212 protein-coding genes, 2 tRNA genes, 2 pseudogenes and 1 other annotated feature (2 of these 217 only partly in view) are annotated in these 230,060 nt (G+C 63.5%); of the genes and pseudogenes, 152 read left to right on the forward strand and 64 right to left on the reverse strand.

The window, feature by feature from the left end:
- The 42 genes from BLT92_RS18770 to BLT92_RS18975 all read left to right on the forward strand — a co-directional run.
- A protein-coding gene (locus tag BLT92_RS18770; protein WP_092108076.1) for a shikimate dehydrogenase family protein crosses the window boundary here: on the forward strand, window positions 1-640 show its 3' portion. Its footprint begins 314 nt before the window's first position; only the last 640 of its 954 coding nucleotides appear in the window; its start codon lies beyond the left edge, outside the window; the stop codon is at window positions 638-640.
- An 18-nt stretch (window positions 641-658) separates the two neighbouring features.
- The gene (locus BLT92_RS18775) at window positions 659-1,405 is read left to right on the forward strand and encodes a prepilin peptidase (RefSeq protein WP_092108078.1); all 747 of its coding nucleotides are present in this window, start codon (window positions 659-661) and stop codon (window positions 1,403-1,405) included.
- A 10-nt stretch (window positions 1,406-1,415) separates the two neighbouring features.
- Window positions 1,416-2,621 carry a chorismate synthase gene (aroC, locus tag BLT92_RS18780; protein ID WP_092108080.1) on the forward strand — a complete coding sequence of 402 codons (1,206 nt, stop codon included), beginning with the start codon at window positions 1,416-1,418 and terminating at the stop codon, window positions 2,619-2,621.
- Window positions 2,618-3,241: a shikimate kinase gene (locus BLT92_RS18785; protein WP_092108082.1), complete on the forward strand. Its 624-nt coding sequence runs from the start codon at window positions 2,618-2,620 to the stop codon at window positions 3,239-3,241. Before aroC ends, BLT92_RS18785 begins: the two co-directional genes overlap by 4 nt.
- Window positions 3,242-3,321: 80 nt before the next feature.
- A complete protein-coding gene (gene aroB / locus BLT92_RS18790; protein WP_092108084.1) occupies window positions 3,322-4,437 on the forward strand; it encodes a 3-dehydroquinate synthase in 1,116 nt (371 codons plus the stop codon).
- Between the two features lie 112 nt (window positions 4,438-4,549).
- Window positions 4,550-5,110 carry an elongation factor P gene (gene efp / locus BLT92_RS18795; RefSeq protein ID WP_092109635.1) on the forward strand — a complete coding sequence of 187 codons (561 nt, stop codon included), beginning with the start codon at window positions 4,550-4,552 and terminating at the stop codon, window positions 5,108-5,110.
- Window positions 5,111-5,518 (forward strand): transcription antitermination factor NusB, encoded by a 408-nt coding sequence (nusB, locus tag BLT92_RS18800; protein ID WP_092108086.1) that lies wholly within the window; start codon window positions 5,111-5,113, stop codon window positions 5,516-5,518.
- A gap of 109 nt (window positions 5,519-5,627) precedes the next feature.
- The gene (gene pyrR, locus BLT92_RS18805) at window positions 5,628-6,179 is read left to right on the forward strand and encodes a bifunctional pyr operon transcriptional regulator/uracil phosphoribosyltransferase PyrR (RefSeq protein ID WP_092108088.1); all 552 of its coding nucleotides are present in this window, start codon (window positions 5,628-5,630) and stop codon (window positions 6,177-6,179) included.
- Window positions 6,176-7,156: an aspartate carbamoyltransferase catalytic subunit gene (locus BLT92_RS18810; protein WP_092108089.1), complete on the forward strand. Its 981-nt coding sequence runs from the start codon at window positions 6,176-6,178 to the stop codon at window positions 7,154-7,156. The genes pyrR and BLT92_RS18810 overlap by 4 nt, the downstream gene beginning before the upstream one ends.
- Window positions 7,149-8,468, forward strand: coding sequence for a dihydroorotase (locus BLT92_RS18815; RefSeq protein WP_092108091.1), 1,320 nt, complete (start codon window positions 7,149-7,151; stop codon window positions 8,466-8,468). The genes BLT92_RS18810 and BLT92_RS18815 overlap by 8 nt, the downstream gene beginning before the upstream one ends.
- Complete coding sequence (locus BLT92_RS18820; RefSeq protein WP_092108093.1) at window positions 8,453-8,947, forward strand: PH-like domain-containing protein; 495 nt, start codon at window positions 8,453-8,455, stop codon at window positions 8,945-8,947. The genes BLT92_RS18815 and BLT92_RS18820 overlap by 16 nt, the downstream gene beginning before the upstream one ends.
- The gene (gene carA / locus BLT92_RS18825; RefSeq protein ID WP_092108095.1) at window positions 8,944-10,095 is read left to right on the forward strand and encodes a glutamine-hydrolyzing carbamoyl-phosphate synthase small subunit; all 1,152 of its coding nucleotides are present in this window, start codon (window positions 8,944-8,946) and stop codon (window positions 10,093-10,095) included. The genes BLT92_RS18820 and carA overlap by 4 nt, the downstream gene beginning before the upstream one ends.
- A 9-nt stretch (window positions 10,096-10,104) precedes the next feature.
- Window positions 10,105-13,380, forward strand: a complete 3,276-nt coding sequence (carB, locus tag BLT92_RS18830) for a carbamoyl-phosphate synthase large subunit (protein ID WP_092108097.1) — start codon at window positions 10,105-10,107, stop codon at window positions 13,378-13,380.
- Window positions 13,380-14,234 (forward strand): orotidine-5'-phosphate decarboxylase, encoded by an 855-nt coding sequence (gene pyrF / locus BLT92_RS18835; RefSeq protein ID WP_092108099.1) that lies wholly within the window; start codon window positions 13,380-13,382, stop codon window positions 14,232-14,234. Before carB ends, pyrF begins: the two co-directional genes overlap by 1 nt.
- Window positions 14,235-14,431: 197 nt before the next feature.
- Window positions 14,432-14,743 carry an integration host factor, actinobacterial type gene (mihF, locus tag BLT92_RS18840; protein WP_092108101.1) on the forward strand — a complete coding sequence of 104 codons (312 nt, stop codon included), beginning with the start codon at window positions 14,432-14,434 and terminating at the stop codon, window positions 14,741-14,743.
- A 19-nt stretch (window positions 14,744-14,762) separates the two neighbouring features.
- Complete coding sequence (gene gmk, locus BLT92_RS18845; RefSeq protein WP_172802635.1) at window positions 14,763-15,326, forward strand: guanylate kinase; 564 nt, start codon at window positions 14,763-14,765, stop codon at window positions 15,324-15,326.
- Window positions 15,327-15,338: 12 nt separating this feature from the next.
- On the forward strand, window positions 15,339-15,671 hold the full coding sequence (rpoZ, locus tag BLT92_RS18850; protein WP_092108104.1) for a DNA-directed RNA polymerase subunit omega: 333 nt from the start codon (window positions 15,339-15,341) through the stop codon (window positions 15,669-15,671).
- Complete coding sequence (locus BLT92_RS18855; RefSeq protein ID WP_092108106.1) at window positions 15,668-16,957, forward strand: bifunctional phosphopantothenoylcysteine decarboxylase/phosphopantothenate synthase; 1,290 nt, start codon at window positions 15,668-15,670, stop codon at window positions 16,955-16,957. The genes rpoZ and BLT92_RS18855 overlap by 4 nt, the downstream gene beginning before the upstream one ends.
- Window positions 16,954-18,156 (forward strand): methionine adenosyltransferase, encoded by a 1,203-nt coding sequence (gene metK / locus BLT92_RS18860; RefSeq protein WP_092108108.1) that lies wholly within the window; start codon window positions 16,954-16,956, stop codon window positions 18,154-18,156. Before BLT92_RS18855 ends, metK begins: the two co-directional genes overlap by 4 nt.
- The gene (locus BLT92_RS18865; RefSeq protein ID WP_092108110.1) at window positions 18,156-20,177 is read left to right on the forward strand and encodes a primosomal protein N' family DNA-binding protein; all 2,022 of its coding nucleotides are present in this window, start codon (window positions 18,156-18,158) and stop codon (window positions 20,175-20,177) included. The genes metK and BLT92_RS18865 overlap by 1 nt, the downstream gene beginning before the upstream one ends.
- Window positions 20,178-20,231: 54 nt before the next feature.
- Window positions 20,232-21,191 (forward strand): methionyl-tRNA formyltransferase, encoded by a 960-nt coding sequence (locus BLT92_RS18870; RefSeq protein ID WP_092108112.1) that lies wholly within the window; start codon window positions 20,232-20,234, stop codon window positions 21,189-21,191.
- 5 nt (window positions 21,192-21,196) lie between these two features.
- On the forward strand, window positions 21,197-22,573 hold the full coding sequence (locus BLT92_RS18875) for an RsmB/NOP family class I SAM-dependent RNA methyltransferase (RefSeq protein WP_092108114.1): 1,377 nt from the start codon (window positions 21,197-21,199) through the stop codon (window positions 22,571-22,573).
- A 1-nt stretch (window position 22,574) separates the two neighbouring features.
- Entirely contained in the window at window positions 22,575-23,237 is a 663-nt protein-coding gene (rpe, locus tag BLT92_RS18880; protein ID WP_092108116.1) for a ribulose-phosphate 3-epimerase, read from the forward strand.
- Window positions 23,238-23,248: 11 nt separating this feature from the next.
- Window positions 23,249-23,914: a nicotinamide mononucleotide transporter family protein gene (locus tag BLT92_RS18885; RefSeq protein WP_092108118.1), complete on the forward strand. Its 666-nt coding sequence runs from the start codon at window positions 23,249-23,251 to the stop codon at window positions 23,912-23,914.
- Window positions 23,915-23,976: 62 nt separating this feature from the next.
- Window positions 23,977-24,240, forward strand: coding sequence for a phosphoribosyl-ATP diphosphatase (locus BLT92_RS18890; protein WP_092108120.1), 264 nt, complete (start codon window positions 23,977-23,979; stop codon window positions 24,238-24,240).
- 66 nt (window positions 24,241-24,306) lie between these two features.
- Window positions 24,307-25,146 carry an ATP phosphoribosyltransferase gene (hisG, locus tag BLT92_RS18895; protein WP_092108122.1) on the forward strand — a complete coding sequence of 280 codons (840 nt, stop codon included), beginning with the start codon at window positions 24,307-24,309 and terminating at the stop codon, window positions 25,144-25,146.
- Between the two features lie 25 nt (window positions 25,147-25,171).
- The gene (locus BLT92_RS18900) at window positions 25,172-25,588 is read left to right on the forward strand and encodes a PH domain-containing protein (protein WP_231938918.1); all 417 of its coding nucleotides are present in this window, start codon (window positions 25,172-25,174) and stop codon (window positions 25,586-25,588) included.
- 2 nt (window positions 25,589-25,590) lie between these two features.
- A complete protein-coding gene (locus BLT92_RS18905; RefSeq protein ID WP_092108126.1) occupies window positions 25,591-26,796 on the forward strand; it encodes a CaiB/BaiF CoA transferase family protein in 1,206 nt (401 codons plus the stop codon).
- A gap of 81 nt (window positions 26,797-26,877) precedes the next feature.
- On the forward strand, window positions 26,878-28,380 hold the full coding sequence (locus tag BLT92_RS18910) for a carboxyl transferase domain-containing protein (RefSeq protein WP_092108128.1): 1,503 nt from the start codon (window positions 26,878-26,880) through the stop codon (window positions 28,378-28,380).
- A 29-nt stretch (window positions 28,381-28,409) separates the two neighbouring features.
- Window positions 28,410-29,174, forward strand: a complete 765-nt coding sequence (gene hisF / locus BLT92_RS18915; protein ID WP_092108130.1) for an imidazole glycerol phosphate synthase subunit HisF — start codon at window positions 28,410-28,412, stop codon at window positions 29,172-29,174.
- Complete coding sequence (hisI, locus tag BLT92_RS18920) at window positions 29,171-29,557, forward strand: phosphoribosyl-AMP cyclohydrolase (protein WP_092108132.1); 387 nt, start codon at window positions 29,171-29,173, stop codon at window positions 29,555-29,557. The genes hisF and hisI overlap by 4 nt, the downstream gene beginning before the upstream one ends.
- A complete protein-coding gene (gene trpE, locus BLT92_RS18925) occupies window positions 29,547-31,139 on the forward strand; it encodes an anthranilate synthase component I (protein ID WP_092108134.1) in 1,593 nt (530 codons plus the stop codon). The genes hisI and trpE overlap by 11 nt, the downstream gene beginning before the upstream one ends.
- Window position 31,140: 1 nt before the next feature.
- Window positions 31,141-31,719, forward strand: a complete 579-nt coding sequence (locus BLT92_RS18930) for a Trp biosynthesis-associated membrane protein (RefSeq protein WP_092108136.1) — start codon at window positions 31,141-31,143, stop codon at window positions 31,717-31,719.
- Window positions 31,720-31,817: 98 nt separating this feature from the next.
- Window positions 31,818-32,087 carry an HGxxPAAW family protein gene (locus BLT92_RS18935; protein ID WP_092108138.1) on the forward strand — a complete coding sequence of 90 codons (270 nt, stop codon included), beginning with the start codon at window positions 31,818-31,820 and terminating at the stop codon, window positions 32,085-32,087.
- Window positions 32,084-32,887, forward strand: a complete 804-nt coding sequence (gene trpC / locus BLT92_RS18940) for an indole-3-glycerol phosphate synthase TrpC (protein ID WP_092108140.1) — start codon at window positions 32,084-32,086, stop codon at window positions 32,885-32,887. Before BLT92_RS18935 ends, trpC begins: the two co-directional genes overlap by 4 nt.
- Before the next feature lie 37 nt (window positions 32,888-32,924).
- Complete coding sequence (gene trpB / locus BLT92_RS18945) at window positions 32,925-34,139, forward strand: tryptophan synthase subunit beta (RefSeq protein WP_092108142.1); 1,215 nt, start codon at window positions 32,925-32,927, stop codon at window positions 34,137-34,139.
- Window positions 34,136-34,927: a tryptophan synthase subunit alpha gene (gene trpA / locus BLT92_RS18950; RefSeq protein ID WP_092108144.1), complete on the forward strand. Its 792-nt coding sequence runs from the start codon at window positions 34,136-34,138 to the stop codon at window positions 34,925-34,927. Before trpB ends, trpA begins: the two co-directional genes overlap by 4 nt.
- Window positions 34,924-35,235, forward strand: a complete 312-nt coding sequence (locus tag BLT92_RS18955) for a hypothetical protein (protein ID WP_092108146.1) — start codon at window positions 34,924-34,926, stop codon at window positions 35,233-35,235. The genes trpA and BLT92_RS18955 overlap by 4 nt, the downstream gene beginning before the upstream one ends.
- Window positions 35,236-35,413: 178 nt before the next feature.
- On the forward strand, window positions 35,414-40,111 hold the full coding sequence (gltB, locus tag BLT92_RS18960) for a glutamate synthase large subunit (protein ID WP_092108148.1): 4,698 nt from the start codon (window positions 35,414-35,416) through the stop codon (window positions 40,109-40,111).
- Complete coding sequence (locus tag BLT92_RS18965; RefSeq protein WP_092108150.1) at window positions 40,104-41,564, forward strand: glutamate synthase subunit beta; 1,461 nt, start codon at window positions 40,104-40,106, stop codon at window positions 41,562-41,564. Before gltB ends, BLT92_RS18965 begins: the two co-directional genes overlap by 8 nt.
- Before the next feature lie 116 nt (window positions 41,565-41,680).
- The gene (gene pyk, locus BLT92_RS18970) at window positions 41,681-43,228 is read left to right on the forward strand and encodes a pyruvate kinase (protein WP_092108152.1); all 1,548 of its coding nucleotides are present in this window, start codon (window positions 41,681-41,683) and stop codon (window positions 43,226-43,228) included.
- 361 nt (window positions 43,229-43,589) lie between these two features.
- On the forward strand, window positions 43,590-44,972 hold the full coding sequence (locus tag BLT92_RS18975; RefSeq protein WP_092108154.1) for a dicarboxylate/amino acid:cation symporter: 1,383 nt from the start codon (window positions 43,590-43,592) through the stop codon (window positions 44,970-44,972).
- 392 nt (window positions 44,973-45,364) lie between these two features.
- Here the strand turns inward: BLT92_RS18975 and BLT92_RS18980 are convergent.
- Window positions 45,365-45,446, reverse strand: a tRNA-Leu gene (locus tag BLT92_RS18980).
- Window positions 45,447-45,642: 196 nt separating this feature from the next.
- On the opposite strand from BLT92_RS18980, the gene BLT92_RS18985 reads away from it, so the two are divergent.
- Window positions 45,643-46,263 (forward strand): ANTAR domain-containing response regulator, encoded by a 621-nt coding sequence (locus BLT92_RS18985; protein WP_092108156.1) that lies wholly within the window; start codon window positions 45,643-45,645, stop codon window positions 46,261-46,263.
- A gap of 77 nt (window positions 46,264-46,340) precedes the next feature.
- Here BLT92_RS18985 and BLT92_RS18990 read toward each other — a convergent pair whose 3' ends face one another.
- Window positions 46,341-46,799: a PaaI family thioesterase gene (locus BLT92_RS18990; RefSeq protein WP_092108158.1), complete on the reverse strand. Its 459-nt coding sequence runs from the start codon at window positions 46,797-46,799 to the stop codon at window positions 46,341-46,343.
- Window positions 46,800-46,840: 41 nt separating this feature from the next.
- Here BLT92_RS18990 and polA point away from each other — a divergent pair, with 41 nt between their 5' ends.
- Window positions 46,841-49,507 (forward strand): DNA polymerase I, encoded by a 2,667-nt coding sequence (gene polA, locus BLT92_RS18995; protein ID WP_092108160.1) that lies wholly within the window; start codon window positions 46,841-46,843, stop codon window positions 49,505-49,507.
- Window positions 49,508-49,651: 144 nt separating this feature from the next.
- Here polA and BLT92_RS19000 read toward each other — a convergent pair whose 3' ends face one another.
- Window positions 49,652-50,491, reverse strand: coding sequence for a class I SAM-dependent methyltransferase (locus BLT92_RS19000; protein WP_092108162.1), 840 nt, complete (start codon window positions 50,489-50,491; stop codon window positions 49,652-49,654).
- A 205-nt stretch (window positions 50,492-50,696) separates the two neighbouring features.
- Between BLT92_RS19000 and rpsA the strand changes: the two genes are divergently transcribed.
- The 5 genes from rpsA to BLT92_RS19025 all read left to right on the forward strand — a co-directional run bounded on the left by rpsA (window position 50,697) and on the right by BLT92_RS19025 (window position 58,712).
- A complete protein-coding gene (gene rpsA, locus BLT92_RS19005; RefSeq protein ID WP_092108164.1) occupies window positions 50,697-52,181 on the forward strand; it encodes a 30S ribosomal protein S1 in 1,485 nt (494 codons plus the stop codon).
- A gap of 46 nt (window positions 52,182-52,227) precedes the next feature.
- Window positions 52,228-54,048 (forward strand): glycosyltransferase family protein, encoded by a 1,821-nt coding sequence (locus BLT92_RS19010; protein ID WP_092108166.1) that lies wholly within the window; start codon window positions 52,228-52,230, stop codon window positions 54,046-54,048.
- A gap of 9 nt (window positions 54,049-54,057) precedes the next feature.
- Window positions 54,058-55,218, forward strand: a complete 1,161-nt coding sequence (coaE, locus tag BLT92_RS19015) for a dephospho-CoA kinase (RefSeq protein WP_092108168.1) — start codon at window positions 54,058-54,060, stop codon at window positions 55,216-55,218.
- Window positions 55,219-55,316: 98 nt separating this feature from the next.
- Window positions 55,317-57,449: an excinuclease ABC subunit UvrB gene (gene uvrB / locus BLT92_RS19020; RefSeq protein ID WP_092108170.1), complete on the forward strand. Its 2,133-nt coding sequence runs from the start codon at window positions 55,317-55,319 to the stop codon at window positions 57,447-57,449.
- 201 nt (window positions 57,450-57,650) lie between these two features.
- On the forward strand, window positions 57,651-58,712 hold the full coding sequence (locus tag BLT92_RS19025) for a TerC family protein (protein ID WP_092108172.1): 1,062 nt from the start codon (window positions 57,651-57,653) through the stop codon (window positions 58,710-58,712).
- A 91-nt stretch (window positions 58,713-58,803) separates the two neighbouring features.
- On the opposite strand, the gene BLT92_RS19030 is transcribed toward BLT92_RS19025, so the two are convergent.
- A complete protein-coding gene (locus tag BLT92_RS19030; RefSeq protein WP_092108174.1) occupies window positions 58,804-59,094 on the reverse strand; it encodes a YciI family protein in 291 nt (96 codons plus the stop codon).
- 66 nt (window positions 59,095-59,160) lie between these two features.
- Between BLT92_RS19030 and BLT92_RS19035 the strand changes: the two genes are divergently transcribed.
- The 10 genes from BLT92_RS19035 to secG all read left to right on the forward strand — a co-directional run bounded on the left by BLT92_RS19035 (window position 59,161) and on the right by secG (window position 72,763).
- Window positions 59,161-61,695 (forward strand): DEAD/DEAH box helicase, encoded by a 2,535-nt coding sequence (locus BLT92_RS19035; protein WP_092108175.1) that lies wholly within the window; start codon window positions 59,161-59,163, stop codon window positions 61,693-61,695.
- A 15-nt stretch (window positions 61,696-61,710) separates the two neighbouring features.
- On the forward strand, window positions 61,711-64,581 hold the full coding sequence (gene uvrA, locus BLT92_RS19040; RefSeq protein ID WP_092108177.1) for an excinuclease ABC subunit UvrA: 2,871 nt from the start codon (window positions 61,711-61,713) through the stop codon (window positions 64,579-64,581).
- Window positions 64,574-66,433, forward strand: coding sequence for an excinuclease ABC subunit UvrC (uvrC, locus tag BLT92_RS19045; RefSeq protein ID WP_092108179.1), 1,860 nt, complete (start codon window positions 64,574-64,576; stop codon window positions 66,431-66,433). Before uvrA ends, uvrC begins: the two co-directional genes overlap by 8 nt.
- Before the next feature lie 112 nt (window positions 66,434-66,545).
- Window positions 66,546-67,442 carry an RNase adapter RapZ gene (rapZ, locus tag BLT92_RS19050; RefSeq protein ID WP_092108181.1) on the forward strand — a complete coding sequence of 299 codons (897 nt, stop codon included), beginning with the start codon at window positions 66,546-66,548 and terminating at the stop codon, window positions 67,440-67,442.
- A 1-nt stretch (window position 67,443) separates the two neighbouring features.
- The gene (locus BLT92_RS19055; RefSeq protein ID WP_092108183.1) at window positions 67,444-68,439 is read left to right on the forward strand and encodes a gluconeogenesis factor YvcK family protein; all 996 of its coding nucleotides are present in this window, start codon (window positions 67,444-67,446) and stop codon (window positions 68,437-68,439) included.
- Between the two features lie 26 nt (window positions 68,440-68,465).
- The gene (whiA, locus tag BLT92_RS19060) at window positions 68,466-69,449 is read left to right on the forward strand and encodes a DNA-binding protein WhiA (protein WP_092108185.1); all 984 of its coding nucleotides are present in this window, start codon (window positions 68,466-68,468) and stop codon (window positions 69,447-69,449) included.
- A 9-nt stretch (window positions 69,450-69,458) separates the two neighbouring features.
- Entirely contained in the window at window positions 69,459-70,460 is a 1,002-nt protein-coding gene (gap, locus tag BLT92_RS19065) for a type I glyceraldehyde-3-phosphate dehydrogenase (RefSeq protein WP_092108187.1), read from the forward strand.
- Window positions 70,457-71,674: a phosphoglycerate kinase gene (locus BLT92_RS19070; protein WP_092108189.1), complete on the forward strand. Its 1,218-nt coding sequence runs from the start codon at window positions 70,457-70,459 to the stop codon at window positions 71,672-71,674. Before gap ends, BLT92_RS19070 begins: the two co-directional genes overlap by 4 nt.
- Before the next feature lie 14 nt (window positions 71,675-71,688).
- The gene (tpiA, locus tag BLT92_RS19075) at window positions 71,689-72,474 is read left to right on the forward strand and encodes a triose-phosphate isomerase (RefSeq protein ID WP_092108191.1); all 786 of its coding nucleotides are present in this window, start codon (window positions 71,689-71,691) and stop codon (window positions 72,472-72,474) included.
- Between the two features lie 43 nt (window positions 72,475-72,517).
- Window positions 72,518-72,763, forward strand: a complete 246-nt coding sequence (secG, locus tag BLT92_RS19080; RefSeq protein ID WP_092108193.1) for a preprotein translocase subunit SecG — start codon at window positions 72,518-72,520, stop codon at window positions 72,761-72,763.
- 248 nt (window positions 72,764-73,011) lie between these two features.
- On the opposite strand, the gene BLT92_RS19085 is transcribed toward secG, so the two are convergent.
- Genes BLT92_RS19085 through tkt form a run of 3 tightly spaced genes read right to left on the reverse strand, consistent with a single transcriptional unit; the run spans window position 73,012 to window position 77,815 of the window.
- The gene (locus BLT92_RS19085) at window positions 73,012-74,637 is read right to left on the reverse strand and encodes a glucose-6-phosphate isomerase (protein ID WP_092108194.1); all 1,626 of its coding nucleotides are present in this window, start codon (window positions 74,635-74,637) and stop codon (window positions 73,012-73,014) included.
- Window positions 74,634-75,737, reverse strand: coding sequence for a transaldolase (tal, locus tag BLT92_RS19090; protein WP_092108196.1), 1,104 nt, complete (start codon window positions 75,735-75,737; stop codon window positions 74,634-74,636). The genes BLT92_RS19085 and tal overlap by 4 nt, the downstream gene beginning before the upstream one ends.
- Window positions 75,734-77,815, reverse strand: coding sequence for a transketolase (tkt, locus tag BLT92_RS19095; protein WP_092109638.1), 2,082 nt, complete (start codon window positions 77,813-77,815; stop codon window positions 75,734-75,736). The genes tal and tkt overlap by 4 nt, the downstream gene beginning before the upstream one ends.
- A 339-nt stretch (window positions 77,816-78,154) precedes the next feature.
- Between tkt and BLT92_RS19100 the strand changes: the two genes are divergently transcribed.
- The gene (locus tag BLT92_RS19100; RefSeq protein WP_092108198.1) at window positions 78,155-79,132 is read left to right on the forward strand and encodes a heme o synthase; all 978 of its coding nucleotides are present in this window, start codon (window positions 78,155-78,157) and stop codon (window positions 79,130-79,132) included.
- A 139-nt stretch (window positions 79,133-79,271) separates the two neighbouring features.
- On the opposite strand, the gene BLT92_RS19105 is transcribed toward BLT92_RS19100, so the two are convergent.
- The 4 genes from BLT92_RS19105 to BLT92_RS19120 are packed head-to-tail and all read right to left on the reverse strand — an operon-like array spanning window position 79,272 to window position 82,261.
- The gene (locus tag BLT92_RS19105) at window positions 79,272-79,736 is read right to left on the reverse strand and encodes a VOC family protein (protein ID WP_092108199.1); all 465 of its coding nucleotides are present in this window, start codon (window positions 79,734-79,736) and stop codon (window positions 79,272-79,274) included.
- A complete protein-coding gene (locus BLT92_RS19110) occupies window positions 79,699-80,598 on the reverse strand; it encodes a COX15/CtaA family protein (RefSeq protein WP_092108200.1) in 900 nt (299 codons plus the stop codon). Before BLT92_RS19110 ends, BLT92_RS19105 begins: the two co-directional genes overlap by 38 nt.
- 8 nt (window positions 80,599-80,606) lie before the next feature.
- Window positions 80,607-81,338, reverse strand: coding sequence for an ABC transporter permease (locus BLT92_RS19115; RefSeq protein WP_092108202.1), 732 nt, complete (start codon window positions 81,336-81,338; stop codon window positions 80,607-80,609).
- A complete protein-coding gene (locus tag BLT92_RS19120; protein WP_092108204.1) occupies window positions 81,335-82,261 on the reverse strand; it encodes an ABC transporter ATP-binding protein in 927 nt (308 codons plus the stop codon). Before BLT92_RS19120 ends, BLT92_RS19115 begins: the two co-directional genes overlap by 4 nt.
- A gap of 103 nt (window positions 82,262-82,364) precedes the next feature.
- On the opposite strand from BLT92_RS19120, the gene BLT92_RS19125 reads away from it, so the two are divergent.
- The 10 genes from BLT92_RS19125 to BLT92_RS19170 all read left to right on the forward strand — a co-directional run bounded on the left by BLT92_RS19125 (window position 82,365) and on the right by BLT92_RS19170 (window position 91,407).
- Window positions 82,365-83,084: a helix-turn-helix transcriptional regulator gene (locus BLT92_RS19125; protein WP_092108206.1), complete on the forward strand. Its 720-nt coding sequence runs from the start codon at window positions 82,365-82,367 to the stop codon at window positions 83,082-83,084.
- Entirely contained in the window at window positions 83,081-84,511 is a 1,431-nt protein-coding gene (gene sufB / locus BLT92_RS19130; RefSeq protein WP_092108208.1) for a Fe-S cluster assembly protein SufB, read from the forward strand. The genes BLT92_RS19125 and sufB overlap by 4 nt, the downstream gene beginning before the upstream one ends.
- Before the next feature lie 35 nt (window positions 84,512-84,546).
- Complete coding sequence (sufD, locus tag BLT92_RS19135) at window positions 84,547-85,722, forward strand: Fe-S cluster assembly protein SufD (protein WP_092108210.1); 1,176 nt, start codon at window positions 84,547-84,549, stop codon at window positions 85,720-85,722.
- On the forward strand, window positions 85,719-86,042 hold the full coding sequence (locus tag BLT92_RS19140) for a non-heme iron oxygenase ferredoxin subunit (RefSeq protein ID WP_092108212.1): 324 nt from the start codon (window positions 85,719-85,721) through the stop codon (window positions 86,040-86,042). Before sufD ends, BLT92_RS19140 begins: the two co-directional genes overlap by 4 nt.
- Window positions 86,043-86,092: 50 nt before the next feature.
- Entirely contained in the window at window positions 86,093-86,851 is a 759-nt protein-coding gene (sufC, locus tag BLT92_RS19145) for a Fe-S cluster assembly ATPase SufC (RefSeq protein ID WP_092108214.1), read from the forward strand.
- Entirely contained in the window at window positions 86,851-88,101 is a 1,251-nt protein-coding gene (locus tag BLT92_RS19150) for a SufS family cysteine desulfurase (RefSeq protein ID WP_092108216.1), read from the forward strand. The genes sufC and BLT92_RS19150 overlap by 1 nt, the downstream gene beginning before the upstream one ends.
- A gap of 10 nt (window positions 88,102-88,111) precedes the next feature.
- Window positions 88,112-88,579, forward strand: coding sequence for a Fe-S cluster assembly sulfur transfer protein SufU (gene sufU, locus BLT92_RS19155; RefSeq protein ID WP_092108218.1), 468 nt, complete (start codon window positions 88,112-88,114; stop codon window positions 88,577-88,579).
- A 2-nt stretch (window positions 88,580-88,581) separates the two neighbouring features.
- A complete protein-coding gene (locus tag BLT92_RS19160) occupies window positions 88,582-88,917 on the forward strand; it encodes a metal-sulfur cluster assembly factor (protein ID WP_172802638.1) in 336 nt (111 codons plus the stop codon).
- Window positions 88,918-89,152: 235 nt separating this feature from the next.
- The gene (locus tag BLT92_RS19165) at window positions 89,153-89,812 is read left to right on the forward strand and encodes a ribonuclease H family protein (protein ID WP_092108220.1); all 660 of its coding nucleotides are present in this window, start codon (window positions 89,153-89,155) and stop codon (window positions 89,810-89,812) included.
- Entirely contained in the window at window positions 89,809-91,407 is a 1,599-nt protein-coding gene (locus BLT92_RS19170; RefSeq protein WP_092108222.1) for an ABC-F family ATP-binding cassette domain-containing protein, read from the forward strand. The genes BLT92_RS19165 and BLT92_RS19170 overlap by 4 nt, the downstream gene beginning before the upstream one ends.
- Before the next feature lie 3 nt (window positions 91,408-91,410).
- On the opposite strand, the gene BLT92_RS19175 is transcribed toward BLT92_RS19170, so the two are convergent.
- Genes BLT92_RS19175 through BLT92_RS19185 form a run of 3 tightly spaced genes read right to left on the reverse strand, consistent with a single transcriptional unit; the run spans window position 91,411 to window position 92,950 of the window.
- On the reverse strand, window positions 91,411-92,313 hold the full coding sequence (locus BLT92_RS19175; RefSeq protein WP_092108224.1) for an SURF1 family cytochrome oxidase biogenesis protein: 903 nt from the start codon (window positions 92,311-92,313) through the stop codon (window positions 91,411-91,413).
- Window positions 92,313-92,525 (reverse strand): hypothetical protein, encoded by a 213-nt coding sequence (locus BLT92_RS19180; RefSeq protein ID WP_092108226.1) that lies wholly within the window; start codon window positions 92,523-92,525, stop codon window positions 92,313-92,315. The genes BLT92_RS19175 and BLT92_RS19180 overlap by 1 nt, the downstream gene beginning before the upstream one ends.
- Window positions 92,522-92,950, reverse strand: a complete 429-nt coding sequence (locus tag BLT92_RS19185; RefSeq protein ID WP_092108228.1) for a DUF3099 domain-containing protein — start codon at window positions 92,948-92,950, stop codon at window positions 92,522-92,524. The genes BLT92_RS19180 and BLT92_RS19185 overlap by 4 nt, the downstream gene beginning before the upstream one ends.
- Before the next feature lie 147 nt (window positions 92,951-93,097).
- Between BLT92_RS19185 and BLT92_RS19190 the strand changes: the two genes are divergently transcribed.
- The 3 genes from BLT92_RS19190 to BLT92_RS19200 all read left to right on the forward strand — a co-directional run bounded on the left by BLT92_RS19190 (window position 93,098) and on the right by BLT92_RS19200 (window position 95,191).
- Window positions 93,098-93,808: a beta-ketoacyl-ACP reductase gene (locus BLT92_RS19190; RefSeq protein ID WP_092108230.1), complete on the forward strand. Its 711-nt coding sequence runs from the start codon at window positions 93,098-93,100 to the stop codon at window positions 93,806-93,808.
- Window positions 93,809-93,905: 97 nt separating this feature from the next.
- Complete coding sequence (gene fabI / locus BLT92_RS19195; protein ID WP_092108232.1) at window positions 93,906-94,664, forward strand: enoyl-ACP reductase FabI; 759 nt, start codon at window positions 93,906-93,908, stop codon at window positions 94,662-94,664.
- A gap of 23 nt (window positions 94,665-94,687) precedes the next feature.
- Window positions 94,688-95,191, forward strand: coding sequence for a SixA phosphatase family protein (locus tag BLT92_RS19200; protein ID WP_092108234.1), 504 nt, complete (start codon window positions 94,688-94,690; stop codon window positions 95,189-95,191).
- 104 nt (window positions 95,192-95,295) lie between these two features.
- Here the strand turns inward: BLT92_RS19200 and serB are convergent, their stop codons facing one another.
- Complete coding sequence (gene serB, locus BLT92_RS19205; RefSeq protein WP_231938919.1) at window positions 95,296-95,955, reverse strand: phosphoserine phosphatase SerB; 660 nt, start codon at window positions 95,953-95,955, stop codon at window positions 95,296-95,298.
- Window positions 95,952-96,686, reverse strand: a complete 735-nt coding sequence (locus BLT92_RS19210; RefSeq protein WP_092108236.1) for a hypothetical protein — start codon at window positions 96,684-96,686, stop codon at window positions 95,952-95,954. Before BLT92_RS19210 ends, serB begins: the two co-directional genes overlap by 4 nt.
- 44 nt (window positions 96,687-96,730) lie before the next feature.
- Between BLT92_RS19210 and BLT92_RS19215 the strand changes: the two genes are divergently transcribed.
- The 5 genes from BLT92_RS19215 to BLT92_RS19235 all read left to right on the forward strand — a co-directional run bounded on the left by BLT92_RS19215 (window position 96,731) and on the right by BLT92_RS19235 (window position 101,043).
- Window positions 96,731-97,516 (forward strand): ABC transporter ATP-binding protein, encoded by a 786-nt coding sequence (locus tag BLT92_RS19215; protein ID WP_092108238.1) that lies wholly within the window; start codon window positions 96,731-96,733, stop codon window positions 97,514-97,516.
- A gap of 20 nt (window positions 97,517-97,536) precedes the next feature.
- Complete coding sequence (locus tag BLT92_RS19220) at window positions 97,537-98,349, forward strand: sulfite exporter TauE/SafE family protein (RefSeq protein ID WP_092109646.1); 813 nt, start codon at window positions 97,537-97,539, stop codon at window positions 98,347-98,349.
- 36 nt (window positions 98,350-98,385) lie between these two features.
- Window positions 98,386-99,276: a TrmH family RNA methyltransferase gene (locus tag BLT92_RS19225; protein WP_092108240.1), complete on the forward strand. Its 891-nt coding sequence runs from the start codon at window positions 98,386-98,388 to the stop codon at window positions 99,274-99,276.
- Between the two features lie 33 nt (window positions 99,277-99,309).
- Window positions 99,310-100,086: a virulence protein RhuM/Fic/DOC family protein gene (rhuM, locus tag BLT92_RS19230; RefSeq protein WP_197679645.1), complete on the forward strand. Its 777-nt coding sequence runs from the start codon at window positions 99,310-99,312 to the stop codon at window positions 100,084-100,086.
- A 186-nt stretch (window positions 100,087-100,272) separates the two neighbouring features.
- On the forward strand, window positions 100,273-101,043 hold the full coding sequence (locus BLT92_RS19235; protein WP_092108242.1) for a phosphatase: 771 nt from the start codon (window positions 100,273-100,275) through the stop codon (window positions 101,041-101,043).
- 50 nt (window positions 101,044-101,093) lie between these two features.
- Here the strand turns inward: BLT92_RS19235 and BLT92_RS19240 are convergent, their stop codons facing one another.
- A complete protein-coding gene (locus BLT92_RS19240; protein WP_092108244.1) occupies window positions 101,094-101,645 on the reverse strand; it encodes a YbaK/EbsC family protein in 552 nt (183 codons plus the stop codon).
- A gap of 176 nt (window positions 101,646-101,821) precedes the next feature.
- Here BLT92_RS19240 and BLT92_RS19245 point away from each other — a divergent pair, with 176 nt between their 5' ends.
- A complete protein-coding gene (locus tag BLT92_RS19245; protein ID WP_092108246.1) occupies window positions 101,822-102,076 on the forward strand; it encodes a type B 50S ribosomal protein L31 in 255 nt (84 codons plus the stop codon).
- Between the two features lie 149 nt (window positions 102,077-102,225).
- Here BLT92_RS19245 and BLT92_RS19250 read toward each other — a convergent pair whose 3' ends face one another.
- From BLT92_RS19250 to BLT92_RS19265, 4 genes are all read right to left on the reverse strand, one after another.
- Complete coding sequence (locus BLT92_RS19250) at window positions 102,226-103,050, reverse strand: PfkB family carbohydrate kinase (RefSeq protein WP_092108248.1); 825 nt, start codon at window positions 103,048-103,050, stop codon at window positions 102,226-102,228.
- 44 nt (window positions 103,051-103,094) lie between these two features.
- The gene (locus BLT92_RS19255; RefSeq protein ID WP_092108250.1) at window positions 103,095-103,559 is read right to left on the reverse strand and encodes a tRNA (cytidine(34)-2'-O)-methyltransferase; all 465 of its coding nucleotides are present in this window, start codon (window positions 103,557-103,559) and stop codon (window positions 103,095-103,097) included.
- 38 nt (window positions 103,560-103,597) lie between these two features.
- Entirely contained in the window at window positions 103,598-103,906 is a 309-nt protein-coding gene (locus tag BLT92_RS19260) for a cupin domain-containing protein (protein WP_092108252.1), read from the reverse strand.
- 82 nt (window positions 103,907-103,988) lie between these two features.
- The gene (locus BLT92_RS19265) at window positions 103,989-104,693 is read right to left on the reverse strand and encodes a class I SAM-dependent DNA methyltransferase (protein ID WP_092108254.1); all 705 of its coding nucleotides are present in this window, start codon (window positions 104,691-104,693) and stop codon (window positions 103,989-103,991) included.
- Window positions 104,694-105,031: 338 nt separating this feature from the next.
- Between BLT92_RS19265 and BLT92_RS19270 the strand changes: the two genes are divergently transcribed.
- From BLT92_RS19270 to metX, 6 genes are all read left to right on the forward strand, one after another.
- Window positions 105,032-106,603: an HNH endonuclease signature motif containing protein gene (locus BLT92_RS19270; protein WP_172802639.1), complete on the forward strand. Its 1,572-nt coding sequence runs from the start codon at window positions 105,032-105,034 to the stop codon at window positions 106,601-106,603.
- Between the two features lie 39 nt (window positions 106,604-106,642).
- Entirely contained in the window at window positions 106,643-107,323 is a 681-nt protein-coding gene (locus tag BLT92_RS19275) for a DNA recombination/repair protein RecA (RefSeq protein ID WP_231938920.1), read from the forward strand.
- Entirely contained in the window at window positions 107,313-108,962 is a 1,650-nt protein-coding gene (locus tag BLT92_RS19280) for a Y-family DNA polymerase (protein WP_092108260.1), read from the forward strand. Before BLT92_RS19275 ends, BLT92_RS19280 begins: the two co-directional genes overlap by 11 nt.
- Window positions 108,962-112,330 (forward strand): error-prone DNA polymerase, encoded by a 3,369-nt coding sequence (locus BLT92_RS19285; protein ID WP_092108261.1) that lies wholly within the window; start codon window positions 108,962-108,964, stop codon window positions 112,328-112,330. Before BLT92_RS19280 ends, BLT92_RS19285 begins: the two co-directional genes overlap by 1 nt.
- A gap of 168 nt (window positions 112,331-112,498) precedes the next feature.
- Window positions 112,499-113,821 (forward strand): O-acetylhomoserine aminocarboxypropyltransferase/cysteine synthase family protein, encoded by a 1,323-nt coding sequence (locus BLT92_RS19290; protein WP_092109649.1) that lies wholly within the window; start codon window positions 112,499-112,501, stop codon window positions 113,819-113,821.
- A 1-nt stretch (window position 113,822) separates the two neighbouring features.
- Window positions 113,823-114,857 (forward strand): homoserine O-acetyltransferase MetX, encoded by a 1,035-nt coding sequence (metX, locus tag BLT92_RS19295; RefSeq protein WP_092108263.1) that lies wholly within the window; start codon window positions 113,823-113,825, stop codon window positions 114,855-114,857.
- A 108-nt stretch (window positions 114,858-114,965) separates the two neighbouring features.
- Here the strand turns inward: metX and BLT92_RS19300 are convergent, their stop codons facing one another.
- A complete protein-coding gene (locus BLT92_RS19300) occupies window positions 114,966-117,032 on the reverse strand; it encodes an acyl-CoA dehydrogenase family protein (protein ID WP_092108265.1) in 2,067 nt (688 codons plus the stop codon).
- On the reverse strand, window positions 117,029-117,616 hold the full coding sequence (locus BLT92_RS19305) for a TetR/AcrR family transcriptional regulator (protein ID WP_092108267.1): 588 nt from the start codon (window positions 117,614-117,616) through the stop codon (window positions 117,029-117,031). The genes BLT92_RS19300 and BLT92_RS19305 overlap by 4 nt, the downstream gene beginning before the upstream one ends.
- Window positions 117,617-117,674: 58 nt before the next feature.
- On the opposite strand from BLT92_RS19305, the gene BLT92_RS19310 reads away from it, so the two are divergent.
- The 5 genes from BLT92_RS19310 to BLT92_RS19330 all read left to right on the forward strand — a co-directional run bounded on the left by BLT92_RS19310 (window position 117,675) and on the right by BLT92_RS19330 (window position 122,873).
- The gene (locus BLT92_RS19310; protein WP_092108269.1) at window positions 117,675-118,964 is read left to right on the forward strand and encodes an acetyl-CoA C-acetyltransferase; all 1,290 of its coding nucleotides are present in this window, start codon (window positions 117,675-117,677) and stop codon (window positions 118,962-118,964) included.
- Window positions 118,961-120,313 (forward strand): 3-oxoacyl-ACP reductase, encoded by a 1,353-nt coding sequence (locus tag BLT92_RS19315; protein ID WP_092108271.1) that lies wholly within the window; start codon window positions 118,961-118,963, stop codon window positions 120,311-120,313. Before BLT92_RS19310 ends, BLT92_RS19315 begins: the two co-directional genes overlap by 4 nt.
- Window positions 120,310-121,161, forward strand: coding sequence for a MaoC family dehydratase (locus BLT92_RS19320; RefSeq protein ID WP_231938921.1), 852 nt, complete (start codon window positions 120,310-120,312; stop codon window positions 121,159-121,161). Before BLT92_RS19315 ends, BLT92_RS19320 begins: the two co-directional genes overlap by 4 nt.
- A gap of 132 nt (window positions 121,162-121,293) precedes the next feature.
- A tRNA-Leu gene (locus tag BLT92_RS19325) sits at window positions 121,294-121,381 on the forward strand.
- Window positions 121,382-121,565: 184 nt separating this feature from the next.
- Window positions 121,566-122,873, forward strand: a complete 1,308-nt coding sequence (locus BLT92_RS19330; protein WP_092108273.1) for a M20/M25/M40 family metallo-hydrolase — start codon at window positions 121,566-121,568, stop codon at window positions 122,871-122,873.
- Here the strand turns inward: BLT92_RS19330 and BLT92_RS19335 are convergent.
- Both BLT92_RS19335 and BLT92_RS19340 read right to left on the reverse strand, forming a co-directional pair.
- Window positions 122,827-123,804 carry a DMT family transporter gene (locus BLT92_RS19335; RefSeq protein ID WP_092108275.1) on the reverse strand — a complete coding sequence of 326 codons (978 nt, stop codon included), beginning with the start codon at window positions 123,802-123,804 and terminating at the stop codon, window positions 122,827-122,829. The two genes, BLT92_RS19330 and BLT92_RS19335, sit on opposite strands and share 47 nt — an antisense overlap.
- Before the next feature lie 10 nt (window positions 123,805-123,814).
- Window positions 123,815-124,018 (reverse strand): DUF5703 family protein, encoded by a 204-nt coding sequence (locus tag BLT92_RS19340; RefSeq protein ID WP_231938922.1) that lies wholly within the window; start codon window positions 124,016-124,018, stop codon window positions 123,815-123,817.
- A 37-nt stretch (window positions 124,019-124,055) separates the two neighbouring features.
- On the opposite strand from BLT92_RS19340, the gene BLT92_RS19345 reads away from it, so the two are divergent.
- Entirely contained in the window at window positions 124,056-124,760 is a 705-nt protein-coding gene (locus tag BLT92_RS19345; protein WP_092108279.1) for a histidine phosphatase family protein, read from the forward strand.
- Window positions 124,761-124,834: 74 nt separating this feature from the next.
- On the opposite strand, the gene BLT92_RS19350 is transcribed toward BLT92_RS19345, so the two are convergent.
- Window positions 124,835-125,668: an undecaprenyl-diphosphate phosphatase gene (locus BLT92_RS19350; RefSeq protein WP_092108281.1), complete on the reverse strand. Its 834-nt coding sequence runs from the start codon at window positions 125,666-125,668 to the stop codon at window positions 124,835-124,837.
- Between the two features lie 69 nt (window positions 125,669-125,737).
- Here BLT92_RS19350 and BLT92_RS19355 point away from each other — a divergent pair, with 69 nt between their 5' ends.
- Window positions 125,738-126,640 carry an aldo/keto reductase gene (locus BLT92_RS19355; protein ID WP_092108283.1) on the forward strand — a complete coding sequence of 301 codons (903 nt, stop codon included), beginning with the start codon at window positions 125,738-125,740 and terminating at the stop codon, window positions 126,638-126,640.
- Between the two features lie 41 nt (window positions 126,641-126,681).
- Here BLT92_RS19355 and BLT92_RS19360 read toward each other — a convergent pair whose 3' ends face one another.
- Window positions 126,682-126,963, reverse strand: a complete 282-nt coding sequence (locus BLT92_RS19360) for a hypothetical protein (protein ID WP_092108285.1) — start codon at window positions 126,961-126,963, stop codon at window positions 126,682-126,684.
- Window positions 126,964-127,020: 57 nt separating this feature from the next.
- On the opposite strand from BLT92_RS19360, the gene BLT92_RS19365 reads away from it, so the two are divergent.
- The 3 genes from BLT92_RS19365 to mshC are packed head-to-tail and all read left to right on the forward strand — an operon-like array spanning window position 127,021 to window position 129,724.
- Window positions 127,021-127,584 carry a DUF3090 domain-containing protein gene (locus BLT92_RS19365; RefSeq protein ID WP_092108287.1) on the forward strand — a complete coding sequence of 188 codons (564 nt, stop codon included), beginning with the start codon at window positions 127,021-127,023 and terminating at the stop codon, window positions 127,582-127,584.
- Between the two features lie 7 nt (window positions 127,585-127,591).
- Window positions 127,592-128,404, forward strand: a complete 813-nt coding sequence (locus BLT92_RS19370; protein ID WP_092108289.1) for an SCO1664 family protein — start codon at window positions 127,592-127,594, stop codon at window positions 128,402-128,404.
- A 60-nt stretch (window positions 128,405-128,464) separates the two neighbouring features.
- Window positions 128,465-129,724, forward strand: a complete 1,260-nt coding sequence (mshC, locus tag BLT92_RS19375; protein WP_092108291.1) for a cysteine--1-D-myo-inosityl 2-amino-2-deoxy-alpha-D-glucopyranoside ligase — start codon at window positions 128,465-128,467, stop codon at window positions 129,722-129,724.
- Here the strand turns inward: mshC and BLT92_RS19380 are convergent, their stop codons facing one another.
- Window positions 129,725-130,555 carry a proteasome assembly chaperone family protein gene (locus BLT92_RS19380; RefSeq protein WP_092108293.1) on the reverse strand — a complete coding sequence of 277 codons (831 nt, stop codon included), beginning with the start codon at window positions 130,553-130,555 and terminating at the stop codon, window positions 129,725-129,727.
- 22 nt (window positions 130,556-130,577) lie between these two features.
- Between BLT92_RS19380 and BLT92_RS19385 the strand changes: the two genes are divergently transcribed.
- Window positions 130,578-131,237: an HAD family hydrolase gene (locus BLT92_RS19385; RefSeq protein ID WP_231938923.1), complete on the forward strand. Its 660-nt coding sequence runs from the start codon at window positions 130,578-130,580 to the stop codon at window positions 131,235-131,237.
- Here BLT92_RS19385 and BLT92_RS19390 read toward each other — a convergent pair.
- Complete coding sequence (locus BLT92_RS19390; protein WP_092108297.1) at window positions 131,215-132,024, reverse strand: RecB family exonuclease; 810 nt, start codon at window positions 132,022-132,024, stop codon at window positions 131,215-131,217. The two genes, BLT92_RS19385 and BLT92_RS19390, sit on opposite strands and share 23 nt — an antisense overlap.
- Window positions 132,025-132,130: 106 nt before the next feature.
- On the opposite strand from BLT92_RS19390, the gene BLT92_RS19395 reads away from it, so the two are divergent.
- From BLT92_RS19395 to arc, 3 genes are read left to right on the forward strand one after another with little or no spacing between them, the layout of a single operon-like run.
- Window positions 132,131-133,291, forward strand: coding sequence for a site-2 protease family protein (locus tag BLT92_RS19395; RefSeq protein WP_092108299.1), 1,161 nt, complete (start codon window positions 132,131-132,133; stop codon window positions 133,289-133,291).
- Window positions 133,292-133,337: 46 nt separating this feature from the next.
- Entirely contained in the window at window positions 133,338-134,405 is a 1,068-nt protein-coding gene (locus BLT92_RS19400; protein ID WP_092108301.1) for a tRNA (adenine-N1)-methyltransferase, read from the forward strand.
- The gene (arc, locus tag BLT92_RS19405; protein ID WP_092108303.1) at window positions 134,402-136,054 is read left to right on the forward strand and encodes a proteasome ATPase; all 1,653 of its coding nucleotides are present in this window, start codon (window positions 134,402-134,404) and stop codon (window positions 136,052-136,054) included. Before BLT92_RS19400 ends, arc begins: the two co-directional genes overlap by 4 nt.
- Window positions 136,055-136,134: 80 nt before the next feature.
- On the opposite strand, the gene BLT92_RS19410 is transcribed toward arc, so the two are convergent.
- Window positions 136,135-136,539 carry a DUF3054 domain-containing protein gene (locus tag BLT92_RS19410; protein ID WP_092108305.1) on the reverse strand — a complete coding sequence of 135 codons (405 nt, stop codon included), beginning with the start codon at window positions 136,537-136,539 and terminating at the stop codon, window positions 136,135-136,137.
- 32 nt (window positions 136,540-136,571) lie between these two features.
- Here BLT92_RS19410 and dop point away from each other — a divergent pair, with 32 nt between their 5' ends.
- From dop to BLT92_RS19440, 6 genes are all read left to right on the forward strand, one after another.
- Window positions 136,572-138,113 (forward strand): depupylase/deamidase Dop, encoded by a 1,542-nt coding sequence (dop, locus tag BLT92_RS19415; protein WP_092108307.1) that lies wholly within the window; start codon window positions 136,572-136,574, stop codon window positions 138,111-138,113.
- Window positions 138,110-138,301 carry a ubiquitin-like protein Pup gene (locus BLT92_RS19420; protein WP_092108309.1) on the forward strand — a complete coding sequence of 64 codons (192 nt, stop codon included), beginning with the start codon at window positions 138,110-138,112 and terminating at the stop codon, window positions 138,299-138,301. The genes dop and BLT92_RS19420 overlap by 4 nt, the downstream gene beginning before the upstream one ends.
- 30 nt (window positions 138,302-138,331) lie before the next feature.
- Entirely contained in the window at window positions 138,332-138,700 is a 369-nt protein-coding gene (locus tag BLT92_RS19425; RefSeq protein WP_231938924.1) for a hypothetical protein, read from the forward strand.
- Window positions 138,700-140,103 carry a Pup--protein ligase gene (gene pafA, locus BLT92_RS19430; RefSeq protein WP_197679646.1) on the forward strand — a complete coding sequence of 468 codons (1,404 nt, stop codon included), beginning with the start codon at window positions 138,700-138,702 and terminating at the stop codon, window positions 140,101-140,103. Before BLT92_RS19425 ends, pafA begins: the two co-directional genes overlap by 1 nt.
- A 36-nt stretch (window positions 140,104-140,139) precedes the next feature.
- Entirely contained in the window at window positions 140,140-141,096 is a 957-nt protein-coding gene (locus BLT92_RS19435) for an FKBP-type peptidyl-prolyl cis-trans isomerase (protein WP_231938925.1), read from the forward strand.
- Window positions 141,097-141,178: 82 nt separating this feature from the next.
- Window positions 141,179-141,553, forward strand: a complete 375-nt coding sequence (locus BLT92_RS19440; RefSeq protein ID WP_092108313.1) for an FKBP-type peptidyl-prolyl cis-trans isomerase — start codon at window positions 141,179-141,181, stop codon at window positions 141,551-141,553.
- 62 nt (window positions 141,554-141,615) lie between these two features.
- Here the strand turns inward: BLT92_RS19440 and BLT92_RS19445 are convergent, their stop codons facing one another.
- The gene (locus BLT92_RS19445; protein ID WP_092108315.1) at window positions 141,616-142,740 is read right to left on the reverse strand and encodes a DUF3866 family protein; all 1,125 of its coding nucleotides are present in this window, start codon (window positions 142,738-142,740) and stop codon (window positions 141,616-141,618) included.
- A 40-nt stretch (window positions 142,741-142,780) separates the two neighbouring features.
- Between BLT92_RS19445 and BLT92_RS19450 the strand changes: the two genes are divergently transcribed.
- Together BLT92_RS19450 and BLT92_RS20995 are read left to right on the forward strand one after the other, a co-directional pair.
- The gene (locus BLT92_RS19450; protein WP_231938926.1) at window positions 142,781-143,803 is read left to right on the forward strand and encodes a helix-turn-helix transcriptional regulator; all 1,023 of its coding nucleotides are present in this window, start codon (window positions 142,781-142,783) and stop codon (window positions 143,801-143,803) included.
- A pseudogene (locus BLT92_RS20995) lies at window positions 143,787-144,079 on the forward strand (WYL domain-containing protein); the annotation flags it as partial. The gene BLT92_RS19450 and the pseudogene BLT92_RS20995, both read left to right, overlap by 17 nt.
- On the opposite strand, the gene BLT92_RS21000 reads toward BLT92_RS20995, so the two are convergent.
- Window positions 143,995-144,207 (reverse strand): hypothetical protein, encoded by a 213-nt coding sequence (locus tag BLT92_RS21000; RefSeq protein WP_231939188.1) that lies wholly within the window; start codon window positions 144,205-144,207, stop codon window positions 143,995-143,997. The pseudogene BLT92_RS20995 and the gene BLT92_RS21000 sit on opposite strands and share 85 nt — an antisense overlap.
- Here BLT92_RS21000 and BLT92_RS21005 point away from each other — a divergent pair.
- The 4 genes from BLT92_RS21005 (at window position 144,206) to BLT92_RS19470 (ending at window position 148,612) form a co-directional block, all read left to right on the forward strand.
- Window positions 144,206-144,673, forward strand: coding sequence for a helix-turn-helix transcriptional regulator (locus BLT92_RS21005; RefSeq protein WP_231939179.1), 468 nt, complete (start codon window positions 144,206-144,208; stop codon window positions 144,671-144,673). The genes BLT92_RS21000 and BLT92_RS21005 overlap by 2 nt on opposite strands.
- A gap of 99 nt (window positions 144,674-144,772) precedes the next feature.
- Window positions 144,773-145,057, forward strand: a complete 285-nt coding sequence (gene tatA / locus BLT92_RS19460) for a Sec-independent protein translocase subunit TatA (RefSeq protein WP_092108319.1) — start codon at window positions 144,773-144,775, stop codon at window positions 145,055-145,057.
- Complete coding sequence (tatC, locus tag BLT92_RS19465) at window positions 145,054-145,881, forward strand: twin-arginine translocase subunit TatC (protein ID WP_407922865.1); 828 nt, start codon at window positions 145,054-145,056, stop codon at window positions 145,879-145,881. Before tatA ends, tatC begins: the two co-directional genes overlap by 4 nt.
- A gap of 7 nt (window positions 145,882-145,888) precedes the next feature.
- Window positions 145,889-148,612 (forward strand): DEAD/DEAH box helicase, encoded by a 2,724-nt coding sequence (locus tag BLT92_RS19470; RefSeq protein ID WP_092108321.1) that lies wholly within the window; start codon window positions 145,889-145,891, stop codon window positions 148,610-148,612.
- 71 nt (window positions 148,613-148,683) lie between these two features.
- Here the strand turns inward: BLT92_RS19470 and secA2 are convergent, their stop codons facing one another.
- Both secA2 and BLT92_RS19480 read right to left on the reverse strand, forming a co-directional pair.
- Complete coding sequence (gene secA2, locus BLT92_RS19475) at window positions 148,684-150,945, reverse strand: accessory Sec system translocase SecA2 (RefSeq protein ID WP_092108323.1); 2,262 nt, start codon at window positions 150,943-150,945, stop codon at window positions 148,684-148,686.
- A gap of 42 nt (window positions 150,946-150,987) precedes the next feature.
- A complete protein-coding gene (locus BLT92_RS19480; RefSeq protein ID WP_231938927.1) occupies window positions 150,988-152,721 on the reverse strand; it encodes a 5'-3' exonuclease H3TH domain-containing protein in 1,734 nt (577 codons plus the stop codon).
- 78 nt (window positions 152,722-152,799) lie between these two features.
- Between BLT92_RS19480 and BLT92_RS19485 the strand changes: the two genes are divergently transcribed.
- Together BLT92_RS19485 and BLT92_RS19490 are read left to right on the forward strand one after the other, a co-directional pair.
- Entirely contained in the window at window positions 152,800-153,753 is a 954-nt protein-coding gene (locus BLT92_RS19485; RefSeq protein WP_092108327.1) for a metal-dependent hydrolase, read from the forward strand.
- Window positions 153,754-154,036: 283 nt separating this feature from the next.
- On the forward strand, window positions 154,037-154,810 hold the full coding sequence (locus BLT92_RS19490) for a polyprenol monophosphomannose synthase (protein ID WP_092108329.1): 774 nt from the start codon (window positions 154,037-154,039) through the stop codon (window positions 154,808-154,810).
- Between the two features lie 191 nt (window positions 154,811-155,001).
- On the opposite strand, the gene BLT92_RS19495 is transcribed toward BLT92_RS19490, so the two are convergent.
- Together BLT92_RS19495 and BLT92_RS19500 are read right to left on the reverse strand one after the other, a co-directional pair.
- Window positions 155,002-155,337: an RNA polymerase-binding protein RbpA gene (locus tag BLT92_RS19495; RefSeq protein WP_092108331.1), complete on the reverse strand. Its 336-nt coding sequence runs from the start codon at window positions 155,335-155,337 to the stop codon at window positions 155,002-155,004.
- 77 nt (window positions 155,338-155,414) lie between these two features.
- Window positions 155,415-156,158: a glycerophosphodiester phosphodiesterase family protein gene (locus BLT92_RS19500; protein WP_092108333.1), complete on the reverse strand. Its 744-nt coding sequence runs from the start codon at window positions 156,156-156,158 to the stop codon at window positions 155,415-155,417.
- Window positions 156,159-156,213: 55 nt separating this feature from the next.
- Here BLT92_RS19500 and BLT92_RS19505 point away from each other — a divergent pair, with 55 nt between their 5' ends.
- Together BLT92_RS19505 and BLT92_RS21090 are read left to right on the forward strand one after the other, a co-directional pair.
- Window positions 156,214-156,537 (forward strand): hypothetical protein, encoded by a 324-nt coding sequence (locus tag BLT92_RS19505; RefSeq protein WP_231938928.1) that lies wholly within the window; start codon window positions 156,214-156,216, stop codon window positions 156,535-156,537.
- 178 nt (window positions 156,538-156,715) lie between these two features.
- On the forward strand, window positions 156,716-157,519 hold the full coding sequence (locus tag BLT92_RS21090) for a septal ring lytic transglycosylase RlpA family protein (RefSeq protein ID WP_092108337.1): 804 nt from the start codon (window positions 156,716-156,718) through the stop codon (window positions 157,517-157,519).
- 16 nt (window positions 157,520-157,535) lie between these two features.
- On the opposite strand, the gene BLT92_RS19515 is transcribed toward BLT92_RS21090, so the two are convergent.
- Entirely contained in the window at window positions 157,536-158,474 is a 939-nt protein-coding gene (locus BLT92_RS19515; RefSeq protein ID WP_231938929.1) for a helix-turn-helix transcriptional regulator, read from the reverse strand.
- Window positions 158,475-158,538: 64 nt separating this feature from the next.
- Between BLT92_RS19515 and BLT92_RS19520 the strand changes: the two genes are divergently transcribed.
- From BLT92_RS19520 to BLT92_RS19580, 13 genes are all read left to right on the forward strand, one after another.
- On the forward strand, window positions 158,539-159,510 hold the full coding sequence (locus BLT92_RS19520) for an SDR family oxidoreductase (RefSeq protein ID WP_092109662.1): 972 nt from the start codon (window positions 158,539-158,541) through the stop codon (window positions 159,508-159,510).
- Window positions 159,511-159,612: 102 nt separating this feature from the next.
- Entirely contained in the window at window positions 159,613-160,965 is a 1,353-nt protein-coding gene (locus BLT92_RS19525; protein WP_092108341.1) for a flavin monoamine oxidase family protein, read from the forward strand.
- A gap of 24 nt (window positions 160,966-160,989) precedes the next feature.
- Window positions 160,990-162,534 (forward strand): APC family permease, encoded by a 1,545-nt coding sequence (locus BLT92_RS19530; RefSeq protein WP_092108343.1) that lies wholly within the window; start codon window positions 160,990-160,992, stop codon window positions 162,532-162,534.
- A 20-nt stretch (window positions 162,535-162,554) separates the two neighbouring features.
- Window positions 162,555-162,974 (forward strand): helix-turn-helix transcriptional regulator, encoded by a 420-nt coding sequence (locus BLT92_RS19535; RefSeq protein ID WP_407922866.1) that lies wholly within the window; start codon window positions 162,555-162,557, stop codon window positions 162,972-162,974.
- Window position 162,975: 1 nt separating this feature from the next.
- Complete coding sequence (locus BLT92_RS19540; protein ID WP_197679647.1) at window positions 162,976-163,395, forward strand: VOC family protein; 420 nt, start codon at window positions 162,976-162,978, stop codon at window positions 163,393-163,395.
- A gap of 5 nt (window positions 163,396-163,400) precedes the next feature.
- Entirely contained in the window at window positions 163,401-165,779 is a 2,379-nt protein-coding gene (locus BLT92_RS19545; protein WP_092108347.1) for an ATP-binding cassette domain-containing protein, read from the forward strand.
- Between the two features lie 160 nt (window positions 165,780-165,939).
- Complete coding sequence (locus BLT92_RS19550) at window positions 165,940-166,386, forward strand: transglycosylase family protein (RefSeq protein WP_269457376.1); 447 nt, start codon at window positions 165,940-165,942, stop codon at window positions 166,384-166,386.
- Window positions 166,387-167,050: 664 nt separating this feature from the next.
- Complete coding sequence (locus tag BLT92_RS19555; RefSeq protein ID WP_092108351.1) at window positions 167,051-167,587, forward strand: hotdog fold domain-containing protein; 537 nt, start codon at window positions 167,051-167,053, stop codon at window positions 167,585-167,587.
- A gap of 500 nt (window positions 167,588-168,087) precedes the next feature.
- On the forward strand, window positions 168,088-169,410 hold the full coding sequence (locus BLT92_RS19560) for an MFS transporter (protein WP_092108353.1): 1,323 nt from the start codon (window positions 168,088-168,090) through the stop codon (window positions 169,408-169,410).
- Window positions 169,411-169,802: 392 nt separating this feature from the next.
- The gene (locus tag BLT92_RS19565; RefSeq protein ID WP_092108355.1) at window positions 169,803-170,549 is read left to right on the forward strand and encodes a DUF5058 family protein; all 747 of its coding nucleotides are present in this window, start codon (window positions 169,803-169,805) and stop codon (window positions 170,547-170,549) included.
- A 10-nt stretch (window positions 170,550-170,559) separates the two neighbouring features.
- Entirely contained in the window at window positions 170,560-171,294 is a 735-nt protein-coding gene (locus BLT92_RS19570; protein ID WP_092108357.1) for a hypothetical protein, read from the forward strand.
- Between the two features lie 66 nt (window positions 171,295-171,360).
- Complete coding sequence (locus tag BLT92_RS19575; RefSeq protein ID WP_092108359.1) at window positions 171,361-172,593, forward strand: amidohydrolase; 1,233 nt, start codon at window positions 171,361-171,363, stop codon at window positions 172,591-172,593.
- Between the two features lie 4 nt (window positions 172,594-172,597).
- A complete protein-coding gene (locus BLT92_RS19580) occupies window positions 172,598-174,046 on the forward strand; it encodes an amidase (RefSeq protein WP_092108361.1) in 1,449 nt (482 codons plus the stop codon).
- Here BLT92_RS19580 and BLT92_RS19585 read toward each other — a convergent pair.
- A complete protein-coding gene (locus BLT92_RS19585) occupies window positions 174,022-174,303 on the reverse strand; it encodes a 4a-hydroxytetrahydrobiopterin dehydratase (protein WP_092108363.1) in 282 nt (93 codons plus the stop codon). The two genes, BLT92_RS19580 and BLT92_RS19585, sit on opposite strands and share 25 nt — an antisense overlap.
- Before the next feature lie 198 nt (window positions 174,304-174,501).
- On the opposite strand from BLT92_RS19585, the gene BLT92_RS19590 reads away from it, so the two are divergent.
- Window positions 174,502-175,017 (forward strand): ferritin, encoded by a 516-nt coding sequence (locus tag BLT92_RS19590; RefSeq protein ID WP_092108365.1) that lies wholly within the window; start codon window positions 174,502-174,504, stop codon window positions 175,015-175,017.
- 136 nt (window positions 175,018-175,153) lie between these two features.
- Here BLT92_RS19590 and BLT92_RS19595 read toward each other — a convergent pair whose 3' ends face one another.
- A complete protein-coding gene (locus BLT92_RS19595) occupies window positions 175,154-176,089 on the reverse strand; it encodes an AEC family transporter (protein ID WP_092108367.1) in 936 nt (311 codons plus the stop codon).
- An 83-nt stretch (window positions 176,090-176,172) separates the two neighbouring features.
- Here BLT92_RS19595 and BLT92_RS19600 point away from each other — a divergent pair, with 83 nt between their 5' ends.
- The gene (locus BLT92_RS19600) at window positions 176,173-176,637 is read left to right on the forward strand and encodes an Hsp20/alpha crystallin family protein (protein WP_092108369.1); all 465 of its coding nucleotides are present in this window, start codon (window positions 176,173-176,175) and stop codon (window positions 176,635-176,637) included.
- A 112-nt stretch (window positions 176,638-176,749) separates the two neighbouring features.
- Here BLT92_RS19600 and BLT92_RS19605 read toward each other — a convergent pair whose 3' ends face one another.
- Window positions 176,750-177,469, reverse strand: a complete 720-nt coding sequence (locus BLT92_RS19605) for a class I SAM-dependent methyltransferase (RefSeq protein ID WP_092108371.1) — start codon at window positions 177,467-177,469, stop codon at window positions 176,750-176,752.
- A gap of 146 nt (window positions 177,470-177,615) precedes the next feature.
- Here BLT92_RS19605 and BLT92_RS19610 point away from each other — a divergent pair, with 146 nt between their 5' ends.
- Window positions 177,616-178,875, forward strand: a complete 1,260-nt coding sequence (locus BLT92_RS19610; RefSeq protein ID WP_092108373.1) for an aspartate aminotransferase type Ic — start codon at window positions 177,616-177,618, stop codon at window positions 178,873-178,875.
- A gap of 95 nt (window positions 178,876-178,970) precedes the next feature.
- Here the strand turns inward: BLT92_RS19610 and BLT92_RS19615 are convergent, their stop codons facing one another.
- The 3 genes from BLT92_RS19615 to BLT92_RS19625 are packed head-to-tail and all read right to left on the reverse strand — an operon-like array spanning window position 178,971 to window position 183,766.
- Window positions 178,971-179,825: a 3-hydroxybutyryl-CoA dehydrogenase gene (locus BLT92_RS19615; RefSeq protein ID WP_092108375.1), complete on the reverse strand. Its 855-nt coding sequence runs from the start codon at window positions 179,823-179,825 to the stop codon at window positions 178,971-178,973.
- 40 nt (window positions 179,826-179,865) lie between these two features.
- Window positions 179,866-180,372: a peptide deformylase gene (locus BLT92_RS19620; protein ID WP_092108377.1), complete on the reverse strand. Its 507-nt coding sequence runs from the start codon at window positions 180,370-180,372 to the stop codon at window positions 179,866-179,868.
- The gene (locus BLT92_RS19625) at window positions 180,365-183,766 is read right to left on the reverse strand and encodes a pyruvate carboxylase (RefSeq protein ID WP_092108378.1); all 3,402 of its coding nucleotides are present in this window, start codon (window positions 183,764-183,766) and stop codon (window positions 180,365-180,367) included. The genes BLT92_RS19620 and BLT92_RS19625 overlap by 8 nt, the downstream gene beginning before the upstream one ends.
- A gap of 175 nt (window positions 183,767-183,941) precedes the next feature.
- Between BLT92_RS19625 and BLT92_RS19630 the strand changes: the two genes are divergently transcribed.
- Window positions 183,942-184,754 (forward strand): ParA family protein, encoded by an 813-nt coding sequence (locus tag BLT92_RS19630; protein WP_092108380.1) that lies wholly within the window; start codon window positions 183,942-183,944, stop codon window positions 184,752-184,754.
- A 194-nt stretch (window positions 184,755-184,948) separates the two neighbouring features.
- Here BLT92_RS19630 and BLT92_RS19635 read toward each other — a convergent pair whose 3' ends face one another.
- Window positions 184,949-185,530 (reverse strand): MerR family transcriptional regulator, encoded by a 582-nt coding sequence (locus tag BLT92_RS19635; RefSeq protein ID WP_092108382.1) that lies wholly within the window; start codon window positions 185,528-185,530, stop codon window positions 184,949-184,951.
- Between the two features lie 240 nt (window positions 185,531-185,770).
- Window positions 185,771-186,550, reverse strand: coding sequence for a lysophospholipid acyltransferase family protein (locus BLT92_RS19640; protein ID WP_092109667.1), 780 nt, complete (start codon window positions 186,548-186,550; stop codon window positions 185,771-185,773).
- Between the two features lie 86 nt (window positions 186,551-186,636).
- Here BLT92_RS19640 and BLT92_RS19645 point away from each other — a divergent pair, with 86 nt between their 5' ends.
- The 3 genes from BLT92_RS19645 to BLT92_RS19655 are packed head-to-tail and all read left to right on the forward strand — an operon-like array spanning window position 186,637 to window position 189,679.
- The gene (locus BLT92_RS19645) at window positions 186,637-187,428 is read left to right on the forward strand and encodes an alpha/beta hydrolase (RefSeq protein WP_092108384.1); all 792 of its coding nucleotides are present in this window, start codon (window positions 186,637-186,639) and stop codon (window positions 187,426-187,428) included.
- A gap of 29 nt (window positions 187,429-187,457) precedes the next feature.
- On the forward strand, window positions 187,458-187,880 hold the full coding sequence (locus BLT92_RS19650) for a hypothetical protein (RefSeq protein ID WP_092108386.1): 423 nt from the start codon (window positions 187,458-187,460) through the stop codon (window positions 187,878-187,880).
- Between the two features lie 53 nt (window positions 187,881-187,933).
- Complete coding sequence (locus BLT92_RS19655) at window positions 187,934-189,679, forward strand: DEDD exonuclease domain-containing protein (RefSeq protein WP_092109670.1); 1,746 nt, start codon at window positions 187,934-187,936, stop codon at window positions 189,677-189,679.
- On the opposite strand, the gene trpD is transcribed toward BLT92_RS19655, so the two are convergent.
- Window positions 189,647-190,768 (reverse strand): anthranilate phosphoribosyltransferase, encoded by a 1,122-nt coding sequence (gene trpD / locus BLT92_RS19660; RefSeq protein ID WP_092108388.1) that lies wholly within the window; start codon window positions 190,766-190,768, stop codon window positions 189,647-189,649. The genes BLT92_RS19655 and trpD overlap by 33 nt on opposite strands.
- Before the next feature lie 180 nt (window positions 190,769-190,948).
- On the opposite strand from trpD, the gene ctaE reads away from it, so the two are divergent.
- The 4 genes from ctaE to qcrB are packed head-to-tail and all read left to right on the forward strand — an operon-like array spanning window position 190,949 to window position 195,181.
- Window positions 190,949-191,623: an aa3-type cytochrome oxidase subunit III gene (ctaE, locus tag BLT92_RS19665; RefSeq protein ID WP_456236397.1), complete on the forward strand. Its 675-nt coding sequence runs from the start codon at window positions 190,949-190,951 to the stop codon at window positions 191,621-191,623.
- A 57-nt stretch (window positions 191,624-191,680) separates the two neighbouring features.
- Window positions 191,681-192,466, forward strand: coding sequence for a cytochrome bc1 complex diheme cytochrome c subunit (gene qcrC / locus BLT92_RS19670; RefSeq protein ID WP_092108392.1), 786 nt, complete (start codon window positions 191,681-191,683; stop codon window positions 192,464-192,466).
- A 49-nt stretch (window positions 192,467-192,515) separates the two neighbouring features.
- The gene (gene qcrA / locus BLT92_RS19675) at window positions 192,516-193,559 is read left to right on the forward strand and encodes a cytochrome bc1 complex Rieske iron-sulfur subunit (RefSeq protein ID WP_092108394.1); all 1,044 of its coding nucleotides are present in this window, start codon (window positions 192,516-192,518) and stop codon (window positions 193,557-193,559) included.
- On the forward strand, window positions 193,556-195,181 hold the full coding sequence (gene qcrB, locus BLT92_RS19680) for a cytochrome bc1 complex cytochrome b subunit (RefSeq protein WP_092108396.1): 1,626 nt from the start codon (window positions 193,556-193,558) through the stop codon (window positions 195,179-195,181). Before qcrA ends, qcrB begins: the two co-directional genes overlap by 4 nt.
- A gap of 904 nt (window positions 195,182-196,085) precedes the next feature.
- On the opposite strand, the gene BLT92_RS19685 is transcribed toward qcrB, so the two are convergent.
- The 11 genes and pseudogenes from BLT92_RS19685 to BLT92_RS19735 form a co-directional block, all read right to left on the reverse strand.
- On the reverse strand, window positions 196,086-196,832 hold the full coding sequence (locus tag BLT92_RS19685; protein WP_092108398.1) for an ATP-binding protein: 747 nt from the start codon (window positions 196,830-196,832) through the stop codon (window positions 196,086-196,088).
- A 14-nt stretch (window positions 196,833-196,846) separates the two neighbouring features.
- Window positions 196,847-197,152, reverse strand: coding sequence for a hypothetical protein (locus BLT92_RS19690; RefSeq protein ID WP_231938930.1), 306 nt, complete (start codon window positions 197,150-197,152; stop codon window positions 196,847-196,849).
- 97 nt (window positions 197,153-197,249) lie between these two features.
- On the reverse strand, window positions 197,250-198,179 hold the full coding sequence (locus BLT92_RS19695) for an IS3 family transposase (RefSeq protein WP_157691519.1): 930 nt from the start codon (window positions 198,177-198,179) through the stop codon (window positions 197,250-197,252).
- Window positions 198,093-198,209 (reverse strand) — a sequence feature (AL1L pseudoknot). Its footprint overlaps the gene before it by 87 nt.
- Entirely contained in the window at window positions 198,170-198,481 is a 312-nt protein-coding gene (locus tag BLT92_RS19700) for a transposase (protein ID WP_125240281.1), read from the reverse strand. (Overlaps the previous feature by 40 nt.) The genes BLT92_RS19695 and BLT92_RS19700 overlap by 10 nt, the downstream gene beginning before the upstream one ends.
- 47 nt (window positions 198,482-198,528) lie before the next feature.
- Window positions 198,529-199,722: pseudogene (gene istA / locus BLT92_RS19705) on the reverse strand (IS21 family transposase); the annotation flags it as partial.
- Window positions 199,723-200,245: 523 nt separating this feature from the next.
- On the reverse strand, window positions 200,246-200,647 hold the full coding sequence (locus BLT92_RS19710; protein ID WP_092108404.1) for a cytochrome c oxidase subunit 4: 402 nt from the start codon (window positions 200,645-200,647) through the stop codon (window positions 200,246-200,248).
- Window positions 200,644-202,341: an aa3-type cytochrome oxidase subunit I gene (ctaD, locus tag BLT92_RS19715; RefSeq protein WP_092108406.1), complete on the reverse strand. Its 1,698-nt coding sequence runs from the start codon at window positions 202,339-202,341 to the stop codon at window positions 200,644-200,646. The genes BLT92_RS19710 and ctaD overlap by 4 nt, the downstream gene beginning before the upstream one ends.
- Complete coding sequence (ctaC, locus tag BLT92_RS19720) at window positions 202,338-203,210, reverse strand: aa3-type cytochrome oxidase subunit II (protein ID WP_092108408.1); 873 nt, start codon at window positions 203,208-203,210, stop codon at window positions 202,338-202,340. Before ctaC ends, ctaD begins: the two co-directional genes overlap by 4 nt.
- 109 nt (window positions 203,211-203,319) lie before the next feature.
- Entirely contained in the window at window positions 203,320-204,024 is a 705-nt protein-coding gene (locus BLT92_RS19725) for a leucyl/phenylalanyl-tRNA--protein transferase (protein ID WP_092108410.1), read from the reverse strand.
- A 36-nt stretch (window positions 204,025-204,060) separates the two neighbouring features.
- A complete protein-coding gene (locus BLT92_RS19730; RefSeq protein ID WP_092108411.1) occupies window positions 204,061-204,414 on the reverse strand; it encodes a HesB/IscA family protein in 354 nt (117 codons plus the stop codon).
- A gap of 84 nt (window positions 204,415-204,498) precedes the next feature.
- Window positions 204,499-205,872, reverse strand: coding sequence for a dipeptidase (locus BLT92_RS19735; RefSeq protein ID WP_092108413.1), 1,374 nt, complete (start codon window positions 205,870-205,872; stop codon window positions 204,499-204,501).
- Window positions 205,873-205,949: 77 nt separating this feature from the next.
- On the opposite strand from BLT92_RS19735, the gene BLT92_RS19740 reads away from it, so the two are divergent.
- Complete coding sequence (locus BLT92_RS19740; RefSeq protein ID WP_231938931.1) at window positions 205,950-206,510, forward strand: DUF3043 domain-containing protein; 561 nt, start codon at window positions 205,950-205,952, stop codon at window positions 206,508-206,510.
- Here the strand turns inward: BLT92_RS19740 and BLT92_RS19745 are convergent.
- Window positions 206,485-207,591, reverse strand: a complete 1,107-nt coding sequence (locus BLT92_RS19745; RefSeq protein ID WP_092108417.1) for a quinone-dependent dihydroorotate dehydrogenase — start codon at window positions 207,589-207,591, stop codon at window positions 206,485-206,487. The two genes, BLT92_RS19740 and BLT92_RS19745, sit on opposite strands and share 26 nt — an antisense overlap.
- Before the next feature lie 162 nt (window positions 207,592-207,753).
- Between BLT92_RS19745 and BLT92_RS19750 the strand changes: the two genes are divergently transcribed.
- The 3 genes from BLT92_RS19750 (at window position 207,754) to sucB (ending at window position 212,676) form a co-directional block, all read left to right on the forward strand.
- Complete coding sequence (locus BLT92_RS19750; RefSeq protein WP_092108419.1) at window positions 207,754-209,244, forward strand: leucyl aminopeptidase; 1,491 nt, start codon at window positions 207,754-207,756, stop codon at window positions 209,242-209,244.
- Window positions 209,245-209,398: 154 nt separating this feature from the next.
- Entirely contained in the window at window positions 209,399-210,787 is a 1,389-nt protein-coding gene (gene lpdA, locus BLT92_RS19755) for a dihydrolipoyl dehydrogenase (RefSeq protein ID WP_092108421.1), read from the forward strand.
- 20 nt (window positions 210,788-210,807) lie between these two features.
- Window positions 210,808-212,676 (forward strand): 2-oxoglutarate dehydrogenase, E2 component, dihydrolipoamide succinyltransferase, encoded by a 1,869-nt coding sequence (sucB, locus tag BLT92_RS19760; protein WP_092108423.1) that lies wholly within the window; start codon window positions 210,808-210,810, stop codon window positions 212,674-212,676.
- 110 nt (window positions 212,677-212,786) lie between these two features.
- On the opposite strand, the gene BLT92_RS19765 is transcribed toward sucB, so the two are convergent.
- Window positions 212,787-214,247 carry a hypothetical protein gene (locus BLT92_RS19765; RefSeq protein WP_092108425.1) on the reverse strand — a complete coding sequence of 487 codons (1,461 nt, stop codon included), beginning with the start codon at window positions 214,245-214,247 and terminating at the stop codon, window positions 212,787-212,789.
- Window positions 214,248-214,426: 179 nt separating this feature from the next.
- On the opposite strand from BLT92_RS19765, the gene lipB reads away from it, so the two are divergent.
- Genes lipB through BLT92_RS19780 form a run of 3 tightly spaced genes read left to right on the forward strand, consistent with a single transcriptional unit; the run spans window position 214,427 to window position 216,915 of the window.
- Window positions 214,427-215,065 carry a lipoyl(octanoyl) transferase LipB gene (gene lipB, locus BLT92_RS19770; protein ID WP_092108427.1) on the forward strand — a complete coding sequence of 213 codons (639 nt, stop codon included), beginning with the start codon at window positions 214,427-214,429 and terminating at the stop codon, window positions 215,063-215,065.
- A gap of 10 nt (window positions 215,066-215,075) precedes the next feature.
- A complete protein-coding gene (gene lipA, locus BLT92_RS19775; protein ID WP_092108429.1) occupies window positions 215,076-216,128 on the forward strand; it encodes a lipoyl synthase in 1,053 nt (350 codons plus the stop codon).
- Between the two features lie 55 nt (window positions 216,129-216,183).
- Entirely contained in the window at window positions 216,184-216,915 is a 732-nt protein-coding gene (locus BLT92_RS19780; RefSeq protein WP_092108431.1) for a DUF4191 domain-containing protein, read from the forward strand.
- Between the two features lie 130 nt (window positions 216,916-217,045).
- On the opposite strand, the gene BLT92_RS19785 is transcribed toward BLT92_RS19780, so the two are convergent.
- Window positions 217,046-217,486, reverse strand: coding sequence for an RDD family protein (locus BLT92_RS19785; protein WP_092108433.1), 441 nt, complete (start codon window positions 217,484-217,486; stop codon window positions 217,046-217,048).
- A gap of 143 nt (window positions 217,487-217,629) precedes the next feature.
- Here BLT92_RS19785 and glnA (BLT92_RS19790) point away from each other — a divergent pair, with 143 nt between their 5' ends.
- Both glnA (BLT92_RS19790) and BLT92_RS19795 read left to right on the forward strand, forming a co-directional pair.
- Window positions 217,630-219,054, forward strand: a complete 1,425-nt coding sequence (gene glnA / locus BLT92_RS19790; RefSeq protein WP_092108435.1) for a type I glutamate--ammonia ligase — start codon at window positions 217,630-217,632, stop codon at window positions 219,052-219,054.
- 157 nt (window positions 219,055-219,211) lie between these two features.
- Window positions 219,212-220,675, forward strand: coding sequence for a mycothione reductase (locus BLT92_RS19795; protein WP_092108437.1), 1,464 nt, complete (start codon window positions 219,212-219,214; stop codon window positions 220,673-220,675).
- A 7-nt stretch (window positions 220,676-220,682) separates the two neighbouring features.
- Here the strand turns inward: BLT92_RS19795 and BLT92_RS19800 are convergent, their stop codons facing one another.
- The 3 genes from BLT92_RS19800 to BLT92_RS19810 are packed head-to-tail and all read right to left on the reverse strand — an operon-like array spanning window position 220,683 to window position 225,294.
- Window positions 220,683-223,724, reverse strand: coding sequence for a bifunctional [glutamine synthetase] adenylyltransferase/[glutamine synthetase]-adenylyl-L-tyrosine phosphorylase (locus tag BLT92_RS19800; protein WP_092108439.1), 3,042 nt, complete (start codon window positions 223,722-223,724; stop codon window positions 220,683-220,685).
- Between the two features lie 4 nt (window positions 223,725-223,728).
- Entirely contained in the window at window positions 223,729-225,087 is a 1,359-nt protein-coding gene (gene glnA, locus BLT92_RS19805) for a type I glutamate--ammonia ligase (protein WP_092108441.1), read from the reverse strand.
- 3 nt (window positions 225,088-225,090) lie between these two features.
- A complete protein-coding gene (locus tag BLT92_RS19810) occupies window positions 225,091-225,294 on the reverse strand; it encodes a hypothetical protein (protein WP_092108443.1) in 204 nt (67 codons plus the stop codon).
- Between the two features lie 396 nt (window positions 225,295-225,690).
- Between BLT92_RS19810 and ald the strand changes: the two genes are divergently transcribed.
- A complete protein-coding gene (gene ald, locus BLT92_RS19815; protein ID WP_092108445.1) occupies window positions 225,691-226,809 on the forward strand; it encodes an alanine dehydrogenase in 1,119 nt (372 codons plus the stop codon).
- 149 nt (window positions 226,810-226,958) lie between these two features.
- Here ald and BLT92_RS19820 read toward each other — a convergent pair whose 3' ends face one another.
- Window positions 226,959-227,684 carry a FadR/GntR family transcriptional regulator gene (locus tag BLT92_RS19820; protein WP_092108447.1) on the reverse strand — a complete coding sequence of 242 codons (726 nt, stop codon included), beginning with the start codon at window positions 227,682-227,684 and terminating at the stop codon, window positions 226,959-226,961.
- 169 nt (window positions 227,685-227,853) lie between these two features.
- On the opposite strand from BLT92_RS19820, the gene map reads away from it, so the two are divergent.
- The 3 genes in view from map to BLT92_RS19835 are tightly spaced (at most 57 nt apart) and all read left to right on the forward strand, a layout consistent with a single transcriptional unit that may run on beyond the window.
- Window positions 227,854-228,762 (forward strand): type I methionyl aminopeptidase, encoded by a 909-nt coding sequence (gene map, locus BLT92_RS19825; RefSeq protein WP_092108449.1) that lies wholly within the window; start codon window positions 227,854-227,856, stop codon window positions 228,760-228,762.
- Between the two features lies 1 nt (window position 228,763).
- The gene (gene ppgK, locus BLT92_RS19830) at window positions 228,764-229,597 is read left to right on the forward strand and encodes a polyphosphate--glucose phosphotransferase (protein ID WP_092108451.1); all 834 of its coding nucleotides are present in this window, start codon (window positions 228,764-228,766) and stop codon (window positions 229,595-229,597) included.
- A gap of 57 nt (window positions 229,598-229,654) precedes the next feature.
- Window positions 229,655-230,060: the 5' portion of a hypothetical protein gene (locus tag BLT92_RS19835; protein ID WP_092108453.1), read on the forward strand. Its footprint extends 224 nt past the window's final position; the window shows 406 of its 630 coding nt (coding positions 1-406); its start codon is at window positions 229,655-229,657; the stop codon falls past the right edge of the window.

The following is a 230,060-nucleotide window of genomic DNA, read 5'->3' on the forward strand; positions in this document are numbered from 1 at the left end:
CGTGCAGGGAATCGTGCGCGCGATGGCCCCAGGTCTGAGCACCTGTCGGGAGGCGGCCGTGACCGCTGGGATATCGGCGATGGCCGTGGGTCTCGGTGCGAGCGCGGGCGTCAACACGGCCGACAGTGACGGTGCCGAGAGGGCCACCATTCTCGGAGCCGGGGCGACCGCGGCCTCGGCACTGGTGGCCTGCCATGAACTGGGCATGACCACGGTCGAATTCCTCGTCAGGAATCCCGATCGGGCTCGCCGGGTCCTCGCCCTGAGTCAACGGCTCGGGATGTCGGCGACCACCGCACCCTTGGACCGCATCGATCCTTCCGCCCTTGTCATCTCCACCCTCCCCGCCGAGGCGGTCCCCGCGCTGCAGTGGTCGCCTGGCTTCCGCGGAGGAGTGGCCCTCGACGTGGCCTATGCCGCCGAGTCCGGATTTCTCCGCGCCGCCGAAGCTCATGGACTCATCCCGGTCGAGGGCACGGAGATGCTTGTCGAACAGGCTGTCGCACAGTCGGAGATGTTCATTGCCGCCGGTGACCAGCCGGTGGGGGCACACCTGCCCATGGGTCAGGACCTGCGGGTCGTCATCGCGGACGCCATGTATCGAGCACTCGGCGAACAGAGCGCCTCGGCGCAGGACTGACGAGGAGGGCGCAGCGCGGTGGACACAGACGTTCTGCACGGAATGCTCATCGGGCTGTCGATCCTCATCAGCGTCGCTGCAGGGCTGATTCTGGCTCGCACCGCCGCAACATGGCTCGCCGACGATGCCCAGTTCGAGATCATCTCGCGAGTGCGTCTGGTCCGGGGACCGTGGCTGATGATCGCGAGCATCTGCATCGCCGCCGCCGCAGTGCTGCTCTTTCCCTCCGGGCAGGTGATACCCGTCGACACCGGGTTCACCGCCTCTGCACCCAACCCGGCCGATATCATCCTGTCGGCGCTGATCCTCGGCGTCGTCGCCGCAGCCACGCCGTTCCTCATCGTCGTCGACGTCCTCGTCCACCGTCTGCCTGACCGCCTCGTCTACCCGCTCATCGTCATCTGCCTGCTGACCATGGTGCTCGGTACGCTGGTCGGGGAGTCGAGAATCTGGTTCGTCGGGCTCCTCGCGGGCCTTGGCGCAGCTGCGGCCTTCGCCGTCCTCCACCTGATCGGCAGGCTCATGCGCACGCGGACCATGGGCCTCGGCGACGTCAAGCTCGCCTTCGTCACCTTCTCCACTGCAGGCCTGTTCGACCACTGGGCTCCGGCACTGACATTCATCATCATGATGTTCATCGCCGGGATCTGGGCGCTCATCGCCGCCGCGGCGAAACGCAGCCTGAAAGCGACGACGATCGCATTCGGGCCCGCCATGCTTTCCGGAATGTGGTTCGGGTCGGTGCTTTCGCCATTCCTTTTGTAGAATCGGTTGAATGTTGAGATGGCTGACTGCAGGCGAATCCCACGGCGAAGCGCTGACAGGGATCATTGAGGGGCTTCCCGCCCATGTTCCGATCACCAGGGAAGACATTCGCGCGAGCTTGGCTCGACGCAGATTGGGCTACGGCCGTGGAGCGCGAATGAAGTTCGAAGCCGACGAGGTTCGACTCCTCGGCGGAGTCCGACACGGTCAGACACTGGGTTCACCGGTGGCCGTTGAGGTCGGGAACACGGAATGGCCCAAATGGGAGACCGTGATGAGCGCGGACCCGATCGACGAGGACGAACTCGCCGGACAGGCCCGCAACGCTCCGCTGACCCGACCACGTCCGGGTCACGCCGACATCGTCGGAATGCAGAAATACGGATTCGATGAGGCACGACCGATCCTCGAACGCGCATCCGCACGGGAAACGGCGATGCGCGTCGCCCTGGGCACCATCGCCGCGAACTTCCTCGGCGAGCTCGGCATCACACTCGTCTCCCACACCGTGGCGATCGGGACCGCCGAGAACGTCGCCGATTCTGCGACCGAGCCCTCACTGCCTCTGGCCTCGGACGTGGACGCACTCGATGCCGATCCGGTGCGCTGCTTCGACCCGGAGCTGTCCGCACGCATGGTCGCGGAGATCGATACGGCGAAGAAGGCCGGTGACACCCTCGGCGGAGTCGTCGAGGTCCTCGCCTACGATCTGCCGCCCGGGCTGGGCTCGCATGTCCATTGGGACCGGCGACTCGATTCCCGACTCGCCGGAGCCCTGATGGGCATTCAGGCGATCAAGGGCGTCGAGGTCGGCGATGGCTTCCTCACCACGCAGCGCCCGGGATCGGCGGCCCACGACGAGCTCGCCGTGGGCGATGACGGCATCCGGCGCGTGAGCAATCGCGCCGGCGGCACCGAGGGTGGAATGTCGACGGGCGGGCCACTGCGAGTCCGGGCGGGCATGAAGCCCATCGCCACGGTCCCACGGGCTCTGGCGACCGTCGACGTGGCCACAGGCGAATCCGCCAAGGCCAACCACCAGCGTTCGGATGTGTGCGCGGTGCCGGCCTCCGGCGTCGTCGCCGAGGCGATGGTCGCCCTCGTCCTCGCCGAAGCCGTGGTGGAGAAGTTCGGCGGGGATTCCGTGGCCGAGACCAAACGGAACTTGGATGCCTATGCGGCCGCCATTCCGGAGAACCTCCGCATCGGCCGATGACTCAACGCCCGCACCCGAAACCGGTTCCACCGTTGGAACCGGTCCCGGCCGCGCAGTCACGCATCGTCCTGACCGGGCCGCCCGCCGCCGGCAAATCCACGATCGGTCGGCTCCTGGCCGACCGGCTCGATCTGCCGCTCATCGACACGGATGCGAACATCGTCGACAAATACGGCGTCATCGCAGAGATCTTCGTCGAGCGCGGTGAGGACCATTTCCGCCGGATCGAGCGCGAGGTCGTCCGGCGTGCCCTGCGTCGCCTTCTCGACCGCCCGGGAATCGTGTCCCTGGGCGGGGGAGCGATCCTCAATCCGGGTACCCGGGCCCAGCTGGGGCATCCCGCGATCAAGGTCGTGCACATCGACATCGATGTCGACACCGTCATGACGCGGCTGAACTCACCTCACAGGCCTCTGCTGCGCGGGGCGGGAACGCCGCTGGAGAACTGGATGGCGCTCGTGAACGAGCGTGAGCCGCTCTACGACCAGGTTGCCACCTTCCGTGTCCACGCCTCGAATTCGCATCCGTCGACCATCGTCAACCGCGTCGTCGACGTCCTCACCGGCCTGCAGCGAGCCGAAGAGTATGCCAAGTACTCGGGTCACGAATCAGAGAGTTAGGCTTGGGGGCGCAACAGGTTCGTAAGTTCAGCCGCCGCGCGCATGTCATGCCCGGAGGCAGCAAAGGGGAAAGTGCACGAATGAGTCTCACACGCATCAACGTCGAAGCCGGCGGAAACTACCCGGTTCTCGTGGGGCAGGGGCTCCTGGGCGAGCTCCCCGAACTTCTCGGCCCACGTGTCGAGAAGGTGCTCGTCATTCATCCCCGAGCCCTGCGGACCACCGGAGAGACGGTCCGCGATGACCTGCGTGCAACCGGTTTGGATGCGATCGTGGCAGAGATCCCTGATGCTGAGGAAGCCAAGCATGTCCAGGTCGCCGCGTTCTGCTGGCAGGTGCTCGGCCAGAGCGACTTCACGCGCACCGACGCCATCATCACAGTCGGCGGGGGAGCGGTCTCCGACCTCGGCGGCTTCGTCGCAGCCACCTGGCTGCGCGGCCTCTCCGCCATCCACATTCCCACCACGGTCCTCGGCATGGTCGATGCGGCAATCGGCGGCAAAACCGGCATCAACACCGCTGAGGGCAAGAACCTCGTCGGTTCCTTTCACGCCCCGTCGGGAGTCCTCGTCGACCTCGACACCCTGCAGACATTGCCGGAGAACGAGCTCTTTACCGGCCTCGCCGAGGTGGTCAAGACCGGCTTCATCGCCGATCCTGCGATCCTTGATCTCGTGAGCAGTCATTCAAAGGCTGAGATCGCCGAGGTGGACGGTCCCGTCCTGCGTGAGCTCATCGAACGTGCCATCGCCGTCAAGGCCGACGTCGTCGCCGATGACTTCAAGGAGTCCGGACGCCGCGAGATCCTCAACTACGGTCACACCCTGGCCCACGCCATCGAACACAAGGAGCGCTATCAGTGGCGCCACGGCGCTGCGGTGTCCGTAGGCATGGTCTTCGCCGCCGAGGTAGCCGCGATGGTCAAGGGACTTCCCCCCGAGACCGTCGACCTGCACCGTGAGCTGCTGACCAAACTGGGTCTGCCCATCACCTACCGAGCCGATGTCTGGCCGCAGCTGCTGGAGACGATGAAGCGGGACAAGAAGGCACGCGGCTCGATGCTGCGCATGGTGCTACTGGGCGAGGTGGGCTCGCCCGCGACGGTCGAGATTCCCGACGTCTCGATCCTCCACACGGCCTACCAGGAGGTCGGGGAGGATTCGCCCCGGATCATGCTCGGCACAGACCTGGGCTGACCCCGAAATAGCAGCGTCTGCATGAGCTTGCTAGAATTGCTGTTTGGCGAAACTGCCAGACACCCCCGATCACCTCGCGGTGGCCAAGACTGACACGAAGAAGGACGGATTAGTGGCTTCAACCAACGACCTGAAGAACGGCCTTGTGCTCAATATCGACAATCAGCTGTGGCAGGTGCTGGAATTCCAGCATGTCAAGCCCGGCAAGGGTCCGGCATTCGTCCGCACCAAGCTCAAGAACGTGCTCTCCGGCAAGATCATCGACAAGACGTTCAACGCCGGAACCAAGGTCGAGACAGCCAATGTCGACCGTCGCGACATGCAGTACCTCTACCATGACGGCACCGATTACGTCTTCATGGACGCCGAGGACTACGACCAGGTCTCCCTCTCACCAGAGCTCGTCGGCGATGCCGCCAACTACATGCTCGAGAACCAGAACCTGCAGATCTCCTTCCATGAGGGCACCGCGCTGTCCGTGGAGCTGCCGCCCTCGGTCGAGCTCGTGATCGCCCACACCGATCCGGGACTGCAGGGTGACCGGTCGACCGGCGGTTCCAAGCCGGCGACGCTGGAGACGGGGTACGACATCCAGGTGCCGCTGTTCCTCGAAGAGGGCACCAAGGTCAAGGTCGACACCCGCAACGGCGACTACCTGGGTCGCGTCAAGTAAGTGTCAGCACGCACGCGGGCCCGCCGTCGGGCCCTGGAACTGATGTTCGAGGCGGGACAGCGCCGCCTCGACACCGACCAGGTCGTGACCATGCGGTCCAACGACCCCGACTACCCGATGAAGGCCTACGCGGTCGAGATCGTCGAAGGAATCGCGAGTCATCGTGACGAGATCGACGAAATCATCGCTACCTATGCACAGGGCTGGACCCTTGAGCGGATGCCGGCCGTCGACCTGGCGCTGCTCCAGATCGGGACCTGGGAGATCCTCTTCAACGACGAGGTGCCCGACAAGGCCGCGATCGACGAGGCCGTGTCCCTGGCCAAGCAGTTCTCGACGGATGACTCGCCAGGTTTCATCTCGGGACTGCTCTCACGCGTCCTGGACGTCAAGCCGACCCTGATCTGAGCCGCGGGTCCGGAATCCGGACCCGCGAACCGACCTCAATCGTGCGAGGTCTACAATCGAATCGAACCACTCCTTTAACCACCGTCCGGAGAGGCGGAGAAGGGGAAGCATGACACAGCGAACAGTGCTCGATGCCCCAGATATGAAGCGGGCAATGACCCGTATCGCCCACGAGATCATCGAGTCCAACAAGGGCAGCGATGACCTGGTCCTCTTAGGGATCCCTCGTCGCGGGGTTCCCTTGGCCACCCGTCTGGCCGAGCAGGTCGCCTCGATCTCAGGACGTCCGGAGATGGCGAGCGAACTCGTCGGAAGCCTCGACATCACGATGTACCGTGACGACCTGCGCAGCGGCGCCTACCGTGCGCCGGAGCCCACCACGATCCCCGCCGAGGGCATCGATGCGAAGACCGTCGTCCTCGTCGACGATGTGCTCTTCTCCGGCCGCACGATCAGAGCCGCTCTCGACGCACTCTCCGATCTGGGCCGCCCCGCGAAGGTCCGCCTGGCCGTCCTCGTCGACCGGGGCCACAGGGACCTGCCGATCCGCGCCGACCATGTGGGGAAGAACCTTCCCACCTCGAGCAGCGAACGCGTCAACGTCTCCCTGGCGGAGATCGACGGCGCCGACGAGGTCACGATCTCGGGAGGCCGCGAATGAAACACCTCCTCGACACCATCTCACTCACCCGCGACGATGCCATTTCGATCCTCGACATCGCCGAAGAGATGACGCAGGTCTCCGAACGCGAGGTCAAGAAGCTGCCGGTGCTGCGCGGACGCACCGTGGTCAACCTCTTCTTCGAAGACTCGACGCGGACCCGACTGTCCTTCGAGGCAGCGGCCAAGAGGCTCTCCGCCGACGTCCTCAATTTCTCCGCCAAGGGCTCCTCGGTGTCCAAGGGCGAAAGCCTGCAGGACACCATCCAGACGATCTCCGCCATGGGCGCCGATGCCCTGGTCGTCCGCCACGCCGGTTCAGGCACGCCCCATCGCCTGGCCCACACCGGCTGGATCGATGTCCCCGTCGTCAACGCCGGCGACGGCACCCACGAACACCCCACACAGGCCCTCCTCGACGCCTTCACCCTGCGCCGCGCCCTCGGCGGGTTCGCCGCCTCGGGGGCTGTCAAGGACGGCCCACGCGGACGCGGACTCGACGGTGCGAAGATCGCCATCGTCGGGGACGTCCTGCACTCCCGAGTGGCCCGGTCGAATGTCCACCTGCTGGCCAACCTCGGCGCCGAAGTCCACCTCGTCGCACCGCCGACGCTGCTGCCCTGGGGTGTCGAGACCTGGCCGGTGACCCTGCACTACGATCTCGATGAGGCGCTGCACAGCGAAGACTATGCGGCCGTGATGATGCTGCGTGTCCAGCACGAGCGCATGCACGAATCGTTCTTCCCCAATGAACGTGAATACGCACGATTGTGGGGACTCTCCGCCGCCCGTCTGGCCGGACTGCCGAAGGAGACCTTCATCATGCACCCGGGGCCGATGAACCGCGGCTTCGAAATCTCAGCGGCAGCCGCCGACTCACCACGCGCCCTCATTCTCGACCAGGTCGAGAACGGAGTCAGCGTGCGCATGGCGGTCCTGTACCGCCTCTTGACAGGTCAGGAGGAGACCAATGACTGATTATCTGATCCGCGGTGCGAATGTGCTGGGCCAGGGAATCGCCGATATTGCGATCAAGGATTCGACGATCGTCGACCCCGATCTGCTCACTCACGACGTCAGCGATGTTGAAATCGTCGACGCCGAGGGACTCATCGCCCTGCCCGGACTCGTCGACATGCACACGCATCTGAGGGAACCCGGAAAAGAGGACGCGGAGACGATCCTGAGCGGCTCACGCGCGGCCGCCTCGGGCGGGTTCACCTGCGTTCACGCCATGGCGAACACTGCACCGGTCGCGGACACCGCAGGCGTGGTCGAACAGGTCCACCGCCTCGGACGCACCGCCGGCTACACCGAAGTCGTGCCCATCGGAGCCGTGACCATCGGCCTGGAGGGGACGTACCTCGCTGAGATCGGCGCCATGGCCCGCTCGGCGGCTCGAGTCCGGATCTTCTCCGACGATGGGATCTGCGTCTCGGACCCGCTGCTCATGCGACGTGCCCTCGAGTACGTCAAGACCTTCGACGGAGTCATCGCCCAGCATGCTCAGGAACCGCGCCTGACCGAGGGCGCACAGATGAATGAGGGCGTCGTCTCCGCCGAATTGGGACTGCCCGGCTGGCCCGCGGTCGCCGAGGAGTCGATCATCGCCCGCGACGTGCTCCTGGCCGAACACGTGGGCTCGCGCCTGCACATCTGCCACGTGTCGACCAAGGGCAGCGTCGACATCATCCGCTGGGCGAAGTCCCGCGGCGTCGAGATCACCGCCGAGGTGACCCCACACCATCTCATGCTCACCGACGAACTCGTCCGCAGCTTCGACCCGGTCTACAAGGTCAACCCACCGCTGCGCACCGAAGCCGATGTCACTGCTCTGCGCGAAGCCCTGGCCGACGGCACGATCGATGTCATCGGCACCGATCACGCCCCACACACCTCGGAGCACAAATGCAGTGAGTGGACGGCCGCGGCCATGGGCATGGTCGGCATGGAGACGGCGCTGCCCATCGTCGTTCAGGCGATGGCCGACTATGACTTCGACTTCGGCGACCTCGCCCGTGTCATGTCGGTGACTCCCGCGCGGATCACCGGAGCAACAGGACACGGCAGCCTCGAGATCGGCGCGAGCGCGAACATCGTCCTCATCGACCCGTCCTCGGCGCACACGATCGTGCCAGATGACCACGCCACGAAGGGACGCAACAACCCCTTCGCCGGTCTCGAAGTCTCCACCGCGATCACCGACACCTTCTTCTACGGCCACCGGGTGCTCTCCGGCGGACGACTCAGCACACCCCACCCGGCAGGAGCATCATGGACAGACCAGTGAGCGTCATCATCATCGCAGTCGTCTTCGTCGTCCTGATCCTTGCGATCACCTGGGGGTGGAGCCGACGCAAGAAGAGTCAGACCCAGATGCCGCAGCCGACGAAACCGCATATGGGAATCACACCCGTGTCCGATCCCGTCGAAGGATCCTATGTCTCGACGACCTTGGCCGGACACCCGCTCGAACGAGTCGCCGTCCACGGTCTCGGCATTCGCACCACGGGAGAGATCGTCGTCACCGACGGGGGAGTCGTCATGGACCTGGCGGGACGTGAGGACTTCCTCATCCCCAGGCGAGACATCGTCTCCGTCGACACCACCGCCGGCATGATCGGCAAATTCGTCGAACGCGGCGGCATCGTGCGCATCACCTGGCGACTGGGGGAGACCCTCGTCGACACCGGCTTCCGCGCCCGCTACGCCGCCAGCACCACTCCCACCGTCGACCGCATCCGCGAAATGATCGAAGAGGCACAATGAGACTGTCCACCACACCCGCCGTCCTCGTCCTCGAAGACGGCCGCACCTTCCGCGGCTCCGCCTACGGAGCCATCGGTGAAACCCTGGGCGAAGCGGTCTTCGTCACCGCGATGTCGGGCTATCAGGAGACGCTGACCGACCCGTCCTACCACCGTCAGATCGTGATCCAGACAGCGCCGCACATCGGCAATACCGGCATCACCGATGATGACGACGAATCGGCGAAGATCTGGGTCGCCGGCTACGTCGTCCGCGATGCCTCCAGAGTCTCGTCGAACTGGCGCTCCATCGGAGACCTGTCCACCCGCCTCGTGGAATCGGGCATCGTGGGCATCAGCGACGTCGACACCCGCGCTCTGACCCTGCACCTGCGCGAAGCCGGAGCCATGCGCATGGGCATCTTCTCCGGTCCTGCGGCTGCGGCCGATGACGACGAGCTGCTGGCCAAGGTCCAGGGCTCACCGCACATGGCCGGTGCGAAACTGGCCGAAGAGGTTTCGATCACCGAACCCAAGCTCATCCACGCCGTGGGGCAGAAGAAGTTCAGCGTCGCGGCCGTGGACCTGGGCATCAAGTCCATGACGCCGGTACGGCTGAGCGAACGCGGCATCGACGTCCACCTCCTGCCCGCCACAACGAGCTTCGAGCAGATCCAGGCGCTGGGAGTCGACGGAGTGTTCTTCTCCAACGGTCCCGGCGACCCCGCCACCGCTGATGCACAGGTCGAACTCCTCCGCGAGGTCCTGGGCGCGAAGATCCCGTTCTTCGGAATCTGCTTCGGCAATCAGCTGCTCGGCCGGGCTCTGGGCTTCGGCACCTACAAACTGCCCTTCGGACACCGCGGAATCAACGTTCCAGTCATGGACCGCACCACGGACAAGGTCGAAATCACCTCTCAGAATCACGGCTTCGCCGTCGACGCGCCCTTGGACGGTGAGACACAGGCACCACACGACGCGGCCTACGGTCGAGTCAGCGTCTCGCACGTGTGCCTCAACGATGACGTGGTCGAAGGACTCCAGTGCCTCGACATCCCCGCGTTCTCCGTCCAGTTCCACCCGGAGGCCGCAGCCGGTCCCCACGATTCGAGCTACCTGTTCGATCGATTCATCGACCTCATGTCCGCTTCCCAGGTCGCACAGGCCTAAGGAGAACCCATGCCACTCAGACAAGATCTCACATCCGTCCTCGTCATCGGCTCCGGTCCCATCGTCATCGGGCAGGCCTGCGAGTTCGACTATTCGGGCACCCAGGCCTGCCGTGTGCTGCGCGAAGAGGGCCTGCGCGTCATCCTCATCAACTCGAACCCGGCGACGATCATGACCGATCCCGATGTCGCCGACGCCACCTACGTCGAACCCATCGCCCCCGACATCATCGAATCGATCATCGACAAGGAACGCCCCGACGCGATCCTGCCGACCTTGGGCGGTCAGACAGCACTCAACGCCGCGATCGAACTCCACGACGCGGGAACCCTTGAGAAGTACGGGGTCGAACTCATCGGCGCCGACGTCGAGGCCATCCAACGCGGCGAGGATCGCCAGAAGTTCAAGACCATCGTCGAAGAATGCGGCGCGGAATCGGCCAAGTCCGTCATCTGCCACAGCATTGAGGAGGCCCTGGCCGGGGCCGAAGAGCTCAACTATCCGGTCGTCGTGCGCCCCTCGTTCACGATGGGCGGTCTGGGCTCAGGCATGGCCTATGACGAGACCGACCTGCGCCGCATCGCCGGAGCCGGCCTGGGCGATTCGATGAACCACGAGGTGCTCCTCGAAGAATCGATCCTCGGCTGGAAGGAATACGAACTCGAACTCATGCGCGACCACAAGGACAACGTGGTCGTCGTGTGCTCGATCGAGAACGTCGACCCTGTGGGCGTGCACACCGGTGACTCGATCACAGTGGCACCGTCGCTGACTCTGACCGACCGCGAATACCAGAGGATGCGCGACATCGGCATCGACGTCATCCGCGCCGTCGGCGTGGCCACCGGCGGCTGCAACATCCAGTACGCCGTCGATCCGAAGACCGGCCGCATCGTCGTCATCGAGATGAACCCGAGGGTTTCGCGCTCCTCGGCACTGGCCTCGAAGGCCACCGGATTTCCGATCGCGAAGATGGCAGCGAAGCTGGCCGTGGGCTACTCGCTCGACGAAATCCCGAACGACATCACGAAGGTCACACCCGCCAGTTTCGAACCGACCCTCGACTACGTCGTGGTCAAGATCCCACGGTTCACGTTCGAGAAGTTCCCGGCAGCCGACCCGACGCTGACCACGACCATGAAGTCCGTGGGCGAGGTCATGGCTCTGGGCCGCAACTTCACCACTGCGCTGCAGAAGGCCATGCGCTCGATGGAGCAGCGGGAGGCCTCGTTCTCCTGGAACGAACTGCCCGACATCAGCGACGAGGACGTCAAAGATTCCGTCCTTGAGGCCATCTCGCACGCCACGGCCGATCGCATCCACTCCGTGCAGCGGGGACTGGCTGCCGGTCTGAGCAATGCGGAGGTCTTCGACGCCTGCGAGATCGATCCCTGGTTCCTCGACCAGATCGAACTCATCAACGAAGTCGCCGAGTTCATCTCCTCGGCAGACGAACTCGACGCCCAGGTGCTGCAGCTCGCGAAGAACCACGGCTTCTCCGACGAACAGATCGCCAGCCTGCGCAAGCTCGACACCGGTGTCGTCACCGGAGTCCGTCACGCTCTGCGCATCCGCCCCGTGTTCAAGACCGTCGACACCTGCGCCGGCGAGTTCGCCGCACACACGCCGTACCACTATTCCAGCTATGACCAGGAGACCGAGGTTGCGCCCCGCGAGAAGCCGGCCGTGATCATCCTCGGTTCGGGGCCGAACCGGATCGGTCAGGGCATCGAATTCGACTACTCATGCGTGCACGCGACGATGGCCATCTCCGAAGCCGGTTTCGAGACGATCATGGTCAACTGCAACCCCGAGACCGTGTCCACGGACTATGACACCGCCGATCGCCTCTACTTCGAGCCCCTGACCTTCGAAGACGTGATGGAGGTCTACCACGCCGAGGTGGCCGCCGGTCCCGTGCTCGGCGTCGTCTGCACCCTGGGCGGGCAGACCCCGCTGGGCTTGGCCGACAAGCTCAAGGCCGCAGGAGTGCCGGTCCTCGGCACCCAGCCCGAGGCCATCGACCTGGCCGAGGACCGCGGCGAATTCGGTGCCGTCCTCGACCGCGGCGGGCTCACCGCACCGAAGCACGGCACCGCAGTGACCTATGCCGAGGCCGAGAAGATCGCCGAGGAGATCGGCTACCCGGTCCTCGTTCGGCCCTCCTATGTGCTCGGCGGTCGCGGCATGCAGATCGTCTACGATCGCACGCAGCTCGTGGACTACATGGCCAGCGCCACCGAGATCTCCGTCGACCGGCCCGTCCTCGTCGACCGGTTCCTCGAGGACGCCATCGAGATCGACGTCGATGCCCTCTACGACGGCACCGACATCTTCATCGGCGGCATCATGGAGCACATCGAGGAAGCCGGAATCCACTCCGGTGACTCGGCGTGCGTGCTGCCGTCGCTGACCCTGGGCGACGACGTGCTCGACCGTGTCCGCACCGCCACTGCGGCGATCGCCGAGGGCACGAATGTGCGCGGGCTGCTCAATATCCAGTTCGCGATCACCGCCGACGTCCTCCACGTCATCGAGGCCAACCCCCGCGCCTCGCGGACCGTGCCCTTCGTCTCGAAGGCCACATCGACGCAGCTGGCGAAGGCCGCAGCCCTCATCGCCGTCGGACGCACGATCGCCGACATGCGCGGGAACATGCTTCCGGAGGCCGGTGACGGTTCGACCCTGCCGCTGGATCACCCGATCGCAGTCAAGGAAGCGGTCCTGCCGTTCCGCCGATTCCAGACTGTCGAGGGCAAGGTCGTCGATTCGATCCTCGGACCGGAGATGCGTTCGACCGGTGAGGTCATGGGCATCGACCACGATTTCCCGACCGCCTTCGCCAAGGGCCTCCTGGGAGCCTCGATCAAGCTGCCGACGTCGGGCACCGTGTTCGTGTCTGTGGCGGACCGGGACAAACGCGCCATGGTTCTGCCCGTCAAGGAACTCGTCGACATGGGCTTCGACGTCGTCGCCACGACCGGCACGGCTGCCGTGCTGTCCCGGTACGGCATCAATACCACTCAGGTCCACAAGCACTTCGAGGCCGACGCCGAGGACCGGTCGGTGCTGGACTACCTGGCCGCAGGCACGATCGACATGGTCATCAACGTCCCATCGGGACGACAAGAGCGGGCGGACGGCTATGAGATCCGTGCCTCAGCGACCGCGAACTCCGTGCCGCTGATCACCACCCTGGCCGAATTCGCCGCGGCAGTGACCTCGCTCGAAGTCGTCCGGGACAAGACGTTCAAGGTCCGCAGCCTCCAGGACTGGAGCGCGTGATGTACGGTGCCCGCCTGAAGGCGGCCATGGACGAGCACGGGCCGCTGTGCGTGGGCATCGACCCCCACGACCACCTGCTCGAGGCCTGGGGGCTGCCGCGCACAGCGGATGGGGTACGCGAATTCTCACTGCGCACAGTGGCCGAGCTGTCCGGGAGCGTGGCCGCGGTGAAACCGCAGTCAGCCTTCTACGAGCAGTACGGCTCGGCCGGAGTCGCCGTTCTCGAGGAGACCCTCGCGGCCTGTCGGGCACACGAACTCATCAGCGTCCTCGACGTCAAACGTGGGGACATCGGGTCCACCATGGGAGCCTACGCGCGTGCCTACCTGGACCCCGCCTCGGCGCTGGTAGCCGACTCCATCACGGTGTCTGCGTACCTCGGATTCGGGGCGCTGGATCCGGCGTTCGACCTCGCCGAGGCCCATGATCGGGGGGTCTTCGTGCTCGCACTGACCTCGAATCCGGAAGGGGCAGAGGTTCAGCACGCCAGACGTGGCCCGGCCGCCTCGGGATTCGGTGATTCCGTGGCCGGCTCGATCGTCTCCCAGGTCGCGGCCCGCAACGCAGACTCCGGTCCCGGCCCCGGTCGCTTCGGCTTGGTCGTCGGCGCGACGATCGGATCCGCAGCACGCGAGCTCGGCGTCGACCCCACCGAGTGCAATGGCCCCATCCTGGCTCCGGGAGTCGGCGCACAGGGAGCTGGGATCACTGAACTCGTCGACGTCTTCGGACCCGAGGCCATTGCCGCCAACCAGATCCTGGCCACCACCTCGCGCGCCGTGCTCAGTGCCGGACCCGCCGGTGTGCGCGCAGCGGCAAAGTCACTCAACGAATCTCTGATCCAGGTGGGCTGAGACCCGGACACGGGTGCGTCGGCTGGGTCCTCGGCGCCGGTCCGCGACGCTGACTGAGGCGGGCCGGCGCGGACCCGGAATGACAAGTTCTGCAGACATTTGAGTTTTCTTTCTCGCTTTATGCCTCTCACGAGGGTTTTTGTTTTAGACTGAAGCAACTTCCCTACCTGCTCGTTCATGGTGACAGAGGAGATAATGTGGCACTCGAACCTTTGACCCCGCAACAGCGTTCTGCCGCTCTTGACAAGGCCTTCAAGGCCCGTCAGGCGCGAGCCGAGGTCAAAACCGCGCTGAAGAATGGTCAAACCGATCTCGCCGCCGTGCTGAAGAAGGCCGGCGCAGACGAAGCACTCGCAAAGATGCGCGTCGTTGATCTGCTGAGATCGCTGCCCGGAGTCGGCGACCGACGCGCGGAAGCGGCCATGGATGACGTCGGCATCGCGTCGTCACGGCGAATCAAGGGACTGGGCGTACACCAGAAGAATGCCCTGTTGGAGAAATACTCCTGAATGTGTGAACAATAGATCTGTGAATAATCGACTCACCGTCCTCGCGGGACCCACCGCGGTCGGAAAAGGCACCATCAGCGCGTACATCAGAGATCATCATCCCGAGGTCTGGTTCTCCGTCTCCGCGACCACGCGGCCGCGGCGACCCGGCGAAACCGATGGTGTCCATTATCACTTCATCAGCGATGACGAGTTCGATTCGCTCATCGCTGCCGGTGAGCTCCTCGAGTACGCAGTCGTGCACGGTCGCCACCGCTACGGCACACCGTCGGCCCAAGTGCAGGAGAAGCTGGCCCAGGGAATACCCTCCCTGCTCGAGATCGATCTGCAGGGAGCACGCCAGGTCAAGGACAAGATGCCCGACGCGCTGTTCGTCTTCCTGTCTCCACCCAGTTGGGAGGAACTCGTCTCGAGACTCACCGGTCGCGGAACCGAATCGGCCGTCGAACAGGAGCGTCGACTGACCACGGCCAAGCAGGAATTGCAGGCCGAAACCGAGTTCGATGTCACCATCGTCAATGACCACGTTCGCACTGCGGCCGAAGAACTCATATCATTGATGGGTATATCCACTACCGATTAGATTGGACATTCATTGCCTGCACAACCTGAAGGCATCACCAATCCTCCGATTGATGATCTGCTGGCCGTGACCAGCTCGAAGTACGAACTGGTCTCGATTGCGGCTCAGAGAGCCCGCCAGATCAACTCCTACTACGCTCAGCTCCAAGAGGGCCTGCTCGAGAACGTCGGTCCGCTCGTGACCCCCGGAACCCACGAGAAGCCCCTGTCGATCGCGCTCCGCGAGATCAATGAGGGCAAGATCGTGTCCCGCGAAGTCACCGAAGCCGACTTCGGTGCGCTCAGCCCAGAGCCTGCACAGCCCGCCGTCAGCAACGACGGCGCACTGGACTTCAGCGACCAGTGAGAACCGTACTCGGCGTCGCCGGTGGAATCGCAGCCTACAAGGCGTGCCATGTCATTCGGCGACTCCGGGAACTCGGGCACAGCGTCAAGGTGGTGCCCACCGCCAGTGCGCTGAACTTCGTCGGTGCTGCCACCTTCGAGGCACTGTCCTCCCAGACAGTGACCACCGACGTCTTCGACGAGGTCGACACGGTCAACCATGTCCGCATCGGACAGGAGGCCGAGCTCGTCGTCATCGCACCGGCCACGGCCAATGTGCTGGCAAAGCTGGCCGCGGGCATCGCCGATGACCTGCTCACCGCCACGGTCCTGACGACGACCGCCGAGATCGTCGTCGCTCCTGCCATGCACACTGAGATGTGGCAGAATCCGGCCACCGTCGCGAACATCGCGACCTTGAAGCGGCGTGGCATCCACGTCCTCGAGCCCGCTGTGGGGCGCCTGACCGGTCCGGATTCCGGTCCCGGTCGCCTGCCCGAACCCGAAACCATCGTCGACTTCGCCCTCGCCGCTGCCGCAGACCCGACCACGCCGCCGACTGCCTCGACAGGGTCGGAGACCGACGACTCAGCGAGCAGCACCGCCGGGCCGTTGCATGGCAGGCACCTCGTCATCAGCGCGGGCGGAACCAGAGAGCCACTCGACCCCGTGCGATTCCTCGGAAACCGCTCCTCAGGCAAACAGGGGATCGCGCTGGCACGAGCGGCCGTCGCCGCCGGAGCCCAGGTCCATGTGGTTGCGGCCAACATCGATTCCGGACTGGTGGCCACACTGCCCCCCGGTGTGCGAATCACGAACGCCGAATCGACGCTCGAACTCCAAACCCAGATGCACGCTGCTCAGGCCGAGGCTGATGCCATCATCATGGCCGCCGCCGTCGCTGACTACCGTCCGGCGGAGCGCACCGACTCGAAGATGAAGAAGACCGGCGGCGAGGGCGTGACCTTGAACCTGGTGCAGAACCCCGATGTTCTCGTCGGGCTCGTCGAATCGCGTCGAGAGCACCAGGTGATCATCGGATTCGCCGCCGAGACCGGAGATCCTCATCACAGTGCACTCGACTACGCGAAGGCGAAGTTCCGACGCAAGGGCGTCGACCTTCTGGTGTTCAACGACGTCTCCGATGACAGAGCCTTCGGCCACGACGACACCGCCGTCCAGATCCTCAGCGCCGACGGTGGGGACGTCACCGCCAGTGCGGAATTTCACGGCAGCAAGGATGAGGTTTCGGAAAAGGTCATCGAGGCGCTCGTGAGTCGCGTGGAATGCGTAGAATCGTCGGCGTGAGTCAATCAAATCTGCGTTTCTTCTCGTCCGAATCCGTCACCGAGGGCCATCCCGACAAGATCTGCGACCAGATCAGCGATGCCGTCCTCGACGATCTGCTGAGTCAGGACCCGAACGCCAAGGTCGCCGTCGAGACGATGGTCACCACCGGTCTCGTCCACGTCGCCGGCGAGGTCAACACCGCTGCCTATGCCGATGTGGCAGGCATCGTCCGCAGGCTCATCACCGGAATCGGCTACGACTCCTCCGACACCGGATTCGACGGTCATTCCTGCGGAGTGTCGGTGTCCATCGGCAGCCAGTCCACCGACATCCATTCCGGTGTGACGAACCCGCTCGACTTCCGCGAAGCCGTGGAATCCGACCATGGTTCGAGCCTGGGTGCCGGTGACCAGGGCCTGATGTTCGGTTATGCGGACAACGCCACCGACGTCCTCATGCCGGTACCGATCCACCTGGCCTCACGGATGGCGGAGAAACTGTCCGAGGTGCGCAAGACCGGAGCCTTGGACTATCTGCGTCCCGACGGCAAGACCCAGCTGACACTCGGCTATGACGGCAACGAAGCCGTATCGATCGAGAACATCGTGGTCTCGACGCAGCACGCCGGTCACGTCGACCAGAACCAGCTGCACGCCGAAATCAAGGACTTCGTCGTCGACCCGATCATCGCAGGCTCCGGCCTCGATGACTCTCATGCCAACATCCACATCAATCCGGCCGGCCCCTTCGTCACCGGCGGGCCGATGGGCGATGCCGGACTGACCGGTCGCAAGATCATCGTCGACACCTATGGCGGATACTCTCGCCACGGCGGCGGCGCCTTCTCCGGGAAGGATCCCTCGAAGGTCGACCGTTCCGCCGCCTATGCCATGCGCTGGGTGGCGAAGAACGTTGTGGCCGCCGGACTGGCCGACCGCGCCGAGGTGCAGGTCTCCTATGCGATCGGCCGTGTCGACCCCATGGGCCTCTACGTCGAAACCTTCGGCACCGAGAAGGTCGACCCGCACGCGATTTCGAAGGCGATTCGCGAGGTCTTCGACCTGCGACCGGCCATGATCATCGCCGAACTCGATCTCCTGCGACCGATCTACTCGCAGACGTCGACCTACGGCCACTTCGGCCGTGAACTCCCGGACTTCACTTGGGAGGTCACGGACCGCGCCGACGATCTTCTGCGTGCCGTCTCCTCGGCTTGATGGACGAACCTCTTCCGATCGACACCGGCACCTCTGCCGTCGGGCGGGTGCCGCTGGCAGCGGACGACCCCGTGGCCCACGTGCTCATCGATCATCCGGTTCCGCATCTGGCCCGTACCTTCGATTACGCGGTGCCGGAGAAGTTCGCGGACACGGCCCGACCGGGTGTGCGTGTCAGAGTCAAGTTCGCCGGCAAGCTGCGCGACGGTTTCCTCCTGGACAGGGTTGACTCCTCCGATCACATCGGACCGCTGGCCACAATCGAGCGCATCACCAGCCCGGTCGTCGTGCTCACTCCTGAGTTGCTGCGACTCGGCACTGCCACCGCCCGCCGCTATGCCGGGACGCTCTCCGACGTCCTCCGACTGGCAATCCCGCCGCGCCACGCCCGCGCCGAGAAGGCTGTGCTCAAGGCAGACAAGGCAGGACTCGAAGCCGGCGACAACGCGACGGTGACTGGAGCGGACACGATCGGCCGCCTCGGCGAATGGGTCGTGAGCGAAACGCAGCACGAGGGCACCGATGAGTTCCCAGCCGCCGATCATCCGCGGATCGCTCTGACCTGCGTTCCCGGACCCACACCGGGGCTGAGCTGGATCACCGCCGGGCTCGAGGCGACAAGAGCGACATTGGCGGCGGGGGAGTCGGTGCTGTGGCTGGTGCCTGACCACCGTGAGCTCGCCGTCCTCTCGGCGGCGCTGGACGCCAGCGAGGACATCGACTCATACTCGGTGCTCAGCGCAGATCAGTCACCCGAGCAGCGGTGGACAGCCTGGCTGCGTGGTCTGCTCGGACACACGCGGGTGACGATCGGCACCAGAGCGGCCGCCTTCGCCCCTGTCACAGACCTGGGCCTCATCATCTGCTTCGACGACTCGAACTCGAACTACCTCGACCAGCACGCACCGTACCCGCATGCCAGAGAGGTGTGCCTGCTGAGGTCGACCATCGAGACCACCGGGCTGCTGTTCGTCTCCACCGACCGCAGCGCTGAGATCCAACGCCTCGTCGAGATCGGCTGGCTGCGCGACACCACGCCCACCGGCCCTGACCGCCGCGAGGGAGCGCCCCGCGTCTTCGTCCCCGATGAGGAGCGCGACCCCTTCGCATGGCAGCGCATTCCTTCCCGGGCCTGGCAGCTGATGCGCGGAGCCCTGCGCCCCGGGGCCAAGGACACGAACGCGGTCGGACCCGTCCTCGTTCAGGTCCCGCGTGCCGGGTACTATCCGGTGTTCGCCTGCGCGAGATGCCAGGAGGTCGCCCGCTGCCCCCGCTGCGAGGCCACATTGACCACCCAGTCGGAGGTCGGACCCTTCGCCTGCCGCGCCTGCGGTTTCCACTCCGAAACGTTCTCCTGCGGACGCTGCCGGTCGAACCAGGTGCGCTCGATCGTGCGCGGCAGGGGTCGCACCGTCGAGGAGCTGCGCAAGGCCATGCCGGGCATCGAGATCCTCGAATCCGGCGGCGACGACATTCCCACCGCCATCGACGACACTCCACGCCTCGTCGTGGCCACCACCGGAGCCGAACCCTATGCCCTCGGCGGCTACGCCTGCGCGATCCTGCTCGACTCGCTGTGGCCGGGGCCGTGGATGCGCTCGACGGATGAGGGAATCAGTCGGCGACTGCGTGCGGCAGCGCTCGTGAGATCACGCACCGCTGGGGGAGTCGTCTACCTCGGCGACACCGACGAGGCGATCCGGAACACGGTGACCACCTTCGACCCGGTGACCAACATGTCCAGAGCCCTCACCGACCGACGGGAGCTGGGCTTCCCTCCCTACCGGCGCATCGTCGAACTCACCGGGGCCGGCACCGACATCGACGCCGTCCTCACAGCCGTCCCAGACCTCACCGAACTCATCCGCGACTCCGACGGCGATGACCAGAAGGCTGTCGCGGCCTATCCGATCGCAGCTGGTGACGCAGTCGGCGAGGCGTTGGCTCAGCAGACCGCCTCCAGGTCAGCGAAGAAGCTGCCCCAGGTCCGCATCCGCATCGACGACCCTCGGTCCTTGTGAGATCCACGATGCCCGGTCGCTGTGCGGGCGACATGAACAAGTAGAATTCCTCAAGTGGATATCGTCTTCGCCGGAACACCGGATGCCGCAGTGCCAGCCCTCGAGGCCCTCGTCGAATCCCGGCACCGCATCCGTGCCGTCCTCACCCGACCCGACGCCCCGGTGGGACGCAAACGCGTCCTCACCTCATCGCCGGTCAAGGCCCGAGCCCTCGAGCTCGGTCTCGACGTCATCGAGGCGAGTCGACTCCGGGGCGAGGTCATCTCCGAACTCCGAGCTCTCAAGGTCGATGCTGTGGCCGTCGTCGCCTATGGAGCCATCGCCGGCCCGGCAGCCCTGTCGACCGCCGAACTCGGATGGTTCAACCTCCACTTCTCCCTCCTGCCTGCCCATCGCGGAGCCGCTCCGGTCCAACGAGCCCTGATCGCCGGGCAGGCCCGCAGCGGAGTCAGCGTGTTCAAGATCGACGAGGGCATGGACTCCGGCCCCGTCCTGCGCCGCCTCGAACTGCCGCTGGACCATCCCGACGTCGCCACCGCACTCGATGACTACGCTCACCGGGGCGCGGTCGAACTGGTCGCGGCCTTCGACGACCTCGCCGATGGCACCGCTGTTCTGACCCCACAGTCCGAGGAGGCGACCCACGCGGACAAAATCGACGTCGCCGACGCCCACCTCGACTTCGCCGAGCCCGCGCGGGCCATCATCGACCGCTCCCGGGGAGTCAGTCCCAGCCCCGGACCATGGGCGAACGTCGATGGAAAGCGGACCAAACTCTTCGGACTCGCACCCGCCCCCGAGGTCACCGCGCCTCCCGAGATCGGACTGCTGACCTCATGGCAGAAGGCCGCCGTTATCGGCTGCAGCGACGGCTGGGTCCACGTGGCGGAGATCCAACCCTTCGGCAAAGCACGAATGGCTGCCGCGGACTATCTGCGCGGCCATGGCGACATCCGATTCGACCCCACTGACACCAGCGCCGAGCCGACGGCAGACCCCGAGCAAGGAGCATGAGACAGATGCCAACAGATCAGCGTCAGCCCAGACAGGCGAAGAATCTGCCTAGGCGCATCGCCTGGGAGGTCCTCGTCGACGTGGAGACGAAGGACTCCTACGCGAACCTGCTCCTGCCCGCCAAGCTGGCCCGCACGCACATGGAAGCCCAGGACGCGGCGTTCACGACGGAGCTCACCTACGGTGCCCTGCGCCAGCAGGAGTTCTACGATGCGATCATCGCCACGGCAGCGAACCGGCCCATCGACACCATCGACCCTGAACCGCTGGCAGGCATGCGCCTCGGTGCCCACCAGCTCCTGTCCATGCGCGTGCCCGACCACGCGGCACTGTCCGAGACCGTCGCCGTGATCAAGTCCTATGCGCCGAAGACCGCCGGATTCGTCAACGCCGTCCTGCGCCGGATCTCCGAGATCGACCGGGCCGAATGGCTGCGCCGCGTCACGGCCGGTGCCACCGCAGTCGGCGAACAGGCCATCGAATATTCCCATCCCGAATGGATCGTGCGGGCCATGACTCAGGCTCTCAAGGGTCATGGACGCCAGGCCTCTGAACTGCAGGCACTCCTCGAAGCCGACAATGCCGCAGCGAAGGTCAGTGTCTCGGCCCTGCCCGGACTCATCGACCGCGGCGAGCTGCCCGGGCAGCCGACCGAGTTCTCACCCATCGGCGTCACCCTTGAGACCGCCGTGCCCAAGAACGTCGACGCCGTTGCCACCGGCCGGGCCCGGGTGCAGGACGAAGGCTCCGCCCTGGTGGCACTGGCACTGGCGCAGGTTGCGGCACCGGCAGGAACCTGGGCAGACCTGTGTGCCGGGCCCGGCGGCAAGGCCGCAGTTCTGGCGGCGATCGCGAAACAGGAGGGCACCACCCTCGACGCCTTCGACTCGAGCGAACACAGGGTCGAACTCGTCAGGTCCTCCACCCAGGCACTCGACAACGTCACCACCCGCATCCAAGACGCCCGCGATGCCGCCGGTCCCTACGCGAAGGTCCTCGTCGACGTTCCCTGCTCGGGCCTCGGCGCCCTGCGTCGTCGTCCCGAAGCCCGCTACCGTCGTCGCCCCGAGGACATCAACGCCCTGGCCGGGCTGCAGCGCGAGCTCCTGCGTGCGGCATTGGAGGCATGTGCGCCCGGCGGGGTCGTGGCCTACTCCACCTGCTCGCCCCATTACGCGGAGACCGTACTCGTCGTCGACGACGTCCTGCGCGGAACCGACGTCGAGATCCTCGACGCACCGTCGGTCCTCGCCGAGGTCACCGGCAGCGACGCCGAGGGGTTCGCCTCGGTGGGGCGAGGAGAGGGACGGTACGCTCAGCTGTGGCCCCATGTCCACGGCACCGATGGAATGTTTGTGGCTCTGATGCGGAAGGCGAACTGAAATGGCGATCGAGATCAACCCCAGCATCCTCAGCTCCGATTTCTCGGACCTGCGCGGTGAACTGGAGAAAATCAGCACGGCCGACATGGCGCACATCGACGTGATGGACAACCATTTCGTCCCGAACCTGACGTTCGGTCCTCCCGTGGTCGAACGGATCCAGGCGATCAGTCCTATCCCGCTCGACGCCCATCTGATGATCGCCGAGGCGGATCGGCACGCCCCGATCTACGCTGAACTCGGTTGCGCCTCGGTGACCTTCCACGCCGAGGCGGCCGCCGCCCCCGTGCGCTTGGCCCGGGAGCTCCGGAAGCTGGGGGCCAAAGCCAGCCTCGCGCTCAAGCCGGCCACTCCGATCGAACCCTTCATCGACCTCCTCGGCGAGTTCGACCAGATCCTGATCATGACCGTCGAACCCGGATTCGGCGGACAGAAGTTCCTCGATGTGTGTCTGCCCAAGATCCGGCGGACCCGTGAGGCGATCTCCGCCGCGGGGCTTGAGATCAAACTGCAGGTCGACGGGGGAGTCTCGACGTCGACGGTCGAACGCGTCGTCGACGCTGGTGCCGACGTTCTCGTGGCCGGCTCCGCCGTCTACGGCCCCGAGGACGCTGCCGCCGCGATCTCAGGGCTGCGTGAACTCGCAGCGTCACACGTGCACTGAGGAGGGCCGATATGGAACTGCTCGACTGGCTGAATACCCCGGCGTTCGAACTGCTGGGCAAACCGGTGCCGTTCTCGGACCTGTTCGGCAACATCTGCGCCTTGGCCACCGTGGTCCTGGCCCTGCGCCGCAACATCCTGTCCTGGCCGGTCCAGATCCTGGGTTCCATCCTGCTCTTCGCCGCGAGCATCTCCGCCGGACTGGGCGGAAATGCCTCCCGCCAGATCGTCATCATCGTCGCCGCCGTGTGGGGCTGGACGCAGTGGAAGAAGTCGCAGGAGGCCGCGGGCGAGGTCCTCGTTCGCTGGGCCACCTGGAAGGAGCGACTGCTCCTGATCGGCGCCCTCTTGCTGGGCACCGCGGTGTTCGGCTACGTCCTCGCCCTCGGAGGGTGGTCCTGGAACCCCTATCCCGACGCCTACATCTTCGTCGGCTCGGTCGTCGCGATGTACGCCCAAGGACGGGCGATCGTCGAATTCTGGTTCGTGTGGCTGGCCGTCGACCTCGTCGGCATCCCCCTGGCAGTCGCCGGTGGGCTCGTGTTCTCCGGAGCGGTCTACCTCATCTTCCTCGTCATGGTCGTCCTCGGCTTCATCGACTGGTCGAAGAGATCGAAGCAGACGATCTCCGCGCCGCACCTCGGCGCCACGGACATCAACCGCAGCCCCGACGACTGAAACCGTCCCGCTGGCCGAGACCCCGTGTGAGGGTGGCATCGACGATGTATTAGGCTGGATTCGTGAAGACCTTTGACTCGCTCTACTCCGAACTCCTGCAGAAATCCCTCGATCGCCCCGAAGGCTCGAAGACCGTGGCCGAACTCGACGCCGGAGTCCATGCGATCGGGAAGAAGGTCGTCGAAGAAGCCGCAGAGGTCTGGATGGCGGCCGAATACGAGACCAAGGACGAGCTCGCCGAGGAGATCTCGCAGCTGCTCTATCATCTGCAGGTGCTCATGGTCGCCAAGGATCTCAGCCTCGACGACGTCAACTCGCACCTGTAGAGACTGCACGAAGGCTGCAGCCCGAACCCCAAACAAACCGTTGACGATGACACACAAAAGGACATCATGCTGCGTGTAGCCGTGCCGAACAAGGGCGCACTGTCCGAAGCCGCCTCCGAGATGCTCAGCGAGGCCGGATACTCCACCCGTCGAGGAAGCAAGACCCTGGTCCATCAGGACGAAGTCAACGGCGTCGAATTCTTCTACCTGCGTCCACGCGACATCGCCGTCTACGTCGGCTCGGGGATCCTCGACGCCGGCATCACCGGCCGCGATCTGCTGCTGGAATCGAAGGCCGAGGCCCAGGAGGTCGTCGGTCTCGGCTTCGGCGCTTCCCGCTTCTTCTACGCAGGCGTCACCGGCTCCTATTCTTCGCCGACCCAGCTGGAAGGTGCGCGCATCGCCACCAGCTTCCCGAACCTCGTCGACGCTGATCTGCAGGCCAGGGGAATCGACGCGAAGACCGTTCAGCTCGACGGAGCGATCGAAGTCTCCATCCAGCTCGGCGTCGCCGATGCCATCGCCGATGTGGTCGAGACCGGCAGCACCCTGCGTGCGGCAGGACTCGAGACATTCGGCGACCCCCTGCTGGAGTCAGAGGCCGTCCTCATCCAGCGCGATGGAGCGGCCGAGACGATCGGGGTGCTGCGCCGTCGGCTCGAATCCGTGATGGTGGCCCGGCAGTACGTCCTCGTCGACTACAACATCGAAGAGCGCCTTCTGCCTGAGGCCCTCGGGCTGACCCCGGGACTCGAATCACCGACGATCTCTCCGCTGCAGGAGACAGGCTGGGTGGCGGCACGAGTCATGGTCGAGTCCAAAGAGGTCAACAATGTCATGGACCGTCTCTACGCGGTCGGTGCCCGTGCGATTCTGGTGACGAACATTGGCGCCTGCCGAATCTGAATTCCGCGTCTTCAGGCCCCGCCAGGTGCGTGTCATCAGCATCGTCGGCGCTGTGGTGGTGTTCATCGGGTTCGCGGTGCTCTCCGTGGCACTGCTCGTCGTGGACTGGGACCCTTGGACACCGCTCGATGTGGTCTGGATGAACCTGCTGGGAATCATCTTCGCGGCCGCCCTGCTGCGCGTGTCCGACATTCAGGCCAAACCGAGCGAATCCGGATTGGTCGTGCGGAACATGGTCAGGACGCGGACCTTCGCGTGGGGCCAGATCCTCGGCGTCGCGTTCTCCCCGGAGGGCGATGACCCCTGGCCCACCCTCGATCTCACCGACGGAACCACATACGCCGTGATGGCGATCCAGCATGCAGATGGACCCCGAGCCCACGAGGAATGTCAGCGATTGCGTAAGCTCATCGCTGGATGGACCCACTTCAAGGAGGAATAGGAATGTCGAACGACACAATCACCGGGGTCGAAGGCCCACTGACCGGATATACGGTCATCGACCTCTCCCGTGCATTGGCCGGCCCACACGCGGGAATGATGTTCGGCGACCTCGGTGCCCGAGTGATCAAGGTCGAGAACCCGGGCAAGGGAGATGACTCCAGGTCCTGGGGCCCTCCGTTCGTCGGTCCCGAGGACGACCCCCAGGCCACGTACTTCTTCTCCTGCAACCGCAACAAGGAGTCCATCGCCCTCGACCTCAAGTCGGACACCGGCAAGGAGACGCTGCGGGAGCTCATCGCACGCGCTGACGTGCTCGTCGAGAACTTCCGCTCCGGCGTCCTCGACCGCCTCGGCTTCTCCACCGCCATGTGCATGGAGATCAACCCCCGCCTGGTGCTGCTGTCGATCACCGGCTTCGGCCACGACGGACCCGAGTCCTCCCGTGCCGGCTACGACCAGATCGCCCAGGGCGAGGCCGGGCTCATGTCGCTGACCGGATCCGGCCCCGAGGACATGCAGCGTGTCGGAGTGCCCATCGCCGACCTCCTCGCCGGCATCTACGGTTCCTACGGAGTCCTCGCCGCTCTGCTCGAACGTGAGCGCACAGGCAAGGGCAAGGTCGTGCGCACCTCGCTCATCGCCGGCATGGTCGGAGTTCATGCCTTCCAGGGCACACGCGCCACCGTGGCCGGACAGAACCCCGAACCCGGTGGCAATCATCATCCTTCCCTCTCGCCCTACGGCCTCTTCAAATGCCATGAGGGAGCCGTGCAGATCTCCGTGGGAAACGAGAATCTGTGGCAGAAGTTCTGCGCCGCATTCGGCATCGACCCGGCCACAGAGGGCATGGGCGACAACTCTTCCCGTGTCGCGAACCGACCGGCGGTCATCGAGCTCATCGAAACCAAGTTCGCCGACTACGGCCCGGATGAGCTGCTCGCGAAGCTTGGCGACGCCGGCATCCCGTCGGGAACCGTGCGCACACTCGAAGAGGTCTACTCCTGGGATCAGGCGCTGAGCCAGGGCCTCAAGGTCTCGGTCGACCACCCCGTCCTCGGCGACATCGACCTGCCCGGACCACCACTGCGCTTCTTCGATGCCGAAGGTGAGGCCGAGGTCGAAACCACGAGGACCACCCACGAAGCCCCGCCTCTGCTCAACGAGGACGCCGAGGCGATCGTGTCCTGGCTCGACGCGGACAGCTGAGGAGGCCGACCACAGCCGCACCACCCAGGACCCAACACCGCTTACCGTTCGTCAGACACATCTGAAACAGGAGATACGCACGTGGCACGGTTGAATGCACATGAACTCGTCGACATCGTCGTGGACGACGGATCCTTCGTGTCTTGGGACACGACGCCTATCATGCCCGCCGGGGGAGTCTCCGAGGAATACGCGGCCGAACTCGCCGCCGCCCGGGAGAAATCCGGCGCCGACGAGGCCATCATCACCGGAGAGGGCATGATCGAGGGGCGACGCGTCGCCATCGTCGCTGGGGAATTCCGCTTCCTCGCCGGTTCGATCGGCGTCGCCGCAGCCCAGCGGCTTGTCGATGCGATCGAACGCGCGACCCTCGAAGGGCTGCCGCTGCTGGCCGGGCCGGCCTCCGGCGGGACCAGAATGCAGGAAGGCACGATCGCGTTCCTGTCGATGGTCAAGATCACCAACGCCGTCATGGCCCACCGCCGCGCGGCCCTGCCCTACCTCGTGTACCTGCGCCATCCGACCACCGGTGGCGTCTTCGCCTCCTGGGGGTCGATGGGCCATGTCACTGTCGCCGAGGCGGGCTCGCTCATCGGCTTCCTCGGCCCGCGTGTCTTCGAAGCCATCTACGAGGAGAAGTTCCCGGAGAATGTGCAGACAGGTGAGAACCTGCACAAGCACGGCATCATCGATGCGGTGATCGGCCCCGAGCGGATCCAGGCCACGGTGGCCCGAGTCCTCGACGTCCTCATGGGGGCCAAAGAGATCCCTCCTCGTGTGGCCGATCCCGACACGCGCCCGGTGAGCGTCGACCCGGATTCCGACGCCTGGGAGGCGATCACACGGTCTCGCAATGCCGATCGTCCCGGAGTGCGCGATCTGCTGCGGACGGCGGCCAACACGGTGTTGCCGCTCAACGGTACGGGACAGGGCGAGAAGGACCCAGGGCTGCTGCTGGCGTTGGCGAAATTCGGCTCGGCTCCGTGCATCGTGCTCGGCCAGGACCGGTTCCGCCAGGACTCCCGGGCCCCGCTGGGACCCGCAGCACTGCGAGAAGCCAGGCGCGGCATGCGGTTGGCGGCCGAACTCGATCTGCCGCTCGTGACCGTCATCGACACACCAGGGGCCGCACTGTCGAAATCTGCCGAGGAGGGCGGCATCGCCGGAGAGATCGCTCGCAGCCTCGCCGACCTCGCCAATCTCGACGCACCCTCGGTGTCCCTCATCCTCGGCGAAGGGTCCGGTGGGGGAGCTCTCGCACTGATTCCCGCGGATCGAGTCCTCAGCGCCGCGAACGGGTGGCTGTCCCCCCTGCCTCCGGAAGGAGCCTCGGCGATCGTGCACCGCACGACCGACCGCGCACCGGAGATGGCACAGAGCCAAGGTGTGCATGCGCCGATGCTCATGGCCACAGGAGTCGTCGACCGGATCATCGCCGAAGACCCCGACGCGAGCCAGGAGCCATTGGACTTCGTGGCGCGGGTGGGTGCGACACTGGAGTACGAACTCATCGAACTCATGCGCGAACCCTCCGACCGGCGCCTGGCACGCCGGATGGAACGGTATCGGACCCTCGGAATCTGAACGTCGACGCAGGAATCTAGGAGAATCATATGGTTGCCATCAGAGTCATCCCATGCCTGGACGTCGACGAAGGACGTGTCGTCAAGGGCGTGAAGTTCGCCGACCTCAAGGACGCCGGCGATCCGGTCGAACTGGCCAGACGCTACGGCGAATCCGGGGCCGACGAGCTGACGTTCCTCGATGTCACCGCCAGCAGCGGTGATCGGGAGACCGTTCACGACATCGTCCGTGCCTGTGCCGAAGAGGTCTTCATTCCTCTGACCGTCGGGGGCGGCATCCGCAGCGTCTCCGACGTCGACAGGCTCCTGCGCGATGGTGCCGACAAAGTTTCCGTCAACACCTCCGCGGTGACGAACCCTCAGCTCATCAGCGATATCGCCCGTCATTTCGGCAATCAGGTCCTCGTCCTGTCCCTCGACGCCAGGCGCACCCAGGGGACCCAGACGCGCTCCGGCTTCGAAGTCACCACCCGCGGTGGTCGGGAGGGGACCGGCCGCTGCGCGATCGACTGGATCACCGAGGCGGCCGATCGCGGCGTCGGTGAGATCCTGCTCAACTCCATCGACGCCGACGGCACCCGTGACGGCTTCGATCTCGAACTCATCGCCGCAGCCCGGGCGGCCGTCGACGTTCCGCTGATCGCCTCCGGTGGAGCCGGGCGAGTCGACCACTTCGCTCCGGCCGTGGCCGCCGGCGCAGACGCGCTCCTGGCAGCGAGCGTCTTCCACTTCGGTACACTGAGCATCGCCGAGGTCAAGGACGCACTCCGGACGGAAGGGATCGAGGTCCGATGAACACACACGAGGCGAGCACACTTGGGTCCGGAAGTCCGAGCGACGCGAATCCGGAGAACTGGCGCGAACTGATCATGGTCAACGCCGACGGGCTCATTCCCGTCATCGTCCAGGAGGTCACCACCCGCGAGGTCCTGATGATGGCCTGGATGGACACCGAAGCCATCGAACGAACCCTGCGCGACGGCCGCGCCGTGTACTGGTCGCGGTCCCGGCAGGAATACTGGGTCAAAGGAGAGACCTCGGGGTATACTCAGAAGGTGGTGTCCCTGAGCCTCGACTGTGACGCCGACGCTCTGCTCCTGGAGGTCGAACAGACCGGCCCGGCCTGCCACACCCTGACCCCGACGTGCTTCACCGGAAGGACCATCAGTGCCAACTGACACACGCACGACCGAGACCGGCACGACCGGACCGGAGGCGACGCACACCGGGCTGAGGGTCCGCCCCAGCCTCGAGGAATTCCGAGCCTTCGGCGCCGACCACCGTCTGGTCCCCGTCCACGCGGAGGTCCTCGCCGACGCCGAGACACCATTGAGCCTGTACCGCAAGCTCACCGACGGCGGCCCCGGCAGCTTCCTCTTCGAATCGGCTGTGTCCGGAGCCTGGGCGCGCTACTCATTCATCGGTTCCGCCCCCGTGGCCACGCTGATCTCCGAGAGTGAGAGCTTTCGCTGGGAGGGCACACCGCCGGTGGGAATCCCCACCGAAGGCAGCGTTCTCGATGCAGTGACCGCGACCCTTGAGCTGCTTGCCGTGGATGCGAGCGAGTCGGTTCTTCCGCCGATGGTCTCCAGCTTCGTCGGATACTTCGGTTGGGACATCGTCCGTGAGTTCGAGAAACTGGGACCGGCCCAAACCAACGAGCATCATCTGCCGACCGTGCAGCTGATGATTCCCGGCGACATCGCGGTCTATGACCATTACTCGGGAACCCTCACACTCGTGGCCAATGTCTTCAACGTCAATGGCGCCGACACCGGCATCGACGAGGCCTACCACGCGGGTGTCGACCGGATCGAGGCGATGCTCGCCAGGATCAGCAGGCCCAGCGCAGCCGAGATCTCGAGCACGCACTTCGTCAAGCCCGAGGTATCAACCCGCACCGAACCGCAGGTCTACCTCGACAGCGTCGAACAAGCCAAGCGTGAGATCGTCGACGGCGAGATCTTCCAGGTCGTCCTCGGCCAGCGTTTCGACACCGACTGCGAAGGCGACCCGCTGACCGTCTATCGGATGCTGCGCCATTCGAACCCCAGCCCATTCATGTATCTGCTCAACCTCCACGACGACCAGGGGCAGCCCGCCAGCATCATTGGCTCATCCCCGGAAGCTCTCGTCACGGTCCGGTCCGGAGACGTCGTCACCCATCCGATCGCGGGGTCGCGTCCTCGTGGAGCCACGCCCGACGAGGACTCGACGCTGGCCAGAGATCTCATCAGCGACGAGAAGGAACGTGCCGAACACCTCATGCTCGTCGACCTCGCCCGCAACGACCTCGCAAAGGTCTGCCGGGCCGGAACGGTCGATGTCAGTGAGTTCATGGACATCGTCCGCTACAGCCACATCATGCACATCTCCTCGACCGTGCGCGGCGAACTCGCGCCCGGCCACGGAGCCGTGGATGTGCTTCGCGCAGCGTTCCCGGCAGGAACCCTCTCCGGAGCACCGAAGCCCCGTGCACTGCAGATCATCGACGAGCTCGAAACCATCGGCCGTGGAATCTACGGGGGAGTCGTCGGATACATGTCGTTCACCGGCGACCTCGACCTGGCAATCGCCATCCGCACAGGGGTCCTGCGAAACTCGGTGATGAGCGTCTACGCCGGTGGTGGGCTCGTCGCCGATTCGGTTCCCGAAACCGAATACCAGGAATCGCAGAACAAGGCGGCCGCGGTGCTGGGGGCGGCGGCAGCTGCCAGTGCTGTGGAGAGACTCGGCGCGTCGACCGGGGAATGCAGCTGAGATGACGAAATCACGCGGCGTCCTCCTCGTCCTCATCCTCGCCGGCGCACTGTGGGCAATCAGCCTCGCATCGTGGCAGGCTGGCGTGGCAGGCGACTCACTCGGCCCCACGGGTGTGGCTGATGTCACAGAGGATGCGAGTGCCCAAGCATCTCCGGTCGCGACCGCCTGCGTCGCCATTATTGCCGTCACCGGGCTGCTGTCAGCCATGATGGGCAAGATCGGACGATTCGTCGTCCTCGGCTTCGCCTCGCTGGCCGCCGTCGGTTACGGCATCACCGCGCTGCAGTCGATCTCCGCCCCCGGAGCCACCAGCTGGCCGATAGTCGCCCTGTTCGCGGCAGCGATCACGCTCATCGTCATCGTCTATGTGGCCTTCGCCTCGGCGGGGTGGACCAACTCCAACCGCTACGCCAGGACCGCCGAGGCCGACGGCGAGGAGTTCGACTCCGCAGCGACATGGGACGCCCTCTCCCGCGGAGACGACCCCGAAACCGACCCGAAGGACCTCGAATCCGACCCGAAGGCCCCGGAGTCCGACACCGACGACGCTGGTGGGGCCGATGATGAATCGAAATGACCTCGTGACCGGGTCGGTGTCTTGGCCCAAGTCGAAGCGTGTCACAATGGATGCAACAAGTTTTCACGCGTGCCACGCCTGCATCTCTAAGGAGCACCATGTCGCAATCCGTCGCTCGTAACGGCGCAACCGATCTCGACAAATCGACGATCGACTATGCCGCCATCGCCGACCCGGGACACGGAAACTCCGTGGCCGGCTGGACCGGTGTCATCGTCATGCTGATCGGCGTCACCATCGGCTGCGTCGGGTTCACCATCCACACCGCGACCATCACCTACGTCGGTGTCGGCGTCGTTGTGCTCGGCCTCATCGCCGGCCTCATCCTGCGTGCCGTCGGTCTGGGAAACAAGCCGAAGAAGCAATGACAGTTCTCGACGACATCGTCGCCGGTGTACGCGAAGATCTCGCCGAACGCCGGAGGCAAACACCGCTGGCAGACGTCATTGAGCGCGCGCGTGAGGCACAGCCCGCGCGTGCGTTCGATCTCGACGGTGACTTCGGAGTCATCGCCGAGGTCAAACGGCGTTCTCCCTCCCGCGGGGACCTCGCCCACATCCCGGATCCGGGGACCCTGGCCGGGCTCTATGCCGCCGGGGGAGCACGAGCGATCAGCGTGCTCACCGAAGGACGACGCTTCTCCGGCAGCCTTGAGGACCTCGACTCCGTCCGTGCAGCGGTCGACATCCCCGTGCTGCGCAAAGACTTCATGGTCGAGGAATACCAATTCCATGAGGCCCGCGCCCATGGCGCTGATCTCGTCCTCCTCATCGTTGCGGCACTGGATGTCGGCCAACTCCACGAGTTCCACGCTCTCGCCCGTGAACTGGGGATGACCGCCCTCGTCGAGACGCACAATGCCGAAGAGCTGGCGATCGCAGCCGAACTCGATGCCCCCCTGATCGGCATCAACACCCGCAACCTCAAGGACCTCAGCGTCGATACGAGCCGTTTCGCTCCCTTGGCCGATCTGGCACCGGCGGCCTGCACACTCGTCGCAGAGTCCGGAGTCACCGGTCCCGATGATGTCGAGACCTACGCCGGAGCCGGCGCCGATCTCGTGCTCGTGGGCGAAGCACTCGTCACCGGCGGCGACGCCGAGTCCGCCGTGGCCGCGTTCACCTCGACAGGGCAGGAGCGCCGGGCGGCGACCAGTCGTCAGTCTTGATCCACCCGACCACCATTTCGAACCACGAAGGACGGCAATGACCGATTTGAGCCAGGAGAACGGACCTTACTTCGGTTCGTACGGAGGCAGGTTCTTCCCCGAAGCGCTGATCCCCGCGCTCGACGAGATCGAGGAGACATGGCGCAAATCCCAGGTCGACCCGGAGTTCACGCAGCAGCTGCTCGACCTGCAGCAGAACTACATCGGCCGTCCCAGCCTTCTCACCGAGGCCACCCGGTTCGCCGCGCACTGCGGTGGGGCGCGGGTCTTCCTCAAACGCGAAGACCTCAACCACACCGGCAGCCATAAGATCAACAACGCCGTGGGCCAGGCCCTGTTGGCCAAGCGCATGGGCAAGACCCGTGTCATCGCCGAAACCGGAGCCGGACAGCACGGTGTTGCCGCAGCCACGGCCGCCGCCCTCCTGGATATGGAGTGCGAGGTGTACATGGGTGAGGAAGACACCCAGAGGCAGGCACTCAACGTCGCTCGGATGCGACTGCTCGGAGCGAAGGTCAACTCCGTGTCCAACGGCACCAAGACGCTCAAAGACGCGATGAACGAAGCGATGCGCGACTGGGTTGCCAACGTAGAGAACACGCACTACATCATCGGCACAGTCGCCGGCCCGCACCCGTTCCCGGCCATGGTCCGGTCCTTCCAGGACGTCATCGGCATCGAAGCTCGCGAACAGATCCAGAACGCCGTCGGTCGTCTGCCTGACGCGGTCTGCGCGTGTGTCGGAGGTGGGTCGAACGCCATGGGCCTCTTCGCCGCCTTCCTCGCCGATCCCGAGGTGAAGATCTTCGGTTTCGAAGCCGGAGGAGACGGCGTCGACAGCGGCCGCCACGCCGCCCGCTTCTCCGGTGGACGCCCCGGAGTCCTGCATGGCTCGGCTACCTATATCCTCCAGAACGAGGACGGCCAGACTCAAGGGTCCCACTCGATCTCGGCCGGACTCGACTACCCATCGGTCGGCCCCGAGCATTCCCACCTCCACGACATTCAGCGCGTCATCTACGAGCCTGTCGTCGATGAAGAGGCCATGGAAGCCATGCAGCTGCTGTCGCGGTCCGAAGGCATCATCCCTGCAATCGAATCCGCCCACGCCCTGGCCGGTGCTATGCGCATCGGACGGGAACTCGGCAGCGAAGCGGTCCTGCTCGTCAACCTCTCCGGTCGAGGCGACAAGGACATGACGACCGCGGCCAAATGGTTCAACTACTTCGACGAAGGAGCTGTGCAGGTATGACGAGCTCAGGACCCCGAACCGGTACCACACTCGACGCCGTCGCCCAGGCGAGCCGCAAGGCCGCGCTCATCGGATATCTTCCCGTCGGGTTCCCCTCGGTCGAAGGCTCCATCGAGGCCATGGTCGAACTGGTGAAATCCGGGGTCGACATCGTGGAAGTGGGTATGCCGTATACCGATCCCGGAATGGACGGACCCGTCATCCAACGCGCCGCCGAGCAGGGTCTCGCTGCCGGGGTGCGCACCTCTGACATCTTCTCCGCCGTCTCAGCCGTCGCAGAAGCCGGCGGCACCGCCGTTGTGATGAGCTACTGGAACCTGGTGCTCCAACACGGCGTTTCAGCCTTCGCACGCGACCTGGACTCGGCCGGCGGCGGAGGCATCATCACCCCCGACCTCATCCCCGATGAGGCTTCCGAATGGATGAGCGTCTCCGACGAATACGATCTCGACCGCATCTTCCTCGCCGCTCCCTCATCGACGCCCGAGCGCATCGCCACAATCGTCGAGGCGAGCCGCGGATTCGTCTATGCGGCCTCGACGATGGGCGTGACCGGAGTCCGCTCCGAGGTCGACAACCACGCTCGCGACCTCGTGGGGAGCCTCAAGGATGCCGGAGCGCCCCATGCCTGTGTCGGGCTGGGAGTCTCGACGCGCGAACAGGCCGCAGAAGTCGCAGACTACGCCGATGGAGTCATCGTCGGCTCTGCCCTCGTCCGCGCCCTCGACAACGACGGAGTCAGCGGAATCGCCACCTTGGCCGCTGAGCTCGCGGAGGGCTGTGCATGAGCCGGATCCAACAGCTGGCATCCGAAGGAGTGGAGATCGGATCACTCACGATCCCGACGTGGGCCCTGTGGGTGCTCGCACTCGGTGTGCTCCTCCTCATCGTCGGAATCGTCGTCTTGGTCCTCGCTCGTCGTGCCAGAAAAATCGCCCGAGCAACAAAAGGCGCCTCGAAAGGGGACGGTGAGGGCTTCGGAGGGCACGGTTTCGGATACTTCGGAGCGGTTACCTCGGCGATCTCGATCACCCCCGATGTGAAGCGGAATTCCCGGCGAAACGACGGTTCGAAGTCCGACGACCGAGACGTTTAGGTTCGTTTTACGGTCCTTTTTCTGTGCCGCCCTGAGCTGCCGAGGGGTGTAGGTTAGGTATCCGACCGTGAGAACCACGTCACATCTGTGCCCCAGGACGATCTCCAGAGGGCGCCGCCGATACTGCTAGAGACAGCGCCGTCTTTAACGTCAACATCTACACCCCGTGAAGGCAGCGATGTACAGTGAACATTCAACGACCCCGAAATCTCCGCAACGTCCGGTTCGCGCCGGACTCTACGATCCCGCACTCGAACACGATGCATGCGGACTCGCGCTCATCGTCCGCTATCGCGGACCCGCCGACCACACGGTCGTCGAACAGGCGCTGACCGCTCTGCGTAAACTTGAGCATCGAGGCGGAATCGGCTCCGACGAAGGCACCGGCGACGGTGCGGGGATGACCCTGCAGATGCCTCATGACTACTTCGCCGAGGTGCTGCGCGACGAGGGCATCGAACTGCCTGACGCCGGTGCCTACGCCGCGGGGATCGGCTTCTTCGCCCAGGATTACCGTCAGGACCTGACGACCGCGACGGATCCCAAGACGACCACTTCCTTTCCTCCGACCTCCGGAGCGGCAACGTCAGTCGGCGACGAGGAGTCACTACTCGCTCGGATCGCCGCCGAGGAGGGCCTGCGGGTCCTCGCCTACCGCGACGTGCCGCACGATGCGAGCGTGCTCGGCGCCACCGCTCGGTCCACGATGCCGCGCATGCGCCAGGTCTTCCTCGGCATCGACGAACGGTATCCAGCGCGTGATAGCCATGACCTCACTCGCCGGTCCTACATTGTGCGGAAGCGTCTCGACCACTCCGGGATCTACTTCCCCTCACTCTCACCCTCGACGATCACCTACAAGGGCATGCTTTCGACAGGCCAGCTCTCCGCCTTCTACACGGAACTGCTCGACGAACGCCTGACCTCACGGATCGCGCTCGTGCACTCACGATTCTCGACGAACACGTTCCCGTCCTGGCAGTTGGCTCAGCCCTTCGGCACAATCGCCCATAACGGCGAGATCAACACGGTGCGAGGCAATCGCAATTGGATGCAGGCCCGGGAATCGACACTGGCCTCCGATCTCCTCGCCTCCCCGGTGCCGGGAACGTCGACGAGTCTTGACAGGCTGTGTCCGATCGTACCGCCGGGCGCCTCCGACTCGGCATCGTTCAACGCGGTGCTCGAGCTCATGGTCGCCTCGGGCAGATCGCTGCCGCAGGCGATGCTGATGATGATTCCCGAGGCCTGGGAGAACAACCCCGGAATGGGCGAATCGCGCAAGGCCTTCTACGAGTACCACTCGCTGCTGATGGAGCCGTGGGACGGGCCCGCCTGCGTGGCCTTCACCGACGGGAAGCTCGCCGGCGCCGTCCTCGACCGCAACGGGCTCCGGCCTGCCCGGTACGTCATGACCTCCGACACCGTCGTGCTCGCCAGCGAGATCGGTGTCGTCGACCTGCCGGAATCCGACGTCGTCGCCCGCGGACGTCTCACCCCCGGTCGCATGTTCCTCGTCGACACCGAGTCGGAACGGGTCATCTCCGATACGGAGATGAAAAACCAGCTCGCCACCGAGCATCCCTACGAGGACTGGGTGAAGGACTGCTCCAATCATCTGGCCGACCTGCCCACCCGAGTCCACGTCACCCACCCGCAGGCCTCCGTGCGCCGCCGCCAACGCACCTTCGGCTACACGGAGGAGGAACTGCGGATCCTCATCTCGCCGATGGCCGAAACCGGGGCCGAACCCCTCGGCGCCATGGGCACGGACACGGCGATCGCGGCCCTGAGCAACCGGCCACGACTGCTCTTCGACTACTTCCACCAGAACTTCGCGCAGGTGACCAACCCGCCGCTGGACTCCATCCGCGAGGACATCGTGACCAGCATGTCCTCGGGCATCGGACGGGAGGGCAACCTCCTGCAGTTCTCCCAACCGGACTCTGCGCACATCCTGCTCGACCGCCCGGTCATCGACAACGACGAGCTTGCGGCGATCTCACACGTACAGGGTCGCCACCTCGGCGTCGACGATGGTCGACCCAGCGTGAGCCTCTCGGGTCTGTACTCGGTGAACGCAGGACCCGACGCCATGGCAAAGCGTCTTGAGGAGTTGTGCCGGGAGGCCAGCGCGGCCGTCGAGGCCGGAGCTGTGTTCATCATCCTCAGTGACAGGGACTCGACGGCGGATCTCGCACCGATTCCGTCTCTGCTGCTGACCTCGGCCCTCCATCACCACCTGGTCAGGGCGCGTTCGCGCACCCGAGTGTCGATCATCGTCGAAGCCGGTGATGTTCGGGAGGTTCACCACGTGGCCACACTGATGACCTTCGGAGCTTCAGCGGTCAACCCGTACCTCGTCATGGAATCGGCCGAGGCGCTTGTCCGCTCGGACAGGATCCGGGGCATCAGCGAGACCACGGCTGTGGCGAATGTGCTCACGGCGCTGAACAAGGGACTGCTGAAGATCATGTCGAAGATGGGAATCTCGACCGTGCAGTCCTACCACGGTGCTCAGACCTTCGAAGCCCTCGGGCTGGCCGATGACTTCATCGAGGAGTACTTCACTTCCACCCCACACCAACTGGGCGGAAAGGGGATCGTCGAGATCACCGCGGAGTCGAGCGCCAGACACGCCGATGCCCACCGCGACGACCATCCCAGGCCCGCTCACCGGGACCTGCGCATCGGTGGCGAATACCAATGGCGGAGGGAAGGCCCGGGCCACCTGTTCAACCCGGAGACCATCTTCAAACTCCAACACTCCACGGCCACCGGACGATTCGACATCTTCGGTGAGTACACTCAGGCCGTCGATGAGCAGTCGCGTGAGCTCATGACCCTGCGCGGACTGTTCGACCTCGTCCCCACGGACACCGGCCCGATCGACATCTCCGAGGTGGAGCCGGCGAGCGAGATCATGAAGCGCTTCTCGACGGGCGCCATGAGCTACGGCTCACTGTCGCAGGAAGCGCACGAGACTCTGGCCATCGCGATGAATCGCATCGGCGGGAAGTCCAACACCGGTGAGGGCGGAGAGGACACAGAACGCCTCGTCGATCCCGAACGCCGGTCGGCGATCAAGCAGATCGCCAGCGGCCGATTCGGCGTGACAAGTCATTATCTGACGCAGGCCGATGACCTGCAGATCAAGATGGCTCAAGGCGCGAAACCGGGGGAGGGCGGGCAGCTTCCCGGAGCCAAGGTCTACCCATGGATCGCGAAGACCCGCCACGCCACCCCGGGCGTCGGGCTGATCTCTCCGCCGCCGCACCACGACATCTACTCGATCGAGGACCTCGCCCAGCTCATCCACGACCTCGGCCGGTCCAACGCCCGGGCCCGCGTGCACGTCAAACTCGTGTCCGGGATCGGCGTCGGCACGGTGGCCGCAGGAGTGGCCAAGGCCGGAGCGGACGTCGTCCTCATCTCCGGTCACGACGGGGGCACGGGCGCCAGTCCGCTCAACTCACTCAAGCATGCCGGCACTCCCTGGGAGCTCGGTCTGGCCGAGGCGCAGCAGACATTGGTGCTCAACGGTCTGCGAGAGAAGGTCAGCGTTCAGGTCGACGGGCAGCTCAAGACTGGTCGGGACGTGATCATCGCGGCCCTGCTGGGCGGGGAGGAATTCGGATTCGCGACCACGGCACTCGTCGTCTCCGGCTGCATCATGATGCGCGTCTGCCATAAGGACACCTGCCCCGTCGGGGTGGCCACCCAGAATCCGAAGCTGCGCGAGCGCTATCACGGACAGGCCGAGCACGTCGTGAACTTCTTCACCTTCATCGCCGAGGAGGTCCGCGGTTACCTGGCCGCACTGGGCCTGCGCACGCTCGATGAGGCCATCGGTGCGGTCGAGAGGCTGCGCATCGACGAGAAGCGAGCGGAGGAATCGGGTCTCGACCTCGACCTGTCCTCGATCCTCACCGTGCCCGAGGACATTCACGGCAACACCGACGTGGTCCGCAAGTGCACCACCGAGGTCAACCGCGACTTCGCAGGCGAACTCGACCTGCGACTGCTGGCCGAGGCGGGGGAGGCGATCGAATCCGGGGCCGAGGTCACGATCACCTCGGCGATCGAGAACACGGACCGCAGCGTCGGCACCCTGCTGGGTCATCACGTCACACTCGCCCACGCGGATGCGGGCCTGCCCGAGCACATGATCCGGCTCGAGCTCCACGGCACCGCCGGACAGTCACTCGGGGCGTTCCTGCCTCGCGGAATCAGCATCGACCTGCATGGTGACGCCAACGACTACGTCGGCAAGGGGCTCTCCGGCGGAACCATCAGCGTGCATCCGCACACTGAGAATCTGACCCGTCCCGAACACAACGTCATCGCCGGCAACGTCCTGGGCTACGGTGCCACTGCGGGCCGGTTGTTCGTATCCGGCCAGGTGGGGGAACGGTTCATGGTGCGCAACTCCGGCGCCGAGGCGGTCGTCGAAGGCATCGGCGACCACGGGCTGGAGTACATGACCGGAGGAATCGCCGTCATCCTCGGCACCACCGGACGCAACTTCGCCGCCGGCATGTCCGGCGGCACGGCCTACGTCCTCGACTTCAACCCCGCCAAGCTCAACCCCAAGGAACGCGCCGCCGGCGTCTTCCGGTTCACCGGTGTGGGAGTCACCGACATGGCTGTTCTGCAGCGACTGCTGGCCGAACATGTTCAGTGGACGCATTCGCCCCTGGCAGCACAGCTGCTCGACGGGCTCGACCGAGGAGAGGACGTCCTCTCCCGCTTCACCAAGATCATCCCCGTCGCCTATGCGATGGTCAAAGACGTTCAGGAAGAGTTCACCGCGGCCGGAGAAGCCGCGGATTCGGACGAAGCTTGGCACACGATTCTGGAGGTTGCCAATGGCTGATCCACACGGATTCCTACACGTCGAACAACGAGAGGTGCCCCGGCGGCGCCCGGTGCCGATCCGCCTCATGGACTACCGCGAAGTCTATGAGGCCGGCGATCCGGAGCAGCTGCGCAGACAGGCCTCACGCTGCATGGACTGCGGCGTTCCCTTCTGTCATCAGGGCTGCCCGCTGGGCAATCTGATTCCCGAGTTCAACGATGCCATGTACCGCGGAGAGCTGCCGCGTGCGGTCGAACTGCTCCATGCAACGAACAACTTCCCTGAATTCACCGGCCGGGCATGTCCGGCACCGTGTGAGAATGCCTGTGTCCTCGGCATCAATCAGCCCGCTGTGACGATCAAGCAGGTCGAGGTGACCATCGTCGACCAGGGATTCGCCGCCGGTCTCATCCAACCCGTGATCCCCGAACGGATCACCGGGCATACGGTGGCCGTCATCGGCTCCGGCCCCACGGGGCTGGCCGCAGCCCAGCAGCTGACCCGGGCGGGGCACACCGTCGTCGTGTACGAACGCGACGACCGCCTCGGCGGCCTGCTGCGCTATGGAATTCCCGACTTCAAACTCGAAAAGCACCACATTGATCGCCGCCTCGATCAGATGCGCGCCGAAGGCACTCGGTTCACCACCTCGGTCGAGATCGGTCGGGACATCAGCTTCGAGGAGCTGCAGTCGAGCTTCGACGCGGTCATCGTGTGCACGGGGGCAACGGTTCCCAGGGACATGGGCATCGGCGGACGAAACCTCGACGGGGTCGAATTCGCCATGGACTATCTGGTGCCCTCGAACCGGGTGCAGGCGGGGACGCAGCCCGGGCCGGGGGAGGCCGTCGATCACATCGACGCCCGCGACAAACACGTCATCATCATCGGCGGCGGCGATACAGGTGCCGACTGCCTGGGCACCGCACTGCGGCAGCAGGCGGCCTCGGTGACGACCCTGGCAATCGGAGCTCAGCCGCCGGCTGATCGCAGCGAATCCGATCCGTGGCCGACGGTCCCGCGGATCTTCGAGGTCCAGTCCTCCCACGAGGAGGGCGGAACCAGGCGTTACCTCGCATCGACGACAGGGTTCGTCGGTGACGATGAGGGCAGAGTGATCGGCATCGATGTTGCCGAGACGCAGTTCGTCGCCGGTCGTCGCGTCCCGGCGCCCGGCACCGAGCACCGACTCGACGCCGACCTCGTCCTCCTGGCTCTCGGGTTCTCGGGCCCCGAGTCGGAGGCGATCGACCTCGACGTTGCTGAGGATGGGGCCTTCGCGCGTGATGAGTCCTACTCAGGCTCGATACCCGGGGTCTTCGTCGCCGGTGATGCAGGTCGAGGCCAGTCGCTCATCGTGTGGGCCATCGCCGAAGGGAGGTCGGTCGCAGCCGAGGTCGACCGGTTCCTGACGGGGACATCACGCTTGCCGGAGCCGGTCCGACCACACAGCAGAAGTTTTACATGTTAAGATTATCTGTGTCATTTAATGAGAAGATCGCACATCGGTGTGCGTGATTCTGCTCCGACGAACAGACGTGATGGGCGGTTCGAGCCGCCCATCACGCTACAGGTAGGGTGGTGTGCATGAGGCGTGCAAAGATAGTCGCAACATTAGGTCCGAATCAGAATTCCTATGAAGAGATCCGCGCTCTCGTCGACGAGGGCGTCGATGTGGCCCGATTCAATCTCAGCCACGGCAAGCGGGAAGAACACGAAGAGAAATTCGCCTGGGTCCGCCAGGCCGCACTCGATACCGGCCGCGCAGTCGCGGTGCTGCTCGATCTGCAGGGCCCGAAGATCAGGGTCGGCAACTTCGCCCATGGCAAGGAGGAGCTGGTCGAGGGTGCGACGTTCACCATCACCAGCCGTGATGTCGCCGGGACCGCGGAGGTCGTGAGCACCACGCTGGCGACTCTGCCGGGCGACGTTTCCGTCGGAGACCCCCTGCTCATCGACGATGGGCGTCTGCGTCTGCGTGCCACCGAGGTGACCGACACCGATGTCATCACCGAGGTGGAGATCGGCGGAACGATCTCGAACCACAAGGGCATCAATCTGCCCGGCGTCCCGGTCTCCGTCCCAGCTCTGTCTGAGAAGGACGTCGACGATCTCAAGTGGGGTCTGGGGATCGGCTTCGACTGGGTGGCGCTGTCCTTCGTCCGCAGTCCCGAGGACATGGACGATGTCCGGGCGGTCATGGATGAGGTCGGCATCACGGCTCCCGTCATCGCCAAGCTTGAGAAGCCGCAGGCCGTCGACCAGCTCGATGCGGTCATCGATGCCTTCGACGGAATCATGGTCGCCCGTGGTGACCTCGGCGTGGAGCTGCCTCTCGAGCAGGTCCCGATCGTGCAGAAGCGTGCCGTCGAGATCGCACGTCAGCAGGCTAAACCTGTCATCGTGGCCACACAGATGCTCGAAACCATGATCGATGCGGCCAGGCCCACTCGCGCCGAGGCCAGCGACTGCGCCAACGCAGTCCTCGACGGTGCCGACGCCCTCATGCTTTCCGGCGAAACCTCCGTCGGTGAGTACTGGGTCGACGCGATTCGGACCATGAGCCGCATCATCGAGTCCACCGAGGAACACGGCATGGAGCGGATTCCTCAGCTGGGTACGGTGCCGCATACCAAGGGTGGGGCCGTGACCGCCGCTGCGGTCCAGATCGCTGAGCAGCTCGACATCGATCTGCTGTGCACCTTCTCCCAGACGGGTGACTCCGTGCGTCGGATGTCGCGTCTGCGTCCGGCCTGGCCGATCCTCGGCTTCACCCCCGATGCGCAGGTTCGCCACCAGCTGGCTCTGACCTGGGGCGTTCGCCCCTACCTCGTCAAGACGGTGCGCCACACAGACCAGATGGCCAGGCAGGTCGACGCCGTGCTGCTGGCGGACGGAACCGCACACGAGGGCGATCAGTCCATCCTCGTGGCCGGGTCCCCTCCTGGCATCCCCGGTTCGACCAATGCCCTGCGCATCCACACGATGGGCGATGCGGCCAGGGGTGTTGCCGCGGCCTACGAGGACTCCTCCGACGACGAGGAAGATCCCTTGGCAGGCTATGGCATCGTGGCCGAAGCGCCGGTCACTCGTGAGGTGCCGGTCGTGCAGGAAAACGGCACACCCAGGCACTGAGACCGTGATGGTCAGCTGAGGCCGGGGCTGAACCGTGAGGGTCCTGGCGCTTGGGCGCTTTTGGCCTCCGGTTTCACTTGACCTCAGCTGTCGACAACGGCGGCCGTCCCGATTCGGGGCGGCCGCCGTTTGGTATGCGCGCCCGGCGTCCGTCTGCCATGCGCCGGCGTCCGTTTGCCATGCGCCGGCGTCGTGACTCGTGCTGCTGGTGAGTGCCGGAACGGCGATCGCGATGCCGGGAGTGAGAGGCACTTCACTCCGACTTGCGGAATTTCCAGAATTGCTCAACAGTTGTCCATTGGGTTGAGCGGCGCTTGAGTGAGCGTTGTTTGGAAACCGACAGTCGAAGAAGAGGAATGGCATGAGATTGCCCAAGTGGAGCAGATCATTCGGGGTGCAGGTCACCATCGCCCTGATCGCAGGTGTGATACTCGGACTGGTCGCGCGGTCCTGGGGGCCGGTCAGCGAGAGTCAGGACAACTGGCTCGGCCAGACCCTGGATACCATCGGGTCCTCCTACGTGACCCTGCTCAAGGCCGCCGTCGTGCCGCTCGTGATCACTGCAATCATCGCCAGCATCGGCAATCTGCGCAAGGTCACCAATGCTGCCCGACTCGCAGTCTCAACTCTTCTATGGTTCGCCTTCACGGCACTCATCGCCGTCCTCATTGGCCTCATCCTCGGTGTCGTCCTGCAACCGGGAATGCACGCAGACGCCACATCGTTGAGCGGTTCTGCTCCGGATAACGAGGGAAGTTGGATCGGCTTCCTCACCGGGCTCGTGCCCGTCAACTTCCTCGGACTCGAGGTGGCCACCTCGGCCGAAGAAGCCGGAGGGTTGGTCTCCGAGGTCGATTTCAACATCCTTCAGCTCATCATCGCCTCCGGGGCGATCGGCATCGCCGCGGTCAAGGTCGGCAAGGCCGCCGAGCCCTTCCTGGAGTTCGTCGAGGCGGCCCTGGCCGTCGTGCAGAAGGTCGTCTGGTGGATCGTGCGCATCGCACCGATCGGCACCCTCGGACTCATCGGCAATGCTGTGAACTCCTACGGCTGGTCGACCATGGGGTCCCTGCTGTGGTTCGTCGTCGCCGTCTACGTGGGCCTGGCGCTCGTGTTCTTCGTCGTGTACCCGACCCTGGCCAAGCTCAACGGCCTCTCGGTTCGTCAGTACTTCTCCGGGGTATGGCCGGCCACCCAGTTGGGCTTCGTGTCGCGGTCGTCGATCGGTACCATGCCCGTGACACAGAAGGTCACCACCGACAACTTCGGTGTTCCCCAGAGCTACGCCGCCTTCGCGGTGCCCTTCGGCGCGACAACGAAGATGGATGGCTGTGCCGCGATCTATCCGGCGATCGCCGCCGTCTTCGTCGCCCAGTTCTTCGGCATCGAACTCGGCGCCGTGCAGTACTTCCTCATCATCTTCGTCTCCGTCATCGGTTCGGCCGCGACCGCCGGAACCACCGGTGCCACCGTGATGCTCACGCTGACTCTGTCCACGCTGGGCCTGCCGCTCGAAGGCGTCGGTCTGCTGCTGGCAATCGAGCCGATCGTCGACATGGGGCGCACGGCACTCAACGTCTCCGGACAGGCTCTGGTACCCGCAATCGTGGCCAAGCGCCACGGAATCCTCGACGAGGCACGCTACGACTCCGCGCGCGTCGATGGCTATGTTCCGGTCGAGGAGAACGCAGACGAATCCGACGAGGCACCACTTGAGGAGCCATCGGGAAGTTCCCGCTTGTAAGCAGCCCGCACCGGAGGCCGGCAGGAGCATTTCGCTCATGCCGGCCTCCGGTGTCATTGAGCGAAATGCCGGACGTCCGCGAATGCGAACCGGCGACACGGCCTTCTGCGCGTCGGCCTTCTGGGTGTGTCCGTCGCGGTGGGGCGCAACCGCTGCGATGAGCACCTCTATCCGCTCGAGCCGCGGCGCTGACGGCCGATGACGGGTCAGTGATCGATCGAAGTTTCAGGGATCGGCTTTGAAATCGAGCCATGAGATGTGGATGCAGCTGATCCGGCGACCTGGCCCCTCCGGCGACCTGGCCCCTCCGGCGACCTGGTCCGGCTCAAACGGTCGTGAATGAAAAACGTGCCGCGACATCGAGTCAACGATGTCGCGGCACTTCACATCTGTACCGGATGTGGGACTCGAACCCACACGTCTTTCGACAATGCATTTTGAGTGCACCGCGTCTACCGATTCCGCCAATCCGGCTCGGTCGCGAAGCCAATCCGCGACAGGCTTGAGTTTACGACACCTTTTATGTGATTGCACAATCGGCAGCGATGGTGATGATCGTGCGGTGCCAGCAGCCTTGATCGGTGATCGGCATCACCAGGGTGGTTACCATCACAGAAGAAACTTCGGTACCGGCGTCGGTGCGGGCGCGGGGCTGGTTTAGACTGGTGCCGTGCTTGAAAACAGCGAAGAACCAACTTCAGATGAGTCCGTGCCGGTTCGCCGCGTCGTAGTGGCGGAAGACGAGGCAGTGATTCGTCTCGATATCGTCGAGATGCTGCGTGAGGTCGGATACGACGTCGTCGGCGAAGCCGCAGACGGCGAATCCGCGATCCGCCTGGCAGAAGAGCTGCGACCGGATCTCGTCGTGATGGACATCAAGATGCCCATCCTCGACGGAATCTCAGCGGCAGAGAGGATCGCTCGGGCACGCATCGCCCCGGTGGTGCTCCTGACAGCCTTCTCACAGAAGGAGCTCGTCGAACGGGCCCGTGATGCGGGAGCAATGGCCTACGTGGTCAAGCCCTTCACCGCCGCGGACCTCATTCCGGCCCTCGAGATCGCCCTGTCGCGCCATGCCGAGATCAGCTCCCTGGAGAGTGAGATCTCCGATCTCACCGAGCGCTTCGAGACCCGCAAGGTCGTGGAACGGGCCAAGAGTCTCCTCCAGACCTCGATGGGTCTGAGCGAACCTGAGGCCTTCCGTTGGATTCAGAAGACCTCGATGGACCGCCGATTGACCATGCGTGAGGTTGCGGACACCGTTCTCAAGCAGATCGGCTCGAACAAGTAGCCAGCACCACCCCGAATTCACACTGAGGCCGGCGAATCCGATGAGGATTCGTCGGCCTCCTTGCTGCTGTCTTCAGCTCACTTGGGTTCGGTCTTGAGGATCATGTTGGTGATCCGCACGATCGAGAGGAGGCGACCGGCCTCATCGGTCATCTTCACCTCATGGGACACGATCGTGCGTCCCTGATGAAGCACCTCGGCGCGGCCGGTCACAGTGCCGTCCCGCGCGGCCCGCAGATGTGTGGCGTTGAGGTCGACGCCGACGACGTTCTTCCCGCCGGAGATGAGGAACGAGTGCATCGATGCCAAGGATTCGGCCAGCACGACGTGACCGCCGCCGTGGAAGAGGCCCATGGGCTGTGTGTTGCCCGCCACCGGGACCGTGCCGCTGGCATGATCGTGTGCCAGATCGGTGAATTCGATGCCCATCTTCCCCGCCAGATCACCGCCCGCTTCCGGACCATTGAGCTGGGCGAGCAGCTCGCGGCACTGGACCTCGGTGGTCCGCGAGGTCAGTGGGGTGTGCGGTCTGAACATCGTTCTCCTTCATATCAGTTTTGAACGATAGGCTATGCCATGTGACTCAAGTAAACGAATCCCTCCTGCTCATCGACGGACACTCTCTGGCTTACCGCGCCTTCCACGCTCTTCCGGTGGAGAACTTCGCCACCAGCACCGGGCAGTCGACGAACGCCATCTACGGCTTCATCTCAATGCTCATCAACGTCCTCAGGGACGAGTCACCCAGCCACGTGGCCGTGGCCTTCGACCTGGGCCGGCAAACCTTCCGCCTCGAGGAATACGCCGAATACAAAGCCGGACGAGCGAAGACGCCGCCCGAGTTCCATCCCCAGATCGATCTGATCAAGGACATCGTCGTGGCCATGGGCATCGCCGTCGTGACGAAGGAAGGCTTCGAAGCCGACGATGCGTTGGCGACCATGGCCCGGATGGGCACCGAGGCAGGTGCACGGGTCGAGGTGATGAGCGGAGACAAGGATTCGTTCCAGCTCTCGAACGAGACCGTGACGATCCTCTATCCCAAGCGCGGGGTCAGCGATCTCAACCGCATGACCCCGGCCGCGATCGAAGAGAAGTACGCGGTGACACCGGCGAACTACCGCGGACTCGCGGCCCTGGTGGGGGAGAAGGCCGACAACCTTCCCGGCGTGCCCGGAGTCGGCGACAAGACCGCGGCGAAGTGGCTGGCAACCTACGGCGATCTGCCCGGTGTGCTCGAGAACGCGGAGTCGATCAAGGGCAAGGTCGGCGAGAAACTGCGCGATCACATCCCCGAGGTCGAACGCAACTTCAAGCTCAACCGCCTCCTCGACGATGTCGACCTCGACCTGAACTACGAAGATCTGAAATGGGGAGCCGGCGACCCGAGCGAACTCTCGAGCCTGTTCGATCAGCTCGAATTCCAGGCTCTCGGCAAACGACTGAGTGCGATCTTCGGTGAGGAAGCCGTTCCGTCCGAAACCCTCGCCCCTGCCCGGGAGGTCTTCGTCGAAACCCTTGAGGTGTCCGGCCTCCTCGACAAGATCAGTGACTATGATGTGCTCGCCCTCGACTCCGATGCGCGCTACGAGCTGGGACGAGGAGACGCTCGCATCCTCGCGGTCTCCGGCACGCCTGAGCGGGCCTGGGTCGTCGACCTCGCCGAGGCGGGGGAGTCGGCCGCTGCGGACCTGGGCTCGGCGCTGCGAACGAAGAGTCTCATCCTGCACAGCGCGAAGACGCAGATCAAAGCCTGGCGCTCACTGGGCCTCGACGTCGACGACGTTGTCGGTGACACCGCGCTGGCAGCCTATCTCCTGGTGCCCGACCAACGCAGCTATGAATTGCCGCAGATCGCGCTCGACCGTGCCGGGATCGAACTGAGCGAAACCGGCAGCGACAGCGGACAGCTGGCCCTCGACCTCGACTCCGACCAGACCGCTTCGACTCATGGCCATAGGGCGGCTGCGCTGCTCGAGGTCCATGAGGTTCTGGCACAGGCAATCGACGACGCGAACATGGGCCAGGTCTATCGTGACATCGAACTGCCCCTGGTCCCGGTGCTGGCGAAGATGGAGCTCGCAGGCATCGCCGTCGACGAGCCGGGCCTGTCCGGGCTCATCGACGAATTCACGAAGCAGGCGAACGCGAGCGCCGAGCTCGCCTATGAGGCGATCGGCCACGAGGTCAATCTCGGGTCGCCGAAGCAGCTGCAGACAGTGCTCTTCGACGAACTCGACATGCCCAAGACCAAACGCACGAAGACCGGATACACGACCGACGCCGAGGCGCTGGCGGAGCTGTTCATCAAGACCGAACACCCGTTCCTGCAGCACCTGCTGGCCTACCGTGATTCGACGAAGCTCAAACAGACCGTCGTCGGCTTGCTCAAGACCGTGGCCGAGGACGGGCGCATCCACACCACCTACCAGCAGACCGTCGCCGCGACCGGTCGCCTGTCCTCGCTCGATCCGAACCTGCAGAACATTCCGGTCCGCACCGAATCAGGCCGACGGATCCGCGAGATCTTCATCGCCGACCCGGACATCGACAATGCTCGCCTTCTGACCGCCGACTACTCACAGATCGAAATGCGCATCATGGCCCATCTCTCAGGGGACGCCGCGCTGATCCAAGCGTTCAAGGACGGCGAGGACCTGCACTCCTACGTCGGGTCGAAGGTCTTCGGCGTCGGCATCGACGAGGTGGACTCCGCCATGCGGTCGAAGGTCAAGGCCATGTCGTATGGCTTGGTCTACGGTCTCTCCGCCTACGGGCTCTCCCGCCAGCTCGCGATCGGTGTGGACGAGGCGAAGAACCTCATGGAGCAGTATTTCGAGCGCTTCGGCGCAGTCAAGGACTACCTCGACGAGATCGTCGAGCAAGCACGGGCCAACGGCTACACAGAGACCATCATGGGTCGCAGGCGCTACCTGCCGGCGCTGCACAGCGATCGGCGACAACTGCGGGACATGGCCGAGCGCGCCGCGCTCAACGCCCCCATCCAGGGATCTGCCGCGGACATCATGAAGATGGCGATGCTCAAGGTCAGCGACCGCCTCGGCGATCTGAAATCGACCGTGCTGCTGCAGGTCCACGACGAGATCATCGTCGATGTTCACCCCGACGAGATCGATGCTGTGACGGTGATCGTGACCGAGGAGATGGGGTCCGCATACGAGTCGGATGTGCCCCTCGACGTCAACGTCGGCACCGGAGTCTCCTGGCACGCGGCGGCCCACTGAGCCGGAGCTGGCCATCCCCGTTCAACGGCCAACTCGATCGCATCGCCGATCAACGGCCAGTCCGAATATGTCGTCGCCAGCGACAACAAATTCGGAGCAGCTGTTGATCGAGCGGGGAGGGGCGGTTCGGCGCTCTCGCCGAGGTCAGTCCTTGTTGAGCGTGGTGGAGAAGATGACGGTGCCGGGCATGAGTGAGCCGCGCAGCGGAGACCAGCCGCCCCAGGCGGTCTGGTTGGACTCCGGCCACTCCGGTTCGGTCACCGAATCGATCGTGAAGCCGGCTGACACGAGCATGCTCACCCAGTCGCCCATGGTGCGGTGGTGCTCGGCGTAGACCGGCTGCCCATCCGCGGAGATCTCGACGTAGGGAGTGCGGTCGAAGTACGAGTACTCGACGGTCAGGCCCGCTTCGCCGGGCACATCGGGGAACATCCAACGCATCGGGTGCGTGGTCGAGAACGCCCACCGTCCGCCCGGGCGGACCACACGTGCGACCTCTGCGAGAACCACCTCGGCGTCCTTGACGAAGGGCAGCGCCCCATACGAGGAGAACGCAACGTCGAAGCTGTTCGAGGCGAACGGCAGCTGACGAGCGTCGGCGTGCAGGAACGTCGGGGGAGTGGCCTCGTTGCTGAGGGGATGCTCGCGCTGCAGGCGAGAGGCCTGCTCGAGCATTCCGGCGGAGACATCGACACCGGTGGCAATGGCTCCCTCTTCGGCCAGCCAGCGCGAGCACTGACCGGCACCGCAGCCGACTTCGAGGATCTGTCGCCGGTTCACATCTCCGAGCAGATTCACATCCGATTCGTGAATGCCCTCGGGACACCACATGAACTCGGAGGCGCCGAGGAAGCTGCCGTGTTCGGCCAGATATTCCTCGGCGGAATTGTCCCAATAGCCTCTGTTGGCGCGCACCGACGCCTCTTCATCGATGGGCAGATAGCCACCGCTGATGACCTCGGCTCGATAACTTCCGTCGCTCATCATTCCTCCGTGGCTTGGTCCATGATTCGTTTGCAACTTCGGCGTGCATTCACGCCATGGATGATGCTAGTATTGACAACCGTATGCGCGTATGCATACATGACCAAAATCGTAATCGAGACCGGATCCAGTTCTCGGGGCGCTGTCACAGCATTGCCTCAGGGTATCGGATCTGGACCATAATTCCATCGGAGTCCCAACCTATATGACCACCACCACGCCGGAATCGGTGCAGCCGAAGCAGGTCGCTGTCAACGACATCGGAACCGCTGAGGACTTTCTCGCCGCCGTCGACGAGACGATCAAGTACTTCAACGATGGCGACATCGTCGAAGGCACCGTCGTCAAGGTCGACCGCGACGAAGTGCTCGTCGACATCGGATACAAGACGGAAGGCGTCGTCCTTTCGCGAGAACTCTCCATCAAGCATGATGTCGATCCCGGCGAAGTCGTCGAGGTCGGGGACGAAATCGAAGCTCTCGTTCTTCAGAAGGAAGACAAAGAAGGCCGACTCATGTTGTCCAAGAAGCGCGCGCAGTACGAGCGCGCCTGGGGCGACATCGAGAAGATCAAGGAAGACGACGGTGTTGTCACCGGCACCGTCATCGAGGTTGTCAAGGGCGGCCTGATCGTCGACATCGGTCTGCGCGGCTTCCTGCCGGCATCGCTGGTCGAGATGCGTCGCGTTCGCGATCTTGCTCCTTACATCGGCCAGCAGGTCGAAGCCAAGATCATCGAACTGGACAAGAACCGCAACAACGTCGTTCTGTCCCGTCGCGCTTGGCTCGAGCAGACTCAGTCGGCCGTCCGCCACGACTTCCTGCAGACCCTGCAGAAGGGCCAGGTCCGTCCCGGCGTCGTTTCCTCGATCGTCAACTTCGGTGCATTCGTCGACCTCGGTGGTGTCGACGGACTCGTGCACGTCTCCGAACTGTCCTGGAAGCACATTGATCACCCAGGTGAGGTCGTCACCGTCGGTGACGAGGTCACCGTCGAGGTGCTCGACGTCGACATGGATCGCGAACGCGTCTCCCTGTCGCTCAAGGCGACCCAGGAAGATCCATGGCAGCACTTCGCTCGCACCCACGTCATCGGTCAGATCGTTCCCGGCAAGGTCACCAAGCTGGTTCCGTTCGGTGCGTTCGTGCGCGTCGAAGACGGCATCGAGGGCCTCGTCCACATCTCCGAACTCGCTGTTCGCCACGTGGATCTGCCTGAGCAGGTCGTCTCCGTCGACGAGACCATCTTCGTCAAGGTCATCGACATCGACCTCGAACGCCGTCGCATCTCGCTGTCGCTGAAGCAGGCGAACGAGGGCGTCGACCCCGAGGCCGAAGAATTCCTCGACCCTGCCCTCTACGGCATGCCGCAGGAATACGACGAAGACGGCAACTACAAGTACCCAGAGGGCTTCGACCCCGAGACCAACGAATGGGTCGAGGGCTACGAAGCACAGCGCGAGACCTGGGAGCAGCAGTACGCCGCCGCTCAGGAACGCTGGGAAGAGCACAAGAAGCAGGTCGCCAAGGCCATCGCTGCGGATGCCGAAGCAGGCTCCGCGGAAGCCGGTGCCCCCGCCGAACCCGCTCCAGCCACCGGATCGTTCTCCTCGGAAGAGGCTGACGACGAAGGAACGCTGGCCAGCGATGAAGCTCTCGCAGCACTGCGTGAGAAGCTTGCAGGTAGCTGATAACAGCACTCACAAGGGCTCCCGGTCGATTGATCGGGAGCCCTTTGTGTATGCACCCACTTTCCGGCACGGAGCCCGACCATGGCTGTGGTACACACTGCTGCTCACCGTCGCCAGCATCTGCGTGTTCGGTCAGATCGCCGCCGATCCCGGAGGGCAGGTCGTCGCCGAGAATGACGATTCATCGCTTTTCATCTGGTGGCTCGGGCACGCCGCGGACCTGCTCGCCTCCCACTTGGGCTTCGGCTCCGACGGCACTCCATCGGGATCGGCAGACGGCTTCCTCTACACGGAGGCGATGAACACCCTCAACGGGGGAGTCAACGGAGCCTGGAACACCTCTCTGGCCGGCCTGGCGCTGATCCTGGCGCCCATCACCTGGGCGGCCGGTCCCATCGTCAGCTACAACCTGCTCATCATCTCCATCCCTGTGCTGGTCAGTCTGGCGACCGCCGTGCTGTTCACCCATTTCATGAACCGAATCCCTGCCTTCGTCGCAGCCGGCGGCGTGGGCTTCTCCAGCTACGTGATCGCGCAGTCGGCCGGTCATCCCAACCTCGCGTTCGCCCTCACACCGCCGCTGGTCGCCGCCGTCATCCTCAGATTGCTTCTTCGGGCTCCCCGGCCCGGGTTCGCGACCCGTGAGTTCTGGACGCTGAGTCTCGGGCTGGGGATCGTCCTCGGATTCCAGTTCTACGTCTCCACCGAGGTCCTCGCCGGCACCTTCATCGCCGTGCTGTGCCTGCTGCTGGCCATCGCCGTCTTCGGGCGCAAGGTCAGCAGCAGCGCAGGGTGGCTGCGGCTGGCTGTGGGCGGGGGAATCGGGTCAGGGCTCGCGCTTGTGATCGCGCTGCCCCTTCTGCTCATGATGCAGGGACCGAACGCACCCGAGGGGGCGATCAGGCCCCACGGGGTGTGGAACACCGACCTGCTCGATCCCATCGTGCCCGCGAGTCCGACACTTCTCGGCTCGGGCTCCTCGCCGATCCCACGGGTCATGGACATCGACTCCGCAGAGCTCGGCGCCTACGTCGGCGTGCCCGCACTCATCGCTGCCGTCATCATCGTCATCTGTCTGTTCCGCAATCCAAGGTACGCGGCGATCCTGCGCATCGCCTCGGCGACGGGGCTCCTCGTGTTCGTGTTCTCGCTCGGATCTCCGGTGTTCCTGGGCGGGAGGGTCATCCTCGACACCGGTCCCTTCGCGCTGATCGAAGCGGTGCCGGTGCTCAACAACATCCTGCCCATGCGTCTGGTCCTGCATTCGACGATTGCACTGTTCGCGATCCTCGGCTGCGGACTGGAGTGGGCGCTCGACCACAGTCGGAAACACTCGGCCCAGGCCCTGCTCGGCCTGCTGGTGGTCTCCGCAGTGTGTGTGATCCCCGGTGTGCAGACCTCACGAGAGGTCTTTGTGCCCGACTTCTACACGGAGTCCATCGCCGAGGTGATCCCTGCCGATTCCGTCGTGAAGACCGTTCCCCGCCCCCTGGCCTGGGCCGAACCGCACGCCGACGAAGCCATGGTGTGGCAGTCCGTGAGCGGCTTCCACTACCGGGAGACCGGCGGCTACTTCATCGGTTCGAGCCCGGACGCGGCCATCACCTATGCGGCACCCGAGGACGCCCTCGACGAGATTCTCCACGATTCGGTATTCACCGGTGCGCCCCTTCCTGAGCCAGACAGCGATGAGACCAGATCGGCAATCGACGATCTGCGCGGCCAAGGAGTCGACTTCATCGTTCTGGCACCGGACGCGCCGCTGCTGCCCGGAGGCCCAGGGGAATACCAGGACTTCCTCACCGCCAGCCTCGGCGAACCGTCCTTTGCCGACGAAGGAGTTCTCGTCTACCCGTTGAATCGCTAGGCTGAAGTCATGCTGAAAATAGGTCTCACCGGTGGAATCGGTGCAGGGAAGTCAACCGTCTCCGAGATCCTCGCCGCCCACGGCGCCGTGATCATCGATGCGGACAAGATCGCCCGCGAGGTCGTTGCTCCGGGAGAGCCGCTGCTGGCTCAGCTCGCGCAGCGATTCGGTGAGGACGTCATCGCCGGGGATGGGGGACTCGACCGGGCACGGCTGGCTGCCGCGGCCTTCGTCGACGAGGACTCGACCGCCGCCCTCAACGCGCTCATGCACCCCGCAATCCAGGATCGGACCCTCGAGTACTTCACCAAGCATTCCCACGCCGAGGTGGTCGTCCACGATGTTGCGCTGCTCGTCGAGAATTCGATGACCCCGGCCTACCACCTCAATCTTCTCGTCGACGTTCCTGCCGAATTGCGACTGGAGCGGCTGATGAGCGCCCGGGGCATGGCCCGCGACGACGCCGAAGCGCGCATCGCCCGGCAGGCCGGCGACGCCGATCGCTACGCCGTCTGCGACGTGATCATCGACAATGCAGGGACGGTCGGGCAGACGCAGGAACGCGTTGCTCGCCTCCTCGAGGACCGGATCCTGCCGTTTGCGGCGAATCTGGAAGCGCATCGTCGCGCGGAACGCGGGCCGGCCGAGCTCGTCGACCCCGCCGGAGAGAATTGGCCGATGCAGGCGCAGCGGATCATCGACAAACTGCATCACGGACTCGGGAACCGGTTCACGATCGACCACATCGGTTCAACGGCGATCCCGGGCCTGCCAGCCAAGGACGTCATCGATCTGCAGCTGCTCGTTCCCGACCTCGACGATGCACGGGCTCTGGCTCCGCACCTGGCCCAGCTGGGATATCCGGGTCAGGCCAGTGAGGACAACCTCGGCGAGGGCAGACTAGAGGCCAAAGGATTCCACGCGAACACGGACCCCGGTCGGGCCGTCAACCTTCATATTCGAACCGAGGGGTCTGTCGGTGCGGTCTTCGCCAGGGAGTTCGTGCACCTGCTCCGCCGCGATGACGATGAACGTGAAAAGTACGCGCAGCTGAAGCAGACACTGGCGAACGACCATACCGACGACGGGCAGTCCCACGGCTATGCGGAGGCGAAGGAACCGTACTTTCTGACGATGCGCCGACGCCTCGTCCCAGGCAGCTTCGACTGAGCACAAGCGGTGCGATGCGTTGCCCTGTCGGGACCGAACGCTGCGTGAGTCTCGTCTCTTCTGTTCACTGTGTCATGGGCGAGGGTTAGTGTTGGACCATGACCTCAGAACGTCCCCTGCCAGCCATCGGCCACAGGCCGGATGTCACGCGCACCGTTGCCCCGTTTGAAGTCGTCTCCGAATACTCTCCCTCCGGTGATCAGCCCACCGCGATCACCGAGATCTCGGACCGGCTCGACCAGGGTGAGCGGGACATCGTCCTGTTGGGCGCCACCGGTACCGGCAAGTCTGCGACCACAGCCTGGCTGATTGAACAGGTTCAGCGCCCGACCCTGATCATGGCGCCGAACAAGACCCTGGCCGCTCAGCTGGCCAATGAGTTCCGACAGCTGCTGCCCAACAACGCGGTCGAATACTTCGTCTCCTACTACGACTACTATCAGCCCGAGGCCTACGTCCCACAGACCGACACCTTCATCGAGAAGGACTCCTCCGTCAACGATGAGGTCGAACGCCTGCGCCACTCCGCGACGAACTCCCTGCTCACCCGCCGTGATGTCGTCGTGGTCTCGACCGTGTCCTGCATCTACGGTCTGGGCACGCCAGAAGAATACGTCGATCGGATGGTGACTCTGCAGCGAGGCGAGCAGTGCGACCGCGACGAACTCCTCAAACGCTTCGTGTCGATGCAGTATGCCCGCAACGACATGGCATTCACCCGCGGCACCTTCCGCGTCCGAGGCGACACCGTTGAGATCATCCCGCAGTATGAGGAGCTGGCCCTGCGGATCGAGTTCTTCGGCGACGAGATCGAAACTCTCCAGACACTGCACCCTCTGACCGGCGAGATCGTCCGGGAGGAGGAGACGATCCATGTCTTCCCGGCCTCGCATTATGTTGCCGGTGAGAACCGGATGGGGCGCGCCGTCAGCGAGATCGAGGACGAGCTGCAGACCCAGCTGAGCGAATTCGAGTCGCAGAACAAGCTCCTCGAAGCCCAACGCCTGAAGATGCGTACGACCTACGACCTCGAGATGATGGAGTCGATGGGCTTTACCTCCGGCATCGAGAACTATTCCCGGCACATCGATGGACGCCCTGCCGGATCGGCGCCGAACTGTCTGCTCGACTACTTCCCCGAGGACTTCCTCCTCGTCATCGACGAATCCCACGTCACGGTGCCGCAGATCGGCGGCATGTACGAAGGAGACATGTCCCGCAAGCGCACTCTGGTCGAACATGGGTTCCGCCTTCCCAGCGCGATGGACAACCGGCCCCTGAAATTCGACGAGTTCCGTGAACGCATCGGACAGGCAGTGTACCTGTCCGCGACCCCCGGCAATTTCGAGCTGGGCAACTCCCACGGATACGTCCAGCAGATCATCCGACCCACCGGTCTCGTCGACCCGGAGATCGTCGTCAAACCGACCAAGGGACAGATCGACGACCTGCTCGACGAGATCAGAACGCGCGTCGACGACCAGGAGAGAGTCCTGGTCACCACGCTGACGAAGAAGATGGCCGAGGACCTCACGGACTATCTCCTCGAACACGATGTGCGAGTGCAGTATCTGCACTCAGACGTCGACACTCTCCGTCGCGTCGAGCTCCTCACGGAGCTCAGAGCCGGCGAGTTCGACGTCCTGGTGGGAATCAATCTCCTGCGCGAGGGCCTTGACCTGCCCGAAGTCTCTCTCGTGGCCATCCTCGACGCCGACAAGGAAGGTTTCCTCCGGTCAGCCACCTCACTGATCCAGACGATCGGTCGCGCGGCTCGTAACATCAACGGCCAGGTCCACATGTACGCCGACACCATCACTCGGTCCATGCGTGAGGCCATCGACGAGACCGACCGCCGACGTGAGATACAGGTCGCGCACAACAAGGAACACGGCATCGACCCCGCGCCCCTGGTCAAGAAGATCGCCGATATCACCGAACGACTGCAGCGAGAGGACGCGGACACCCGTGAGCTGCTCACCGAATTCGACTACGGCAAGGGCAAACGCGGGTACAACTCGACGTTGACCGACGAACAGCGCCAGGCGGCAGGCCAGGCGGGTTCCCTGCGCCCACCGGCAGCGGACCTGACCGAGCTGATCGAGTCACTGACCTCGCAGATGCACACGGCCGCAGCGGAGCTGCAGTTCGAACTCGCCGCCCGCCTGCGCGACGAACTCTCAGACCTGAAGAAGGAACTGCGGCAGATGAAACAAGCAGGGCACGCCTGATCGGACCCGCGTGCAGGTGCGCGAGCATCGGCACGACTATACTGGTAAGGCTGGCGAAAGGGAGTATCCCGTCCATCCGTGCTCGTCACCACGATCCATAGAGGGTCCGGGCTCGGAGCGCACGCCGCCACTGCCTCAGTGGTCATAGCGTGGGAGAGACTTTCGGCACGGATACATCACCGAACCCTTTGAAAGGCATCCATGGATATCCTGTCCTCCACGCTCGCAGCCGGCGGAAACGCCGCAGCTGGGAGTGAGTCTCCGATCCCCGCGTGGTTCATGATCACCTCAGGCATCGTCGTGGTCGCGATCCTCGTCCTCGACCTCCTCCTCGTCGTCAAGCGGCCCCACACTCCGTCGATGAAGGAAGCGGGCATCTGGGTCGCCTTCTACGTGACTCTGGCCCTCATCTTCGCCGGTGCCCTCTTCGCCATCGGAGATGCCCAGCACGGCAGCGAGTTCCTCACCGGTTGGCTGCTCGAATACTCGCTGAGCATCGACAACCTGTTCGTGTTCATCATCATCATGGGCAGCTTCTCAGTCCCGCGGAAGTATCAGCAGGAAGTCCTCATGGTGGGCATCATCATCGCCATCGTCTTCCGCGGCATCTTCATCCTGGCCGGTTCTGCGATCATCACCGCGTTCGTCGAAGTCTTCTTCATCTTCGGCATCTTCCTCCTCATCGTCGCGTATCGACAGGCGTTCAGCGATGATGACGATGGCGACGGGGAGAACGCCTTCATCCGGTTCCTGCGCAAACGGATCAACGTCGTCGACGAATACCACGGCAACAGCCTGCGCGTGACGATCGAGGGCAAGAAGTTCTGGACGCCCATGTTCATCGTCTTCATCGCGATCGGTTCCACCGACGTCATGTTCGCGCTCGACTCGATACCGGCGATCTTCGGCGTCACGCAGAACACATTCCTGGTCTTCACCGCGAACGTCTTCGCTCTGATGGGTCTGCGCCAGCTCTACTTCCTACTCGGAGGGCTTGTCGACAAGCTCATCTATCTCCACTACGGAATCGCGGCGATCCTCGCCTTCATCGGCGTCAAGCTCTTCATCCACGCTCTCCACGAATCGGACTTCGAGTTCCTGTCGTGGGGCTCCGCAATCCCCGAGGTGCCGACGTGGCTGTCGTTGGGCTTCATCGTCGTTGCCATGGCGGTGGCGACGCTCGCCTCCTTGGCGAAGATGAAGAAAGACGGCATCCCCATCCGTGGGGGCAGCTCCCAAGAGTCGGAGGACTCGCAGGACTGATCATGCGGCTGCGCCACGACCGCGAATCAGAGCAGTCGTGGCAACTGTGCGCGGGTGTCCGCCCGAACGGGGACACCCGCGCACGCAGTTCTCAGCTCTGGGAGAATGGGCCGAAGACCGGGGTCCACTCTCGAATGATCGTTTCGTCGATCACGCCGATCGACGCATAGGGGTCGGTCGCCAACAGGCGTTCGATCTCTACCCGGTCGGCGGCCTGCAGAAGCAGCAGACCTCCGGGAACGGGTTCATTGTCCAGTGGCCCCGAGGCCAGAACGGTTCCGGCTTCGTGCAGTTCGGCCTGCCACGCGCGATGGGCAGGTCGTGATTCCATCCGGGTGTCTGTATCCGGTCCATAGACATAGTTGACGGCGAAAACCGGCATCTGAAACTCCTGAGGTTCGATCAATAGGATGGACATCAGTCTAAACGGAAAGGTCTGTGCATAGCTGTGGTGCGGTTGCAGGAGATCCCAGCGGAATTCGCTGATGAAGACGCAGTGTACGAGGCCTTCGGCCGGTACTGCGAAGAGCTCGGAATCGAACCGTACCCGGCCCAGGATGAAGCCATCCTCGACATTCTGGCCGGCGACAACACGATCGTGGCCACACCCACGGGCTCGGGCAAGTCCCTTGTCGCGCTGTTCGCCCTCTACCAATCATTCACCCGCGGGATCCGGGCCTATTACACCGCACCCCTGAAAGCGCTGGTGAGCGAGAAGTTCTTCTCCCTCATCGATGCCTTCGGACCTGAGAACGTCGGCATGATCACCGGAGATTCAACGGTCAACGGCGACGCACCCGTCATCTGTGCGACGGCCGAGATCCTCGCGAACCAGGCACTGCGGGAAGGCGGTCTGGTCGACGCGGGCATGGTCGTCATGGACGAATTCCACTATGTCGCCGATCCCTCTCGTGGCTGGGCCTGGCAGGTGCCCCTGCTCGAGATGCCCCAAGCGCAGTTCGTGCTCATGTCGGCCACACTCGGCGACACGAGTGAAATCTGCCGCACCATGGAAGACACCACCGGTCGCGACAGCTCCGTCGTCACCTCGGCGACTCGACCGGTCCCTCTCGACTACGAATACTCCACCGAGACTCTCTCCGACACACTGCGCTTCCTGGTGCGCAACGACAAAGCTCCCGTCTACGTCGTGTCCTATTCCCAGGCCGGCGCCATCGATCTGGCCACAGGGCTGCTGTCCGTCGACCTGGCATCGAAGGACCAGAAAGCTGCGGTCGCGGAAGCCATCAAGGGATTCACCTTCGCGAAGGGATTCGGGCAGAGTCTGCGAAAACTGCTGCTCCACGGCGTCGGCGTCCACCACGCCGGCATGCTGCCGAAATATCGCAGGCTTGTCGAACAGCTCGCACTCAAAGGTCTGCTGTTGGTCATCTCGGGCACAGACACACTCGGCGTCGGCATCAACGTCCCGATCCGTTCCGTGCTGCTGACCGGGCTGACGAAGTTCGACGGTCGGAGAATGCGCAAACTCAGCGTCCGCGAATTCCAACAGCTGGCCGGCCGCGCCGGTCGTGCCGGGTTCGACACCCGCGGCTACGTCATCGCCCAGGCGCCCGAGCATGTCATCGAGAATATGCGCGCCGAGGCCAAAGCGGCCAACGCGGCCAACGCGGACAAGAAAAAGAAGAAGGTCAAGAAGAAATCAGCCCCGGCCGGGTTCGTCGGCTGGTCGGAGGAGACCTTCACCAAACTCATCGAATCACAGGCCGAATCCCTGCGCTCACGCATGAAGATCGATCATTCGACGATCCTCAACCTGGTCGCACGCCCCGGCTCGAATGTGGCGACGATCAGCGACTTCATCGACAAGACCCACGAGAGCCGGGAACGCCATCTCGACCTCAAGCTCACAGCTCTGAGAATCGGTCGCTCGCTCATCAATGCCGGACTCATCGAAATGCGGGGCGACGAACTGGTGCCGACCACGGATCTGGGACCGCAGTTCGCCCTCAACCAGCCACTGGCCCCGTTCGTGCTTGCCGGACTCGAACTGCTCGACACGGAGTCGGAGACCTATGCTCTCGACGTGGTCTCGCTCGTCGAATCCACCACACCGGTGCCGTTTCCCGTCCTCAAGGGCCAACTCGATCGGATCAAGAAGGACACTCTGGCCGAACTCAAGGCAGATGGTCTCGAATACCCCGAGCGCATGGCCATCCTTGACGAGATCGAAGGACCGAAGCCCCTGGCAGAGATTCTCGAGCCCGCCTTCGAGCACTTCATCGAAGCCCACCCGTGGCTGCGAGCCGGGAACTTCGAACCGAAGTCGGTCGTGCGCGACATGATCGAACAGGCGATGGGCTTCACCCAGTTCATCGGCTACTACAGTCTCACCCGGGTCGAAGGCAGCCTGCTGCGCTACCTCACCGATGTGTTCCGCGCACTGACGCACAATGTCCCTGCCGACGAGAGGACGGACGAACTCTCGACCATCATCGAATGGCTGGGAGAGACGATCGCGAGAACCGACTCGTCCCTGCTCGACGAATGGCGGACCCTGCAGGGGCTGTCCCCGACGGACTTCGCGGACGAGGAGCTGCCCGACCTCGACCGCAAATTCTCGGACAACGCGAGGGTCTTCACCGCCGAAGTGCGCAATGCGCTGTTCCATCGGGTGCTGCTGGCCGAACGCGCCGACTACGCAGAGCTGGGTCGGCTCGATGCCGACGGCGGCTTCGACGCCGATGCCTGGGAAGACGCGATCGAGGACTTCTACGACGAATACGGCGACCTCCTCACGGATGGGAAGGCCAGAGGGAAGGAATATATCTCGATCGAACATGGTTCACAGACCTGGACCGTCCGTCAGACCTTGGCCGATCCCGATGACAACAAGGACTGGGCCATCGACGCCGAGGTGGACGTGCCCGCCAGCGACGAAGCCGGAGACATCGTGCTCCGGATCCTCGCGGTCGGTGAGATCAGCGCCCGTCCCCATTCGAGCAATGTCAGTGCCGAGTAATACAGTGGTCAGGTGATGAAAACTAACAGCGGTGAGCAGTCGGCAGGCGTGTCACATCTCGACACTCTGTGGGTCAAGGGCGCGCGCGCCCATAACCTCAAGAACGTGGAGATCGCTCTGCCCCGCGACTCCATGGTCGTCTTCACGGGTCTCTCGGGGTCGGGGAAGTCATCCTTGGCCTTCGACACGATCTTCGCCGAGGGGCAGCGCCGCTATGTCGAGTCGCTGTCCTCGTACGCCCGGATGTTCCTGGGCCAGATGGACAAACCCGATGTCGATTTCATCGAAGGCCTGTCACCGGCGGTGTCGATCGATCAGAAGTCGACCTCCCGCAACCCCCGATCCACGGTCGGCACCATCACCGAGGTGCACGACTTCCTGCGCCTGCTGTGGGCTCGGATCGGCGTGCCGCACTGTCCCGTGTGCGGTGAGATCATCACGAAGCAGACCCCGCAGCAGATCGTCGATCAGCTGCTCGAGCTCGAGGACAGGACGAAGTTCCTCGTCCTGGCCCCCATCGTCCGATCCCGCAAGGGTGAGTTCGTCGACCTCTTCACCGAACTGCAGGCCAAAGGATTCGCCCGCGCCATCGTCGATGGTGAGCAGGTCAGCCTCAGCGAACCGCCCACCCTGGAGAAGCAGTACAAGCACACGATCTCCGTGGTCGTCGATCGTCTCGTGGCCAAGCCGGGTCTGCGCCCTCGTCTGACCGACTCCGTCGAAACTGCACTCGGCCTCGCCGACGGACGCATCGATGTCGAGATGGTCGATGAGGGCGTGACCCGAACGTTCTCCGAACACATGTCCTGCCCGAACGAGCACCCGTTGGCAATCGACGAGATCGAACCTCGGGCATTCTCCTTCAACTCGCCCTTCGGTGCGTGCCCCACATGCGACGGCATCGGTACGCGGCTGCAGGTCGATGAGACTCTCGTCGTTCCGGATGAAGACCAGAGCCTCGGCGAGGGAGCGATCGCCCCCTGGGCAGGCGGAAAACAGGTGACGAAGTACTTCAATCGTCTCCTCAAGGGCCTCGGAGACGAACTGGGCTTCGACATGGCGACGGCGTGGAAGGACCTGCGGAAGTCGGACAAATCAGCGATTCTGACCGGCAAGGACTACAAGGTCCACGTCAAGTACAAGAACCGGTTCGGGCGCGAACGCACGTACTCGACCGGATTCGAAGGCGTCTACCAGTACATCCAGCGCAAGCACGAGGAGACCGAGTCGGACTGGTCGCGGGAACGCTACGAGTCCTACATGCGCGAGATCCCCTGTGCCAGCTGCAACGGTGCCCGACTGAAGCCGGAGATTCTGGCCGTCAGAGTCGGCGGCAAATCGATCGCCGAGGTCTCTGAGATGGCACTCGACGAATCCGCTGAATTCCTCTCACAGCTGGAACTCGACGCCCGCGATGCTGCCGTGGCGGCTCAAGTGATGAAGGAGATCAATGCCCGACTGGGCTTCCTCCTCGACGTCGGACTCGACTACCTCAGCCTCAACCGGCCCGCCGGCTCCCTGTCCGGCGGTGAGGCCCAGCGCATCCGACTGGCCACTCAGATCGGCTCGGGCCTCGTCGGGGTGCTCTACGTCCTCGACGAACCCTCGATCGGTCTCCACCAGCGTGACAACAGGCGACTCATCGAGACCCTGAACAAGCTCAAGGAGCTCGGCAACACCCTCATCGTCGTCGAACACGACGAGGACACCATCGAATCGGCCGATTGGATCGTCGACATCGGCCCCGGCGCAGGCGAGCACGGGGGAGAGGTCATCTACTCCGGACCGGTTCCCGGACTCAAAGACGCCGACCGGTCCATCACCGGCGACTACCTCGCCGGACGCCGAGCCATCCAGGTCCCGACGACCCGTCGGCCGGTGGACAAGGACCGTGTCGTCACGGTCGAAAAGGCCGTCGAGAACAACCTCCGCGACGTCACAGTCTCCTTCCCCCTCGGCGTGCTCACCGCCATCACCGGTGTCTCGGGCTCCGGCAAATCGACCCTGGTCAACGAGATCCTCTACACCCAGATGGCAAACGTCCTCAACGGTGCCTCACAGGTGCCGGGCAGGCACAAGAGAGTCACCGGGCTGGACAATCTCGACAAGGTCGTCCACGTCGACCAATCGCCGATCGGTCGCACCCCACGGTCCAATCCCGCGACCTACACCGGCGTCTTCGACCGCATTCGGCGCCTGTTCGCAGAGACCGAATCGGCAAAGGTCCGCGGCTACCAGCCGGGCAGGTTCTCCTTCAACGTCAAGGGCGGGCGCTGTGAGAACTGCAGCGGCGACGGCACGATCAAGATCGAGATGAACTTCCTGCCCGACGTCTTCGTGACCTGCGAGGTCTGCGGGGGAGCACGGTACAACAGGGAGACCCTTGAAGTGACGTTCAAGGGCAAGTCCATCGCCGAGGTGCTCGAGATGCCCATCGAACAGGCGGCAGAGTTCTTCGCGGCGATCCCCGCCATCTCCCGTCACCTGAATACCCTGGTCGAGGTCGGCCTGGGCTATGTTCGACTGGGCCAGCCCGCGACCACGCTCTCCGGTGGTGAAGCCCAGCGCGTCAAGCTTGCGGCCGAACTCCAGAAGCGCTCCCGAGGCCGCAGCGCCTACGTTCTCGACGAACCGACCACGGGACTGCACTTCGAAGACATCGCGAAGCTGTTGAGCGTCCTGCAGGGCCTCGTGGAAAAGGGCAACACGGTCATCGTCATCGAGCACAACCTCGACGTCATCGGCAATGCCGACCACGTCATCGACCTGGGTCCCGAGGGCGGACGCGGCGGCGGCCAGATCATCGCAGAGGGAACCCCGGAGGAGGTCGCCGACAACAAGGCCAGCCATACCGGGCGGTTCCTCAAAGTGATGCTCGATGGCTGACCCAGCGTCCTACCGCCCGGCCACGGGCAGCATTCCCACCTCGGCGGGGGTCTACAAATTCCGGGACCCCGACCGGCGGGTGATCTACGTCGGGAAGGCGAAGAACCTCCGCAATCGGCTGAACTCGTACTTCTCGAATCCCGCGCAGCTGCATCCGCGCACCTCGACGATGGTCCACACGGCCGCCTCGGTGGAATGGACCGTCGTCGACACAGAAGTCGAAGCACTGCAGCTCGAGTGGACATGGATCAACGAGTTCAATCCGCGGTTCAATGTCATGTTCCGCGACGACAAGTCCTACCCGTACCTCGCGATCACGATGAACGACGAGGTGCCCCGGGCCTTCATCACGCGCGGCAAACGCCGCAAGGGTGTGAAGTACTTCGGGCCCTTCGCCCAAGTGTGGGCGATCAAGGACACGCTCGACTTGCTGCTGCGGGCCTTCCCCATGCGCACCTGCACTGCGGGAGTGTACAGACGAGCCGAACGCAGCGGACGTCCCTGCCTGTTGGGCTACATCGACAAATGCGCTGCCCCCTGTGTGGGCCAGATCAGTGTGGAAGGTCATAAGGACCTCGCCCGCAGCATCTCCGACTTCATGTCCGGCAACACCGGACGCTTCATCAGCTACCGGCAGAAGGAGATGGCCGCGGCCGCGGAGGAGCTCGACTACGAACGGGCGGCTCGACTGAGAGACGAGGTCACCGCGCTGCAGAAGGTGCTCGACAAGTCGGCAGTCGTCCTCTCCGTCAACGCCGACTGCGATGTGTTCGCCCTGGTCACCGAGGAACTCGAAGCCTCAGTGCAGGTCTTCCACGTCCGTCAGGGACGCATCCGCGGACAGCGCGGCTGGATCATCGAACGCTCCGATGATCACACCCCGGCCGAACTCACCACCGACTACCTCCGGCAGGCGTACACGGGACTTGATGCGGACGCGATTCCCCGCGAGATCCTGGTCGACACGGTCCCTGCCGACATCGCCTCGCTCGAGAGCTGGCTGAGCGAACAGCGCGGGTCCAGGGTCACCGTTCGGGTCCCGGAACGAGGTGAGAAGAAGGCCGTTCTCGAGACTGTGAGCAAGAACGCGAAAGAGGCCCTGCTCCAGCACAAGCTCAAACGCTCCTCCGATCTGACCACCCGCAGCACCGCGCTCAAGGAGATCCAGGAGTATCTGACCCTGCCCGAAGCGCCTCTGCGCATCGAATGCATCGACATCTCTCACACCCAGGGCTCCAATGTCGTGGCCTCACTCGTGGTGTTCGAAGACGGACTCGTGAAGAAGCGCGACTACCGTCACTTCGCCATCCACGGTGAAGCCGCAAACGATGACACGGCTTCGATGTACGACGTCGTCTCACGGCGATTCAGCCGCTACCTCGAGCAGATGAGCTCCGATGAACCCGATGAACGCTTCGGGTACCGCCCCAGCCTCCTCGTCGTCGACGGAGCCGGCCCTCAGGTGACAGCGGCCACCAGAGCGCTCCACGACCTGGGCATCGTCGACATCTCTGTGGTGGGCTTGGCCAAACGGCTCGAAGAGGTCTGGGTGCCAGATGATCCGTTCCCTGTCATCCTGCCGCGCAACTCCGAGGGACTGTTCCTCATGCAGCGCCTGCGCGATGAAGCTCACCGCTTCGCCATCAGCTACCACCGCTCGAAACGGGCGAAGGCGATGACCAGCTCCGTCCTCGACGACATCTCGGGCCTCGGCGAGTCCAAACGGACCGCGCTGCTGCGTCATTTCGGCTCGGTGAAGAAGGTTCGTGCGGCGAGCGTCGACGAACTCTGCGAGGTCCAGGGCATCGGACCGGCCCTGGCCGAGAAGGTCGCGGCGGCTCTCGCCGACTGAACTCGCGGCCCTCGCGGACCGACAGTTCGGCAGGCGCTGAGCCCGCTGGGCGACATCTGCTCTAGAGTGGTTCTCGACAGCTGTCTTCAACCGCGCAGCCCAAGGAGGACGTGTGAGTACGCAGGCCGAATCGAACGGCGCCGACCATCCCATCGAGGTCGTCTTCGTGACGGGAATGTCCGGAGCAGGTCGGACCACCGTGGCCAATGTGCTCGAAGACATGGACTGGTACGTCGTCGACAATCTGCCCCCGCAGATGATGCGGCCCCTCGTCGAACTCGTCGCCCGTGCCGACGGGGCGCTGCCGAAGATCGCCATCGTCACCGACTCGAAGGGTCGGGCGAAGTACGCGGAGCTCGAAGACACGATCAGCGACTTCATCGATCAGGGGCTCTCCCTGCGCATCCTCTACGTCGATGCCGCCGACGAGGTGCTGGTTCGACGATTCGAATCCACGCGCCGCCCCCACCCGCTGCAAGGCGAAGGAACGCTGCTGGAGGGGATCGAAGGTGAACGCTCGGCCCTGGAATCCCTCAAACACCGTGCCGACATCATCATCGACACCTCAGAGCTCAACGTCCACCAGCTCTCCACCCAGGTCCGCAAACGCTTCAGCACCGATGACACCCCCCTGCTGCGACTGACCGTGATGAGCTTCGGGTTCAAATACGGTCTGCCGAAGGACGCCGACCACGTCGCGGATGTCCGCTTCCTGCCCAACCCGTATTGGATCCCGCACCTGCGCGGGCACAACGGGCTCGACTCCGACGTGGCCGACTTCGTGCTGGGACAGAACGGCGCCGAGGAATTCATCGAACGCTACACCGCGACCTTGGACACCGTCTCTCAGGGCTACCTCCACGAAGGTCGCGGCTACGCGATGATCGGCATCGGCTGCACCGGCGGCAAGCACCGCTCCGTGGCGATCAGCGAACGCGTTGCCAAGAGCCTGGCCGCGCAGACCGGCATCCCGGTCACCGTGCGCCATCGTGATCTGGGGAGAGAGTGAGATGGAGACCGAGGATCTCCCTCAGATCATCCCTGCAGCCAAAGACAAGGGACCCAAGATCGTCTCCTTCGGGGGAGGCCACGGGCTCTACGCCGCCCTGCGCGCATTCCGCCTGCTGACCGAATCCCTGACCGCTGTCGTCACAGTCGCCGATGACGGCGGTTCCTCCGGCAGGCTCCGCGACGAGCTCGGCGGGCTTCCGCCCGGTGATCTGCGTATGGCTCTGGCCGCTCTCTGCGACGACGGGAACTGGGGCAAGACATGGCGGGACGTCATCCAGCACCGGTTCGACTCCGACGGTGAACTCAGCGGCCATTCAGTGGGCAACCTGCTCATCTCCGCCCTGTGGCAGATCCATGGTGACCATGTCGCCGGCCTCGACTGGATGGCCAAGCTCCTGCGCGCCCACGGTCGAGTCCTGCCCATGTCCTCGATTCCGCTGACGATCGAGGCCGACGTGAAGTTCCCGGGATCCTTCCAAGTCGTGCGCGGCCAGTCCGTGCTCGCGTCCACCCTGGGGCATGTCGAAACCGTCCGTCTCGATCCGCCCGTGCCACCAGCACGACACGAAACGATCGAAGCCGTCGCCGAGGCCGATGTGCTCAATCTTGGACCCGGCTCCTGGTACACCTCGGTGATGCCGCATCTGCTCGTTCCCTCCCTCGCCGAGGCGATCGGGCAGTCCTCCGCAGTGAAGTCCCTCACGCTGAACCTCAGCTCCAGCGACGGTGAAACACGAGATCTCAGTCTCAGCGAACACCTCGCGTCACTGCACAAACACGCCTCCTCCCTCGAGCTCGATTACGTGCTCGTCGATGAGGCCGCAGTCCGGGTGGAACCTGACCTGCAGCGGTGCGCACGTGAGATGTTCAACGCCAAAATATGGGCCCGTCCGCTGCGCTCCAGACGGGCGGGACAGCATGACAGCCTCAAGCTCGCCGCGTGTTACCGTGACATGTTGGTGGACGCCGGGATCGGCGTGGATGAGCAGTGGTAGGAAATTCGGTTGCAGGAGGATGAACTATGGCACTGACCGCTCAGGTCAAGGATGAGTTGGCGCGGGTGAAGATCACCCGCACTTCTGCTCGCAAAGCCGAAGTGTCTGCGATCTTCCGCTTCTCCTCCGCACTCCACCTCGTCAACGGGTCGATCGTGCTCGAAGCCGAACTCGACACCGCCCAGGCCGCCAAACGTCTGCGCAGCGAGATCAAGGATCTCTACGGCCAGTACGCCGACATCGTGGTCATCAACGCCGCCGGGATCCGCCGCTCCAACCGCTACCTCCTGAGAGTCACCCGCGACGGGGGAGCACTGGCACGCCAGACCGGTCTCGTCGACAACCGGGGACGACCCGTGCGCGGGCTCCCCTCGGCGATCGTCAACGGATCCGTCGCCGATGCCGAAGCCGCCTGGCGCGGAGCATTCCTCGCCCACGGCTCACTGACCGAACCTGGTCGCTCGTCGGCCCTCGAAGTCACCTGTCCCGGGCCCGAAGCCGCCCTCGCCCTCGTCGGCGCCGCCAGACGTCTGGGGCTGAGTGCGAAGGCCCGCGAGGTCCGCGGTGTCGATCGCGTCGTCATCCGCGACGGCGACGACATCGCGGCCCTGCTCACCCGCATGGGATCCCACAGCGCCGTTCTCGTCTGGGAGGAACGCCGAATGCGACGAGAGGTGCGGGCGACGGCGAACCGTCTGGCCAACTTCGACGACGCGAACCTGCGGCGTTCCGCTCGAGCCGCAGTCGCGGCCGGAGCCAGAGTCGAACGCGCCCTCGAGATCCTCGGAGACGAAGTCCCCGAACACCTGCGCTACGCCGGCCAGCTGCGTGTGACACACAAACAGGCATCACTGGAGGAACTGGGCCAACTGGCCGATCCGCCGATGACCAAGGACGCCGTCGCCGGCAGGATCCGCCGCCTGCTGTCCACAGCAGACAAACATGCCGAAGATCTGGGAATTCCTGGCACAGAGTCCAGTCTCACCCCGGAAATGCTCGAAGATCGCTAAGATCGAGGCATGAGACAAATCGCCATCAACGGCTTCGGCCGTATCGGTCGTGCCCTGTACCGTCTGTCCCTCGATCCCTCATCCGACTTCGAGGTCGTCGCCATCAACGACCTCACCGACACCGAGACCCTAGCTCACCTGCTGACCTATGATTCCGTGTGGCCGCGGCTCGAGCACACCGTCGAGGCCGGCGAAGATTCGCTGACCGTCGATGGGAGAACCATCTCCGTGCTCAGCCAGGCGGACCCGTCGAAGATCGACTGGTCGTCACACAACGTCGAACTCGTCGTCGAGTCCACCGGCAGGTTCACCCGACGTGACCAGGCCGAGGCCCACCTCGGCGGGTCCGTGCAGACAGTGGTGCTGTCGGCGCCGGGCAAGGACGTCGACGGCACCTTTGTCATGGGCGTCAACGAAGCCGACTTCGACCCGGCCCAGCACACCGTCGTCTCCAACGCCTCGTGCACGACGAACTGCATGGCCACCATCGTCAAGGCCGTCGACGATGCCGTCGGCGTCGAATCCGGCCTGCTCAACACCGTTCACGCCTACACCGGCGATCAGATGCTCGTCGACGGGCCGCACCGCGATCTGCGACGTGCCCGCGCTGCGGCCGTCAACATCGTCCCGACCACGACCGGTGCCGCTCGCACCGTCGGCAGGGTGATGCCGCACCTGGCCGGCAAGCTCGACGGACTCGCCGTCCGCGTTCCCGTCCCCGCCGGGTCGATCATCGACTTCACCTTCACCCCGCAGCAGGCTGCCACGACCGAGGAGGTCAACGGGATCCTGGCGAAGGCCGCCGAGTCCTCGCCGTACCTCGAATACAGCACGGCGCCTCTGGTGTCGACCGACATCGTCGGCACCACCGCCTCGGCGATCGTGGACTCGCAGCTGACAATGACGCTCGGGAACCAGATCAAGGTCGTGGCCTGGTACGACAACGAATGGGGCTACACGAACCGCCTCAAGGACATGGTCAGCTACATCCTCGGCGAAAGGGACAAATGAGGACATACGACGACCCGCAGATCTTCGCCCACCGCACGGTCCTCGTCCGCAGTGATCTCAACGTGCCGATGGACGAGGGCACGATCACCGACCGCGGTCGCATCCTGGCCTCGGCCGGCACGATCAGGACCCTCGCCGAGGCGGGGGCGCGGGTGATCGTCATGTCCCATCTGGGACGTCCCAAGGGCGCACCCGATCCCCAGTTCTCGCTCCATCCGCTGGCTCCGGAACTCGCCGAGGCGATCGACCGGGACGTCGCATTCGCCGCCGACACCGTCGGTGATGAAGCGACGACCAAGGCGGCGGCTCTCGGCGATGGCGAGGTCCTTCTGCTTGAGAACCTCCGCTTCAACCCCGGCGAGACGTCGAAGGACGACGACGAACGACAGGCATTCGCCGCACAGCTGGCTGAATTGGCCGATGACTTCGTCTCCGACGGCTTCGGCGTCGTTCATCGCAAACAGGCCTCCGTGTATGACATCGCGGCCCTGCTGCCGCACTATGCCGGATCGCTCGTCCAAGCCGAGGTCGAGGTCAGTGATCGACTGCTGAACTCTCCCCAGGCCCCGTTCACGGTCGTCCTCGGTGGATCGAAGGTCTCCGACAAACTCGGCGTCATCGACAATCTCATCGACCGAGCGGATAATCTGCTCATCGGCGGCGGAATGGTCTTCACGTTCCTCGCCGCACTCGGCCACGACATCGGCTCCAGCCTGGTCGAGACAGATCGGATCGATGATGTCAAGGACTACCTCAAGCGAGCCGAGGACGGGGGAGCAGACATCATTCTGCCCACGGACATCGTGATGGCAGCCTCCTTCGCCGCCGATGCCCAGAACTGGGTGCGCCCCGTTGCGGAACTCGAATCGACACCGGCTGGAACCGACGGTCTGGGTCTAGACATCGGCCCCGAGTCGGCTGGCACCTATGCCGAGGTGATCTCGGCTTCGAACACTGTGTTCTGGAACGGTCCCATGGGCGTCTTCGAGTTCCCTGCCTTCGCCGCCGGCACCAAGGCCGTCGCGGCCGCTTTGACCAACGGATCCGATAGTGAGACAACGCGTCTGACGGTCGTCGGCGGAGGTGACTCGGCTGCGGCCGTGCGCACGCTCGGTTTCGCCGATGACGAATTCGGCCACATCTCCACCGGCGGTGGCGCCAGCCTGGAATACCTCGAAAGCAAGACCCTGCCCGGACTCGAAGCCCTCGCGTGAGAAAGAAGACGACAATGAGCGACCGCACCCTGCTCCTGGCCGGCAACTGGAAGATGAACCATGATCATCTCGAAGCGATCTCGAGCGTCCAGAAACTGGCCTGGGCGCTCGAAGACGCCAAACTCGACGAGACGAAATGCGATGTCGTCGTCATTCCTCCCTTCACCGATATCCGCTCCGTCCAGACCCTCATCCAGGGTGACAAACTGTGGCTGACCTACGGTGCGCAGGACGTTTCGCAGCACGAACCCGGGGCCCATACGGGAGAGATCGCCGCATCGTTCTTGGCCCGCCTCGGCTGCACATATGTCGTCGTGGGCCACAGCGAACGGCGTGCGAACAATCACGAGACGAACGACATCGTCGCGGCCAAGGTCAAGGCGGCGCTGGCACAGGAGATCACACCGATCCTGTGCATCGGAGAGTCGTTGGAGCAGCGCCAGGAGAAGACCCACGTGGACTTCACCCTCACACAACTCGAAGAGTCATTGGCCGATCTCGACTCCGCCTCTCTCGAAGGGCTGGTCATCGCGTATGAACCTGTGTGGGCGATCGGCACGGGGGAGACAGCGACGGCAGAGGACGCGGCCGAAATGGCAGCCGCTATCCGGGCACGACTGGCGGAGCGCTACAGCGACTCGCTGGCCGCGAGCACTCGAATCCTCTACGGCGGTTCGGTGAAGACCGACAACGTCGCGCAGGTTCTGGCCTCCGACGACGTCGACGGTGCACTCGTCGGAGGAGCCAGCCTCAACGGCCCCGACTTCGCCGCTTTGTGCAAGGCCGCAGTGGCAAAGTAGACTGACCAACACATCCTCCGACGAAATATAGGTAGTACTCGACGTGGAAATCCTCAACATCATACTCATCGCGTTGCTCGTCCTCACGAGCATCTTCCTGATTCTCCTCATCCTCATGCACAAGGGTAAGGGTGGAGGCATGTCGGACATGTTCGGTGGCGGCATGTCCTCATCGCTGGGATCATCGGGCGTGGCTGAGCGCAACCTCAACCGATTCACGACCCTGACGGCGATCGTCTGGGGCGCGTGCATCATCCTGCTGGGTCTCATCACTCGCTTCAACGCCTGAGAGATGAACCGGCGTCCGACTGTGCGGTAGACGTCTGAGTTGCGTGTTCGACGCCTAAGCTGCGCAGTCAATGCCCGCCCGCGAAGGCCGGGCCCTTCGAACAGCGCCTCAACAGGCTGAACTTCTGCTTCGTGACACACGTACGACGACGAAGGACCCTGACCGATCGGTCAGGGTCCTTCGTCGTGCGCAGGGGCGTTTTTCGCGCTGCGTGCGTTACTGTGCAGAGGCGTTACTGCCGGGAGAGGTCAGTCGACTCCATAGTGGTGTCGAGGTTCCACAGCAGCGATCGCCCGGCGCAGCTGCTCGAGGCCCCGCGAACGCTCGAGGAGGTGAACCCTGAGAACCGGGCGTTCCTTCTCTTCCAGTGCTGTGGCATCGCCGAGGGCCTGGGCGCGCTGCAGTTCGGTGAAGCCATAGCGCCGTCCCGGAACCAGCAGATCCGTCCGGGGCTCGGCTGTGATCTGCAGGAACACCCCGTTCGGGTGCCCTCCCTTATGGTATTGGCCCGTCGAATGCAGATAGCGCGGTCCGAATCCGAATGTGGACTGCACACCCGAATGCTGTGAGACCAATGCTCGGAGATCCTGGGCGTCGGCGTCGGCGATGCGGTCGAGGAACGCCTGCACCCCAACGTATCCGTACTCGTCGACCTGTGCGAAGAGCTCTGCGACGGCACCGACGAGATCGGTGGTCTCCTCGAAATCGCCGAAGACTTCGATCTGCTCCTCGCGGAACGCCGGCTGTGCCGAAGCCGCGGAGGAGCCATGTGACAGGGCCTGCCTGGCATGTTCCTTCGCAGACTCCACATCCGGCTGATCGAACGGGTCGACGCCGATGCTGTATCCGGCGATCGCTGTGGCGAACTCCCAGAACACGAACAGTTCGCCGAGGCCGCCGTCGAGTTCGGAGTCGAACCCGGACGGTGCCTCGACATCGGTCACGGGCCCCAGCGTGCACAGCATGGCATCGGCTCGGGCATCGAAGAAGCCGACGTCATCGGCACCGTCGACAACGACCGGCAGAATCCCCTGACCGTCCTTGCCCAAGGACTCGGCCACGAGCTGTTCGACCCATTTGCTCAATCCTGACAAGGCGGGCGCGGTCTCCGCGAGCACGAGCTTCTCGGTTGCCCGGGCGTGCCCGATGCCCAACCAGGTCCCGAACTGCAGAGCTGGGTTGTCGGGCGCATCGGTGCCGAAACCGTCGACTGCCGTTGCCGCCGAGGCTGCGATCTCCCGAACGTCGACGCCGGCCAGACCGGCCGGGACGAGACCGAACGCCGACAGCGCACTGTAGCGTCCACCGACCGACTCATCGGCGTGGAAGGTCGCCAGGAAACCCTGCTCGGCAGCCAAGACGTCGAGTTCGGTTCCCGGATCGGTGATCGCAATCAGCCGCGACGCAGGATCGATGCCGACCGATTCGAAGGCGTCGGAGAATGCTCGGCGAATCGCATCGGTCTCGATCGTCGTTCCCGACTTGGACGCAACGACGAGCACAGTGTGTGACAGATCGGTCCCGATCGCCTCGGCGACCTGATTGGGGTCCGTGGAGTCCACAACCTCGAGCCTGACTCCAGCCGCTTGGGCCATGACCTCCGGGGCCAGGGACGAACCGCCCATCCCCGTCAGACTGATCGAGCGCAGCCCCTCCGCTTCCAGGCGGGAGCGCAGGGATTCGATCTCATCGATGAGGCCGGTGCTTCGCTGGGGCAAGTCCACCCAACCCATGCGGGGCACCGGCTGCTGACCGTCTGCCGTGAACAGCGATGCATCCTTGGCCGCCAGACGGGAGGGAACGCGCGAGTCCAGGAGACGAGCCACCTCGGCGTCGTAGTCCTCGACGACCGGAACGCTGTGCTGCAGCCTCATGAGTGGTCCAAAGCAGTGCGAATCGTGTCCTGGAGCTCTGCCCAGCTGACGTCGAACTTCTCGAGTCCTTGAGTCTCGAGCACGGTCATCACCTCCGCATAGTCGATTCCGAGCCGTGCCAGCCGATCGAAGACCTCGTCGGCGGCCCGGTAGTTCTCCGGCGAGATCTCGGCAGTGACTTCACCGTGGTCGGCGAAGGCCTGCATCGTGGGTTCTGGCATCGTGTTCACGGTGTTCGGAGCAACGAGCTCCGAGACGTACATCGTGTCCGGGTAGTCGGGATTCTTCACCCCGGTCGAGGCCCACAGCAGTCGCTGCGGCTTGGCACCTGCGAGCTCGAGGACCCGGAAACGCTCGGACGTGAACAGCTGCGAGTGGATCTCATGGGCCAGCACACAGTTCGCGATGCCCGCCCGGCCCTTGAGCTCGGCTGCGGCCGGGTCATCGAGACCGTCCAGCCGTGCGTCGATCTCCGCGTCCACGCGAGAGACGAAGATCGAGGCCACCGACTTGATCTGGTTGAGATCGTGTCCGGCCGCTCGTGCCTTCTCCAGTCCCTGGAGGAACGCTTCGACGACGTGACGATAGCGGGTCAGTGAGAACACCAAGGTGACGTTGACGCTGATGCCTGCCGCGATGGTGTCGGAGATCGCGCGCAGTCCGGCTTCGGTCGCTGGGATCTTGATCATCGCGTTGGGTTCACCGACGCGTGCCCACAATGCCTTGGCCGCCGCAACAGTGCCTTCGGCATCGTGGGCCAGCGGGGGAGCCACCTCGATCGATACCCGCCCGTCTTCGCCGTCGGTGTCGTCGTAGACCTGGCGGAAGAGCCTGGCCGCCGCGGCGACATCCGTCGTGGTCAGGGACTCGATGGCTTCATCGGCGGAGGCCTTGTCGGCTCCGAGTTCGGCGACGGCGGAGTCATAGCTGTCGGACCCGGCGATGGCGTTGGCGAAGATCGTCGGGTTCGTCGTCACTCCGGTGACGTTCGAGTCCTCGATGAGCCGTGCCAGGTCACCGGTTTCGAGCCGGGTCCGTGACAGGTCGTCGAGCCAGATGGAGACTCCGTGCTCGCTCAGGTTTGTCAGATTGCTGCTCATGCGTCCGCCTTCGCTGCTGCGATCGATTCCTCGGCGGCGTTCACGACGGCCGCCGAGGTGATTCCGAACTTCTCATACAGTGTCGCGTAATCGGCCGAAGCACCGAAGTGTTCGATCGACACGGCACGACCGGCATCGCCGAGGTACTTGTGCCAGCTCATCGCCGATGCGGCTTCGATGCTCACACGTGCCTTGAGGCCACGGGGGAGGACCGCGCGACGGTAATCCTCGGGCTGGGCGTCGAACCATTCCTGGCTCGGCATCGAGATGACGCGTGCGGCAGTGCCTGCGGCCTGCAGCTCCTCGGCTGCGGTGAGCGCGATGGCGACCTCGGAGCCGCTGGCGAGGATGGCGACCTCGGGCTCATTGGCGGTGTCGTGGAGGACGTAGCCGCCGCGGGCAGCCTCGGAGGCGGGGGCGTACTTCTCACGGTCGAGGACGGGGACCGCCTGACGGGTGAGCACGAGTCCGCTGGGGCCGTTGGTGCGATCGAGGATCTTGCGCCACACGACCGAGGTCTCGTTCGCATCCGCCGGACGCACCAGATCGAGACCGGGAATCGCGCGCAGTGCGGACAGATGCTCGATCGGCTGGTGTGTGGGGCCGTCTTCGCCGAGGCCGATCGAATCGTGAGTCCACACGAACACGTTCGGCAGCTGCTGCAGGGCGGCCAGGCGGATGGCCGGACGCTGATAGTCGCTGAAGACGAGGAAGGTGCCGGAGTAGGGGCGCGTGCCGCCATGGAGGGCGATGCCGTTGCCGATGAGTCCGGCAGAGAACTCGCGGACACCGAAGTGGATATTGCGGCCGTATTCGTTGCCGGAGAACGCGCCCGTAGAACGATGCTCAGGCAGGAAGCTCGGATCGCCCTTGATCAGCGTGTTGTTCGATCCGGCGAGGTCGGCGGATCCGCCCCACAGCTCGGGCATGGTGGCGGCGATGGCGTTGAGGACCTGCCCGGAGGCGGCACGAGTCGCGATGCCCTTGTCGCTGGCTTCGAAGACGGGGAACTCGCTGTCGAGTCCTGCCGGAAGTTCGCGCTTGGTCAGACGGTCGAAGAGTTCGGCGTTGCTCGGGTTCGCCTCACGCCAAGCCTTGTAGGACTTGTCCCATTCGATATGGGCTCCGCGGCCGCGGTCCAGGGCCGAACGGGTGTGGTTGAGGACCTCGGCGGGGACATCGAAGGTCTCCTCGGGGTCGAAGCCGAGGATCTCCTTGGTCGCTTTGACCTCGTCGGCCCCGAGTGCGGAGCCGTGCGAGCCGCCGGTGTTCTGTGCGTTCGGGGCGGGCCAGGCGATGATGGTCGAGAGGCGGATGAAAGAGGGCCGAGAATCGGCTTTCGCAGCTTCCATGGCCGAGTGGAAGGCCTCCACGTCTTCCTTGTACTCATCTCCGGCCCTGAAGTCCACGTGCTGCACGTGCCAGCCATAGGCGGCGTAGCGTGCGGCGGTGTCCTCGCCGAAGGCGATGGCGGTGTCGTCTTCGATGGAGATCCGGTTGTCGTCCCAGATCACGATCAGGTTGGACAGTTCCTGGGTTCCGGCCAGCGACGACGCCTCACCCGAGACGCCCTCCTCGAGGTCGCCGTCGGAGGCCAGGACCACGACGGAATGGTCGAAGGGAGAGGTTCCGGGTGCAGCCTCAGGATCGAAGAGGCCGCGCTCGCGACGAGAGGCCATGGACATTCCCACCGCCGAGGCGAGGCCGGAACCCAGCGGGCCGGTGGTGATCTCGACGCCTGCAGTGTGGCCGACCTCCGGGTGGCCGGGAGTCAGCGAACCCCAAGTGCGCAGAGCCTTCAGATCGTCGAGTTCGAGACCGAAGCCCGACAGGTAGAGCTGAATGTACTGGGTCAGCGAGCTGTGCCCGCAGGAGAGAACGAAGCGGTCGCGGCCGGCCCAGGTCGGATCGGCGGGATCATGATTGAGGCCGTACTGGTAGAGGTAATGGGCAACGGGTGCCAGACTCATCGCGGTTCCGGGGTGACCGTGTCCGGCCTTCTGCACTGCATCGGCGGCAAGGAGGCGGGCGGTGTCGACTGCGCGGTTGTCGAGTTCTGTCCAGGACAGGGAGTTCATGTCTTCGAGCGATCCTTCGTTCGGCTGAGAGGCGTGCACTCAAACTCTACCGTGCTAGGTCCCAAACTCCAGGGGTGAGCTGGTGTGTGGTCGCCCGGGCAGGCTTCACGGGGGGAGCAGCGTGGGCGAAGAGTAGATCACAGTGACGAAATCGACATCTTGCCTCATGGTCGGCCGGCACCAGCCGCCGTGGTGGTGCGCATGGCAATGGTGATCGAGCACGCATCGCCACGATGGTCGAGCAGGCACCGAGGAAATCGGATCTGGCCCAAGAGTCGGCTGGCGAAACACAGGAGCCGCCGACTGGCAAAATATTCGACAGAGGGTAGAATCGAGGGCGTGAGTGAACTTCGTCAGAACCAGGACCAGCAGAGTGAACGCCCTCTGCAGAGGACAATCGACGAGGAACGACTCTCGAAACGTCCTCGCTCGGTCATCAGCGCCTACATCGCGCTGACCAAGCCTCGAGTGATCGAGCTCCTGCTCGTGACCACCGCGCCGGTGATGTTCCTCGCCGCACAGGGAATGCCGAACATCTGGCTGGTCATCAACACGCTCATCGGCGGTGCAGCGGCCGCAGCCTCCGCGTCGGTCTTCAACTGCTATGTCGATCGTGACATCGACGCGAAGATGGAACGGACCAAGCACCGGCCGCTCGTGACCGGTGAGATCACTCCGCGAGCAGCACTCATCTTCGCCTTCGCCCTCGGTCTGGGATCGATCTTCTGGCTCGGCGGCACCACGAACTGGGTGACCGCCGGGCTCACAGCCTGCGCGATTCTGCTCTACGCGGTCTTCTACACCCTGGTCCTCAAGCGCCGCACCACCCAGAACATCGTCTGGGGCGGTGCCGCGGGCTGCATGCCCGTGCTCATCGGCTGGTCGGCCGTCACCGGCGGACTGGCCTGGGAAGCGCTCCTGCTCTTCCTCGTCGTCTTCTTCTGGACGCCGCCGCACTACTGGCCACTGGCGATCAAGTACAAGGCTGACTACGACGCCGCAGAGGTTCCGATGCTGCCGTCGAAGGTGCCGCCGACGAACGTGGGTCGGCAGATGATCGCCTACACCTGGGCGATGGTGGCGTGCTCTCTGGCACTCATCCCGCTTGCCCCGATGGGCCCGGTCTACACGGGTGTCGCGGTGCTGGCCGGAGCATGGTTCCTCTGGTCCTGCTACGCTCTCGTGTCGCGTGCGAAGAAGGGCAAGAACGGAACCTCACTGCGGGCGATGAAGGTCTTCCACGGCTCGATCACCTACCTGTCGCTGCTCTTCCTCGCGGTCGCGATCGACCCGTTCGTCCTCCCCGGCTTCTGGTAGGCCTCAGCTCCACCACACTTCACCCAGCTCCACCACGCTTCATTCGTTGCACACACAGCCGCGCGGCAGGGTTCTATAGCAGAGCTAACCGCGTGGCGTAAGTGTCTGTGGCGCGATGCGCACGGGCGGGGCGGGAGGTTCAGTCCGCGTTGACGAGCTGTTCGATGACGATCTTCTTCATCCCCATCAATGCTCTGACCTGAGCGTCTCCGGTCATCAGTTCGCCGAGGTTGGCCGGCACGATCTGCCAGCTGATCCCGTACTTGTCCTTGAGCCAGCCGCACTGTTCGCTGTCCGGCACGGCCGACAACGATGACCAGTAGTGGTCGATCTCGGCCTGGTCCGCGCATTCGACGGTCAACGAGATCGCCTCATTGAAAGTGAAGGCAGGGCCGCCGTCGAGGCAGATGAAACGGTTGCCGTCGAGGTCGAAGCTGCCGTTGATGACTTTCCCACTCATACCCGCGTAATGCGGGTCGAGGGATTCGTCGGGGTAGCGTTCGATCGAGACGATGCGCGAGTTGGGGAACACGGAGCAGTAGAACTCCATGGCCTCCTCGGCGTTCTCAGTGAACCACAGGCACGGCGTGATCGGTGTTGGCATGAGTGCTCCTCGGGTATGCGCTGTCGAGGACGGCAACGCTTGCCGCGATGGTAGCGGAGATGCCGATCATATGGAATGCCACGAGCACGATGGGCACTCCGGTGAAGTACTGGACATAGCCGATGATCCCCTGAACGAGCTCGATGGCGAGGAGCACCGCGAGGGGGCGAACCATCACACGGTGCCTTCTGACCGCGAGCACGAGGGCGGCGACAGTGGCGATGACGAGCAGCCAGACCGGGGCAGCATGTGCGCGGGTGATCCAGACGTTGTCCAGGCCGTTGCGTGTCGAGATCGTCGAACCGGAGTGTGGGCCCGCGCCCGTGGTGAGGACACCGAAAATAACGACGATCGCGGTCAGTCCGAGGATGGTCCACCCGAGTGCCGGAAGCGGGGACGGAGCCTTCCCGGCGGTGCGCACGCCGGTGTCGTAGGTCCGGCGAACGAAGTAGGCGGCAACACCGACAGCGATGGCAGATGGCACGAAGTGTCCGGCGACGACCCAGGGGTTGAGCTTGGTCCATACGGTGATTCCGCCGACTATGGCTTGGACCGGAACAATGGCGAGGAGCCCGAGGTTGAGCCAGAACAGGTCGCGGCGCTGTTTGCGGTGCTTCCAGAGCATGAGGAAGATGACGACGCCGAGCATGGCCAGCGCTACGGCCAGTGTGCGGTTGCCGAATTCGATGAGGCCATGGATGCCCATCTCCGGAGTCGTCACGAGCGAATCAGGGGTGCACTTGGGCCAGTCCGTGCAGCCGAGGCCGGAACCGGTGAGGCGGACGATGCCGCCGCTGACGATGATGACGGCCTGCGCGATGAGCATGGACCAAGCAGCTACACGGATCCTCTTAGTGACCATTTCTCTCCTCATTCGAATCGGAACCACCTGCGCGCCGCAAGCGTTCCCAGCAGCCCCCATACGAGGAGCACGATCAAAGCTGTGACATCGAAGCCCGCACCGCCGACAGCCGCGCGCATCGCATCGCCGAGTGCACCGGAAGGCAGGTAGCCGACCACGGTGCCCCATTCGCCCGGGTGGGCAATGACGAGTCCGCCCACACCGGCCATGAGCACCCAGATCAGATTGGCCCCGGCCAGGGTGGCCTCGGCGCGCACGGTTCCCGCCATGAGCAAGCCTAGAGACAGGAGTGCTGCGGTGCCAAGCAGCGTGGTCAGAAGCAGTGCGAACGGGTTCACGGACGCATTGAAGCCGAGTCCCAGGGCGATGGCGAAGGCGAGGGCGAACTGGATGATGATGACGGCCACGACCGCGCCCAGCTTGCCGAGGATGAGTCCGTTCGTGCCCAGCGGCGTCGTTGCCAGCTGTCGCAGGACACCATAGCGGCGGTCGAATGCCGTGGCGATCGCCTGGCCGGTGAACGCGGTCGAAGCCAGACACAGGCTGAGCGCGCCGGGCAGGGCAACGGTGAGCGGATCCGTCCCCGGGGAAACCACACCGAGGGCTTCGAGCAGAGGAGTCTTCGCGAGGAAGATGAGCATGCCCAGGGGCAGGATGACGGAGAGCAGCAGCTGTTCACCGTTGCGGAGGACGGAGACCGATTCGAACCTCACCTGGGCCAGGACGCGTCTGGTTCTCATCGCAGCGGCCTGCCCGTGAGTTCGAAGAACACATCTGCCAGTGATTGCGAGTGCATGTCGATGTCGGTGATCGCCAGGCCCGTCTCGGCGACGGCCGTGGTCAGTCCCGCGATCTGCGCGCTGTCCAGATCGCCGTCGACGACGAGAGCAGGGCCGACCACCGAGGTGGGGGCGATCGTGTTCATGGTCTCAAGCAGTTCGGCTGGGGCTGAGCCCAGCGGCTGGCCGATGGTGATGACGAGTCGTCGGCCGTCGGGGGAAGCATTGCGCAGATCCTCGGGCGCTCCTTGGGCGATGATGCGTCCGCGGTCGATGACGACGACCTCATCGGCCAGCTCCTCCGCCTCGGCGAGGTCGTGGGTCGTGAGCACCACCGCCACCGAGGCGGCAGCGAGCTCCCGGATGAAATCGTGGACGACTGCTCGTGCTTGGGGATCGAGCCCGGCGCAGGGCTCATCGAGGATCACCAAGCGCGGCCTGCCGATGAGTGCGGCGGCCAATGCGACGCGCTGTTTCTGACCGCCGGAGAGGCGACGGATTGTGCGGGAGGAGAACTCGTGCAGGCCCAAGGGTCCGGCGAGTTCCTCCACGCGCAGCGGGTCGGGGTAGAGGGAGGCCAGGTGGCGCAGGACCTGGAGGGGCTTCGCGCTCATCGGCAGGCCGCCGTCTTGGAGCATGACGCCGGCGAGCAGCGAAGTTCGGTCGTGTCGGCGGAATGGATCGAGTCCGAAGATCTCGACTGAGCCGGCATCGGGGGCTCTCGTGCCCACTGCCAGGGAGATCGTCGTCGACTTGCCCGCACCATTGGGACCGAGCACCCCGAGGATGGATCCGGAGGCGGCATCGAGGTCGATTCCGTCGACGACGTGGTGTGCGCCGTACGAGTAATGGAGACCACGGATGGTGAGGGCCGATTCTGACACGTGACCATTCTACGACGTGTCGAATCACTGAGTAGTTAGGCTCACCTAGTTTTACGAAACAAATTACGCAACAATAGTGTTGTGTTAGTCAAGGAGGTGGAGAATGGCTGCGAACGACACGGAAGATCGCCGCACCCGGCATAAGGTATTCAGTTCGGTGCTCGATGAGGGGCCGATCACTGCCTCTGCATTGGCGAAGGGGCTTGACCTGACTCCTGCGGCGATTCGTCGCCATATGGACGCACTGGAGGGCGAGGGCCTCATCGAGGTCCGAGAGCTCGCCGGCAAGCAGGCAGGCCGCGGCAGACCAGCCAGACACTACGTGGTCACCTCGCGTGGTCATGGTTCGGTCACCCATTCCTATGACCAGCTGGCAGTCGATATCCTCCGGTTCATGAAGGACCGAGTCGGCCCTGAGGCCGTTGAGGAGTTCACCGAGGATCTGGTCGCGAAACTCCGCGACCGCCTCGGCGGGGAACTGGATCGACGGGGAGGCACCACAGTGGCTTCCCGCTCCCGGGGCCTGGCTGCGGCATTGACCAAGGAGGGATATGCCGCCTCGGCGACACCGGTGGCGGCCGGAACCCCTCTCGAAGCGATGCAGCTGTGCCAGGGGCATTGTCCGATCCAGGCAGTCGCGTCCGAGTTCCCCGAGATCTGCGAAGCAGAACTCGCAATGTTCTCGGACTACCTGGGCGTCGATGTTCGCCGTCTGTCCTCATTGGCGCACGGCGATCACGTCTGCACTACTCACATTCCGACCTCGGAACTCACCAGACCACTCATCCACAGCAATGATCGACCTCAAGGAGGTTCACGATGACTGACACAGGCAATCGGATCATCGATGCGAATCCCGAGCTCAAAGACCTCGGGCAGTACGCATACGGTTGGCACGACGAGAACGACGCGGGCGAGTATGCGCCTCGCGGGCTCTCGGAAGATGTCGTCCGCAACATTTCGAAGTTGAAGGACGAGCCGGACTGGATGCTGCAGCGCCGCCTCAAGGCGCTGAAGCTGTTCGAGAAGAAGCCGATGCCCAACTGGGGTGCGGATCTCACCGGTATCCACTTCGAGGACATCAAGTACTTCGTCCGCTCGACAGAGGGCCAGGCCACGTCCTGGGAGGATCTGCCCGAGGACATCCGCAACACCTATGACAAACTCGGCATCCCAGAGGCGGAGAAGCAGCGACTCGTCGCCGGCGTCGCGGCTCAGTACGAGTCCGAGGTCGTCTACCACCAGATCAACGAGGAGCTCGAGGCCCAGGGTGTCATCTTCATGGACACCGACACCGGCCTGCGCGAGCACCCGGAGATCTTCGAAGAGTACTTCGGCTCGATCATCCCTTCCGGTGACAACAAGTTCTCGGCGCTGAACACCGCAGTCTGGTCCGGCGGCTCCTTCGTCTACGTCCCCAAGGGCGTTCACGTCGAGATCCCCCTGCAGGCCTACTTCCGGATCAACACGGAGAACATGGGCCAGTTCGAGCGCACCCTGATCATCGCCGACGAAGGTTCGTCGGTGCATTATGTCGAGGGTTGCACCGCACCGATCTACAATTCCGACTCGCTGCACTCCGCGGTCGTCGAGATCGTGGCCAAGAAGGACGCGAAGGTCCGCTACACGACCATCCAGAACTGGTCGAACAACGTCTACAACCTGGTCACCAAGCGTGCCATCGCCGAAGAGGGCGCTTCCATGGAATGGGTCGACGGCAACATCGGCTCGAAGGTCACCATGAAATACCCGGCCATCTGGCTGACCGGCGAGCATGCCATGGGCGAGACCCTGTCCGTCGCCTTCGCCGGCGAGGGACAGCACCAGGACACCGGTGCGAAGATGGTCCACGCCGCACCGAACACCCACTCGTCGATCGTGGCGAAGTCCGTGGCCCGAGGCGGCGGACGTTCCGGCTACCGTGGACTCGTCCACGTGCACCCCGGTGCCAAGGGCTCGTCGAACAACGTCCTCTGTGACGCACTCCTGGTCGACAACATCTCCCGTTCGGACACCTACCCCTACATCGACATCCGTGAGGACGATGTGACGCTGGGTCACGAGGCCACCGTGTCGAAGGTGAGTGAAGATCAGCTCTTCTACCTCATGAGCCGCGGTATGGAGGAGACCGAGGCGATGGCGATGATCGTGCGTGGATTCGTCGAGCCGATCGCTCGCGAACTGCCGATGGAATACGCTCTCGAGCTCAACCGCCTCATCGAAATCCAGATGGAAGGTGGCGTGGGCTGATCCAGCCTGCCACCGACCGCGACAAGGAGTTTTAAGTGACAGATACCACCAACCCGCTGGGCCTCGATGAGCATTCTCACGGCGCCGGCGTCCACGTCCCCGATTCCAAGCGGGATGCACGCACACGCAGCTTCGACGTCTCCGACTTCGCCGTCCCCACCGGACGCGAGGAGGAATGGCGGTTCTCGCCGGTGCGCAAGCTCAGTGATTTCTTCACCGATGCCGCCTCCGAGACGAAGCTGACCACGAGCGGCGACCTGCCCGAGGGCATCTCCGTCGAGGAGATCTCGCTCGAGGCTGCTCAGGAGCTGGGCATCCTCGAACCCGAGGACCGTCCCGCCGCAGTCGCCGCCAACCGTGCCCAGGCAGTGACCCACTACTCGGTGCCCGCGAACACCGAGATCGAGGGCGCCGCGGTCATCCATGCCGACGGCACCGGCAACGACATCTCCCACGGACATGTCGTCGTCTCCGTCGGAGCCAACGCCAGGGCGACCATCGTCGTCGAGCACGAAGGACTCGCTCGGCACTCCGAGCTCGTGTCCCTCGTCATCGGAGACGGCGCCGACGTAACCTTCGTGTCCCTGCAGCTGTGGGACGACGAAGCGCAGCACCTGGGTCAGCACGACGCGATCGTGGGCAAGGATGCGAAGCTCAAGCACATCGTCATCAGCCTCGGTGGAGACATCGTGCGCCTGAACACGAACGTGCGCTACTCGGCAGCCGGGGGAGAGGCCGAACTGCTCGGACTCTACTTCGCCGATGCCGGTCAACACTTCGAGCACCGCACCTACATCGACCACAACACGCCCAAGGCCACCTCGAACGTCCACTACAAGGGCGCGCTCCAGGGCAAGGACGCACGCAGTGTGTGGATCGGCGATGTGCTCATCCGCCCGGAGGCGCTCGACATCGACACCTACGAGCTCAATCGCAACCTCATCCTCACGGATGGTGCACGTGCGGACTCGGTGCCGAACCTCGAGATCGAGACCGGCGACATCGCCGGTGCCGGACACGCATCCTCGACCGGACGCTTCGACGAGGAGCACCTGTTCTACCTGATGAGCCGTGGCATCCCCGAGGATGTCGCTCGTCAGCTGGTGGTCCGCGGATTCTTCAACGAAGTGATCCAGAAGATCCAGGTGCCTGAGATCGAGGAAGTCCTCAATGAGCGAATCGAGGAAGAACTCTCGCGGAGCGTTCTGTGACCATGATCGACGTTGCGGCCGCCGATGAGGTGGCCGCGGGGGCGACGATGCGGATCGAAGTGGACAACTTCGAGATCTGCATCGCCCGCGACTCCGACGGCACGATCCATGCCATCGACGACGTCTGCACCCACGGCGAGGTATCGCTGGCCGAGGGCGAGGTGGAAGGCTGCGCCATCGAATGCTGGCTGCACGGCTCCCAGTTCGACCTGACGTCAGGCCGACCGCTGAGCCCACCGGCCTTCGAACCCGTCGCAGTCTACGACTGCAAGGAGATCGCCGGCCGCATCCTGCTTGACCCGAGCACAGTGGTCAATTGACCAGCACGCTCAACTGATCACCACGCTTACCTGAACTGAAAAGGATTGACATGTCCATTCTGAAAATCACCGACCTGCACGTCAGTGTCAACACCGACTCCGGTCCGAAGCCGATCCTCAACGGCATCAACCTGGAGATCAACTCCAACGAGACCCACGCCATCATGGGCCCCAACGGCTCTGGCAAGTCCACCCTGGCCTACGCCCTGGCCGGTCACCCGAAGTACCAGGTGACTTCGGGATCCGTCACCCTCGACGATGTGGACGTCCTCGCGATGTCCGTCGACGAGCGTGCCAAGGCCGGGCTGTTCCTGGCCATGCAGTACCCCGTCGAGGTCCCCGGCGTGACCGTGACGAACTTCCTGCGTTCGGCCAAGACCGCGGTCGACGGAGAAGCTCCGAAGCTGCGTCACTGGACCAAGGACCTCAAGTCCGCGATGGAGAACCTCCGCGTGGATCCCGAGTTCGCCAGCCGCAACGTCAACGAAGGATTCTCCGGCGGCGAGAAGAAGCGCCACGAGATCCTCCAGATGGAGATGCTCAAGCCCCAGTTCGCCGTCCTCGACGAGACCGACTCCGGCCTCGACGTCGATGCCCTGCGCATCGTGTCCGAGGGCATCAACCGGGTCCGCGAGGCGACCGACGTCGGCGTTCTGCTCATCACCCACTACACCCGCATCCTCAGCTACGTGAAGCCTGACCACGTCCACGTGATCATCAAGGGCAAAGTTGCTGAAGAGGGCGGACCGGAACTGGCCGATCGCCTCGAGAACGAAGGCTACGACCGCTTCCTGCAGGCCCCGGCCTGATGTTCTCCCGCCTGCGGAACGACTTCCCGATCCTGGACACCAGGGTCGGGGAGTCGGCTCTGAGCTATCTCGACTCGGGCGCGACTTCCCAGAAGCCGCAGTGCGTCATCGACACATTCACCGAGTACTACTCGCAGCGCAATGCCGCCGTCCACCGGGGAGCCCATTCGCTCGCGGTGATGGCCACCGACGCGTTCGAAGCCGGCCGTGAGGCTGTCGCGAACCTCGTCGGCGGATCACCCGAACAGGTCGTCTGGACGAAGAACGCCACCGAGGCGCTCAACGTGGTCGCACTGGGCATCGACCGAGCCAGCCACGGATTCGGGGGAGTGGCCGCGCAGCGCTTCGGGCTCGGACCTGGGGACTCGATCGTCGTCACCGAGATGGAACACCACGCGAATCTCGTCCCCTGGCAGCAGCTGGCACAGTCCACCGGGGCGACGCTGAGATGGATTCCGGTCACCGACTCTGGTGAACTCGACCTCAGCGACCTGGACACCATCGTCGACGACACGACGAAGGTCTTCGCCTTCACCCATGTCTCGAACGTGCTCGGCACCATCAACCCGGTCGACACGCTCGTCGCCCGGGCCAGGAACGTCGGCGCGCTCGTCGTCCTCGACGCCTGCCAATCGGTTCCGCACATGCCGGTGAACTTCGTCGACCTCGATGTCGACTTCGCGGCATTCTCCGCGCACAAAGCGCTGGGACCCACCGGCCTCGGCACCCTCTGGGGCAAGTCCGAACTGTTGAACGCACTGCCCCCGGTGCTGACCGGCGGATCCATGATCACCACGGTGACCATGGAGGAATCACAGTTCATGGCCGCCCCGCAGCGCTTCGAAGCCGGAACTCAGCCCGTGGCCGAGGTCGCCGCGTTCACCACCGCGGTCAACTACCTCGCCGAGGTGGGCCTGGACAAGATCTTCGACCACGAGCGCGAACTCGGCACGGTTCTGCTCGACGGGGTCGCGGCGATTCCGGGCATCACCGTGCTCGGCTCGTCCGAGAACAGGATCGGCACGGTGGCCTTCGACGTCGACGGCGTTCATGCCCACGACGTTGGTCAGTACCTCGACTCCCAGGGCGTCGCGGTCCGTGTCGGTCACCACTGCGCGCAGCCTCTGCACCGACGCTTCGGTGTCACTGCTTCGACGCGGGCGAGCACCTATCTGTACAACAACGCCGAGGACTGCCGACGGTTCCTGACCGCTCTGGCCGAAGTTCGGCCCTTCTTCGGTCTCCAGTGAGGAGCGTGTCATGAGCACGCAGATGCAGCAGCTCTACCAACAGGTCATCCTCGACCACTCTCGGGAGCGGGTCGGTGACTCCGACCTGCTCGGTGACGCCGTTGCGGGGCCACATGGTTCCTCGCACCAGGTCAATCCCACCTGTGGGGATGAGATCGAACTCGAAACCGAGATCAACGCCGACGGTGGCCTCGACGTGCGCTGGTCGGGTGACGGATGCTCGATCTCGATGGCTTCGGCCTCGGTCCTGTCCGAGCTCGCGGCAGACAACAACGTCGCTGGCATGCTCGACATCGAAGCGAAATTCCACGAACTCATGCATTCGCGTGGGACACTGGAAGGCGACGAGGAAATACTCGGCGACGCTGCGGCGTTCAGTGGAGTGTCGAAGTTCCCAGCCAGGATCAAGTGCGCACTCCTGTCCTGGGTCGCGTTCAAGGACGCACTCAACCAAGCCCAAACATCTCTGAAGGAGTAAGAATGCCCGACGTGATAGACGCACCGCAGAACGCCAGCATCGACGAGGTGCGAGAAGCGATGATGGATGTCGTCGACCCAGAGCTCGGCGTAAACATCGTCGACCTCGGACTCGTCTACGGACTCTCCGTCGAAGACGATGGGACCGCCGTCGTCGAGATGACGCTGACGTCCGCGGCGTGCCCGCTGACCGACGTCATCGAGGACCAGACTGCTCAGTGCCTCGAAGGCATCGTGCCGGCCTACCGGATCAACTGGGTCTGGATGCCGCCATGGGGCCCCGAGAAGATCACCGATGACGGACGCGAGCAGATGCGCGCCCTCGGCTTCAATATCTGAGGTCCGAACATCTGAGGTCTGAAACATGAGCGACGTCTCCGCGGGGACGTCACAGCAGCAACGCCTCGCCGAGGTGGGAGTGCCGAGTCCGGTGCCCCCGCCTCGGCGATGTTCATGAGTTGCCCCGGTTCGCTCTGGGGCGGGTCCGGCCGAGGTCGTGCAGATCACCTGCCCCTGAACGCAGGCGGAGGTGCGCGGCGTGAAAGAATGAAGACCGACTTTCCTAGGAGAACCATTGACGATCATCGCGGCCGCAGACGGGTCAGCCCTCGGCAACCCCGGACCGGCAGGCTGGGCCTGGTACGTCGACGACGACTGCTGGCACGCAGGCGGCTGGAAGGAATCGACGAACAACCGCGGTGAACTCATGGCCGTCCTCGACCTGCTTGACTCGACCGCCGGCGTTGATGAGGATCTCAAGGTCTTCTGCGATTCCAAATACGTCATCAACGCTCTGACGAAGTGGATGCCCGGCTGGAAGCGCAAAGGGTGGAAGAAAGCCGACGGCAAGGAGGTTCTCAACAAGGACCTCCTCGAACGCCTGGACACTGCCCTGACCGGTCGGGAGATCGAATTCGAATGGGTCAAGGGGCACAATAACCATGCGATGAACGAAGCGGCAGATGAACGTGCACGTGCCGCCGCAACCGCGTACCAGAAGAACACGAGTGTGCCCGCCGGGCCCGGATACGTCCCCGCGGGGACGTCCGAGTCAATCACCGCGCCCGCAGCGCCGAGCGCCGAGAGCGATTCTGCGGCCGCGGCCACCACGGTCGTCTCCTGCACAGTCCCCACACATATCGCAGACGAACTCGTCTCCCGGGCACAGGCTCAGGGAATCCACCCGCAAGAATTCTTGGCCGAGATCATCGGTCGCAGTTTGGAGAATGAATGATTCAGGCATCCGACCTCGAGGTCACCGTCGGCGCCCGCACTCTGATGTCCGAGGTCTCCTTCCGCGTCGACAAGGGTGACCGGGTCGGCCTCGTCGGACGCAACGGGGCCGGCAAGACCACCCTGACGAAGGTGATCATGGGAGGACACACCGCCTCGGCGGGCAATGTCTCGGTCTCCGGATCTGTGGGCTACCTGCCCCAGGACCCCCGCAGCGGCGACCTGACGGCCACGGGCATGGAGCGCATCCTCTCCTCCCGCGAGCTCGACGTCCTCGTCAAGCGTCTGCGCAAGGCAGAACACCAGATGGCCTCGCCTGATGAAAATGTCTCGATGAAGGCCATCGAGCGCTACCCGCGCATCGAAGCCGAGTTCATGGCCGCAGGAGGCTACTCGGCAGAATCCGAAGCGTATGCGATCGCGGCCAACCTGGGCCTCGACGAAGATCTCATCAACCAGGAGATCGGCACCCTCTCCGGCGGCCAGAGGCGCCGCGTCGAACTTGCCCGGATCCTCTTCTCGGGCCCGGACACAATGATCCTCGACGAGCCGACCAACCACCTGGACGCGGAATCCGTGCTGTGGCTGCGCGACTACCTCAAGGGCTATGCCGGCGGACTCATCATCATCAGTCACGACCTCGACCTCATCGACGAAGTCGTCAACAAAGTCTTCTTCCTCGACGCGACCCGCCAGACCATCGACATCTACTCGATGGGCTACCGTCTCTACCTCAAGCAGCGCGAAGACGATGAGCGTCGTCGTCGCCGTGAGCGTGCCAACGCCGAGAAGAAGGCCTCGGCCCTGAACGCCCAGGCGAACAAGATGATGGCCAAGGCCACGAAGACCGTGGCCGCCCAGCAGATGGCCAAACGTGCCGAACGCCTGCTGTCGGGACTCGATGCCGAACGCAGCACCGAAAAAGTCGCCAACCTGCGGTTCCCGGCCCCGGCCGACTGCGGACGGGTGCCGCTGACGGCGGAGGGCCTCTCGCGCAGCTACGGCTCGACCGAGGTCTTCACCGGCGTCGACCTCGCCATCGACAAGGGCTCGCGCGTCGTCATCCTCGGCTACAACGGTGCCGGCAAGACCACACTGCTGCGCCTGCTGGCCGGTCTCGACGAACCGGATTCGGGCCAGGTCGTGGCAGGCCATGGCCTCAAACTTGGCTACTATGCGCAGGAGCACGAGACGCTCGACCTCGAACGCAGCGTGCTGGAGAACATGAAGCGCAACTCACCGCATCTCGATGACACCGCGGTGCGCAATGTGCTCGGTTCGTTCCTGTTCTCAGGCGATGACGTACACAAGCCCTCGAGCGTGCTCTCCGGCGGTGAGAAGACACGTCTGGCTCTGGCCACGCTCGTGGTCTCGAGCGCCAACGTCCTCCTCCTCGACGAGCCGACGAACAACCTCGACCCGGCCTCACGCGAGGAGATCCTCTCGGCCATCCGCCGCTATGAGGGCGCGATCATCCTCGTCACCCACGATGAGGGCGCGGTGTCCGCACTCGACCCCGACCGTGTCCTGCTGCTGCCCGACGGTGACGAGGACCTGTGGAATGACACCTACCTCGACCTCGTCACACTCGCCTGAACTTCAGGAGTGTCGGAAACGGTCCTCGATGAGTTCGTCCTCTTCGGCCTCGTCGCGACCGTGGACGCCTGGTGATCTCAACCGGTTGCGTCCATAGCGGTTGCCGGGTTGGGAGATCTTCGCCCCCGCATCCAGTGCCGCCTTGTCGATCACCACGTACTCGACGTCGCCGGTGGATTTCTCGGCAGCCTCGGCGTCGGCCCTGCGCTCTCGCCTGGCGGAGATCGACACGGCGATGATGATCATGATGCCGAAGGTGAACCACTGGAGCATATAGGACAGGTGGTTGCCCGGATCGAGGTCGGGCGCGGGCAGAGGCGTCAGCCCTGTCTCGTCGGCCGATGCGTTTCCGGTGTGGACGATCTCGCCATAGACGTTCTCGTATGCCGAGTCCATACCGGGGATCCGGCCGGGATCGATGGCCTTGATCAGACCGTCCGGGTTTTTGTCGTCCGAGCCGTCCTGAGCCGGCTGGAGACGGGCGGCGATGGTCTGCTCCCCGGCAGGGGCCGGTGGGACCTGGTCCGGTTCTGCGATCCACCCCGTGACGAGCGCAATCGTGTCTCCGGAGGTGAGTTCGAACGGAACGACGACGTAGTAGCCCACCTTGTCATTGACCGTGCGGTTGCGGGCGAAGACGGTGTCCGATGTCTGGAATTCGCCGGTCAACGCCACCTGTTGGTATTCCTGATCCTCGTCGAGGGTCGCCGAGGTGGAGTCCAGGATGCTCGTGATGTTCACGGGCGTCGACGAATAGTTCGCGTTGATCGTGTCGATCTCGTGTTGGCGCTGATCCTGGCGGTCCTTCTGCCAGAGTGCGAGGAAGATGCAGGCGATGACGACGATGATCGTCATGGCGATGTATTTCAGCCATCGTGCGCTGAAGAGGAAGGAATAGCGGGACATCAACCGGCATCCTCCGGGATTTCGTCGATGGAGACATCGCTTAAGTAGAAGTTGCGCAGGGTGAGGAACTCGCGCAGATAGTCGAGATGTTCGTCACAGGCCAACCAGGTCTTGCGGCGCTTGGGCATGTGCAGGCTCGGGTTGTTCCACAGAATGGCACGTGTGGCATCTGCCCGGCAGCCCTTCGCCGAGCATGGGAGCTTTTCGGTCATGAATCCTCACCTCGGTTCCGTTCGGCGGACTGTTCGTCATCTGCAGGTGCTCCGCCGCCTGCAGATGGTGCGTCATCAGCTGACGCGGTGTCTTCGCTGCTGCCGGAGATCGTGTCACCGGCGATGGTGTCGCCGGCAGCCGGGGGCAGCTCGGGCATCGGTGCGCCGTCGAGCAGCGCCGATTCGTCGTTGCGGGTGCGTTCTCGGCCGGCATTGGCCACGATCACGGCCGGATAGGGCAGCAGTACGGCACCGGCGACGCAGACCCACATGAGCACCGTCAGATTCAGACGGAACATGACATAGGCCAGCACGAAGCAGAGTGTCCGAATACCCATGGTGATCGAATATTTGATGATCCGCGACTTCATGTCATCATCAAGGGCGGTGTCTGCCGTGGTGATCTGCTGCGGGTGTTTGGACATAACCTTCTTCACTCGATTACTCGTACAAAATCATACTCTCCGTTTGTGTGAGTCGTATCGACGCCCATCGGGACACGATAGGTTAGTGACGGTAAGTTTGATCCCAATCGTCGATCAATCTGTATTGTCCACCAACAGGAGAGATTCGTGTCAGAACCACGCATAGTCCTCGTGACCGGAGGAAACCGCGGTATCGGCCGCACCATCGCCGAGGAATTCCTCGCCCAGGGCGACAGGGTCGCCGTCACCTCCCGCAACGGAGACGCACCCGAAGGGGCGCTGGCCGTGTCCGCAGACATCACCGACACCGCGTCCCTCGATGCGGCCTTCGCCGAGATCGAAGAGAAGCTGGGACCCGTCGAGGTGGTCGTGGCCAATGCCGGAATCACTCGTGACAATCTGCTCATGAGGATGAGCGACGACGAATTCGAAGCCGTCGTCGACACCAACCTCACCGGCACCTTCCGCACCGTCAAGCGCGCCATCACCGGCATGATCCGAGCGAAGAAGGGCCGCATCGTGCTCATCTCTTCGGTCTCCGGACTCTACGGAGTCCCCGGCCAGGCCAATTACTCGGCCTCGAAGGCTGGACTTGTCGGCTTCGCCCGCTCGGTCACCCGCGAACTCGGCTCGCGCGGCATCACCGCCAACGTCGTCGCTCCCGGGTTCATCCGCACCGATATGACCGACGAACTGCCGGAGAAGCAACAGAAGGAATACCTCGCGACGATCCCCGCCAAGCGATTCGCCGAGCCGGCCGAGGTCGCGAAGGTCGTGCGCTGGGTGTCCTCGGACGAGGCCGCCTACATCTCCGGAGCCGTCATCCCCGTCGATGGGGGACTGGGGATGGGGCACTGAGCCCCGTCACCGCCTAGACTTCACAGCAAGGACGTCGGCGCCAGCGGCGTCGACGACAACGACTTCACTGCAGTTTCTACAGTTTGAAAGGACCACCATGGGAATTCTCGATGGAAAGCGCATCCTCGTCACCGGCGTTCTGACCGAGGCATCGATCGCCTTCGCCGCCGCCCGCATCGCCCAGGAGCAGGGTGCCGAAGTCATCCTCTCCAGCTTCGGCCGCCAGATGAAGATCACCCAGGTGATCTCCGAACGCCTGCCCGAGAAGCCGAAGGTCATCGAACTCGATGCCACCAATGAAGAGGACCTGGCTGCACTGCCCGAACGTCTCGAGGGCAACATCGACGGCATCGTGCACGCGATCGCCTTCGCGCCCAAGGACGCTCTCGGCGGGGTGTTCCTCGACACTCCGTGGGAGTCCGTCTCGGCCGCAATGCAGGTCTCCGCGTTCTCCCTCAAGTCCATCACCGTGGCCGCGCAGCCTGCACTCAACAAGGGCGCCGGCGTCGTCGGACTGACCTTCGACGCCACGATCTCCTGGCCGGTCTACGACTGGATGGGTGTGGCCAAGGCCGCCTTCGAGTCCACTGCCCGCTACCTCGCGAAGTACGTCGGTGAGGACGGGGTCCGCGTCAACCTCGTCTCGGCCGGACCGCTGAAGACCACTGCCGCCACCTCGATCCCCGGATTCGGGACCCTCGAAGACATGTGGGGCGACCGTGCACCGCTGGGCTGGGACCAGACGGACACCACTCCGGCGGGCAAGGCGATCGTCGCCCTGCTCTCGGACTGGTTCCCCGCCACCACCGGTGAGATGGTCCACGTCGACGGCGGATTCCACTCCACCGGAGCCTGAGAGCGATAGGAAGAGGCAAGCTGATGCCTGTGCTCATTCTCGCCCGTCACGCGAAGGCCGAACCTCATGGGCCGACGGACTTCGAACGGTCGCTGAACGCCAAGGGTCTGGCCCAGGCCGTGGAAGCCGGAGCCGAGATCGCCGAACGGTGGTCACCCGACGTGGCCATCGCCTCGGCGGCCAGGCGCACCGTGCAGACCGGTCAGGCCGTGGTCGAGGCCGTCAATCGGCACAACGGAGAACCCGGAACCGGTGAGGGCCTGGCGCTGTGCCAGGACGAGTCCCTCTACCAAGGGGGAGTCGAGGACTGGATCGATGCGATCAATTCGATCCCGTCCGATTCCCAGTGCGCCTACATCGTCGGCCATCAGCCCACCGTCGCCGAGGTGGTCGGACACCTGAATCCGAGCTCCGGAGTTCCGGAAGCGTTCCGCCCGTCCTCGCTTGCGGTCTTCGTCCTCGACAGTTGGGATGTCGAGCCCGGGGACTATCCCGCACCGGAGCTGCGGGTCTTCCTCGGCACCTGATCGACGCGATCTGCCAAGGCGCCGGCTTCTGAGCATTTCAGACGCCGGCGCCTTTTCTTGCGCCCGAATGGGGTCTTGCGGCAGATTCCCGGAGGTGTGTTGGGTCACACGCCGGATCGGGTTTCGAAGAGGCTCAGCACCTCACGCAGATCGCGGTTCGTCACGGAGGCATCGGCGGCGGTGACGAGGGCGGGCTTCGCGCAGAAGGCGACGCCCAAACCCGCCGCCCTGATCATGCCGATGTCGTTGGCCCCATCGCCGATGGCCACGGTCCGGGCCGGATCGCAATCGTATTTCCGGGACAGCTGCCCGAAGATCTCCGCCTTTGCGCTCGGGTCGATGACTCGACCGCTCGTGACTCCCGTCAGCAATCCCTCGTCGGCCCCGAGACCATTGGCATGGACCTCGGTGATGCCCATCGCCGCCGCTACAGGGGCGATGATTGGGGTGAAGCCACCCGAGACCAGGGCCACGACGCCACCGTCGGACTGGACTGCTGCGACCAGCTCGCGCGCACCTTCGGTCAACGTGATCTGCTCGCGCACCTCGTCGAGAACGGACACAGGCAGGCCCTTGAGCAGTGCCACGCGCTCGGCCAGCGAGGCGGCGAAGTCCAACTGCCCGGCCATGGCTCGTTCCGTGATGTCGGCAACTTGGGCTCCCACCTCGGCGTGGACGGCGATGAGGTCGATGACCTCCTCATTGATGAACGTCGAATCGACGTCCATGACCAGCAGCTGGATTGTGTTCTTTGAGTCATTCACCCCTTCATCGTAGCGACAGCCATGATGTAGTCGGCGGCCGCGGGGTGCAGACGCGAGAGCAGATCACCGAAGGCGGGTGGGTCGACCGTTGCCGGTGCCAGCACCGTGCGCATCCGCTCATGGATGTCGAGGGCGGCATAGATGGCGCGAGCGTCGGCGACCGAGGGGATGAGCCTCGAGATCGGGTGGCTCAAGCTCAGCTCCTCCTGCCAGTCCCGCCACGGCCCCTCCCTCCAGGCAGCCGGCACCTCGATCGACTCGATGAGGCTCAGCCCCTCCATGACGAGCAGACGAAGTCGGCGCAGCGCCTCGGCGGGCGTGCCCACGGTGACCGGGCGAAAGACCGTGTCACGGCAGGCGATGACCTCGACGTTGGCCTCGGCGCCGAGGAGGACCACAGCCACCTGGTGAGAACCGGAGTGGAGCACGATCGGAGCCGTGTGTCGCCCGACCTTGAGCCGGTCGCCCTTGTCCACGGGCGGGGTCGTATGAGGCAGCGAAGGATGGTGCAGGGCCAGCCGCGCATGTGTGACCCCGGCGGCCGCAGCCTCGGCGATGAAGAGCAGCAGGCCCGTCGGCGGTGAGGTGCCGAAGACGTGGTCGGCAACGATGAGAGGGACATCACGATCGTCATCGAGAAAGGCGGCACTGACCTCGTCAGGGGCGAGGCTGGAGTGCAGTCGGTGGTTCATCGCCAGGGCCAGCAGCAGTGAGTCGGTAGTCAAGTCCATGTCGAACCAGAATAGACGCCGAGCCTGCGATAGAGTTGGCAGATATGAGTGATGTCCTGACTTTGGATTCTGTTTCCGTGCGCCGAGGAACGAATTTCCTCCTCCAAGATTTCTCCCTGACCGTCTCCGAAGGCGAGCATTGGGCCGTTCTCGGACCCAATGGTGCCGGGAAGACGACTCTGCTGGAACTGGCCGCAGGACGAATGCACCCGACAACCGGCTCGGTGGGGATCCTGGAAGAGCGACTCGGGCGTGTCGACGTCTTCGAACTGCGCCCGCGCATCGGCTACTCCTCGACGGCCCTGGCCAACCGCATCCCTCTGTCCGAAGCCGTGCTCGACACCGTGCTCACCGCCGCCTATGGCGTCACCGGTCGCTGGGTCGAGGAATACGAAACCACCGACGTCGAACGGGCCAAGGACCTCCTCGCCGCGTTCGACATCTCACATCTGGCCGATCGCACCTTCGGGACCCTGTCGGAGGGCGAACGCAAGCGTGTGCAGATCGCTCGCTCGCTGATGACCGACCCGGAGCTGCTGCTGCTCGACGAGCCTGCCTCCGGACTCGACCTCGGCGGACGTGAAGAGCTGCTGGCCGCATTGACGGAGATCCTGTCCTCGAAGTGGGCTCCGGCGACGATCATGGTCACCCACCATGTCGAGGAGATCCCTGTGGGCATCACACACGTGCTGCTGCTGGCTGAGGGCACCGACCTTGCCGCTGGCCCCATCGATGAGACGCTGACGGCCGACAACCTCTCGGCCACCTTCGGCATCGACGTCAAGCTCACCCGCGACGGGCAGCGATTCCACGCCCGATCCCCTTACTGAGCATGGACCCAGTTCTCGGAATGGAACTGTGGCAGATCGGGCTGATCGTCCTTGCGGGAATCGCCGCCGGTGGAATCAATGCCGTCGTCGGTTCCGGCACCCTCATCACATTCCCGGCGCTCGTCGCTTTCGGCGTGCCACCGGTCGTGTCAACGATGAGCAACGCGGTCGGACTGATTCCGGGCAACATCGCCTCATCCTTCGGCTACCGGAACGAGCTGCGCGGCCAATGGCGGCGGATCCTCGGGTTCGTGCCAGCCTCAATCCTGGGGTCGCTGACCGGTGCCTATCTGCTGCTGCACTTGCCGGCGGATGCCTTCGAAACGATCGTTCCGGTGCTCCTCGTCGTCGCCCTCATCATGGTCGTCGGCCAGCCCGCGCTGTCGCGCTACCTCAAGAATCGTTCGGTGCGCCGAGCCGAGCGGGCAGGGGAGAAACATGTGGCGGCCTCGGTCGGTGACTCGCTCTCCACCGGTCGCTACGTCCTCGTCCTGGCCGTCGTCTTCCTCACCGCGATCTACGGCGGTTACTTCGCCGCCGCCCAGGGCATCATCCTCATCGCGCTGCTGGGGCTGCTGCTGCCCGATGATCTGCAGCGCCTGAACGGACTGAAGAACGTCCTGGTCCTCGTCGTCAACACGGTTTCGGCCAGCACCTATATCATCGTCGGTCACGACCGGCTGAACTGGATCGCCGTCATCTGCATCGCCGTCGGCTCTCTCATCGGCGGCTACTTCGGTGCCCGCGTCGGGCGGAAATTCTCACCGGTCCTGCTGCGCACCATCATCGTCATCCTCGGACTCGTCGCCATCTGGCGCATCCTCACGTTGTGATCGCATGAGGACTCAATTCTCGAACGCTGTGGGCGCATGAGCACCCCGGCCAAGGCACCACTGACCAGGCAACAGGTGGTCGACCGTGCCGCCGAACTCGGCATCGCCGCCACCCGCCTGCGGTTCTTCGACGAGGAGACACTGGCCTCATCGGCGAAAGACCTGCACGACTACACTCAACTGACCGATGTGGCGCTGCGCAGTATCCGTGAACCCGCCGAGGGGCTGTTCATTGCGGAGTCCTCGAAGATCATTCGCCGTGCTCACGCCGCAGGCATGGTTCCCCGTTCGTATCTCACCAGCCCGAAATGGCTGTTCGACCTAGCCGACATCATCGCCGCCAATGATGCCCCGATCCACATCGGCACCGACGCGGCAGTCGAATCGCTGACAGGCTTCCACCTCCACCGAGGTGCCCTGGCCGCCATGCACCGGCCACAAGCACTCGATGTCGCCCAGCTCGTTTCCGATGCCCGACGCATCATCGTCATCGAAGACGTCGTCGATCATACGAACGTGGGAGCGATCTTCCGCTCGGCCGCCGCGTTCGGCGTGGACGCGGTCCTCGTTACACCCCGCTGTGCCGATCCTCTCTACCGGCGTTCCATCCGAGTCTCCATGGGCACTGTGTTCCAAGTGCCGTGGACGCGGATCGAATCCTGGCCAGCCGGAGTCGACTCCCTCCGTGAACTCGGCTTCCATATCGCCGCACTCGCCCTCGACGAGGATTCGGTGGCCATCCGCGAGTTCGCCGCAGATGCGCCCGAGCGTACCGCCATCGTCTTCGGCACCGAGGGCGACGGGCTGCGACGGTCGACGATCGCCGCCTGTGATTCGACGGTCATGATCCCGATGAGTGGGGGAGTCGACTCACTCAACGTCGCAGCAGCTTCTGCAGTGGCGTGCTTCGCGCTGCAGATCGACTGAGATCGTGTCGGTGGCTCGGGCTACGGTGTGACTATGAACGACTCGATTGAGATCTTCCAATCAGGCGATGGCGGAATCCAGTTGGATGTCCGCACTGCGGCCGGGGCGGTTTGGCTGACTCGGCATCAACTTGCGACCTTGTACGGCAGAGATATCAAGACCATCGGCAAGCACGTCGCGAATGCTCAGCGCGAAGAACTTGCGGACACAGCAGTTGTCGCAAAATTTGCGACAACTGCTTCGGACGGCAAGACCTACCAGGTTGAACACTTCGATCTCGACATGGTCCTGTCCGTCGGTTATCGGGTGAAATCCACCGAGGGTGTGCGCTTCCGACGTTGGGCAAACGACGTTCTGCGCCGATATGCGGTGGAGGGGGCGGCACTCAATGAGCAGCGACTCTCCGAAATCGGCAAGATCGTGACTGTGCTCGCACGCTCGAGCGATGAGTTGCTCGCGGGCGTCGCGGATGTGCTCTCGGATTACATGCCGAGTCTGGCACTTCTTCGCGATTTCGACGAAGGAAACATCGAATCGCTGCCTGCGGCGGTACCCGCTTGGATACTGACACTCGACGAAGCTCGCAGCATCATCGATCGCTTGGCACAGGAATTTCCCGACGATCGTCTGCTGGGCAAGGAGCGCGGCGACGCGTTGGACGCTGTAATAGGGGCGATCTATCAAGGCTTTGGGGATCAAGAGCTGTATCCGACGGTCGAGGAGAAGGCGGCGAACCTGCTCTACTTCGTCGTTAAGGACCACCCGCTTGCCGATGGTAACAAGCGCAGCGCTGTTCATCACTTTTCTTGACCGCAATAACGCCCTGCTGAACAGCGATGGCAGTATGAGAATCGCGCACAATGCACTCGCCGCGATAACTCTCTTAGTCGCCATGAGCGATCCGACGGAAAAGGATCTGATGGTCGCACTTATTATTCGTATGATCGTTCCGGAGACGCATTGACCCGATTCGAAGCAGAAAACGAGAGGACCGCAGTGGACCGCACTTCACTCGCCCAAGCACTCGAGGCTGGCCACATCACCGGTGAGGTGGGGACTCCCAGAGAGAACAACCTCTCCCACATCCACCGGTTTCTCGCACAGGAGAAGCAGTTCGACTTCGGCGTCGAACTCACCCGTGACTGGGACTTTGACTCCGTCTTCGCCCTCATGGTCGACCGGGCTGGACTGCGATCGGAGCCGGACTTCATCGAAGGTGTCGATACGATTTCGACCGAACGCTGCATCGACGCACTCGAACAGTTGGCTGTTGCCATTGGCGATGTCACCCGCGCCGGTGGAGAAATCCTCTTCGCGACCGGACACCCGGCTGGTCTGCTGCCCGTGCACATGGCGATCGCGGCCGCAGCCGAAACCCACGGAGCCCAGATCACGCACCAGGCCAGTGCTGTTCCCGTCCCCGGCCTCGGCGGCGACTGCCGACAGATCAATCGAGTCTGGACCTGGCATCAGCACGGCGGAACCCCGCACACCCACCTCGCCGAACCCATGCACGCACTCCTTGATGGAATCACCCGCCGAGGCGATCAGGTCCCTGATCTGATCGTGGCCGATCACGGGTGGGCCGGTGCGGCATCGAGCCGGGGTCTGCGCACGCTGGGCTATGCGGATTGCAACGATCCTGCCCTCTTCGTCGCCGAGGCGCAGGGAACCATCGAGGTCACCGTTCCCCTCGACGATGACGTGGTGCCCTATCTCTATGAGCCCCTCATCGACTTCGTCCTCGAACGCGCGGGACTCAGCTGAGAGAACCCCGCCGGACTCCGCGGTATCGGATTGGAATCCTGCCGGGTCGGTCAGCTGATCTCGTTCGCGAGACCCTCGACCACCTCGGCGGTGGGAAGCGATGCCAGTGCCGCGCCCGAGAGGATGAGCTTGGACCCGCGGATGCCGGAGCCGATGATGATCTCCTCAGCTTCAGCGACACGGGAGTCGATGAGGATCCGGTAGTTGGCCGGCAGACCGATCGGTCCGATGCCGCCGTACTCCATTCCCGACTCGTCGACCGCGCGATCCATCGGTAGGAAAGAGGCCTTGCGCACGTCGAGGAGTTTCTTCACGCGCTTGTTCACATCGGCACGCGTGTTCGCGAGCACCATGCAGGCGGCGATCCTCTCCTCACCGGAGCGCGAACCGGCCACAAGGACGCAATTGGCCGAGGTCTCTGGTCCGAGGCCGGTGGCGTCGAGCAGGGCCGAGGTGTCCGCGATCTGCGGGTCGATGGCGAAGGCATCCACGTTGCCGGTGATCGATGCCATCGCCTCGGCGGTGGAACTTGCCATGAGATCGGGAGCGGATGCTGCGGGAGTGAGGTCGAATTGCGTGGAGATGCGCTCTTTGGTCTTCATGGCCACAGTTTAGGAGATGGTGCGGGAATCGCTTTGGGCCGGTCCATCAGATAGACTGGACTGTCGCTTCGTGTCCGGTTCCTACGGTGCGGGGCGTGTCCAGCAGACGAATTCGGGCACTGGCGGATGGGTCGACCCATACCAGGCGCCTGAGCGGATTCAGCAAAGGTAAGAATATGAAAAAGGACATCCACCCGGAATACGCACCGATCGTGTTCAACGATCTGTCATCGGGAACCAAGATCCTCACGCGTTCGACTGCGACGAGCGAGAAGACGATCGAGTGGGAAGATGGCAACACCTACCCCGTCATCGACGTTGAGATCTCGAGCGCATCGCACCCGTTCTACACCGGAAAGCAGCGCATCCTCGACTCCGCAGGCCGCGTCGAGAAGTTCAAGGATCGTTACAAGGGCTTCGGCAAGCGCTGATCCCCTGTCGGTTTCGACCGACCAGACGGCTCCAGCCGTCACGCATGACTCATGCGAACTGCCCCGCACACCTGAGACGGTGTGCGGGGCAGTTCACTTTGTTCATCGGGACGTCCCCGCGGGGACGTCCCAGCACCAGCTGAGTTGGTTCAGTCCACGCTGACCGCAACGTCCGGTGACGGCTGTGTGCGTGCCGCCGGGTGGAGCAGCGAGGCCACACCCGTGGCATTGTCGAGGCAGTTCGCGATGCCGTGAGCGACCTTCTCCTTCGCTGAGACGACTGCCTCCCGGATGCTCATGCCTGTGGCGATGCCGGCGGCGATAGATGAGGCGAATGAGCAGCCTGCACCGTTGACGAGCTTCTCGTTGACCTTGCGCGAACGCAGCGTGGTCACGGTCTGGCCGTCGAAGATGATGTCGATGGCATCGTCACCGGCCAGACGTGCCCCACCCTTGACGACGACGTTCTTCGCACCCTGAGAATGGATGATCTTCGCCGCCTCGATCATGCCCTCGATCGAATCGATCGGGTCGAGGTCGGCCAATGTCGCGGCCTCCTCGAGGTTCGGGGTGATGACGGTGGCCAAGGGTACGAGGTTGTCGACGAAGAGATCCTTGAGGTCGACCATTGTGCCCGCGCCCTTGCACACGAGGACAGGATCGAACACATACGGCAGCTCATTGGTCTTCAGCTTCTCGGCCAGAACGAGAGCGTTCTCCACGGACCCGAGCATGCCCGACTTGATGGCGTCGAACTTGTGCACGGCCAACGTCGACTCGAGCTGCCGGGTCACGACCTCAGGATCGATGAATTCGAGGACGTGGCTGAAGCCTTCGTTCGGGTCGAAGGTGACGATGCAGGTCACTGCGGCGGTGCCGAATGCGTCGTACTCTTCGAACATCTTCAGGTCGGCTTCGAGTCCAGCTCCGCCGGAGACGTCGGAACCGGCGACCGTGAGCACTTTGGAGGTCATGGTGATCCTTTCGCGAATTGCTGTCGGCAGAAGTCTACGCGCCCTCAGGCCCCGTCGTATCCGAACTGGCGCCACGCCTCGTAGATCGCGATCGACGCGGAATTGGCCAGGTTGAGCGAACGCCTGGAGGGAAGCATCGGGATGCGCACGGACAGATCGACATGGTCGTCATCGACAACGGAATCGGGCAGACCCGTCGACTCCTGACCGAAGAGGAGGACATCACCGTCACGGTAGTCCACCTCGGCGAAGGAATCATTCGTATGGGTCGTGAACGCGATCACCCGACGCTCGCCGAGGTGGTTCCACAGGTCCGTCAGAGACGCGTGGACCGTGACGTGGGCAAGATCGTGATAATCCAGTCCCGCACGACGCAGCTTGGCATCGGAGAGGTCGAAACCCAGGGGTTCGACGAGGTGGAGGTGGGCACCCGTGACCGCGGCCAGACGAATGGCGTTGCCGGTGTTGCCGGGGATCTCGGGCGTGTGGAAGACGATGTCGATGTTCATATGAGATCCATTTTGTCACTGTTCGGCAGGTGTGCCGTTCATTCCAGCCAGGTGGTCTCGAAGTACGGGGACGAGTGGATGTGCACCGCTTCGTACCCTTCCTCGTCGGTGACGAACTTGTGCGGAGTGTCAGCCTCGACGACGAGGACCTGTCCGGCGTGCGCGTGGACCTCACTCAGGGGACGTCCGATGGAGAACGTCGCTCCACCTCGGCGGATGATGAAGGTCTCCGCATAGGGGTGGAGATGGAGCCTGGGGCCCTCCCCTCCGCAGAGCTCGGTGTAATTGTCCGTCCAGTTCTCGCCGCCGGTGCGGCCGTCGGGGCGATCGATGAGGTGGCCATTCATGGTGGATGTCACTCCTTCGTGACTGCTGGTCCGATTCTTTGTGGCTGGGAGGCAGTAGAGGCTGTTTCCTGGAGGACTGGCGTCAGGCTGGACGGCGAACGAGCAGGTAGCCCTGCCGGGTCGCCTCCGGGAACTGGCCGGCCCGATCGGGTTCGCGCTCGAGCCGGGTCACAGGTGTGAAGCCGTGGTCAGCGAGAACAGTGAGAACCTGATCGATCGAGCGACGGTGGAAGTCGAGGTCGACCTCGAATCCGGCCGCATCGGTCTGATGGTCGATGCGGTCTCCGAGCTGGAAGGCCAACTGGAAGCACCCGCCCGGGCGCAGCACTCGAGCAGCTTCGGTGAAGACGGTGGCCAGGACGGCATCGGGAACGTGAATGATCGAATACCACGCGACGAGCCCCGAGAAGCTGTCATCGGGATAGGGCAACGATGCCATCGACCCGGTGGTGAAGTCGAGAGTCGGGTAGTGCTGGCGGGCCATGGCAATCATGCCGGGGGAGAGATCAAGACCAGTCGTGTTCAGACCGAGGGCTGCGAGGAAGGCCGTGATCCGGCCGGGCCCGCATCCGATATCTAGGGTCTCGGAATGTCCTGTGGAGAGCACGAGTTCGGAGAAGGCGCCGAGAACCGCGCGATCATGTGGCTTCGCCGTGAGCTCGGCGGCGATCCAGTCCGTGTAGGTCTCGGCGATCGCATCGTAGGAAGCTCGAGTGGCTGCCTCCCTGCCCGAATCCTGAGGGCTGTTCTGGGACAGGACCGCGTCGTCGTTAGTCTCATCACTCATGCGATCAGCCTACGGCGTGACGCTGCGATTGAGCCTGGCGCGTCCCTGCGGGGACGCGTCCACAGTCGCGAGATACCAATTGTGTAGAACATATCTATTAAAACTGCGAATTAGATTAGAATGTGACTAATTGGCTCATCAGATTGAATCATGATGATCCGGATGTCATGTCAGTGGTGCCTCGTATGGTGAAAGCACGGTTCGAGGTCATGGGGACTCGCGAACCGAAGGGCCACAGGGGCCGAAGGGGAAAGGTGGGAACCATGGTCGAGGACACGGCTGCAGATCCATTCGCGGACTATCCGGATCCATTCTCAGATTCAGAAATTCTCAAATCGATGAGCGTCGATCCCAGCGACTACGGCAGAGACTCGAGACCGCAGGCGGAAGCTCAGCGTTCCGAGCTGAGCACTGGAGGTCGCACTGACGGTGGGGTGGATGCGGATCCTGAGACGGACACAGGGACTGGGCTCGGCGACCTCACCTCCGAGGAGTTGGTTGCAGACATTCGACGCAACATCTCGTGCATCGCCTTCTGCCATGCCCGTGTCATTGCACTCATCGACGAGGTCGAACGCCGAGGTCTGTGGGCACAGTGGGTGGGCGTGACATCGCTGCCTCAGTGGGTCATGCACATCGCTGCTGTCAGCGCCCACACCGCACGGGAATACGTCCGAGTGATGATGGCGCTGCGCGAAATGCCGAAGGTGAAGGAGAGCCTGGGGGAGGGCAACGTCAGCTTCTCCAAGGTGCGCGAGGTCACCAGGCTGGTCGGGCGGATCCCCGATGAGGAAGCCTTGCGCCTGGCCGATGTCTCCACCGGAAGCCAGATCGGTGTGATAGCTCGCAACTATCTCCAGCTGTCCGACGCGAACGGGACCAGCGAGATTCCCCGCTTCCTTCCAAGCGACAGCGTGAGTATGCGGACCACTGAACCCGGGCGGACCCGCATCACGATCGACCTGGGCGAGGACGAAGCCGCCGAATTCTCGTCGATGCTCGACGCTGCTCGGCATGTCCTCGAACAGCAGTCTGACATGGAAGAGGTCGACACGGACGAGCAGGAGGAGAAGCCGCCGTATGAGCCGATCTCGCAGGTCATGTGCTTGATGGAGATCGTGCATGCGTTTCCGCAGGTAGAGTCGCCCGGCACCGTTGACGTCGACCGCGCCCGCATGCTCGTGCATGCCTCCGCCGAGGTGGTCACCCGATTCGGCGCCCCCGATACAGCAGTCGCTGAGCACGAGACCACCGATACTGCCCTCGACGACGTCCCCGCGGGGACGTCTGTGGCAGGGAAGAAGGACCTGACCTGTCGGGTCGATGGTTTCGGCGGCATCACCTCGGCGACGGCGGAACGACTGACCTGCGAAGCCCTGATCAGCGGGGCGATCAAGGACGCCGACGGAGACGTGCTCATGCTCGGGCGCTCGAAGAGGCTGGTGAGCAGGCGCCAGCGCCTGGCGCTGAGCGCACGGGACATGGGATGCCAGTTCCCCGGCTGCCGCGCTCGCAGGAGGTGCGACGCTCACCATATCCGTCCCTGGTCGCAGGGAGGAGCGACAGACCTGGACAACCTCATCTTGCTCTGCCGTAGTCATCACACGGCGGTGCACAGATATGAGTTGGATATCTCACGGACGTCAGCGCCCTTCGCCGGAACGCTGGACGGGCAGGCGGCATTCGCCTTCTTCCTGCCCGACGGTTCGCAGCTGCTTCCGCTGGAAGCGGGGAAGCGAGGGCGCCAAGTCTTCGACACGGCACGGCTGGTGGAAGTCGCCGAGAAGGCGGTGGCAGAGGCGGATCCGAGCACTCTCGGCGGAGGGTACGGCTTCAGCCTGGACTATTGCATTGCGTGGATGTTCGAAGCGGAATGGCGACACGCCCGGGCGAACAATGCGGCGGCTTAAATCTTGCCTATTTAGAACACTAGTTCGATAATGGATGTCATGTCTGCAGTGCCACTCGTTGAACAGCTCAGCCGGGAGATGGGTATCTCCACGGCCACTGCTCTGTTCGACGGGCCCGCCCCTCGGACCGTGGATCCGGTGTTGGCACCGATGTTCCGTCGAGGCGGTCTGCCCCGAGGCGAGATCGTGACCCTGACCGGGGGCCAGTCCTTAAGCTGCGCCCTCGCCACGATCGCCGTCGCGACCCAGGAACAGAAATGGTGCGCCGGCATCGGCCTCGGCGAACCTGCCGTGTCATCCATTGCCGATCTGGGTGTTGACCTCGACCATTTCGTCAATCTCGTCACCCCGGCAGAAGACTGGCTGCGTGTGGCCTCCATCCTCATCGAATCCTTCGACGTCCTCGTCGTCGATCCGGGATTCCTGCCCAGCGCTGGCGAACGCGCCCGACTGCTGGCGAAGGTGCGCGAACGCAAGATCAGCTTCATCAGTCTGACGTCGATGCCCGGGAGCACCGAGCAGATCACCATCACCGACACGCAGTGGTCGGGCATGGAACACGGTCATGGACGTCTCCGGTCCTGCCTCGTGCAGGTCAGGTCGCAGACCGGGACCCACCGGTTCCTGCTGCCCGGACCGGACGGGACTCCAGTCGAGGCCCCGGCATCCACCTCGGCTGAGGGCAGATTCGAACGGCCGGTGATCCGCAGTGTCAGCTGACCTTGCCGCCGGGAGCACCGAACACCGCCGCACGCTCGTCCTGACCGTTCCCGACTGGTCCGCGGTGGCGGCCGCGACCGAGCACGACCTCAGCCCTCGCACCCCGTTGGCGGTCCTCAGCGCAGGCAAAGTGGTCGCGGCCAATGCACCCGCCCGGGCCGCCGGAATCGCTGTGGGCAACAACAAACGCGCGGTCGGCTACCGCTGCCCCGAAGCCCAGGTGGTGGCCTGGGACGAGGATGTGGACAACAAACACTTCTCTGCAGGTGTCGGAGCGCTCGAGGAACTCGTGGCACGGTTCACTCTGCTGGCCCCCGGCACGCTCGCCATTCCCCTCGACTCGCTCAAGCACGGTTATGCCGATGAACCCAGTGCCGTCGAAGCCCTGATCTCTGCGCTGGTGTCGACCACCGGGTGGGAGTTCTTCCCCGGCATCGCCGACACCGTGTTCGCGGCAGTGCTCGCCGCGGGACAGGCACGACGGGTCGAACCGGGGGAGACCGGGCAATTTCTGGCCGCTCAGCCGATCAGCACCCTCGAATACGTCGGGACCGGTGCGACCGAACTCATCGACACCTTCACCCAGCTGGGCCTGCGGACCCTGGGCGATCTGGCCGCACTCGACGCGCGGGACGTGAACTCACGATTCGGGGCGCTGGGCAAGCACGCGCACGAGCTGGCCACAGGAGTCGAGCGGACGCCCCTGAAAGATCACGTCCGGGAGGAGCGACTCAACGTCGAACTCGGTCTGGACACGCCGACCGCCCGCAGCGACACCTTGGGATTCCTGACCCGTCAGCTCGCCGCTGACCTGCTGACCAAGGTGCGCCGCCGGGGACTCGTGTGCACCCAGATCACGATCGAACTCTTCGCCGTTACTGGCCAGTCCTCGAACCGGACGTGGCGGATCGAGGACATGAACGAGAACACCATTGCCGACCGCCTGCGGTGGCAGGCAGAGGGATGGCTGGCCGGGGGCGCCCATTCGGGGTCGGCTCCTGCCAAGAACCGATCTGCATCTGCCCGCAGAGACAAGGAGGAACCAGCTCCAGACCAGTCTGGTCCGGATCCGGAGGATTTCTCCGAGGAGGGCATCATCGCACTGGGGCTCGTGGCCGCAGAATTGACCACGCCCATCGGTGCGACGAGAAGTCTGTTCGATGAGAACACTGGGCAGGTCACCCACACGTTGGAGCGGCTGCAGGGGCTGTTCGGCCCAGATTCGGTTCTGGTCCCGGGACTGCAGGGCGGGTGGGATCCGGCCGAGACGAACCTGTGGACACCGTGGCAGCAGGCGGCATCACCCGTGCGCAGCCCCGGCGCACCCTGGCCGGGGGCACTGCACGCACCCCGACCGACGACGGTCGAACGTCTGCCCATCGACGTGCTCGCCGTGGGAGGCCGATCGGTGGGAGCCCGGCCCGCAGGCCTGGAGTCCGCGCCGTTCACGATCCGCTTTCCCGCCGGAGCCACCGAGGAGATCGTCGACTATTCGGGTTCCTGGCCCGTCGAATCCGGCTGGTGGGATCCGGAGAGAGCCACCTACCGGACCCGTCTTCAGGTCGTCACCGAATCGGGACGGGCACTGCTGCTGAGCAAGGAGAACGGCCAGTGGTACCTCACCGGCCGGTACCGCTGATGGGCTTTTCGAATCCGCGCACCCCCTGGTCCGAGCTGGCCCAGCGACTGGAAGGCAAGCAGGCCAGCGGCAAACAGGTCACAGACAGGCAGACGGTCGACAAACACACAGTCGACAAGCACGCCGACGGATCCGACGCGCCCGCCTTCTCTCGACCCGACCGCCACCAGATGTCGGTGGGTCCCGGCGGCTCCGACGGCGCCGGCCGGTATTCAGGACTGGGCCAGGGGCCCGTCCTGCGCACCTCGACCGTCGAGTGGGCCGAGCTGCATGTGCACTCCCAGTTCAGCTTCCTCGACGGGGCCTCCGACCCCGAAGAGCTCGTGGCCGCAGGTGCCGCCGCGGGACTGACGTCCTTGGCGCTGACCGATCACAACGGTCTCTACGGTGCCGTCCGGTTCGCCCATGCCGCCGCCGAGGTGGGTCTGCCCACCGTCTTCGGAGCGGAGCTGTCCCTCGGGTTGGAGGAGAAGATCCCCGGCCAGACCGACCCCGACGCCACCCACCTGCTCGTCCTCGCCCGTGGAGTCGAAGGCTACCACCGACTCTCGACAGCCATCACCGAGGCCAACCTGGCCGGAGAGAAGAACCGACCCGTGTTCGGCCTCGAAGAGCTGGCCGCGATGAGCGGGGACTGGACGATCCTCACCGGCTGCCGCAAAGGCCCGCTGCGCCGAGCCCTGAACGACCCCGACGGCGGGCTCGGAGCCTTGCGGAAACTCATCGATCTCTTCGGAGCTGAGCGAATCGCGGTCGAACTCAGCCGTGATGGGACTCCGGATGACGATGAACGGCTGCGCCACCTCGGCGAGCTGGCACAGCGCACCCATCTGCCGGTCGTAGCCAGCAACAGTGTGCACTTCGCCACCCGGGCACAATGGAAATCAGCACAGGTGAGAGCCTCGGTGAGGTCTCGGCTGTCCCTTGATGAGTTGGCCGGGTGGCTGCCGGCGACGGCGAATGCTCGGATTCACACAGGGGAGGAGATGGCCGCACGCTTCCCCCGCCAGGCCCTGGAGAACGCCGTGGCACTCGGCCAGGAATGCTCCTTCGTCCTGAACTCGGCCCGGCCAGACCTCCCGCGTGCCCCGATGCCCGATGATCGTGGGGCCGAAGAGTATCTGCGTGAACTCATCGAGGACCGCGGTGCCAAGCGCTACGGGTCTCGGGCTGAGAATCCGAAGGCCTGGGCACAGCTCGATCGAGAGATGACCATGATCGCGGAGCTGGGGTTCTGCGGATACTTCCTCATTGTCTACGACATCACCGAATTCTGTCATCGGGTGGCCATCTTCTGCCAGGGAAGAGGCTCGGCGGCGAACTCCGCGGTCTGCTATGTCCTCGACATCACCGCCGTCGACGCGGTCAAGCACGAACTCCTCTTCGACCGTTTCCTCTCACCGGACCGCAAGGGCTACCCGGACATCGACATCGACATCGAATCGGGCCGGCGGGAGGAGGTCATCCAATACGTCTATGACCATTTCGGTCGTGAACGCGCCGCGCAGGTCGCCAACGTCATCACCTACCGGGCGAAGTCGGCGATCCGCGACGCGGCCTTCAGTCTGGGCTACGAACCGGGTCAACAGGATGCGTTCTCAAAGGCCAGCAACCGCTGGTCGACCCTGCCCGAGGCTTCCGATTCCCCGGTCCCCGCGCCGGTGCTCACGATCGCCGACGACCTCCTCGGCTCACCCCGTCACCTGGGCATCCACTCCGGCGGCATGATCCTCGCTGACCGACCCATCGGTGAGGTTGTTCCGATCGAGAAGGCCACGATGGGTCATCGCACCGTCGTCCAATGGGACAAGGACGACTGTGCGGCCATGGACCTGGTGAAGTTCGACCTGCTGGGGCTGGGGATGCTCACCGCACTGCACGAGATGGTCGCCCTCGTCCATCGGCACACGGGTGAGCTCATCGAACGCGCCCACATCGACGACGAGGACGAGCGTGTCTATGAAATGCTGCAGAAGGCCGATGCGGTGGGCGTCTTCCAGGTCGAATCGCGGGCTCAGCTGGCGACCCTGCCTCGTCTGCGGCCGGAGACGTTCTACGATCTCGCCGTCCAAGTCGCCCTGATCAGACCCGGCCCCATCCAGGGCGGTTCCGTCCACCCCTATATCCGCAGACGGCAGGGCCTCGACGAGGTCGAGTACCTCCATCCGCTGCTGCGCAAATCCCTGGCCAAGACCTACGGGGTGCCGCTGTTCCAGGAGCAGCTCATGCAGATGGCCATCGACGTCGGCGGCTTCACAGGGGCCGATGCCGACCAGCTGCGACAAGCCATGGGATCGCGACGGTCGGAGAAGCGGATGGCCGAACTGGCGCAGAAGTTCCAGGCCGGATCTGCGGCCAAAGGAGTCGACGCCGAGACCGCGGAGTCGATCTTCTCCACGATTGCCGCGTTCGCCAATTACGGGTTCCCCGAATCGCACGCGATCAGCTTCGCGAACCTCGTCTACCAGTCTGCCTGGTTCAAATACCACCACCATGCGGCGTTCACCGTGGGTCTGCTGCGCAGTCAGCCGATGGGTTTCTACTCCCCGCAGTCGCTCGTCGCCGACGCCCGTCGCCACGGTGTGAGGATCCTGCCCGTGGACATCCGCCACTCGATGGCCGGCAGCGATCTCGAACGCCTCAAGACCGAAGACACCGAAGCCTCGGGCGAGTTCGGGATCCGGCTGGGGCTGGACTCGGTGGCCCACGTCGGATCCTTCGCCGAGGTGATCGTGACTGAACGCGCGAGGGCACCGTTCACCTCGGTGACAGACCTGGCGGAGCGGACCGGAATCGGGAAGCAGGCACTCGAAGGACTGGCAACCTCGGGGGCATTGGCCTGCTTCGATCTCGATCGCAGGCAGGCGCTGTGGCTGGCCGGTGGAGTCGCGGGAGCGCACCCGGGCGTGCTGCCGGGAACCGCCACGATCTCCTCGGCGCCGGCCCTGCCGACGATGGATGCCTTCGACACGACCCTGGCCGAGCTCTTCTCCACCGGGATCACGGTCGAGGGGTACCCGACCGAGATCCTGCGTCAGTCCCTGCTCGAACGCGGCTACGCCTCGACGGCGGATGCCGCGGCGGCCGCGGACGGGACCCGGATGACGGTGGCCGCCATCGTCACACACCGGCAGCGCCCGGCCACCGCCTCGGGGATCACATTCATCAGCCTGGAGGACGAATTCGGGATGCTCAATGTCGTGGCCACAGCCGGACTGATGAAGCGGTTCCGGCCGATCGCGACCTCACGCAACGCCCTCGTGGTCACCGGGCTGATCCAGCGCGGGGGAGAGGCGGTCAGCCTCTATGCCCACAAGCTCATCCCGCTCGAGGTGCAGTTGCCGACCAAGGCCCGCAACTTCCGCTGAGCGGCGCGGATGACGAAACTGAGCGGCGCGGATGACGAAACATGACGCCAAGTGACACGAACATGACGAGTTCGCATGCGCACAGCCTGCGAGTCGAAGACAGTGGACACATCACAATCACTCGCGCGGACGACCACGGGCGAATCAGCCGTACCCGAAGGAGACACCATGACTCAGTCATTCGACACCCGTCAGATCCATGCCGGTCAGACACCGGACCCGACCACCGGGTCCCGTGCCCTGCCCATCCACCAGACCACCTCGTTCGTCTTCGACAGCAATGAGACGGCGGCGAACCGCTTCGCCCTCAGCGAGCTCGGCCCCATCTACACCCGCATCACCAACCCGACCACCGAGGTCGTCGAGAACCGCATCGCCGATCTCGAAGGTGGAGTCCACGCCGTGCTCACAGCATCGGGACAGTCGGCAGCACTGCTGGCGATCACGAACATCGCCGAGGCCGGTGACCACATCGTGGCCAGCTCCAGCCTCTACGGCGGCACCTACAACCTGCTGCATGTCACACTGCGCAAGCTCGGCATCGACACCACCTTCGTCGACGTCGACGACCTCGAGGCCTGGAAGAATGCGACCCAGGACAACACGAAGCTCTTCTTCGCCGAGGTTGTCTCAAACCCCCGCTCCGACGTCCTTGACATCACAGCCGTGGCCGACATCGCCCACCAGGCAGGTGTTCCGCTCTTCACCGACAACACCCTGGCCACCCCTTACCTGGTGCGTCCGATCGAGCACGGCGCCGACGTCGTCGTCCACTCCGCCACGAAGTACCTCGGCGGTCACGGCAACTCGATCGCCGGTGTCGTCGTCGACAGCGGAAACTTCGACTACGGAACACAGCCGGAGAAGTTCCCCGGCTTCAACGAACCGGACGAGTCCTACAACGGTCTCGTCTACGCCCGCGACCTCGGTGCCGATTCGCCGTTCGGTGCCAACGTCTCCTTCGGCCTCAAGGCCCGTGTGCAGGGTCTGCGCGACCTCGGACCAGCAGCCAGCCCGTTCAACGCCTTCCTCATCGCCCAGGGACTCGAGACGCTGAGCCTGCGCATCGACCGCCATGTCGACAACGCGAACAAGGTTGCCACCTACCTCGAAAACCACGAGCAGGTCAGCCGGGTCGCCTTCGCCGGACTCGAGTCCAGCCCCTGGCACGACAAGGCCGAGAAGTACCTGCCCAATGGTGTCGGATCGGTTCTGGCCTTCGACATCGCCGGTGGCTACGATGCCGCTGTGGCCTTCGTCGATGCGCTCGAACTCCACTCACACGTGGCCAACATCGGTGACGTCCGCTCCCTGGTCATCCACCCGGCGTCGACGACTCACTCGCAGCTGGGCGAAGAGGCACAGGTCGCCGCCGGCGTGAACCCGGCTCTCGTGCGTCTGTCCGTGGGCCTTGAAGGCATCGACGACATCATCGCCGATATCGACAAGGGCTTCGCCGCTGCTGCAGCGAACGCGTCGGCCGCCGCCTGACATGCCCACCCAGAGCACCTCCGTCGAGCGAATTCTGGGCTTCGTCACAGAATCCGGACACACGTTCGGAACTGTCGAGGTCGCCTACGAAACCTTCGGCACACTCAATGCCGACCGCAGCAATGCGGTCCTGGTCGAACACGCCCTGACCGGCGACACCCACGTCACCGAATGGTGGGCAGGGGTCGTCGGTCCCGGCGAGGCGATCGACACGAACGAATACTTCGTGGTGTGTGCGAATTCGCTCGGCGGGTGCTCGGGAACCACCGGACCCCAGTCGCTCTACGATGACGGACTGCCCTATGGGTCCAGGTTCCCCGCAGTCACGATCCGCGATATGGCCCGCCTGGAGCACAATCTCGCTCAGATACTTGGAATCGATTTCTGGCATGCCGTCATCGGCGGATCGATGGGCGGAGCCAGAGCCCTCGAATTCGCACTCCTCGATAAGCGCAAGGTGAACAAGTGCGCGATCATCGCTGCACCGGCCTTCTGCGAAGCCGATCAGATCGCCTGGGCGATGATGCAGGAACGCGCGATCGAACTCGACCCCGACTACTACTCCGGTGACTACACCGCAGTTGGTCGCTTCCCCGCCCAGGGCCTGGGCCTGGCACGCCAGATCGCCCATCTGACCTACCGCAATGATGCGGAGCTCAATCACCGGTTCTCCAGTCGACGCAGATCGCCTGACTACTACGAGGTCACCTCGTACCTCGACCACCAGGCGAAGAAGCTCACCGCCCGTTTCGACCCGCACAGCTACGTCGTCCTCTCCCGCGCACTGCGCGACCACGACGTGCGCATCGGGCGCTCACCTGACATGGCCACCTCGTTGGCCGAAAGCTGCACCGACAACCTCGTCGTCTCGGTTTCCTCGGATCGCCTGTTCCCACCCGCTCAGGTCGAACTGCTCGCGCAGAACCTGCCTGGAGCGGTGAACCACCACGTCATCGAATCCGCCGTCGGCCATGACGGCTTCCTCACGGAGACCGCCGCGATCTCATCGGCGCTGAGGGACTTCCTCAGCGCCTGATCGCCTTCCGGCACGGGAGAGGGCACGGGGAGAAGGCGAGCACAGCAGAACGTGAGAGGGCCGTGCGGCTGATCAGCCGCACGGCCTTCTCACTGACTGTCGAGACCTCTAGCTTCCGGACTTCGCCTTGCGGCCGTCCTTCTCAGCGGCCTTCCGTGCCGCCTTCGCAGCCTTGCGCAGCTGCTTCTCCGGGACCGCATAGTCTTCCTGGGCACGGGAATGGCGGTAGTAGTCGGCGGCTTCGGTCTGTCTCTCGGCCTCAACGCCTGTCGCAATCGTGGCGCGGCGGTGATCATCGCCGTAACCAAAGGCATCCACCAGGTCCACAGCATTGGCGGACAGCTTCGCACACAGGCGGTTGAGCGTCTCATTGAGCTGACGTGCGCGCAGCATGGGCAAGCGACCATACATGAGGTGCCAGCCGACGTGCTTCTCGATGAGACTGAGTCCGTAGGTATCCCGCAATCGCCGGAACAGCTTGTTCTGGTCAGGGTCGGTCTGGTCCTTCATCGCCTCATCGAGGGCCTTCCACTTCTCCAGCTCGACGTAGGCGCGCGCCATCTCGATGAATTCGTGCTGATTGGAGTTGAACAGGTCCGCGGCATCGGCCGCCGACATCTTCATCGCCGGGCGTAGAGCCTGGGCGAGTCCGGAGACCATGACCTCGAGCCTGGTTTCGAGCAGTGAGCGCTGCAGGCGACCCGATCGGATCCTCTTCTCGCCGAGGTTCGGGGTGAATACGTCGGAGATTGCGAGCCCCGCATTTGCCAATCCGGTGCGGTAGAGCGTGTGCTCGGCCGCCTGAGTGCCGATGTAGCGGGCTGCCCCGCCGACGTCGATATTGGCGAATTCCTTCGCATAGTCACCGAGGAGGCGCTTGGCCGCCAGCTGCAGGAGGACAGTGTTGTCGCCTTCGAACGTGGCATAGATGTCGAGGTCGGCGCGCAGTCCCACGAGACGGTTCTCGGCCATGTAGCCGGCCCCGCCACAGGCCTCCCGGCATTCTTGGATGACGTCGAGGGCCATCCATGTCGTGTCAGCCTTGAATGCCGCGGCGCGGGTTTCGAGCAGGGCGCGATTCTCCTCGCTGCCGTCGGCACCGGAGAAGACTTCCTCGAAGGAGGTGAGCAGCTTGTCGTGGGCGAAGGCCGAGGCATAGACCGAGGCGATGGCCGGCATCAGACGGCGCTGATGTTGCTGATAGTCCAAGAGGGTGGTCTCGTTGATGTCGTCGACGGTGGTGAACTGTTTGCGCTCGAGTCCGTAGCGCACGGCGATGTCGAGGGCCAGCTTCGAGGCCACGATGGCGGCACCGTCGAGGGAGACCCGCCCCTGGACCAGGGTTCCGAGCATCGTGAAGAAACGACGACCCGGGGAATCGATGGGGGAGGAGTATTCGCCTGCCGCAGTCACGGCACCGTAGCGGTCGAGGAGGTTGAACCGGGGAATGTGCACCTGGTCGAAGGCGATCCGTCCGTTGTCGACGCCCTTGAGGCCGCCCTTGTAGCCGTCGTCCTCGGTGCTGATGCCCGGCAGGGTCTGGCCGTCCTCATCGCGGATCGGCACGAAGAACGCGTGCACACCATGGTTGACGCCACCGGTGATGAGCTGGGCGAAGACCACCGCAGCGCGTGCGTCCCGCGCGGCGCTGCCGATGAACTCTTTGGTCGCGGCGCGGAAAGGGGTGTCGATGACGAACTCCTCATCCTCGGCCACATAGGTCGCCGTGGTGCCGACCGCAGCCACATCGGAACCGTGTCCGATCTCCGTCATCGCGAACGAGCCCAACAGCTCGCCGCTCTGTGCGGCCAACAGCCAGGCATCGTGCTGTTCGGGATTGCCCAGGTGCAAGATCGCGCCGCCGAAGAGTCCGAACTGGACACCGGCCTTGACCTGGAGGCTGGGCGAAGCGGTGACGGTCTCTTCGAACGCGGCAATGTTCGCCGCATGCTCATTACGGCCGCCCAGAGATTCCGGCAGGCTGAGCTTCGGCAGGCCGGTGTCCGCCATGAGTCCGACACTGGTGAGTGTCTTCGCCCGGGCAGTCTCGAGGTCATCGGCCGGATCTTCGTGGGTGGTCTCATCGAGCGCCAGGGACCGGCCCTGGCGTCGTGCCGCGGCCCACCGTCCGTCGAGGACGGTGTTGATCGCCTGTGGATCAAGGGAAAGCTTCATTCGTCTACTCCTAGTTTTGCGGGCAGTGAGGCCCAGAGCCATTGACTGATTGCGGTGGCGAACTCATCGGGGTGACCGGGATCGGCCAGCCAGTTCTCGGTTGCGGCACGCACGAATCCGATTGCGCCCGCTGCCCACAGCTGCCCCTGTGATCCCTCGAGTTCGAGGCGGTCGGCAAGGAGCCCGGCGATCGAGTTGAAGAACCCGCCCGTCTCGGTGGGTGCGAAACGATTGACTGCGGTGTCGCAGAATCGGTAGATGTTCGGTGATTCGGCGGCGAGCGCGACGAAGGCGCGGGTCATTTCGGTCAGTGCCTCCTGCGCCGAGGCTGCTGTTGCGTCGTCGAGTGACTTGGAGATGACATCCATCGCCCATTCGCCCATCGCCGCCTGCAGCCCGGCGCGGTCCGTGAAGTACCGGTAGAGGACAGACTTCGTCGTGCCCGAATGCTCCGAGATCTGCTCCATCGACAATTCGTCGCCGTGCACGTCGACGACATGCCGGACCGCGCGCAGCAACTCCCGACGCCTCAGGTCGCGGTGCTGCTGCCACCGAGTGGACCGACCGTCTGTGAGCGATTTCATGTGACAGACAGTATCAGGTACTGTCGGTAACAGTTAAATCCATATATCGGAGGTGCAAATGTCCACTCCCACCCAGCGCGCCGTCATCCTCGGCGGCAACCGCATTCCGTTCGCCCGTTCGAACAAGCAGTACTCCAAGGCGAGCAATCTCGATATGCTCACGAGCGCTCTCGACGGACTCGTGGCTCGCTTCGGCCTGGCCGGTGAGAACATCGGTGAAGTTGCCGGAGGCGCTGTCCTCAAGCATTCGAAGGACTTCAACCTCACCCGTGAGGCCGTCCTCGGTTCGGCCTTGGCGCCCACGACTCCCGCATTCGACGTCGGGCAGGCCTGCGCCACCGGCCTCGAGACCGTGGTCAGCCTCAACAACAAGATCAACGCCGGTCAGCTCGAGTCGGGCATCGCTTCGGGCGTCGACTCGGCCTCGGATGCTCCCATCGTCGTCAACGATTCGATGCGCGAGATCCTGCTCGAGCTCACCCGGGCGAAGACCCTGGCCCAGCGCGCGAAGATCGCCGCGCAGATCCGCCCCGCCTACCTGGCTCCTCAGGCGCCGTCGACGGCTGAGCCGCGTACGGGTATGAGTATGGGCGAGCATCAGGCGATCACCACGGCCCAGTGGCAGATCACCCGTGAGGCCCAGGATGAACTGGCCGTGGCCTCGCACCGCAATCTCGCCCGTGCCTGGGACGAGGGGTTCTTCGATGACCTCTCGACCCCGTACCTGGGTGTCAGCCGCGACACGAACATGCGCCCGGATTCGTCGCCCGAATCGCTGGCCAAGCTCTCGCCCGTTTTCGGCAAGAAGCTGAGTTCTGCGGCGACGATGACTGCCGGCAACTCGACTCCACTGACCGACGGAGCCTCCTCCGTCCTCCTGGGCAGTGAGGACTGGGCGAACGAACACGGTTTCACCCCCTTGGCCCGCCTCATCGACGCAGAAGCCGGCGCGGTCGACTTCGTCGACGGGTCCGAGGGACTGCTCATGGCCCCGGCCTATGCGGTCCCACGCCTGCTGGCACGCAATGGCCTGACCTTCGAGGACTTCGACGTCTTCGAGATCCACGAAGCCTTCGCCTCGACCGTGCTCAGTCACCTGGCGGCTTGGGAATCGGAGAAGTTCTGCCGTGACAAGGTCGGCCTCGACGGGGCGTTGGGGTCGATCGACCGCGCCAAGCTCAACCCGCTCGGTTCGAGCCTTGCGGCCGGACACCCGTTCGCCGCGACCGGTGGACGCATCATCGCCTCCACCGCCAAGTACCTCAAGCTCACCGGCAAGAAGAGGTCGTTGGTCTCGATCTGCGCAGCAGGCGGCCAGGGACTCACTGCGATTGTGGAGGCAGCATGAAAGACACCTACCTGGACTTGGTCAACGGCCCTCTGAAGCAGGTCGCGAAGAAACTCGGCCTGCCTCAGCCGGTCGAACTGCACCGCTTCGACTCGACTCCGGCGGACTATCGCCGGAAACCGGTCCTCGTACTCGGCTCCGGACCCGAGGCACAGAAACTGGCCGATCTGCTCCTGGACAACGGGCTCGAAGTTCGACGCCACGCCAGCTCAGGTGAGTCGCTGCGGGCCATCATCGCCGTCTTCGACGAGGCAGCCGCCCCCGGTGACCTGTCGGAGACCGTGCTCGAGATCGGGACCGCCCTGCGATCACTGGCCCGCTGCGGCCGTGTCATCACCGTCTCGGCAGCCCCGAATCCGAAGGAGCAGAGCCCCGAACTCGCGGCGACGACCCAGGGCATCACAGGCCTGACCCGCTCCATGGCTCATGAGATGCGCGCGGGAGCGACCGCCAACGGGATCCTCCTCGACAACGTCGATGTGCAGGCACCCTCCGTGGCCAGCACACTGTGGTTCCTGCTCTCAGGCAAATCGGCCTATGTTTCGGGACAGTTCATCACCGTCTCCTCCTCGGCCGGCACTCCGATCGGGATGCGGGAATTCCTGTCGACTGGAGATGCCGGTCCGCTCGCGGGCCGCACCGCCGTCGTGACCGGTGCCGCCCGCGGAATCGGCGCGGCCATCGCACGCAACCTGGCCCGTGACGGGGCTCACGTTCTCGGCGTCGATATGCCCCAGGCCGGACAGGCCCTGGCCGAGGTGATGAACGAGGTCGGTGGCCGATCCCTGCAGCTCGACATCACCACTGAGACCGCGGCGGAGAAGATCGCCGAGGCGCTCGGAGGTCCGGTCGACATCATCGTTCACAACGCCGGAATCACCCGGGACAAGATGTTGGCGAACATGGATGCTTCCCGCTGGGATTCCGTCATCGCCGTCAACCTCGCCTCCCAGGCTCGCATCAATTCTCACCTGCGGGACAAGGATCTCTTCGCCGAGGGAGCCCAGGTGGTATCACTGGCCTCGACCTCGGGCATCGCAGGCAACCGCGGGCAGACGAACTATGCGACCTCGAAGGCCGGTGTCATCGGACTCACGGCCGCCTCGGCGCCCGACTTCGCCAAGCGCGGCGGCACGATCAACGCTGTCGCACCCGGCTTCATCGAAACCGATATGACCGCGAAGATGCCGACCCTGACCCGGCAGGTCGCACGTCGCCTCTCCAGCCTCCAACAGGGCGGGCAGCCCGTCGACGTGGCCGAGACCATCGGGTTCCTCGCCTCGGCGGGGGCCAGAGGCATCAACGGATCGACCCTGCGGGTCTGCGGCCAGAACATGGTGGGTGCATGATGGCGAAGGAATCGATGCTGCCGCTCTACGCAAAGGCCGTGCTCAAGGCCCTGCCGCTGGGGACCCGCACGAGCCCGGATCTGCCCACCCGCGCCCTCGATCGCAGCATGCCGATCGAGGCCGATGCCTACGCCGGATTCACTACCGTCATCGGTGCAGGACTGGGCAACATCGTCCACCCGGGCTACCTGCACGTCCTCGCCTTTCCGCTGAGCATCCAGCTGCTCAGTGACCCCGAGGTACCGCTGCCGATGATGGGCATGGTCCACATCCACAACAGGATCGACAGCCTCGGCGCCGTGCACGTCGGTGACAGCGTCGACTTCCATGTGGAGCTGGCCGGTCCGTTCCAGCATCCGTCTGGAACCACGATCGAGGTCATCGTCGCGGCGAAGGTCGACGGTGTGGCCAAGATGCGGGAGACGACGACCTATCTGGCCAAGGGCAAGAAGCTGCCCAACGCAGAGCCCAAACCGCAACCGCCCCGGGAGGAGTTCGCAGCTCCCAGCCCGAGCGCACTGTGGCGGCTCGATCCGATCATCGGCCAGCGCTACGCCCACGCCTCGGGTGACTACAATCCGATCCATCTCAACGGGTTGGCAGCGAAGGGCTTCGGGTTCCCGCGGCTCATCGCCCACGGAATGTACGGTGCATCACGGGCCCTGTCCGCGGTCGATACGAGGCTGGAGTCCTACCGCTGGGACGTGTCCTTCGCGAAGCCGGTGCTGCTGCCGTCGACAGTCGGGTTCGCCATCACCGAAGGGCAGCGTCATGAGGCTGCGAAGTTCGCCGTATTCGACCTCAGATCCGGTAAACCGCACATCCTCTCCGAGGTCTCAGAGCTGTGAGCATGAGGCGCGAATGAGCGTGTGCAAGCGGTTGCGATGACCCGTCCAAATGCAGTCGAGTGCCGTGCGTCACAATCGGCCGATCTGATTTTGCACGGCCGAAAGTCGCGTGTAAAGTAATCTCTGTTGCCAGCGCGAGTGGCGGAATTGGTAGACGCGCTAGCTTGAGGTGCTAGTGCCCAACTTATCGGGCGTGGGGGTTCAAGTCCCCCTTCGCGCACAACAGAGGAAATGCCCTCCGGATCTGATCCGGAGGGCATTTTGCATTCACTCCCGGGCCTGTCGGCGAGGGTTACCCCGACGGGCGGGGACGGTCCGGTCGGTGGGCGTCAGGGACGACTCGCACCCAGTTGCTATAACGTGGATCGCGTCAGCAGATTTCCATCGAACCGACGGGAGACACCGTGTACGATTTCAGCGCCGCCGAGGCAGAGGTCACGTCACTGTGCCAGCAGCTCATTCGCATCGACACTCAGAATTGGGGAGGCAACAAGGTCAACCCCGAACGGCCGGCGGCCGACCTCATCGCCGCTTGGTTCGACGAGGTGGGCCTGAGATCGACGATTCACGAATCCGCGCCCGGCAGGGCCTCCTTGGTGGCACGAATCGACGGCACCGATCCTGGGGCTGACGCCCTCGTCGTCCACGGCCACACCGACGTGGTCCCTGCCGCCGCCGAGGACTGGAGCGTCGATCCTTTCGCCGGCGTCATCAAGGACGAACTGCTGTGGGGTAGGGGAGCCGTCGACATGAAGGACATGGACGCGATGATCATCGCTGCCGTCCGCGACATGCTCCGCCAGGGTCTGCGCCCCCGCCGTGACCTGATCATCGCCTTCTTCGCCGACGAGGAAGCCGGTGGCAACTACGGAGCCAGATATATGGTCCGCAACCACCCGGAGCTCTTCGCCGGAGCCACAGAGGCGATCTCCGAAGTCGGCGGCTACTCCGTCGACGTCCGCGGCCAGCGGGTCTACCTCGTCCAGACCGCTGAGAAGGGCCTCGCCTGGCTCAACCTCATCGCGCACGGAACTGCGGGCCACGGCTCCCAGCGCAATGATGACAACCCGGTCACCCGGCTCGCCGCAGCCATCGCCCGCATCGGCGAGCATCCCTGGCCACAGGAGATCCCGGTCGCGACCCGGCAGCTGCTCGAGGGCGTTGCCGAGATCACCGGCATCGAGTTCCGGGCCGATACGGTCGGTGAACTGCTCGCTGAGCTCGGCTCCGTCGAGAAGTTCGTCGCCCCGACCCTGCAGAACACCTCGAACCCGTCATTCCTCAACGCCGGCTACAAGCACAATGTCATTCCGGGCACGGCCACGGCCTACGTCGACTGCCGTACCCTTCCGGGCCAACACGAGGACGTGATGCTCAAGATCAAGGAGCTGGCGGGGGAGGGTATCGACATCGAGGCCAACGACGAGGGAGACGCGCTGGAGGCGCCCTTCGACACCCCACTGGTCGCGCAGATGCGCAAGAGCCTGCTCGATGATGATCCCACCGCGAAGGTTCTGCCCTACACGCTCTCCGGCGGCACGGACAACAAGTCCATGGCGGAGCTGGGCATCACCGGATATGGATTCGCGCCGCTGCAGCTGACGGGGGATCTCGACTTCCCGGCGATGTTCCACGGCGTCGATGAGCGGGTGCCGATCTCTGCCCTCAAGTTCGGGGCGAGGGTCTTGGGCGATTTCCTGATGAAGGCATAATCGTGATCGCGATCCCGGCGAGCACCAGGGCGGCGCTGATGACCGTCGTGGGGCTCACCAGGGATCCGGGCATGGGCAGCAGGAGGTCGAGCAGCAGCGCACCGAGGAGATTTCCGAACAGCGAGAACAGGCTGAGCAACAGCACGCCGAGCTTCGCCACTGTCAGTGCGGTCAGCCCGATGAAGATCACCCCGAAGGCTCCGCCGAGCAGCATCCACCACTGAGGGGGTTCCGTCGGGAAGCCGGCCCAGGTCACTCCGGAGGCCATGATGATCCCAGCGGCCACGAGCAGGGCGAGGAACCCGACGGCGAAGTTCACCGTCGTGGCGACGATGACCGAGTTTGTGGCGGCCTTGATCCGGCCGTTGAACGCCTGCTGGACAGACGTCAGCGCGCCCGAGACGAACGGCAGGAGCAGGGCCCAGAGCGGGACGCCGAGGGTGAATCTCTCCGAGGCGCCGTAGACCAGGGCGGCGATGACGACGAGCACTCCGAAGACCCGGAGGAATGTCAGACGCTGCCTGCCGCCCGGCGGCAGGCGTGTGGAGTCGACGGCGAGGCCGCCGGTCACCTGCCCCGAGACGAACGCCATGGTGAACATCGCGACTCCCATGATGGGCACCGTCGAGGCCTGAGCGATGACGACGAGGCCACCGCTGAGACCGCCGAGCAGCATCCACCACGGCATCGCTTGGGTGCGGATCAAGCGGATCAGTGCCCGGGCGCCGCTCCGAGAGCGGGAAGAGCACAGCAGTGTCGTGCCCACGAGGAGGAGTCCAATGAGGAACGAGATGAGTGCGGCGAAGACAGAGTGGCCCAGGACCGGGCCGAGCAGACCGTTCGCGCGACCCTGGAGGGACATGGCACCGCCGGCCGCGATGGTGACGAGGCCGGCGAAGAGGACAGGGAGAAGCGCGGCGGGTGACTTCACAGGGACGTAGTCAGCTGTTCAGCGTCAGTGGCATGATCTTGCGGCGCAGCCAGACGGTCTTGGTGCCTCCCACGGTAATCCGGGTCCGGGCCAGCTCCCACTTGCCGTATTCGGCCTGGTCATTGAGCTCCTGGAGACTGACCGAGCGGGGCACATCCTTGGAGAACGAGACTTTGCGGAACTCATAGGTCATCGTCGGACGCTGACGTTTCATAGGCCCACTGTAAACGATCTGGGCTAGTGTTGACGGTATGCCCGTCATCGTTCTCCTCCGGCACGGCGTCTCCAGCGCGAATACGGCAGGGATCCTCGCCGGTCGCGCTCCTGGCGTGTCGCTGACAGATCAGGGTGCCAGCGCGCTTCGCGACACCCTGCGGATGCTCCCGCAGCGGCATTTCTCCCGCCTGCTGCATTCCCCGCTCCTGCGGTGTGAACAGACAGCCCGAATCGCGGAGTCAACACTCGACATCGACCGCGTCGAAGCCGTCGACGAGCTCATCGAACTCGACTACGGCGAATGGACCGGGCGGAGCCTGAAGGAGCTCGGCAGCGAAGAGCTGTGGAAGACCGTCGTCGACCAGGCTTCGCAGGCGCGCTTCCCCGGTGGAGAATCCATCGCCGAGGCGGCTGACCGTGCCGTGTCACATGTGAGATCGCTCGTCGACGAGCTCCGCACCGCCGAACGCGATGACGAGGAACAGCGGGCGAAGCACCACGGTGAGAGCAAGGGCAAGGGCCCGCGGTGGGCGATGCTCGTCTCCCACGGGGACATCATCAAGGCCATCATCGCGAATGCGCTGGCCATGCCGCTCGACGATTTCCAGCGCATCAGCGCCGCCCCGGGCTCATTCTCCGTCATCGACTTCTCGGGGCCACGGCCGGTGCTGACCGCGATGTCGGTCACCGCCGCCGGACTCTCCGAGGGCGGCGTGCCCGGCGGGGGCGGCCTCCGCTGAGACCTGCGCTGGGCAGACTGGCCAGCGCCGAGGCCGGCCCGCGATGGGGCACGGCTGCGTCAGGCCATGCCAAATCAGGTCGCCGCGAGCACCCCCGTGCCGAGGAGGACGTAGAGCACGCTTCCCAACGCCACGCGGTACCAGACGAAGAGAGCGAAGGACTTCGTCTTGACGTAGCCGAGGAACCAGTGGATGACGAGCAGCCCGAGTCCGAAGGCAATGATCGTGGCCAGGATCGTGGGTCCCCAGCCGATGACCATATCCTCGCTGCCGATCGTCTGGAAGACAGAGTAGAAGCCCGACCCCAGAACCGCCGGAATGGCGAGCAGGAAAGAGTACCGAGCGGCGGCGGGACGGTCGAAGCCCATGAAACGGCCGGCCATGATTGTGCCACCCGAACGCGACACGCCCGGAACGAGTGCCAACGCCTGAGCGAGACCGTAGACGATGCCCTGTCCCCAGGTCATATCCTCGAGGGTGCGCTCGCTCTTGCCCACCCAGTCGGCGAGACCGATCATGAGACCGAAGACGATGAGCATGGTTGCGGTGATCCACAGACTGCGCAGGGCGCCCTCGATCGCGTCCTGGAACAGCAGGCCGAGGATGACGATCGGAATCGAACCGACGATGATCAGCCAGCCCAGTCGGACCTCGGGATCCTTGCGATCGTGCTTGCCGACCAGCGCCTTGCACCACTTGGAGATGATCGAGACGATATCTCGCCAGAAGTAGACGACGACAGCGGCCTCGGTGCCGATCTGAATGATCGCAGTGAAGAACGCACCCGGATCCTGGCCCGGCAGCATGAACTCACCAACGATGCGCACGTGTGCCGAGGATGAGATCGGCAGAAATTCCGTCAGTGCCTGAACGATGCCGAGCACTGCGGCGACCAACCAGTCGTACATGCGTCTCCTTGAGAAAGCGGTGTGGGAACGAAACCACGGTAGTCGCCGAATCAGGTAACCTCAACAACCATGAAGCAACAACGCCTCGGCAACACCGGTCTTGATGTCAGCGATGTGGGTCTCGGCACATTCGAGTGGGGACACCGGGTCGACGTTCCGGTCGCACAGCGGCTCGTCGATGACTACGTCGCCGCTGGTGGGAACCTCATCGAGCTTCCCACCAGCGGAGTGCACGCGGCCGGAGTGCTGTCTCAGCTGACTCTTCCTGAGCAGATCATGCTGGTTGCCCGAGTGGGCGTGTCCATGAGTGAGTCATCCCACATCGAGGTGGGCCTGGGCCGGGCTCGCATCCTCAGCCAGGTGGATGCGCTGCTCAGCGCCACCGGTCGCTCCCACATTGACGTGCTCATCCTCGATGTCTTCGATCCCGAGGTGGACAGAGCAGAGACCGCCTCGGCGATCGATACCCTGCTCACATTGGGCAAGATCCGCTACGTCGGCGTGTCCCATCATGCCGGTTGGGAGTTGGCGGAGATGCGCGGAGCAGGAGTGCCGATCGCCTGCGCCATCGCCGAATACTCCCTGTTGAACAGGGAGGCAGAGGACGATCTGCTTCCTGCCGCGAACTACGCGGGCGTTGGTCTGATCGCCGGTGCCGGCCTGGGCAGGGGAGTGCTGAGTGACAAGTATCGGAGCGGAACCCCACAGGACTCACGCTTCGCCGCAGGCGAACTCTCCGACTATGTCGGTGCCTATCTCGATGAACGATCGACTCGGGTGCTGGCAGGAGTCCGCAAAGCCGCAGCGGCACTGGGCGTGACCGCCGCCGACATCGCGCTGGCCTTCAACAGGTATCAGGGTGTGGCGTCTTCGCTGGTCTCTGCCCGCACGCCTGAACAGCTGGCTCAGGTGCTCGGCAGCGACGTCGACCTGGAACCCGAGATCGCCGAGGTGCTCGACCAGATATCCTGAGAGTTCAGGATTCCTGAAGCCTCAGCCGTTTCGGGAAGACCTCAGTCGTCCTCGTCATCGTCGTCGACGGAGAAGTCACCGTCGAGCTCGTTGTCCTCATCGTCCTCTTTGGCGTCTTCGACATCGTCGAAGAGTTCGAACGGAGTGACCTCGTCATACGCGGTGTAGATCGCGTCTTCGTAGATTTCGAAGGCATCGGCCAAGGCCATGTAGGCGGCTTCGACACGAGGATCTTGGTCTCCATTGCGGTGTGCGGATGCAGCGAAGTGTTCTCCCACTGCTTCGAGGAATGCGTCCAGGGCCTCACGAGGATCAGTGCTCATGACTCAAATGTATCCCAGTGAAGTCGGACATGTAAGTCTTTGAACTAGGCTGAAGCCATGGCAGCTTTGTACGACCACCCCACACCAGAGCGATTCGTCGTCGGCACGATCGGTCTGCCCGGCGAGCGCACGTTCCTTCTGCAGGCGAAATCAGGAACCGCTCTGACCACAGTGGTGGTGGAGAAGGAGCAGGTCGAGATCCTCGCTGATCGGGTCACTGAACTCCTCGATATGGTCATGGTCAAGGACCCTGCGGCGCGAGTGCCCCAGTCTGCGATCGACGAACGCATCGACAATGCCGGCCTCAACGTTCCGATCGAACCCGAATTCCGAGTCGGCACCATGAGCCTGGGCTGGGACACGGTCGCCCATGAACTCGTGGTCGAATGCTTCGAACTCACCGAAGAGGATGCTCAGACGGGCACCTCGGCGGAACCTGACGACGATGAGGTCGAACGTGACGTGCTACGCATCGTCCTCGACGCCGCCGGCTCTCGTGAGTTCGCCCGCCGGGCCGATCAGGTCGTGTCCGCCGGTCGGGGCGACTGCCCCTTTTGCTCGCTGCCGCTGGAGCCCGAGGGGCACCTGTGCCCCCGTGCCAACGGCATCGCGCGTGTGTGACGAAGTCATGCACTCAGCTTTCGCCCGACAAGCCCTGGAACAGGGATCCTGCACCGTGATGGGAGCGATCCCGCGGGCCAGCAACGACACCCGTCTCGTGGTCGTCGACCATGCCGGCACGCACCTCAAAGCCGTGTACAAACCGGCATCGGGAGAGCGGCCGCTGGCAGATTTTCCACCTCATTCCCTATCGCTGCGCGAGGTGGCCTCCTACCGCCTCAGCGCCCACCTCGACCTCAACGTGGTCCCGCCGACAGTCCTGCGCGGTGATCTGGGAGCCGGGCCCGGATCCCTCCAGGCCTATGTCGAGGACTCCGGCGACGACGACGCCGTCACGCTCACCGGGGTCGACGGCATCCCGGCCGATCACACCCCGATGTTCGCTCTGCGCACCGAGGACGGCACAGACCTGGTGCTGTCCCACGACGCCCGTGACGGGCTTCGGGCGATCGCCTTCTTCGACCTGCTCGCAAACAACGCCGACCGCAAGGCGGGCCACATCATCACCGGAAGCTACGTGCCGGGCAGCGGCCCGAGCAGCATCGGCACCTACGGCATCGACAACGGTCTGTCCTTCCACGCCGAGGAGAAGGTGCGCACCGTTCTGTGGGGTTTCTCTCGTTCGTCGTTCAGGGTCGAGGAGCTCGACGCCCTCGACGAGGTGGCTCGAATGTCGACGGAGCTGCGTTCGGTGCTCGATGACTGTCTGGAAGACACCGAGATCGAGAGCCTGCGCGACCGCGCCGAGCAGTTGGCAGAGGCCGGCTCCTTCCCCGAACCGCCCGAAGATCGGACCGTCATTCCCTGGCCGCCGATCTAGGAAGAGCAGCGCTGGAGACCGGAGGTGCCGTTCTGCTATGACTCGGTTAGGCTGGTCTGCGTGAAGTCATGGTCCGAACCTCAGCTACCCCGCCTCACCAGCTCCGGAAAGGTGCCGACAGTTTTCGACACCGGCACTCGGAGCCCACGCAGACTCAAAGGGCGTGACCAGGCGGCCGGTCTCTATGTATGTGGAATTACCCCGTACGACGCCACCCACCTCGGTCACGCGGCGACCTATGTCGCCTTCGACCTGCTCAACCGGGTATGGCGCGACGCGGGCCTCGACGTCGTCTATGTGCAGAACACGACCGACGTCGATGACCCGCTGCTCGAACGCGCCGCTGCCACAGGAGTCGACTGGCAGGAGCTCGCCGAATCGCAGATCGAGCTGTTCCGGCAGGACATGAGCGCACTGCGCGTGCTTCCGCCGCAGAGCTACATCGGCGTCGTCGAGTCGGTCGAGCAGATCGTCACAGCGGTCGAGGACCTCGTCGAATCGCGAGCCGCCTACACACTCGACAACGGAGATGTGTACTACCGGGTCTCGACCCCGATCCATCCGGCTTTCGGCAGCGTGAGCCACGATGACCGGGCCACGATGGCCAAGCTCTCCGCCGAACGCGGCGGCGACCCGGAGACACCCGGCAAGGACAACGAGATCGATCCTCTGCTGTGGAAGGCCGCACGCGAGGGCGAACCGTCCTGGGACGGCGGGAAGCTCGGCCCAGGTCGCCCCGGTTGGCACATCGAATGCACCGTCATCGCCAACAACCATGCAGGACTGCCCGTTGACGTTCAGGGCGGCGGCAGCGACCTCGTGTTCCCGCACCACGAAATGAGCGCAGCACATGCGGCGGCGTGGAAGCAGACGCCGCTGGCCCGGACCTATATGCACACAGGCATGGTCGGCTACCAGGGCGAGAAGATGAGCAAGTCGAAGGGCAACCTCGTCCTCGTCTCAAAGCTGCGCGAACAGGGCGTCGACCCGATGGTGATTCGCACAGTGCTGCTGTCGAACCACTATCGCAGCGACTGGATGTTCACCGACGATCTACTCGAATCTGCTTCGGCGCGACTGCAGGCCTGGAAGCATGCGGCAATGTGCGAGGCCGAATGCCGGGAGGGGCTGCGCGGACACATCATCGGTCTGCTGCGCGAATCTCTGGCCGATGACCTCGACAGTCCCCGCGCCTTGGGCATCCTCGACGAATGGGCCGAACACTATGCGGACTCGCCCGCGGCCGAGACCGCGCCGGTCTGCGGTGATCGGGTCGCCGATGCCGTCGATGCCCTCCTCGGCATCGACCTGCACGCCTGACTACCTTTCGCGGCCGCGTTTGCGCAGGTAGCGCTCGAATTCGGCGGCGATCGCATCGCCGCTGGCTTCGGGCAGCTCCGTGGAGTCATTGAGCTGCTCGAGTCCCTTGAGTAGCTCGACGAGGTGCGGGTTGAGAGCAACCAGCTCATCGGCACCGAGTTCCCAGGCCCGGCTCTCCTCCTCGAGGATGGGGATGTCGATCTCGAGACCCGTGTGCTTCTCCACTGCTGAGGCCAAGGCCAGTTCCGCCTTGGGCGAGGGGGAGTCGGTGAGGTAGTCGGGCACACCCACCCACAGGTTGATCGCATGCAGGCCTCTCCTGTCGCATTCGACGCCGAGGAGGCCGAGGATGCCGATCGGGCCCGCATAGCCGTTGACCTCGATGCCCAGATCCGCGGCCAGCGATGCATCCTCGGTGTTCGCGACGACGGGCAGAGGTCGCGTGTGCGGTACCTCCGCATGCAGACCTCCGAGCAGGACCACACGATCGGCGGCGGTGACCTCGGAGAGGATGAGGGAGAGGAATTCACGCCATTTCAGTCCAGGCTCGTGTCCCTGGATGACGGTGACCGGCGTGCCCAGACGCTGCCCGCGGTGGACTTCGATTCCCGGCCACGCAATTGCGGCCCGACCCGTTTCGTCCCGAACGATCTCAGGCTCTGAGAATCTGAACTCGTAGAAGCCGTCGGTGTCCAAGATCTCACTGTCGCCGAGTCCCCATGCCTCGATGAGATCCTTGACCAGTGAACTGGCGGCCTCGGAGGCATCCGCGTCCTGTCCTTCGAAGGCGATGAACACGAGTGCCCCGGACCCTGATGGAAGAAAAGTCATGGTTCAAGATTACGCTGGAATCATGACGAATCCTGCCGCAGTCCTCTGGGACATGGACGGAACTCTGGTCGATACGGAACCGTATTGGATCAGAGCCGAGACCGAACTGATGAACGCACACGGAATCGCCTGGAGCGAAGAGCAGGGCTTGGAGTTCGTGGGCAACGATCTGCTCACCTCTGCAGCGATGATGCAGGACGCCGGACTCGACCTGCCGGCGGCGGTCATTGTCGATACGCTGCTGAACGAGGTCGTGGACAAGATCGAGGAGGCAGTGCCGTTTCGACCCGGGGCCCTTGAGTTCCTTGATGCGATCGTCACCGCCGGCATCCCGTGCGTGATGGTCACGATGTCCTACCGTCGGCTCGCCGAGGCTGTCATTGCGGCATGCCCGGCCCACAGTTTCGTCGGGCTCGTCTCCGGGGATGAGGTCAGCGTCGGCAAACCCGACCCCGAGCCTTACCTGAAAGGTGCGGCGCTGCTCGGCCTGGAGCCGGGTGCCTGCGTGGCTCTCGAAGACTCACGGCCCGGTCTGGCCAGCGCGGAGGCAGCTGGAACCATCGCCATCGGCGTGCCGCACCTGGTCGACCTCGAGGAGCGCCCAGGTCGGATCCTGTGGTCCAGCCTGGAAGGACGCTCCGTTGCCGACCTGGGGGAACTCACGCCCCGACTATCCGTGTGATCTCCGGTGTCGGCGGGGGAGTGTTGCCCCACGCCGGACACAGCGGTTTGAAGGTGCACCAATTGCACAACGGTGACTTCTTCGGACGCCAGCGATCGGCCTCGGCGGAGGCGATGATGTCCTTCCAGATCGACTCGATCTCGAATTGAGTGCGTTCGATGTCACCCATCGTGGGATGGGACTTGAGGATGGACTGCGATCCCAGGTACATGAGCTGGAGCGTGTGCACGAGCTCACCCGTGAGGCGATATTCGACGAGGGCGTAGAAGCCCATCTGGAAATTCGCTTCCCGCCCGTACTGCGGTTTGGGCTGCTTACCGGTCTTATAGTCGACGAGACGCTTCTCCCCGCCGGGGGCGACATCGACGCGATCGATGAAGCCACGCAGCTCGAGTCCGTTGTCGAGTTGCGTGCGGACGTACTTCTCCGTCTGATCGGGTTCCAGGTGCTCAGGGAATTCGAGTGTGAAGTAGGCGCGCAGCAGTTTGCCGGCGGTTGTGAAGAATGTCTCCTGCTCTCGCTCATCGTCGAAGATCGCGAGCACGTCGGGGTCCTTTTCGACGAGTTCGTTCCAACTGGGACGCAACAGCGACTCGGCGACATCCTGTGTTCGCTGTGCAGCGGGTAAGGCGAAGAGCTTCTCGAGCACAGAATGGACGACGGTTCCTCTGAAAGCGGCCTGGGAGGGCGGTTCCGGCAGCTTGTCGATGCTGCGGAAGCGGAATTTCAAGGGACATTGTACGAAGTCGTTGGCCCGTGAGGGCGAAAGACTGATCAGCTCGGCCATGGAACCACTCTAACGACTTGGTCTGACACGACGCGTCAGAGCGTCTTGGACACCGTGTCGCTGTTAGGCTGAGTAGACCCAACCCCAAGCAAGAGGAACTCCTTCGATGGCCGCGAAAAATCACCAGACTGGTGCCTCTTCGGGCTTGCGCCTGGGGACTGTTCTCGGCGCCCCGGTGATCCTGGCCTGGTCCTGGTTCCTGGCCGCCATCGTCATCACGATCCTGTTCGCCCCGTGGCTGAACACTGTCCGACCCGACCTCGGTGTCTGGGCCTGGTTCGTGGCATTCGCGTATGCGGTTCTGCTGTTCGCCTCTGTCTTTCTCCACGAGCTGGCACATGGTGTCGCCGGACAGTTCTACGGGCTCAAGGTTGCCGCGATCGAGCTCAACATCTGGGGAGGATTCACCCGGTTCGAGCCTCAGGCCGACAACCCGCGTGACAAGGCTGCGCTCACCAGCTTCGTCATCTCCATCGTCGGCCCGATCGTCAACATCGTCCTCGCGCTGCTGGGCTGGTGGTGCCTGAGCGCGGTCTCGCCGACTTCGGTTCCGTGGCTTCTGCTCATCGCGGTCACCTTCGCCAACGTCGCACTCGGCGCGATCAACCTGCTGCCGGGCATTCCGCTCGACGGCGGATGGGCGCTGCAGGCCCTGATGTGGAGACTCACGGGATCGCAGTACCTGGGTACGATCGTCGCCAGCTGGGTCGGTCGGGTCATCGCCGTCGGCTTCATCGGCTGGTCGGTCATCACCCCGCTGCTGGCAGGAGAGCGGCCCGACCCGCTGACAGTGGCGTGGATGTCGCTGATCGCCATCATGCTCTGGTTCTCCGCCGGGGACGCCGCGACCCATGCGAAACGGGCCCGGAAGATGGAGACCTATGACCTTTCACAGGTGATTCAGCCCGCCATCGCCGCAACCTGGGATGCGGATATCGCGGACACACTCGATTTCGCGAACACGCTGGGCCACGCGAAGGAGCGCACCCTCATCGTCGTCCTCGATCAGAAGGGCCTGCCCTACGGCCTCGTCGACAGGCACGCCGCGGCCGGCCGTTTGGCCGAGTCCTTGGATCAGGTCCCTGCCGGAGAGGTCGCCCGGCCCCTGGCCGGATGGATCGGCGTGCCGAAGGACATCACCGCTCCACATCTGCTCGAGTCGCTGACCCACCGCCCCAAAGCGCAGTTCAGCCTGGTCATGGACGAGAACACCCTCGTGGGCGTGATCGACCTGCAGGAATTCTTCGACGAGCTTCTCGCAGCCTGAGCCAGGTGTGCTGAGACACTTCTCATCAGCGTAGAGTGGACGCATCATGACTGAGGCAAGCCACACCGAACCCCGTCGGGCCCTGAAGTCCGGCGAGAAGATTCAGCTCACCGACCCCAAGGGCCGAATGCACACGATCGTGCTGGCTCCCGGAGAGCTGTTCCACACCCACAAGGGGCTGGTCGAACACGACGACATCATCGGCCGCACCGAGGGCATCATCGTGTCGAACACCGGGGGCATCGACTTCCAAGTCTTCCGACCACGATATGAGGACTTCGTTCTCTCCATGCCCCGCGGGGCGGCGGTCGTCTACCCCAAGGATTCCGGGCTCATCGTCACTCTCGGCGACATCTTCCCCGGCGCGGTGGTCGTCGAAGCAGGCGTCGGCTCCGGAGCGCTGTCCATGGCTCTGCTGAGGGCAGCGGGCCCGAAAGGAACGGTCCACTCCTTCGAGCTCCGCGAGGAGTTCGCCACCATCGCTGCAGGCAATATCGCAGACTTCTTCGACGGTCGCCCCGACAACTGGTCGGTCACCGTGGGAGACCTCTCCGAAGAGCTGCCACAGGCCTATGAGCCCGGCACCGTCGACCGAGTCGTCCTCGACATGCTCACACCATGGAACACATTGGACGCGGTCAGCGGTGCACTGGCTCCTGGGGGAGTCGTCATCGCCTACGTGGCCACCGTCCCTCAGCTCTCTCGCTTCGTGGAGGCACTGCGGGCCACAGAATCCTTCAGCGAACCCCAGTCGATGGAGGCCATGATCCGAGGCTGGCACGTCGACGGACTCGCCGTGCGCCCCGACCACCGCATGATCGCCCACACCGGATTCCTGGTCATCGCCCGCCGTATGGCTCCCGGAGTTCCACCGCTGGAGAAGAAGAAGCGCCCCCAGGGCACTCCTGCAGCGACCGAGGACGTCGAGGCGTGGACGAAGCCGGAAGTCACCGATGAAGCCGTCGGAGCCAGAGTCGCACAGGGAAAGAAATTGCGCCGCGTCATGCGTGAGGCAGGAAAGCGGTTGGACCAAGAAGTGCCGACTCCAGAGTCGAACAGCTCAGAGTCGCACGGCTCAGAGTCGAAGACCCCAGGGTCGAAGGAGGACCAATGACCGAGACCACGCCCGAAGCAAAACGTCAGCGCGAGGACACTGCGGCATTGCGCCAACAGCTCTTCAGCGCCGGGAAACGCAACGAAGCCCTGTCGAAGACCCTGCGCACAGCTCGGGACGAGCTGAACAGGATCAAGGAGGAGGCCCGTCGGCTGACGGAACCGCCCAACAACTGGGGCACCCTCATCGCCCTCGGCGAGAACGGACTGACCGCCGATGTCATCGTCGGCGGGCGCAGAATGCGCGTCGCCGTCGGCCCCGAGGTGGATCCTGCGCAGCTGCGGGCCGGCACCGACGTGCTGCTCTCGGAGGGCCTCGTCATCATCGGGACCGGTTCCTTCGCGCCCGTCGGTTCGGTCGTCAACGTGCGCGAGTTCGTCGACGACACCCGCATCCTCGTCGGCGCACCCGGAGATGACGAGCAGGTCTACGTCCTCGGCGAGGATCTCATCGACGCCGGCCTGCGCGTCGGGGACGCCGTGGTCGTCGACACCCGCACCCACTATGCCCTCCAGGTCGTCGAGAAGCCCGAAGTCTCCTCGCTGCTGCTCGAAGAGGTCCCGGACATCACCTACTCCGACATCGGAGGACTGGCCGATCAGATCGGCCAGATCAAGGACGCAGTGGAACTGCCCTTCGAACATCCGCAGCTCTACACCGAACACGGCCTCAAACCGCCGAAGGGAATCCTGCTCTACGGCCCTCCCGGCTGCGGCAAGACCCTGATCGCGAAGGCCGTGGCGAACTCTTTGGCCGACCGGACCGGCGCTGGGCAGTCCCGCAAGACATACTTCCTCAACATCAAGGGCCCCGAGCTGCTCGACAAATACGTCGGCGAGACCGAACGTCAGCTGCGTCTCATCTTCGCCCGGGCCAGAGAGAAGGCCTCGGCCGGATTCCCCGTCGTCGTCTTCTTCGACGAGATGGAGTCCCTGTTTCGTACCCGCGGTACGGGCAAGTCCTCGGATGTGGAGACGACGATCGTGCCGCAGCTGCTGACCGAGATCGACGGTGTCGAGAAGCTCGACAATGTCATCGTCATCGGCGCATCGAACCGCGAGGACCTCATCGACCCCGCCATTCTGCGTCCGGGACGCCTCGATGTGAAGATCCGCATCGAACGCCCCGATGTTGAGGCGGCTCGCGACATCTACGAGAAGTACCTCACCGCCGAACTGCCCCTGCACTCGAGTGTGCTGTCAGGGCATGAGACCCCCGCCGAGGCGGTCTCGGCTCTGATCTCGTTCTGTGTCGATCGGATGTATGCCTCGTCGCCGGAGAACGAATTCGTCGAAGTCACCTATGCCGACGGGACGAAGGAAGTCCTGCACTTCGCGGACTTCGCCTCCGGAGCCATGATCCACAACATCGTGGACCGGGCCAAGAAGAGTGCGATCAAATCGCTGCTGGAGACCGGCGAACGTGGTCTGCAGCCCAAGCACTTCGAAGAGGCCATCGCCGAGGAATTCAGCGAGCACGAAGATCTGCCCAATACGACGAACCCCGACGAATGGGCGCGGATCTCCGGTCGCAAGGGGGAGCGGGTGACTCATCTGCGCATGATGCACCTGGACACCACCCGTGGTGCACCTGCGGTGCCGCTCGAAACGGACATCGCCGAGGTGTATCCGAACTCAGACCTCGTCTGATGCAGTCCGACCAGGTCTGGTCCGATCAGACCTGGTCCGTGATACTGGCCGGCTCAGCGGCCTCTGTCACGGTCTCCGGTTCAGCGGCTGCGTCGACGAGCGGTGGAGCCGCCGGCCACGGCCGTGGCGATGATCCGCCATCCGACCAAGGTGATGAGATTGAGGCTCGTGGCCACGATCATGAAACTCACCGGCACCTGACCCGGGTCGCCTCCGGCGCCGGTGATGCCGCGGATGACGAGCCCGACCAGGATGGTGACCGCCCAGACCGCGGTTCCCGTGGCCAGCGGTGCGATCGGACGATCCCAGACCGCTGCCAGCAGCCAGGCGATACAGAGGCCGACCAGGAACGGCCACGCTGTGGTCAGAAGCCCCTGGGGATCAAAATTATGAGAATGTGTGTAATGACCGATGATGGTGAATAGGACGACCAGAACGAGGTCGACGATCAACGCGATCGGGAGATGAGATTTCTTCGCAGCCACGTCCCCGAGTCTAAACGTTAGAGGGAGTTCAGATGCTCAGTGTCCGCCGCGTGATGGGTTCCGAAACCGAGTTCGGACTGAGCCAACCCGGCAATCCGGGAGCGAATCCGATGCGTGACTCGGCGCGTGTCGTCGATGCCTATGCGGGGCCGCGCGGACTGAAATCCTCCCAGAACTTCTGGGACTTCGCCACCGAGTCGCCTCTGGCCGACGCACGCGGCTTCTTCATGAATGTCGCCGAGGCCGATATCTCGCAGCTGACCCACATGCCCCAGGAATCCGTCGAAGCCCAATACCTGGCCAATGTCGTCACCGAGAACGGCGCCCGCTACTACGTGGACCACGCCCACCCCGAATACTCCTCACCAGAGGTGCTGACCCCGCGCGACCTCGTCACCTACGACCGTGCTGGAGACCTGGTGGCCTTGGCCTCGGTGCGCAGCCTCGAGTCAACGGACGAACCCGTCAACCTCTACAAGAACAACACCGACTCGAAGGGGTCGTCCTACGGCACCCATGAGAACTACCTCGTCGACCGGGCGGCGGATTTCGACTCCCTCTCGGCCGCACTGATTCCGTTCTTCGCCAGCAGGCAGATCCTGTGCGGTTCCGGACGAGTCGGCATCGGCCGGGAAGGGGAGACCGCAGGATTCCAGATCTCATCGCGTGCGGACTTCTTCGAAGCCGAGGTGGGTCTGGAGACCACCCTGCGCAGACCCATCGTCAACACCCGCGACGAGCCGCATGCCGATCCGGCCAAATATCGCCGGCTGCACGTCATCATCGGTGATGCGACCATGGCCGAACCCGCCACCCTGGTCAGGTTCGGCTCCACCTCCCTGGTCCTCGGCCTCATCGAAGCGGGCCTGGTTCCCCGACTCGAACTCGCGGATCCGCTGCAGGCGCTGTGGGACATCAGCCATGACCTGACCGTGAGCACGAAGCTGCCCATGTCCGACGGCACCATGATGACCGCGCTCGAGATCCAGAACACGTACTATTCCGCCTGCCTCGAACACGCCGGCGATGACGCGGAGACTCTTGAGGTGCTCAGCGAATGGAAGCGCCTGCTCGACGGTCTGGCCACCGACCCACGCAGCCTCGCCGACTCCATCGACTGGGTAGCCAAATGGGTGCTTCTCGAAGGCTACCGGCAGAAGGAGAACCTGGAGTGGGACCACCCGAAGCTCGCCCTCATCGACGTCCAGTACCACGACGTTCGGCCGGAGAAGGGTTTGTTCTACAAACTCGAGAAGGCGGGACGAATCCGACGTCTGACGACCGATCATGAAGTCGAACAGGCTGTGCGGTTCGCGCCCGATGGGACCCGGGCCTACCTCAGATCCCTGGCCGTGACCCGGTTCTCGGATTCACTGGTCGCCGCCAGCTGGGACTCGCTCGTCCTCAACGCCGGCGACTACGGAATCGTGCGCCTGCCGATGAGCGAACCGCTCAAAGGCAACCGCGAACTCCTGGCAGACAGGCTGGCCGATGTGCGCGACGCACAAGCACTGCTGCAGGCGCTGGGAGTCGATAGACTGACAACGACGAACGATGAAAGAGGTGCGAAATGAGTTCGCAGGAACAGGTTCAGAGGGATCATTCGACCGGCGGGGGAGAACCGCCTGCCGAACCACCGGAGGCCGTGCAGGGCCAGATCAACACGCAGAATGTGGATTCGATCCTTGATGAGATCGACGGAGTCCTCGAATCGAACGCAGAAGAATTCGTGCGCAACTTCGTCCAGAAAGGCGGACAATGAGATGTCGGGGTTCTCTCCTGCATTTCTGAGTTGGCCGGAGTCTTCACCACCGAGTCGAAGCCCTTCGAGGTCGAACTCGTCGTCGCCGAACTCGGACTCACGGCTGAGACGGATCAGCTCTACCGCCTCAGCTACGACGGCTCCGTGATGGACGAGACCGAACATGTGGCGATCGGCGGCCAGGCCGATGCCATCACCGCGACGCTGAAGGACCTGTCCACCTCGGTCCTGCCGCTGAGTGAGGTCTTCGACCATGGGGTGCGTGCTCTGGCTGCGGCCACTTCGGGCGCGCTGGCGACCGAGGCTCTGGAAGCAGCGGTGCTCGACCGTAAAGCGAGCGGTCACCGCACATTCAAACGACTCAGTGACGCCATGATGGCTCAGCTGCGGGAGGACTGATGGCCAGGATCTACGGCCTCGAAACCGAATACGGGCTCGCCCACTCCGCCGGTGCCGGCGACCGTCGCATCGGCCCGGAGGAGATCGCACGCTACCTGTTCCGACCGATCGTCGAATGGGGCCGTTCCTCGAACGTGTTCCTCCCCAATGGCTCCCGCCTCTACCTCGACGTCGGATCTCACCCCGAATACGCCACCGCCGAATGCGATGACCTCCGCGATCTGCTCACGCAGGACCGGGCGGGCGAGGCATTGATGATCGACCTGCTCGAGCAGGCCCAGTCGGGCATCGAAGCCGATGGACTCAGCGGCCGAATCCACATGGTCAAGAACAACACCGACGCGGCCGGGAACTCCTACGGATCCCATGAGAACTTCCTCATCCGCCGCAACCTCGACTTCAACCGTCTGACCACGGTGCTGCTGCCATTCCTCGTCTCCAGACAGCTGCTGGTGGGTGCCGGCGCCATCATTCCCGCGCAGTCCTCATTCCAGCCCGATGTCGAGGCGAGCCGCTCGGAGATGATGTTCGGCCTCTCGGCGCGTTCGGATGTGATGTGGGAGGGACTGTCCTCAGCCACGACTCGCTCACGACCGATCATCAACGCACGTGACGAACCCCACGCAGACGCGGAGAAGTACCGTCGTCTCCATGTCATCGTCGGTGATTCCTCGATGTCAACGGCCACCTCGGCGCTCAAGATCGGCTCTGCTGTGCTCATGCTCGACCTCATCGAACAGGGCGCGCGGATACCCGAACACGGTCTGCGCCACCCCGTGCGCGACATCCGTCTCGTCGCCAGGGACCTCACCGGGGCGGTGAAGCTCGAACGCACAGATGGGACGACGATCACACCGCTGAACCTGCTCGCGGACTACCGGGACCGGGCTCAGGTTCTCGTCGACAAGGGCGACCACAGCCTCGGCGACCATGAAATGGCCGAATACGTCATCGACCTGTGGACCCGGATGCTCGAGGCCGTCGCAGCCCAGGACTTCTCTGCGGTCGATCACGAGATCGACTGGGTGATGAAGAAGACGCTCATCGATCGAGCCATGGCCCGCGGCATCGACGACCTCACAGATCCCCGGATCTCCCGGCTCGACATCGCCTATCACGACATCACCCCCGACACCGGTCTGTTCCCCAAGCTGGAGCGGACCGGGATGGCCAAGAACCTGGTCTCATCCGAAGCACGGGAGAAGGCGAAGGACATTCCACCGACGACCACGCGAGCCGCTATCCGAGGCGAATTCGTCCGTGCAGCACATGCCGCACGGCGTGACTACACGGTCGACTGGGTGCATCTGCGACTCAACGACGAATCCGGCCGGGCCGTGGCGCTGAAGAACCCCTTCGAGCCCACACACCCACAGGCCGAAGCTCTCATCGCGGGCCTGTAAGATCTCAGTGATCTGGTCTTGAACGAAAGGAACCACGTGCGCACCAAAGTGCTCGCCGTCATCGCGGCCGCCACACTGCTGCTGTCCGCCTGCGGGCAGGGCGAGGAGGCGGAGAACACGCCGAGTGCCCCGCCTTCCGTCTCGGCCGAGGACGCGAAGTCGACCAGCCTCGACGACATCACGGTCGAGGGCAAGGTCGGTGAGAAGCCGAAGGTCGAATTCGAGGCGCCCCTGGTCGTCGACGAGGCCGCGGAATCTGTCATCAGCGAGGGTAAGGGCGAGAAGGTCGCAGACGGTGAACAGGTCACTGCGCAGATGACCTTGGTCTCGGGCACCACCGGCGAGGTCATCGAATCGAGCTATGATTCGAAGTCACCGGCCGGGTTCCCGATGGACAAGAAGCAGATCTCCGAGGGGCTCTACAACGCACTCCTGGACACCAAGGTCGGCTCCCGCGTGCTCATGTCGCTCAACGGCAGCGCACAGCAGGGCCAGCCGGCGCAGACTCTCGTCTACGTCATCGACATCGAGAAGACCACGAAGCCGCTGACTCACGCCGAGGGCGAGAAAGTCGACCAGTCGAACAACCCCGTGACCGTCACCTGGGCCGACAACGGTGAGCCCTCGATCTCCAAGCCCAAGGGCAAGGCCCCGAAGGAACTCGAATCGTATACGACGATCGAGGGCGAAGGACCGAAGGTCAAGGAAGGTCAGAGCGTGGCCGTGCACTACTCCGGTTGGCTCTGGGACGACAATTCGAAGTACTTCGACTCCAGCTGGCAGGATGGTCGAGGACCATTCGCCGTCGACCCCGTCGGACAGGCTCAGGTCATCGACGGATGGAACGAAGGCCTGGTCGGGGCGAAGGTCGGCAGCCAGATCGTCCTCGTCGTCCCACCCGACAAGGGATACGGAGAACAGGGCAGCCCGCCGAACATTCCCGGCGACGCCACCCTCGTGTTCGTCATCGACATCCTCTCAGCACAGGGCTGAGGGACAAACAGCCGAGGATGAGGCTCCGCCCGCCGAGGACTGGGTCCATGAACACCACAGAACCACGACCTAAGGAGACACCATGAGCAAGCAGAAACCAGAAGTCGACTTCCCCGGAGCCGAGGCTCCGACCGAGCTCGTCATCGTCGATGACATCATCGGCGAGGGCGCCGAGGCGGGTCCCGGCCACACCGTGAGTGTGAACTACGTCGGCATCGCCCACTCGACCGGTGAAGAGTTCGACGCCTCCTACAACCGCGGAACCCCGCTCGAATTCCGCCTCGGATCCGGCATGGTCATCTCCGGCTGGGACCAGGGCATCCAGGGCATGAAGGTCGGAGGCAGGCGCACCCTGCAGATCCCACCGCACCTGGCCTACGGGGATCAGGGAGCCGGCGGCGTCATCAAGCCCGGCGAGTCACTGATCTTCGTCTGCGACCTGGAGAACGTGCGCTGAGACTTCGATGAGACATGAGCCTCCGCAGCCACAGGGCTGAGGAGATCTCAATTGCCGAGACTTCAGATCTCGGCAGCCAATCTGCCCGCCGCGGCAGCAGCGAGGAACGCTGCTGCATCGGCGGGCAGTCTGCGTCCCATCGTCGACAGTCCCACAGGGGAGGACTTGAGCCCTGCCCACAGACCGTCCAGGCCCACATCGACCTGCTCGTGCATGTGCAGCATCGGCAGCTGCGCGGCAACGACCTCGGCCACGGCGGCGGGGTCGGTGTCCATCTCACGACGGTCCGCCTCGGCGAGGGTGGAGAAGTCGGGGACCGGAATCGTCATTCCGGGGCGGGCGATCTCCGTCAGAGATGTCAGCGAATGGTGGGAGACGCCGAAGTGCCTGCCGCGCGCATCGGCATTCGACATGCGCAGCACCCCGATGGGAGTCCCACCCAGCAGTGCAGCCGCGTTGAGGTGCTCACCGGTGACGAGACCCGAAAAGCCGTATTTGGTGCCGGTGCCCAGGTTCCCCGGACCCTGAGCGACGATGGCGATATCGGCGCCCAAGACATGTTTGGCAGCCAGCAGGCCCGTGTGGATCGTCACAGCTTCGAGATCGGCCCCCCAAGACTGGCCGGTACTGATGGTTCCCTGGAGCCAACCCGCATCCTTGAGCCCGGCCACAGCCTGGGAGAACCTGGCGGGCAGTGCTGCACCATCGCTGAGGACATAGGCGATCCGCAGCTCGGGATCCACCATGCGGACGCCCGCGATGATCGCCGGCAGAGACGAATGCAGATCGGCGGCGAGCACCGGCATCTCATCCAAAGACTCCTCATTCGCGAGGGTTTCATGATGCTCCGACTCCTGGTCGTCGACGCCGAGGACCATCGTCTGCAGCGGGGAGTAGCGGTCCTTGACCAGATGGCCGGGCCCCTCGGGAGGGTCGGTCGGCAGCGCATCGGGCAGAGCCACCACGAGGCCGAAGCCACCGGTGCCCAAACGCTTGGCCAGAGCCGAGACGTTGACCAGGATCGTGTCGCCGAGCTGCGGATTCCCGACGACCTCGGTATAAGCGATCGCCCTGATATGGGTGATGGTCGTTCCCGGCAGCGCCTGGTCAATATCGGCCTCGACCTCTGTGTATCCTGGCCGGGTGGAACGAATCGTGGTCACGGTTCCTCTGCGCCAATGAATCATGCTCCTAAGACTATCGCCCGCATTAGGTTACGGTGGAATTGTGAATACACCCCGCCCCAGCAGACAGAGGCAGCAGACCGAGCGTCTGATGAACCTGCTGATCGCCCTGAGAGCCGCCCGCGGTTGGGTCTCGAGGAAGACCCTGATGAGCGCCATCGACGGATACGCGGGCCTGGACGACATCGCCTTCGATCGCAAATTCTCCCGCGACAAGGAACTCCTGCGACACATGGGGATCACGATCGCCACCCGAGCCGAGCACGACGCCTACTCCGATGTGGGGGAGACCGGGTACCGGATCTCGGCCGATGACTATGCGATGGATGACGTCGAGCTCACCCCCGCCGAAGCCGCAGCAGTGGCAGTAGCCGCGCAGTTCTGGTCCGATACCGAACTCGGCGAGTCCAGTTCTCAGGCGCTGACGAAGCTGCGGGCCCTGGGCATCGACCTCACCGAGGCGGGCCCCGGGCATGTTGAAACCAACGACGGCCCGGCCGCGCGGAAGCTGGGCAGCGCGAACTTCGCCACCGCACTCCACCACATCAACGCTCGTGAGGCGATCAGCTTCAAATACCACAAACCCGGGCAGAGTCCCCGCAAGGTCAAGCTCGAACCCTATGCACTGCTCAGCCGCGGCGACCGTGTCTACCTGCTGGGACACGACATCGATCGTGGGGCTGAACGCACATTCCGGCTCTCCCGGGTCGAGGGCAAGCTGACGAAGCTCGGCGGACGAGACCCAGGCGACTACGACATCCCCGCCGATTTCGCTCCGCACGTGGCGCTGAACTCCAGTACGGAGATGGCTGTCGTCGCCGAGGCGAGGCTGCGCATCCGTGCCCACCGTGCGGATCCGCTGCGCCGCAGACAGGTGCGCACAGACGACAACGCTGTGATCGTGGAATTCACCGACGCGGCATCCTTGGCCGCCGAGATCGTGAGCTTCGGCACGGCCGTCGAGGTGCTCGGCCCTCCGGAACTGGCGCAGGCTGTCGAGGACCGACGTCTCACGGTCAGGACGTCCCTCGAGCGACTCGGAGGTCGCAATGTTCTCAGCGCGTGAACGACTCACCCGGCTGCTGAGCCTGGTGCCCTATCTCGACGCCCACCCGGGAGCAGACCTCGAAGAGACCGCGGCGTATTTCAACATCGACTCGGACACCCTCATCGATGATCTGCAGCTTCTCTTCGTGACCGGTCGACCCGGGCACATGCCCGATGACCTCATCGACGCCAGCTGGGAAGGGGGAAGGTCTACATCTCCAACGCCGAGGAGGTCTCGGTTCCCGTCCGACTCAGCGCCGAGGAGGCCGGAGTCCTCGTCCTGGCCCTCGAGCTCATCGACACACTGCCGGGACTCGACACCCAGGCTGTACGGGCGGCGGCGCAGAAGCTCAGACTCGCCGCGGGAGAGAACCTCCACACCCCGGTCGAAGTCAGCCCGATCCCCGCGGACGAGGAGCTCATGGGCTTCCTCAAACAGGCCATCGACACGGAAGCGGCGGTCGAGATCGACTACTACGTCGGATCCCGGGACGAACTGACACGACGGATCATCGCACCCAGCAGGCTCGTCCCCGGCGCGGACTGGTACCTGGACGCCTGGTGCTACAGTGCCCAGGCTCCGCGGCGGTTCGCACTGAGCAGCATTCGTTCATGGACATCGGCCACGCATCCGCCGTTGGGCATCAGCGATTCGCAGCCGAGTGCGCGAGAAGTCACCATGACGCTGTCCGCGGCCGGTGCCTGGCTGGCAGATGAACTCGAACTGACCGAGCGTGAATATCTCGCCAACGGTGAACCACATGTGCGGATCAGATTCCTTGTGCACTCGGTGGACTGGTTGAGTCGGTTTCTGTTGTGCCATGCCGACGTCATCACCGACATCGACGACCGCGAAGCGGTCGACGCCGCACTGCTTCGACTGGGCTGAGAATTGCCTGCCCGGTCGGTTTCTGCCGGGTGGCGAGGATGAAAGGCACAGTCACACAGCGTAGAATCGTTCAGAGCAGACAATAGTCAAGGAGTTCCCATGAAACCGAGTTTCGTGCAGATCGCGATCGTGATCCTCATCATCGTGATCATTTTCGGCGCACCCAAGCTGCCGGGGCTGGCCAGGAGCCTGGGCCAGTCGATGAAGATCTTCAAGTCAGAGGTCAAGGATCTCCGTGACGATGACGAACCCAAGAAGACGGAACCGGGCGAGCTCAACCGCGAGACAGGCGAGAAAGACACCTCGACGACCGCCGAGGCTGCCCGCAAGTCCGAGCAGCCCGCGGCGAAGGAAGAACCGGATCCACAGTCGCGCGAGAAGTGAAAGACACCAACGACCAGCGATCGTCCTCATCACGAAGGAAGAACCCCGAGCGGAAGATGCCCGTCCTCGGGCATCTCGTCGAACTTCGGAATCGCTTCTTCATCGCAGCGATCGCGATCGTCCTCGGGGCTGTAGGCGGCTGGTTCCTCTACGATCCCGTCCTGGACATCCTGCAGGAGCCGATCCGCAATATCCGCGCGTCGGGCGATCGCACGGCTGAGATCAACTTCGCCGGGGTCGCGTCTCCGTTCGATCTGAAGATCAAGCTCTCAGTCTTCATCGGCATCTTCATCTCCTGCCCGGTCTGGCTCTACGAAGTGTGGGCTTTCATCGTTCCGGGACTGACGAAGAAAGAGAAACTCTACTCGGTCGGGTTCCTGGGGGCTGCGATTCCGCTGTTCCTCGCCGGATCGACCATGGCCTTCTTCGCTCTGCCCAACGCGGTCAAGGCGCTGACGTCGTTCACTCCACAGGGCGGCACGAATATCATTCCGGCCCAGGACTACCTGAGCTTCGTGATGGTCATCATCGTCGTCTTCGGCCTGGCCTTCGTCCTCCCGGTGCTCATGGTCGGTCTGAACATGATGGGAATCCTGTCGGCGCTCAGAATTCAGAAGTCCTGGCGGGTGATCGTGCTGATCGTGTTCCTGTTCGCCGCCATCGCCACGCCCACCCCCGATGCATTGTCGATGTTCTTCCTCGTGATCCCGATGATGACGCTGTTCTGCCTGGCCTGGGTGATCTGCATCTTCAACGACCGGAGGCGCAAGAAGCGCCTCATCGCACAGGGCCTGTGGGTCGACCCCGACGAACCGATTGACTGAGAGAAGCATGACTGAATCCGCGAACCCGACCCCACCCTCGGCCGAGTCTGAGCCCCTCAGCCCATCGGCGGCCTACGCTCGCTACCGGGACAGGACGGAAAAGGCACAGACTCCCTTGGGGCGGTTCGCGGCCAGAACTGATTTCGAGCTCGACGACTTCCAGGTCGAGGCCTGCACCCAGCTGCAGGAAGGCAAAGACGTCCTCGTCACAGCTCCTACAGGTGCCGGCAAGACCCTCATCGCCGAATTCGCTGTCGAACTCGCCAGAGACGAGGGCAGACGGGTCTTCTACACCACCCCGATCAAGGCACTGAGCAACCAGAAGTTCAACGACCTTATGGACGTCCACGGTGTGGAGAACGTCGGACTGCTCACCGGGGACACCACGATTCGGCGGGACGCACCGATCATCGTCATGACCACAGAGGTTCTGCGGAACATGCTGTACAACGATCTGTCGGGGCTCTCGGACCTGGGGTTCGTCGTGCTTGACGAGGTCCACTACCTGGCCGACCGCTTCCGTGGGCCGGTGTGGGAAGAGGTCATCATCCATCTTCCCGATCGGGTGCAGATGGTGTCGCTGTCGGCGACCGTATCCAACGTCGAAGAATTCGGTGCCTGGCTGCGCGAGGTGCGCGGACCCACAACGGTCGTCTCGACCTCCCACCGGCCCGTGCCGCTGGTCAACCATGTGCTCGTCGGCCACCGCATGTACGATCTGTTCACCCATCATGATTCCGACCGGATCGATCCCGCTCTCAACCATGCGACCCGCACCCACGGAGGTCCCCGGTCCAAGCGCGAACGTGCGACCCGCGCACGGTTCCGCAGGCCCAGCCGGACCCAGGTGGTGTGCTCTCTCGCGGAGACCGGAATGCTTCCGGCGATCATGTTCATCTTCTCCCGCAACGCCTGCGACGAGGCTGTGGAGCAGTACTTGACCTCGGGCTTCGATCTGAACTCCCGTGATGAGAAGGTCATCGTCAACGCCGAACTCGAAAAGCTGCGCGATGAGCTGGCCAGCGAGGATCTGGGCATCCTGGGGTTCCATTCGTTCCGGGAAGGTCTCCTGCTGGGTGTCGCTGCCCACCATGCGGGTATGATCCCGCAGTTCAAACAGCTCGTCGAAGAACTGTTCTCGCAGGGCATCATCAAGGTCATCTTCGCGACGGAGACCTTGGCGCTGGGCATCAACATGCCGGCTCGCACGGTCGTCCTTGAGAAGCTCGTGAAGTTCAATGGTGAGGCCCACGTATCGATCACGCCGGGGGAGTACACGCAGCTGACCGGCCGGGCGGGGCGTCGCGGCATCGACCAGATCGGCCACGCGGTCGTCGTGTGGCACCCCAGTTTCGAAGTCAACGAGATCGCAGGGCTCGCTTCCAATCGCTCCTACGCACTCAACTCTGCCTTCGGACCCACATACAACATGACGGCGAATCTGCTGTCCCGGATGAGCTCGGCGGAGGCCGCGAAGGTCCTTGAGACCTCGTTCGCGCAGTTCCAGGCGGACAAGGCTGTCGTGGGGTTGGCGAAGAAGGTGCGGAAGAACGAGTCGACGATCGAAGCCTACGAGAAGTCGATGGAGTGCGAGCTCGGGGACTTCGCGGAGTATGCGCGGCTGCGGCAGGCGATCAGCGATACCCAGAAGCAGGAGACACGCACCAAGTCGAAGAACCGGCAGCGTGAGATCGTCGAGTCGCTCAGTGCCCTCAAGGTAGGCGATGTCGTGACCCTGCCCGCGAAGAGGGTTGAGGGCACTGCTGTCATCATTGCGCCCATGAGCTCCCGTGACGGGGGCTCACGGCTGCCGACGGTGTTGACCGAGCAGGGAAAAGTCTGGCACCTGCGGCCCCACGAGGTGACCGAACCGCTGCCGGCACAGGGCCGGGTCCGTGTCCCGAAGAAGTTCAACCACAGGCAGGCAGGGGACCGCCGGCAGCTGCTGGGCATCCTCAACGACGCCAAACGCGAGGGTAAGGTCGATCTCGAGGCGCATTGGGAATCCTCTCCCGGCGCCCGCGGCGTGAGCGCGAGCGTGGCAGAGATGAACGCCCAGCTGCGAGCCCACCCCTGCCACGAGTGCCCGGACCGCGAGATGCACGCCAGGTGGGCCAATCGAGCAGCCAAACTGGTCAAGGACAACGATTCCCTCATTGCCCGGATCGAGGGTCGGACGACGTCGATCGCTCTCGTCTTCGAACGCGTCCAGGACGTGCTGCGGACCCTCGGATTCGACCCTGAACAGTCCGATATGCTGCGCCGAATCTACGGTGAGCGCGACCTGCTCGTGGCACTGACCATCCGAGCCGGTCTGTGGGACGAACTCGTCGAACCCGAACTCGCGGCATTCGCATCGTCCTTCGTCTTCCAGTCCCGGCGCGGCGACACCCTTCACCCGGAACGCGCCCCGAGCCGCGACCTCAAGGTCAATGGTGATGAGGCGGTGACGATTTGGCGCAAGCTGTTCCAACTGGAGGAACAGCACGCCCTGTCGACCACGCCGGAACCCGACCGGGGGCTGTTCAAACCGATGTACCGCTGGACCGAAGGCAAGAACCTCGCTGACTCCCTGCGCGGGAGCGACATCGCTGCCGGGGACTTCGTGCGTTGGGCCAAGCAGAGCCTCGACCTCCTCGGTCAGGTTGCCGAGGTGGCCGAACCGGAGACTGCTGTGCGCATCCGTCGCACCATCGAAGCGATCCGGCGCGGGGTCGTCGCCGACTCCTGAGCAGCCGGTCTTCCCCGACCTCAGGAGTGGCTGGGCCCACCTTCAGATAGGGAGGTGGGCCCAGCGGCTTCTCAGCGTTTGACCTTCTTGACGATGTTCTCGATGTCGGAGCCGAATGCGCTCTCCGTGGTCAGGTACGTCCACGTCGACGACGGCCGTTTGAGACCGTGTGAGGCCAGGTCGATACCCGTATCTGTGAACTCGAACTCCTCGATCGTGGACGCGGAATCCTCGATGACGTCGGACCAGAACGAAGAGAAGACACGGATCGATTCCGTATTGAACGCCTCATGCGGTTTCTCACGTGCGAATGTGCGCAGATGGATGCCCTCGCGCAGATCGTTGAGGAAGGCCAAGTGGTCGACCCAGCGTGCATCGAGATGGAACAGCATCACCTCGCGCAGCGTCGCGTCGACGAGCTCCTGCGGGTGCTCGTCCGACAGTTCCTTCGCCACATCGCCGAGGCGGTCCTTGAGCTCATCGATCGCCTCATCATCGACACGCAACTCGTGGCGTCGGGCGAGAACGAGATCACGCTGTTTGGCCATCAGCTCGTTGAACTTCCAGGTGTCGCGGTGCAGGGCCGTGTTCTGCCCCTCTGCGATGCGCTGAGCATGCTCGACGAGGCCCAGTGCACGCTTCGACTCGATCCATCCGGTTTCATCTCCTTCGGTGACGAAGCGCTGAATCTCCGGCACACGGGTCAGAAGTTCATCCTCGAGGCTGGTGAAGAATACCGACGTGCCCGGATCGCCCTGGCGTCCGGCACGTCCGCGCAGCTGGTCATCGAGACGTGAGGACGGGTACCGTCCGGCTCCGATGACCAGCAGACCGCCGGCATCGGCGACGGCGTCGTCGGCCAGGCGGATGTCGGTGCCGCGCCCGGCCATCTGAGTCGACACGGTGACGGCCCCGGGGGCACCGGCGGCCGCGATGACCTCGGCCTCGAGCGAGTCGTCCTTGGCGTTGAGGACCGTGACCTCGATGCCGCGCTCGATCAGCCGTGCCGCCAACGATTCGCTCTCGGCCACAGAGGAAGTGCCGATGAGCACCGGGCGACCCTTGCTGTGGTTCTCCGCGACCTCATCGACGATCGCGCGTTCCTTCGACTCCTGATACGTGTAGAGCCGATCGGGTTCGTCAATGCGGATAACAGGCAGATGTGTGTCGACAGGGACGATCTCGAGGTTGTAGAACTCCCGCAGGTCATCACCGACAGCCAGCGCGGTTCCCGTCATACCGCAGACGGTTTCGTAGCCGTGGATGAGCTCTTCGACGGTCATCTGGTCCAGGATCTCACCGCTTTCGGTGGTGCCGACGTCCTCCTTGGCTTCCACAGCGGCCTGCAATCCGTCCGGCCAGCGCTGGAGTTCTGCCACACGCCCACGTGAGGCGGAGATGAGTTTGACCCGACCGTCGACGACCAGATAATCGACATCTCGTTTGACCAAGGACTTCGCATACAGGGCGAGGTTGACCGCCGCGAGTTCAGAGACGTCTTCACCGAAGAGCTCGACATCGAGTTCTGCTTCGACTCGGTTGATTCCTTCGTCTGTGAGGGAGACTGCCTGGTGATCCGGGCTCACCTCGTAATGGGTGTCGGGCTCGAGCGTCTCGACGAGTGTCGCGATCTGTGCGTTGGCGTCTTCGACGCTGGCCGAACCTGCGAGGACGAGTGGGACACGGGCCTCGTCGATCAGGACGGAATCGGCTTCATCGACGATGACGACATCGCGGTCTGGGACGCGGATCTGGGCGTCGTCGGTGGCGAAGCGGTCACGCAGCACGTCGAAGCCGACTTCGGTCACGGAGGCGTAGAGAACCTCAGCACCATAGGCTTCGCGCCGTTCGGTCTCGCTCTGAGCTCCGGAGATCGAGGCCGACTTCACACCGAGGAGGTCGAAGACCGGTTTCATCCAGGTGCGGTCGCGGACAGCGAGATAATCGTTGACACTGACCACGTGGACCCGGCGACCCTGCAGAGCGTATCCGGCAGCTGCCAGAGCACCGACGAGGGTCTTGCCCTCACCGGTTGCCATCTGTACGACGTTCGCCTGTAGGAGCCCGACGAGGCCCTTGAGCTGCGTGTCATAGGCACGCTCGTCGAGGGAGCGTTCGGCTGCTTCGCGGGCCAGCGCGCAGTAGCGGACGAGGTTGTCCTGCACAGAGCCTGAGGTGAAGATGTCGGCTGCGGCCTCCGTCAGGCCACTATCGTCGAGCTCCGCGTACTCACGACTCGCGGCCGCCATATCGTCGGCGGCCTTATCGAACCATCCCGTGGCTTTGTCCGCCTGTGCGCCGGGTCGGTTGAGCAGTCGTGAAAAGAAACCCATTATCGTCCTTCGTCGAGTGATGGTCGCAGTTGATTCTATCGTTCAGGCCATGGGCCAGGAGCCATCGACGACGGCTTCGGCGTTGCCCTTTCTGCGCAGCCAAGATTGCAGGTCAGCAGCCTGAGCGCGTTTCCATTCGCCTTGGGAGGTCATGATTTCGTCCCGAGTGAGCTTGGCAATTTCGGCCGAGCTCTCGGCCAATGCTCGGGAAATGTCCAGGGCGGCAAGGGCATCGGCGGCGGCATCGTGGGCGTCGAGCAGCGTGACCTTCCACCGTTTGGCGGTCTCGGTCAGGGTTCTCTTGCCGCGGCGGAACTGCTCGACGCGTTTGTCCAGAACGAAGGTGTCGATGATTGTCGGCAGCAGTGCAGCGAGGTCGATGTGCGGCTGGTGGCGTCTGACCTCGGCCGCCAGAACGCTGAGGTCGTAGACGACATTGTGGCCGACGACGACTGCGTCATCTGCCTTGAGGTCGGCCAGGACTGTGCAGAGTTCGGCCACGACCTCGGCAATCGGAGCTCCGTTGGCCTGGGCGAATTCGGTGGTGATGCCGTGAACGGCGCGAGCCGGTTCGGGAATCTCGACTCCAGGATCGGCCAGCCAGGTGCGAGAGCTGTCGACGGATTCGACGAATGCCGCAGTGACGATTCTGGCGGTCGAGGGATCGACGCCGGTCGTCTCCAGATCGAAACCGACCAGCCGAGACTGCGACCACGAATCAGCAGAGACAGGACCTGGAAGCGGCGTGGCTGGCGAGTCTGCAGCAGATACCTGGGCAGGAGCGGCTGCGCTCGTGCCGGTGGTCATCGCGAAGGGCTGTGGCGGTGCACCCGTGCTGGGATTCGTCTCGGCACGGGAGCCATTGTCGGCACTGCCGAGAGTAGTGACGAGATTGTCGACCGAGCGGCGGATGTTCTGACCGCGTGCTGCGGCCTCCACAGCAGCGCGATCGAGTACGCCCGGCACAGTTTCGAGGTCGAGTCCATGAGCGACATCGGTCAGGCACCGCATGACCTCGATGGTCTTGTGCAGAGTCTCCTCTACCTCGATCAGCGTGATCGCTCGTTTGGGGCTGAGACCGCCGGTCTTCACGCCGGCCTTCGCCGCCTTGATGATGGACTCGAGGGAACCGAAGTTCGCCAGCAGCGTCGCCGCGGTCTTCTCTCCGATCCCCGGTGCTCCCGGCAGCCCGTCCGAGGGATCCCCGCGCATAGCGGCGAGCTCACGGTAGCGCGTCCCGTCCGGCACACCATAGGTCTCGGGCAGATCGGCCTGGGTGATGGCCTCCCACTCTCCGCCTTTGCGCGGTCGGAGCACGCTGACGTCGGTGGCGGCATCGATGAGGGCGAGCAGATCACGGTCGGGGGAGACGATGACCACGGGGGTGCGTGACTCGGCGGCCATGGTAGCGATGACGTCGTCGGCCTCGGTGCCGTCCACCTCGGCGATGGGGATACCTGCGGCGCTCATAACGGCGGTCATGATCGGCAACTGCACTGCCAATTCGGATGGGATCTCCGTGCCCGCCTCGGCGTCCTTGACACGGGCGGCCTTGTATTCGGGCATGATCGCGGTGCGGAAGGCGGGGCGCCAGTCGGCGTCCATGGTCGCCACGACTCTCGGGGAGTCGAAGCGGCGGATCATCTGTGCGATCGCATCGAGGACGCCGCGCACAGCATTGACCGGCTGGCCTTCGTCGTTGACGATCGAATCGGGAACCGAATAGAAGGCACGGTAGTACAGGGCGGGGGTGTCGATCAGAACCAAGGGCTTCACACTCGATGACGATACCCGACACCCCTGACGCCAGTGCAACGGCGCTGACGGCAGAGGTGTAGCGTGTCGGCTGTGACTATGTACTTTGGTGGAGATGTATACAGCAGTGTCGACCCCTTTGCGACTGCCTTGGGCACGAAGGACGGGAAGGTCTCGTTCATCGGCTCCGATGAGGCCGCGCTTGCTTTGGAACCCGACGCGATCAATCTGGACGGTGACTTCCTGACCCCTGGTTTCGTCCATGCGGGACTGGTCCTCGGCGAGGGCGCTCCCGACGGTCAGAGACTCCTCGACTTCGGATTCACTCACGCGCACATCCTCGGCACAGCCGCTGCTGTGGAGGATTTCCGTGCCAATGCACCCAGCGAGCTGGCGATCATCGAATATCCCGAGATCGGCACCTCGGGATATGCGGCCTCGGATCGGATCGACGACAGGGCGAGCATCGCCGCGGCCGACTTCCTCGCGCTCCACGACATGCCGGAGACGGCGCTGTACATCCGCGTCGAGTCGAACCCGCGCCTCGGTGAGGTCCTCGACCGTGTGCGAGAGCATGCTGCACTGGCTCAGCGCAGCGGATACCGTCTGCTGCTGGACTTCAGCGTCGACGAGGAATTCGTCACGCCGCTCGGCTACTCCGGCATTGCGATCACCCTCGACCCCGCGCAGGCGCAGCCTCTGGCGCAGCTGTTGTCGGCGGGCGCCCAGGTGTCGTGGACGGATTCGCAGGATTCGCCCTGGGCGACCGTGCGTTCGGCCGTTGTCGGTGAGAACGGAATCGGAGCTCGCGCTGCGTTCAATGCGGCCACCCGGTTCGCGCATCGGGCCGCAGGCAATCCGGACGGGGGAGTCCTTGCACCGGGAGCCGATGCGGATTACGTGCGCTGGCAAGTCGACAGACTCGTCGTTCAGGTCGCCGATGCCCGTGTTGCCGCCTGGAGCACCGATCCCCGCTCGGGCACCCCCGGCCTGCCGGAACTCTCATCCGACGTTGCACTGCCGACCCGCGTTTCACTCGGCGACGACGCCTAGAAGCGAACACCCCAACGAAGCCCGGGTCGGATTGAAACAATCAAGACGACACGCCGACGGTGAAGTATTTTTATCATCTTGCCTTGCGTCTGACCTGGAGACTTGAACATCGTTCCAGGTCAGAGAGATTTTGCAAAGGCCTCGGCAGCCACTAGATTCGTTGTTGACATTCCACAGCAGCTGGGATGGAGTCGGCACCCCCGTCATTAGATAACTCGTTTCCCAACGTGGTCCGAAGGCGAGGGTGTCGGCTCATATTTTCCTCCCGTCGCGGCGTATCGTAGTGGCCGTGGTTTCTAAGACTCTGGTGGTCATCCCGACCTACAACGAACGCCTTGCTCTGCCTGTGACGCTGTCCGGGCTGTTCGAGAATCAGCCTGAGGTCGACGTTCTCGTCGTCGACGACGGCTCACCCGACGGCACCGGCGACTGGGTTGATGAACAGGCGCGCGTGGATCCGCGGCTGCACGTACTGCACCGCAGCGAGAAATCAGGTCTGGGAATGGCCTACATCGCCGGGTTCGAATGGGCGCTGGAGCGCGACTACGACATCATCTGCGAATTCGACGCCGATGGATCGCACCGGCCCCTGGATCTCGGGCAGCTCTTGGCTGTTGCCCAGGCAGGCAGTGCCGACCTCGTCATCGGCTCGCGTTGGGTCCGGGGCGGTGCGATCGTCGACTGGCCACGCTCGCGATTCTTCCTCTCCCGCGGAGCCAACATCTACGTCAACGCGGTCATGGGACTCGGAGTCAAGGATGCAACAGCCGGATTCCGTGCGTACTCCCGGAGGGTCCTGCAGAGCCTCGATCTCTCGGGAGTGCAGTCCCAGGGATACTGCTTCCAGATCGACATGACCTACCGCACCGTCGAAGCCGGATTCCGGGTGGCCGAGGTTCCCATCGTCTTCGTCGAACGTGAGCTGGGGGAGTCGAAGATGAGCGGATCGATCATCTCCGAGGCATTCACCAAGGTCGCCGGCTGGGGACTGACACGCCGCCGCCGACAGGCTCGAAGCCTCGTCGAGCGCCTCACCTCTGGCCGATCGACTGCCTGAAGGCGTGGGCCCCACGGGCGCTGGTCGACAGAGCTGAAGGTCTGGTCGACAGCGCGCTGGTAGACAGAGTTGAGAGCAGGGAACTGGTCGGCAGTCGAGAAGCAGATACGAAGGCGGGGTACAGGTCCGATGACCTGCACCCCGCCAATGCTGTGCTGTGCTCGTGTGGGCTGGTTCTGCGGCGCTCAGGCCTACGCGGGAACCTCACCACGGCGCACTGCGAGCCGTTCATCGAGCAGAACCTGAAGTTCGTCGAACGACCGGCGCTCGAGCAGCATGTCCCAGTGGGACCTTACATGCTTGCCCGGCTCCCCATCGGCCTCGTTCACGCCGACGCGCACGCCGATGCCGTGGATGCCCGAATCCCAGGTGGAGGGAACTTCGGCTTCGATCGAGAAGGGAACCTTGAACTTCGTTCCGTCCTCGCACTCGAATTCGACCATCTGGCGGGGTGCCGGTTCGACACCCTCCTCCGATTCCAGGCTGCGTGAGCCCAACTGTGTTCCGCGGAGACTGCGTTCGCTCATATCTCTCTCACCTTCCGACTCGACTGCAGACGTCTCATACGAGGCAACAGTCTACCGTGTGCGCCTATTCCCAGCACTCAGGTCCACCCCGAGAGTTCCCGCAGCCCCAGGAGAACTTCATCGGTGACGATCCCGTCGACCTCGAGATCGAGGAGCCTGCGCATGGAAGCGAGGTCATTGATCGTCCACACGTGCACCTGCAGTCCCGCGCGGTGAGCTCGCGCCACGAACTCCCGGGTGACGACAGGAATGCCCTTGAACGACATCGGCGCCTGCAGGGCATCCAGCCTGGCAGGCAGAGGACAGGGGCCGGAATCCGGCACGCCGGGCAGACCTCTCAGAGCGAACAGGGCGGTTTCGGCGACTCCTGTCGATGTCCGGACTCCGGGCAGGGCCTCTCGCAGCCTGCGCAGAGTCGAGGAGGAGAACGAAGCGAGCCGGATCCGGTCCTCAACCTGGAGGCTGCGGACGACGCGGATCATTGGTGCAACGCTATGGGCGGCCTTGACATCGATATTCCACGACACGTCCGGAAGCGATTCGACGAGAGCGGTCAGCCTCGGCAGACGTCCCCCTGCGCTGAGCTCGATGGAGTCGAGCTCAGCGGCATTGAGGTCGCGGATGCAGTGCGGGCGTGCGGCGATGCGGTCGAGATCGGCATCGTGGGCGGCGAACAGGACTCCGTCGGCGGAGGCGTGGACGTCGGTCTCCATCCATGCGGCGCCCGCCCGATGGGCAGCGGTGAAAGCCTCGAGGGTGTTCTCACTCACGCCCGGCCACCGCCCGCCTCTGTGGGCGATGATCTCCACCTGAGAATTCATGGTTCAATTCTATGTTGCTGTTGACCTTGCGCGCAGGGTCGACAACCATAGAGACATGAGCCGAACACAAGATCCGATCGAACCTGACTACGTCATCGATTCCACCAAGAGGACACCGACCGAGAAGGTGCGTTCGGCAGCCACCCGTGCCTACGGCGCGGCGAGCAGCAGTGTGAAGAGCGCTCGCGAAGCAGCCTCGGGCCCCCGTCTCATCGAGGCGACCGAGACGAACGTGAAGAAGGCGCTGGGCACCGTCTCCCACGCGATCGACGACGCCGTGCGCAGCGGGAAGGTCGAGCGTGCCTTCGACAAGGCCGAAGAGACTGTGACGACTGGCGCCGACGGCATACGCAGATTGGTCACGCGCAAGGACAAGTGAACTGACACTTACCCATGTGGCACGCTCAATTGAGCGTGCCACATTGCGTTTGTAACAGATTCTTAATTAGACTATCCTCAGGTAACGATCCGATAACTTGGAGTCGGTGTTGAGGTGACCTCGTTCGGTCCGACTCCTGAGTGCCGTGAGCACCGGCAGATGACTACAAGGACTGACTGTGGGAAAACACTCTTCACCCCGTTCGAAAACGACGGGTTCGCTCCTCTCTGCGCTCAAAGCGCCGAAAAAGTCCGGACGACATGCTCCGCAACGGGCTCAGAATGCTGCGAACACAGCCGGGGGAGTGCTGGCCGCTGTGCGCTCACGTCCCGTGCTCTCTGCTTTCATCGTTCCCACGGCAGCGACTGCCGCGGTCGTCGCATCCAGTCTGGCGATGGTTCCCGGCAGCGCAGGCGGTGGCCAGCGGGTCGTTGCCGAAAGTCCCGCCGTCGCTGAAGCAGAAGTGACGCAGTCGCCGGACGAGTTCCTGGCCAAAGCAAAGAAGCAGGCCAAAGAGAAGCCCGAGAAGATCTCCCTCGAGACCAAGGTCGAGACCCCGAGTCCGACACCGTCCGAAACCGCGTCCAAGGAATCAGCGAGCAAAGATTCCGCCACCGGCGGCTCAGGCACAAAGGAGTCGACGCCGGACGCCGATGACGGTCCGTCGAAGTCGGGCGATTCCGCAGGAGAGTCCGGTTCCTGTCCGATGTCGTACTACGGCGGAGGCGACGGATTCGACGGTCAGCAGACTGCCAACGGGGAGATCTTCGATGCCAACAAGCTGACAGCGGCGCATAAGACGCTGCCGTTCGGCTCGAAGGTGAAGATCACCAACACGGCCAACGGACAATCTGTGACGGTGCGCATCAACGATCGTGGACCGTACCACGGCGGCCGCTGCTTCGACCTGTCCAAGGCTGCCATGGAGGCTGTCGGCGGAGTCGGAGCAGGTCAGATCACCGGTAAATACCAGGTTCAGTGATCGTCGCAGCAAGTGATCAGGGTTCATTGCACCGTGCCGACTGGCGCGCTCGTTCGTGCAGTGCCAGACGGATCTCGCCCGGTGAGATCACCTCTGCACCGGGAACCGTGATCAGCTGAGACACGGCGACCTCGAGTGCTTCCATCGGAAGCTCGATGATATGCACGTCGTCGGCCACAGAGCCGGCATCGATCGCCTCAGCTGTGACCTGTCCGGGAACGGCACGGCGCAGGTCGACCAGGCTGGCCGTCGGGACTCGCAGTCTCACCGTCGTCGCTCGGATCGAGCGATCGAACTCGATCTGAGACCTCGTCCAATAGTCGCCGAGGTTGAAGTCCGGGGGCCGTGTCATCGAAATGCCGTGCGCGGCGAGTGAGGCGATGCGACTGACGCGATATGTGCGTGGCGTGCCACCCGGGGGCTGAGCCACGAGATACCAGCGTCCGGACTTGATCACGAGCCCCAGAGGGATGACTGTGCGAACCTTGGTCTCTGCACCCTTCGTGTACTCGATCCGCAGTCCTCGCTGCGAGCGCAGAGCCATGACGATGGTCGTGAGCTCCTGCGGATTCTCTTTGGCCATGAACCAATCGGGTCCGTCGACGAGCACATTCGAGGAGAGGACCGAATCGGTCTCGGACAGGATCTTCTCCCGGGCGGTCGCCAATTCCGCAGACAAGCCGAGATCAGCGGCCGCGAGCCCTCCGATCAGGACGGAGTCGAGCTCATCACGGGTCATGCCCGTCAGGGGAGAGGTCCAGGTCCCGAGCAGGCTGACACCTCCACCTGGACCTGATTCCGTCACCACGGGGACGCCCATTCCAGACAGTTCGCCGAGGTCGCGATAGACAGTCCGCTCCGTGACCTCGAGCCTGTCGGCCAATGACGCGGCAGTGATCGACTGCGTACGCGCGCTGAGGATGACGATCTCCGTCACCAGCCGTGCTGCCTTCATGCCCACCAAGAATAGTCGCGGTCACTGACAGAGCGTGTCAGTGATGGCACGAGATGCTGACATCATGACTTCACACAACGGATCGGGCGCACCCGAGTTCATTCCATTCATCGACCGATCACTGACGGGCAGGGTCGCCCTTGTGGCAGGGGCCACCCGAGGGGCCGGGCGCGCGATCGCCAGAGATCTCGCGCGTGCCGGTGCCTACGTCTACTGCACAGGACGTTCCACCTCGGCACGGCCCTCCGACTACGGCAGGGTCGAGACTATCGACGGCACGGCCGAACTCATCCGCGACGAGGGCGGCCAAGGCGAAGCTCTCGTCTGCGATCACCTGCAGCCGGAGGAGATCGCCGAGGTGGTGGGTCGGATCGATGATGAGCAGGGACGCCTCGACATCATGGTCAACGACATCGGGGGAGAGGCCTACGTCGACTGGGGCAAGAAATTCTGGACCACGGATTTCGACGTCGAGATGCGCCTGGTGAAAGCGGGTCTGCTCACCCATCTGAACACCGCGCACGCCGCACTACCGCTGCTGACGCGCAGCCCCGGAGGTCTGCACATCGAGATCACGGACGGAACGCACGAATTCAACGAGACCCACTATAGAGAGAGCATCTATCTCGATCTGACGAAGACCGCCGTGAGCCGTTTGGCCTTCGGGCTCGGCCACGAACTGGCCGATTCGGAATGCACGGCTGTGGCGATCAGTCCCGGGTGGTTGCGATCGGAGATGATGCTTGACCTGTTCGACACGGACGAACAGACATGGATGAAGGACGCGCTCGATGCCACGCGTGAGACGCCGCCCGCGGATTTCGCGATCTCGGAGACTCCTCACCTGCTCGGTCGTACGGTCGTGGCATTGGCGGCAGACCCCGATCGACACCGCTTCAACACGACGACTCAGAGCAGCAACGGCCTGGCAGATATCTACGACGTCGACGATATCGATGGTTCTCGACCAGATTCCTGGGCGTTCATGGCAGTGAAGGAGCGTGACTCGGGCGCAGACGCGCGTGACTATCGCTGAAACCGAATTCGCACCGGCCCAGACGAACCTCGATCCGCCTTGGCAGGCCGATGATCCCTGGATACTCTGAGCAGGTAAGCCGAACTTTCCAAGGAGTGCCCAATGTCGGATCGAACATGCGATGTGGTTGTCGTCGGAGCCGGACCGACCGGGCTGAGTGCCGCCCGGACGCTGCAGGCAGCAGGCAAAGACGTCGTCGTCTTGGAAGCCAGGGACCGGGTGGGCGGTCGGACATGGACCGACCACATCGAGGGCCAGATGTACGAAATCGGTGGCCAATGGATCTCACCCGACCAGAGCGCACTCCTCGATCTCGTTGAGGAGCTCGGCAAGGAAACCTACCAGCGTCATCGGGAGGGCGACAGCGTCTATATCGCCCCCGACGGCACACGCACCGTCTACAACGGCGACATGTTCCCGGTGGGGGAGTCGACCCAAGCAGAGATGGAGCGCCTCATCGCCCAACTCGACGAACTCGCCGCTCGCATCGGAGCCACCGCTCCGTGGGAGGCCGAAGACGCCGTCGAACTCGATTCGGTCTCCTTCCACCATTGGCTCCGGAACCAGTCGGATGACGAGCTTGCCTGCGCGAACATCGGCATGTTCATCGCCGGTGGAATGCTGACGAAGCCCGCCACCGCATTCTCCGCACTGCAGGCGATCCTCATGGCCGCCTCGGCGGGATCCTTCTCCCACCTCGTCGATGACCACTTCATCCTCGACCGTCGCGTTGTGGGAGGAATGCAGTCGGTATCCGAGCAGATGGCAGCCGAACTCGGCGAGGGCGTCGTTCACCTGAACAGCCCGGTGCGCACAATCGGATGGACCGAGGATTCCGTCACGGTCGGCTCCGATGCGATGACGGTGTCGGCCGCGAGTGTCATCGTGGCCGTCCCACCCAATCTGTACTCGCACATCAGCTACACCCCGCACCTGCCCAGGCTGCAGCAGATCTTCCATCAGCACCAGTCAATGGGCCTTGTGATCAAGGTCCACGCCACGTATCCGACACCATTCTGGCGTGAGGACGGCCTGTGCGGAACCGGCTTCGGCGCCGGGCAGCTGGTGCAGGAGGTCTACGACAACACGAACCACGGAGAGGAGCGGGGGACTCTCGTCGGGTTCATCTCCGACGTCAATGCCGACGCCATGTTCGCACTGGACGAGGACACTCGGAAGCAGCGCATTCTCGAATCGCTGGCAAACTTCCTCGGCGCACAGGCCCTGGAACCAGAGGTGTTCTACCTTTCGGACTTCGGCGCCGAGGAATGGACCCGGGGTGCCTATGCGACAAGCTACGACCTCGGGGGACTGCACAGGTGGGGGCGCTTCCAGAACGACCCCGTCGGTCCCATCCACTTCGCGAGCTCAGACATTGCCGCCCACGGTTACCAGCACGTCGACGGTGCCATCAGGATCGGGCAAGACACTGCGAATAAGATCCTGAGCACCTGATATCACGCCTGAAAGGTTGAGCTGATGACCTCGGCCACTCCACCACCCAGCACGTCCGGAAGCGTGTCCGCCGCCTCCGGCTCAGGCTTGAGCTCCAAGGGGCTGTCCGCAGGCAAGATCGGTGCCATCGGCGGTGCCATCATCGGCATCTCGTGCATCGCTCCCGCCTACACGCTGACCTCCGGTCTGGGGCCGACGATCTCGCAGGTCGGGGTGCATACTCCTGCGATTCTGCTCATCGGCTTCGTCCCGATGCTGCTCGTCGTCTTCGGCTACCGCGAGCTCAACACCGCCATGCCCGACTCCGGCACCACCTTCACCTGGGCGACACGCGCCTTCGGGCCCTGGCTCGGTTGGATGGGAGGCTGGGGCCTGATCTCGGCCACTGTCCTCGTGCTGTCCAATCTGGCCGCCGTGGCCGTGGACTTTCTGTTCCTGCTGCTGGCTCAGATCTTCGGCGAACCCGGGATCGCCGACCTGACCCGCGTGCTGTGGATCAACATTCCGGTCACCATCGTCCTCACGGCCGCAGCCGCGTGGATCTCCTACCGCGGAGTCGAGGCCACCCAGAAGATCCAGGTCTGGCTCGTCGCCTTCCAGGTCCTTGCCCTCGGCTGGTTCGTCATTGCGGCATTCTTCCATGTGTCAAATGGCACCGCATTCGATCCCACCCCGGTCGAACTCGGCTGGTTCAACCCCGCTGAGGCCGGAGACTTCTCGACGGTCGCAGCGGCAGTGTCGCTGTCGATCTTCCTCTTCTGGGGCTGGGACACGGTCATCACGATGAACGAAGAGGCGAAGAACCCGGAGAAGACTCCCGGTCGGGCCGCGATGCTCACGATCGTCGCCATCGTCATCATCTACCTCGCCTGCACCGTCGCCGTGATCTCCTTCGCCGGTGTCGGCACCGACGGTCTGGGCGCAGGCAACCCGGAGAACCAGGAATCCATCTTCGCGGCTCTGGCCGGACCTGTGATGGGACCCTTCGCCGTCCTCGTCTCGATCGCCGTCCTGTCCAGTTCCTTGGCGTCGCTGCAGTCGACGATGGTCTCACCGTCTCGGACGATCCTGGCCATGGGTCACTACCGTGCTCTGCCGAAGAGATACGGCAACATCTCGCCTCGGTACAAGTCGCCGTCGGTGGCCACCGTCACCTCGGCGGGGGCCGCGATCATCTTCTACGTCGTCATGCGTCTGCTCTCGGAGAACGCACTGTGGGACACGATCACAGCGCTAGGTCTCATGGTCTGCTTCTACTATGGTGTGACCGGTCTGGCCTGCATCTGGTATTTCCGCCGTTCGCTGTTCAAGGGTCCCAAGAATTTCTTCTTCAGGTTCCTCTTCCCGCTGGTCGGGGGAGTGACGCTGCTGGTGATCTTCGTGACCACCGCGATCGACTCCCTCGATCCCGACTACGGTTCGGGGTCGTCCGTCTTCGGCATCGGATTGGTCTTCGTCCTGGGCATCGGCGTACTGCTCCTGGGCGTGGTCATCATGATCTTCCAATCCCGCAGGCACCCGGCCTTCTTCCGGGGCGAGACACTGGCCCAGGGGGTCCACGCAGGGTGAGCGCGTCCGGGAACGACCGCGTGCCTGTGCAGCAGCTGGTCCTTCTGCGACGCGTACGCGATCGGATCGACCGAGAGTTCGACCAACCTCTCAATGTCGAAGAACTCGCTGCCGGGGTCTACATGTCGGCCGGTCACCTCAGTCGCGGATTCAGAGCCGCCTACGGCGAATCCCCCTATTCGTATCTCATGACCCGACGTATCGAACGCTCCATGGCGCTGATCCGCCGCGGTGACCTGTCGATCACAGATATCTGCTTCGCCGTGGGCTTTTCGTCCCTGGGCACCTTCTCTACCCGATTCAGCGAACTCGTCGGGCTCTCACCTTCCCGCTATCGAGACGGTGTCGTCGACGGCGATCACGACCTGCCCACATTCATCGTCAAGAATGTTCTCCGACCTGTCAGGAATCGAGAAGTCCCACCGGGTGCCCCGCACTAAGATGACGATCATGAATATCTCGATCAATGCCAGCTTCCTGCCCCACACCGATGCGGAGGCCTCGCTGACCTTCTACCGCGACGTTCTCGGTTTCGAGGTTCGCCTCGACGTCGGATCCGGGCAGATGCGGTGGCTGACCGTGGGGCCCGCAGGCCAGCCCGACACTTCGATCGTGCTCACCCCCGCGATCACCGACCCGACCATCAGCGATGACGAACGGGACGTCATCGAATCCCTCATGGCCAAGGGCAGCTACGGCGCCATCGTGCTGGCCAGCATGAACGTCGATGAGGCCTTCGCCGAGGTGGAGGCCAGGGGAGCCGAGATCGTGCAGGAGCCGATGGACCAGCCCTATGGTCTGCGGGACTTCGCACTGCGCGACCCGGCCGGCAACATGATCCGCATCCAGCAGCGCGGCTGATCGGCATGCCGCATCCAGCCGATGACCATGAGCTCATCCGCGTTCAGGGAGCCCGCGAGAACAATCTCGCGGACATCACGGTCGACATTCCCAAGCGGCGACTGTCCGTGTTCACCGGCGTCTCCGGTTCCGGCAAGTCGTCCCTGGTCTTCTCGACGATCGCCGCAGAGTCCCAACGCCTGATCAACGAAACCTACAGCGCCTTCGTCCAGGGCTTCATGCCCGCGATGGCGCGACCCGAAGTCGATGTGTTGGAGGGCCTGACCACCGCCATCATCGTCGACCAGGAACGCATCGGAGCCAATCCGCGATCGACCGTGGGCACCGTCAGTGACATCAACGCGAAACTGCGCACGCTGTTCTCGAGGCGGGCCCAACCGAACCTGGGATCGACAAAGGCCTACTCATTCAACGTGGCCACGATCAGCGGCAAGGGAGCCGTGACGATCGACAAGGGTGCCGACAAACAGGTCGAACGACGGACCTTCACCGTCAACGGAGGGATGTGCCCTCACTGCGAAGGGATGGGCACGGCCACAGACATCGACATCGCCGAGGTGGTCGACATGTCGAAGTCTCTCAACGAGGGTGCGATCACGATTCCCGGATACAAACCGGGCGGCTGGAATGTGCGGTTCTATTCGGAATCGGGATACTTCGACCCCGACAAGGCGATAGCCGACTACACAGCCGAGGAGAGGAACAATCTCCTCCATGCCGAGAACGAGAAGATCGTCATCAACGGCACGAATATGACCTTCGACGGTCTCATTCCCCGGATCCGACGCTCCTTCCTGTCCAAGGACCGCGACGCGATGCAGAAGCATGTGCGGGAATTCGTCGATCGTGCAGTCGTCTACACACAGTGTCCCGAGTGCGCCGGCACGCGGCTGAACACGGCGGCACGCGGATCCCGGCTGGCCGGGCTGTCGATCGCCGAGGTCTGTGCCATGCAGATCTCCGACCTCCTCGACTGGCTCGCCCAGATCGACGACGGGGGAGTCGGCTCTCTCGTGCAGTCGCTGATCGCAGATGTGCAGGCCTTCGTCGACATCGGCCTCGGATACCTCTCCCTTGACCGTTCGGCTGGTTCGCTGTCCGGAGGAGAGGCGCAGCGGATCAAACTGGTTCGCCACCTCGGATCCTCACTGACCGATGTCACATATATCTTCGACGAACCCACGATCGGTCTGCACCCGCACGACATCGCCGCGATGAACGGGCTGCTCATCGCACTGCGTGACAAGGGCAACACCGTCCTGGTCGTCGAGCACAAGCCCGAGACCATCAGAATCGCTGATCATGTCGTCGACCTGGGGCCGGGGGCGGGAACAGCCGGGGGAGAGGTCTGCTTCGTCGGCACCATCGACGAACTCACCGTCAGCGACACTCTCACCGGCAAGCATCTCAACGACCGCACCCGGCTGAAGGCCACAACCCGTGAGCCCACCGGGCGACTCGAGATCAGGGGAGCGAAGGCCCACAATCTGCGCGACGTCGATGTCGATGTCCCGCTGGGAGTGATCACTGCGATCACGGGTGTGGCCGGTTCGGGAAAGAGCACCCTCATCGAAGGATCTCTGCGCCACCGCGACGGCGTGATCATGATCGATCAGGCAGGCATCAAGGGCTCACGTCGCAGCAATCCGGCCACCTACACCGGAATGCTCGAACCCATTCGCAAGGCATTTGCCAAGACCAACGGAGTCAAACCCGCACTGTTCAGCGCGAACTCGGAAGGCGCATGCCCCGTCTGCAACGGTGCCGGGATCATCTACTCCGACCTCGGGATGATGGCCGGAATGTCGGCTCCCTGCGATGTGTGCGAGGGCAAGGGATTTCAGGCCGAAGTCCTCGACTACACGCTGGGCGGCAAGAACATCCGTGAGGTGCTCGATCTGCCGGTGACGGCGGCGATCGAGTATTTCGATGCAGGGGAGTCGCGGATACCTGCGGTGAGCAAGGTCATCGCCCACCTCGCCGAGGTGGGCCTCGGATATCTCAGCCTGGGGCAGCCCTTGACGACCTTGTCCGGTGGCGAGCGGCAGCGTCTCAAGCTCGCCACGCATCTGTCGGCCAAGGCTGCGGATGCCGCACAGGTGATCATCCTCGACGAGCCGACCACCGGCCTGCATCTCGCCGATGTGGAGAACCTGCTCGGGATGCTCGACCGTCTGGCGGATGCGGGTAGGACCGTCATCGTCATCGAGCACCATCAGGCCGTCATGGCCCACTCCGATTGGATCATCGACCTCGGACCCGGCGCCGGACACGATGGTGGCCGAATCGTGTTCGAGGGCACTCCGGAACAGCTCGTCGACTCGGCAGCGGCGGCAGATGCGTCGTTGACCGCACAGCACCTGAAGGCATATGTCGGGGGATAGGCACCCAGTTCGCGTTGTGACTTCTGTGAGTCGATTATGACCGCTGAGGACTGGATTCTGGTTCATTCGTGACGACAGATCCGTTACGTTGGATAACGGCTCGGTAACGACCGGGTTACAGAACAGAACCGAAATGCAGTCGTATTACGGAGATGACACAGTGAACCTCTACAGCACAAGCCTCCGCAAGGTCGCCCTCGTTGCAGGAGCCGGCGCGGTCGCCGCCGCCGGACTGACGGGAATGGCCGGCCCGGCTCAGGCATCCACAGGGGCTCAGTCCTCGGGTGGCGTTTGGGACAAGGTCGCCGAGTGCGAGTCCGGTGGAGACTGGCATATCAATACCGGTAACGGCTACTACGGCGGGCTTCAGTTCTCCCAGCAGACGTGGGAAGCCTTCGGCGGTGAGGGCATGCCTCACGAGGCCAGCAAGGCAGAGCAGATCGATGTCGCCCAGAACACCCTCGAAAAGCAGGGTCCAGGCGCATGGCCGGTCTGCGGTGAGGAAGCTGGTCTGACGAAGGCCAACGGCGCCGCAGATGACGGCGGCGACTCCAAGGACGATGGTGGATCCAAGGATGACGGCAAGGTCGGACTCGGCGGCAGCTGAGTCGACTGCGCACACACGCAGTTCGCTGACACCCTGTCAGCGCAGTGACGGCCGTAGAGGGCAGACGAGCCTTCTGCGGCCGTCATTCGTGTATTCCAGTTACTTGACCGGCGACGTATACGGCCGCCGGATCTGACTATGGACATAAGCGCTGTTTTCGGGACCTATGGCCCCATCAGGCTAAAGCCGATAATATACATTATGTTAAGTAAACTGATTCTCAGCCTCTCCTCCCGTGCGCCAGCTATGAACCATGGGAAAGTTCAACGCCGCTATGGTGACACGTTCGTGGAACATCGCAGATTGTTCCGGCACAGACTGCCGTCTGGCGTGAAGCTTCGGTTCTGACGCCCATTGGCGAATCGTGCATCCGTATCTGCATCTTTTGGGCGGCTCCGAACTTCGACCTGAATTGGCCTGGCCAGCCTTGTCTGCTCTGACGCGCTGAGCCAACATGATGATCAAACATGGACTCAATGTGGTTGTCGATTGTGCGGTCGAGGCCCCACTCCCCTGTCATTGCAGTGGATTCCCGTAAACGAAGCCGCCTTGGTGAGGCCTGGCCAATGGTCGATCTTCATCTCAGTGAGGAATGGGAGCCCAGATAGGTGCTCGATGTCACTATACTAAGGCCCAGGCTTCCGTCTCCCTGAAAGGACGTTCGATGAACACTCAGACCGCACGTGGTGCAGAGGACACCGGCAGCACCGTGTCCACGGGGCCCGGCGCGCCTGCGACGAACCTTAGGATCTGGCAGAAGCTGCAGAAAGTGCCATTCGGTAACTGGCTCTTCACTCGGGCCGTGTGCTTCAAGGTCCCCTACTTCCGTACGGTTCATCCGCTGATCCACGAGCTGCGTCCCGGCTTGTGTCGCGTGAGTGCCCCGAATCGTCGCGGCGTGCACAACCACCTCGGCACTTATCACGCAATCGCTTCATGCAACATGGCTGAGATCGCCGCCGGCGTGATGATTGATGCGACGGTTCCGCCCACACATCGTTGGATTCCGATGGGCATGACCGTTGAGTACAAGGCCAAGTCCACCACTGGTGTCACCTCAATCGCGCGCCTTGACGCGATTCCTGAGTTCGGCGAAGAGTCGATGGAGGTAGTCGTCCCGGTTGACGTCCTCGATGCCGACGGTCAGGCGTATGTCTCCGCGAAGATCACGATGTACGTCTCAAGGAAGAAGTCAGCTTAGAGTGATGCTCGCGCAGCCGAGTTAGTCCTATCGGGGAGCTTGTTGGAGGCGCGCTCTATGGTGTCGCCAAGACCTGCATATTGTCTGACGTTGCCGCTGGCACAGAGTCCGCCGAGACCATCTACGGCGATCCGGAGTGTCTCGCGGTCACTCCCCTACGCACTATGCACCCGTACCTGTGGTCCTGTTTCCTCGCGCCCACTTTGATGATCTTCCTTGTTATCTCGAAGCTGAGCCCGAGTCCGCGGGTCGTCCCACACGACGCGTAGCTGCGGTTGCCGCGAGACAGCTTGGCCTGAGCGCGTTTCTTCCGGGACGACGGTCATTCCCCCGTGCTATGGAGGGGCGACCAGGGCTCAGAACCCCAGATGCTGTTGGGTTCGGTGAACAGTTCGTGAGTCGATTGACTTTTCTATCGAACGTTCAATACGGTTGGTGTTATCGGCCCCACAGTGACAGGGTCGTTTGTCACGATAGTCACCACGACGCAAGGAAGCCTCATGGTCTCATCACAGCTCAACGCTCCCCCATCCGCACAGGCAGCCCCTGGTACCGAATCTCGACGAAAGGCATGGTCGCTGACTGCGCTGCTCGTGATTCTGTATGTGGTCAATTACGGTGATAAGGCCGCATACGGCATCATCGCTCAGTCGCTCAAGGACGATCTGGGTATCAGCGCTTCCCAGATCGGGTTGGTCGGAAGCCTGTTCTTCTTCGCTTTCACCATCGGCGGATTCTTCGCCGGAGCGTTGAACAAGTGGCTGTCTCTGCGTACCGTTCTCATCGTCCTGGCGCTCGTGTGGGCGGTGGCAATGCTGCCGCTGGTCGTCTCCGCCACATTTGCTGTCCTGGTCGTCTCGAGAATGGTCCTCGGACTTGCAGAAGGGCCGAGTTCCGCGCTCATCCACACCGCCACATACTCATGGCACGCCCCGGAGAAGCGTGGATTCCCCGGTGCCCTGCTCGCCAGCGCGGCCTCGATCTCCAAGATCGCCCTTGCCCCTGTGCTGGCCTATTTCTCGGTCACATTCGGCTGGCGAAGCGCACTGATCACAATGGCCGTCATCGGTGTCGTGTGGTGCTTCTTCTGGAGGAAATACTGGGAGGTGGGCCCTTACATCCCGGCCAAAGCAACGAAGCACTCCGACGATCCCAATGCAGAGCCGCGCGTTGCCTGGCACAAGATCTTCCTGACGAAGACCTTCATCAGCGGTGCTTTTCTCGTTGCCAGCATCTACGCAATGGTCACAGTGGTTCTCACTTGGCTTCCTTCGTACTTCGAAGTCGGTCTCGGCTACAGCCGTCTCCAGTCCGGGTCAATGCTGGCGATCCCGTCGATCGCCGGCTTGGTCAGCCTCATCGGTGGAACTCTGCTCTCTGATCGCCTGTTGGCCAGGGGGTGGTCATCTCGCTTCGTGAGAATCATCGCTCCCTCGATCTGCGTCGTCATCGGTGCAGGAATCCTCTACTTCCTTCCCTCGATCTCAAGCTCGGCTGGAGCCGTGGCGGTCGTGGCCATCGGATACGGAGTCGGCGTGGTTGTTCTGCCTCTGTCCAATGCCGCTGTCTCCGAGATCTGCCCACCTCGACAGACGGCGGGAACACTGGGAGTCTTCCTGGCGCTCATGGCCATCGGCGGGCTCGTCGGCCCTTATGCCACAGGTCTCATCGTCGACGCGGCCGCGGACCCGGGCGCTGGGTACGCCGCAGCATTTCAGGCCCTTGGGGTCACGTCGGCAGTCTGTGCGCTGTTGACCCTCATCTTCGCCGACCCTGAGCGCGACAAAGCCCGGGTCCGCGGACGTTTCGCATCTGCTCAGTGATGATCTGAGTCCCCCGCGCCACAATGAGCGTGCCGAGTTCCGTCGATATGAACTCGGCACGCTCATCATCGATCGGCGACGCGTCTCCTTTCCCACCTCAGAGATCGGCGATATGGAGAGCCGGTTCGAGGATGCGCAATCCCACGAGCTGGTACCCAAGCGCTCCCCCGCCGACGAGGTGATTGTTCAGCTGAACATTCACCGTCGACGCTGCTCATCGAATTCGCTGATGGACGGCATTGAGAAGTCTGTTCTCGCCAATCGGGAAGTCATGCCCAAGATCGCCCATCGGGGCTCGTCTCGGTGTACGTTACTGACACGAGTGATGCGGACCACAGTGCTGTGGGCCGGTCGCCGTGATCAACTCCGACAAAGAAGTGAGGAGCCCCGCAATGGTGATAGCAAGCGGATCGGCCAACTATCTCGGCCTCGCGAACGCCCCGGTTCTCTGGATTCTGGCTATGGCGGTCATGAGCGTCGTCGTCGTGCAGTCGCTCATCTACATGGGCGCGGTGAGGAAGAATGCTGAATCGGCGGGAATGAGCCAGCAGGAGGTCAGGTCGGCGTTCAGGGCCGGCGGAGTCGCGGCCATCGGACCATCGCTGTCCGTGGTCCTGGTCGCCATCGCCCTGCTCCCCCTCTTCGGCACTCCCCCGGTGATCGTGCGTGTCGGGCTCATCGGCTCCGCGGCCACAGAAGTCGCCTCGGCATCAATCGCGGCCGGCACGATGGGTGCGAATCTCGGCGATGAGACGTTCACAAGCGGGGTCTTCATCGTCGCTCTCATGGCGATGAGTCTGTCGGGCGCTGGGTGGATGATCTCGACCCTGATTCTCACGCCGGTGTTCAAGCGCAGCTCCCACAAGCTGGAGAAGGTCAACCCTGCGCTGATGTCGATCATCCCCGGCGCCGCGCTGCTCGCCGCGTTCGCCGCGTTGTCATTCCGCGAGATCCCGAAATCGCCGACGCATGTCATCGCTGTGGTGGTCTCTGCGATCGTCATGTCGATCTGCCTGTTCCTGTCGAAAGTGCTGAAGATGCCGTGGCTGAAGGAATGGGGCTTAGGCATTTCCCTGCTGGTGGGTCTTATCGCCGCCTACTTCGCTCACTACGCCGGTCTCGGCGCTCCGGAAGCTTGAGGAGAACATCATGTCCAACAACATTACGTCACCCTCACACGCGGCCTTCGAGAAGACCACGACCAAGTGGGGCTCGATCACGCTGTTCATCGGGTTCCTGATCGCCACCTCGGTGCCCTTCTATCTGCTCTTCGTCGCCGATGCCAATGTTGACTTCGGCGACATCCTCACCGGATTCCTCGCGGTCTTCGCCGTCTACGGCGTCTTCTACATCGTCGAACCCCTGACCTATTTCCCGATCCTCGGCCCTGCCGGGATGTACCAGGCGTTCCTGATCGGCAACATCTCCAATAAGCTGCTTCCCTCCGCGATCGTCGCCCAGGCCACGATCGGAGTGAAGCCGGGAACGAGAAAGGGTGAATATGCTGCGACGATGGCCATCTGCGGTGCGGCTCTGATCCACGTGTGCTCCATGGTGCTGTTCGTCGGAATTCTCGGCACATGGCTGGTCGCCATCATTCCCGAGCCGGTGACCCTGGTGGCCAAGCTCTACATCCTGCCCGCCATCCTCGGCGGTGTGACTGTACAGCTCATCGCCTCGCTCAAGCAGGTCAAATCGACACTCATCGCCCTGGGCGCGGCTGCGCTGGTCATTCTCGTCCTCATACCCCTCGTCCCGGTTCTGGCCTCGGGCGATGTCGCCATCGTGGTCATTCTGACCATTGCAATCACGTGGTTCACCCGCAATAGATCGGTGACCGATACGAAGGGCACGGGAGACGGCGACAACGTCGGAATCAACTGACGAGCACCGGACACCTCATCACCGAATTCCTGAGATCATCGAAGACACCCACTGTGAAAGGACATCATGTCGCTCAACACCATGCTTCGGGACGCGATTTCGGCCAACCTCGCTGAGACGGTAGCCGATTACAAGAACTTCCACCGCACTCCTGAGCTGTCCATGCAGGAGATGCAGACGGCTGAGACAATCCGCTCCACGCTCGAAGAGCTCGGCCTCGAAACTCGCACCTTCGGCGGCACCGGCATCGTCAGCGTCATCGAGAACGGCGAGGGACCAGTCGTGGCCTACCGCGCTGACATCGACGGACTGCCGATTGCCGAGGACACCGGGTACGACTATGCGTCGACCGCAGAAGGGACTCTGCCCGATGGCTCCACCTCGAAGGTGATGCACGGCTGCGGCCACGACACTCACATCACTGTGGGACTGTATCTGGCCCGCTATCTTGTCGAGCACAAGGACCTGTGGTCGGGAAGCGTGGTCATGATCTTCCAGCCCGGCGAAGAGACCGGAGAGGGCGCGCGGGCGATGCTCGACGACGGACTCTGGGAGTCGACCGTCAAACCAGAGGTCATCTATGGACAGCATGTGTGGCCGGGCAAGGCAGGACACATCTACGTCGCCAAAGGAACCGCGATGGCGATGTCCGACTGCATCAAGGTCACCGTCAGGGGCAAGCAAGCTCACGGTTCGCAACCTGAGAATTCTGTCGACCCGATCGTCCTCGGCGCCTATATGATCACCAGGCTCCAAAGCATCGTCTCCCGAGAGATTTCGGGTCGGGACATGGCTGTCATCACCGTGGGCACCTTCCATGGCGGGTTGAAGGAGAACATCATCCCGGACTCCGCCGAATTCAAACTCAACATCCGCACCTTCAACGAGGAGGTGCGTGAGATCGTCCTCAACCGCGTCGAACGGATCATCCTCGCCGAAGCCCAGGCGTCCGGAGCCCCAGAGCCGATCATCGAAGACATGTATCGGTTCCCGCGCTGCTACAACGATCCTGCAACCACCGACACGTTTCTCGACGTGCTCGGGTCCGAGCTCGGCGAAGCGCAGGTCCACCTGGACCAGGCCGTCACCGGCAGCGAGGACTTCGGAGCCTTCGGAGATGACATCGACGTTCCTTATGTCTATTGGTTCTTCGGCGGGTACTCCCCCGCCAATTTCGACGGTGACGAACCGCCGGCAGGCAACCACTCCCCGTTCTTCGCCCCGGATGATGTCGAAACCACGCTGGAGACCGGTATCCGAGCGGCACTGTCCGCCGTTCTCAGCACAGTCGGGAAGTGAGACGATGAGCGAGGAACTGCGCTGGCTGTCCACACGTGAGCTGGCGGCCAAGATCGCAACGAAGGAGATTTCTGCCAGGGAGGCGCTCAGCGATCACCTGGCACGCATCGATGCGCTCAATCCGGCCCTCAACGCGGTTGTCACCCGCGACGACGAGGGTGCGCTGGCACGGGCAGAAGCCGCTGACCAGGCGGTGGCGAACGATGAGCCGATCGGACCGCTTCATGGAGTCCCGATGACACACAAGGACACGCATGACACTGCAGGCTTGCGCACCACCTGGGGTTCACCCATCATGGCCGATCGTGTTCCGGAGGCTGATTCGCTGATCATTTCGCGTCTCAAAGCGGCCGGAATCAACACGACGGGCAAGACGAATGTGCCGGAGTTCGCAGCGGGCTCGCACACCTTCAACCCGGTCTTTGGCACCACGGTCAATCCCTATGACACCTCCAAATCCGCCTCGGGGTCTTCGGGCGGCGTCGGTGCCGCCTTGGCTGCCGGCATCCAAGCTTCAGGAGACGGCTCCGACATGGGTGGATCGCTGCGCTCCCCCGCATCGTTCAACAATGTCGTAGGTTTCCGCCCGTCGAATGGCCGCATTCCGCATACACTCCCCGGCAACCCGTTCACATGGCTGGCACAGAGCGGTTTCATGGCTCGCACGGTATCCGATGTGGCGCTGACGATGAGCGCGACAGCAGGACCGGAGCCCGGTGGCCCATGCTCGATCGGTGAACCCGGCAGCGTCTTCGATCTCCCCGAATTCGGCATCGGAGCCGACACCGAACCCGATCTGCGCGGTGTGACGATCGGGTTCAGCCCCGATCTGGGCGGTCTGCTCCCTCTTGAAGGTGTGGTCCACGAGATCGTGGCGGGCACGGCGAACGTGTTCTCCGACCTCGGGGCCGGTGTCGTCGATACGATCCCCGACCTCGGCGATGCCGATGAGGTCTTCAACGTGCGTCGGGCCCTCGACTTCGTTCATTCCTGGGGGCCGCTGCTGGAACGGTACCCGGACCAGATCAAGGACTCCGTGGTCTGGAACATCGAAATGGGACTGAAGCTGACCGGCGCCGAGGTGGTCTCTGCCGACCGTGCTCGTGCGCGTCTGCATGGAGAGGTCGAGCGGTTCTTCGGTGAGCACGACCTCCTGGTGCTCACCACCTGCCAAGTGCTCCCATTCGACGCCTCGATCGAATATCCCACCCAGATCAACGGAGTCGGACTCGAGAACTATCTCGATTGGATGCGAGCCCTGTGTCTGATCTCCGCCACTGGATGCCCGGCGATCTCCGTGCCTGCCGGCTTCTCGAAGTCGGGCCTGCCGGTAGGAGTCCAGCTCGTCGCGAAGCCGGGGGCAGACGTAGATCTGCTGCGCATCGCCCATGCCTTCGAAGCAGCGACGGAGATTCATCGCCGCCATCCTCAGCTAGCCGCGTCGATACCCTGAGAATTTGCGATCTGGGAGATCTCATTGGCCAAGTCGATGTCTTTGTCGGTGATCGACCCAGCATCGTGGGTGGTCAGAGAGATATCCACGTGTGGGAACCGCAGGTCCACATCCGGGTGGTGGCCTGCGGCTTCCGCCGCGTCGGCGATCGCGTTGATGAACGTCACGCCACTGACGAAGGAACCCGTCAGAAAGCGCGCGTGAAGTGCGTCGTCGGCCGATTGCCATTGCGTGAGTGCGTCGATTCGATCCTGCATGGAACCAGCTTGGCACCGGGGCCCGTCGGGTGTCCATAGTCGCCGCATCGACAGACACATCGAATCCGCTGGGTCAGGTATGCCATGCCTCATCATTGTTTGCCGAGCCTTCCCACACTGGAACGGTTCTAGAAAAGGTGTCAGGATATTCACCATGAGGACGGAACGGATCCGTCTCGTATCGCGAAGGAGAAACATATGCAGTTGAGCCCCGCTATGCAGAAGGTCCTCGGCGAGCAGGTCACCCTCGAACTCGAGGCATCGATGGTCTACCTGCAGCTGTCCATCCAGCTCGACGCCCTCGACCTGCCCGGAATGACACGCTGGATGCGTGCGCAGTCCGAAGAGGAGCAGGTCCACGCAGCGAAGTTCATCCAGCACTGCCAGGATCGCGACTTCGCTCCTCAGATCGGTGACATCGCTGCCCCGAAGGTCTCGGGCTCGCAGCCCATCGACTTCTTCAAGGCAGCTTTGGCCCACGAGGAGAAGGTGTCCGAGTCGATCCGCAACCTCTACCGCACCGCGCAGTCGGAGGGCGACCTCGATGTCCTGCCGCTCCTGCACTGGTTCATCGACGAGCAGGTCGAAGAGGAGTCCACCATCTCGGAGATCATCGGTCGACTGGATCACGTCGCCGACAGCGGTTCCGGACTGCTCCGGATCGATTCTGAGCTCGGATCACGTCATCCCGACATCAAGGCCGACAGCGAGTGATCGACAGATCATGATTTGCCGCGAGTGACCGGCGGTCACAGTCGCAGACCAACAGCGAACGGCCCGACCCCACACGGGGTTCGGCCGGTCGCTGTTTTCAGTCGTCGCTGTCACCATCCGGCTCCGCCGCATCTTATCAGGCTCCGAGCACAGCTTGGGATATGAGGAGGACGGGTGGAAGAGTCAGGAGCATGAGTACGGTTTGGGCGCCGATGAGGGCCGCCATCAGCTCGGAATTGCCACCCAGCTGACGAGCCATGACAAAGCCGGAGCTTGCGGTGGCGATGGACTGGAAGATTATTGCGACCAGGGCCGGTGTGGTGGGAACGTCGAGGAGAACCAGAGCGAGCAGGGTCACCGCAGGCAGGACGAGGAGCTTGGCTGCGGTCGAATTGATCATCGCGGCGGCTTGGGTGCGAAGCGGGAACCGGCGCAGGCCGGCGCCGACGCACAGAAGTCCGATCGGCAGGGCCGCAGCCGCCAACGAGGACAGCACGGAGTCGACGACATCGGGCACCTGAGCCCCGGTGAGGTTGAACAGTCCCCCGGCCGCACAGCCGATGACAAGTGGGTTCGTGATGATGACGCGGACGATCCCGAGAGCGGAGCTGGTCCCGGTACGCAGAAATTCGAACCCGAGGCTGGACACGATGTTCACCGTGGGCACGAGCACGGCCGCCACGATGGCGGCCAACGCACTGCCCTCGGATCCGAACAGGCTGGCCGATATCGACAGCCCGATATACGTGTTGAAACGTATTCCGCCCTGCAGCACCGAGGTGAAGGACGGCAAGTCGGGTGCCACGTACCGACGCAGTACGATGATGAGGATTGACACGACCGCAGTCGGGGCGATGAGGCCCACAGCCAGTCGTCCGAGCGGAACATGTGAGACGCTGACCTCGGCAACCGAAGAGAACAGCAGCACCGGCAATAAGCAGTAGTACGCGAGTTTCTCCGCCCCCGACCAGAATTCGGGATTCGTGAAACCTGGGAGTCGTCTGAGTCCGATGCCCAGGAGTATGAGAGCGGCGACGGGAACGAGCGCGAGAAGGACCGGAATGAGGCTCACGAGACTGAGAATTTCATGAGATAGGAATCATTTCAAAGTTGAGTGTGTTTGACTCAATGTAACGACCCGAAGAAAGGAAGCTCATGGCTACACGTTTTGACCCCATCCGTGACCTCGATCGATTCTTCTCGGAAGTGACACGTACCCCGAACTCCACTTCGCTTCCCATGGACCTCTACCGTGACGGAGAGGTCTTCGTCGCACGCATCGACATGCCCGGTGTGGATCCGTCCAGCATCGATGTCGACGTCGAGGATCGCACGCTGACCGTTCGCGCTCAGCGGCAGTCCGATGTTGCGGACAAGGATGTGAAATGGCTGACCCGGGAACGCACGGCCGGTACCTACGCACGTCAGCTCACTTTGGGCAACAGGGTCGCGCTCGATCGGATCCAGGCTGACTACCAGGACGGCGTGCTGTCGCTGACGATCCCCGTGGCTGAAGAAGCCCGTCCACGTAAGATCAATGTCTCGCACTCGAGCCCGACCAGAGCCACCGAGGTTGTCGAATCGTCGCCGGCCCAGGATGAGGATCCGGTCGGCACCTGATCGAGAAGCTCAACCTGTTGAAGCGGGTCGCACCTGTGGGTGCGGCCCGCTTCTTCTGGTCCGGCAGGGGTCTTCTGACCAGCAGCGTATGAGCTCGACGAGTTGCCGTTGCTCAGGCCGCTGACCTCAGCACATACGCGAGGCACAGGTACGGCAGGTCCAACTCGCCGGAGACGGGGTGGTCGAGGGAGAAGTAGTCGTAGAGATTCGACTCCACACGTGCCCTCGTCACCTCATTCGACCGCAGCCAGTAGGACCGTGTTCTCGCCAGGTCGACGATGCCGTCGACGGTGACTGGCGTGGTGAATTCGACCAGTGCATGATCGACGAGATCGAAACCTGCCGGGCCCGGTCGATACGCAGGTCGGTAGACATCGCCTGCATGCATGATCCGGCTCAGGCGCAGCACCCAGGCGATGCGCACATCGAGCTGGTTGATGAGGATGAGCAGGTGACCGCCTGGCTTGAGGATGCGGGCGATCTCGGCAGCAGCTCGCGTCTCATCGAACCAGTGCCAAGCCTGCGCCACCGTGACGACATCGGCGCAGTCTGTCGGCAGCCCTGTGTCCTCGGCGCTGCCGATGAGACTGCGTGCAGGATTGTTCGCCAATGCCGCCTCGTCGGGATCGACAGCGATGACCTGGGAGCCGCGGTCGAGCAGAAGACGGCTGAGTACGCCGGTCCCGGCACCGAGATCACAGACCTGGGCATCCTTCCAGTTCATCGGCATCAGGTTGATGGCCGCATCGGGGTAGCTCGGGCGCACGTCATCGTAGAGTTGGGCCAGATTGCCGAAGCTGCGCCCATGAGCTGATTGCGCGCGTGGTCTCACAGTTCGCCCACCCTGATTCGTGAAGTTGATTGATCGTGGTCAACTCTAACGTGCCACCGGATTCGGCCTTGCCCACCCTCCCCGCACGCGAGCCGGGAAATGACTAGGATGGCTGTACGGTCAACCAACAGTGACAAGGAGCATCGATGTCCCCCACTTCCGAGCTGCAGGCAGAACTGGAAAGCGCTTCTGGCGCCTATGAGGAATTCGCGTCTCGCGGGTTGAAGCTCGATATCACCCGAGGCAAGCCGGCAAGTGAACAGCTTGACCTGTCGGTGGATCTCCTCAGCGCAGTCACCGGGGACGATGTCATGACTCCGAGCGGCGTCGACACCCGCAACTACGGGGGCCTGGATGGAATCGTCGAGCTGCGTGAGCTCTTCTCTCCCCTGCTCAAGGTGCCGTCGGACCAACTGCTGGCCGGCGGCAATGCTTCACTGACGCTCATGGCCCAGGCGCTGACCTTCGCCCTCATGCACGGAACCGTCGGTGACTCACGCCCCTGGGGGCAGGGACCGCATAAGCTCATCTGCCCGGTCCCCGGCTACGACCGGCACTTCACGCTGGCCGAGTCGTTGGGCTTCGAGCTCCTCAGCATCCCGATGGACTCCGAAGGCCCTGTCGTCGCCGAGGCGCAGCGTCTGGCCGCGGACGAATCGGTCAAGGGAATGTGGCTGGTGCCCATGTACTCGAACCCGACCGGCATCACGATCACCGAGGAACGAGCTCGGGAGCTCGCGGCGATGCCTGCTGCGGCACCCGACTTCACCTTGCTGTGGGACAACGCCTACGGACTCCACCACCTGCGCGAGCAGCATCCCGAAGTGCTCGACATCCTCAGCATCTGCGCCGAAGCCGGACACCCGGAACGCCCATGGATCTTCGCCTCGACCTCGAAGATCACCCACGCCGGTGCCGGAGTCTCCTTCTTCGGTGCGGGGCCGGAGACCAGCGGTTGGATCCGGGCGAATCTCTCGAAGATCTCGATCGGTCCCGATAAGGTCAACCAGCTGCGCCATCTGCGCTTCTTCTCCGACGCGGCGGGCGTCGAGGAGCATATGCGCCAGCACGCGAAGATCATTGCCCCGAAATTCGACGCCGTGTTGGACACTCTTGAGCGGGAGCTGGGCGGCAGGGACCTGGCACAGTGGACCGAACCAGACGGCGGATACTTCATCACCTTGACCACCTTGGAGGGTACCGCGGATCGGATTGTGAAATTGGCCGCCGAGGCGGGGGTCAAGCTGACCCCGGCCGGTGCCACCCATCCCTATGGTCTGGACCCGCTCAACAACATCATCCGCATCGCCCCGACCATGCCCACTGTCGGGGACGTGGAATTGGCTGCGCAGGGCCTCGCGGCCTGTGTGAAGCTGGCCAGCTACGAGAAGCTTCTGGCCGGCTGAGGCCGCCGCTTGGCCGAATGAGGCCTGAATACAAAAACTCCTGGTCGGTGCATTCACCGGCCAGGAGTTCTTTGACTGTGCTGTTGTGAACAGCCTCAGTATTCGTAGAAGCCACGACCGGACTTGACGCCCAGCAGGCCGGCATCAACCATGCGAGAGAGCAGCACCGGAGGCTTGGACGCAGGATCGCCGGTCTCCGTGTAGATGCTCTCAGCTGCGTACAGGCAGGTGTCGAGCCCGACCATGTCGGCAAGCTTGATCGGCCCCATCGGGTGCGCGCAGCCGCCCACCATTCCCGCGTCGATGTCCTCCTTGGTGGCGAATCCGGACTCGACCATGCGAATCGCGCTGCACAGGAATGGGATGAGCAACGCGTTGACGATGAATCCCGGACGGTCCTGCGCCTGGATCGGGTTCTTGCCCAGCACCTCGGCGACGAACTCCGTGGCCGTCTCACGCACCGAATCGGCGGTGAGCACGGAAGAGACGACCTCAACGAGTGGCTGCACCGGAGCCGGGTTGAAGAAGTGAACCCCCAGCACCCGCTCCGGACGTGACGTCGACTGTGCGAACCGGATGATCGGCATCGATGAGGTGTTCGAGGCGAGGATCGCCTCGGGATCCGTCACGACCTTGTCGAGTTCGGCGAAGATCGACTTCTTGATGTCCTCGTTCTCGCTGGCGGCCTCGATGACCAACTGGCGATCGGCGAGTTCGCCGATGTCAGTGGTGAATCGCAGTCTGCCCAGGGCTGCGTCCCGGGCCTCGGAATCGAGCTTTCCCTTCTCGACCGCACGGGTCAAGGATTTCTCGATGCGAGCACGGCCCGCTGCGGAGACCTCATCGTTGATCTCACGGACGATGACGTCGAGACCCGACTTCGCGAGCACCTCGGCGATGCCGGCGCCCATGAGTCCGCTGCCGATGACAGCGGTGCGTTGAATGCTCATTAGCTGCTCCATTTCTTGTGTGTCTGTTCGTCCATGTGTGTCAGGGCTGTCTGGCGAGGAACCAGTCCGAACCGCGGATGGCCTTCATGGCTTCGCGACGACGTTCCTTGGGCAGGGTCTGGACGTAGACCTGCCCGTCGAGGTGGGCCACCTCGTGCTGGAGCATCTGTGCGAAGACTTCCGTGCCGGAGATTTCCACCGGTGAGTTCTCCGCGTCCACGCCGCGCACACGAGCGAACTCGTAGCGAGGCGTGGGGAAGAACAGTCCGGGGACGGAGAGGCAGCCCTCCTCGATGTCGCGCAGCTGCCCACCGACCTCGACGACCTCGGGGTTGATGACATATCCCGTACGACCGTCAAGGTCATAGCCGAATGCCCGTACGCCGACGCCGATCTGCGGTGCCGCGACAGCGGCCCGACCCTCCGGCAGTGACGTGTCCACGAGGTCCTGGGCCAGTGCTCTGAGCCCTTCGTCGAAGACGGTGACCGGCGCGCACGAACTGCGCAGCACCGGATCACCCCACAGCCGGATGTCTCGCTCAGCCATCGATGACCACGACTAGGTCGCCGCCTTCGAGCTGCTGGACGTTGCCGATGGCGATACGCGAGACTGTGCCGGCCGTCTGAGTGGTGATGGAGGCTTCCATCTTCATGGCCTCGATCGTCGCGACCGTCGCACCGGCCTCGACGCGATCCCCCTCGGCGACCTGCAGCGTGACGACGCCTGCGAACGGGCTGGCCACGTGACCGGACTGGGAAGGATCGGCCTTCTCCGCGGTCTTGACGTCGCTTTCGACCGCACGGTCGCGCACCTGGAGCGGACGCAGCTGACCGTTGAGCGTGAACATCACCGATCGCATGCCGCGCTCGTCGGTGCCGCTGATCGCCTGCACGCCGATGAGGAGGTCCTTGCCCTTCGACAGTTCGACCGCGTGCTCCTCGCCCGCAGTCAGACCGTAGAGGTATTCCGAGGTCTCGACGACGGACAGATCGCCGTAGTTCGCGCGCATCTGCTCGAACTCCTTGGTCGGACCGGGGAATAGGAGCGAGTTGAGCTTAGCCTGACGTGCGGTGCCCGGCGTCTCCAGGGCTGCCGCATCCTCGGGCGCGAGGTCTTCGGACACGGCGTTGTGCCTGCGTCCGGCCAGCGCCTTCGTCCGGAACGGCTCGGGCCATCCGCCCGGAGGATCGCCGAGGTCGCCGTTGAGGAAGCCGATAACCGAGTCAGGGATGTCGAACCTGTCCGGATTCTCTGCGAACTCCTCCGGGTCGACACCGGCACCTACGAGGTGGAGAGCGAGGTCTCCGACGACTTTCGACGACGGGGTGACCTTGACGAGGTGGCCGAGGATCGAATCCGCTGCCGAGTACATGCGCTCGATATCCTCGAACCGCTCCCCCAGGCCCAGAGCAACGGCCTGCTGGCGCAGGTTGGACAGCTGGCCGCCCGGGATCTCGTGCCGGTAGACACGCCCGGTCGGTCCGGGCAGCCCGGACTCGAAGGGTGCGTAGACCTTGCGGACCGATTCCCAATACGGTTCGAGATCGCTGACCGCATTGAGACTGATCCCGGTGTCGCGTTCGGTGTTCTCGAACGCCGCCACCAGAGCGGACAGGCTCGGCTGACTGGTCGTACCGGCCATGGCGGCAGATGCCGCATCGACGGCGTCGGCACCGGCTGCCGCGGCAGCATGGAGAGTGGCCAACTGACCACCGGCGGTGTCGTGAGTGTGGACGTGGACGGGAAGATCGAAGTTCTCCCGCAGGGCAGTGACGAGTTTCGTCGCAGCAGCAGGGCGGAGCAGCCCGGCCATGTCCTTGATTGCGAGCACATGTGCGCCGGCGGCGACGATCTGCTCGGCCAGTTTCAGGTAGTAGTCGAGCGTGTAGAGCTCTTCTCGCGGATCGAGGATGTCGGAGGTGTAGCACAGGGCAACCTCGGCGACCGTGGTGTTCGTGGCTCGAACGGCCTCGATAGCCGGACGCATCTGTTCGACATCGTTGAGGGCGTCGAATATGCGGAAGATGTCGATGCCGGTGCGGGCCGCCTCATCGACGAAGGCATCGGTGACCTGAGTCGGATACGGGGTGTAGCCAACGGTGTTGCGACCGCGCAGAAGCATCTGGAGGTTGATGTTGGGCACGGCCGAGCGCAGCGCGGCCAATCGTTCCCAGGGATCCTCACCGAGGAATCGCAGCGCCACATCGTAGGTGGCCCCGCCCCAGGCTTCGATGCTGAGCAGCTCGGGGGTCATCCGGGAGACGTGTCCGGCGACGGCGAGCAGGTCCCGGGTGCGCACACGGGTGGCGAGCAGGGACTGGTGAGCATCGCGGAAGGTGGTGTCCGTGACGGCCAGAGGAGTCTGGTTCCGCAGTGCCTGAGCGAAGCCCGCAGGACCGGCGTCGAGGAGCCGATCGCGACTTCCTGGCAGCGGATCTGCGCCAAGGTCGATTTGGGGCAGCTTCTCCGCCGGGCGGATGCGCACGCTGGGCTCGCCGTTGGGGCGATTGACCGTGACGTCGGCGAGGAAATCGAGGATTTTCGAACCGCGATCGGCACTGACACGAGCGTCGAGCAGGTGCGGGCGCTCCTCGATGAATGACGTCGCGAGGTCTCCGGCGATGAATGACTCGTCTTCGAGCACGGCACGCAGGAACCCGATGTTCGACGAGACACCGCGGATCCGGAACTCGGCAAGTGCCCGCCGAGCACGCGAGATCGCCTGCCCGAAGTCGCGTCCACGGCAGGTAAGCTTGACGAGCATCGAGTCGAAGTGTGCGCTGACGGCGGCACCGGCATGCACGGTTCCACCGTCGAGACGCACACCGGCGCCACCCGCCGAGCGGTAGGCGGTGATGGTCCCGGTGTCGGGACGGAAGGAGTTGGCCGGATCCTCGGTGGTGATGCGGCATTGGAGGGCGGCGCCCTTGATTCGCATCTCGTCCTGAGTCAGGCCGATTTCAGCCAGAGTGTCCCCCGATGCGACGCGCATCTGAGAAGCGACCAGATCGATGTCCGTGATCTCCTCAGTGACCGTATGCTCAACCTGAATGCGCGGGTTCATCTCGATGAAGACATGCTGTCCCTTACGCGGACCATCGGTCTCGAGGAGGAACTCGACGGTTCCCGCGTTCTGGTAACCGAGAGCCTTGGCGAACTTCAGCGCATCCGTGTGCAGAGCATCGCCGATTGCCGGGTCCAGATTCGGAGCCGGTGCGATCTCGACGACCTTCTGGTGACGGCGCTGGACGGAGCAGTCGCGTTCGAAGAGGTGAATCGCATTCGAGTCGTTATCGGCGAGGACCTGTACCTCGATGTGACGCGGACGCTGCACTGCCTGTTCGATGAAGACGGTGGGATCGCCGAAGGCGCCCTCTGCTTCGCGCATCGCGGCCTTGAGCGCATCCTCCAGCTGTGAGGCTTCGCCGACTCGGCGCATACCGCGCCCACCGCCGCCGGCGACTGCCTTGACGAAGAGTGGGTACTCCATGGATTCCGCATCGGCCAGCAGCTGGGCGATGTCGGCGGAGGGACGCGTCGAGTCGAGCACGGGAATTCCGGCATTGCGTGCGGCTGTCAGAGCCTGCACCTTGTTGCCGGCCAACTCGAGCACATCGGCCTCGGGGCCGACGAAGGTGATTCCGGCATCTTGGCAGGCTCGCGCCAGATCGGGATTCTCCGACAGGAAGCCGTAGCCGGGGTAGATTGCGTCGGCCCCGGATTCCTGAGCGACGCGCAACATCTCTTCGACGCTGAGGTAGGCACGAACGGGGTGCCCTTCCTGGCCGATCATATAGGCCTCATCGGCCTTCATCCGGTGTTCGGAGTTCCGATCCTCATAGGGGAAAACAGCGACAGTGGAGGCGCCGAGTTCGTACGCTGCACGGAACGCGCGAACGGCAATCTCTCCACGATTTGCCACAAGAACTTTAGAGAACATCTGTGTCTCTCACTTCTGTATCGATCGCCTTAGGGCGATAGTCGACGGGCTGTCGAGGAACTACTCTACTCAGTGACCTGGAGCACTCGAATACAGGGGGTCCCATTTTCGCTCGACTGCCACGCCCGGCGTGGTCGTGACTGCTCAGCCCGGCCCGATACGTTAACGTAGGAGGGTGCTTGTCCTAAGTATCAGCAGCCTCAAAGGCGGAGTCGGTAAGACGTCCGTGACACTCGGTCTTGCCTCGGCCGCATACAACCGGGGAATTCCGACCTTGGTCGTCGACATGGATCCGCAAGCGGACTCCTCTACCGGCCTCGATGTCCCGACCTCGACGCGTGTCGACATCGCCGACGTGCTCGCTGCCCCGAAATCCCAGAAAATCCTGTCCGAGGCGATCATCCCCTCCGGGTGGGTGGGCGACAAGCTCGGACAACTTGACGTGATCTCCGGTTCCCCCAGAGCTGCGGAATTCGACCGCCCCTCACTGTCGGAGCGATACCTTCGGCGCCTTGAAGACGCGCTGAGTCGGGTCGCTCAGGGCTATCGGCTCGTTCTCATCGACTGCCCACCGAGTCTCAACGGGCTCACACGCACCGCGTGGACTGCCAGCAATCGCGTCGCAGTGGTGACCGAACCCAGCCTCTTCTCCGTCGCAGCCGCAGATCGTGCGCTTCGGGCGGCAGATGAGCTGCGCCAACGAGGAACCTCCGACATCCAGCCACTGGGTCTCGTGGTCAATCGGGTGCGTTCGGGTTCGAACGAACATGACTATCGGATCACTGAGATGCGAGAGATGTTCGGACCCTTGGTGCTCAATCCGCCGCTGGCCGAACGTGCGGTGATGCAGCAGGCCCAGGGCTCTGCCCGCCCGATCCACACCTGGCCCGGCAAACCGGCAGAAGAAGTGGCCACGTCGTTCGACACTCTGCTGGAACGAGCCCTGCGCTCGGAGAATATCCGCCCGCGCAAGCCTCAGGATCAATAAGCCTCGAGCCGCGTCCAAGGTGCATGCCGTGACGCCGCGCTGTCGCGACAGATCATGGTGTGATGCGTGATTGCCTGTGACGAAATACAGCCTCTGATGAAATTGAGTGTGGCCCGTCCTTTCGGACGGGCCACACTCATCAATCCCCCATGGTGCCCCTGGGCAGGGCAACCCGGTATCCGGGCGTAGGTTGTTCAGCCGAGCTTCTGCGCCCTTCGCTGCGCGAGCTCGTCCATCTCGACGATGGCCGAATCATCTTCAGGAAGACGTTCGCTCGGCAATTCGGACAGGCTACCTTCGACTTCGTTCCAGACGCGGCCCACGGCAATGCCGAAGACTCCCTGTCCGCCCTGCAGCAGGTCGACGACCTCGTCAGGAGAAGTGCACTCGAAGACGCTGGCGCCGTCGGACATGAGAGTGATCTGTGAGAGATCCTGCACGCCGCGTGAACGCAGGTGATCGACCGCGGTGCGGATCGACTGCAGACCGACGCCGGTGTCGAGGAGTCGCTTGACGATCTTGAGTACAAGAATGTCCCGGAAACTGTAGAGTCGCTGGCTGCCGGATCCGGTTGCATTGCGGATCGATGGGGTCACCAGGTCGGTGCGGGCCCAGTAGTCGAGTCGACGGTAACTGATGCCGATGACTTTGCACACGGTCGGGCCACGGTATCCAGCCTCTTCATCGAGGACAGGCAGATCATCGTCGAACAACAGTCCTTGAGCGGCTGGCGGTATCGGCGTCGGTTCGACGCTTTCATGACTTGAGCGGTTCACACCGACTCCTCCTTATAGTCCCTGGGGGAAGCGAAGATCGCTTTGAAGGGCAGAGAACGGTTCCATTCTAGCTCTCTTCTCAGCGAACCTACAGTGGGATTCAACATCTCCAAGCTATTCTTCCGTGCCTTCCAGGACAAACACCTCAAGGTAACAATTTGCGCGTGTCGCCGTTATCGCAGTATTCGAACAGCTGATTCATCGTTACATGAACGGTTCGCGGTCTCAGGCGGACCCGGTTCAGTCGGACCCGGACTGCGATTGGTCGTCCTCGGCCTCGGCGGGTCTCTGCGGCTTCTCGTCCTCATTTTTCTTGTCCTCTGCCTTCTTCGGTTTGGAACTGGTGAGGAGCTTGGTTTTGACCGTCGACGCGTACTTGTCGACATATTCCTGGCCGGAGAGCCGCATGATCTCGTACATGATTTCGTCGGTGACGGAACGCATCAGGAAGCGATCATGCGGAAGCCCCTCGTACTTCGAGAAGTCCATGGAGGATCCGAAGACGATCCCAACGCGTCGAAACTTCGGGATCAGGCGTCCAGGGGGTTGAATCTTGTCGGTGCCGATGATCGCGACGGGAATCACCGGGGCACCGGACTCGAGGACCAGGCGTGCGACACCGGTGCGGCCGCGGTAGAGCTTGCCGTCCGGTGAACGTGTGCCCTCCGGGTAGATGCCCAGAGAGTTGCCCTCTCTCAGAACCTTGAGCCCGGATTCCAGCGAGGCCTGAGAACCGGATCCGCCGGCTCTGTCCATCGGCAGCTGGTTGTTGAGTTTGAAGAACCAGCGGGTGATGGCGCCTTTGAGGCCACGTCCGGTGAAATAGTCCTTCTTCGCCAGATAGACGACCGGGCGGGGAGCGAGCAGGGGAACGAAGATCGAGTCCATGAAGTGATTGTGGTTTCCCGCGATGATCGCAGGACCATCGGACGGGAGATTGTCCAGCCCGCGCACCCAGGGACGGAAGAGAATCCGCAGAATGGGTCCGGCCACGACTCGCTTGAGAAACCAGTAGAACACGAGCACCCTTCCCTGTCACGACTCTTTGTCGTCCTCGGACATCATATATCGACACCATCACCGCACATTCATGCCATGCTGAAGCTATGGAGATCGACTACTCACCACAATCGGTGCCGACTGCACCTTACCGTCAGATCGTTCCGGCCTCTGCGTCTGCTGTGCTGTTTCTCCACGGGATCACCGGTTCGCCTGCCGCGTGGTTCCCCATCGCCCGGGCCATACATCGTGAGGGAATCAGCGTCAGCGTACCGCTGCTTCCCGGCCACGGAACGCGCTGGCAGGATCTGAATGCCACGACCTGGGCTGATTGGCTGGATGCCGCGACGACAGAACTCGAGGCGCTCTCCCGGACCCACTCCCGTGTAATGGTGGCCGGCTTGTCGATGGGTGGCGCACTCGCGTTGGCGCTGGGCACCGGCGAGGAGCCACCCGACGAACTCGTCCTCATCAACCCGGCCCTCTACATCGATTCCCCGCTGACCCCGGTTCTGCCCGTCCTCAAGCACGTCGTCGCCTCGGTGCCGGCGATCGCCGGAGACATCGCGCATCCGGACCGCTGTGAGTATGCCTACGAGCGCACACCTGTCGCCGCAATCGCCTCGTTCGCTTCGGCGCAGAAGACACTTCGCGACGATCTGTGGCGGATCGAGTGCCCGGTCTCACTCTTCGTCTCGGGCCGTGACAGCGTTGTCGGTCCGCGGACCCTCCGGACCCTGCGTTCGCGTCTGTCCCGTCGACCGCAGATCATATCCTTGCGTCGGTCGCGGCACGTGGCCACCTTGGACAATGACGCGGACACCATCGCCGAGGCGATCCTTGAGAAAATGACATCCGCCGGTCGCGCACGTGCTGGAAACCCCGGTGGTCGGGAATAGAGACGCCGAGAAGATTGCTGATAGAGGACATGGACGACGAGAAGAACGAGGACTGGCGCAACCAGGTTCCCGAGTCCGAGCGGCTCGGCGATTCCTCGCGCATCAGTGATAGTCACTGGGAAGATCTCGTCAATCAGATTGCCGAACCCAGCGCCATGATGGGCGATATGCCTGTCGATGAGATCAGGGACAGACTCGAAGAGGAGGAGGGGTGGGAACCCAGTCCCGCTGAACCGATCGGCTGGCGCACCGCGTCGCCGACTCTGATGCTCTCAGTGATCGCGACGTTCGGCGCAGTCCTGCTCTTGCTCATCGGGGTCATCTTCTTTCGACCTCTGCCCGATTGGTACCTGTTGGTCGGCATCGCTGTCGGTCTCGGCGGAGCCGTCGGACTCTTCTTCCATCTCCCCACGAGTCCTTCGTCCGACGGAGACAACGGCGCCTCGGTGTGATCCCGCAGTCGACAGACGGACCCATGTCACGGGCGGGTGACAGACTGGGCCACATGTCCGCTCCATTCGACCGATCTGCCACGGCAATCGATTCCTCGCAGCTGTCGTTCGACAACCTCGGCACGCCCCTTCACGAGGTCACATTCGTCATCGTCGACCTCGAAACAACTGGCACCCATGCCGGAAAGTCGGAGATCACGGAGATCGGTGCGATCAAGACGCGCGGCGGTGAGGTCCTCGGGGAGTTCCAGTCCCTGGTCAAACCCGAGGAGTCGGTGATCAGTCCCTTCGTGGCGCAGCTCACCGGGATCACACATGCCATGGTCGACGATGCTCCCTCGATCCGTTCGGTCCTGCCGAGTTTTCTGGAGTTCTCGGTCGGTGCAGTCCTGGTTGCACACAATGCTCCCTTCGACATCGGGTTCCTCCGCTCAGCCTGTGAGAAGCTGGACTACCACTGGCCCCAGCCGACCGTCCTCGACACCGTCACTCTGTCCCGACGAGTGGTGGGCCGGGATGAGGTCCGCAACCATAAACTGTCGACTCTCTCCGCTCATTTCGGAACCGAGGTCTCCCCAGACCACCGGGCACTCTCTGATGCTCAGGCGACTGGTGAGGTGCTGCATCGGGTCCTGGAACGATTCGGCGGATACGGCATCACGACCCTAGAAGAGCTGGCTACGGTGCGCCAGGCCGGCTGGGCGAAACGTCAGGCCAAGTCTCATCTGGCCAAGGGCGTCCCAGCCGAACCAGGCGTCTACATGTTCCTCGACGGAACTCGACGAGTCCTCTATATCGGCAAATCAGGCAACATGGCGCGCCGTGTCCGGGGGTATTTCAACGCCTCGGAGAACCGCGGCCGGATGGCTGAGATGATCACGGCGGCGCAGGAAGTCAGCTGTCTGCCGTGTGCGCATGCGCTGGAGGCCGAAGTCAGGGAGATTCGCCTGATCGGAGAGCTCGCCCCGCCCTATAACCGACGTTCGAAGAACCCCGAACGCAATTCCTGGATCGTTCTCAGCGATGAAACATTTCCACGACTGTCGGTCGTCCGGTCGAACACGGCATTGGAGAAGTCACCCGCCACTCCCCTGGGTCCGTTCCGGTCACGCAAGTCAGCCCAAGCGGTGAAGGAGCTTCTCGACACCCTCTACCCGGTCAAACGGTGCACGGCGAAGATCACAGCGGCGAACCTCGACTCGCATCGACCGTGTGTGAGTTCTCAGGTGGGCCAGTGCGGAGGCCCCTGCGCCGGGGTGACCGACAGGCACAGATACCTGGCCGAGATCGCGGAGCTGTTTGCAGTCATGGCCGGCGACTTCTCGTCGCTGCGCCGACTGTGCACACAGCGAATGTCGAGATTGGCCGAGGAAGCCAGATACGAGACGGCCGCCGAGGTGCGGGACGCGATGCGCTCGGCACTGTCGACCGCCGCGCGGGCTGAATCGGTCCGCGCACTTCGGGACATCCCTGAGATCCTTGCGTACGCGCCAGGGCCTGAGGGCGGACTCGATCTCGGTGTCATCCGACACGGAAAACTGGCTGCTGCCTCCCACGCCCGCGGCACGCAGAGCATCGAAGGAGGCTTCGCCGCCATCCGGGCGACCGCGGAATGGGTGCCTGCACCGGGGAAGCTGCCGGCAGCCACCGACTCCTTGGCGGAAGAGACGCGGCTGCTCGCCCAATGGCTGCAGTCGGCAACACTGACCTCGGTGCAGGGAGCGTGGTCGCTTCCCTGCACCGGGGCCAATTACCACGCGCAGGAGTCAGGCCCGGTTCGTCTCGGCGACCCTGTGTGAGACCGCAATCAGCTGATCGAGCTTCTGCGCACCGAGACCGGCATCGACCGTCTCTTCCGCGACCGTCAGCTTCGCCGCCATCCGCTCGGTCAGGCTCCCCACCGCGGACTCATCGGCCGCGACGAGGGCTGCGGCGGTATTGATGAGCACGATGTCGCGCACCGCGGCCTTCTCTCCGTTGAGCACCGACCGGGTGATCTCAGCGTTGTCCTCAGGGCCGCCACCGCGCAGCTCGTTCTTCGTGACACGTTCGAAGCCCAGGTCCATGGCATCGAAAGTCATATGCTCAACCTCGCCGTGGCGAATCTCCCACACGTCGTTGACGTCGGTGTTGCTCAACTCATCCAGACCGTCCCGCGACCGGAACACAAGTGCCTGGTGTCCCCTTTTGGCCAATGTGCCGACAACCAGGGGCGCCATCTGAGCGTCGGCGACTCCGATCGCAGTATGGCGGGCGCGAGCCGGGTTCGTCAGCGGGCCGAGGATATTGAACGCAGTCGGAACACTGATCTGCCGACGCACTGCCGCCACGAACTGCATCGACGGATGAAAGACATTGGCGAAGCAGAATGCCAGACCGACTTCCTTCGCGATGATCCCGGTCTGCTCCGGTGTGATGTCGAAGCGAACGCCGAGAGCTTCGAGGACATCGGCGGAACCGGAGGCCGACGACGTCGCCCGGTTGCCGTGTTTGACGACGCGCTGGCCGCTTGCGGAGATGATCATCGCCGCTGTGGAAGAGATGTTGGCCGTCTTCGCCCGATCACCGCCGGTGCCGACGATATCGACGGAATCCTCGAGACCCGGCAGCTGCACGGCGTGATCCATCATGGCGGAGACCAGGCCGGCGATCTCGGCGACAGTCTCGCCCTTCGTGTGGTGTGCCGCAAGAAATGCGGCCATTGTCACATCGGGCGTCTGACCAGACATGATCTGGTCCATTGCCCAGGCGGCGGCAGACTCGTCGAGATCTTGTTGATGCATGAGTGACATCAGCAGATCCGGCCAGGTGTAGGTGGCGCCCTGAGGTGTGGTTCGGAGCCCGGGTTCCTGTGTTTCCGGGCTGGTCGTACGCGGTGTCTCCGTCATCCGAATGAACTCTCCTTCAAGGACTTTCACCACCTCTGAGCACGAGATGGAACTTACCAGCGGCATCCTATCCTGTCTTCGACACGCGGGGGCGCGGTGATCCGAATGCGAGATTCCGGCACCAATTCAAGGTTTTCGCTACATCGTGTAGAAAAATATTCATCGAAACCTGGGTAAAAGATGAAAACTCACCCCGAGACGAGTAATAATGGGGGTGTGTCAACTGCCACTGCATCTCAAACAGCGCCAGCACATCCGGTTGTCAATCGTCCGAATGTGACCACGGTGGGCTTCATCGTGTTCCTCGCGAGCGACCTGATGTTCTTTGCCGCGCTCTTCGCCATGTACTTCACCATTCGATCCGTCGTGCCCGGATTATGGGAGACCCAGACCGAGCTTCTGGACATTCCCTATGCGCTGGGCAATACGCTCATTCTGGTGTCGTCTTCATTCACCTGCCAGCTGGGCGTCTTCGCAGCAGAGAGGTTCCGGCCGCGCCGGACAGGTTCTCTGTTCAACATCGCCAAATGGGGAATGGTCGAGTGGTTCTACCTCACATTCCTGCTGGGCGCGGTCTTCGTCGCCGGCCAGGTGATGGAGTACGCCACCCTGGTCAGCGAGGGCCTCGCCATCAATACGGATGGCTATGGCTCCGTCTTCTACTTGACAACAGGGTTCCACGGCATTCACGTGACTATCGGGCTCATCTGCTTCCTGCTTGTGATCGGACGAGCATACGGAGCCAAGAAGTTCGGTCACCACGAGGCCACATTCGCGATTTGCGTGTCCTACTATTGGCACTTTGTCGACGTCGTCTGGGTCGGTCTCTTCGGAGTCATCTACCTCCTCCAATAGACGGCTCGAGATGCTCGGCCATTCGGACTCACAACATTTAAAGCAAAGGACGATCACGTGAAGTTTTTAGCAGATCGCCGCAGGCATCCAATGGCACTGGTTGTGCTGCTCTTGGTGGGCTTGCTGCTGACTGGCGGAGCCTACGCACTCTTCACCCAGACATCGAGCGCAAAGGCAGAGACTGCCAGCTCCTCGGACATCGAAGAAGGCCAAAAACTCTTCGTTGCGAACTGCGCAACATGCCACGGCCTCAGTGGCGAGGGTTCGAAAGCCGGACCAGGGCTCATCGGCGTCGGTGCAGCAGCAGTCGATTTCCAGGTCGGAACCGGACGCATGCCCCTGCAGGCCAATGGGCCGCAGGCGCGGGCCAAAGAGCCGCAGTTCAATGACGAGCAGACGGCGCAGCTCGCCGCCTACGTCGCATCGCTGGGCCCTGGCCCTGCGATTCCGGAGGAAGAGAACCTCGACGGGTCCAAGGGCGATCCTGCTGCAGGCGGCAGTCTCTTCCGCGCCAACTGCGCGATGTGCCACAACGTGGTCGGCGCCGGCGGCGCTCTGACACGAGGCAAATACGCTCCGAACCTGGAAGATGTCTCCGACAAGCACATCTATGAAGCAATGCAGACCGGCCCACAGAACATGCCGATCTTCAACGACGCGAACCTGACTCCCGATGACAAGCGCGACGTCATCGCCTATGTCAACGAAGTGACGGAGACGCCCTCACCCGGTGGATTCAAGCTCGGATCGCTGGGACCTGTGGCCGAAGGACTCTTCATCTGGTTCTTCGGACTCAGCGCAGTCATCGGACTGACAGTGTGGCTGTCATCAAGGTCGAAGTGAGTCAGCCAATGTCGTTCAGTAACCACCACGAGAAAAGACGGGGAATTCAATGACCTCGAAAGACCACTTCGGCGGCGGTAGCCAGCTCGAGGAGTTGAATGGGTTCACGAACCCGGGGCTGCCGGAACACAAGCCGCGGATCGCTGACCGTGATCCGAAGGCCGCGAAGGTAGCCGAACGCCAAGTAGCGGCGTGGTTCATCCTGTCGATGGTCGGAACCATCTGGTTCATCGTCTCCTACTTCCTGTTCACTCCAGGCGAGACGATGCAGAGCATCCGGATCCACAACACCTCTGTTGGCCTCGGTGCCGCTGTGGCGATGTTCTCCATCGGCGCCGGTGCCGTGCTGTGGGCGAAGAACCTCATGAGCGATCACGAGGGTATCGATGAACGTCACGACATCGGCGGCAGCGAAGAGGATCAGGCTGTTGCGCTCGAGATCCTGCATCAGGCCAAGGAGGAATCGGGAATCGCCCGCCGTCCGCTCCTGCGCAACACACTGATCGCGGCACTGGCCATCGCTCCCCTGCCTGCCGTCCTCGTCTTCCGTGATCTGGGCCCGCTGCCCGGTGACAAGATGTTCACTACCCTCTGGGGCGAAGGCGTGCGCCTGATTCAGGATCCGGGCGGTATTCCATCCATGGAATCCGAACGCCCCATCAAGGCAGAAGATGTCACCATCGGTTCGGCCTATCACGTGCTTCCGTCCGGCATCGGCGATGAAGAGAATGCCGAACACCCACTGAATGAGAAGGCCAAGGCTGCCGTTCTCCTCATGCGCATCGATCCCAAAGAACTCAAAGAGGACCCGGATCGCAAAGACTGGTCGCACGACGGCATCGTCGCGTACTCGAAGATCTGCACCCACGTCGGTTGCCCCGTCGCACTGTACGAGCACCAGACGCACCACCTGCTCTGCCCGTGCCACCAGTCGACGTTCGATGTGACCGAACACTGCAAGGTCATCTTCGGCCCGGCCAAGCGTCCACTCCCGCAGCTGCCCATCTCGGTCGACAGCGACGGCTTCCTGGTCGCACAGTCGGACTTCCCTGAGCCCGTCGGACCTACGTTCTGGGAGATCAATCACCCATGAGTACTACACAACCCACAACCACCGTCGGGCAGGCTGCGAACTTCGCCGAAACACGTGTCGGGGCTTCGGTCCTGGTGCGCGAATTCGGACGGAAGATCTTTCCTTCTCACTGGTCGTTCATGCTCGGCGAGGTTGCTCTCTACAGCTTCATCATCGTCATCCTCTCCGGAACGTTCCTCACCTTCTTCTTCACGCCTGCAATGGGCGAGATGCATTATGAAGGTCCCTGGGCGCCGCTGCGCGGTGTCGAGATCTCGGAGGCGTACAACTCGACTCTGGCGATCTCGTTCGAGATTCGCGGCGGTCTGTTCATCCGTCAGATGCACCACTGGGGTGCGCTGCTCTTCGTAGCTGCGCTGAGCATCCACATGCTGCGTGTGTTCTTCACCGGCGCGTTCCGTCGTCCCCGCGAGCTCAACTGGATCGTCGGTGTGCTTCTGGTCATCATGGGTATGGCGGCCGGTTTCACCGGCTATTCGCTGCCCGATGATCTGCTCTCGGGCAACGGTCTGCGAATCATCGACGGTATCGTCAAATCACTGCCCTTGGTCGGAACGTATCTCTCGTTCTTCATCTTCGGCGGCGAGTTCCCCGGCACCGACATCGTCGCCCGGCTCTACTCGCTGCACATCATGATCGTTCCAGCGTTGCTGATCGCTCTGATCGGCATCCACCTGGTGTTCGTCGTCGTGCACAAGCACACGCAGTACCCAGGCTCCGGCAACACTGAGAAGAACGTCGTCGGCGAACCTGTCCTGCCGACGTTCGCGGCCAAAGGCGGAGGATTCTTCTTCCTCATCTTCGGTCTCATCTCCCTGATTTCTGCCCTGTTCACGATCAACCCGATCTGGAACTACGGACCGTACGACCCATCGCCGGTCTCGGCGGGTACACAGCCTGACTGGTACATCGGCTGGGCAGACGGGTTCCTGCGCATCGTTCCAGGTTGGCTCGAGTTCTACATCGCCGGTTGGCCGATCTCACTGAATATCAACAGCGCGGTCATTGTCATGGGCGGTGTCTTCGGTGCGATGTTCATCTATCCGTTCTTCGAGTCGTGGCTGCTCAAGGACAAACGTGAACACCACATCCTTGATCGTCCACGCAACAATCCCACCCGCACCGCCATCGGTGTCGCAGGCGTCGTCTTCTACTGCAACATGTGGGCCGCTGCCTCGGGCGACATCATCGCCGTGTTCTTCCAGATGTCCCTCAACGACATGATCTACATCTATCGCATCCTGTTCTTCGTCGGACCGATCCTCGGTTACATGATCACGAAGCGCATGTGCATCGCTCTGCAGCGCAAGGATCGTGAGATCGCACTGCATGGTCGGGAGACGGCGAATATCATCCGACTCCCCCACGGTGAGTTCCTCGAGCGTCACGAGGCACTGCCACCGCACAAACTGTGGAAGCTGACCGCATTCGAGTCGCCGTCGTACACACCGGCGGAACCGAATGCCGATGGCAAGATCACCGGACTTGAGAAGTTCCGTGCGAGGCTGTCGAAGTTCTTCTTCGAAGACCGCGTCGCACCGGTGACGAAGCAGGAGCTCGAAGCATCGCACCACGATCACGACTCGGTCGAGTCAGGTGATCACAAGGAGATCGGTCACTGATCGAGACAGGTCTCAGATCTGCTCGTCGTGACAGGTCGGACAACTGATTGAGGGGTCCAGCATTTTTGCTGGGCCCCTCAGCTATGTCGCGGGTACTATCGATCCTCGTTTTCCCAATGTGGGCCGTACGGAGTTGCCAGTGAATGCGTCAGAACTTCCCGAGGCGATTGCCTCGAGAGGACGCAATGGTCACAGCATTGCGCACGACCACCAGTCGCGAAAGGCACAATCGTGGGATCAGACTGTCAGCGGCCCCGGCAACTGCCCAGCGGTTGACAGACTTCGCGCCCATGATGGTCAGTATGGCTGGCTATCAGTGGACAGCCGCTCAACCCAGACAAATGTGCAGTGGGATCTCTCCTGCAGTTCCAAGACACTGGACCGTACAGGCGGAGAGGCAACCGGTCGAACCCCGCCTGTCCCCCGGAAAGGTTGTCATGTTGCCGGGTCACGGCAGAGACTTCGGCAGTCACCGATGCCCCGCCACCTATTTTTCCGTTGGATGAGGAGGTGCTGACGAGCACGCAGACGGCCCTCTGGTTAGACGCGCGCGACTCAGGCCGATGTTCCCGTTCGCACGGCCATGGCCGTGCACTGCGAGCAGCGCTTCACAGCGAGCCGCCACGACCGCGGCCGCATCCGACTCCAGACCACAGGCTCCCGCCGGCCCACAGTGCCCGCCTGATGGACCCATCAGCCTATAGACTCATAGGCTGACCGGCGCGGCGGCACCGCCAAGAGAACAGCCACGGTACGCGCAAGCGACTCGCACATGCAGTGGCGCGGTTGGTGAGTATTTGAAGGCTTGGGGGCCAATCGATATTGCCGTTCGGGACCAGCGATATTGCCTTCGGGGGCCAGGAGTGGTGTCGGTGGGGACCATCGGTCCCCACCGACGATCGTGCTATTGATTCAGTACCGCCTGTTCACGCATATTATGAGTACCCGTATCGACCCAAATGGTGTTATGCACGATGCGATCCATGATCGCATCGGCATGGACACCGGAACCCAGTCGTTGGTGCCAGTCCTTCTTCGCGCACTGGGTACAGAACACCGCCGAAACACTGTCATAGCGGCGCTCGAGTATCTCCAGCAACATGCTGCGCATCGACTCGTCAGGATGATCGAGTAACCACTCATCGATGACCAGGAGAGTAAACGATGCGTATTTGCGGAGGAATTTCGTGCTCGCCTGCGGCTTGTCTTTCGCCAACGCCCACGCTTCTTCAAGATCGGGCATGCGAATGTAATGAGCCCGGATCCGGTGCTGACAGGCCTGCTTAGCCAATGCGCATCCCAGATACGACTTCCCAGAACCGGTGAAGCCTTGGAACACCACGTTCTGCTGACGCTCGATGAACGAGCAAGTGGCCAGCTGGGCCAGGACGTTGCGGTCCAAACCACGTTCCTCGACCCAGTCTAAGCGGCGTAGGTCCGCACCGGGATAGCGTAACCCCGCCCGACGGATCAGTCCCTCGACCTTTGCATGATTAAACGACGAGTGAGCCTCATCAACGACGAGTCGTAACCGGTCATCGAAGCCCATCCCCAGCACGAGGTCCTCGCCTTGACTCTCCAGGGCCTCCAACAAGGCGGTAGCGCCTATCTCACGCAGTTTCCGCTTGGTCTCCGTATCGGTCCCGCTCATTTGGCCCCTCCTGCTTAATAAGAGGCACCACGCACATACCCGCCATGCTCCACACCCTGTTCTCGCGGCGGTCTCAGCTCGGCGGCCTTGTCTTGCCCGGTGGCCAGGATTGGTTTCAGGTGGGCATACCGGGGCGATCGCACGGGGCCTGCCAGTCCGATCCGGCAAGCCGCCTCGACCCGCTCGGCAGAATATCGCCGCGCCAGCCGCAGCACAGCCAGGCCGGCATCGAGTCCCTGCTCGTCCACGGGCACGGACTCGAAGATCCGGTTGATGACCACCAGCGCCGACGGGCCGATCCTGCCCGCCCATTCCCTCACCCGCGCAGCATCCCACGGCTGGTATCTGTCACCGGTGGGCAGATCGGCATCGTTGTGTCAAGCCCCGGGTTTCATAGAGGGCTATTTTCCTGGTTATCTAAGCAGCCACCGACTCGGTATCACTCTGGTTGATCCATTCAGAATGAACTTCGACCGGCGGCCGATAAGCAATGGCTGAATGCAGCCGGTCCTGGTTGTACCAAGACACCCACTTCGACGTCTCGGCCATGACCTCAATCAACCCTGACCACTCACGACGATCAATCAATTCAGCCTTATAGACCGAATTCAGTGCCTCAGCCATGGCATTGTCATACGAGTCCCCACGGGACCCCACCGAAGCCACGACCTCCGATTCGGCAAGGGTCTCGCCATAGCGAATCGATCGGAATTGAACGCCACGATCCGAGTGGTGGACAAGCCCCGATACATCTTCGCCAGCACGGAACTTCGCAGCCAAAGCCATCGTCAACGCATCCCTGGCCAAGGACTCGCGCATATGGTTCGTCACCTGCCAACCCACGATCTCACGATGGAATACATCCAGAATGAACGTCGTATACACCCACCCAGACCGCGTCGGAACATATGTAATGTCAGCGACCCAGAGACAGTTCGGCCCGTCCGCTTCGAACTCGCGTTCAACGAGATCGTCCGGGCATTCCTCGGCCCTGGCCGAGGCCGTCTTCGGACGCTTCCGCCTCCGACGGATCCCATCAATGCCCAGCTGGCGCATCAACCGCTCGATGGTGCACCGGGCGATGTTGCCGAACCGGTCACCGTACTCACGGGTGACCGCCTTCCACATCTTGCGCACCCCGTAACACGAGTAGTTCGCCTCATAGACGTCTTTGATGACGACCAACAGTTCCCGGTCCCGCAGGGCCCGGGCTGAGGGTTCACGCAACTTGTACGCGTAATACGAGCTCACAGCAATCCGTGCAGCAGTCCCTTTCAGGGCGCGCACGATTGGCTCGACTCCAAACTCGTGTTTGTTCTCGTCGATGAAGGCAACGATTACTTTGATGGGCGGTCGAGCTCCGCCGCGAAGAAAGCCGAGGCCTTCTTCAGGATCTCGTTCGCCCGTCTGGCTTCAGTCAGCTCGGCACGTAGCCGGCGGTTCTCAGCCTCTAGGTCGACAGACTCCGTCGGCGTAGCCTTCCCGGAGTCCTTGTGCTTGCGCACCCAGACTCGCAGGGTTTCCTTGCTGAGCCCGAGCTCGTTCGCGACGCGGGTGATTGCCCCGTTCGCTGTCTCGGGGTCAGCTTGAGCATGGATGACGAGTTCGACGGCACGAGCCTTGAGCTCGTCGGTGTATTTCACTGGCACGAGAGAATCTCCTTCTTCCAATCTCCCTGCCTCTATTATCCCCGGAGCGATTCATTGCTCCGATACGCGTTGGCCGTGCCCTCGGGAAGCAGCAGATGACTCGACAGCCGCTCGGTACCCCGATAGGTCTGCAACACCCGGTCAGTGATGCGCAGATCGACTTTCGTCCCGATGTGCGCGAACGGGACTGAGTAATGGTTGCGTTCCCACACCACGTGCCCGTTGCGAGCGACCCGCCGACCATAGACCCACCTGCTGATCTCATAGGCCACCTGCGGCAAGGGCGTCAGCAGCGACTGTTCTTCAGCGGCGAAGACGCTGGCCCTCGACCCTGGCCGCTTCTGGAACTCTTCAGCGTTATAGGCTGCCACTCGTTCAATGATCGCGGTCCTCAACTCCGGCAGCGTGGCGAACCGGCGATGCCGGAGCCCGGCAATGACCCAGGTCGCGACATGAGACACAGTGTTGTCCACGCTGGCCTTGTCTTTCGGTGCTCTGATCCTGCCCGGCAGCACCGCCGCACTGTAGTGGCCAGCCATCTCTCGATAGGCATCGTTGAGCACGACTTCGCCCTCGCGGGGGTGCTTGATCACCCCGGGCTTCAAATTAACCGGCACCAACCTCGGGACCGAACCGCCCAAGGCTTCGAACATCGCTACATGGGCTCGCAGCCAGGTGTCTTGCTTCATATCCACAGCAGGCTCAACGAAGGCATACCGGCTAAAGGGCAGACATCCCACGAACAAATAGACGGTCCTCGCCTTCCCGGTAGCCAGATCATGCAACAACATCGTCGGTCCCGACCAGTCCACCTCGACTGTCTGGGCTGCTTTGTGCCCGACTCTCGACGCGGCTCCGGTGACAAGGACATGGCGTTGGTAGGTCCGACAGAATCGGTCATAGCCCATCGCTGGGGCGCCCGTTGCGAAACAGGTGTCGGCGTATTCGCCGTGGAGCAGCTTCAGCGTCACCCCGACCCGGGCCAACTCCATGTGGACTGACTCCCAGTCGGGTTGAGTGAACACGCTCTGGTGCTCGCCCCGGCCCGGGAACACCAACTCGTACACTTCACTGTCGGCGCGGTCTTTGACGTCGTCCCAACCGAGCCCGGCCGCATCCGCGGCCTCCAGCACCGCGGTGACCGATTTCCGAGACATCGCCTGTGATGCCGCGATCGCCCGTGCGGACAGGCCTTCTGCACGTAACTGCAACACCAACTTGGCCCTGATTTTCCGTATCATGAATGGTCTCCTTCTACCGTGTGCCCAATACACACCGTGGAAGGAGCCTAAGCCCGGTGGTCCCCAAGCACACCATGGCTGGTCCCCAGGGCAACTATTGAGAGATCAACGCGCTGGCACCCGAACACACGACTGGTGGTCCCCAAACGAGCTAATATTCAGTTGGTGCCAGGCGGAATTCCGACCGGCAGTCGGGCTGATGCCGCACCGTCGACAGCCCGATAAGTCGTGACGAAGAGTGTCCGACAACTCGATATGAAGAGTGTCAGAAAAGTCGCTACACAACACCCACTCGATGGCGCGAGCCAAGGGCCATATGGGCCAGGGAGATGTACATTCCGGTGGGAGCAGCGGACACGATCACGCACGGACACATGCGGCAGACGCGATCGCGGCTGGTGGACATGCCGTGTCGAACGCCAACGTTCTGGGTCGCTTCCTCGTTCGAAGACGTTGATGGCCCGGACTCAAATGAGTCCGGGCCATCAACGTCAGCTTTTACACGTGTTCGCTATTCAGCTCATCAGTGGGCGTGGTCACCACGATCGTGTTCGTAGGCCAGACCGACGAGAGCGACCAAGCCGAGCACAGCTCCGAAGGGGAAGATCCACCAACCCATGGCAATTCCGTAGAACGCCACAGCCGCTGCACCGGCACACGCGATCGGCCACCAGCTCCAAGGGCTGAAGAAGCCGTAGTCCGCATCGGCATCGGAGATCTCCGCATGCTCATTGTCCTGGGGCTGGCGACCGACGCGACGGTCTGTCAGCCACAGGTAGACGCCGATCATCAAGGCCATCGCACCGACGAGGAGCAGTGCCGGGAATCCGACCATCTCAGAGAAGTCGGTGTAGAAACCGTAGAAGACTCCAACGGCTGCGAAGAAGAGGCCACAGATCACGAAGACATAGATCGAGGATTTCACTTGACGTTACCTCCTGTGAGTTGCGGCTCTGCGGTCCCGTGCCCGGCGTACTCGAGCAGTTCCGGGTGGTTCACATCGAATGCCGGGCGCTCGGAACGGATGCGCGGCAGTGAGGTGAAGTTGTGGCGAGGAGGCGGGCAGGAAGTCGCCCACTCCAGTGATCCGCCGTAACCCCAAGGGTCATCTACTGTCACCTTCGGCGCATTGCGAGCGGTGATCCACACGTTCCAGAAGAAGGGAACCATGGACAGGCCGAGGAGCATTGCGCCGACAGTCGACACCTGGTTCATCCAGGTGAAGCCGTCTTGCGGGAGGTAGTCGGCATAACGACGGGGCATTCCGTCGACTCCCAGCCAGTGCTGGACGAGGAAGGTGCCGTGGAAGCCGACGAACAGCATCCAGAAGTGAATGTGTCCCAGCTTCTCATTGAGCATCCTGCCGGTCCACTTGGGCCACCAGAAGTAGAATCCGGCGAACATCGCGAACACGACAGTGCCGAAGACCACGTAGTGGAAGTGAGCGACGACGAAGTAGGAGTCAGAGACCTGCATATCGAGAGCAGGGCTGGCCAGGATGACACCGGTGAGACCGCCGAAGAGGAATGTGACGAGGAATCCGATGGACCAGATCATCGGGGTCTCGAAGGTGATCGACCCTCGCCACATCGTGCCAATCCAGTTGAAGAACTTCACTCCCGTCGGAATGGCGATGAGCATCGTCATAAACGCGAAGAACGGCAGTGCCACGACGCCGGTGACATACATGTGGTGAGCCCACACGGTCACGGACAGGGCTGCGATCGAAATCGTCGCGAAGACCAGTTCCTTGTAGCCGAAAACAGGCTTGCGGCTGAAGACCGGGAAGATCTCGGTGACGATGCCGAAGAACGGCAGGGCGATGACGTAGACCTCCGGGTGGCCGAAGAACCAGAACAAGTGCTGCCAGAGGATCGGTCCCCCATTGCCGGGGCTGAAGACATGGGATCCCAATATGCGGTCAGCTCCCAAGACAAGCAGAGCGGCGGCGAGAGGCTGGAAGGCCATCAGGACCAGGATGCCAGTGATGAGGATGTTCCAGCTGAAGATGGGCATACGGAACATCGTCATACCAGGAGCACGCATCGTGATCACGGTGGTGATGAAGTTGACCGAGCCGAGGATGGTTCCGATGCCTTGCAGTGCCAAGCCGAGAACCCAGAGGTTTCCGCCGGCACCCGGTGTGAACGTCGTATTGCTCAGCGGCGCGTACGCGGTCCAACCGAACGAAGCAGCACCCTGAGGAGTGAGGAAGCCTGAGAGCGCGATCAGCGATCCGAAGAGGAACATCCAGAAGGCGAAGGCATTCAGACGGGGGAACGCGACGTCCGGAGCGCCGATCTGCAGCGGCATGATGACGTTGGCGAAGCCGGCGAACAGCGGAGTCGCGAACATCAGCAGCATCAGCGTGCCGTGCATGGTGAACAGCTGGTTGTACTGCTCCTTGGTCTCAATGATCTGCATACCCGGGTCGAAGAGCTCGAGCCGGATGATGAGCGCCATGACGCCGCCGATGCAGAAGAACGTGAACGACGAGATGAGGTACATGTACCCGATCGTCTTATGGTCGGTCGACGTGATCCAGTCGACGATGACCTTTCCCTTGCTCCGAGGAACAGCGGGGGCATCAAAGGCCGGCTGATTCATCGTTGCGGTCATTTTTCAGCACCTTCTTTCGGGTACCAGTTGCGATCGTACTCAGGACCGAGCTGGCCGGTGTTGCCCTTGTCGGCGAGGGACTGAGTGTAGTCCTCGAACTCGGCCTTGGAGACGACCTTCACGTTGAAGAGCATCTCCGAGTGGTACTCACCACACAGCTCGGCGCACTTGCCCACGTACTCGCCTTCTTTCTCGGCGCGCAGATGCAGACTCTGGTCGTGACCAGGGATCATGTCGCGCTTCTCGAGGAATGCGGGGACCCAGAACGAGTGGATGACATCGCGTGAATGAAGTTTGATCTCGAGGTCGGTGTCGACCGGGAGGTAGAGGGTCGGCGCCGTCTCCCCCGGCTTCTCGGATCCATCGAGGTGAACCTGCGTTCCCGCGAAGTACACGTCTTGATTGACGTAGTTGAAGTCCCATGCCCATTGCTTGGCAGCGACTTCGATGACCTGTTCACCCGGAGTGGTGTCGTCGGTCGTCTTCTCCATGACCTGGACGCTCTGGAAGAAGAATCCGAGGACCAAGATGACTGGAGTGACCGTGAACAGGATTTCGATCGGCATACTGTAGCGCAGCTGCACAGGCAGTCCGCGATCGTTCTTGCGGCGGCGGTAGGCGATCATCGACCACAGAATGAGCCCCCACACGATCAGCCCCACGATCAGCAGAGCTATCCACGCACCGTTCCACAGCGAGGTGTATGCCTCAGTGTGATTGGTGGCGCCCTGTGATTCGGCGGGGAAGAAACCTGTGGAGATCTGCTCTTTCGTACAGCCGGACAGCAACGCCAGTACAGCGACGGCGCCCAGAGTGCCGAGCCGCTTCGCCCAGGACCTTCCCGGTCCTGCCTGATTCGGAGAATCCACGTGCAGCCTTTCACAACCGTATTCGTCGTGCGGGTGCCCGAACGACGAATTCTTACTATGTCAGTTACCAGAGTACCGCTACAAGCGGTAGAAATTCACATGCGAATGATCATTTGTTGAGAATAACCTGACAACGATCCCCGCGGAGAGCGGAATCTAGCCGAGTGGAGTAGTCAAGACCGCTGATCTCCGACACGCCGAGGCTCGCCAGATGTGGTGTCTGCCACTGCGTGTCGATGAGCCATTCAGGGCTGTCGTCTTTCACATCGATCGAGGTGGGAAGCGTCGCGGTGGTGGTTTCCGAGTTCGGTTCGGCCAGGTGGTGGCGCGCAGTGGCGTCGAAGAGGGACACGAGGTGAACGAGTGCAGCCTTGGAGGCATCGCGCTGCTTGTGAAACATCGATTCTCCGGCGAAGAAGGACCCCATGGCGACGCCGTAGAGTCCTCCGACGAGGACCCCGTCCGATCTGACCTCGACCGAATGCGCCCATCCGTCTGCGTGAAGCCCCTGGTAGAGGCCGATGATGTCTTCTGTGATCCAGCTGCCCGGTCTGTTGGGGTCCGCACAGGCACGGATGACGTGCTCGAAATCGGTGTTGACGCTGCACTCGAAGTGGCGCATCGATTTGCGCAGACTCTTGCTGATCTTGAGGTCTCCGGGCAGGAGAACGCCGCGTCGTCGCGGAGCCCACCAGCCCATTCGCCCGGTACCGCCGCTGCCGACGCCCATCGGGAACAGCCCGGCCCGATATGAAGAGAGGACCTGGGTCTGCGTTGCCGTATATGACACGGCGCGCAGATCCTCCAGGTCCATCTCAGTGACTTTCAGGTCTGTTTCAGCAGGCTGACATCAGTGGAACGAGTCGCCGCAGGCGCAGGAACCGCCGGCGTTCGGGTTGTCGATCGTGAAGCCCTGCTTCTCGATGGTGTCTGCAAAATCGATGGTCGAGCCGCCGAGGTAGGGCACGCTCATCCGGTCGACGATGACCTCGACGCCGTCGAAGTCGCGCACAGCATCACCGTCGAGCTGACGCTCGTCGAAATAGAGCTGATAGATCAGACCAGAGCAGCCGCCGGGCTGTACGGCCACGCGCAGACGCAGGTCATCGCGACCTTCCTGCTGCAGGAGGCTGCGCACCTTCTCGGCTGCCGTGCTCGACAGTTCGACCTCATGCGTGGCCATCGCTTCGTTCATCACAGTCATGGTTACTCCTTATTTCGATCCTGCCTGCCTCCAGGCTACACCGCCGACAACGTCATTGACGGTGATCCTATTCCCGATTCGCCCTCAGCCGGCGGCCAGTCCTTGCAGAAGAAGCGCCTCCGCGACGATCGCTGCCTTGAAATCCGGCAGGTAGAGCGACTCATTTGCGCTGTGTGCCCGGGCATCCGGATCCTCGACTCCGGTGACCAGAATGGAGGCCTGCGGGAAGACTTCGAGCAGATCGGCGATGAAGGGAATCGAGCCGCCGATGCCCATGGTCACGGACTCCTGCCCCCAGGCCTCGGTGAGCGCGCGTCGCGCGGTGTGCACCACGGGGTCGCTCATATCGGCCTGCCAAGGACTGCCGCCCTCTGTGTCTCCGATGGTCAGGGTGGCGCCGAAGGGAAGATTCTCGCGCAGGTGCCGCTCGACGGCTTCGACGGCGTTGTCGGGTGAGTCTCCCGGTGCCAGCCGAATCGACAGTTTTGCCTTCAGGCTCGACTGGAGGGTGTTCGAGGAGACGTCGACGTCGGGGGTGTCGAGTCCGATGACGGTGATCGACGGCTGTGTCCACAGTCGTGATGCCAGTGATCCGGAGCCGATGAGCGAGGTCGAATCGAGAACACCCGAGTCGGCGCGGATTGTGGGCTCTTCGTAGTCGATCTCGCTGGCAGTCTGTGACTTGAGACCGCAGACGGCAACGGAACCGTTCTCATCGTGGAGGCTGCCCAGGACCCGTGTCATTGCCAGCATCGCGTCGGGAACGATGCCGCCGTACAGTCCCGAATGCACGGCATGGTCGAGAGTGGAGATGTCGAATTCGATGGCGCACATGCCGCGCAGACTCGTTGTCAATGCAGGCGTACCGGCCGCCCAATTGCCGGAGTCGGCGACGACGATGACATCGGCGGCGAGCCTGTCCCGATAGGTTTCTAAGAAATTGCGGAAGCTGGGGCTGCCTGCCTCTTCCTCGCCCTCGATGAAGAGAGTCACGCCCACGTCGAGCCGGTCTGCCAGGAGACGCAGTGCGGTGAAGTGAACCATGATGCCCGCCTTGTCGTCGGCGGCTCCACGACCGAAGAGCCGGTCCCCCGTTCTGGTGGCGGTGAAGGGTTCGGTGTCCCACGTTTCGGTCCTGCCCGGAGGTTGGACGTCGTGGTGTGCGTAGAGCAGCACGGTCGGGGCGCCAGCGGGGGCCGGCACCGAGGCGACGACGGCCGGGTACCCAGCGGTGCCGTCTTCCTGGGCTGCGCTTAGAATCTCCACGTCGAGACCGAGGCTGCGGGCGAGGCCGGCAACAGCCTCGGCGCTGGCGCGAACGTTCGCGGGATCGAAGCTCGGCCAGGCAACCGAAGGAATCGCCACGAGATCGCTCAGGTGCTCGATGACCTCGTCGAAAATGGTGTCGAGTTCGGTATGCAGTTGTGCACTGTCAAGTGCGGAAGTCGATTCGCTCATTCTCCAAAGGTAGTATTGATTAGGTGTTCGGAAGCAAAAAATCTCATGAGGATGCGCAATCCTCCGACAATCGACCGGTGAACGATGACGGTTCACGCCCCGAAGCTGCCTCGCAGCGTGAGGCGGAACAGAAGAAGGGACGGCCAACGCCCAAGCGCAGCGAGCAGGAATCGGTGCGCAAGCGGCCGCTGGTTTCGAAGGATCGCAAGGTGGCGAACCAGAAGGCCAAGGAACAGACGCGCAAGGACCGCGATCGTGCCCGCATCGGCATGATGAATGGCGAAGAGCAGTACCTCACGCGCCGTGACAAAGGCCCACAGCGTCGTTACGTTCGCAACTACATCGATGCCCGTTTCTCCATCGGAGAACTGTTCATCCCTGCGGCGATCCTGATTCTGGTCGTGGCGTTCACTCAGCCAGTGGCCATCCAGCAGTACTTCACCTACGCAGTCTGGGGTCTGCTGGCATTGGTCATCCTCGACGGCATCATCGTCAACTACATCCTCAAGGGACGGCTGAGGGCCAAGTTCGGAACCGTCGAACGCGGGCTGGCGTTCTACGCGATCATGCGCAGCGTCCAACTGCGGCCGCTGCGCATGCCGAAGCCGCAGGTCAAACGCCGCGAGTACCCCGAGTGAGCAGAGTCCTGTTACGGACTCCACGGATGATCCGCCCGGGCCAGAACGGTCCGGAGTAGATCATCTCCGAATAGGACTGAACCAGATCAGCGCCCGCCGCAAGCCGGGCGCTGATGTCATTGGCGTCAGCGATCCCGCCCACAGAGATGATGCTCAAGCGATCGGCGACGGTGGCTTTGACCAACCGCAGAACCTCCAGCGACCGTGGTGCCAACGGCCGGCCGGAGATGCCTCCGGCCTGGGTGCGGGCGAATTCCGCTTCCCTGCCGCTCAGCACGTTCCGATCAATCGTGGTGTTGGTGGTGATGAGGCCATCAACACCCGAACGCACGGCGAGACCGCAGATCTCGACGACGTCGTCGTCATTGAGATCGGGTGCGATCTTGACCAGCAGTGGCACATGACCGAGCGTGGAACGAGGAGTCGCAACCACCTCGGCGGCGGCAGAGCGCACGGCCTCGATGATGGGCTCCAGGCTCGACACGGACTGCAGGTCACGCAGACCCGGGGTGTTGGGCGAGCTGACGTTGATGACGAGGTAATCGGCCAGAGGCGCACAGAAGCGGGCCGAACTCGCATAGTCCTCAACCGCATCGGCGGCGTCGACGACCTTGGTCTTGCCGATGTTGATGCCGATGATCGGACGCTGGGCCGATGGCAGAGAAGCAAGGGATTTCCTCTGCCGGTCGATGTTGAAGGCGGCCTGCCGGGCTCCCTGGTTGTTGAAGCCCATCCGATTGAGCAGCGCGATATTGTCGCGGAGGCGAAACAGTCGCGGCTTGTCGTTGCCGGGCTGAGCATGGGCGGTGATGGTGCCGACCTCGATGTGGCCGAAGCCCATCGCCGACAGGGCGCGAACCCCCTCCCCGTTCTTGTCGAAGCCGGCAGCGAGCCCGAGGCGGTTGGGGAATCGCAGCCCCAGGACTTCCACCTCATCACGTGTGCCGCGAGCAAAGACCAAGCGGAGCAGTCGGCCGAGCCCAGGAATGGCATCGAGGATTCTCAGTGCGGTGAACGACACATGATGTGCCCGCTCGGCGTCCATAGGGGCGAAGAAGAGTCTGAAGATAAGTGAGTACACACCCTCCAGAATATGTCAGGCTCCGGGCCGGACGACGAACGGCGCGGTCCGGTTCTATCGGAAATTCACACAGATCCCTGCTCAGAACTGTCGCCGTTTATCCATCCCCTGTGAATTGGCATTAGGATCGATTCAACGTTCAAAGACGATGAAAGGGAATATATGCCCAGTGCATCCACGCCCACCAGCTACTCCTCGACGCCGCTCGTGAAAGCCACCGCTTCCGTCCTGGTCTTGGGAGTCGCTGACGACAAGGTCCTCGGCCTCGACACCGCGAGATCCGCGCGCACTGCTGTGGAGGACGTTGTTCGCTCCATCGAATTCACCGGCAAAGCCGGATCCACGGCACGTGTCGCCGCTCCCAAGGGCTTCTCTGCCAAGAGCATCCTCTTGGTGGGACTCGGCGCCTTCGAGGCCACCGCGGCCGGCACCGATGCCGCAGCGAAGGCGCACGAGGTTCTCCGCCGCGCGGCAGGCAACGCGCTGCGTGCCCTCGACGGAGTCGACTCGATTGCCGTGGGCCTGCCGGCGATCAGCGCCGAGGCGGTCGAGGCCGTCACCGTCGGGGCCGGACTGGGCGCCTACCGCTTCGTCGACTACCGCAGCCAGGACGCCGACAAGGTCCCCGGTGCGGTCACCATCCTCGGCCCCAGGGGCAAGGCGCACGCGGCTGCGCACTCCAACGGTGGGATCGTCGCCGCCGCGACGAACCGTGCCCGCGACCTCGTCAACACCCCTCCCCTCGATCTCTACCCCGAGTCCTTCGCGCAGCGAGTCAAGGACCAGGGCAAGGAACGCAAGCTCAAGGTGAACGTGCTCGGGGAGAAGGAACTCCAGGCCGGTGGGTACGGTGGCCTCATCGGAGTAGGTCAGGGGTCGACACGTGGACCGCGCCTGGTCAAGGTCGAATACTCCCCCAAGGGCGCCGAACGCCATGTCAGCTTCGTCGGCAAGGGCATCACCTTCGACTCCGGCGGAATCTCTCTCAAGCCCGCGGCGAGCATGGAGGACATGAAGTCCGATATGGCCGGGGCCGCGGCCGTGGTCCAGGCCCTGTTCGCGATCGCGGACCTGGGACTGCCGGTCCGAGCGACAGCCTGGCTGCCCCTGGCCGAGAACATGCCGGGTTCATCGGCGACCCGCCCCAGCGATGTGCTGCACATGCGCAGCGGCAAGACCGTCGAAGTCACCAACACGGATGCCGAAGGACGGTTGGTCCTCGCTGATGCGCTGGCCGACGCCGATGCGGAGAATCCTGATCTGCTCATCGACGTCGCCACCCTGACCGGTGCCCAGGTCGTGGCCCTGGGCACTCGGACGTCCGGAGTCATGGGTGCTGACACAGCACGGGGCCTCATCACCGCCTCGGCGACGGAGGCCGGCGAGGAGATGTGGGCCATGCCCATCCCCGAGGAGATGCTCTCCGGCTTCGATTCGAACGCAGCGGATCTGAAGAACTCCGGCCCTCGTCACGGCGGCATGCTCGCGGCCGGCGCATTCCTCCGGGAATTCGTCAGCGAGGATGCCAACTGGGGACACATCGACATCGCCGGACCCAGCTTCAACACCGGGTCCGCATTCGGCTACACCCCGGTGGCAGCCACCGGCGCGGCAGTTCGAACCCTCATCCAGGCAGCGAAGCAGGTGAACTGAGAGACCCATTTTCTACACGCTGTCGATGTCGACGTGATCATCCACACCTGTGTCCAAACAGACAGCGTTTGCTTTCGCCCTTGGCGAGAAAAGTGGAAAGATATGAAGGAAAGCTGCGTACGGCAGGCTTATTCACAGCTACGAGGAGTAATCCGTGAGTGACTCATTGACCTACGACCTTGTCGTTCTGGGCGGCGGAACCGGCGGCTATGCTGCCGCACTGCGCGCCGCGGAACTCGACATGAAGGTTGCTTTGATCGAACGCGACAAGGTTGGCGGCACATGCTTGCACCGCGGTTGTGTTCCGACGAAGGCGCTTCTGCACGCTGCAGAGGTCGCCGACACAGCGAAGGACTCAGCGACCTTCGGCATCGACGTCGAATTCAAGGGCATCGACATCGAGAAGGTCCTCGACTACAAGAACAATGTGATTTCACGCAACTACAAGGGCCTGCAGGGGCTGGTCAAGGCACGTGGCATCGACACGTACTTCGGCACCGGCAAGCTCGCAGGCAAGGACACCGTCGAAGTTGACGGCGAAGACGGAAAGCACACCGTCACCGGAACCAACGTTCTCCTGTCGACCGGTTCGACATCGAAGACCATCGGCCTCGACGTCACCGACCGGGTCATCACCAGCACCGAGGCTCTTGAACTCGACAAGGTCCCCGGCTCGGCGATCGTCCTCGGCGGCGGCGTGATCGGCGTCGAGTTCGCCAGCGTGTGGTCGTCGTTCGGTGCGAAGGTCACCATCGTCGAAGGACTCAAGCACCTCGTGGCCAACGAGGACGAGACGATCTCGAAGAACCTCGAGCGTGCCTTCAAGAAGCGCAAGATCGGCTTCAAACTCGGCACCATGTTCAAGGGCGTGGAAGAGACCGCTGACGGAGTCAAGGTCACCCTCGACGACGGGTCGGTCCTCGAGGCCGAATACCTCCTCGTGGCTGTCGGCCGTGGCCCGGTCACCGACGGCTTCGGCTTCGAAGAGCAGGGCATCCCGATGGACCGCGGATTCGTCCTGGCCAACGAACGCCTCCACACCGGCGTCGGCAACATCTACGCCTGCGGCGACATCGTTCCCGGACTGCAGCTGGCTCACCGTGCCTTCGGTCAGGGAATCTTCATCGCCGAGGAGATCGCAGGGCTCAACCCGGTTCCCGTCCTGGAATCAGGCATCCCCCGCGTGACCTACTGCGAACCCGAGATCTTCTCGGTCGGACTCTCGTCCCAGCAGGCCGAGGACCAGTATGGAGCCGACAGCGTCGAATCCCTCGAATACAACCTGGGTGGAAACGGCAAGTCCGTGATTCTGAACACCACCGGCCTGATCAAGGTCATCCGCGAGAAGGATGGACCTGTTGTCGGCATCCACGGCATCGGCGCTCGACTGAGCGAACAGGCCGGCGAAGCCCAACTGATCATCAACTGGGAGGCATTCCCAGAGGAAGTTGCGCAACTCATTCACGCTCACCCGACGCAGAATGAAGCACTCGGCGAGGCCCACCTGGCTCTTGCCGGCAAACCCCTGCACTTCCACTCTTAAGATCCGAGGAGACGAAAGACATGTCGAATTCCGTGCAGATGCCGGCTCTCGGTGAGTCGGTGACCGAAGGAACAGTCACCCGCTGGCTCAAAGAGGTCGGCGAAGAAATCGAAGTAGACGAGCCCTTGCTCGAGGTGTCGACCGACAAGGTCGACACAGAGATTCCCAGCCCCTATGCAGGTGTTTTGGAGAAGATCCTGGCCGACGAAGACGACGTCGTCGAAGTCGGTGGAGATCTTGCCTACATCGGCGACGGCAGCGGATCAGACTCCGCAGAGTCGACCGCAGCAGAGGACGAGGGCTCGTCTGAAGCAGACGAGGCGTCCTCTGAACCAGCCGAGGACTCGGAGCCCGCAGCGGCAGAGGAAGCCGAGGAGACACCCTCGGACTCAGCAGACGAATCAGCAGAATCAGCGCCGGCCCCGTCCGGTTCCAAAGGCGAAGGCACCGAGATCACCATGCCAGCGCTGGGCGAATCAGTGACAGAAGGCACCGTGACTCGGTGGCTGAAGGACGTCGGCGAAGAGGTTGAGGTCGACGAACCTCTCCTCGAAGTGTCCACCGACAAGGTCGACACCGAGGTGCCCTCACCCGTGGCAGGCACTGTGCAGGCACACCTGGCCGAAGAGGACGAGACCGTCGAGGTCGGTGCGCCGCTGGCACGCGTCGGCACTGGCGCTCCCGCTTCCTCGGACTCGGGATCAGCAGATTCCGGATCGTCCGAGGCAGAAGCCTCCGACGCTGCTGAGGAGGCCTCAACTGAGGAAGCCCCCGCCGAAGAGCCGGCTGAAGAAGAGTCCGCTGAGGAAGAGGCTCCGGCCAAGGACGAGAAGTCCGCGCCCGCTGAAGAGGCTCCGAAGCGGCAGACCCCTGATTCCGCCGCTGCGAAGCAGGCTGAGCAGAAGACCGAAGCCTCGGCGCCCGCCGCTGCCGACACGGTCGGCGAGAACGCCGCCTACGTGACGCCGCTCGTGCGTCGTCTGGCACGTGAGGAGGGCGTCGACCTGAGCTCGGTCACCGGCACCGGCGTGGGCGGTCGCATCCGCAAACAGGACGTCGTGTCCGCAGCCGCTAACCGCAGCTCCGGATCGTCCGCCGCTGCAGCTCCTGCAGGCGGTGGCGCCAAGGCACCGTTCAAGCTCGAGATTCCGGAGGAGGCTGCGAAGCTTCGCGGCACCACGGAGAAGGCTTCGCGCATCCGGCAGACGATTGCCAAGCGGATGAGCGAGTCCCTCGATGTATCGGCTCAGCTGACCCAGGTGGTCGAGGTCGACATGACGCGAGTCGTGAAACTGCGCAAGGCCAACAAGGAACCCTTCCAGTCCAAGCACGGCTCGAAACTGACCTACCTGCCGTTCTTCGGCAAGGCAGTCGTCGAGGCGCTTCAGCAGCACCCGAAGGTCAACGCACAGTACGACCTGGAATCCCAGGAGATCACGTACTTCGATCATGAGCACCTGGCAGTCGCCGTGGACACCCCGCGGGGACTCGTCGTACCGGTGGTCAAGGACGCAAGCGAGCTCAGCATCGCCGGGCTGTCGAAGGCCATCGACGATGTCGCCGACCGCACCCGCAACAACAAGATCATGCCTGATGAGCTGTCAGGTGGAACGTTCACCGTGACCAACATCGGTTCCGTGGGTGCACTGTTCGACACTCCGATCATCAACCAGCCGCAGATGGGCATTCTGGGCACCGGGACGATCGTGCGTCGCCCGATCGTCGTCAAGACCGCCGACGGCGAGGAATCGATTGCCATTCGCGACATGGTCTACCTGCCGTTGACCTACAACCACCAGTTGGTCGATGGCGCGGATGCAGGACGCTTCCTGCAGACGATCAAGGCTCGCTTGGAAGAAGGAAACTTCGAATCAGACCTCGATCTCTGATTTCTTCCACGAGCAGCCCCATCGGTTGAGTCGCCCGACTCACCGGGGCATGAGGAGGGCCGGTCACTGATGTGGCCGGCCCTCCTCATGCCCTCAGGGTCGTGGACCGATCAGTGGTCGATCTCCGTGACTTCGAGGATCTTCCAGGTGTCCGCATGCCGCGCCAGTTCGAATTCGACGTGGACGGGCTCGAACCCCGATTCCTCCCCCGAAGTGGTCACGCTCGCCGACATTCGGGCATCGATGAGGATGCGGTGGTCTGTCTGATCTCTGATGACCGGATCGGCCAACTCGATCGTGTAGTCGCTGCCGACGAACGCGTGGAGGTCGAGCAGTTCATCGGCTGCGGCAGCCGATGAATCGGGAACGGTCAATGCTGCTAAGGCCTCATCATCACCGGCACTCAGCGCCTCTGACCGTTTCTGGCACAGGTCATTCAGGAGAGCGAGAATCTGACTGTCCGACATCGTCTCGGCGTCGTCGTGGGGCGGTGTCCCCTCCGCGGGCGGGCTCGAGCTCTGCCCCTGACTCACGTCCTGGGGCGAACTCACCGAGGCGGCGGTGTCCTCCGAACTCCATGACCTGATCATGACGGCGCCGCCGATGACCGTCATGATCACAGCGAAGAGAGCCCAGGCTCGCGGGCCGCTCATCCATCTGCGTGATCGTATGCCCGAAGCCGGCAATCGCTCCAGCAGGCTGCGTCTTCCCGCCGCCAGCAGAGTTGACATGCGCGTGAGCATGGACCTTCTTCGTGGTCGGCGAGGGCGACGCGGTCCGTGACTGCGCGGTCCGTGGCTGCGCGATCGGGTGCCGCCCCGGCTGGCGGCCCGCAATCGATCTGCTGCATCTGTGGTCTCGGGAGGTCGCGTGGTCTCGGGAGGGTGTGCAACGGCAGGGGCCTTGGCCGCTCGCAATCGTGCCGTCAGGGCCTGGCCCGGGTCGAGATCGCGTTCGGCGGGCAGGAGGGGAAGGGCGCTCGGTGTACCCGTTCGACGCAGAGTCGCGGTCACCTCGGCGAGGGTGTCGTCGAGACCTCCATCCGTGATGGACTCATCCAGAAGCTGTGCCACCAGGTTCTGCAGGGGCTGTGAGCATTCAGGCAGTGCGAGTGCCACGGGCAGCGGGCTCTGTGACCAAGGGCGACCGTACGCCGCACGGTAGATCATCTCTCCGATCGCGAAGCGCGTTGAGGATGGCGGGGTCCGGCTGATTCCGGGGATGATGCGGGGGCGACCATCGGCATTGAGGCCGATGCACTCGAGGCATAATCGGGAGCTCGCGTCTCTGCTCCCCCGCAGCTCATCGGCGATGCCGAGGAAGAGCGTGCTCAACTCCCCTTCCACCAATCCCTGGTAGGAGCGGACAGCGTCGAGGACCAGGCCGCCGGGAAACGGCTTCACGAGAAGAAGTGAGCTGAGGCCGGTCGGCAGATCGATGTCCGCAACGCCGAGTGCTTCGGGATGGTCAGTGTCGAATCCGAGGTGGGCGACTCCCCACAGCGTCTCTCCCCGAGCGTTGGAGAGTCGGTGGATGTCATCTGAGACTGGTGATTGGAGTTCCCACGTCATTGTTCGTCATCTCCGTCGATGGATTCCGTGGCCATTGATATGCAATACGAATGCGTTTGAGTCTCTTTAGTATCGTTTGCTATCGAACAGTATGTCAATAGGAATGGACCGCTCCATGGTGTCGAGGGTCATCTTCAATGAAATTGAACCCCCGCGACAAGAGACATAGTCTGGGGGACATGCCTCTGGTCACAGAAACGCTGGGATTCGCACCCGTCTACTCGGACTACCTGCGAACCTGGGACTTGCAGAAGACGTATCACGAAGAAGTGCTCGCCGGGGATCGCGAATCGACGATTCTCCTGCTCGAACACCCGCCGGTCTACACTGCCGGGAAACGCACCGAGGACCACGAGCGTCCCGATGACGGCACAGAAGTCATCGATGTCGACCGTGGCGGAAAGATCACCTGGCACGGGCCGGGACAGCTGGTGGCTTACCTCGTCTACAAGCTCAACGACACCAAAGAGGTCCGACTGTTCGTCTCGCAGCTCGAGGATTCGATGATAGAACTCCTCGCCGAGTACGACATCGAGGCCACCACCATCGAGGGGCGTGCGGGAGTCTGGATCCTCGGGGACGGAACCCGTCGCGACCGGAAGATCGGCGCGATCGGCATCCGCATCCACGAAGGCGTGACCATGCACGGCCTGGCACTGAACTGCAGCAACGACCTCGGCGCATACGAATCGATCATCGCCTGCGGTATCGCGGACGCCGACACCACGACCATGAGTGCGGAACTCGGTCGCAACGTGACACCCAAGGATGTCGCGAACCGCCTTGACGAGATCCTGCACACCCACATCACAGCCTAGGAGAATTGACGTGACCATAGCGCCAGAAGGCCGCCGCATGCTCCGTGTCGAGGCACGGAACTCAGAGACGCCGATCGAAGACAAGCCCGCCTGGATCAAGGCGAAGGCCCACATCGGCCCCGAATACACCTCTCTGAAGTCGCTGGTTCGCAAACAGGAGCTGCACACGGTCTGCGAAGAGGCCGGCTGCCCCAACATCTTCGAATGCTGGGAAGACCGAGAGGCGACGTTCCTCATCGGCGGCGAGCAGTGCACGAGACGCTGCGACTTCTGCCAGATCGACACCGGGAAACCTGCCGACTTCGATGCCGATGAGCCCCGTCGCGTGGCCGCCTCGGTCGCGGAGATGGGACTGCGCTACTCGACGATCACCGGCGTGGCTCGCGACGACCTCGACGACGGCGGCGCGTGGCTGTACGCGGAGACCGTGCGACAGATCCACAAACTTGACTACTCCGACGGCAGCGGCACGGGAGTCGAACTCCTCATTCCCGACTTCAACGCCGAGCCGGATCAGCTGGCTGAGGTCTTCTCCTCCCGCCCGGAGGTGCTGGCCCACAACGTCGAGACGGTCCCCCGGATCTTCAAGCGCATTCGGCCGGCATTCCGGTACGAGCGCTCCCTGTCCGTGATCACCCAGGCGCGCGAGGCTGGCCTGATCACGAAGTCGAACCTCATGCTGGGCATGGGTGAGACCAACGAAGAGGTCATCGCTACCCTGCAGGATCTCCACGATGCCGGTTGCGATCTCATCACGATCAACCAGTACCTGAGGCCCTCCCCTCGGCACCATCCGGTCACCCGATGGGTTAAGCCGGCCGATTTCGTGATGCTGCGCGACGCAGCGGAGGACATCGGATTCCTGGGCGTCATGTCCGGCCCGCTGGTGCGCTCTTCGTACCGTGCCGGTCGCTTGTGGGCCACGGCCATGCGCCACCGCGGAGACGCGATTCCCGCCCATCTATCCCACCTTGACAAGCACACTCCCGCCAAGCAGGAGGCACAGGCCGTTGTGGATACCTTCGGCCCGGGCGAAGAGGTAGACTTGACTGCTGAGCAATGAGAACGCTCGAGGCTTCGCCTCGACGTCGATACGCCATTCAAGAGCAAGTGAGAGCATGAGCGAAGAACCGCGCAAAGGACTTTTCCGCCGGAAGCCCAAGGATCCGAACAAGAAGCCGGGTCGCCTGGCGCAGATGAAGCAGGTCTATGAGCTGTCGGCCAAGCACAACAAGGCCACTCCTTGGCTGCTTGCCGCAGCGGTCCTCGGTTGCACGCTCGTGGGCCTGCTGGCTGGGCTCATCTTCGGTGGAGCGGTCTTCACAACGATCCTCGGCTTCATGGTGGGTCTGCTGCTCGGCATGTTCATGCTCGGCCGTTTCGCTGAGACTGCCGCGTTCGCGCAGATGGACGGACAGTCCGGTGCCTTCGGTGCCGTGCTCAACACCGCCCGCCGCGGATACCTGATGGACGATAAGCCCATCGCCATCGACCCGAAGAGCCGTGACCTCGTGTTCCGCACGACCGGTCGTGCAGGAGTCGTCCTCCTCAGCGAGGGCCCGAAGGGACGCAGTGCGAAGCTGCTGGCCAAGGAGAGGAAGCGCCACGAGCGCATTCTGCCCAACGTCCCGGTCCACACCTTTCAGGGTGGCAATGAAGAGGGTCAGCTGAAGATGAAGCAGGTCGTCCCTGCAGTCCAGAAGCTTCCCCGTAAGCTCAACAAGGCAGAGGTGCTGGCCGTGCGCAATCGCCTCGCCGCTCTCGGCACTCAGGGCACCCGCCCTCCGATCCCGAAGGGAATCGATCCGAACAAGGCTCGGCCGAACCACAAAGCGATGCGCGGACGCTGATCCGCCCGGACAGGCTTCATCTGTCCACAACAGCAGAGGGCCACCAACTCGTTTGAGTCGGTGGCCCTCTGCTGTTTTGAGTAGCTGGCTCCCTGCTGTGCAGGCCCGGTTCTCAGCCTTCGTCACGGCCTCAGCGTTTGAGAATGAGTGTGCCGGCAGCCAGATCGTGGAGACCGCGATTGTCGCGGTTGAAGATCAGCGCGGGAATGACGAGGACGACCAGAGCAGTGCGGATGAGTGCTTTGGCAAACCCCGGCACATGACCGTCCAGGCGACGGACCTCGATGCCGAAGATCCTATGACCGATCGTGTATCCGAGAGTGGACACGAGCAGGAAGTGCTCCAGGGCGAAGAGACCCGGAGCCAGGAACGGATTGGACGAGCCGATCAGGTTTGCGATGGCCAGGCACAAGAACCAATCCACCAGGAGCCCCAGCAGTCTGCGCCAGGCGGGAGCGAGTGAATGTGAGCCGGTCTCCGGCAATCCCAGGCGCCTGCCCGGCCAATCGCCGTCTTCTCGCTCAATCTTGGGCCCTTCAAGCCAGGATCCGAGGTCATCACGATTAATCACGGACCCAGTTTACCCAAATCCAACCTGGACGAACCCTCAGGAAACATGCCCGAAACATGGACGTCATCAGCACTTCACCTGCTTGCAACTAAGATTGGGAATGGTCAAGACAAACGACCACCATAATCTAACTAGGAGACTAAGTGTTCTCGTCTGCTGAAGAACTCGTCAACTACATCTCGGAGAACGACGTCAAATTCGTTGACGTCCGTTTCTGCGACCTCCCCGGTGTCGTCCAGCATTTCAACCTTCCTGCAGCCTCGTACGGCACGGAAGAGATCACCGAAGGTCTGCTCTTCGACGGTTCCTCAATCACGGGCTTCCAGGGCATCCACGAGTCGGACATGAAGCTGCTCGCCGATGTCTCATCGGCCTACATCGACCCTTTCCGTGAGGCCAAGACCTTGGTCATCACGCACTCGATCGTCGATCCCTTCACCGATGAGCCCTACTCTCGGGACCCTCGCCAGGTTGCGGCCAAGGCCGAGGCCTACCTCGAGAGCACCGGCATCGCCGACACCGTCTTCTTCGGCGCCGAGGCGGAGTTCTACCTCTTCGACTCCATCCGCTACCAGAACACCCCGGGCAGCAGCTTCTATACGATCGACTCCGAGGAAGCTGCCTGGAACACGGGCGAAGACGAGCCCGGCGGCAACCTCGGCTACAAGACCCCGTTCAAGGGCGGATACTTCCCCGTCTCCCCCCAGGATAAGTTCGCCGACATCCGCGATCAGATGTCGCTGACGCTGGAGCAGATCGGCTTCGAGATGGAGCGGGCCCACCATGAGGTCGGCACCGCAGGACAGCAGGAGATCAACTACAAGTTCAAGACCCTGCAGCATGCCGGCGATCAGCTCCTGGACTTCAAGTACGTGATCAAGAACACGGCCTACGAACTCGGCAAGTCGGCCACCTTCATGCCCAAGCCGCTCTTCGATGACAACGGTTCGGGCATGCACTGCCACCAGTCGCTGTGGAAGAACGGTGAGCCGCTGTTCTACGACGAGAACGGCTACGGCGGTCTCTCAGATCTGGCTCGCTGGTACATCGGCGGCCTCATCGAACACGCCGGCGCAGTGCTGGCCTTCACCAACCCGACGATCAACTCGTACCGTCGCCTCGTGCCCGGATACGAAGCTCCCGTCAACCTGGTCTACTCGGCTCGCAACCGCTCCGCCGCGATCCGCATCCCGGTCACCGGCAGCTCGCCGAAGGCCAAGCGCCTCGAGTTCCGCGTTCCGGACCCGTCGACCAACCCCTATCTGGCCTTCTCAGCCCAGCTGATGGCCGGCCTCGACGGAATCCGCAATCGCATCGAGCCCCCGGAGCCCATCGACAAGGACCTCTACGAGCTCCCACCAGAGGAAGCCAAGGACATCAAGCTGGTCCCCGGCTCCCTCGATGAGGCGCTCATCGAGCTCGAGAAGGACCACGACTTCCTCACCGCGGGCGACGTCTTCACCTCCGACCTGATCGAGACGTGGATTCGGATCAAGCGTGAGAATGAGATCGACGTTGCACGTCTGCGTCCGACTCCGACAGAATTCGAGCTCTACTACGCACTCTGAGCCACAGTCCTAGGGCTCGCGGACTGCTCCAAGGCGTATGTGCCAGCAGCTGCAGGGAATACAGTGGGGGCGTCACGGGTTGCCACCCGTGGCGCCCTTCAGCGCTTCTGACCAGGGCGGCCTTCTATGGTGACCACAACTGACACAGGGATGGACAATGACGCATTTCGATCTCCTTCTGATCGGCACAGGCTCGGGGAACATGTTCCTCGACGACAGATTCTCCGGCCTCAACGTGGCGATTGCTGAGGAGTGGCACTTCGGCGGAACCTGCCTCAACGTCGGGTGCATTCCGACGAAGATGTTCGTCTATCCCGCCACGATCGCCGAACAGGCTGCCGACGCGAAGCACTACAACCTCTCTACAGAGTTCAACAGCGTCGACTGGCCGGCGCTGCAGAAGCGCATCTTCGACCGTGTCGACGCCATCGAAGCCGGAGGCCGGGAGTACCGCAGCGGCGATCGCCAACCCAATGTCACTGTTCTGGCAGAACACGTTCACTTCACTGGTACCAAGACGGTGCGCACCGCCTCGGGCCAGGAGATCACTGCCGATCGCATCGTCATCGCGGCCGGCGCCTCCCCTGTCATCCCCGCAGCCGAAGGCCTGGATCCGCAGCGTGTGGACACCGACGGCTATCCCGTGTTCACGTCGAACTCGATCATGCGCATTCCTGAGAAGCCCGAACGGCTGGTCATCATCGGATCCGGCATCATCGCAATGGAGTTCGCCCACGTCTTCGCCGGGTTCGGCACCGAGGTGACGGTGATCGCACGTGGCCCCCGCCTGCTCGGCAACATCGACGAGGAGGTCTCACAGGAGTTCACGGACCTCTTCGAACGCACCCATACGGTTCACCGCGGAGCCGAGGTCGCCTCATACAGTTTCGACGACGATCAGGTGAGACTGACTCTGAAAGCCAGCGGCCGCCTCGGCGAGGTTGAACTTCCGTCTCAGATCGAGACTGATGCTGTCCTCATCGCCACCGGTCGGACCCCGAACACCGCCGGCCTGGATGCTGCGGATGCCGGCTTCGACGTCCTTGATGACGCTCGTCTGCGCGTCGATTCAGCTCAGCGCGTGCTGGCACACGGCCAACCGGTCCCCGGCGTGTTCGCACTCGGCGACATCAGCTCCCCACACCAGCTCAAGCACGTCGCCAATCATGAAGCCGATGTCGTCGGCGACAACCTCGCCGTCGACGTGGCGGCGGGCGAACCCGGCGCTGCCGCCGAGGCGGAGCTGCGGTCGGTCAATCATCGTGCGGTCCCGGGGGCTGTGTTCACCTCGCCCCAGGTGGCCTACGTCGGCATCACCGAAGACGAGGCACGGCGTGCCGGGTACGACGTGAGTGTCAAGGTTCAGAAGTACTCCGACGTGGCGTACGGCTGGGCGATGGCCGATGACCCCGGGATCGTGAAGATCATCGCGGACAAGGCGTCTCGACAGATCCTGGGCGCGCATATCGTCGGTCATGAAGCATCGATGATCGTCCAGCCCCTCATCCAGGCGATGGCATTCGGACAGCCCGCGGACCAGATGGCCAAGGGCCAGTACTGGATCCATCCCGCGCTGCCCGAGGTCGTCGAGAACGCGCTCCTGGGCCTCGAATTCGACTGAGGGCGCTTCAGAACCCGTAGAAGTGGTGCTCCATGATGTTCCTCGCATGCCGCGTGGCGCGCAGGTAGTCGTCTTCGAGTTCGTGGCCGCCTCCCGCAGCGTATCCGAGGAGCCGGGCCGTGGCCTCGAGCTCGAAGTGCTCCTCCGGCAGCGACTGCGCTGTGCGCCCCCGATACAGCATCACGGCTGATCGGACATCGGTCGCCAGCTGCCACGCGGCAGCGAGCTCCTCGGCGTCGTCTGTCGGCATCAGGCCTTCCTCGGCAGCGGCACCGAGTGCCGACAGCGTCGACGTGGTCCGGAGTCCGGCGATCCGGTGGGCGTGTTGCAGCTGCAGTAGCTGGACCGTCCACTCGACGTCGGAGAGACTGCCCCGGCCGAGTTTGAGATGTCGCCTCTTGTCCGCGTTGCGGGGCAAGCGCTCATCCTCCATCCTGGCCTTGAGCGTGCGAACCTGGGTCAGTGACTTCGTCGGCATGTCGACGGGGTACCGCAGACCGTCTATGAGTTCCGTGAAGTCCTCGATGAGACCGGAATCACCGGCGACGGGGCGGGCTCTCAGCAGCGCCTGTGCCTCCCATGGTTGGGACCACTTCGCGTAATAGGCCCGGTAGGAGGACAGAGTGCGGACCAGTGGCCCGTTCTTCCCTTCCGGCCGCAGGTCGGCGTCGAGATCGACGCCCTGGGCCGCCTCGCTGGCCTTGAGCCGGCTCCCCATGCCGAGTGCGACCTTGTTGACGTGTTTGCTCAGCTTCGCCTTCTCCTCGGCCCCAAGCTCCTCACCGACGCTGCGATAGACGAAGGTGACGTCGGCATCGGAGAAGTAGCCGATCTCGCTTCCGCCCCACCGGCCCATCGCGATGACCGCAAACTCGTAGGACGGGGTGTCGGGTTGGTCGAGGTCGATGCGAACGGCCTGCAGCGCGCTGCTGACCGTGAGATCCATCAGGGCCGCGAGGTCGCCGGGGATTTCCGCCCGATCTCCGACGCCGAGGACGTCACGCAGAGCGATCCGCAGAAGCTCACGGCTGTAGGTCTCACGAATCGGAGTGATCGCCGAAGCCCCATGCCGTTTGAGCAGACCGCCGACTTCGGCCTCCAGAGCCTTCGGATCGCGCGATGTGAGGTTGTCGAAGTTGTCCAACCAGGCCACTGCGGCGGGTTGGCGCAGGAGCAGTTCACTGGCATAGCCGGACAGTGAGAGAACCTCCGCGACCGACTTCGCGGCCAGACCGGAGTCGCGCAGCATCTTGAGGAACCAGCCGGAGGACGACAGCGAGTCCGTGAGCCGACGAAACGCCAGAAGCGCGGCATCGGGGCTGACTCCGTCGGAGAACCAGTCCAGCAGTGCCGGCAGGACCTGTTTGATGACCAGCGCTGTCCGCGACATGCCCGACGTCAGCGCCTTGATATGGGCCAGAGCGCCCTGCGGGTCGCGGTAGCCGAAGGCCCGGAGCCGATCGGCAGCTGCCTGCATGCTGCTGCCCCGGTTGTGGGCGTCGACGACAGCACCATGCACGCCGACGGCGGCATCGAGGATGGGGCGGTAAAAGATCTGGTCGTGCAGGCGGGTAACCTGCTTCGCATAGTCCTTGCGTGTGTCCTCGAGCCGGGCTCCGGTCCGAGAACCTGAGGTGAAGACCGATCGGGCGAGGATGCGCAGCTTCTCATCGTCGTCGGGGATGAGCGCGTTGCGCAGCATCCGCGGAATCTGGACCCGGTGCTCGACCACCCGCATGAAACGGTAGGCCGAGGAGAAGACGAAGGCGTCCTCCTTCCCGATGTACCCGTGTTCGCCCAGCTCTTCCAAGGCCATCAGCGTGTTCGGGGTGCGGATGTCCTCGTCCGTACTGCCGTGGACGAGCTGCAGCAGCTGGGCGGAGAACTCCACATCACGCAGTCCCCCGCGTCCCAGCTTGATCTGCCGGGGCGCTTCGGCGGCGGGGATGAGGTCGACGACGCGACGTCGCATCGAGCGGATGCCATCGATGAAGCCCTGCCTGCTGGCGGCCTCCCACACCAGCGGCAGGAGCGTCTCGACGAACTCCTCACCCACTCCGACGTCGCCAGCGACGGGCCGTGCTTTGAGGAGGGCCTGGAACTCCCAGTTCTTCGCGATGTCGGCATAGTAGCGGGTGAACTCCGACATCGTCCGCACCAGGGCACCCGCCTTGCCCTCTGGCCGCAGCGCCGTGTCGACCTCCCATAGGGCCGGCTCAGCACCCGCGTCGGAGAGGATGCTGCGCATGCGTTGGGCGAGCTCCGTGGCCAGGTCGCGCTGCTCATCACTCGTCGCCGAGTCGAGAACGAAGACCACATCGACATCGGAGACGTAGTTGAGCTCGCGTGCCCCGGTCTTGCCCAGAGCGATCACAGCGATGCGGACGCTGCCTTCGGGGTCGAGCTCTGCCCTGGCGATGGCCAGTGCAGCGTCCATGGCGGCAGCGGCCAGGTCCGAGAGCACGGCCATGACGTGATCGACGATCTCCTCGGGAGCCTCGGCGACAAGGTCATCGGCGACGAGTCGCAGCTGTGAATCGCGATAGGTGCGGCGCAGATCCTTGATCGCCTCCTCGCCGAGGTGGTTCGCCGTGGGTGCCGGATCTTCAGGATCGGCTCCCACGCTTGCCAGCAGATCGTTGCGCAGCGATACCGCCGAGGCGGCAGGGGTGGAGATCATCAGGAACGGCGACTTCTCCACCAGCTGCGGCAGAGACTCCGGATGTCGCACGAGGTGGTCGACCATCGCTTCCGAGGTGCCCATGACTGCGAGCACACGACGAAGCAGAGCGCGGTCGAGTTCGTCTTCTGCCAGATCGGGTCCGGTCGACGAACGGACGGCCTCGAGGAACGCCGGTGCGGACTCCCCCGCGGCCTCCAGGACCCGCAGCAGGCCGAGCGCAGCCTGGTGCGGATCCGGAGTCGCCTCGAGGAGGTCGATGAAGCGCGAGTCCGTGGCCAAGGGCTGGCCCAGGAGTTCGTTGATCTCGTCGAGGAAGCGGGCGGCTGACTCGGAGACGACCGAGGTGCGCGAAGTGATCCGGGACATGGGACTACATCGAGGTGAAGTGTTTGCTGAGTTCGAACGGGGTGACCTGAGCACGGTAGTCGTTCCATTCCTGGCGCTTGTTGCGCAGGAAGAAGTCGAAGACCTCCTCGCCCAGGGTCTCAGCCACCAGATCCGACTGCTCCATGATCTCGAGGGCGTGGGACAGGCTGGACGGCAGTGCCTGGATTCCCATGGCGCGACGCTCCGTGTCCGAAAGCTGCCAGACGTTGTCCTCGGCCTCCTCGGGCAGCTCGTAGCCCTCTTCGATTCCCTTCAGCCCGGCAGCGAGCATGAGCGCATAGGACAGGTACGGGTTGGCAGAGGAGTCGAGGGCCCGGTATTCGATGCGAGCCGACGACGACTTCCCCGAATTGTATTGGGGCACGCGCACCAGGGCCGAACGGTTCCGGTGCCCCCAGGAGATGTAGGACGGTGCCTCGTGACCGGTCCACAGTCGCTTGTAGGAGTTCACATGCTGATTCGTCACTGCGGTGATCTCCGCGGCATGGGTGAGGAGGCCGGCGATGAATTGCCTGCCCGTCCTCGACAACTGGTACATGGCACCGGGTTCGAAGAACGCGTTGTTCTCTCCCTCGAAGAGCGAGACATGAGTGTGCATGCCGCTGCCCGGGTGATCGTTGAGCGGTTTGGGCATGAAGGATGCGTATACGCCCTGAGAGATCGCGACTTCTTTGATCACCGACCGGAAGGTCATGATGTTGTCGGCCATGGTCAGAGCATCGGCATAGCGCAGGTCGATCTCGTTCTGACCCGGGCCGGCTTCGTGGTGGGAGAACTCGACGGACAGGCCCATGGCCTCAAGCATGGTGACAGCGGAGCGGCGGAAGTCGTTGGCCGTGCCGCCGTTGACATGGTCGAAGTAGCCGGCCGTGTCAACGGGTATCGGCCTGGTCCCCTCGATGATGCCGGTGCTGGGGTCGAGGTTGTCCGATTTGAACAGGTAGAACTCGATCTCCGGGTGAACATAGAACGAGAACCCCTTCTCCGCTGCCTTTGCCAGCGTCCGTTTGAGGACATTGCGGGGATCGGCCTGGGCTGGTTCTCCCCCGGGAACGTGGATGTCGCAGAACATCCGTCCGGTGGGTTCCGTCTCACCGCGCCACGGCAGCAGCGAGAAGGTCGAAGGGTCGGGCTTGAGAACCATATCGGCCTCGTAGACCCGGGAGAGCCCTTCGACGGCGGAACCGTCGAAGCCGATGCCTTCAGAGAAGGCACCCTCGAGCTCTGCCGGGACCACTGCGACCGACTTCAGCCCGCCGAGGACGTCGGTGAACCACAGGCGGATGAAGCGGACCTCACGATCTTCGACGGTGCGAAGAACGAACTCTTCCTGACGCGACATTCCTCAGCCGTTCCACTTCTTGTCGTCCTCTTCCCACTCCTCATTGCGGGCCTTGGCCCGTTCGAGGGCGGCTCGAGCCACTTCCTCGGTCTCATACGGACCCATGCGATGATCCGCGTCGCTGACCAGGCCGCGCTCGACCTCGTTGGTCTGCAGATTGAAGTAGTACTTCGAATCGGCATCGTCGATATCTTTGAACAGTCCCATGTCGAGCCCTCCATCGCGGGTGTGGTGAATCCCTGACAGATTTCAGCTTACCGGTTCTGTCTCGTGCCGCCAGGACCTCACCGCACTCCATCGCCACGGGAGAAATGGCGACCTTGCCGGAGGCCGGAAGCTGACGCTCATCGGTCTCCGGCCCCTGCGCCTCTTTCAGTGTGCGCTGGGCATCAAAAAATGACACGTTTTGTGTCTGAGGGCCACAGAAAATGATGTTTCCGTATCAGTCGGAGCAATATCCCACCGATTCCGCAGAGATTGTCACGAATCCTGGTAATAAAGGTTTGCCCTCCAGACCTTCAACGGAATACAGTGAGATGCATCCTCAGCCATGCGTGAAACTGGCTGGAACTGCCCACGGGGCAACATAAGAGAAGGAAAGCTATGCGCATTTCAGTGCCCACAGAGGTCAAGAACAACGAGTTCCGCGTCGCCATCACCGCTGCCGGTGTCCACGAGCTCGTTGCCCACGGACATGACGTCACGGTCCAGGCCGGTGCCGGCGTTGGGTCATTCATCACCGATGATGAGTACACCTCCGCCGGCGCCACCATCGCCCCCGACGCGGAATCGACCTGGACCGCCGGTGACATGGTCCTCAAGGTCAAGGAACCCATCGCCGAGGAATACGGTTTCCTGCGCAAGGACCTGATCCTGTTCACCTACCTGCACCTGGCCGCGGATGAAGCGCTGACACAGGCGCTGATGAACGCCGGGACCACTGCCATCGCCTACGAGACGGTCCAGCCCAACGGCGGAGGACTTCCGCTGCTGGCGCCGATGAGTGAGATCGCCGGTCGGCTCTCGACGCAGGTCGGTGCCCACAGCCTGCTCAAGGCCTCGGGCGGGCGCGGGATCCTGCTCTCGGGTGTCCCCGGTGTCGAGCGTGCCAACGTCGTCGTCATCGGTGCCGGTGTCGCCGGCACCAATGCCGCTCGGATGGCGCTGGGTCTGGGCGCCAACGTCGAAGTCATCGACATCAACATTCCCCGCCTGCGCCAGATCGATGAGACCTTCGCCGGTGCGATCGCGACGAAGGTGTCGAACAAGTACGAGATCACGAAGTCCCTGGCCTCTGCCGACCTAGTCATCGGCTCGGTGCTCATTCCCGGCAAGAAGGCACCGAAGCTCGTCACCGACGAGATGGTTGCGGGCATGAAGCCGGGCTCGGTCCTCGTCGACATCGCCATCGATCAGGGTGGCTGCTTCGAGAACTCGCGTGCGACCACGCATGATGATCCCACGTTCGAGGTGCACAACTCGATCTACTACTGTGTGGCGAACATGCCCGGCGCTGTTCCGAACACGGCCACGGCAGCGTTGACGAACGCGACTCTGCCCTTCGCCGTCAAGATCGCCAACCAGGGATGGCATTCAGCGCTGTCGAAGGATTCGGCCCTGGCGCGTGGACTCAACATCCACAATGGTCACGTCACCAACGACAATGTCGCCGAGGCCTTCGGTCTTGAGGCTGTCACCGTCGAACACGCCCTGGCGAACTGACACCGGAGGTCACTGACGCCTGAGATCGGGGGCTCCCAGCGCTTGATCTCAGGCCGAGAGCTCGCACATGCACAGTTTGCACACGAGGAGGGCCGACACCATGCGCTGGTGTCGGCCCTCCTCGTGTTGTGTGCCTCGGCGAGTGTGCCTCAGCCTTGGGGCGGCATCGTCGTCGACCGGAAGTGCTCCTCGCACAATCGCCCGGCTGCCGGTGCGTCGTGGGTGGCGATCGCTTCGACGATGGCCGCATGATCGGCCACCGCGTGCTCGAACAGCTCGTGGGAGAACGGATCGTGCCGGAATCCCGCATTGATCCTGGTGTCGATGTCGACAGCCATGCGGACAAGCTCCGGGTTGTGGCCGGCCCGCGCAATGGCGAAATGGAACTGGGCATCGGCTGTTCTGGCCACGGTGGCCTCGGCGCGTTCGGAATATCTCTGCGCCAGTTCCCGAAGTCCGGTCAGCTCCTCGTCGGTCCGTCGCAGTGCCGCAGTCGCGGCCACGCTGTGCTGGAAGATCGCACGCGCATCGAGGAGGTTTCGGCGTTCGGCATGGAATTCTCCGATGCGATCGGCCATCGGCGCGAGTGCAGTCGGCTCCGCGTTGGACACGAATGTCCCTCCGCCGCGTCCACGACGCCGTTCGACGACGCCCAGACGCTCCAAGCGCAGCAGGGCCGCCCTCACGCTCGAGCGGGAGACCTGTAGGTCGGCGGCAAGTGCCCTCTCACCGGGGAGCAGCGTCCCTTCGGGCAATGCACCCACTGCGATGCCGGAGAGGATGTGGTCGGCGATCTGCTGTGGTGCGCTCGTCAGGCTCACCACGTCGCTGAGACCGGAGAACTCGTGACTCGCAGAGCCAGTCTGCTCGTTCATCGCTGCCCCTTCCGCATCATCGTCTCTGTTGTCAGTGGTTCCCGCCCGTCGTGGACACGGGTGACACCCCTTGGCTTCACTCTATTATCCTCGCCGCAGGGCGGGTGACATCGACAGGCATCGCAACTGTGGAATATCTGGACGCAACGGCTCTAGAATCGAAAGCACCATGACTGATACTCCTCGCCTGCTCACGCCCGGAACCGTCTCCCCCGAACTGCCCGTCCCGCTGAACATCACCAGACCCGAATACGTCGGTCGGGCAGATGCCGACGAAGGCCGGGGCAGCAACTTCTACTCCGCCGAAGACATCGAAAAGGTCCGCACGGCCGGAAGGATCGCGGCGAATACGCTGGCGGCCGTCGGCGAGATGATCGAACCCGGAGCGACCACCGACGCGATCGACCGTGTCGCCCACGAATACATGTGCGACCACGGTGCTTATCCCTCGACCCTGGGCTACCGGGGTTTCCCGAAATCGGTGTGCACCTCGCTCAATGAGGTCATCTGCCACGGCATACCCGACTCGACAGTCATCGCCGACGGAGACATCGTCAACGTCGACATCACCGCCTACATCGACGGCATGCACGGAGACACGAACTACACCTTCTACGCCGGCGATGTCGACGAGGAGTCCCGCCTGCTCGTGGAACGGACATGGGAAGCCACCATGCGCGGCATCAAGGCCGTCAAGCCGGGCCGTGAGATCAACGTCATCGGACGGGTCATCGAGAAGTATGCGAAACGCTTCGGCTACGGTGTCGTCCGCGATTACAGCGGGCACGGAGTCGGCCGTGAGTTCCACTCGGGACTCATCGTCCCCCACTACGATGCCGCACCTGCCCACGCCGAGGTGATGGAACCGGGCATGATCTTCACGATCGAACCGATGCTCAACCTCGGCACCGTCGACTGGGACGTCTGGGACGACGCCTGGACCGTGGTCACGAAGGACAGGAAGCGCTCAGCCCAGTTCGAACACACACTCGTCGTCACCGAGGCCGGTGCCGACATCCTCACCCTCCCCGACGCCGATGCAGCCATCGCTGCGGGACCGACGACCCGACAGGACTGAGATGACCGACGATCAGCAGAGACGCTTCGCCATCGGACTCGACGTGGGCGGAACCGGAATCAAGGCCGGGCTCGTGGACACCGCGACCGGGAACCTCGCGTTCAAGCGTGTTCGAATCCTCACCCCCAAGCCGAGCACTCCGCCCGAAGTCGGATCGGCAATGGCAGACCTCCTCGAGAAACTCACTGTCACCGCGTTGGATCTCGGAGTCGTCGACGACCGCTCTACCCTGGACGCTCTGCCGATCGGATGCGGCTTTCCCGGAGTCATCCGTGATGACCACGTTGATTTTGCAGCAAACCTCGATCAGTCCTGGATCGGGTCGAACATCACCGCCATTCTCGCCGAGGCCACGGGTCGACGTTTCTACTTCATGAACGATGCCGATGCGGCTGGTCTGGCTGAGATGACTTTCGGAGCAGGTCGCAGGCATCGGAAGAAGACCGTGCTGCTGACAACTCTGGGCACCGGCATCGGCACCGCCCTGTTCACTCAGGGGCGCCTGGTCCCCTATACGGAGCTGGGGCACATCGAGATGAATGGCCGGGATGCCGAGACACAGGCGGCCGAATCGATCAAGGTGCGCGAGGACCTCAGCTACGAAGACTGGGCAGGCCGCCTGCAGCAGTACTATTCCCAGATCGAGCTGCTGGTCGCACCCGACGTCATCCTCATCGGCGGCGGAATCTCGAAATCACATGCACAGTTCCTGCCTCTGATCCGCACTCGCGCAGAGATGAAACCGGCAAAGCTGCTCAACAACGCGGGCATCGTCGGGGCAGCCATGCTGGCGGCCAACAACGGCAAAGCGAAGGTGAAGAAGGGGGCCGCATAGGTGCGAATCGACAGCTGCCCTGACAGGCTGCCACCCGGCTGCGAATAGGAGGCACGAATGAAGATACTCGCACGCGGCAGCCAGCTCGGACTCGTGCTCCTCTTGGCCATTCTGCTGATCGGCTTCACTGTGGCCCTGGCAATCACAGCCCTGTGGCCACAGGCCCTGCTTGCCGGCATCGTCATCGCCTGTTGCACAGCCATCTTCGTGATGATCGGCATGGTCAGGGTCGTCGGCCGACGCTGGGTGCTCTGGTTGGCAGTTCCGGCTGTGGCACTTGCTGGGCTCGCCGCGGTGATGTTGGCCGAGGACCTCGGTGTGAGTCGCACCGGTGAGCTGACCGAGGTCGTGATCGTCGATCACACGGTCGATGTGCACACCTCGCACAATACGAGCTCGCGGGAAGAACGCGAGGCCTACACGCACGAGTACATCCTCGAGCATCCCGACGGCACTCCGATCG

It is taken from the genome of Brevibacterium picturae (assembly GCF_900105045.1).
GTDB classification, from domain to species: domain Bacteria; phylum Actinomycetota; class Actinomycetes; order Actinomycetales; family Brevibacteriaceae; genus Brevibacterium; species Brevibacterium picturae.

What these genes read in the sequence shown, in the direction of transcription:
- aroC (WP_092108080.1), top strand. Translation starts at nt 1,416, where the DNA reads ATGTTGAGATGGCTGACTGCAGGCGAATCCCACGGCGAAGCGCTGACA.
- BLT92_RS18785 (WP_092108082.1), top strand. Translation starts at nt 2,618, where the DNA reads ATGACTCAACGCCCGCACCCGAAACCGGTTCCACCGTTGGAACCGGTC.
- aroB (WP_092108084.1), top strand. Translation starts at nt 3,322, where the DNA reads ATGAGTCTCACACGCATCAACGTCGAAGCCGGCGGAAACTACCCGGTT.
- pyrR (WP_092108088.1), top strand. Translation starts at nt 5,628, where the DNA reads ATGACACAGCGAACAGTGCTCGATGCCCCAGATATGAAGCGGGCAATG.
- BLT92_RS18810 (WP_092108089.1), top strand. Translation starts at nt 6,176, where the DNA reads ATGAAACACCTCCTCGACACCATCTCACTCACCCGCGACGATGCCATT.
- BLT92_RS18815 (WP_092108091.1), top strand. Translation starts at nt 7,149, where the DNA reads ATGACTGATTATCTGATCCGCGGTGCGAATGTGCTGGGCCAGGGAATC.
- BLT92_RS18820 (WP_092108093.1), top strand. Translation starts at nt 8,453, where the DNA reads ATGGACAGACCAGTGAGCGTCATCATCATCGCAGTCGTCTTCGTCGTC.
- carA (WP_092108095.1), top strand. Translation starts at nt 8,944, where the DNA reads ATGAGACTGTCCACCACACCCGCCGTCCTCGTCCTCGAAGACGGCCGC.
- carB (WP_092108097.1), top strand. Translation starts at nt 10,105, where the DNA reads ATGCCACTCAGACAAGATCTCACATCCGTCCTCGTCATCGGCTCCGGT.
- pyrF (WP_092108099.1), top strand. Translation starts at nt 13,380, where the DNA reads ATGTACGGTGCCCGCCTGAAGGCGGCCATGGACGAGCACGGGCCGCTG.
- BLT92_RS18865 (WP_092108110.1), top strand. Translation starts at nt 18,156, where the DNA reads ATGGACGAACCTCTTCCGATCGACACCGGCACCTCTGCCGTCGGGCGG.
- BLT92_RS18875 (WP_092108114.1), top strand. Translation starts at nt 21,197, where the DNA reads ATGCCAACAGATCAGCGTCAGCCCAGACAGGCGAAGAATCTGCCTAGG.
- rpe (WP_092108116.1), top strand. Translation starts at nt 22,575, where the DNA reads ATGGCGATCGAGATCAACCCCAGCATCCTCAGCTCCGATTTCTCGGAC.
- BLT92_RS18885 (WP_092108118.1), top strand. Translation starts at nt 23,249, where the DNA reads ATGGAACTGCTCGACTGGCTGAATACCCCGGCGTTCGAACTGCTGGGC.
- hisG (WP_092108122.1), top strand. Translation starts at nt 24,307, where the DNA reads ATGCTGCGTGTAGCCGTGCCGAACAAGGGCGCACTGTCCGAAGCCGCC.
- BLT92_RS18905 (WP_092108126.1), top strand. Translation starts at nt 25,591, where the DNA reads ATGTCGAACGACACAATCACCGGGGTCGAAGGCCCACTGACCGGATAT.
- hisF (WP_092108130.1), top strand. Translation starts at nt 28,410, where the DNA reads ATGGTTGCCATCAGAGTCATCCCATGCCTGGACGTCGACGAAGGACGT.
- hisI (WP_092108132.1), top strand. Translation starts at nt 29,171, where the DNA reads ATGAACACACACGAGGCGAGCACACTTGGGTCCGGAAGTCCGAGCGAC.
- BLT92_RS18930 (WP_092108136.1), top strand. Translation starts at nt 31,141, where the DNA reads ATGACGAAATCACGCGGCGTCCTCCTCGTCCTCATCCTCGCCGGCGCA.
- BLT92_RS18935 (WP_092108138.1), top strand. Translation starts at nt 31,818, where the DNA reads ATGTCGCAATCCGTCGCTCGTAACGGCGCAACCGATCTCGACAAATCG.
- trpC (WP_092108140.1), top strand. Translation starts at nt 32,084, where the DNA reads ATGACAGTTCTCGACGACATCGTCGCCGGTGTACGCGAAGATCTCGCC.
- trpB (WP_092108142.1), top strand. Translation starts at nt 32,925, where the DNA reads ATGACCGATTTGAGCCAGGAGAACGGACCTTACTTCGGTTCGTACGGA.
- trpA (WP_092108144.1), top strand. Translation starts at nt 34,136, where the DNA reads ATGACGAGCTCAGGACCCCGAACCGGTACCACACTCGACGCCGTCGCC.
- BLT92_RS18955 (WP_092108146.1), top strand. Translation starts at nt 34,924, where the DNA reads ATGAGCCGGATCCAACAGCTGGCATCCGAAGGAGTGGAGATCGGATCA.
- gltB (WP_092108148.1), top strand. Translation starts at nt 35,414, where the DNA reads ATGTACAGTGAACATTCAACGACCCCGAAATCTCCGCAACGTCCGGTT.
- BLT92_RS18965 (WP_092108150.1), top strand. Translation starts at nt 40,104, where the DNA reads ATGGCTGATCCACACGGATTCCTACACGTCGAACAACGAGAGGTGCCC.
- pyk (WP_092108152.1), top strand. Translation starts at nt 41,681, where the DNA reads ATGAGGCGTGCAAAGATAGTCGCAACATTAGGTCCGAATCAGAATTCC.
- BLT92_RS18975 (WP_092108154.1), top strand. Translation starts at nt 43,590, where the DNA reads ATGAGATTGCCCAAGTGGAGCAGATCATTCGGGGTGCAGGTCACCATC.
- BLT92_RS18990 (WP_092108158.1), bottom strand. Translation starts at nt 46,799, where the DNA reads ATGTTCAGACCGCACACCCCACTGACCTCGCGGACCACCGAGGTCCAG.
- BLT92_RS19000 (WP_092108162.1), bottom strand. Translation starts at nt 50,491, where the DNA reads ATGAGCGACGGAAGTTATCGAGCCGAGGTCATCAGCGGTGGCTATCTG.
- rpsA (WP_092108164.1), top strand. Translation starts at nt 50,697, where the DNA reads ATGACCACCACCACGCCGGAATCGGTGCAGCCGAAGCAGGTCGCTGTC.
- coaE (WP_092108168.1), top strand. Translation starts at nt 54,058, where the DNA reads ATGCTGAAAATAGGTCTCACCGGTGGAATCGGTGCAGGGAAGTCAACC.
- uvrB (WP_092108170.1), top strand. Translation starts at nt 55,317, where the DNA reads ATGACCTCAGAACGTCCCCTGCCAGCCATCGGCCACAGGCCGGATGTC.
- BLT92_RS19025 (WP_092108172.1), top strand. Translation starts at nt 57,651, where the DNA reads ATGGATATCCTGTCCTCCACGCTCGCAGCCGGCGGAAACGCCGCAGCT.
- BLT92_RS19030 (WP_092108174.1), bottom strand. Translation starts at nt 59,094, where the DNA reads ATGCCGGTTTTCGCCGTCAACTATGTCTATGGACCGGATACAGACACC.
- uvrA (WP_092108177.1), top strand. Translation starts at nt 61,711, where the DNA reads ATGAAAACTAACAGCGGTGAGCAGTCGGCAGGCGTGTCACATCTCGAC.
- uvrC (WP_092108179.1), top strand. Translation starts at nt 64,574, where the DNA reads ATGGCTGACCCAGCGTCCTACCGCCCGGCCACGGGCAGCATTCCCACC.
- BLT92_RS19055 (WP_092108183.1), top strand. Translation starts at nt 67,444, where the DNA reads ATGGAGACCGAGGATCTCCCTCAGATCATCCCTGCAGCCAAAGACAAG.
- whiA (WP_092108185.1), top strand. Translation starts at nt 68,466, where the DNA reads ATGGCACTGACCGCTCAGGTCAAGGATGAGTTGGCGCGGGTGAAGATC.
- gap (WP_092108187.1), top strand. Translation starts at nt 69,459, where the DNA reads ATGAGACAAATCGCCATCAACGGCTTCGGCCGTATCGGTCGTGCCCTG.
- BLT92_RS19070 (WP_092108189.1), top strand. Translation starts at nt 70,457, where the DNA reads ATGAGGACATACGACGACCCGCAGATCTTCGCCCACCGCACGGTCCTC.
- tpiA (WP_092108191.1), top strand. Translation starts at nt 71,689, where the DNA reads ATGAGCGACCGCACCCTGCTCCTGGCCGGCAACTGGAAGATGAACCAT.
- BLT92_RS19085 (WP_092108194.1), bottom strand. Translation starts at nt 74,637, where the DNA reads ATGAGGCTGCAGCACAGCGTTCCGGTCGTCGAGGACTACGACGCCGAG.
- tal (WP_092108196.1), bottom strand. Translation starts at nt 75,737, where the DNA reads ATGAGCAGCAATCTGACAAACCTGAGCGAGCACGGAGTCTCCATCTGG.
- tkt (WP_092109638.1), bottom strand. Translation starts at nt 77,815, where the DNA reads ATGAACTCCCTGTCCTGGACAGAACTCGACAACCGCGCAGTCGACACC.
- BLT92_RS19105 (WP_092108199.1), bottom strand. Translation starts at nt 79,736, where the DNA reads ATGCCAACACCGATCACGCCGTGCCTGTGGTTCACTGAGAACGCCGAG.
- BLT92_RS19110 (WP_092108200.1), bottom strand. Translation starts at nt 80,598, where the DNA reads ATGGTCACTAAGAGGATCCGTGTAGCTGCTTGGTCCATGCTCATCGCG.
- BLT92_RS19115 (WP_092108202.1), bottom strand. Translation starts at nt 81,338, where the DNA reads ATGAGAACCAGACGCGTCCTGGCCCAGGTGAGGTTCGAATCGGTCTCC.
- BLT92_RS19125 (WP_092108206.1), top strand. Translation starts at nt 82,365, where the DNA reads ATGGCTGCGAACGACACGGAAGATCGCCGCACCCGGCATAAGGTATTC.
- sufB (WP_092108208.1), top strand. Translation starts at nt 83,081, where the DNA reads ATGACTGACACAGGCAATCGGATCATCGATGCGAATCCCGAGCTCAAA.
- sufC (WP_092108214.1), top strand. Translation starts at nt 86,093, where the DNA reads ATGTCCATTCTGAAAATCACCGACCTGCACGTCAGTGTCAACACCGAC.
- BLT92_RS19150 (WP_092108216.1), top strand. Translation starts at nt 86,851, where the DNA reads ATGTTCTCCCGCCTGCGGAACGACTTCCCGATCCTGGACACCAGGGTC.
- sufU (WP_092108218.1), top strand. Translation starts at nt 88,112, where the DNA reads ATGAGCACGCAGATGCAGCAGCTCTACCAACAGGTCATCCTCGACCAC.
- BLT92_RS19160 (WP_172802638.1), top strand. Translation starts at nt 88,582, where the DNA reads ATGCCCGACGTGATAGACGCACCGCAGAACGCCAGCATCGACGAGGTG.
- BLT92_RS19170 (WP_092108222.1), top strand. Translation starts at nt 89,809, where the DNA reads ATGATTCAGGCATCCGACCTCGAGGTCACCGTCGGCGCCCGCACTCTG.
- BLT92_RS19175 (WP_092108224.1), bottom strand. Translation starts at nt 92,313, where the DNA reads ATGTCCCGCTATTCCTTCCTCTTCAGCGCACGATGGCTGAAATACATC.
- BLT92_RS19180 (WP_092108226.1), bottom strand. Translation starts at nt 92,525, where the DNA reads ATGACCGAAAAGCTCCCATGCTCGGCGAAGGGCTGCCGGGCAGATGCC.
- BLT92_RS19185 (WP_092108228.1), bottom strand. Translation starts at nt 92,950, where the DNA reads ATGTCCAAACACCCGCAGCAGATCACCACGGCAGACACCGCCCTTGAT.
- fabI (WP_092108232.1), top strand. Translation starts at nt 93,906, where the DNA reads ATGGGAATTCTCGATGGAAAGCGCATCCTCGTCACCGGCGTTCTGACC.
- BLT92_RS19200 (WP_092108234.1), top strand. Translation starts at nt 94,688, where the DNA reads ATGCCTGTGCTCATTCTCGCCCGTCACGCGAAGGCCGAACCTCATGGG.
- BLT92_RS19210 (WP_092108236.1), bottom strand. Translation starts at nt 96,686, where the DNA reads ATGGACTTGACTACCGACTCACTGCTGCTGGCCCTGGCGATGAACCAC.
- BLT92_RS19215 (WP_092108238.1), top strand. Translation starts at nt 96,731, where the DNA reads ATGAGTGATGTCCTGACTTTGGATTCTGTTTCCGTGCGCCGAGGAACG.
- BLT92_RS19220 (WP_092109646.1), top strand. Translation starts at nt 97,537, where the DNA reads ATGGAACTGTGGCAGATCGGGCTGATCGTCCTTGCGGGAATCGCCGCC.
- BLT92_RS19225 (WP_092108240.1), top strand. Translation starts at nt 98,386, where the DNA reads ATGAGCACCCCGGCCAAGGCACCACTGACCAGGCAACAGGTGGTCGAC.
- rhuM (WP_197679645.1), top strand. Translation starts at nt 99,310, where the DNA reads ATGAACGACTCGATTGAGATCTTCCAATCAGGCGATGGCGGAATCCAG.
- BLT92_RS19240 (WP_092108244.1), bottom strand. Translation starts at nt 101,645, where the DNA reads ATGAAGACCAAAGAGCGCATCTCCACGCAATTCGACCTCACTCCCGCA.
- BLT92_RS19245 (WP_092108246.1), top strand. Translation starts at nt 101,822, where the DNA reads ATGAAAAAGGACATCCACCCGGAATACGCACCGATCGTGTTCAACGAT.
- BLT92_RS19250 (WP_092108248.1), bottom strand. Translation starts at nt 103,050, where the DNA reads ATGACCTCCAAAGTGCTCACGGTCGCCGGTTCCGACGTCTCCGGCGGA.
- BLT92_RS19255 (WP_092108250.1), bottom strand. Translation starts at nt 103,559, where the DNA reads ATGAACATCGACATCGTCTTCCACACGCCCGAGATCCCCGGCAACACC.
- BLT92_RS19260 (WP_092108252.1), bottom strand. Translation starts at nt 103,906, where the DNA reads ATGAATGGCCACCTCATCGATCGCCCCGACGGCCGCACCGGCGGCGAG.
- BLT92_RS19265 (WP_092108254.1), bottom strand. Translation starts at nt 104,693, where the DNA reads ATGAGTGATGAGACTAACGACGACGCGGTCCTGTCCCAGAACAGCCCT.
- BLT92_RS19270 (WP_172802639.1), top strand. Translation starts at nt 105,032, where the DNA reads ATGAGCGTCGATCCCAGCGACTACGGCAGAGACTCGAGACCGCAGGCG.
- BLT92_RS19275 (WP_231938920.1), top strand. Translation starts at nt 106,643, where the DNA reads ATGTCTGCAGTGCCACTCGTTGAACAGCTCAGCCGGGAGATGGGTATC.
- BLT92_RS19285 (WP_092108261.1), top strand. Translation starts at nt 108,962, where the DNA reads ATGGGCTTTTCGAATCCGCGCACCCCCTGGTCCGAGCTGGCCCAGCGA.
- BLT92_RS19290 (WP_092109649.1), top strand. Translation starts at nt 112,499, where the DNA reads ATGACTCAGTCATTCGACACCCGTCAGATCCATGCCGGTCAGACACCG.
- metX (WP_092108263.1), top strand. Translation starts at nt 113,823, where the DNA reads ATGCCCACCCAGAGCACCTCCGTCGAGCGAATTCTGGGCTTCGTCACA.
- BLT92_RS19300 (WP_092108265.1), bottom strand. Translation starts at nt 117,032, where the DNA reads ATGAAGCTTTCCCTTGATCCACAGGCGATCAACACCGTCCTCGACGGA.
- BLT92_RS19305 (WP_092108267.1), bottom strand. Translation starts at nt 117,616, where the DNA reads ATGAAATCGCTCACAGACGGTCGGTCCACTCGGTGGCAGCAGCACCGC.
- BLT92_RS19310 (WP_092108269.1), top strand. Translation starts at nt 117,675, where the DNA reads ATGTCCACTCCCACCCAGCGCGCCGTCATCCTCGGCGGCAACCGCATT.
- BLT92_RS19315 (WP_092108271.1), top strand. Translation starts at nt 118,961, where the DNA reads ATGAAAGACACCTACCTGGACTTGGTCAACGGCCCTCTGAAGCAGGTC.
- BLT92_RS19320 (WP_231938921.1), top strand. Translation starts at nt 120,310, where the DNA reads ATGATGGCGAAGGAATCGATGCTGCCGCTCTACGCAAAGGCCGTGCTC.
- BLT92_RS19340 (WP_231938922.1), bottom strand. Translation starts at nt 124,018, where the DNA reads ATGAAACGTCAGCGTCCGACGATGACCTATGAGTTCCGCAAAGTCTCG.
- BLT92_RS19345 (WP_092108279.1), top strand. Translation starts at nt 124,056, where the DNA reads ATGCCCGTCATCGTTCTCCTCCGGCACGGCGTCTCCAGCGCGAATACG.
- BLT92_RS19350 (WP_092108281.1), bottom strand. Translation starts at nt 125,668, where the DNA reads ATGTACGACTGGTTGGTCGCCGCAGTGCTCGGCATCGTTCAGGCACTG.
- BLT92_RS19355 (WP_092108283.1), top strand. Translation starts at nt 125,738, where the DNA reads ATGAAGCAACAACGCCTCGGCAACACCGGTCTTGATGTCAGCGATGTG.
- BLT92_RS19360 (WP_092108285.1), bottom strand. Translation starts at nt 126,963, where the DNA reads ATGAGCACTGATCCTCGTGAGGCCCTGGACGCATTCCTCGAAGCAGTG.
- BLT92_RS19365 (WP_092108287.1), top strand. Translation starts at nt 127,021, where the DNA reads ATGGCAGCTTTGTACGACCACCCCACACCAGAGCGATTCGTCGTCGGC.
- BLT92_RS19370 (WP_092108289.1), top strand. Translation starts at nt 127,592, where the DNA reads ATGCACTCAGCTTTCGCCCGACAAGCCCTGGAACAGGGATCCTGCACC.
- BLT92_RS19380 (WP_092108293.1), bottom strand. Translation starts at nt 130,555, where the DNA reads ATGACTTTTCTTCCATCAGGGTCCGGGGCACTCGTGTTCATCGCCTTC.
- BLT92_RS19385 (WP_231938923.1), top strand. Translation starts at nt 130,578, where the DNA reads ATGACGAATCCTGCCGCAGTCCTCTGGGACATGGACGGAACTCTGGTC.
- BLT92_RS19390 (WP_092108297.1), bottom strand. Translation starts at nt 132,024, where the DNA reads ATGGCCGAGCTGATCAGTCTTTCGCCCTCACGGGCCAACGACTTCGTA.
- BLT92_RS19395 (WP_092108299.1), top strand. Translation starts at nt 132,131, where the DNA reads ATGGCCGCGAAAAATCACCAGACTGGTGCCTCTTCGGGCTTGCGCCTG.
- BLT92_RS19400 (WP_092108301.1), top strand. Translation starts at nt 133,338, where the DNA reads ATGACTGAGGCAAGCCACACCGAACCCCGTCGGGCCCTGAAGTCCGGC.
- arc (WP_092108303.1), top strand. Translation starts at nt 134,402, where the DNA reads ATGACCGAGACCACGCCCGAAGCAAAACGTCAGCGCGAGGACACTGCG.
- dop (WP_092108307.1), top strand. Translation starts at nt 136,572, where the DNA reads ATGCTCAGTGTCCGCCGCGTGATGGGTTCCGAAACCGAGTTCGGACTG.
- BLT92_RS19420 (WP_092108309.1), top strand. Translation starts at nt 138,110, where the DNA reads ATGAGTTCGCAGGAACAGGTTCAGAGGGATCATTCGACCGGCGGGGGA.
- pafA (WP_197679646.1), top strand. Translation starts at nt 138,700, where the DNA reads ATGGCCAGGATCTACGGCCTCGAAACCGAATACGGGCTCGCCCACTCC.
- BLT92_RS19440 (WP_092108313.1), top strand. Translation starts at nt 141,179, where the DNA reads ATGAGCAAGCAGAAACCAGAAGTCGACTTCCCCGGAGCCGAGGCTCCG.
- BLT92_RS19445 (WP_092108315.1), bottom strand. Translation starts at nt 142,740, where the DNA reads ATGATTCATTGGCGCAGAGGAACCGTGACCACGATTCGTTCCACCCGG.
- BLT92_RS21005 (WP_231939179.1), top strand. Translation starts at nt 144,206, where the DNA reads ATGGGCTTCCTCAAACAGGCCATCGACACGGAAGCGGCGGTCGAGATC.
- BLT92_RS21000 (WP_231939188.1), bottom strand. Translation starts at nt 144,207, where the DNA reads ATGAGCTCCTCGTCCGCGGGGATCGGGCTGACTTCGACCGGGGTGTGG.
- tatA (WP_092108319.1), top strand. Translation starts at nt 144,773, where the DNA reads ATGAAACCGAGTTTCGTGCAGATCGCGATCGTGATCCTCATCATCGTG.
- BLT92_RS19470 (WP_092108321.1), top strand. Translation starts at nt 145,889, where the DNA reads ATGACTGAATCCGCGAACCCGACCCCACCCTCGGCCGAGTCTGAGCCC.
- secA2 (WP_092108323.1), bottom strand. Translation starts at nt 150,945, where the DNA reads ATGGGTTTCTTTTCACGACTGCTCAACCGACCCGGCGCACAGGCGGAC.
- BLT92_RS19485 (WP_092108327.1), top strand. Translation starts at nt 152,800, where the DNA reads ATGTACTTTGGTGGAGATGTATACAGCAGTGTCGACCCCTTTGCGACT.
- BLT92_RS19495 (WP_092108331.1), bottom strand. Translation starts at nt 155,337, where the DNA reads ATGAGCGAACGCAGTCTCCGCGGAACACAGTTGGGCTCACGCAGCCTG.
- BLT92_RS19500 (WP_092108333.1), bottom strand. Translation starts at nt 156,158, where the DNA reads ATGAATTCTCAGGTGGAGATCATCGCCCACAGAGGCGGGCGGTGGCCG.
- BLT92_RS19505 (WP_231938928.1), top strand. Translation starts at nt 156,214, where the DNA reads ATGAGCCGAACACAAGATCCGATCGAACCTGACTACGTCATCGATTCC.
- BLT92_RS19515 (WP_231938929.1), bottom strand. Translation starts at nt 158,474, where the DNA reads ATGAAGGCAGCACGGCTGGTGACGGAGATCGTCATCCTCAGCGCGCGT.
- BLT92_RS19520 (WP_092109662.1), top strand. Translation starts at nt 158,539, where the DNA reads ATGACTTCACACAACGGATCGGGCGCACCCGAGTTCATTCCATTCATC.
- BLT92_RS19525 (WP_092108341.1), top strand. Translation starts at nt 159,613, where the DNA reads ATGTCGGATCGAACATGCGATGTGGTTGTCGTCGGAGCCGGACCGACC.
- BLT92_RS19530 (WP_092108343.1), top strand. Translation starts at nt 160,990, where the DNA reads ATGACCTCGGCCACTCCACCACCCAGCACGTCCGGAAGCGTGTCCGCC.
- BLT92_RS19540 (WP_197679647.1), top strand. Translation starts at nt 162,976, where the DNA reads ATGACGATCATGAATATCTCGATCAATGCCAGCTTCCTGCCCCACACC.
- BLT92_RS19545 (WP_092108347.1), top strand. Translation starts at nt 163,401, where the DNA reads ATGCCGCATCCAGCCGATGACCATGAGCTCATCCGCGTTCAGGGAGCC.
- BLT92_RS19555 (WP_092108351.1), top strand. Translation starts at nt 167,051, where the DNA reads ATGAACACTCAGACCGCACGTGGTGCAGAGGACACCGGCAGCACCGTG.
- BLT92_RS19560 (WP_092108353.1), top strand. Translation starts at nt 168,088, where the DNA reads ATGGTCTCATCACAGCTCAACGCTCCCCCATCCGCACAGGCAGCCCCT.
- BLT92_RS19565 (WP_092108355.1), top strand. Translation starts at nt 169,803, where the DNA reads ATGGTGATAGCAAGCGGATCGGCCAACTATCTCGGCCTCGCGAACGCC.
- BLT92_RS19570 (WP_092108357.1), top strand. Translation starts at nt 170,560, where the DNA reads ATGTCCAACAACATTACGTCACCCTCACACGCGGCCTTCGAGAAGACC.
- BLT92_RS19575 (WP_092108359.1), top strand. Translation starts at nt 171,361, where the DNA reads ATGTCGCTCAACACCATGCTTCGGGACGCGATTTCGGCCAACCTCGCT.
- BLT92_RS19580 (WP_092108361.1), top strand. Translation starts at nt 172,598, where the DNA reads ATGAGCGAGGAACTGCGCTGGCTGTCCACACGTGAGCTGGCGGCCAAG.
- BLT92_RS19585 (WP_092108363.1), bottom strand. Translation starts at nt 174,303, where the DNA reads ATGCAGGATCGAATCGACGCACTCACGCAATGGCAATCGGCCGACGAC.
- BLT92_RS19590 (WP_092108365.1), top strand. Translation starts at nt 174,502, where the DNA reads ATGCAGTTGAGCCCCGCTATGCAGAAGGTCCTCGGCGAGCAGGTCACC.
- BLT92_RS19600 (WP_092108369.1), top strand. Translation starts at nt 176,173, where the DNA reads ATGGCTACACGTTTTGACCCCATCCGTGACCTCGATCGATTCTTCTCG.
- BLT92_RS19610 (WP_092108373.1), top strand. Translation starts at nt 177,616, where the DNA reads ATGTCCCCCACTTCCGAGCTGCAGGCAGAACTGGAAAGCGCTTCTGGC.
- BLT92_RS19615 (WP_092108375.1), bottom strand. Translation starts at nt 179,825, where the DNA reads ATGAGCATTCAACGCACCGCTGTCATCGGCAGCGGACTCATGGGCGCC.
- BLT92_RS19620 (WP_092108377.1), bottom strand. Translation starts at nt 180,372, where the DNA reads ATGGCTGAGCGAGACATCCGGCTGTGGGGTGATCCGGTGCTGCGCAGT.
- BLT92_RS19625 (WP_092108378.1), bottom strand. Translation starts at nt 183,766, where the DNA reads ATGTTCTCTAAAGTTCTTGTGGCAAATCGTGGAGAGATTGCCGTTCGC.
- BLT92_RS19645 (WP_092108384.1), top strand. Translation starts at nt 186,637, where the DNA reads ATGGAGATCGACTACTCACCACAATCGGTGCCGACTGCACCTTACCGT.
- BLT92_RS19650 (WP_092108386.1), top strand. Translation starts at nt 187,458, where the DNA reads ATGGACGACGAGAAGAACGAGGACTGGCGCAACCAGGTTCCCGAGTCC.
- BLT92_RS19655 (WP_092109670.1), top strand. Translation starts at nt 187,934, where the DNA reads ATGTCCGCTCCATTCGACCGATCTGCCACGGCAATCGATTCCTCGCAG.
- trpD (WP_092108388.1), bottom strand. Translation starts at nt 190,768, where the DNA reads ATGACGGAGACACCGCGTACGACCAGCCCGGAAACACAGGAACCCGGG.
- ctaE (WP_456236397.1), top strand. Translation starts at nt 190,949, where the DNA reads ATGAAAACTCACCCCGAGACGAGTAATAATGGGGGTGTGTCAACTGCC.
- qcrA (WP_092108394.1), top strand. Translation starts at nt 192,516, where the DNA reads ATGACCTCGAAAGACCACTTCGGCGGCGGTAGCCAGCTCGAGGAGTTG.
- qcrB (WP_092108396.1), top strand. Translation starts at nt 193,556, where the DNA reads ATGAGTACTACACAACCCACAACCACCGTCGGGCAGGCTGCGAACTTC.
- BLT92_RS19685 (WP_092108398.1), bottom strand. Translation starts at nt 196,832, where the DNA reads ATGAGCGGGACCGATACGGAGACCAAGCGGAAACTGCGTGAGATAGGC.
- ctaD (WP_092108406.1), bottom strand. Translation starts at nt 202,341, where the DNA reads ATGACCGCAACGATGAATCAGCCGGCCTTTGATGCCCCCGCTGTTCCT.
- BLT92_RS19725 (WP_092108410.1), bottom strand. Translation starts at nt 204,024, where the DNA reads ATGGACCTGGAGGATCTGCGCGCCGTGTCATATACGGCAACGCAGACC.
- BLT92_RS19730 (WP_092108411.1), bottom strand. Translation starts at nt 204,414, where the DNA reads ATGACTGTGATGAACGAAGCGATGGCCACGCATGAGGTCGAACTGTCG.
- BLT92_RS19735 (WP_092108413.1), bottom strand. Translation starts at nt 205,872, where the DNA reads ATGAGCGAATCGACTTCCGCACTTGACAGTGCACAACTGCATACCGAA.
- BLT92_RS19750 (WP_092108419.1), top strand. Translation starts at nt 207,754, where the DNA reads ATGCCCAGTGCATCCACGCCCACCAGCTACTCCTCGACGCCGCTCGTG.
- sucB (WP_092108423.1), top strand. Translation starts at nt 210,808, where the DNA reads ATGTCGAATTCCGTGCAGATGCCGGCTCTCGGTGAGTCGGTGACCGAA.
- BLT92_RS19765 (WP_092108425.1), bottom strand. Translation starts at nt 214,247, where the DNA reads ATGACGTGGGAACTCCAATCACCAGTCTCAGATGACATCCACCGACTC.
- lipB (WP_092108427.1), top strand. Translation starts at nt 214,427, where the DNA reads ATGCCTCTGGTCACAGAAACGCTGGGATTCGCACCCGTCTACTCGGAC.
- BLT92_RS19780 (WP_092108431.1), top strand. Translation starts at nt 216,184, where the DNA reads ATGAGCGAAGAACCGCGCAAAGGACTTTTCCGCCGGAAGCCCAAGGAT.
- BLT92_RS19795 (WP_092108437.1), top strand. Translation starts at nt 219,212, where the DNA reads ATGACGCATTTCGATCTCCTTCTGATCGGCACAGGCTCGGGGAACATG.
- BLT92_RS19800 (WP_092108439.1), bottom strand. Translation starts at nt 223,724, where the DNA reads ATGTCCCGGATCACTTCGCGCACCTCGGTCGTCTCCGAGTCAGCCGCC.
- glnA (WP_092108441.1), bottom strand. Translation starts at nt 225,087, where the DNA reads ATGTCGCGTCAGGAAGAGTTCGTTCTTCGCACCGTCGAAGATCGTGAG.
- BLT92_RS19810 (WP_092108443.1), bottom strand. Translation starts at nt 225,294, where the DNA reads ATGGGACTGTTCAAAGATATCGACGATGCCGATTCGAAGTACTACTTC.
- ald (WP_092108445.1), top strand. Translation starts at nt 225,691, where the DNA reads ATGCGCATTTCAGTGCCCACAGAGGTCAAGAACAACGAGTTCCGCGTC.
- BLT92_RS19820 (WP_092108447.1), bottom strand. Translation starts at nt 227,684, where the DNA reads ATGAACGAGCAGACTGGCTCTGCGAGTCACGAGTTCTCCGGTCTCAGC.
- map (WP_092108449.1), top strand. Translation starts at nt 227,854, where the DNA reads ATGACTGATACTCCTCGCCTGCTCACGCCCGGAACCGTCTCCCCCGAA.
- ppgK (WP_092108451.1), top strand. Translation starts at nt 228,764, where the DNA reads ATGACCGACGATCAGCAGAGACGCTTCGCCATCGGACTCGACGTGGGC.